Genomic DNA, 186,736 nt, shown 5'->3' on the forward strand with positions numbered 1-186,736 from the left:
CGCCACGCGCTCGGCGCGCTGCTGCGCGCGACTTTCGCGGCGCGCACGCAGGACGACTGGATGCGCACGCTCGGCGCACTCGGATTGCCGGTGTCGCGCGTGACCGATGCCGGCGCGGTGTTCGACGATCCGCACGTGCGGGCCCGCGGCGTCGCGCGCGAGGTGGCGGCCGACGGCACGCTCGCGGTGCGCTTCCCGGTGAAATTCTCGCTGGGTTTGCCGGACGGCGACGACCGCGTGCCGGCGCCCGGCGAGCACGGCGGCCGTTAGCGCGACGCACCGGCCGGCCACGATAACGAAACAGGAGACAGCCATGACGAATGGTGCGCAGTACCGCCCCGGACGGGCGTGGTCCATCGCGACGATGCTCGCGCTGATGATGCTGGTGAATTTTCTCGACAAGGTCGTGCTCGGCCTCGTGTCGGTGCCGATGATGCGCGACCTGCATCTGAGCCCGACGCAGTTCGGCGTGATCGGCGGCAGCATCAACTGGCTGTTCGCGGTTGCGGCGGTCGCGGGCGGCATCGCCGCGAACCGCTGGCCCGCGAAATGGCTGCTGTTCGCGATGGCGGCCGCGTGGGCGCTGCTGCAACTGCCGATGCTCGCCGCGGGCTCGATCTGGGTCGTCATCGCATGCCGCGTGCTGCTCGGCATGGGTGAAGGGCCTGCCTCGCCGGTCGCGACGCACGCGATCTACAAATGGTTTCCCGACACGCGGCGCAATCTCCCGGTCGCGCTGCTGCACCAGGGCAGCGCGCTCGGCCTGCTGATCGCGGGGCTGTCGATTCCGGTCATCACGACGCACTGGGGCTGGCGCGCGAATTTCGCGGTGCTGGCGCTGCTCGGCGTCGTGTGGTGCATCGGGTGGGCGCTGGTCGGCGAGGAGGGCACGCTGTCGCGCGCACCCCACGCGGCCGGCGGCGACCGCGTGCCGTACGGACGGTTGCTGACCGACCGCACGGTGCTCGGCAACTTCCTCGGCCATTTCGCGGCGAACTGGATTCTCGCGATGACGCTCACGTGGATGCCGACCTACCTGCAGCTCGGGCTCGGCTTCGACCCGCACGCGGCCGGGCGCATGTTCGCGCTGTTCGTCGCGGTCACGTCGCCGCTCAGCCTCGCGCTCGCGTGGCTGTCGCAGCGCCTGCTCGCGCGCGGCGTGCCGTCGCGGCACGGACGCGGCACGTTCATCGCGGTCACGCTCGCCGTCGCCGGCGCGATGCTGGCGCTGCTGCCGGTGCCGGAAGTGCCGCGCGCGGCGAAGCTCGTGCTGCTGACGCTCGGCAGCGGGCTGACGTTGACGATGTACTCGATCGGCCCCGCGATGCTCGCCGAAGTGACGCCGGACGCGCAGCGCGGCGGTGTGCTCGCGCTCAGCAACGGCTTCGCGTCGCTCGCGGGCCTCGGCGCGCCGGTCGTCACGGGGATGCTGATCGAGGGCGCGGGTGCATCGGTCGCGCGCGGCTTCGAACAGGCGAGCGTCGTGTGCGGCGTCGTGCTGATCGCATGCGGTGTGCTCGGCGTGTGGTGCCTCGATCCGCAGCGCTCGCTGCGGCGCCTCGCCGGTGAAGCGGAATCCGCCGTGCCGCCGGTCGGCGCGTGCGGCCGCTGACGCAGCACCCCGCAGCACCCCGCATCGTATTCGCCGTGCGGCCCGCTTGCCGGGCGGCGGCGCCATTCGCAGGAGCGCAGTACCACGATACGCCGTGCAACGACACGGCAGGAGGAGACACATGAAGAAGATGATCGCAGCCGCGCTGGTCGGCGCGCTGTGCGGGAGCGCGCACGCGCAGTCGAGCGTCACGCTGTTCGGCCGGATCGGCGGCGGCGTGCGTTGGGTCAACGGGCTGCCTGGCGGCAGTCAGGTCGGTTTCAACAACAACATCATCGCGGGCAACGAATTCGGCATTCGCGGCAAGGAGGATCTCGGCGGCGGGCTGAAGGCGCTGTTCGTGCTCGACGGCGCGTTCAATAGCGGCACCGGTGCGCTGAAGACGTCCGGCACGCTGTTCTCGCAGGCCGCGTATGTCGGCCTGTCCGGCGATTTCGGACGCGTGACGGTCGGCCGCCAGTTCAACGCGGCCGAGGATCTCGGCATCGCGCTGGACCCGCTCGGCGGACGCGGCCAGTCGCTCGCGGTCGAACCGGGCGTGCTGTTCGACGGCAACTTCTTCACGCTCGACTCGCGCTTCAACAACACGATCAAGTATCTCGGGCAGGCAGGCGGCCTGCGGTTCGGCGCGAACTATTCGCCCGGCGGTGTCGCGGGCAGCTCGCATGCGGGCACCAGCTATTCGACGGCCGCGATGTACACCTACTCGGACCTGATGGGCGGCGTGTCGTACGCGAAGACGTACAGCCCGGACGGCTCGCAGTCGGCACGGACGATCCAGGCGGGCGGCACGCTGCAGCTCGGCCGTACGCGCTTCTACCTGAGCTATGCGTCGCTGAACGTGAGCGCGAACAAGGCCGGCGCCACGTCGCGGCGCGACGATATTCCGTCGTTCGGCGTCGTCGTGCAGCCGCTGTCGTCGGTGCAGTTGAGCGCGGCGGCGTTCTACGATCGCGCGCGCAATCTCGGCAACGTGCCGGGCGCGGACGGCAACAAGCTGACGACTTACGCGATCGCCGAGTATTTCCTGTCGAAGCGCACCGAGTTGTATGTCGAGGTCGACCGCAACGGGATGACCGGCGCGTACATGCGCGACCCGGCGACGATCGCGGCGCTGAACCTGCGGCGCGGCGCGAGCGCGACGACCGGTGTGTCGATCGGCCTGATGACGCAGTTCTGACCTGGCCTTCTCAACGATCTTTCCGGAGTGTGATCCGATCATGCGTACTTCATCACGACTCATCGCGGGGCTGCTGACGGCGGCATGCTGGAGCGTCGCCGCCGATGCGCAATCCGACGCCGCGAGCGCGGCGGTCCCGGCATCCGTGGCCGAATCCGATTCCGTGCAGGCGCCTGCGTCGGCCGCGCTGTCGCCGGCGCAACGCAAGGCGGCCGACCGCAAGCTCAAACGCAGCGTCAGCACAGCGCTTGCCCGCACGAAGAACCTGAACGCGACGCGCATCCTCGTGCGCGCGCGCGACGGCAGCGTGACGCTCGCCGGCTCGGTCACGGATACGACGCAGGCGAGCCTCGCGGTATCGGTCGCGCGGCGCGTCGCCGGTGTCGCGTCGGTCGCGAACCTCCTGCGTATCGACGGCCAGCAACCTTGATTTCCGTTCCATTTTCATCAGGAGGCATGATCCAATGCAATTCGATCGACGCTTTACGGTTGCCCGGCGCACCTGCCGGCTGGCCGGCGCCGTCGTGCTGGCCGGCGGGCTCGCGCTCGCCGCAACCGCATCCGCGGCAACCGGCACCGCGGCGCCCGGCGTGATGCAGGGCTTTCCGCCGCCGGCCGACCGGCTCGTCGACAAGGCGAACGTGTTCACGCCGACGCGGCTGCGCTGGGCGCTGAGCAACACGCGGCTGCTCGCACCGACGGCCGGCATCCGGCACGCGGCCGCGCCGATGCCGCTGCCCGGGCAGCCGACGCCCGGTCTCGATGCGCTGCCCGTGACGATCGGCGGCGAGACGCTGACGCTCGACGCGTACCTGTGCGCGACCCATACCGACGGTTTCATCGTCGTGCAGCGTGGCCGGATCGTCTACGAGCGCTATTTCGACGGCTTCCGTCCCGACCAGCCGCACGCTTGGGCGTCGATGACGAAATCGGTGACCGGCCTGCTCGCCGCGCAGATGATCGCGTCGGGCGAGCTCGATCCGGACGCGCCGCTGTCGCGCACGGTGCTGGAACTCGCCGACACGCCGTTCGGCAGCGCCACGCTGCAGCAGAACCTCGACATGGAAGTGCCGACCGCATACGCACCGGGTATCCCGCCCGATCTCGGCCTGTTCGGCGCGGTCGGGCTGGTGCCGCACCGAGAGGGTGCGCCGGCCAGCATCGTCGATTTCCTGCAGACCGTGCGACGCGTGCCGGATGTGACGCCCGGCAGCACGTGGTTCTATCAGAACGGTTCGCCGGAAGCCGTCGCGTGGGCGATGCAGCGCGCGACCGGGCAATCGTGGAGCGCGCTGGTCGAACGGTGGCTGTGGCGCGATTTCGCGGAAGACGATGCGTACGTGGTCGTGGACCGCAATGCGATGGCGATGGCGAGCGGCGGTCTGTACACGACGCTGCGCGATGCCGCCCGTTTCGCGGAACGGGTGCGCACCGGGCTCGGCGGCGCGAGCGGCACGCTGCCCGCCGCGACGATTCGCGCGGCGCTGCAGCCTGCGCACAACGCGGCGCTGTTCGCGACGGGCAACGTGGTGCCGGGCAAGGACGGCTATGCGTATCGCGACTACTGGTACCAGGTGAACGACGGCGACGGCTCGTTCGCGGCGGCGGGGCGCTTCGGCCAGTCGATCCTGGTCGATCCGAAGACCGCGCTGACGATCGTGAAGTTCTCGTCGTCGCCGGACTTCGCACCGCGCTCGCTCGATGCACAACGTGAAGCGGCGCGGCCGCGTGCGGCGCTCGAGCGCGGCGATGCATTGAGCGCGGTGGCGCGCGCGCTCGCCGAGCGGCTCCGCTGATTCCATGGCCGGCGCGCCATGCGCCGGCTATTCGGGAAAACCGCATACGCGCCGCGCGCGTTGCCGTTTCGTCAGCTTGCTTACACACGCCATTCACGTCTGAGCAAGGCGCGCCGCGTCCGGCCTGCCTGCTTCCTTTCGTTTGTCTTTCGGGGCCGTGCCGGCCCCGCGCATTCCCCTCCGTTTGCCCTTCCATTCGATTTTCAACTGTCGACCAGTTGAACATTTCATTTCTTGATGCGATTGCGGCTGGATACCATCCGGAAACTGTCTATACAACTCGATCGGGCGCGTGGGCAGGATCAATAAAACACAACACAACATCGACAACCAGGTTTGGAGAGGAGATGACGGAGATGGTGCGAATGATGGGTGGGAAGACGGGCGTCGCGTGCATGAGCGCGGCCATCGCGATGCTGTTTGCAGGTGCCGCGCATGCGCAGTCGTCGGTGACGCTGTACGGGATCGTCGACGCCGGCGTGACCTACACGAACAACGCGAAAGGCCATGCGCTGTGGCAGTTCACGGGCGGCAACGAATCGGGCCCGCGCTGGGGCCTGCTCGGCACCGAGGATCTCGGCGGCGGCTTGAAGGCGAACTTCCGGCTCGAGAACGGCTTCAACGTCGCGAACGGCGCGCTCGGCCAGGGCGGCCGCATGTTCGGCCGTTCCGCCTGGGTTGGCCTGAGCGGCGCGAACTGGGGCGCGGTGACGCTCGGCCGCCAGTACAACTCGACGCAGGACATCCTCGGCTCGCTGCAGATGAGCAGCTTCCTCGCGCAGTACTCGACGCACCCGTTCGACAACGACGACATCAACAACACGTTCCGCATCAACAACGCGGTCAAGTACATCTCGCCGACGATCGCCGGCCTGCAGGCGAACCTGGTGTACGGGTTCTCGAACTCGACGGGCTTCTCGAACGACAACAGCTGGAGCGCGGGCGTGACGTATGCGAACGGGCCGCTGAATGCGGGCGCCGCGTATGCGCGGATGAATCACCCGGCGGCGAGCGCGACGGGCGCCGTTGCATCGGACAACTACTTCCCCGCATCGGCATCGGTATTCGGCGCGGGGTTGTCGAGCGCGGTGCGCCAGCAGATCTGGGGCGCGGGCGGCAGCTACGCGATCGGGCAGGCGACGCTCGGGCTGTTGTATACGGGCTCGAATTTCGGCCAGGCGACGGGCGGCGCGCTGCGTTTCAACAACTACGAAGGCAGCCTGCGCTACATGATCACGCCCGCGCTGATGGCCGCGGCCGGCTACACCTATACGAAGGTCGCGCGCGGCGACGACAGCGGCCACTATCAGCAGGTGTCGGCCGGTGTGCAGTACCTGCTGTCGAAACGCACCGACGTGTACGTGAACGGCTTCTATCAGAAGGCGTCGTCGGGTGTCGGCAGCGCGTGGATCGACGGCACCGACAGCCCGTCGTCGACGACGTCGCAAGTGGCGGTGGTGGTCGGCATCCGCCAGAAGTTCTGATGTTCTGACGCGTTCGCGCGTCTTCCGGAGGAGACTCGAATGAAATTCAAACTGTTGCTGGCGGCGCTGCCGTTCGTCGGGATGTACGCCGGCGGCTCGATCGCCGAGGTGCGGCCGCTGCTGTTCGGGCTGCCGTTCCTGCTCGTGTGGAACCTGATCTGGATGGCCGCCACCGCCGCGATCCTCGCGATCCTGTTCCACCTCGACGAGCGCGACACGGCGCGTGACGGCCGCACGGGAGACGCGCGATGAACGCCTCGATCATCATCATCGCGGCGTTCGCCGTGTTCGCGCTCGCGATCGGCGTGAATGCGCGGCGCGGCCGCACGCTCACGCTCGAGCAATGGGCGGTCGGCGGGCGCGGCTTCGGTTCGCTGCTCACGTTCCTGCTGATGGCCGGCGAGGCGTTCTCGACGTTCTCGTTCCTCGGCGCGAGCGGCTGGACCTACAGCAAGGGCGCGCCCGCGTTCTACATCCTGTCGTACGGCTGCCTCGCGTGCGTGATCGGCTACTGGATGCTGCCGGCGATCTGGCGCTACGCGAAGGCGCGCGGGCTCGTGTCGTTCGCCGATTACTTCGCGTCGAAGTACGACAGCCGCGCGATCGGCGTGCTGGTGTCGATCGTCGCGGTGTTCGCGATGGTGTCGCTGCTGATGATCCAGTTGCGCGGCCTCGGCGTGATCGTGTCGGAGATGTCGTACGGGCTGATTCCGCAGGCGGCCGCGATCTGGATCGCCGCGACGCTGATGGCGGTCTACATGGTCGTGTCGGGCATCCACGGCTCGGCGAGCATCGCGATCTTCAAGGACGTGCTGATCCTCGCGATCGCGATCTTCCTCGGCCTGTATCTGCCGATGCATTACTACGGCGGCCTTGGCGAGATGTTCGCGAAGATCGACGCCGCGCATCCGGAGCTGCTGCGCATGCCCGAGCACGGCTTCAACCTGAGCTGGTACAACTCGACGATCCTGCTCACGTCGCTCGGCTACTACCTGTATCCGCACGGCTTCACCGCGATCTACGTCGCCAAGGACGAACGCGCATTGCGCCGCAACGTGATCCTGATGCCGCTGTACCAGGTGCTGATCGCGTTCCTGTTCCTCGTCGGCTTCGCGGCCGTGATGACGGTGCACGGGCTCGAAGGCGCGCAGACCGACCTCGCGTTGCTGCGGCTGGTCAAGCAGACGTTCCCGGCGTGGTTCGTCGGGGTCGTCGGCGGCACGGGCCTGCTGACCGCGCTGGTGCCGGGCTCGCTGATCATGCTGAACGCGTCGACGACGATCGCACGCAACATCTACCGCGAAGGCTTCGCGCCGAATGCGACCGACCGCGAGGTGACGCGCGTCGCGCGGATCGCGCTGCCGATCTTCACGCTGGTGGTCGTGTACTTCGTGCTGCGCGGCGGGGCGACCTTCGTCACGCTCGCGATCTTCTCGTCGAGCCTGCTCACGCAGCTCGTGCCGATGCTCGCGTCGAGCTTCCTGAAGCGGCCGTTCGGCACGCGGGAAGGCGCGTTCGCGGGGATCGTCGCCGGTGCGATCGTGATCGCGATGACCAGCTACTATGGCGTGACGCTCGCGTCGCTGTTCCCGGGCGCATCGAGCACGATCACGTCGATCAACCCCGGGCTCGTCGCGCTCGCCGTGAACGCGGTGGTATTCGTCGCGATCAGCGCGGTGCAGCGCAAGCTGAAGGCGCGGATCGCCGCGCCGGCCCGCTCCGCGTGACAACCCATACGACATGCAGTTGCCGAGCCGCCGGGCTGCCGCCCGGCGGTTTTTCCATGCGACGGCACCCGACTCATTTCGAATCAGAACAGGACACCCAGCGATGACTACCGAGGACAAGCGCGAAGCAATCGACACCCTGATCGCAAACGGCTGCGTGATCACGATGGATCCGCAACGGCGCGTGATCGAGAACGGCGCGGTGGCCGTGAAGGGCGATCGCATCGTCGCCGTCGGCGACACGGCCGGGTTGCAGGCACGCTACCGCGCCGCGCGCACGATCGACGCACGCCGCAAGGCCGTGCTGCCGGGCCTGATCGATTCGCATGCGCACGCGGGCCACGCGATGCTGCGCACGATCGGCGGCGCGGACGGCGATGCATGGTCGGCCGCGGCCGAAACGATCTATACGCGCGCATCGGACGAAGCGTTCTGGGAAACCGAATCGCATCTCGCGGCGCTCGAACGCCTGAAGGCCGGCGTGACGACGGGCGTGTCGCTGCTCGGCGGCGGCAACTCGATCATGCGCGTCGACGATCCCGTCTACGCGCGACGTCATTGCGACGCGGTGGTGCGAACCGGCACGCGCTCGATCGTCGCGGTCGGCCCGTCGCGGCCGCCCGCGCCGCGCGCATACACGCGCCACACGCCGGACGGCAGCGACACGCGCGACATTGATTTCGACACGATGTACGGCGTGTGCGAAGCAATCGTCGACGCGTGCCACGGCGACGCCGACGGCCGGATCCGGATCGCGCTGACGCTGCCCGTGTACGGGCCCGAGCACGACCCGGAGCTGGCGCAGTACGAACAGGATTTCCGCGACCAGGCAGCCCGCTACGGCGCGCTGGCGCGCGAGCGCGGCTTGACCTTCACGCAGGACGGCCACCGCGCCGGCACGCTCGCGTTCGCGCATCGCGAGCTGGGGCTGCTCGGCCCGACGTCGTTCATGTCGCACAGCATCGACCTCACCGACGACGATATCGCCGCGTGCGTCGAAACCGGCACCGCGATCATCCACAACCCGAGCGCGATCATGTCGATCATCGGCCGCTGTCCGGTGCCCGAGCTGATCGATGCCGGCGTGACGGTGGCGATCGCATCGGACGGCGCCGCGCCCGATCGCGGCTACGACATGTTCCGCCACATGTGGCAGTGCATGCATTACCACCGCCGTCACTTCCGCGATCCGGACGTGCTGCCGCACGGCAAGGTGCTGGAGATGGTGACGATCGACGCGGCGAAGGCGCTGTCGCTCGATCGCGAGATCGGTTCGCTCGAAGCCGGCAAGCTCGCGGACGTCATCCTCGTCGACCTGTTCCGCCCGCACATGATGCCGATGAATATGCCCGTGTATCGCGTGACGTGCTTCGCGAACGCGGCCGACGTGTGCATGACGATGGTCGGCGGCCGGGTGCTGATGGAGGATCGTCGCGTGTTGTCGGTCGACGAAGGCGAGATTCTCGAACGCGTGAACGAAGTGGCCGAGCTGATGATCGAGCGTAGCGGGTTGCGTCATCTGCTCGACGAGCCGAAGACGCTGTGGGGGCGCAGTCACTACTGAGCGACCGGCCGCGCGGTGATGTATCGGCAGGCTCGGGCCCGATGCGGCCCGCGCCTGTCGCATCACGCCGCTATCGCATCGCGCAGACGAAATTGCGCGACGGCATCGCTGAGCCGCGAGCCCTGTTCTTCAAGCGACAGCGCCGCGGCCGCCGCCTCTTCGACCAGCGCTGCATTGCGCTGCATCGTCTGTTCCATCTGGATGACCGCCGCGTTCACCTGTTCGATGCCCGACGATTGCTCGTCGAATGCGATGCTGGTTTCGTTCATGATCGCATTGACGCGCTCGACCGCGGCCACGAGTTCGGTCATCGCCGAACCGGCCCGCGCGACGAGGCCGCTGCCGTCTTCGACGCGTTGCGCCGAATGGCCGATGAGCTCGCGGATTTCCTTTGCCGCCGCCGCGCAACGCTGCGCGAGCCCGCGCACTTCGGTCGCGACGACCGCGAAACCGCGCCCCTGTTCGCCCGCCCGGGCGGCTTCGACCGCGGCGTTCAGCGCGAGGATGTTGGTCTGGAACGCGATGCTCTCGATCACGCCGACGATGCCCGAGATCCGTGCGGAGCTGTTCGAGATCGCCGACATCGTTTCGACGACGCGCTGCATCGCGTCTCCGCCGCGCGACGCGATGCCGGCCGCGCCTTGCGCGTAGGTACGGGCATCGCGTGCGTTGTCCGCGTTCTGGCGCACGGTCGCGGTCAGTTGCTCCACGCTCGCGGCGGCCTGCTGCAACGACACCGCCTGCTGCTCCGTGCGTGCGGACAGATCGACGTTGCCGCTCGCGATCGTGCGGACGTCGCCGACGATCGTCTCGGTGCTCGTGCGAACCTGGTTTACCGTGTCGACGAGACCGTCCTGCATCCGCTTCAGCGCGCCGAGCAGATACGCCATTTCGTTTTCGCCGGGAATGACGACGGTGCCGGTGAGATCGCCTTTCGAGATTCTGTCGAAATGGTCGACGGCGAGATGGATCGGCTCGATGATCGCCTTCGCGAGCACGCGCTGCGCGAAGAAGCCGACGACCAGCGCGAACGCGGCGACCGCCGCCATCGCCCACACGATCCGGTGGAAACGTTCGCCGGCCGCGTCGTAGCGGGCCTTCTGCCGTGCGACCTGGAACGATTCCAGCGCGTCGATGGCGTGCTGGTATGCGGGGAACAGCGCGGGCGGCGCGGTGCGCTGCGTGTCGAGGAAGTCGAACGCATTGTCCTGGTCGAGCTGCGCGAGCGCCTTCAGGAACACCTGGTCGAGCAGCGCGCGGCGGTTCGTCTGCAACGTATCGACCAGCCGCTGCTCGTCGGCGCTGCGCGCATGCAGCCGCGAGTACGCGTCCAGTTCGTCGTTGCTCTGCTTGAGGAGCGTATGGAGTTGCGCGATCTCGTCCTTGGCCGGCTGGCCCGCGCTGATGATCCGGGCGACGTCGCTGACGCGCTCGCGCAGCACGAGCATGCGCTCGGAGCTGGTTTTCAGGTGCAGCAGCGAAGCGGTATCGTCGCGATACATCGCTTCGAGCGAGCCGTTGCCTGCATAGAGCGCGGCGATGCACGCGCCGACGACCAGCACCAGCAGAACGGTATAGCCGGCGACGGTCGCGACGAGGCCACCGCGGATAGTGAGTTTTCGCATGACGTTCCCTTGCCGGCGGCCCGAAGGGCGGCCGACGGCGGATGTGGATTCATTCCGGATCACGAACGACGCGCGCCGCGATACCGCGCGGCGCGCCTGGGCTGCGAACGGGTTAACGGCGGGGAGGGTGTGGAAGTTTTATCCGCACGCGACGCGAATCTGAACGATTGCGACCGCGCGGGCGCGCGCGATGCCGGTCGAATCCGGCGCCCGCATCCGGCACGATCGCGCCCGCCCGACCCGCGTGACTGTCAACTGCCGGTCTGGAAGCCCAGCACGGCCGCCTTCGCGCGCGGTTCGGAGAAGCGCTCGACCGCGGGATTCATCGCCATCTGCGATGGATCGATGCCGGACACCGAGATGGACGGCACCGGCGCGGTGGCGAAGTCGAACGCGTAAGCGGGGTGACCGTCACCGGATCGGCAGCCTCGCGGTTGACATGCGCCGACGGATTGCAGACAGTACTGCCAGCGTGGCGCACACAAGCGCACGGCGCCGGCTTTGCGCGATGAAAACCGACAACAGGAGCGGAGCGGTTGCAATGAGCAAGACAACGAGTTCGACCGATACCGTCAGCTACCGGCTCGCGACACGGCACGACGTCGATGCGCTGGTCGAACTGATCAACGCGGCCTACCGGCCCGCTGCCGGCGCGGCCGGATGGACGCACGAAGCGGCGCTCGTCGACGGCGCGCGCATCGGGCAGGCGCAGCTACTCGATACGTTGCAGGCGCAGGATTCGGTATTGATCGTCGCGCAGGTGGGGGGCGCACTGGCCGGATGCGTCGAAGTGCGCGCGAACGACGACACCGCGTATATCGGCACGCTGGCCGTATCGCCGTCCGTTCAGGATCGCGGGCTCGGCAAGGGGTTGTTGAACGAAGCAGAGCAGTTCGCGCGTCGCCGCTGGCATCTCGCGAAGGCGGTCATGATCGTGTTGTCGGCGCGCCGTGAACTGATCGATTTCTACCTGCGACGCGGCTATGTGCGAACGGGGCACGTGACGGATTACCCGATGGACGCCGGCGTCGGCATTCCCCGTGACGCGAGTTTGACCATCGAGACGCTGACTAAAAGCATTCGGCCGGATTGATGAAACCCGGTGGCGACGCGGCTGTTGAAAGCTGTCCGCGGCCCGCGCGCGCACCACTCGATTTGCCGGATCATCGACTACCCGCCGTCGGGCAGCCGCGCACGGATCTCGTCGATCGACAGATCCCGCTGGTGCGTCGCCATCTGCCAGAGATTCCCCCATGCATCCTTCACCATCGCCCGCCGGTCGCCGTAGGGCACGTCGGCCGGTGCTTCGAGCGACACGGCCCCGGCCGCGACCGCACGCCGATAGGTCGCATCGACATCCTCGACATAGACGTACAGAAACGCCGTCATCGGATCGCGGAGCCCGTCGCCGCCGCTGACCATCACGACCGAATCGCCGATCCGGATGTCGGCCGGCAGCCCCGCGCGCCATTCGCCCTGCGCCAGAAACACCGCGTTGATGAAGTCGACGAGATTTTTCGGATCGCTTACGACGATACGCGGCGTAACGGTAGGCCATCCGTCGGGCTGGAACTTGATCATGTCGAACCCCCTCTGAGGGATGTGCGCGAGGGTATTGTCCTCCGGGACCGGATAGCGCGCAGCGCGGCATCAGGCGCCACCGACGATCGTTTGCCGACGCAGACCGACGCGAACGTCGTGGCCCTATCCGGCCCGGCCAGTCAGGAGCAACATGATGCTGATCGTTTTCTTTGTCGTCGCCTTTTTCGGAATCGTTGTGGCCATGTCCCGCGGCGTGTCCCGCAAGGCGGACGCACTGCTGCGCGCGCAATACGATGCCGAGGGCGCGCGCGGCGACGTGTCGCGCCAGTTGATGCGCAAGGCGGGCTACAACGTCTGAGCGCAGCCATCCGGTCGAACGCGCGGCGTCGCGCACGGCCAATGCGGATGGTTGCGCGCCGACGGACATGCTAGGATTTCCGTCAAACAACTTCGGAGACTGCCATGCCGTTCATCTGCGAAAACGTTGAATGCCGTGCCGTGCTGGCTCGAGGGCAGGTCAGGTCCCGCCAGGAGGACGCGGGCTGGTGCTTCTACTGCCCGGACTGCAAGACGAGGAACGAGTTGAAGGATATCGGCGCGGTCGGCGGCCCGGTCGAGCTGGTCCAGCCCGAGGCCACCAGTCTGCCGCACCGGATCATCGCGGCGGCCCGACCGCTGGAAGACGGCAGATACGCGGCGCAGTTGCGCGTGCAGCGCGCGCTCGCGGTGAAGGGCACCTACGCGGCCGAAGAGCACTGGGAGGAGCTTGGCGTCTTCCCCGATGCGCAAGAGGCCATCGCCCATGCGAAGTCGTTTGCAACCGATTTGCTGGCCTCGACGGCGTAAGGCCCGATGATCGGTCGTCGGGCCTGCCCGGCCGCGACGGCTCGATTGCCTGACACGACGAACGAGGAAGCTGTGTCGTGCATTCGCGCACGACACAGCTTTGCGTCTTCGGTCCGCGTGCGTCAGTTGTAGATATCGAACGAGAAATACTTCTTCGCGATCCGCTGATACGACCCGTCCTGAATCAGGCTCGCGAGCGCCTGGTTGATCTGCGTGCGCAGCGCGTCGTCGTCCTTGCGCATGCCGATCGCCGAGCCGACGCCCAGCGTCTTCGGGTCATGCAGCGCCGGCCCCGCGAATTCGAAGTTCGCGCCCTTCGCCGTCTTCAGGAAACCGAGGTCGGCCTGTACCGACGACTGCAGCGACGCGTCGAGCCGCCCCGACAGCAGGTCCTGATAGACGAGATCCTGCGTCTGGTACGTGCGCACGATCACGCCCTTCGGTTCCCAGTACGTGCGCGCATAGGTTTCCTGCGTCGTTCCCTGCTCGACGCCGACGCTCTTGCCGGCCAGCGACGCGGGTGTCGGCTGCAGGTTCGAGCCGCGCCGCGCGACGAGCCGGGGCGGCACGTTGTTGATCTTGTCCGTGAACGCGATCTGCGCGAGGCGCTTCTCCGTCACGCTCATCGACGACAGCACGCCGTCGAACTTGCGCGCCTTCAGCGCGGGAATCATCCCGTCGAACGCATTCTCGACCCACACGCAGCGCACCTTCATGCGTTCGCAGATCGCGTTGCCCAGATCGATGTCGAAGCCGACGAGCTTGCCGTCGGGCGCGAGCGATTCGAACGGCGCATAGCTGGGATCGACGCCGAGGCGCAGGACGGCGGGGTTCTTCGCGGCCGCGGCGCCGGCCGTCAGCGCGAGCGCAACGGCCATGACGAGCTTTTTCATGGTTGTCTCCATTTACCGGTTGGTTTTGTTTGAGGTGAAGCGAAACTGCGGCCGCTTGGCGTGACCGCCCGCGGCCGGCCGTATCAGGGAATCCGGTTCAGTGTGACGCGCCGGTGATGCGCGCCATGCTGCGCCGGTAGCCGGCCGGGGCGAACGTCGCGTTCAGCGCGGCCATCGCCGCGATCACGCCGATGTGCATCCACCATGCGATCGCGAAGCCGCCGCCCACGTCGCGCAGCCAGCCGATCAGCCAGGGGCTCGACGCGACCGTCAGGAAGCCGACGCCCTGCACGAACGCGGCGAGCGCGCCCGCGAGCCGCGCGTCCGGCAGGTGGTCGAGCGTGACGATCAGGCTCATCGAGAAGAAGCCGCCGAGCCCGAGGCCGACGCTCGCGACCCACACCCACGGCGCGAGCGCGGGCATCGTCGCGAAGCCGACGAAGCCGGCCGTCTGCAGCGCGAACGTGAGCCACAGCACCGGGCGGCGATCGCGCGCCCGTTTCGCGAGCATCGGCATCGCGAGCGCGCCGGTCGCCTGGAACAGCGCCATCCATGCGAGCAGGTTGCCGCTCGCCTGCGGGCTCATGCCGACGCTGCGATAGAACGCGGGCAGCCACGCGACCAGGCTTGCGTAGCCGCTGTTGCTCAGGCCGAAGAACAGCGCGAGCTGCCATGCGCGCGGAATCCGCGCGAACGCGGTGACGGGCGCCGATACCGCGGCCGCGGCCGCGGTATCGTGCGGCGCCTTCGCGCGCCACAGCGCGAGCGTGACGAGGGCGGGCACGGCCCACACCGACAGCGACAGATGCCAGCCGCCGTGCGCGGCGAGCCACGGGCTCGCGACCGCGCCGAATGCGCCGCCGCCGACCAGCGCGGCCGAATAGAGGCCCATCGCGAGCGGCAGCCGGTCGACGAACCAGCGTTTCGCGAGGCCCGGCGCGAGCGACTGGACCACCGCGACGCCCGCGCCGGCGGCGATCGCCGTGACGACCAGGCCGGCGGTGCTGTCCGCCCACAGGCGGGCGGTGCAACCGATGGCGATCAGCGCCAGCGCGCCGGTCAGCGCGCGCTGTTCGCCGATGCGGCGCGCCAGCCCGACGCCGATGCCGGCGACGACGCCCATCAGCACGAACGGCAGCGTGGTCAGCAGCGCGGCCGCGCGAAAGCCGAGGCCCGTGTCGGCGCGCACGAGGTCGAGCACGGGGCCGAATGCGGTCAGGAAAGGGCGCAGGTTGAGGCCGGCCAGCACCAGCAGCGCGAGCGCGCCATAGGACACGGACGCCGCGTGCGGGCGGGGAACGGCTTGCGCGGTGCCGGGGTCGGTCATCGGAGTGCTCCAGGGTGGGCCGCAGGCCCAGTGATGCGATGCCGAAAGGGTAAAGGCGCGCTTCGCCAGGGGAAAATTAAATATTCGACTGGGTATCAGTGCGGAATGCGATGGATTCGCGCGGTGTGACGGGGCCGGATGGGCGAGGCCCGCGGGGCGTGCGGCGAGCGGTTTCGCGCGGCGCTATGCGGCAGGCGCCGGCGATATGCGGGCCCGTTCTTGTGCCTGCGCTCGCGCCGCGACGAGCGTCCGGATCCGCGCACGATCGGCCGTCGACACGGGCGTGAAGATCACGAGGCTCAGGTCCGGGCGGCCGGTCACCGAGAACGCCGAGTAGTCGAGCGCGATCCGGCCGGCCTGCGGATGACGGATTTCCTTCGTGCCTTCGTCATGCGAATGGATGTCGTGATCGCGCCACATCGCGTCGAATTCGGCGCTCGTCGCGCGCATCTCGTCGACGAACGCCTGCACGCTTTGCGTTGCGCCGCCGCGTGCGACGTCGGCGCGAAACGCGCCCACCGCGAACCGCGCGACGCGCTCCCAGTTCGACTGCGCGTCGCGCACGCCGGCGTCGACGAAGATCAGCCGCAGGATGTTGCGCGCGGGCGGCGGCAGCGTCGCGTAGTCGGTCAGCGTCGCGGCTGCCGCGTCGTTCCATGCGACGACGTCCCACGTCGCGGTACGCACGATCGCGGGGCTCGCGTCGAGCGAATCGAGCACGTGCTGCAGGCGCGGCGTCACGCCGCTGCTCGCGTGGTAGCGCACTTCGGGCGGATGGCCGAGGCCGATCAGGAACAGATGCTCGCGCTCCGCGTCGTTCAGCAGCAGCGCACGGGCGAGCCGGTCGAGCACGTCGGCGGACGGCGCGCCGCCGCGCCCCTGTTCGAGCCACGTGTACCACGCGGCGCTCACGTGCGCGCGCTGCGCGACTTCCTCGCGCCGCAGGCCCGGCGTGCGGCGGCGCGCGGTCGGCAGCCCGAGCGCCGCCGGATCGAGCTTCTCGCGGCGGTCCCGAAGGTACGCGCCGAGCAGGTTGTCGGGTGCGTTTGCCATAGCCTGTTAGTTCGTTTACCGGTAAACCGTCACGTCTTCACCGCGCGCGGCGGACGACAGATAGTAAGCCCTCCAATTCATCCGGAGGTGCCGAACATGCGTGTCTTTGTTACGGGAGCATCGGGGTTCGTCGGTTCCGCGGTCGTCGCCGAGTTGCTGGCGGCCGGGCATTCGGTGCTCGGCCTCGCGCGCTCCGACGCGGCTGCCGCGGCGGTCGCGGCAGCGGGCGCCGATGTCCAGCGCGGATCGCTGGAAGATCACGACAGCCTGACGCGCGGTGCGCAAGCCGCCGACGCGGTCATTCACACGGGATTCAATCACGACTTCTCGCGCTTCGCGGAAAACTGCGAACTCGACCGCCGCGCGATCGAAACGATCGGCGCGGTGCTCGCGGGCTCGGCGCGCCCGCTGGTCGTGACGTCGGGCCTCGCGCTCGTCGCACCCGGCCGCGCGGCGACCGAGGATGATCCGCACGTGCCGGTGTCGGCGGTCTATCCGCGTGCGTCGGAGGCGACGGCGGTCGCGCTGCACGCGCGCGGCGTGCATGCGTCGGTCGTGCGGCTGCCGCCGTCCGTGCACGGCGACGGCGATCACGGCTTCGTGCCGCGCCTGATTGCCTTCGCGCGGGAGAAGGGCGCATCGGTCTACATCGGCGACGGCGGCAACCGCTGGCCGGCCGTGCACCGGCTCGATGCGGCGCGCGTGTACCGGCTCGCGGTCGAACGCGGTGCGGCCGGTGCGCGCTATCACGCGGTCGACGATACGGGGGTGCCGTTCCGCGAGATCGCGACCGTGATCGGCCGCAGGCTCGACGTCCCGGTGGTCGCGAAATCGGCGGAGCAGGCCGGCGAACACTTCGGCTGGTTCGCGATGTTCGCGGGAATGGATGCGCCCGCAACGAGCGAGCGCACGCGTGCGCTGCTCGACTGGGCGCCGCGGCAGCCGGGCCTGATCGCCGACGTCGACCGGCCGCGGTATTTCGAAGGCTGACGGGGGCGCGCGCGGGCCACCGGTCCTGGTCGGCCCGCACGGCCCGCTTGCACGGCATGCGGGCCGGCCTGTCGCGGCCGTCATTCGACCGGATGCAGATCCTGCAGCAAGGTCGGTACCAGCTCCGACACGGTCGGGTGGATGTGCATCGCGCGGCTGATCGTCGTGTACGGCGCGCCCGCGGCCATCACGTCGAGCATTCCGTGGATGACCTCGTCGCCCGTCACGCCGAGGATCGACGCGCCGAGGATCGCGTGACTGTCCGCGTCGACGATCACCTTCATGAAGCCCTGGCTCTCGCCTTTCTCGACCGCGCGGCCGACGCGCGTCATCGGGCGCGTGCCGACCAGCAGCCGGCGGCCGGTCTGCTTCGCTTCCGCGAGCGTCATGCCGATGCGGGCGAGCGGCGGGTCGACGTACATCGCGTACGCGGTGATGCGGTCGGACACCTTGCGCGGATCGTTGTCGAGCAGGTTGGCCGCGACGATCTCGTAGTCGTTGTATGCGGTGTGCGTGAATGCGCCGCGCCCGTTGCAGTCGCCGAGCGCCCAGATGCCGGGCACGCTGGTGCGCAATTGTTCGTCGACGGTGATGTAGCCGCGCGTATCGGTCGCGACGCCGGCCCGTTCGAGCCCGAGATCGTCGGTGTTCGGCACGCGGCCGACCGCGAGCAGCAGATGCGAGCCCGCGACTTCGCGGCCGCCGCCCGTGCAGTCGAGGCCGACCACGACGCCGTCGCCGTTACCGCCACGCCGCGCGTTCAGGCAGTTTGCGTCGAGCTGCACGTCGATGCCTTCGTTCGCGAGAATCTCGCGCACCGCCTGCGACACGTCTTCGTCCTCGCGACGGATCAGCCGTGAGCCCTTCTCGACGATCGTGACCCGCGAGCCGAAGCGGCGATACATCTGGCCGAATTCGAGCCCGACGTAGCTGCCGCCGATGATCACGAGATGTTCGGGCAGGAAGTCGACGTCCATCATCGTCGAATTGGTCAGGTACGGCACCGAGTCGAGCCCCGGCATCTGCGGAATCTGCGCGCGCCCGCCGACGTTGATGAAGATGCGGTCCGCCTCGAGCAGCGCGTCGCCCACACGCACCGCGTTGGCGCGTTCGAAGCGGGCATGGCCCTGGAAGACGGTCGTGTTGTCGAGCCCGCGGACCCATTGCTCGACGCCGTGGTTCGAGCGGCCGGAGATCCGGTCCTTGCGCGCCTTCACGGCCTTCATGTCGACGCTCACGGGGCCGACCGACACGCCGTATTCCTCGGCGCGCCGTGCGAGCTGCGCGGCGTACGCGCTTGCGATCAGCGTCTTGGTCGGAATGCAGCCGGTGTTGACGCACGTGCCGCCGAAGCGGCCGCGCTCGACGATCGCGACTTTCATGCCGGCGCCGGCGAGCCGCGCGGCGAGCGGCGGCCCGGCTTGCCCGGTGCCGATGACGATCGCGTCGAAGTGTTGCGTCATGACGTCCTCCTGCGCGGGTTCAACGTGGGAAGGGGGCGTGCGCAAGCCGCGTGCCACGCCGGCGCGCGCCTGAACGGCGACGAGCGCCTATGGTAGACCGGTTGGCCGGGGGAGGCGAGTTGTACGGATGCGCGCGAGACGGAACATCGTGCATTCATGGTTGGCCGGGGCGGCTTCCCGCTTCGCGGCAATGCGGCGGCGATGTGTCCCCGCATCGGCTCGCCACGGGCGGACGCGCAACGGGGACGGGGGGGGGGTCAAGGTTTCGATCGCCCGGATCGCTTGCGCTCCGGCGCCACCTTGCCGACCTCGACCGGAACGAACGGCGCCTCGAAGTGTTTGACGAGAAAGTCGATGAACGCACGCGCGCGCGTCGATTCGTTGCGCTGCCCGGGGTAGTAGACGAACAGGTCGGCGGACGGCAGCACGACCGCCGGCAGCACGAGACGCAGCCTGCCGCTCTGGATGTATTTGGCGAGATCCCACTCCGAGCGGATCAGGATCCCGTGACCGTCCAGCGCCCAGCGCAGCACGATGTCGCCGTCGTTGCTGGACAGCGAGCCGCTGACCTTCAGCGCTTCCAGATGATCCTCCTGCATGAAGCGCCACACGCCGAACGCATCGTCGTTCTGCGTATGGATGATGCAGCGGTGATGCGCCAGGTCCTCCTTGCGCTGCGGCACACCGTGGCGTTCGAGATACTTCGGCGATGCGCACAGGAACCGCCGATTGCTCATCAGGCGACGCGCCCGCAAGCGCTGGTCCGGCAACTCCCCGAACCGGATGGCCATGTCGAAGGCGCCTTCGACCAGATCGACCGGGCGATCGGTGACGACGAACTGGACGTCGACGTTCGGATAGCGCTTCGCGAATTCCGACACCAGCGGTGCAATGGTCGTGCGCCCGAAGCCGAGCGTCGCATTGATGCGCAGCCGCCCGTGCGGATCCGCGGGCGTGCCCGCGATCGCGTCTTCCATCTCGCGCACCTGATCGAGAATCTGCGTGGCGTAGCGCGCATACATCTCGCCTTCCGGCGTCAGGCTCACGCTGCGGGTGGTCCGGTTGACGAGCCGCTTGCCGAACCGGTCTTCGAGAATGCCGAGCCGCTTGGTTGCCGCGGGAGGCGTGATGCCGAGCGAGCGGGCCGCGCCCGACAGGCTCTTCAGTTTGGCGAGCTGGACGAAGAACTCGAAGTCGGAGGTGGAATCAGTTCTCACTTTTGGTAAAAAATGAAGTGAATCAAGGTGAATTATAGAGTGCTCTCCGCGGACTATGCTCCGTCTCGTTGCAGCCGCGTGCATGCAATCGAGATAGCCCGCAAACGTGTCAGTCCAGGAGACGCCGTCATGAGAATCGTCGAGATTCGCGAACAAACCGTTCCGATCAGTTCCCCGATCCGCAACGCCTACATCGACTTCAGCAAGATGACGCTGAGCCTCGTCGCCGTGATCACCGACGTGATCCGCGACGGCAAGCCGGTGGTTGGCTACGGGTTTAATTCGAACGGCCGCTATGGCCAGGGCAAGCTCATGCGCGAGCGCTTCATTCCGCGCATTCTGGAGGCTGACCCCAGTTCGCTCGTCGACGATGCCGGCGACAATCTCGACCCGCACCGGATCTGGGCGACGATGTTCACCAACGAGAAGCCGGGCGGCCACGGCGAGCGCTCGGTCGCGATCGGCACGATCGACATGGCGGTGTGGGACGCGGTGGCCAAGATCGAAAGCAAGCCGTTGTTCCAGTTGCTGGCGGACCGCTATGGCGACGGCCAGCCGAACCGCAAGATCTTCGTCTATGCGGCGGGCGGCTACTACTATCCGGGCCAGGATCACGAGAAGCTGAAGGACGAGATGCGCAGCTACATCGACCGCGGCTACACGGTCGTGAAGAAGAAGATCGGCGGCGCATCGCTCGACGAAGACCTGCGCCGCATCGATTCGATCCTCAGCGTGCTCGGCGACGGTCAGAAACTCGCCGTCGACGCAAACGGCCGTTTCGATCTCGATACCGCGATCCAGTATGCGAAGGCGCTGTCGCAATACGACCTGTTCTGGTACGAGGAGCCGGGCGACCCGCTCGACTTCGAGTTGCAGGCGACGCTGCGCAACTACTACGACAAGCCGATGGCGACGGGAGAGGACCTGTTCTCGATGCAGGACGCGCGCAACCTGATCCGCTACGGCGGCATGCGCGCGGACCGCGACTGGCTGCAGTTCGACTGCGCGCTGAGCTACGGTCTCGTCGAGTATCTGCGCACGCTGGACATGCTGCGCCAGCACGGCTGGTCGCCGAGCCGCTGCATCCCGCACGGTGGTCACCAGATGTCGCTCAACATCGCGGCCGGCCTTGGCCTCGGCGGCAACGAGTCGTATCCGGACCTGTTCCAGCCGTACGGCGGCTTCCCCGACGGCGTGAAGGTCGACAACGGCTTCATCACGATGCCGGATCTGCCGGGCATCGGCTTCGAAGGCAAGGCCGACCTGTACGCGGAAATGCAGAGGCTGTCCGCGTAACGGGGCAGTCTCGGTGCGCCGCATGCTCGCCGGCGCACCGCGTCACATCACTCATACAAGAATCAATCGGGCAGGCGGAATCGGCGTGTGCGTTCGGGGCGATCGGCTGCATCGCCGGCGCGCATGCGCTTTCCGAAACAAGGACGCCATGCACAGGAGACAGTCATGCTGGCATCACGCATTCGCAGATCGCTTTCCAAACTCTACGTCCAGGTTCTGATCGGCATCGTTGCCGGCATTCTCGTCGGGCACTTCTATCCTGACATCGGCGCCCAGCTCAAGCCGCTCGGCGACCTGTTCATCAAGCTGATTCGCATGCTGCTCGCACCGATCATCTTTGCGTCGGTGGTGGTCGGCATCGCGCGTATGACCGATCTTCATGAAGCCGGCCGGGTAGGCGTCAAGGCGGTGCTGTATTTCGAGGCCGCGTCCACCGTTGCGCTCGTGGTCGGGATGGTAGTCGTCAACCTGATCCGGCCGGGCAGCGGGATGAACGCGGATCCGGCGAAGATCGACAGTGCCGCGATCGCCAGCTATACGCACGCGGCGCAACATCACGGCACGCTCGATTTCCTGATGAGCATCGTGCCGGGCAGCGTCGTCGGTGCCTTCGCGAACGGCGAGATCCTGCCGATCATCTTCTTCTCGGTGATCTTTGCGATCGCGCTCGCGAAGCTCGGCCCGCGTACCGCGCCGCTCGTCGACATGCTCGACATGTTCCTGCAGGGGATGTTCGGGGTCGTGCGCATCGTGATGTACGTCGCGCCCGCCGGTGCATTCGGCGGGATGGCGTTCACCATCGCCAAGTACGGCATCGGTACGCTCGCACAGTTCGGACAGCTGATGCTGTGCCTGTATCTCACGTCGATTCTGTTCGTCGCGGTGGCGCTAGGCCTCGTCATGCGGGTGTGTGGATTGTCGCTGTGGAAATATCTGCGTTATATCCGCGACGAGCTCCTGATCACGCTCGGTACCGCATCGACGGAAGCCGTGCTGCCGCAGATGCTGCTCAAGATGGAGCGCATGGGCTGCTCGCGTCCGGTCGTCGGCATGGTGTTGCCCACCGGCTATACGTTCAATGCCGACGGCACCGCGATCTACCTGACGATGGCCTCGCTGTTCATCGCGCAGGCATTCAACATTCACCTGTCGATCTGGGATCAGCTTCTGCTGCTCGGCGTCCTGCTGCTGACGTCGAAGGGCTCGGCAGGGGTGGCAGGCGCGGGTTTCGTTGCGCTGGCGGCAACCTTGTCGACCATGCATCAGGTGCCCGTATCGGGCCTGGTCCTGCTGCTCGGCGTCGATCGCTTCCTGAACGAGGCGCGCGCGGTGACGAACTTGATCGGCAACGGCGTGGCGACGATCGTGGTGGCGCGCTGGGAGGGTGCGCTCGACCTGGACAAGGCCCGGGCCGTTCTTGAGCGTCGCGCCGGCTCGGAATCGCTCGCCCCGGACGAGCACGACGCGGGTCTGCCGGCTGCGGAGCGGCACGCGCAGACCAGCTCGCCCGGCATGTAATCGAATTTCCGCTAGCCGCGACGTGTCACGCCCACGAACATGGCCATGACGAAACCCGCGCGCGCCGATTGCCGCGCGCAGGTTTCTATTCCTTACGCCGCCACCGACCGAACGACACCGGCTTGCGCGCATCGGCGCGCACCGCGCTGACGAAATCGGGCTTGTCGGGCTCGAGCGGGAACGATTCGGTGTAGATCTGGCTGGCGAACACCCAGCCCTGCGTGCGCGGGTCGTAGCGGAACGTCACGTAGTCGCTCCAGTGCTGTCCGCACGCAACGTCGTTCTGCACCGTGAAATAGCGCCCCTTCACCGCGATCCCGCCGTCGGCGGCATCCTCCGGATCGAACGGGTCGCACTGCAGCGCGTCGTTCGCGTGGAGCACCGCGTTGTCGTTGCGCGCGGCGAGCCGGTACGTGTGGTCGGCCTGTTCCTCGTAGATGAGCAACGGGCGCGGCGACGGCTGCTCGCGCGTATCCACCGCGCGATGCACGACGACGAGCAGGCTGTGCCGCCCGTCGGCGAGCGCCGGCCCTGGCTGCGCGACGAACGGCAGGTAGCCGGCCGGCAGTTGCGCGGCGACCGACGGCGGCAGTGGCGGGGCCGCGTACGCATGGCACCCCCACACGGCGACGAGCGCAACGAGGGTCCGGCGAACCACCGCGGCCGGCGCGCGCATCGCCCCCATCACAGATCCTTGCCGAGAAACTCGGTGCCCGGCACCGGATTGAACGCGACGGGCGGCGCGCTCGTGAAGCCGAGCGATGCATACAGTTGCCTTGCAGCGACGAACTCGGGCAGCACGTCGAGACACATCCGCGCATAGCCGGCCGCCTTCGCATCGCGCAGCAGCCGTTCGACGAGCTGGCGGCCGACGTTCAGTCCGCGCGCTTCGGGACGCACGTACACGCGTTTCATCTCGCACGTCGCCGCGTCGATTTCGCGAAACGCCGCGCAACCGACCGCGCGCTCGCCGTTCCACGCGAGCAGCAGCAGCCCGCGCGGCGCCGCGTACTTGCCCGGCAGCGCGGCGAGCTCGGGCTCGTAGTCCTGGAACGCGAAGCTGACGGTGGGGCTCGCGATGTACTCGCGGAAGATTGCTTCGACGGCGGCGGCATCGTCCGGATAGCGGGCGGCGCGGATCTCGATCATGGCGGCGGAGCGGGAGGGCGGGAACGGCAGCCAGCATAACAGCGCGCTGGCGCTTTCGGCGGCCCGCGAAGCGTGCCAGAATCATCGGCTTCACCGTCGGGAAACGACGCGCAGGCGCCGACGCATCGGCGTCGCCATCCCAGGAGACTTCGATGACTGCATCGGCTGCCGTACTCGCCATTCTGGCCGCGCTGTGGCTCGGCGCGATGATTCCGGGCCCGAGCTTCGTGCTGGTGGCCCGCAACTCGATCGGGCTGTCGCGCCGCGACGGGCTCGCCACCGCGCTCGGCATGGGCATTGGCGGGATCGCATTCGGCGGCGTCGCGCTGGCCGGGCTCTACACGCTGCTGCAGGCGGTCGAATGGCTGTATGTGGGGCTCAAGGTGGCGGGCGGCGCATACCTGATCTACATGGCGTCGAAGATCTGGCGCGGCGCGGACCGGCCGATCGCGATGGACGATCCGCAGGCCGTCGTCGCCGGCAGCGCGCGCAAGTCGTTCTGGACGGGCCTCACGACCCAGCTGAGCAACCCCAAGACGGCCATCTGGTACGGCAGCATCTTCGCGGCGCTCCTGCCGCAGCATCCGCCGCTGTGGTGCTACCTGGCGCTGCCGCCGCTCGTGTTCGGCGTCGAATTCGGCTGGTACACGATCGTCGCGCTGTGCTTCTCCACGCGCCGGCCGCGCGAACTCTACCTGCGCGCGAAGAAGTGGGTCGACCGCGTCGCGGCCGGCGCGATCACGCTGCTCGGGCTGCGGCTGATCCTGAACGCCCCGAAAGTGGGGATCTGACGGGCGGCGACCGCGGTATCGCCGGGCGGGCGCCCGGCTTCATTTCATGGCCGATGACGCGTCCGGCAAGCTTCGCGCGGCGGCGGTCTGCCTCGGGGGCGGATCTCCCGGCGGGTGTCCCGAGGGCATCGCACGCGGGGGACGGAGCCGCCCGCCAGTGAACGTCGCCGGCGCGGTTCGCCGCCCGGCGGCCATGAACCGGAGCGAGCGCGGAGCGGCTTCGGACGGCGCCGCCGCCTGCATCGCGCCGGCATGCTCCGCATCCCTCGCCGTCGGCCCGTGAGCCTTGTGCGGCGGGCGTTCGCGCCCGTTGCGCGGCGTGCCGAAGCCGGCCGCTTCCCCGATTCTGGCGGTCGACCTCCCGACGACGTGTAAACTGCTGCCTTTTTTGACGGTTTGCAGCATGGTGCAAGCTCCCCCGCGCCCGGCGCTGAGCGGTCCGACGCTCGTCCGGCTGCTCGCGCGCCTGACCGATGCCGACGTCGCGGAATCCCGGCAGACGCTATCGGACCGCCTGAGCCAGTGGCTCGGCTGGACCGACGCGATCACGTTGTCGTCCGCGTTGAGTGCGAGCCCGCCCGGCGTCGCGGCCGGCGTGCGTGGTTACGACGCCGAGCGCGACTGCGCGCGCGTGCGCCACGACCTCGCGCAGGCGATCACGACCGCCAACCGCCCGCGCACGCGGCGGCGACCCGGCGAGATGCCGCCGCCGCCCGCCGACAAGGCCGATTTCGCGGATTTCCGCCAGAGTTGTCTATCCCTGCAACAGGAGATGGAGACCGCGATCGGCCAGTTGCGCGGCCGCCTGCGGGTGGCGCTCGCCGCGCGCTCGTCCGGCATGGCGCGGCTCGCGACGCTCGACGCGATCATGGAACGCGTGCTCGGCGCGCGCGAGCGCAGCCTGCTGTCCGCCGTGGCCGCGCTGCTCGGCACGCGCTTCGAGCGGCTGCGCGACGCGGAGCGGCAGGCGCTCGCCGATGCGCAAGCTGCGGCCGACGCCGATGGCGATGCTGCGGCCGTGGCCGATGCGTCATCCGCCGTGGCGATCGTGCCCGGCACGTGGCTCGACACGTTCCGCGACGAGATGCAAAGCATCCTGCTCGCCGAACTCGAAATCCGGTTTCAAACGGTCGACGGGCTGCTCGCGGCCCTTCGTACCTGCTAATCAATACGCTATGTCCAGAATTCGTCTTGATCTCGTTGTCTTCATCGCCGGTTTGCTCGCAGTGTGCTGGATCGGTGTCGGTTATGCCGCGTCGAACCCGCTCGCGGCGGCCGTCACGCTGCTGATCGGCGCGTGCTACGTCGCCGGTGCGTGGGAGCTGCAGCGCTACCGCCAGGCGACCGCCACGCTGTCGCGCGCGGTGGCCGGCCTGACCGAGCCGCCCGCGAAGCTCGACACGTGGCTCGATACGCTGCCCCCGGGCCTGCGCGGCGCCGTGCGTGCACGCGTCGAAGGCGCGCGCGTCGCGCTGCCCGGCCCGGCGCTCACGCCGTATCTCGTCGGCCTGCTCGTGCTGCTCGGCATGCTCGGCACGCTGCTCGGGATGGTCGTCACGCTGAAGGGCACGGGCGCCGCGCTCGAAAGCGCGACCGATCTCGACGCGATCCGCGCATCGCTGATCGCGCCGGTGAAGGGGCTCGGGTTCGCGTTCGGCACGTCGATTGCCGGCGTCGCGACGTCCGCGATGCTCGGCCTGTTGTCCGCGCTCGTGCGTCGCGAGCGGATCGACGCGGGCCAGCAGCTCGACGCGAAGATCGCGACGACCCTGCGCGTGCATTCGTCCGCGCACCAGCGAGACGAATCGTTCCGGCTGCTGCAGCGCCAGGCCGACGTGATGCCGGCGCTGGTCGACCGGCTGCAGACGATGATGACGACGCTCGAGGCGCGCAGCGTTGCGCTGCACGACCGCCAGATCGAAAGCCAGCAGGCGTTCTTCGAGCGCACCGAGCGCGCGTATGCGGGCCTCGCCTCGAACGTCGGCGACGCGCTGAAGGAGAGCGCCGCCGAAAGCGCGCGCGTGGCCGGGGCTGCGTTGCAGCCGGTCGTCGCGGCGACGATGACCGGGCTCGCGCAGGAGATGGCCGCGCTGCGCGACACCGTGACCGGCGCCGTGCAGCGCCAGCTCGACGGGCTGACGGACGGCTTCGAGAAGACCACCGGCGACGTGACGGCCGTCTGGCACCGCGCGATCGACGAGCAGCGCCGGGCCGGCGATACCGTCGCGCAGCAGTTGCAGACGACGCTCGGCCAGTTCACCGACACTTTCGCGCAGCGTTCGACGGACCTGCTCGACGGCGTCGCGACGCGCCTCGAATCGACCGAAACCCGTTTGTCGGATGCGTGGCGCGATGCGCTTGCACGCCAGGAGCAGGTCGGCGAGACGCTGGCCGGCCAGCATGCACGCGCGCTGGGTGAAGCCGCCGCGACGTTCGAGCGGCATTCGGGCGCGACGCTCGCGTCGATGCGCGACTCGCATGCGGACCTGCAGACGCAACTGGCCACGCGCGACGAAGCGCGTCTGTCCGCGTGGAACGCTTCGCTTGCCGCGATGGCCGAGAAGCTCGGCGACGAGTGGCAGCGCGCCGGTGCGCACAGCGCCGGCCGTCAGCAGGAAATCTGCGACGCACTCGCGCAAACCACGCACGATCTGACCGCACAGGCGGCGACGTTCGAACAGCGCTCGAACGATCTGCTGTCGACGATCCGCGATTCGCATACCGGTCTGCAAACGCAACTGGCCGCACGCGACGAAGCACGTCTGTCGACGTGGAATGCGTCGCTCGCGGAAATGGCGACGAAGCTCGGCGACGAATGGCAGCGTGCCGGTGTGCACAGTGCAGGCCGTCAGCAGGAAATCTGCGACGCACTCGCACAAACCACGCGCGATCTGACGACGCAAGCGGCGACCTTCGAGCAACGCTCGAACGACCTGCTGTCGACGATCCGCGATTCACATACCGGTCTACAAACGCAACTGGCGGCGCGCGACGAAGAACGTCTGTCGACGTGGAATGCGTCGCTCGGCGAAATGGCGACGAAGCTCAGCGACGAATGGCAGCGTGCGGGCGTACACAGTGCAGGCCGTCAGCAGGAAATCTGCGACGCACTCGCACAAACCACGCGCGATCTGACGACGCAAGCGGCGACCTTCGAGCAACGCTCGAACGATCTGCTGTCGACGATCCGCGATTCGCATACCGGTCTGCAAACGCAACTGGCGGCGCGCGACGAAGAACGTCTGTCGATGTGGAATGCGTCGCTTGGCGAAATGGCGACGAAGCTCGGTGAAGAATGGCAGCGTGCGGGCGTGCACAGCGCCGGCCGTCAGCAGGAAATCTGCGACGCACTCGCACAGACCACGCGCGATCTGACGACGCAAGCGGCGACCTTCGAGCAACGTTCGAACGATCTGCTGTCGACGATCCGCGATTCGCACACCGGTCTGCAAACGCAACTGGCGGCGCGCGACGAAGAACGTCTGTCGACGTGGAATGCGTCGCTCGCGGAAATGGCGACGAAGCTCGGCGACGAATGGCAGCGTGCGGGCGTGCACAGCGCCGGCCGTCAGCAGGAAATCTGCGACGCACTTGCACAGACCACACGCGATCTGACGACGCAAGCGGCGACCTTCGAGCAACGTTCGAACGACCTGCTGTCGACGATCCGCGATTCGCACACGGTCCTGCAAGCGCAACTGGCCACGCGCGACGAAGCGCGTCTGTCCGCGTGGAACGACTCGCTTGCCGCGATGGCCGCCGCGCTGCGCGACGAATGGGCGCAGACGAGCGCACAGGCTGCAACGCGCCAGCAGGACATCTGCGACACGCTGACCCGCACCGCGAACGACATCACCGCGCAGGCTCAGGTGCATGCGAGCGACACGATCAACGAAATCTCGCGCCTCGTGCAGGCTGCGTCGGAAGCGCCGAAGGCCGCGGCCGACGTCGTCGCCGAGCTGCGCCAGCGCCTGTCCGACAGCATGGTGCGCGACACCGAGATGCTCGAGGAGCGCGGCCGCCTGCTGGCGACGCTCGAAACGCTGCTCGGCGCGGTCAACCACGCGTCGACCGAGCAACGCACCGCGATCGACGCGCTCGTCAGCACGTCGGCCGACCTGCTCGATCGCGTCGGCGCGCGCTTCAACGACACCGTCGATGCCGAAACGCGCAAGCTCGACTCGGTCGCCGCGCAGGTCACGGCGGGCGCCGTCGAGGTCGCGAGCCTCGGCGATGCGTTCGGCGCTGCCGTGCAGGTATTCGGCGAGTCGAACGACAAGCTGCTGACCCATCTGCAGCGCATCGAGGCCGCGCTCGAGAAATCGCTCGCGCGCAGCGACGAGCAGCTCGAGTACTACGTCGCGCAGGCGCGCGAGGTGATCGACCTGAGCATGATGTCGCAGAAGCAGATCGTCGAAGACCTGCAGCATCTCGCCGGGCGGCGGGCATCGGTCGGAGCGTAACGCATGCACGACGAAATCGACGACGGCGCCCCTTCCGCGCCGGTGTGGCCCGCGTTCGCCGACCTGATGTCGGTGCTGCTCGGCGCGTTCGTGCTGATCCTCGTCGGCGTGATCGGCATGCAGTTGCAGCTCACGTCGAAGCTCGAGGAGGCCGTGCGTGCGCGCCAGCAGGAGGCGCAGCAGCGCAAGTCGCTCGAACAGGCGCTCGCCGGGCCGCTCGCGGCCGGCCGCGTGACGCTCGTGAACGGCCGTATCGGCATCAGCGGCAACGTGCTGTTCGCGCTGAACTCCGATCAGTTGCAGCCCGCGGGCAGCGATCTGCTGAAGACGCTGGCCGTGCCGCTCGCCACGTACCTGAAGACGCGCGACGAGATCCTGATGATCAGCGGTTTCGCCGACGACCAGCAGGTGCACGCCGGCAACCGCCAGTTCGCGGACAACTGGGAACTGTCGGCCAAGCGTGCGCTGACCGTCACGCGCGCGCTGATCGACGCGGGCGTGCCTGCGTCGTCGGTGTTCGCGGCCGCGTTCGGTTCCGAACAGCCGGTCAGCTCGAACGCGGACGATGAAGGCCGTGCGAAGAACCGCCGCGTGGAAATCGCGCCGGTGCCGCGCAAGACCGCGTCGAACGGAGGGCGCGCGAAGTGACGGGCGATGCGACGCAGGCTCGCGCAACGCTCGACGCATGGCGCGAGCAGGGCGCCGACCGGCTCGACCCGGTGCGCTTCCATCGGCTCGACGCGCTCGAGAAGCGTGCGGCCGCGCTCGACGGTGACGCGCGCGCGTTGCTCGATGCGCGTCTCGCAACGCTGCTGGAGGGGTTTGCGGAGATCGTCGCGCGAGCCGATGACGCGGCGACTGCGTGCGCGCGTGCGCAAGCCGCTGCCGTGCAGATGCCGCCGCGCGGCGCGCTCGGCGGCCTCGTCGAGCGTCTTGCGCGCGATGCGCAGGCCGACCGGCGCGGGCTCGATCCCGAACTGATCGACTACTTCCGTACGATGTGGTCGAAGGTGCGCACCGAACAGCAGTATCGCCAGTCGCTCGACCAGGTGCCGCGCAACGCGGGGCCGCTCAATTCGAACAGCCTCGTGCACCGGTCGCTCGCGACGATGCGCGAGCTGTCGCCGGAATACCTGCAGCAATTCCTGTCGTACATCGACGCGCTCGCGTGGCTCGAGGATCTGGCAGGCGGCGGCGCGCAACCCGAGAAGGAAGCGCCGCGCGCGAAGGCGACGAAGGCCGCGAAGCCGGCGCGCAAGACCACTCGCACCAAGGCGCGATAACGCGCGTCTTCAGTTGCGTGGCGACTGCGCGTCGATCGCCGCGCGCAGTGCGTGCAATGCGTCGGCCAGCGCCGATGCAAACGGCGGATGCGCGGCGATGCCTGCCGCATCGAGCTGGCTGCCGAGGATCGGCAGCGTGATCGACGCAGGTTCGACGATGCACGCCGACATCACCGACAGCGTCTCGCGCAGCGCCGCGTCCGCATGCGTCGCACGCGGCGACGCATTCAATACCGCGACCGGCTTGTACACGACGGCTTCGCATCCGACGACCCAGTCCAGCGCATTCTTCATCACGCCCGTCACGCCATGCGCGTATTCCGGGCTCGCGATCAGCACGCCGTCGGCGGCGTTCAGGCGCTCGATCAGGTCGCGCACCGCGGCCGGCGACGGAAATTCGGCATCGGGATTGAACAGCGGAAATTCGCCGAGGCGATCGAAACGCGTGATGTGCATGCCGCGCGGTGCGACATGCGCGGCCGCGTCGAGCAGCGCGGCGTTGTACGACTGCGCACGCAGGCTGCCGCACAGCGCGACGATGTCGATGCGGCGCTCGGCATGGGTTCGGGATTCGGTGGCCATCAAGGAGCGTATCGGTTGGCGGAAGGCGCGGCGGCGTCGCGCGGATCGGCCGATTATCGCATCGGTGCGGGCGCGGCGTGACGCGCGTGTCGAGCGCCGCGGGCGTCACGCCATTCACGTCGGGCCGGCGGCACTTTCATCGAATCGCATCCGGCCACGACCACGTCCGTCATCCCGGTTGCGCGCGCCAGATCGCCGAGCGTCCAGCCGTTGCCGAGCAATAGCCTGCGCGTATGCAGCGCGTCGTGCACGTCGTTTTCAACGGCCTCGCCGAGATAACGTAGCGCGCGGCCTTCGACGTCGACGAAGCCGTGCCGGTAGTCATGCGCGAGCGAGCGCCACAATTGCGCCGCACCGACCGACTGGCGCGCGCCGCTGATCAGGCACAGGCCCGCGTCGAGTCCCCACCGATACAGGGTCGTCGCGAGGCCGCGGCGTTGCGCGGTGCCGCGCAGCCGCGTATGCGGCGCGCGCAGGTAGCGGTCGGCGCGGCGCGGAAGCTCGGGGAGCCGGTTGAAGATCGTGTAACCGGCGAGTTGCCGGACCGACGGATCTTCGACGTAAAGGAAGTATTCGCCGTCCGCCTCGCGGTGGCGCACGATCAGGCCGGAGTCGCCGAGCGCGACGGCTGGCAGATCGTGCAGGCGATGGCCCGGCTGGTGCAGACGCGCATGGAGCGCGTCGAGTTCATCGTCGATGTCGTGCTGGGAATGCTGTACGTCGATACGCATGGCAAAGGGCGCCCGTCCCGGGCGCATCGAGAAAGGGGTTCATCGCAACGGGGAAAGGGAATGGCAGCGGCCCCCGGGCTCGGCAAGCGAGCCGGGGCCGCGAATCAGCTGGGGATGTGCTGGAAACCGGCGGCGATCGCGGCGAGGCCCGCGATGCAGAGTGCGAACAGGATCAGGACTTTGTGGATCACGCCTCTCTCCTCAAGAATGCGCGACGCCGAACGGCGGTGTCGCGGAGACGGTGATGGCGGGCCGGGCCCGCACGGCCGTCGCGCGGGACGACGGTCGGTAGCCGCGCGGCAGGTGCACACGGACGGTCAGCACCATACGCGACGGGAACGGGACGGGTAACCGGGGTGGCGGGGAAAAGCGACGAAAGGCGGCGAATCACGGTGTTTCGCGACAATTGGCCGCAACGGCGCGCGCATGTCGATGTCGCCTGCGGGCGCGCGAGGGGGGCGACGACGCGATGTCATTCGCGTGCGTCGACCTCCCGGCCATTCGGGTATCCGGCCGCCGGTCGGCGCCTCACGCCGCCTGCTGCCGCCCGAACGCCTGCCTGATCCGCGCGAACAACCCGTGCTGCGCGATCCATTCCGCATACGCGCGATAGTCGGGATCGCGCATCAAATGGCGTTCTTCGGTCTTCGCCCGCGTGTAGTAGATCAGGTTGACCGCGATCAGCCCTGCGCAATGCATGAGCGCGACCTGCCAGCCGAGCGGCTCGACGAACGGCACCGACACCATCCAGTACGACAGGTTCTTCGTGATGTACGCCGGATGCTTCGTGAAGCGGTACGGGCCCGACGTGATGATCCCGCGGTTCGTGAGGTTCGAGAAACGCAGCCCGAACGAGATCGTCGACAGCGCGTAGGTCATCAGCAGCAGGATGATCACCGCGCCCCAGATCACGCGCAGCGTCGGCGCGGACAGCAGCCAGTTGTCCCAGAACAGCGAGCCTTCGTAGCGGATGTAGTTGTTCGAGATCAGCGACCAGAACGGCTGGTAGCACATCAGCGCGGCGACCCAGCCGAGCGTGGTCGGCTCGACGGTGCGCACGTGGCTGTCGAGGATGCGGAACGTGCACAGGTAGCCGACGGTGCCGAACATCAGGTCCATCGTGAACGACAGGTCGTACAGGAACACGAAGGTCGCGAGCGTCATCGGCGCGTTCACCGCGTGCGCGAGCGACGCGCTCAGGTGATCGGCGTCCTTCGACAGGTAGACGATCATCAGCGGCAGGAAGAACGCCTTCACGCCCCAGCCGGCGAGCATTTCGCGCACCGATTGCCAGCTCGCGGGCTTCTCGCGGCGGAACAGGAAGCGGCCCCACAGCAGGTACGCGTCGTCGGTCTCGCGCTGGTGGCGATCCATCCACGCGAAATAGAACGGCGCGGCGACGATCACGTACGGCGCGAGCGAGCGCAGCAGCGACCAGAACGGCAGGTAGAACGCGCCGTGATACTCGGGCAGCAGCCAGTAGATCGCGCCGATGCCGGCGTAGATCGACGCGAGCGCACCGAGCCGTGTCGTGACGCGGGCCAGCGCGAGCGGGCGCACGGCCTGCCGCGACAGCCCGGCGCTCGGGCGCAGATAGACGCGCGAGATGAAGATTTCGTGCAGCGCGATCGTGCCGATGATCGCGAGGCTCGCGATGACCGCGCGCGTGGCGGCGTCGAGCGTCGGGTGGTCGCGCGTGACCCACAGCGCGAAGAGGCCGGCCGTGATGCCGAGCAGGCCGGCGCGAAATGGCGTGGCGGAACGGGGCGGGCGGTCCTGGACCGCGGCGATGCCGTCGAGCGTGGAATTCATGATCGGATCCTCGTCGGGATGTCGGCCGGCGCCCCTCGCTTCGGCGGGGTGACGCCGGCCGCTGGCCGGGCTTTGGATTGGTATGCGCCCGGCCATTGGCCTGTGGTTCTGATACGTGAAGCGTTACTTCTTGGTGGTGCCGCCGAGCAAGCCGCCGAGCAGGTTCGTCACCGGCGACAGCAGGTTGGCCGCGCCGCCTGCAGCGCCGCCGTTCGAGCTGCCGGTGAGGCCGCCCACGATCGTGCCGCTGCCGGCCGGCGTCGTCACCGTGCCGGTCGCGCCGCCGGGGCTGGCCGTACCGACTGCGCCGAGCGTGCCGAGGGCCGACGTCAGCGAGCCCGTCACCGTGCCGACCGGGCCGCTCGTCAGCGCGCCGCCGAGGCCGCCGGTCGGGCTGCCGCCCGGCGTCGTGACCGTGCCGGTGAGGCTTGCGCCGAGCGGCGTCAGCGAGTTGACGAGACCGGTGACCGGCGCAAGCAGGCCGCCGACGCCCGAGCCGCTGGTTCCGCCCGTGCCGCTCGAACCGATGCCGCCGAGCCCGCCCGTCAGCGAACCGAGCAGGCCGGTGATCGGCGCCAGCGGGTTGGTGCCGCTGGTGCCGCCGTTTTTGTCGTGGACGAGCCCGCCGGTTGCCGTCACCGTGTTGCCCAGTTGGCCCACGACACCGCCGAGACCTGCGCCGAGCGGGTTGTCGGTCGCGCCGCCGACCTTCGAGCCGGCAAGGGCCAGGCCGTTGCCGAGCGTGCTCAGCAGGCCGTTGAGCGGCGTGCCGAGCAGCGTGACGCTGCCGAGCGTCTGCGTGGCGCCCGGCGTCGTCACGCCGCCGGTCAGCGTGTTCGTGATCGGGTTGATCACCTTGCCGAGCTGCGTCTCGAGCTGCTGGACCGGCGCGCTGCTCAGCGTGGTGTTCAGGCCCGATGCGGTCGAGTTGACCGCGCCGCCGACGGTGTTGACGAGGTCGCCGACGACCGTCGTCACCGGCGAGAGTGGCGACAGCGGGCCCGAGCCGAGGCTCTTCACTGCGTTGCCGAGGTTGTTGACGGCGCCGCCGGCGCCGGTCAGCAGGCCGGTGGTCGACGTGAGCGTCGGGCCGAGCGGGTTCGCCGACACGCCGATCGAGCCGAGGCCGGCCGCGACGCCGTTGCCGAGCGACTGCACGCCGTTGCCCAGGCTCGTGACTGCGTTGCCGACGCTGGTGGCCGTCGTCGGGTTCGTGCCGGGGATCTGCACGCCGCCGATTTGCGCGCCGCCGTTGGCGACGGTCGTGCCGAGCGACGTGACGAGATTGCCGGTCTTCTGCAGGACGTTGCCGAGCGGGGTGACGCCGGTGCCGGAAGTGCCGGAGGTGCCCGACGTACCAGAAGTGCCCGAGGTACCAGAAGTGCCCGACGTACCAGAAGTGCCCGAGGTGCCGGAAGTGCCCGAGGTGCCGGAAGTGCCCGAGGTACCAGAAGTGCCCGAGGTACCAGAAGTGCCCGAGGTACCAGAAGTGCCCGAGGTACCGGAAGTGCCCGACGTGCCGGAAGTACCCGACGTGCCGGAAGTGCCCGAGGTACCGGAAGTGCCCGACGTGCCGGAAGTACCCGACGTACCGGAAGTACCCGACGTACCGGACGTGCCCGAGGTGCCAGAGGTACCGGAAGTGCCCGAGGTGCCGGAAGTGCCCGACGTACCGGAAGTGCCTGACGTGCCGGAGGTGCCCGAGGTACCGGAAGTACCCGACGTACCGGAGGTGCCCGACGTGCCGGAAGTACCCGACGTACCGGAAGTGCCCGACGTGCCGGAAGTACCCGACGTACCGGAAGTGCCCGACGTACCGGAGGTGCCCGACGTACCGGAAGTGCCCGACGTACCGGAAGTGCCCGAGGTACCGGAAGTACCCGAGGTACCGGAAGTGCCCGACGTACCAGAGGTGCCCGAGGTACCGGAAGTACCCGACGTCCCGGAAGTGCCCGAAGTCCCCGACGAACCCGACGTCCCGGAAGTACCCGAACTCCCCCCCGTCCCCGACGTGCTCGGCTTGATCGTCGGCGGCGTCGTCGGCCCGTCGACGGAGCCGCAGCCGTACAGCGTGAGCAAGGACAAGACAGCCAGCGATACCGTCGTCTTCTTTATTAAGTGTTGGTGCATGTTGGCCTCGACATTGGAAGTGTGCCAAGGCTGAACTGCAAATTCCGCGCCATGACGGCTTTCGGGAAACGCTCACGCGCTTTGTTGCAGAAAACGGGAATTTAGACGCGATTTAAACGCCGATTTGAAGATTTCACGAGACCGGCGGACAAGTTGCGCCGGTGCTGCCGCGGCGGTGTTCCCGACCGGCGCCGTAACGCGCGCCCGGATGTTACGTAGCGTTCGACTCGCGCCCGGCCGGGGCGCGACGAATCGGGCGCCGGATCTTTGACGAAACGCCCGGGTGCCGCGAACATGACGCGAACCCACCCGGCCGCGGGCCATGCCCGAGCGGCCACGACCTCGAACAGGACACGGACATGAGCGAACAGGACAGGGAGCAGGGCAAGGCGCGACGCATCGACGTGATGGGGGACGCGTTCGTCGAGCGTGCGATGCGCGATCTCGACGGCTTTTCGCGTCCGCTGCAGAACTGGTTGAACGAACATGCATGGGGCAGCACGTGGCGGCGCGACGGAATCGACCTGAAGACGCGCAGCCTCTGCACCTGCGCGATGCTGGCGGCGCTGGGCCGCGGCACGGAGCTGAAGGGGCACGTGCGCGGCGCGCTCAACAACGGCGCGAGCCTCGTCGAGATCCGCGAGGTGCTGCTGCACAGCGCGTTGTACGCGGGCGCGCCGGCCGCAGTCGAGGCGTTCCGCAGCGCGCGCGAGGTGATCGCGGAACTCGGGCTGTCGCTGCCCGACGACGAAGCCTGAGCGACGCGCGCCGTCGATCGCGGCGCGCCGGGCGGTCAGGCGGCACGACCCGGCGTGACCGGCTGCCCTACTGCAGGCGGCGGTGCCGCGAACCGCGGCGCACGGCCGCGCCCGACGCGCCGAGCGCCCGTCGGATGCTCAACCCGGCCGCTTATATATCAGTCACCGAGGCCGCACGCGTGCACCGCCATGCCGGTGCAGCCCCCTGGCACCCGCTGCCGATCAATGCTCGACGTGCGTGCCCTGCACGGTCGCATCGACCGGCTCGGCGGCGACTTCGAGCAGCCAGTCCGCCGTCGCCTCCGGCATCGTGACCGGCAGCATGTGCCCGCCTTCGACGACCTTCAGCCGCACGCGCGCCGACTTCTTCGCGAGCGCCTCGCCATGGTCGCGCCAGTTCAGGATCGGATCGGCGCGGCCGTACAGCACGTCGACCGGCAACGACAGTGCCGCGTAGCGGCGCTCCATCGCGGGCAGGTCGACGGGCGCCGACAGCAGGTCGGTCGCCGTCGCGTAGAACACGCGCGGGCGCAGCCCGAGCAGGCCGCCGCCCTTGACCGGGAAGTCGCGCGGCACGTCCTCCGGCGCGAACACCTGCTGCACGGCCTTGCGGCCGGTCAGGATCGTCAGCGGGATCGCGAAGGTCCACGACACGAAGCGGCGCACCAGCGGCGACGGCAGCATCAGCGGCTTGAACGGCCCCGGCGGCTCGGTCTGCTCGTGCGACAGCGGCGCGATCAGCGCGAGCCGGCTCACGCGATCCGGATGGTTGAGGCCGACGGCGAGCGCGATCGCGCCGCCGAGCGAGTGACCGACGAGCACGGGCCGGTCGAGCTGCAGCGCGTCGATGAACGCGGCGACGGTGCGGGCCTGCGCGAACACGTTCGCCTGCGAGCCGGCGCCGCGCAGCGAGCGGCCGGCGCCGGGCCGGTCGACGAGGATCACGCGATGCTGCTGCGCGAGCCGTGTGAGCGGGAGGTACGCGAAGTTGCGCAACTGGCCGGCGAGCCCGTGCACGAACACGAGCGGCGGGCCGCTGCCGTACTCGACGTAGTGGAGGCGGTCGCCGCCGACGTCGACGAAGCGGCCTTCGGGCGGAAACGCGCGCGTCACGCGGCTCGCGACGTAACCGGAAAACAGCGCGAGCGCGGCGAGCACCGCGACGGCGCCGAGCAGCACGTTCAGGATCAGATGGAGCGTATGGCTCATGTCGGCCTCAGCGGGTTTCGAGTACGGGTTCGGCAACCGGCGCGGCGGCCGGGCCGGCTTGCGCGCGGCGTTCGAAATGCATCGCCGAATCGGCGAGTCCGCTGAACTTCAGCGACGCGAGATCGAGCACGTAGTTCTGATGGAATTTCCATGGCTTGCGGTGGCCCTGCCGCGGCAGGATGCCGGCTGCGCGCTGGATGTAGCCGGAGCTCAGGTTCACGGCCGGCACGTCGCCGAGATCGCCGGCGCCAAGCCGCGGCACGCACGTGTCGTAGCCGTGCGCGCGCATGTGGTTCAGCAGCCGGCACACGTAGCGCGAGATCAGCTCGGCCTTCAGCGTCCACGACGCGTTCGTGTAGCCGAACGACGACGCGAGGTTCGGCACGTCGCTGTACATCATTCCTTTATAGGACACGGTCTGCGGCAAGTCGACCGCGCGGCCGTCCACCGTCACGCGTGCGCCGCCGAGCATCTTCACCTTCAGCCCGGTGGCCGTGACGATCACGTCGGCGTCGAGCTGCTGGCCGCTTTTCAGTTTCAGGCCGGTCGGCGTGAAGCGTTCGATCTCGTCGGTGACGATCGACGCGCGGCCCGCGCGGATCGACTTGAACAGGTCGCCGTTCGGCACGAGGCACACGCGCTGGTCCCACGGCATGTAGCGCGGCGTCAGGTGCTTCGCGACGTCGAAGTCCGCGCCGAGCTGCTTGCCGGCCGCGCGGATGATGAACTGCTTGGTCCGCTCGGGCTTGCGGCGCGACACGTTGTACAGGTATATCGTCAGCAATACGTTCTTCACGCGCACGAGCCGGTGCGCGAGCTGCGACGGCAGCACGCGGCGCAATGCGTTCGCGATCCTGTCGCGGGCCGGCAGCGACACGATGTAGGTCGGCGAGCGCTGCAGCATCGTCACGTGCCGCGCGTCGGCCGCCATCGACGGCACCAGCGTGACGGCCGTCGCGCCGCTGCCGATCACGACGACGCGCCGGTTCGCGTACGACAGGTCCTTCGGCCATTGCTGCGGATGCACGATGCGGCCTTCGAACGATTCCATGCCGGCCCAGTCGGGCAGGTAGCCGCCGTCGTAGTCGTAATAGCCGCTGCACATGTAGAGGAAGCGGCACGTGTAGACGAGCGTGTCGCGCGCGCCGTCCTGCGTGCGCTCGACGCGTACCGTCCAGCGTGCGCGGTTCGAATCCCAGTCGGCCGCGACGACCTTCTGGCCGTAGCGGATCGTCTGGTCGATGCCGTACGTGCGCGCGGTGTCGCGAATGTAGTCGAGGATCGTCTGGCCGTCGGAGATCGCCTTGTCGCTGTGCCACGGGCGGAAGCTGTAGCCGAGCGTAAACATGTCGGAATCCGAACGAACGCCCGGATAGCGGAACAGGTCCCAGGTGCCGCCGATCGCATCGCGCGCCTCGACGATCGCGACGCTCGCATGCGGGCAGCGCTTCTTCAGGTGATACGCGGCGCCGATGCCGGACAGGCCGGCGCCGACGATCAGCACGTCGAGGTCGCGGCTGTCGCCGCGGGCGGGCGGCGCATCGCGCCGGTCGGTCGTCGTCGAGGTCATGCGGGATCCTGGGTCGGCGTGGTCGGGCGCGCGGCCGGCGCGTGCGCGCGGTCGAGGTTGCGTGCACGGGCGCGGCGCACGTGGCGCAGCATCAGTCGCTGATAACCGGCGCCGAGCAGGCGCGCGATCCTGTCGAGACGACGCGCATCGGCGCCGACCAGCACGCGGCGCGCGTTGCGCTCGACGCCGGCGAGGATCTGCCGCGCGGCATCGTCGGCCGTCGTTGCGTTGATCAGGCGGTTCGCCTGGCGGCGATGGGTCGCTTCGTCCTGGCCCGTGAGCGCATGGATGCTGGTGTCGACGCGGCTCGCATCGACGATGTTGGTCGCGACGCCGCCCGGATGCACGCAGGTTGCGCTCACCGGCGCGCCGTCGAGTTCGAGTTCCATGCGCAGCGCTTCGGTGAAGCCGCGCACCGCGAACTTGGTCGCGTTGTACGCGCTTTGCGTCGGCATCGCGATCAGCCCGAACAGGCTCGACGTGTTGATCACGTGCCCGTCGCCCGACGCGCGCAGATGCGGCAGGAACGCTTGCGTGCCGTGCACGACGCCCCAGAAGTTGATGCCGACGATCCATTCGAGATCCGCGAGGCGCGCGGTCTCGGCGCTCGCGGCCAGCGACACACCCGCATTGTTGAAGATCAGGTTGACCTTGCCGTGTTCCGCGCGCACGAAATCGGCCCACGCGAACACCGCGTCGCGATCGGCGACGTCGAGCCGTCGCGTGCTCGTGCGCACGCCGTGCTGCGCGCAGGCGGCCGCCGTGCCGGCGAGCCCGACGTCGTTGACGTCGGCGAGCGCGACCGCGCAGCCGCGCCGCGCGAGCTCGACCGCGAGGCTGCGGCCCATGCCCGAACCGGCGCCGGTGATCGCGGCGACCTTGCCGGAAAAACCCTTCATCTGTCGTTCCTCCCGTTTCCGCTTGCGCTGCACCGGCGGCGCGCCTATTGTGGTGTTGTTCGTCACCACTTTAGTTTTCGGGTGTCCTGATGTCAAATAGCGAAATGGAGAAAGCACTCGAAACAGAAAAACGGGGTCGGGCGTACGGCGGCGTGGCGCCCGAGGTGCGGGCCGCCGAGCGGCGCGATGCGCTGATTCGCGCGGCGACGCGCGTGTTCGGCACGGTCGGGTTCCGCAAGGCGACGGTGCGGTCGATCTGTCAGGAAGCGAAGCTCAACGATCGCTATTTCTACGCGGCGTTCGACAGCACCGAGGATTTGCTGCGCTGCACCTATCTGCATCATGCGCAGCAGCTGCACGATGCGGTCGCGCGTGCGGTGGCCGAGCGCGGCGGCGACCTGCGCGAGAGCGTCGACGCGGGGCTCGCCGCATTCTTCGGCTTCCTGCGCGACCCGTGCGCGGCGCGCGTGCTGCTGCTCGAGGTGATGGGCGTGAGCGCGGATACCGACATGACCTACCAGCGGATGCTGATCGACTTCGGCAAGCTGATCATGGCGATCGGCGCGGCGCGCGAGGCCGCGACGCCCGCGGAGCGCACCGAGCAGCGGCTGATCGGGCTCGCGCTCGTCGGCGCGATGACGAACGTCGGCGCGGCGTGGCTGCTCACCGGTTATCGCGATCCGGAGGCGCAGATGGTCGCGAGCTGCAGGAAGGTGCTGCTGGGGACGCTGCGCGAGGAGGCGTAGCGCGCGGACGCCTCCGTTGCGACGGACGGTAAACGTGAAACAGCCGGACGATCGTGCAGCGATCCGATTCGTGTATCGCTTCCGTAAATTTCACCGGGATTTATTTTGATAATTATCGGGTGGGATCTGAATTAACGGGGTGCGATATTTCACGCAACCGTCATCAATTTAATTATTCAATAATTTTCGATTCCGTGATTAATTTGTAATCTGGAAAGCAATCGCAAAAAGAAAGCGCAACGCCAATGAGAATGGGCGTTGCGCCGTCGTTACGCGCGCAACGTGTCGCGCGGGCGGGAAGCGGGATCAGGAGCCCGTGTAGCCGCCGCGGGTCCAGCCTTCACCGTCCCAGCACCACTCGGTCGTCGCTCCCCCGCTGGTCGCGTACACGCGGATGTGAACGGCGCTGCCGACCAGCCAGCACGTCGCCGAGACGTTGTCGCCCGCCTGGGCGAACGCGCCGGTGTACCAGCCCTGGCCGTCGTAGCAGCGTTCGGTGATCTTGTTGCCGTTGGCCGTGTAGACGCGGATCGACGGCGTGCTTCCCCATGAAATTGCGGCGGTTTGCATTTTCAAACTCCTTGATTGGAATGAAGCGGAGAATTGAAACGTTCCGGTAAACGCAATTCAGCGTATTACCGGGAATAAGATTAGTCAAAAATCTCGAAAATCAATATGAGATTTTTTGTGAACAAATGGGGTGATTAATTCGGGCGCGGAAACCCGGTGAAAAGCAGTTGAAAGCGCGTTGCAACGCCGTGCGCCGGACGTGCCCGGCGCATCCGGCGGCCGGCTTTCACCGCGCCGTGCGTTTCGATTGCGCCCGGCCCGCCGGTGCGCCCGGCCGTGTTTCACCGATCCGCGTCTTCATCGCGTCGATGAACGCGCGCACCTTCGGCGACGGCAGCCGCGTCGACGGATACACCGCATGGATCCCGGCCGGCGCCGAGCGCCACGCGGGCAGCAGCCGTACGAGCCGGCCGGCGGCGAGGTCGTCCGCGATCGAGAAGTCCGTCAGCAGCCCGAAGCCGCCGCCCGCGAGCGCGATCGCGCGGCACGCCGTCGCGGTATTCGACACGACCGGCGCGACGCAGCGCACCGATGCATGGCCGCCGCCCGCATGGTCGAGCTCGATCGTATGCGGGCGCGGCAGCGTCGACAGCATCACGAACGGCAGCGCGGCCAGCGCGTCCGGTTCGCGCGGCAGCCCGTGCCGCGCGACGAATGCCGGGCTCGCAACCAGCCATTTCTCGTACTCGCCCAACTGCACCGCGCGATGGTTCGAATCCGCGAGGCGGCCGATGCGGATCGCGACGTCGAGATTGTCCGCGACCAGATCGACGACGCGGTCGTTTGCAATCAGCTCCACATCAAGCCCCGGATGCGCGTCGCGCAGCGCGACGACGGCCGGCGCGACGACCAGCGCGCCGTAGTCGATCGGCACGCTCACGCGCAGCGTGCCGCGCAGCGGCCCGGCGTCGGACGACACCGCGTCGAGCGCGCTTTCGGTCGCGCGCACGATGTCGCGGCACGCATCGTAGAACGCGCGCCCCGCATCGGTCACGCTCAGCCGCCGCGTCGTGCGCACCAGCAGGTTCGCGCCGACCTCGGATTCGAGGCGCTGCATGTGGGTGCTGACGACCGTCTTCGCGAGGCCGAGCCGTTCGGCCGCGGCCGTCAGCGAGCCGGCATCGACCACCGCGACGAAGATCGCCAGCCGGTTCAGGTTCACGTCGCGCAGGTCGGCCATCGTCGATTGTCCTATGGGAGCGGATAATGTTTCAGCGATTATCCGTCTTCTGCGCGTGAACGGCGAGCGCTACGCTGGGGCTGTTCGTCGCCGACTTCCGGCGGCGCGAGATTCAGGAGACCTTCCATGTCCGCTGCCAGCAAGCCCGCCCGTCCGATTCGCGTCTATTCGTTCCCGCTGTCGGGGCACGCGCACCGGGTCCGGCTGTTCCTGGCGCTGCTCGGGCTGCCGTGCGAGACCGTCGATGTCGACCTCGCGGCCGGCGCGCAGCGCGAACCGGCGTTCCTCGCGCTCAATCCGCTCGGGCAGGTGCCGGTGATCGACGACGACGGCATCGTGATCGCCGATTCGAACGCGATCCTCGTCTATCTCGCGAAGCGCTACGGCGACGCGCACTGGCTGCCCGACGACGCGCCCGGCGCGGCGGCCGTGCAGCGCTGGCTGTCGTACGCAGCCGGCCCGATCGCGTCGGGGCCAGCCGCCGCGCGGCTCGTCACGGTGTTCGGCGCGCCGCTGGATCACGATGCGGCGAAGCGCACGGCCGCGAAGGTGCTCGACGTGATCGACCGCGAACTGGCCGGCAAGCCGTTCGCCGCCGGCACGCTGCCGACCATCGCCGACATCGCCGCGTACACGTACATCGCGCACGCGCCGGAGGGCGGCGTGTCGCTCGAACCGTATCCGCACGTGCGCGCGTGGCTCGCGTGCGTCGAGGCGCTGCCAGGCTTCGTCGGCATGCCGCCGACCCGCGCCGGCCTGCTCGCCGCCTGACGTGGCGCGGCCGTCACACACCTGTTTCGGGAGAACGCGATGAATGCGCCGAGCGCCGTCGTACCGGGCTGGGAACTCGACGATGCGCCGTTTCACGCGGGCGAGCTTGCCGTGCAGCAGCGCGCGGGCGTGACGGAGGCCGCGGGCGCGGCCGGCCGGCGCGGGATCCGGCGGTTCATGCCGGAGCAGCACCGGACGTTTTTCGGCCAGCTGCCGTTCTTCGTGCTCGGTGGCGTCGATGCGCTCGGGCAGCCGTGGGCGACGCTGCGGGTCGGCAGGCCCGGTTTCGTGACGACGCCGGATGCGCGCACGCTGTGCATCGCTGGCGAAGCGCTGCCGGGCGATCCGCTGGGCGGTGCGTGGCAGCCGGGTGCGTCGCTCGGCGGGCTCGGGATCGCGTTCGACACGCGCCGGCGCAATCGCGTGAACGGCGTCGTGCGCGTGGTGGACGGCGGCGCGCTCACCATCGCGGTCGAGCAGAGCTTCGGCAATTGCGCGAAGTACATCCAGGGCCGTACGCCGACGTTCGTGCGGCGCGACGGCGGTGCATCGGCCGCGGTCGTTGCATCCGACGTATCGGAGGTATCGGACGGGCTGGACGACGCAGACCGCGCGCTGCTCGCGCACGCCGATACGTTCTTCGTCGCGAGTGCGAACACGTCGGCCGGGGCGGGCGCCGCGCGCGGCGCGGACGTGTCGCATCGCGGCGGGATGCCGGGCTTCGTGCGCGTCGACGATGCGCATACGCTGACGACGCCGGATTTCAGCGGCAACCGCTTCTTCAACACGCTCGGCAACCTGCAGCACGATCCGCGCGCGGGATTGCTGTTCGTCGATTTCGAGCGCGGCGACCTCGTGTATGTCGCCGCGGATGCGGAGATCGTGTGGGACGGGCCGCTCGTCGCGTCGTTCGACGGCGCGCAGCGCGTCGTGCGGTTTCATGTGCGCGAAGTGCGGCGCACGCGGGGCGTGCTGCCGTTCCGGTGGTCGGCGGTCGAGCGCGCGCCGCAGTTTGCGGCGAATGCGGTGTCGACGTCCGCTGTATCCGCATCGGCTTCCAGCTGGCGAGCGTTGCGCATCGCGAAGATCGTCGACGAAGCGCGCGCGATTCGCTCGTTCCATTTTGAACCGGCCGATGGCGGCGCGTTGCCCGCGTACGAAGCCGGCCAGCATCTGACGCTGCGGGTCGTGCTGCCCGGCGGCGACGCGCCGACGATCCGCAGCTACACGCTGTCCGATGCGCCCGGCGGCGCGGATTACCGGATCACCGTGAAGCGGGAAGGGCGCGTGTCGGCATGGCTGCATGACCATGCGCGGGCCGGCATGACGCTCGACGCGCAGATGCCGCGCGGCCGTTTCACGTTCGACGTGGCGAGCCCGCGCCCGGCCGTGATGGTTTCGGCCGGTATCGGCATCACGCCGATGATCGCGATGCTGCACCGCGCGCTCGCCGACGATGCGCCGTCGCGCCGTGTGGTGTTCGTGCACGGCGCGCGCGATACGGCGGATCGGCCGTTTGCCGCGGCGCTGACGCGCATCGCGGAGACCGACGCACGCGTCGCGCTGCACTGGTTCGACAGCCAGCCGCCGCGTGACGGCGCGGCGCGACCGGGCCGCATCGACATCGCGCAACTGAAGCGGATCCTGCCGTTCGACGACTACGACTTTTATTTGTGCGGGCCGTCCGCGTTCATGCGCGATCTGTATGAAGGACTGCGCGCGCTGAACGTGCCGGACGAGCGCATCCGTTTCGAGGCGTTCGGGCCGTCGAGCGTCACGCGCAGCACGGCCGCGGCGTCGCCGGCGACGAGCGTACCCGTCGTGTTTCGCCGCTCGGCGCGCGAGGCCGGATGGACGCCTGCCGACGGCACGCTGCTCGAATTCGCCGAAGGGCAGCGCGTGGCGGTGCCGTCCGAATGCCGGTCCGGATCGTGCGGCACGTGCGCGACGCGCGTGCTGTCCGGCGCGGTCGACTACGTGCAGGCGCACGATGCGCCGGTCGAGCCGGGTTGCGCGCTGCTGTGCGTCGCACAGCCGGCGCAAGGGGCCGCGGAGCCGCTCGTGCTCGATCTCTGACGCGCGCGCCGTGTCGGTGCCGCAGCCATGCGACACGCGGTCGCACAGCCCGTGCTGCGCAAAAACCGCACGCAACTGCTTCTTTTTTCGGATGCCTGTCGGATCGACGATAGCGTCAACCGATAGAAGAAAGGAGCAACATCATGAAACTGTTCAGCATGATCCGCCTGGTTCTGTGGAGTTTCTTCGGCGTACGCAACAGCAAGGCGCACGCGTCCGATCTCGCGAACGTCAACTTCACGATGCTGCCGTTCGTCGCGCTCGTGCTCGCGGTGCTGGTCGGCGCGGTGATCTACGGCGTCGTCCATCTGGTCGTCGACCCGACGGTGACGATGCAGGGCTTCTGAGCGCCGCGTGCCGCACCCGTGTGCGGCACGGTCCGGCACGGCTCAGAACGTGTGATTCAGCGCCACGCGCGCGACGATCTGATGCCCGTTCGACGACGCGCCGGGCGAACCCGGCACGAGCGCGCCGTCGAGCGGCGTGCCGGTCGCGCTGCCGCCCACCAGCTGATACGCGACCTGCGTGTAGACCGACGTGCGCTTCGACAGCAGGTACTGCGCCATCGCGCCGAACTGGTTCCAGTGCAGCGACGACTTCACGCCGGCCTGATCGAGGCCGCCGCGCGTGTACGTGTACATGCCGCCGACCAGAAAGGACGGCGTGACGTTGTACTTCGCGTTGACTTCGAGGTTGTCGAACGTGAGCCGCGCATCCGCGAGGCCGAGACTACCCGCATAGATCGACGCGTCGGGCTGCCCGACGTTCACGTGCGAATACACCGCGCCGAGCGTCGCGGCGCCGATCCCGTAGTTCACGCCGACGCCGTAGATCTTCTGGTTGCCCGCGACGAAATCCGAGTCGTCCGGCGTCAGTGCGCCCCCCGCCGTGGTGCCCGGGTTCGACATGTTCTCGTAGACGGCGGCGACCGACAGCGTCTGGTACGTGTAGTTCAGGCCGACGCCGAGCATCCGGTTCTGCGCGAAGCCGCCCGCGAGATTGCTCAACCCGGCCATCACGGTGCCCGAGAAACCGCCGAACACGGGGCTCGTGTATTTCACCGCGTTGTTCGCATGGAACGACGCATCGGTGTTGTCGTTGTCGAGCGGATGCGAGAACAGGAAGCCGGCCCAGCTGCCGTTCGAGGTCAGCGGCCCGATCGTGTCGGCGACGGTGTCGAACTGGCGGCCGAGCGTCAGCGTGCCGAGCTGCGCAGACTGCAGCCCGACATACGACTGGTAGCCGAACAGGCGGTTGCCGTAGCCGAGCTGGCCGTTTTCGACCGCGAAGCCGCTTTCCAGGTCGAAGATCGCGTGCAGACCGCCGCCGAGATCCTCGTCGCCCTTGATGCCCCAGCGGCTGGTCGCGAGATCGCCGCTCGCCATCTGCCACGACGACTTCCCGCCGACGTTGTTCGTGTAGTTGATGCCTTCGTCGAGCACGCCGAAGAGCAGGACGGAGCTTTGTGCATGCGCGTTCGCGCAACCGATCAGGAATCCTGCCGACAGGATGAGGGGTGTTTTTTTCATGTGGGATGCGGGCTCGAAAGATGAAACGGTCGATGGTCCGGCGCGCGGCATGTGCGGCGCGTGACCTTCGATAAGCAGATGGCATGCCATCCCCCGTTTCGAGACCGCGATGCGCGGGATGCGTTCAATTTCATTGAGCCGTGCGGTCGATTCATGCCGGATCGCGTAGCAATTCGCATCGCGTGTCGCATGTCGCGTCTCAACTTGAGACGCGACATGCGATGCAGAACAATCGTGCGTGCGTCGCCGCATGCAGGAATGACGAGGCGGAGGCGCGGGGAAAAGGCGCGCGTTAGGCGCGCGAGAACGGATAACCCTGCGTTTCGAGCCAGCGCCGCACGAGCGCGGCCTGTGGCGGTGCGAACTGCGCCAGCACCTGCGCGGCCGGCTGCTCGCGCAGCGCGGCGACGATCGGCGCGAGCGCGATGCCTTGCAGATGCCAGATCCCGAGCGGCTGGTCGGGGCTCGTGACGACGTCGGCTTCGGCGATCGTATCGCCGTCGATCACGGGTGCACGCTCGATCGCGAGCGCGCCGAAATCGGCTGCGCGATGCGATGGCGCGTCGTCGGGCCACGCGCGGCGTGCCTGCCAGAACGGTCGCTCGGTCCATTGCGTGTCGAGCGCATAGAAGTCGCGGCCGATCCGCGCGAAACGCATGAACAGCGCGGTGATGCGCCGCTCGTGAAAGCGCAGCGCGAGTGCCGCGCGCTCTGGATGTGCGAGCAACGTATGGATGACGGCCGGCGCCTGCAGCGCGGACGACAGCGACTGGAAGATCCCGTTGCCGGACAGCGGATCGACGGCCATCGCCGCGTCGCCGATGCGCAGCCAGTTCGCCCCGCCCGTGTCGCCGCACAGCGTCGCGCTGCTGGTGCGTGCGAACACGCGCGCGTCGTCGCCGGCATCGCTCGCGAAGAAGTCGCGTGCAAGCGGCGTGTGCCGCAGCGCCGCGCACCACGCGGGCAGCGCGTCGCGCGGCGGTAGCGTCGTGGTCGCGACGTCGAGCGTCGCCTGCCAGTAGCAGCGGCCGTCAGGCAGGCGTGCCATCCACGCCCAGCCGTCCGGCAAACTCTCGATCGCGGAAGCCGCGTCGCCGGGCGTGCCTTGCCACACGTTCAGCAGGCTGAGCGTCTGCGGGCCGCGGATCGCATCGCGCGCGAGCGGCGCGAGCCGACCGCGCGCCTCGACGACGAACGCTGCATACAGCGTTTCCTCACCGATCGGCGTGTCGACGCGGATCGCATGGCCATCTCCGTCGGCCTGCACCGCGCGCACCGTCGCTTCGCGCACCTTGATACCCGCGTCGGCGAGATCGCGGCGCAGCGCTTCGTCGAAACGGCGGCGGTCGATCAGGTATTCGTGATTGAGCGTGCGCGTGTCGCCGTTCCAGCGCGTCGTGCGCGCGCACGGCGGCAGCGCACACGCGGCGGCCTGTACGAGCCCCGCATGGCGCAGCCCTTGCAGCACGCGCCCGGACACGCCTTCGACCGCATCGAAGTGCCGCCACTCGCTGACGACGGTCACCGGATAGCCGAGCCGCGCGACGCCCAGCGCGGCGGCGGCGCCCGCCGGGCCGGCGCCGAGCACGGTGATCGGCGCGCGCTTCATGATGCGTGGGTGCGCCGTTCGACGCCGACGCAGGCCGCGTCTTCGCGCAGATGCGCGACGAGCGCGGCGGTATCCGCGTCGGGGTAGCGCGCGAACCAGCGCGCCGCATGGCCGCTGAGCGCCGCGCACGCGATGCTCGCGCCGGCCGGCGCGCGCGGTGCGCCGCTCGAGACGCGCGCGCCGAAGTCGGCCTGCGCGCTGTCGAGCCACGACCATTGGCCCGGTGCGCAGCGCGCATCGCCCGTCACGCGCACGATGCCCGGATAGCTGGCCGGAAACACCGGCGCACCTTGCGCGGGGCTCGACGCGAACACGGTCACGCGTTGCGCGACGGCCGCCGCGCACGCGTCGCGCAGGGCGTCGCGATCGGCGCGCACGCCGAGGCTCAGGTTGATCACGCGGATACGTTGTGTCAGCAACCAGTCGATCGCGTGCGCGATTTGCGCGGCACTCGTCACGCCGCGCGCGTCGAACACCTGCGCGACGACCAGCGTCGCATCGGGTGCGGCGGCCGCGATCGTCGTGCAGATCACGCTGCCGTGGCCGAGCCGGTCCGGTTCGGCGGCGCCGGCCCGCAGCATCGCGGCGTCGTCGAGCGAGAAGCGCCGCGCGTCGGCCACGCGCGCGCTCAGCGACGGCGGATAGCCGCTGTCGACGACACCGACGCGCACGCTCCCGTCGTCACGCATGCGCGACGTCCCGTTGCATGCGCCGTGCGAGTTGCCCGTCGGCGAGTTCGAAATGCAGGTCGACGCCGGCGAGTGTCGACGCGCGGTGACTGACGAGGATGCGCGTGCGATCGCCGAACAGCGTGTCGATCTGCGCGATGACCTGCCGCTCGGTCGCTTCGTCGACGGCCGACGTCGCCTCGTCGAGCACGAGGATCGCCGGCGCCTGCAGCAGCGCGCGTGCGATCGCGATGCGCTGCTTCTGGCCGCCGGACAGCTGTTGCCCGCGCTCGCCGACCGGCCCGTCGAGCCCGCCCGGCAGCGTCGCGATCAGTTCGTCGAGGTGCGCGGCACGCGCGGCGTGAGCAATGTCGTCGCGTGTCGCGTTCGGCGCCGCGTAACGGATGTTGTCCGCGAGGCTGCCGCGAAACAGCACGATGTCCTGGCTGACGACCGCGACGTGCCGGCGCAGTGCGTCGAGATCGACGTCGCGCAGGTCGACGCCGTCGATGCGCACGCAGCCGCGCTGCGGATCGTAGAAGCGCTGCATCAGGTCGATCAGCGTCGATTTGCCGCTGCCCGACAGTCCCGACAACGCGACCTTGCTGCCGGCCGGCACGCGCGCGGCGGCGCCGCGCAGCACCGGCTGCGCGCGCTCGTCGTGCGCGAACCACACGTCGACGAATTCGAGGTCGCCGCGCGGCGGCAGCTCACGTGCGGCCACCGGCGGCTGCACGGCCACCGGCGCGCGCTGCAGCTCCATCACGCGGCCGAGGCTTACCGTCATCCGTTGCAGCGCGACGTAGAGCCCCAGCAGGCTCTTCACGGGGCCGATCGCCATCCCGAGATAGCTCGAGAACGCGATCAGCGAACCGAGCGGCCAGTCGCCGCGAATCACCCAGTAGCCGCCGACGATGAACGCACCGGCGCGCGACAGCGACGTCAGCGTGCCGGGTACCGACTGCGTGATGAATTCGGTGACTTGCAGTTTCAGCAGGCGCTCCATGTAGCGATCGCCGAGGCCGTCGAGCCGCGCCTGTTCCGCACGCTGGCGGCCGGCCGCCTGGATGAACTTCATCGCGGGCAGCGTCTCGACGAGAAACGACGACACGTCGGCCGCGCCTTCGCGCACCGCGCGCGCATCGCGCTCGACCTTGCGGCGCATCGTGCGCAGCCACAGGATCTCGAACGGAATCAGCAGCAGCGCGAGCAGCGACAGCTTCCACGACAGCGTCACCAGCAGCGCGAGCGTGCCGACCAGCCCGATCACGTTCGATACCGCGGAGAACAGCGCGTCGAGCGCGAAGCGCTGGATCTCGGCGACGTCGCCGTCGAGGCGCGACAGCAGGTCGCCGAGGCGGCGCTGCCCGTAGAACGACGGCGACAGCCGCTGCAGGTGCGCATAGACGGCGCTGCGCAGCGAGAACAGCACGCGGCCGGACAGCCGCGTATGCAGGTAACGGTTGACGCCGCCGAGCAGCGTGCCGACGAAGCCGGCGAACACCATCGCGAACGCGACCACAACGAGCATCCGGAAATCCTTGCCGACGAGCCCGCGGTCGATCAGCTCCTTCGTGAGCCACGGCTGCGCGAGCGCCAGCAGCGACGCGCAGGCGGACAACGCGAGCAGGCCCGCGATCGCGAGCCGGTGCGGCCGCACGAAACCGTATAGCCAGCCGAGCGCGCGCGCGAGTTGCGCGCGGTCGTCGGTCTTCACGAAACGCAGGACGAGTTTCAGCATCGGCGCGAGCGATCCGTACGGAAGGCGGCGGACGAACGCGCGCGCCCCCTCATGACTGCAGCCGCTTGAGCCGGCGATACAGCGTGGCGCGGCTGATCCCGAGCGTCTGCGCGGCGGCCGCGACGTTGCCGTCGTGACGCGCGAGCGATTCGCGGATCAGGTCGTCCTCGTGACGGCGGATCAGCCCGAACGACGCATCGGGCGACGGGCACACGCCGTCGATGAAGCCGTCGCACAGATGATCGAGGCCGAGCACGTCGTCGTGCTGGTCGCGCACCGCAAGCGCCGTGCGCAGCACCATCTCGAGCTGGCGGATGTTGCCGGGCCAGCGATGCTGGCGGAACACCTCGGCGAGTTCCGCGTTGATGCTCACGTGCGGCGCGCCGAGCCGCGCGAGCAGCGCGGTGACGATCAGGTCGACGTCGTCGCGCTCGCGCAGCGCGGGCAGCAGCACGTTGACGCCGTGAATCCGGTAGTACAGATCTTCGCGGAAGCTTTTGTCGCGCACCATCGTCTGCAGGTCGCGGTGCGTCGCGCAGATCACCGCGATGTCGATGGCCTGTTCTTCGCCCGCGCCGAGCGGCGCGACCTTGCGTTCCTGCAGCACGCGCAGCAGACGTGCCTGCAGGTGCAGCGGCATGTCGCCGATTTCGTCGAGAAACAGCGTGCCGCCGTGTGCCTGCATCAGCCGGCCCGTCATTCCGCCCTTGCGTGCGCCCGTGAAGGCGCCGTCGCGATAGCCGAACAGCTCCGACTCGATCAGCCCTTCCGGAATCGACGCGCAGTTCACCGCGATGAACGGCTTGCCGGTGCGCAGGCTCGCATCGTGCAGCGCGCGTGCGACGACTTCCTTGCCGGTGCCGGTTTCACCCTGCACGAGCACGGGCAGCCCGTTGTTGAGTCCTTGCCGCGCCATCGTCAGCGCGCGCAACAGCCGCGGCTGGCGGCCGGCGAGGGCCGTGAGCGCCTGGGTGCCGGCATCGTCCCGGGCAATGCTGGCAGGGCGCGCTGCGTGTTCGCGTACGGCCGGCACGGCCATCGTGCGCGGCAGGCGCAGCGCCTTGCAGTGGAACGCGGCGTCGACGCCCTCGATGCGCAGCATCCCGCCTTGTTCGGCGAAGGCGACGAACGACGGCGTGCGCGCGAGCGACGCGCTTTCGCAGTGGCGGCCGACGAGTGCGTCGCGCGCGGCGCCGAGCAACTCGCACGCCAGTGCGTTCGCGGCGACGATGCGCCCGTCTTCCGACACGGCGAGCACACCGCTCCAGCTGGAACCGAGATACGTGCGGCGCGGATGAAAGACGAGCACGACGTGCTCGGGGAAGTACGCGTCGAACAGGCGCGTCTCGATGTGCGTGGCCGCCGTGCTCATCAGCATCGACATTCCGTCGAGCGTGAGCGGCAGCTCGCCTTCGCGCGTGAGGTCGAGCACGCCGATCGGGTTGCCGTGCGGATCGCACAGCGGCAGCGAGCGGCACGAGAAGCGGCTCAGCTGGCCGAGGAAATGTTCGCCGCTGTCGATCGCGACCGCACTGCCTTCGACGAGCGCGGTGCCGAGCGCGTTGGTGCCGCGCAGCGATTCGCACCAGCTCGCGCCGGCGCGGATGTCGCCGATGCCGAGTGCGGCGAGCTGGCTCGCGTCGCCATCGACCGACAGGATCGTTGCGCGCGCATCGGCCAGCAGGATCATGCCGTCGCGTCCGCAACGCTCGGCGAGGAATTCGAGTTCGGGTGCGGCCGCGTCGAGCAGCAGGCGGTTCGCATCGCGCAGCTCGTCGAGATTGCAGAATTCATGCAGGTTCAGCCGCGCTTCGTCGTCCCAGCGCACGCCGTGGTCGAGGCTGCGCCGCCATGACTGGTCGATTTCGATGCGCAGGCAGCCTTGCGGCAGCACGCCGTCGGAACGGAGTCGTTCGCGAATCAGGCGGGTTGCCTGCAGCCGGTCCGGAAGTCGTTGGCCGGAAGGGAAGTAGTCTTGCACGTTGCCCCTCCTCAGGAGAATGTCGGGCCGTCCGATCCGGCGCGGCCGCACGCAAAAAGGCCCGCCGAGTCTGGCATAAGCCCGGGCATAAATCCATCCGGTCAAAAACCTAAGACCCAGGCGGGACGGGGCGGGGCGGGCGATCCGGCCTCGCGGGCGGACGGTCTTCGGCGAGCGCGACGGGGCGGCGTGCATGGCGGGCAGGGGGGCGGATTCCGCGGGGGGCGGCGGCGTTCAGGTCCGCGGGTTGTACGCGTTGCACCAGCCGCCGTTCGCGACCCGTTTTCCACCGAACAGCGGGCACGGTGCGTCTGGGTCGGCGGCCTTGCCCTGGTACAGGCTGCAGCGGCCGCAGTCCTGGCCGGGTGCGTAGCGTGCGAATGCGGCGCGGTCCACGTGCGCCGCGTTGCTGCGATAACCGAGCGCTTTCGCGGCCGGATCGGCTTCGTCGAGCAGCGCCGGCGCGGCGCAGGCGGCGCGCGGCAGCGCGGCGGCCGACAGCAGGCCGGCGGCAGCGATCATGAAGGTACGGCGGGAAGCGGGGCGGGGCGGCATCGGGTGTCTCGTTGTCGTTATAGATGGGGAAAAGCGCAGAAGCATGCGGGGCAACATGCGCGCCGCGCGACCTCGTCGCGCAGCGCAAGCGTGACGCACGTCGGCGACGCGATCACACGTTCATCAGCACCGACTTCAACTCCGTGTAGTGCTCGATCGCGGCCGCGCCCATCTCGCGGCCGAAGCCCGACATCCGGTAGCCGCCGAACGGCAGCGCGGGGTCGAGCGCGCTGTGGCAGTTGACCCACACCGAGCCTGAGCGGATCTTCGGGATCATCCGGTGCGCGGCCGACAGGTTGTTGGTCCAGATGCTCGCGCCGAGCCCGTAACGCGTGTCGTTTGCGAGACGGATCGCATCGTCGAGCGTGTCGAACGGCATCGCGACCAGCACCGGGCCGAAGATTTCCTCCTGCACGAGCGGGCCTTTCTGGTCGACGTCGACGAGCACGGTCGGCTTCACGAAGTATCCGGGGCCGTATGCTTCGCCGCCGCACGCGAGCTGCGCGCCGAGTTCGCGACCGCGCTCGATGTAGCCGGCCACGCGCTTTTGCTGCTTCGCCGAGATCAGCGGGCCCATGTCGACCGACGGATCGAGCGCATTGCCGAGCTTCATGTTGCTCGCGATGCCCGCGATGTCGCCCACCACGCGATCGAAGTGCTTGCGCTGCACGTACAGGCGCGAACCCGCGCAGCACACCTGGCCGTGATTGAAGAAGATCGCGGTGGCCGCACCGGCGGCCGCGACGGCCGGGTCCGCATCGTCGAACACGATCGTCGGCGACTTGCCGCCGAGTTCGAGCGTCACGCGCGTCATCGATTCCATCGCGGCCTTGCCGATCAGCTTGCCGACTTCGGTAGAGCCGGTGAAGGTGAGCTTGTCGACGTCGGGGTGGTGCGCGAGCGCCGCGCCCGCTTCGACGCCGGTGCCGGTGACGACGTTGAACACGCCAGCCGGATAACCGGCTTCCTGCACGAGTTCCGCGAGCCGCAGCGCGGTGAGCGGCGTTTCGTCGGCGGGTTTCAGCACCATCGTGCAACCCGTCGCGAGCGCGGGGCCGAGCTTCCAGCACGCGAGCAGCAGCGGGAAATTCCACGCGACGATCGCGCCGACCACGCCGACGGCCTCGCGCCGGATGAAGCCGTGGAACTGGCTGTCGGGCATCAGCGGCATCGACACGTCGACGGTCGAGCCCTCGATCTTGGTCGCCCAGCCGGCCATGTAGCGCAGGAAGTCGATCGCGAGTTGCACGTCCATCACTCGGGCGATCTGCGCGCTCTTGCCGTTGTTCACGCATTCGAGTTCGGCGAGCTGCTGCGCGTCGCGCTCGAGCAGATCCGCGAGACGCCACAGCAGGTTCTGCCGTTCGCGCGGCCGCATGCGGCTCCACGCGGAATCGTCGAACGCCTGGCGCGCCGCGCGCACCGCGTGGTCGACGTCGGCCGCGCCGGACGCCGGCACACGGCACAGTTCGGCGCCGGTCGCGGGGTTGTGGACGGCCAGGGTGGCGCCGCTTTCGGCGCTGCGCCACGTCTCGCCGATCAGCATCGACGGCGTGCGTGCGATGAACGACTGGGTTTGCGGAAGTAACGACAACGTTGCCTGCATGAAAGCTCCTCGCTCATCGGGGTTCGGGTGCCGAGGCGAAAAGCAGCTTCCGTACCAGTGGCCGCGGCACCGCCTGCCCGCTCGCTGCGTACGCCATGCGGCGCGGGGCGCACGGCGTGCGTGCCGACGATGCTGCGCATGATCGGCCGTGCGCGGCGTTCGCGGTACGGCGTCTCAATTTGAGAATTCGCATGCAACGTGAGACGCGACATGCGGCACGCGCACGGCCGGCCGACGTGATGCAGCGGCCGCGAAGGCACGCGAATGCCGATTTGGCGCGTCGGTTTGAATCGGGATTTTCCCGAGCGTTCGGCGACAAAAGCGCGTGTTTTCCTTGTGGCAAACCCGGATCGGGCGATTGGCACGGCCTGTGCTTGAAGAGCATGAGACAAGCGCCGCAGCGCTGCATGCCGGACGATTCGAGACCCCACGTAAAGGAGCAGAGCCTTGTTCAAGACTTTCATTCGACGCAGCAGACCGCCCCGCGCGGCCGCGGCCGTCGTGGCCGCCGGTGCGCTCGCACTGGCCTCGGGCGCCGTGCAGGCGCAGGCCCAGGCACCGCGCGATGCTCACGCGATCCTGAGCCAGACATGCGCGGCCTGCCACGCGGCCGAGTCGAAGGATTCGTGGAGCCGCATCAGCCACCAGCGCAAGACGCCGGAAGGCTGGCTGATGACGATCGCGCGGATGCAGACGATGCACGGCCTCACGATCAGCGACGACGAGCGCCGCATCCTCGTGAAGTACCTGTCGGATACGCAGGGCCTCGCGCCGTCGGAGACGAAGGATTTCCGCTATGCGCCCGAGCGCCGCCTGAACACGCAGGAGATCGTCAACAACGAGGAATTCAAGCAGATGTGCGCGCGCTGCCACTCGGCCGCGCGTCCGCTGCTGCAGCGCCGCCCGGTCGCCGAATGGGACAAGCTCGTGAACTTCCACCTCGGGCAGTGGCCGTCGATCGAGTATTCGGCGATGGGCCGCGACCGCGACTGGTTCAAGATCGCGCTGACCGAGATGGCGCCGATGCTCGCGAAGGACTATCCGTACGACAGCAAGGCGTGGACCGACTGGAAGCGGCATCACCCGCCCGCGACCGCGCTCGCCGGCACGTGGAGCTTCGGCGGCCACATGCCGGGCAAGGGCGACGCGTACGGCACGATGACCGTGAAGGGCGGCGCGGGCGACCGCTTCGACGTCGAGCTGAAGGGCCGCTTCGCGGACGGCAGCCCGCTCGCGGGCACCGGCACCGCGGTGCTCTATACCGGCTACGAGTGGCGCGCGAGCGTCAAGGTTGGCGACACGACGATGCGTCAGGTGCTGATGGCGAGCGACGGCACGCTGCACGGCCGGATGTTCGACGATGCGCACGACGAGCGCGGCCTCGACTTCAACGCGGCGAAGCTTGGCAACGCGCAGATCGTCGCCGTGCAGCCGGCCTATGTGAAGGCGGGCGGCGAGACCGACGTGACGATTGTCGGCGCGAACCTGCAGGGCACGCCCGCGTTCGGCGCAGGCGTGACCGTCGCATCGGTGCTCGAACGCACGCCGGAATATGTGCGAGTACGCGTGAAGGCCGCCGACGGCAGCGCGGCCGGCGCGCGCCGCGTGAGCGTCGGTGCGGCGCACGCGGATGGTTTCGCGGTCTATCGCGAGATCCGCGACGTGAAGGTCGAACCCGACTTCGCGGTCGCGCGCATCGGCGGCAACGGCGGATCGACGCCGAAGGTCGAAGGGCGTTTCGACGCGGTGGCATGGGGCGTCGATGCTGCGGGCAAGCCGTTCCGCATCGGCGTCGTGCCCGCGCAATGGTCGGTCGCGCCGTTCGACGATCAGTCGAAGCGCGATCGCGACACGCAGTTCGCCGGCGCGATGCAGGCGTCGACGGGCATCTTCACGCCGGGCAACGCGGGCCCGAACCCCGCGCGCCGGATGGGCACCAACAACACGGGCAACCTGAACGTCGTCGCGACCGTGACGGACGGTTCGCGCACGGTGACGGGCACCGGGCACATGATCGTCGCGGTGCAGCGCTGGAACAATCCGCCGCTGCCCTGACCGGTCCGCATGCCTGTGCGCCGGGCCGCCGTGCGGCCCGGTCCGAATCCGACGAATGCAAGGAGAATCCGATGAGCGCCCTGCTGAACGTGGTCGAACGTAACGTGCACGAAGTGCGCGTCGACGACGAGCGCCTGATGTTCCATGTGCCGAGCAGTTCGCTGTTCGCGGCCGATCGCGTGACGGCCGACATCATCGACGCGCTGCGCGCGAGCAGCTGCACGGCCGACGAATTGTTCGCGCGGCTGGCCGGCCGCTCGCCGCACGGCGAACTCGCCGAGACGCTCGGCGAGCTGATGGCCCTCGAGGTCGTCAGCGACGGCTCGCCGCTCACGCCCGAGATCGCGGTGAAGCGCGTCGAGCGCACCGCGATCGACACGGTCGTGCTGAACGTGAACACCGGCTGCAACCTGAGCTGTACGTACTGCTACAAGGAAGACCTCGACACGCCGTCCGCCGGGCGGCGGATGGACATCGACACCGCGAAGGCGTCGGTCGAGATGCTGCTGAAGGAGTCGCCCGACCTGCCGCGCTACACGGTCGTGTTCTTTGGCGGCGAACCGCTCAGCAACCGCAAGCTGATCGAGTGCATGGTCGAGTATTGCGAGCTGCGCTTCGGCGCGCTCGGCAAGCAGGTCGAGTTCGTGATGACGACCAACGCGACGCTGCTGACCGAGGACATCATCGACTGGCTCAACGCGCATCGCTTCGGGCTGTCGATCAGCATCGACGGGCCGCGCTCGATCCACGACCTGAACCGCCGCACCGTCGGCGGCGCGGGCACCTACGACGTCGTGCGCCGCAAGGTCGAGATGCTGCTCAAGCGCTACCGCAGTCGCCCGGTCGGCGCGCGCGTGACGCTCACGAGCGGCGTGACCGACATCGAAGGCATCTGGGATCACCTGTTCAACGAGCTGGGTTTCGCGGAAGTCGGCTTCGCGCCGGTTACGTCGGGGCAGCTCGACACGTTCAACCTGCAACCCGACGAACTCGCGCAGGTGTTCGCGAACATGAAGGCGCTCGGCCGCCGTTACCTGGCCGCCGCGCTCGAGAACCGCAACATCGGCTTCTCGAACCTGCATCAACTGATCACCGACCTGCACGAAGGGCACAAGAAGTCGTTGCCGTGCGGCGCGGGGCTCAAGATGCTCGCGGTCGATCACAAGGGCGACCTGAACCTGTGCCACCGCTTCACGGGCTCGACGCTGCCGACCTTCGGCAACGTGCATGAAGGCGTCGCGCAGGCGGAACTCAACGACTTCCTGTCGCAACGCCTCGATCGCAGCGGAACCGGCTGCGAAACCTGCCGCATCCGCAACCTGTGCTCGGGCGGTTGCTATCACGAGAGCTACGCGCGCTACGGCGACCCCGCGCATCCGACCTACCACTACTGCGAGCTGATGCGCGACTGGATCGATTTCGGTATCGAGGTCTACAGCCGGATCATCGCCGGCAACCCGGCGTTCATCGACAACCACATCACTCCGCGCAAGGCGAACTGACATGAAACATCTGAAGCCGCTCAACAACAAGGCGAGAAAGCTCGAGGAGGCCGCGCAGCAGGATCGCCTCGAGGAAGTCGTGGCGATGACGTCCGTCGCGGGCTGCACGTCGACGACCGATCCCGGCTGGGAAACGGACGTGTTCGGCGGGGTCGCGTCGCTGTGCCAGCCGATGGAAGCCGACCTGTACGGCTGCTCCGATCCATGCTGGTGGCCCGCGCAGGTGCCCGACATGATGAGCACCTATCCCGACTGGAACAAGCATGCGACCGATTCCGGCACGGACTGGCGCCAGCTCGGCAGCGTGTTCCCCAAAGACAAGTGATCCACCCGGCACCGATCAAGGATTCTCCATGCGATTCACGACACCCCTGAGCCGCGCGCTCCTCGCCGCCGCGCTCGCATCGGCCGCGTCGCTGTCGGCCGCGGCCGACGCGCCGCTGCAGGCCGGACACGAATACCTCGCCGTCACGAACTATCCGAACAACCTGACGGTGATCGACACGGGCACCGACAGCATCGCGAAGACCTGCACGCTGCCCGACGCGTTCGGCCCCGGCACGATCCAGATCAGCCCGGACCACTCGCGCGCGTACGTGCTGAACAATCACTACGGCGACCTGTACGGCGTCGATCTCGATTCGTGCAAGACCGTGTTCCATGCGGATCTCGCGGAAGCCGGCAACGAGCGTGCGCGCGCGATGTTCTCGATCGGGCTGAGCCCGGACGGCAAGGAGATCTACAGCGTCGTCAATCCGACGAAGCTGAACCGCGACAGCTACGAAGTGGAGTCGCCGCGCCTGCAGGTGTACCGCACCGACGGCGGGCTCGACGCGAAGCCGGTGCGCACGTTCCCGGCGCCGCGCCAGACGACGATGCTGCAGGCGGCCGACGACGGGTCGCTGTTCATCGTCGGCGCGGACATCTACCGGATGAACGCGCAGACCGGCAAGTACGACGTCGCGGTGCCGCTGCGCAACTGGAAGCGGCCGCTGCACGGCCAGCCGGACGTGCTGTACGTGTGGCCGCAACAGCGTCCGCAGCACACGCTCAACCTGCTCTACACGGCCGACCGCTTCAAGGACGAGAAGAAGGATCCGGCGTCCGCGCAGACGATGTACGGCTACGTCGACATCGACCTGAAGACGGGCAACGCGACGGTCAAGGATTTCGCGCCGGTCACCGAGGTGTACTTCACGGGCGGGCTGTCGCCGAAGGATCCGAACGCGATGTACGGCGTGCTGAACCGGCTCGCGAAGTACGACGTGAAGAACGAGAAGCTGGTGGAAGCCGCGCCGCTCGATCATTCGTATTACTGCCTGTCGTTCAACCGCGAGGGCAGCAAGCTCTACCTCGCGGGCACCTTCAACACCGTCGCGGTGTACGACGCCGACACGCTGAAGAAGCTGAAGGACATTCGCGTGCCGGGCGGCGACATGGCGATCACGACCGCGCAGATCTTTACACGATGACGCGCGCGCCGGCCTGCGGGCCGGCGCCGCCGATCAGGAGACACACATGACCACCGCCATCGCCACCGGCGTGCCGTGCGACGGCCTGTCGATCGTGCGGGGCCGCACCGACGTGCCGCTGTCGGACGCGCCCGTCGCCGCGCTGTTGCGCGACACCGCCGCGCGCTTTCCGGCGCGGCCGGCCGTCGTGTTCCGCGAGCAGGGCATTCGCTGGGACTGGCGCACGTTCGCGCACGAGATCGACGTGCTCGCGGCGGGCCTCGCCGCGCTCGGTATCGAAACAGGCGACCGCGTCGGCATCTGGTCGCCGAATCGCGTCGAATGGCTGCTCGCGCAGTTCGCGACCGCGCGCATTGGCGCGATCCTCGTCAACATCAATCCGGCCTACCGGCTCGCGGAACTCGACTATGCGCTGAACAAGGTCGGCTGCCGCGCGCTGATCGCGGCCGAGCAGTTCAAGTCGTCGAAGTACCTGGAGATGCTGCAGGCGCTGGCGCCGGAACTCGCGCATTGCGCGCCGGGCGACCTGCATGCGGCGCGGCTGCCCGCGCTGCGCATCGTGATCCGGATGGGCGACGACCCTACGCCGGGCATGCTGCGCTATGCGGACGTCGTCGCGCGCGGCCGCGAGACGCTCGACGTCGCGGCGCTCGATGCGATCGGCGCGACGCTCGCGGCCACCGATCCGATCAACATCCAGTTCACGAGCGGCACGACCGGCAGCCCGAAGGGCGCGACGCTCACGCACCGCAACGTCGTCAACAATGCGCGCTTCATCGCGATGGCGATGCGGTTCAGCGAGCAGGATACGCTGTGCATCCCGGTGCCGCTGTACCACTGCTTCGGGATGGTGCTGGCCGTGCTCGCATGTGTGTCGACCGGCGCCGCGATGGTGTTCCCCGGCGAGGCGTTCGATCCGGTCGCGACGCTCGCGGCCGTGGCCGATGAACGCTGCACCGCGCTGCACGGCGTGCCGACGATGTTCATCGCTGAACTCGATCATCCGGCGTTTCCGACCTTCGACCTGTCGACGCTGCGCACCGGCATCATGGCCGGCTCGCCGTGCCCGATCGAGACGATGAAGCGCGTCGTGTCGCAGATGCACCTGTCGGAAATCACGATCGCGTACGGGATGACGGAGACGAGCCCCGTGTCGTTCCAGAGCTCGACCGACGATCCGCTGGAGAAGCGCACGACCACGGTCGGGCGCGTGCAGCGGCATCTGGACGTGAAGATCGTCGATCCGGACGGGCGCATCGTGCCGGTCGGTGCGACGGGCGAGCTGTGCACGAAAGGCTATTCGGTGATGCTCGGCTACTGGGACGACGACGCGAAAACACAGGAAACGATCGTCGACGGCTGGATGCACACGGGCGACCTCGCGACGCTCGATGCGGACGGCTACTGCAACATCGTTGGCCGGCTGAAGGACATGGTGATCCGCGGCGGCGAGAACATCTATCCGCGCGAGATCGAGGAATTCCTGTTCCGGCATCCGAAGATCCAGAGCGTGCAGGTGTTCGGCGTGCCCGACGCGAAGTACGGCGAGGAGCTGTGCGCGTGGATCGTGCTGCGCGCGGACGAGCAGATGGCCGAGGACGACGTGCGCGCGTTCTGCCATGGCCAGATCGCGCACTACAAGATCCCGAAGTACGTCTGTTTCGTCGACGAACTGCCGATGACGGTGACGGGCAAGGTGCAGAAGTTCGTGATGCGCCAGCAGATGATCGACACCTGGGGGCTGAAAGCCACCGATACCGCGTAGTGGTCCAGCGGCGGCGGCCATGCCGCCCGCCGCGTTCGTCCGCCGGGCGGTTTTCCCTGCCGCCGCGCCCGCCCGGGGTAAAATGCGCGCCACGCCGCGATGCCGCGCGCGCCGGGCCTGCCGCCGTTCCGACGAACGGCGCACCGCCGCGCCGCGCGCCCGCACCGGGGCGTTCGAAGCGTCCCCCGCAAGACAAGCCGCGCGATGCAGCCGGCCCGCCCGACAGGCACCCGACGAACGAATCGGCGGCCGCGTCGGTGCCCGGCGCGTCATCCGGATCCGATGTCCCATCCTGCGCTTTCCTGAACGATCGGCTCGCATGCGGCCGCATCGTCCGATTCGTCTGATGAATATCGTGTCGACGCGCGCCTGGCGATTCGCCGGGCCCGTCGCGGATTCGCTCGCGGGATCGCGCTTCGCAGCTTCGTAACGTGTTTCGACAGGGTCGAGTGGCGAGTTTTCCATCCAGAACAATGACGGTAAATAGAACAACAGCGTCGCCCGCACGGCGGCGGCGCGCGCAGGTCGGGCTTGGCGTCGGTCTCGGCATCACGCTTTTCGCGGCACAGGCCGCCGCGGCACCGGGAGACGCCCCCGCGCCGGACGCCGATGTGTCGGGCAGCGCGACGCTGCCGGCGATCACGGTCAGCGGCGAGCGCGGCAGCGCGTTTCGCGCGCGCAACGCATCGGTCGCAGGGCTCGACGACACGCCGCTGCGCGACACGCCGGCGTCCGTCAGCGTCGTCACGCGCGCGCAGCTCGACGACCAGCAGGCCAAGCGCCTGAGCGACGTGGTGCGCAACGACGCGTCGGTCGTCAACGACTATGCGCCGGTCGGCTACTACGAAGGCTTCGCGATCCGCGGCTTCCCCGTCGATCTCGCGAGCGCGATCCGGATCGACGGGCTCACCGTGTCCGGCGAGCAGAACGTGCCGCTGGAGAACAAGGAGCGCGTCGAGATCCTGAAGGGGCTGGCAGGCATCGACAGCGGCGTGGTCGCGCCGGGCGGCGTGATCAACTTCGTGACGAAGCGCTCGGCGAACGTCGCGAGCGTGACGACCGGCGTCGACAGCCGCGGCTCGACGTCGGCCGCCGTCGATCTCGGCCGCCGCTTCGGCCCGGACAACCAGTTCGGGTTCCGGATCAACGCGGCGAAGGAGAACATGCACTCGTACGTCGACGGCACGAACGGACGACGCACGTTCGGCTCGATCGCCGCCGACTGGGATATCAGCCCGCGCGCGAGCCTGCAGCTCAACGCGGAATTCCAGCAGTGGATCCAGCGCTCCGCACCGGGCTATCAGCTGCTCGGCGGCACCGTCGTGCCGTCCGTCAACACGACGTCGAAGGCGCTCGGCACGCAGCCATGGGCCAAGCCCGTGACGACCGACGCGCTGAACCTGAACGCGCGGTTCGACTACCAGTTCAACGACGACTGGAAGGCGTACATCGCCGCGGGCCGCAGCCGCACGATGATCGACGACAACAGCGCGTTCCCGTACGGGTGCTCGTACGCGCCGAGCTGCGCGGCCGGCGCGACGTCGCCGTTCTTCTTCGGCGCGAACGGCGACTACGACGTGTACGACTTCCGCAGCCCCGGCGAATACCGCCGCAACGACGACCTGCGCGCGGTGACGACGGGCAAGTTCGCGACCGGCCCGCTGCAGCACGAGCTGACGCTCGGCGTGAGCGTGCAGCGCCGCGTCGTGCACATGGCCGACGCCGTGTACGACTACGTCGGCAGCGAGAACGTGTACGGGCCGGACGTCACGTTCGCGCCGTCGCCGAATACGGCCGGGCCGTCGTATCCGCAACTCGACGCGTGGCAGTACGGCGTGTTCGGGCTCGATCGCATCAGCATCGGCGAGCACTGGCAGGTGCTCGCGGGCGGCAAGGAAGTGCTGCTGCGCCAGCGCAGCTGGGACAGCCTCGACGGCGACGCGACGCACACGGACCGCTCGGTGTTCCTGCCGCAGGTCGCGCTGGTCTACAAGCCGGTGAACGTGCTGTCGCTGTACGCGTCGTACAGCAAGGCGCTGTCGCTCGGCGACCAGGCGCCGGTGCGCGCGACCAACGCGTACGCGTTCCTGCCGCCCGTCGAATCGCACCAGTTCGAGCTCGGCGCGAAATACGACTGGCTCGACCGGCTGAGCCTCACGGCCGCCGTGTTCTCGATCAGCAAGCCGTTCCAGTTCGCCGATCCCGATGCGTCGGGCACGAGCTACACGTTCGTGCAACGCGGCACGGAGCGGCACCAGGGGATCGAGCTTGGCGCGGCCGGCCGGCTCACCGAGAGGCTGTCGCTGACGGCCAGCGTCGCGGCGATTCGTGCGCGCGCATACGATTCGGGTTCGCCGGCGTACGAAGGGCACCAGGTCATCAACGTGCCGGCGCTGCGCGCGTCGCTGTACGCGGATTACGCAATGCCGGGCGTCGCGGGCCTGAACCTGCTCGGCGGCGTCGAGTACAGCGCGGCGCGCAACGCGAACGAAGAGGGCACCGCGCGCGTGCCGTCGTGGTTCGTGTTCAATCTCGGCGCGCGCTATACGACGAAGATCGGCGGCCATCGCACGGTGCTGCGCGTGTCGGTGGACAACCTCTTCAACAAGTTCTACTGGCGCGACGCGGGCGAGCAGCAGGGCGACGCGTACCTGTTCCCGGGCGCGCCGCGCACCGCGCGCGTGTCGTTGACCTATGATTTCTGATCGTCCGGATCCGGCCGCGTGATGCGCGGCCCCGGCAGCCAACCAGGAGAACACAGACGATGTCCCCACTCGAAATCGCCGGCGTGATCGTCAGCGCACTCGCGATCTGGCTGACCGCGAAGCGGCGCATGCTGTGCTGGCCGGTCGGGCTCGCGTCGGTCGCGCTGTACGGCTGGATCTTCTTCGACGCGAAGCTGTATTCGGACATGCTGCTGCAAGGCGCGTTCGCGGTGCTGCAGGTGTACGGCTGGCGGCGCTGGATCGCGCAGCGCACGCTCGAGGCGAGCGGCGGCGCGGCGCCGGCGGGCGACGTCGCGCCCGTCACCGGCGTGCGGCCGCGCCAGATGCTGCCCGACCTGATCGCGGCCGTGGTCGGCAGCGCGCTGCTCGGCGGGATGATGGCGCGCTGGACCGATGCGGCGCTGCCGTTCGTCGATGCGTCGCTGACGGCGTTCAGCCTCGTCGCGCAATACTGGACCGCGCGCCGCTACATCGCGTCGTGGGGGCTGTGGATCGTCGTGAACGTCGTGTACGTCGGGATGTTCGTGTTCAAGGAACTGTATCTGACGGCCGGACTCTATGCGCTGTTCATCGCGCTCGCCGTCATCGGCTGGCGCGACTGGAGCCGGACGGCCGACGCGCTGCGCGCGACGGCGAGCCCGGCGGGCTGATTCACTACGGAGCAAGGTCGTTCATGTCATTTCCTCTCGAGCTGGACGGGCCGCTGTCGCGGGACGTCGCACCGCCGCAGTTCGGCGTCGACGGCGAGCAGGCCGAACGCGACTGGCCGTTGATGACGCACGACGAGGTCGCGGCGTTGCTTGCGCGGATCGACGGCGCCGGTGAACCGGTGCGGCTGACGTGGCACAGTCCGCGGCAGTTCGCAGCGGCCGTACTGGTGCAGATGGCGGACGGGCGCGGGCTGTTCGTCAAGCGTCATCACGTGAGCCTGCGCGACGTCGAGGGGCTCGAGGAAGAGCATCGTTTCATCGCGCATCTGCGCACGCGCGGCATACCCGTGGCGGACGTGCTGGCCGATTGCAACGGCGCGACGGCCTTTGCGTCCGGCGACTGGACTTACGAGGTGCACGTGCGGGCGCCCGGCGTCGACCCGTATCGCGGCGTGATGTCGTGGCAGCCGTTCACGCATGCGTCGCACGCGTATTCGGCCGGCCGCGCGCTGGCCGAACTGCACCGCGCATCGGCCGGCTACGACGCGCCGGCCCGGCCCGTGCGCACGCTGCTGTCGAGTTTTCGCGTGCTGTCGTCGACCGACCTGGCGCTCGCGCTCGAACGCTGGGTCACGGCGCAACCGTTGCTCGTCAAGGCGCTCGGTACGCGCGACTGGCGTGGCGATGTCGCGAACGTCATCGGCCCGTACCACGCACGCCTCGTGCCGCTGCTGCCTGCGTTGCCGCCGCTGTGGACGCACGGCGACTGGCATGCGTCGAATCTGTTGTGGACCGATGCCGGGCCCGGCGCGGAGGTGCGGACCGTGCTCGACTTCGGTTTGTCGGATCGTACCTGCGCGGTGATGGATGTTGCGCTTGCGATCGAGCGCAACACGGTCGACTGGATGGCGCCGGCCGATGCGCGCCGCGTCGAGTACGAACACATCGCCGCGCTGCTCGACGGCTACGAGTCGCTCGAACCGTTGAACGACGCTGCGTATGCGGCGCTGGTCGCGCTGCTGCCGATCGCGCATACGGAGTTCGCGCTGTCGGAAGTCGCGTATTTCGGCTGTATCGTCAACGCGCCCGATATCGTCGACGTTGCGTACGACGGTTATCTGATCGGGCATGCGCAATGGTTCGGCGAACGCGACGGGCGGCAACTGCTCGACTGGCTGGTGCAACGCCGGCGCGAGAAGCAGGGCGGCGCCTGACGGGCGTTTGCGAATTCCCCGTACACTTTCTGCCGCGACGCGCGGCAACCCCTCGCATCGGAGGGAATGCCGCCGTTCGATGCGGGGCGCAGCCGGGCGGCGGCGCCCGCCCGCTTCGGGTCACACCTGCGCGAGCGCCTGGTCGAGATCGGCGAGCAGGTCGTCGATATGCTCGATGCCGATCGACAGCCGCACCGTTTCCTCCTTCACGCCGGCCTTCGCGAGTTCGGCCGGCGACAACTGCCGGTGCGTCGTCGATGCCGGGTGCGTCGCGAGCGATTTCGTGTCGCCGATGTTCACGAGCCGCGTGAACAGCTTCAGCGCGTCCTGGAACTTCGCGCCGCCGTCGCGGCCGCCCTTCACGCCGAACGTCAGGATGCCCGGCGCGCGGCCCGACAGGTAGCGCGCGACGAGCGGATGGTCCGGATGATCGGGCAGCCCCGCGTAGTTCACCCACTCGACGTTTTCATGGCGCGCGAGATGCTGCGCGATCCTCAGCGCGTTGTCGGTAATGCGTTCGACGCGCAGCGCGAGCGTCTCGATGCCCTGCAGGATCTGGAACGCGTTGAACGGCGAGATCGCCGCGCCCATGTTGCGCAGCGGCACCACGCGTGCGCGGCCGATATATGCGGCCGGCCCGAACGCTTCGGTGTAGACGACGCCGTGATAGCTGACGTCCGGCTCGTTGAGCCGCTTGAAGCGGTCAGCGTGCTGCGCCCACGGGAACTTGCCCGAATCGACGATCGCGCCGCCGAGGCTCGTGCCGTGGCCGCCGAGATATTTCGTCAGCGAGTGCACGACGATGTCCGCGCCGTGCTCGAACGGGCGCAGCAGGTACGGCGACGGCACCGTGTTGTCGACGATCAGCGGGATCCCGTGGCGATGCGCGATGTCGGCGAGCGCGGCGATGTCGGTCACGTTGCCGAGCGGGTTGCCGACCGATTCCGCGAAGATCGCCTTCGTGCGTGCGTCGATCAGCGGCTCGAACGACGCGGGGTCGCGCGGATCGCCGAAGCGTGTCGTGATCCCGTATTGCGGCAGCGTGTGCGCGAACAGGTTGTAGGTGCCGCCGTACAGCGAGCTTGCCGACACGATGTTGTCGCCCGCTTCCGCGATCGTCTGGATCGCATACGTGACGGCCGACTGGCCCGACGCGAGCGCGAGCGCGCCGATGCCGCCCTCGAGCGCGGCGATCCGCTGCTCGAGCACGTCCGTCGTCGGGTTCATGATCCGCGTGTAGATGTTGCCCTGGACCTTCAGGTCGAACAGGTCCGCGCCGTGCTGGGTGTCGTCGAATGCGTACGCAACGGTCTGGTAGATCGGCACCGCCACCGCGCGCGTGGTCGGGTCGGGGCGATAGCCGCCGTGCACGGCGATGGTTTCGAGGCGCCAGTTCGAAGAGGCCTGATCGGTCATGGGTGCTCCGTCTGTTGTTGTGATCGTCGAGCGATTATAGGAGCACGCGCGCCGCTGCTCTTAGAACGAATGGTTTGTTGCTTATGGGTTGGCGACGCATAAAATGCCTTTTCCACGAACAACAGGCAGAGGGTGCGCGATGGATCAGGATCGGTGGAACACGGTGGATGCGTATTTTTCGGCGACGCTCGTGCCGTCCGACGACGCGCTCGACGCCGCGCTCGCGGCGAGCGACGCGGCCGGGCTGCCCGCGATCAACGTCGCGCCGAACCAGGGCAAGCTGCTGCAGCTGCTCGCGACGATCCGCGGCGCGCGGCGCATCCTCGAGGTCGGCACGCTCGGCGGCTACAGCACGATCTGGCTCGCGCGCGCGTTGCCGCCGGGCGGGCAGCTCGTCACGCTCGAGCTGAATCCCGACCATGCGAAGGTCGCGACGCAGAACATCGCGCACGCCGGGTTCGCGAGCGTCGTGTCGGTGATCGTCGGCAGCGCGAAGGACAGCCTCGCTCGGCTCGTCGATGCGGGCGTGGCACCGTTCGACTTCATCTTCATCGACGCGGACAAGGACAACAACGCCGTTTACCTGGACGCCGCGCTGAAGCTGTCGCGGCCGGGCACGGTGATCGTCGTCGACAACGTCGTGCGGGGCGGGCGCGTTGCCGATCAGGGCAATCACGAGCCGGACGTCGTGGGTGTGCGCGACGGGTTCGCACGGCTCGTCGCGGCGCCGAACGTCACGACGACCGCCGTGCAGACGGTCGGGCTCAAGGGCTGGGACGGGTTCTCGATCTCGATCGTCGGCGCGTGAGCGAGCCGACGCCGGTGCATCAGCGCGGGTTGTCGGTCGAACCGGCCGTCCGATACAGCCGCGGCCACTGATCCTGGAACAGCCCGTTGCACGCGCCGTGCATCGCGACGTCGCTCAGCACGAAGCGCTTGCCGTCGAACACCCACGACGCGCTCGACCCGCAATCGCCGGCGCTGCGCACGCGATCGAGGCTCGACAGCATCGCATGCGCGGAATCGTAGCCCGCTTCGGTCAGCTGGTTCGCGAACGACGCCGGGTCGAGCCCCGCACTCGCGTGTTCGCCGAAGTCCATCGGCGCCGGTGCATACGGTGCGCTGCGATGCACGCGATACCACAGGTCCGTATGGTTGTACGCGCTGCTCGTCTGGCACGGGATCGACACGATTGCATCGGTGGCCGAGATCGCGATGGCCGATGCGTTCTTGCGGCGCGCCTGCGTCGACATTTCGTCGCCGGCATCGGCCGCGCAACGCTTCACGCTGCCGCCGAACTTGTCGAACACCGCGTCGACGAGCGGGCGCTGTTCGGCGGGCGTGAGATCGGCCACGCGCGGCGCCGGAACGGGCGCGGGCGGCAGCGTCGGCGCGGCGGGCACCGCCGATGCGGGTTTGGCGCCCTTGCGCAGCAGCGCGGTGACCGTGCCGATGCGGCCCTGCGTGTCGTCGATCAGCAGCAGCGCGGCATTGAGCCCCGAGAGCGAAACACGCGGCGTCTGCGTGTCGGCGGGGTCGCCGAAACTGAGCACCTGTGCGTTGTGCGACATCGTCAGCCATGCGTCGACCGTCGTCGGATCGCTGGTGCGGATATGGAACGGATAGACGTCGTCGTCTTCGTCGCCTGTTTTGGCGACCGCATGCCACTCGGCCTGCACGGCGTCGAACGGTTGACCGTCCGCGCGCGCGGTGCGCAGATCGAGCGGCGCCGACGCGAAGATCTCCAGCGACGGCTGCGCATCGGGGCCGGCGTCGCGCGTGAGCCGCACGATCATGCTGGTGCGGGTGTCGTCGATGTCGTCGTTGCCGCCCTCGGCGACGCAGCCATTCGCGTTGTCGCAGACGACCGACCAGTTCTTGAAATCGCGCGCGACCGGATGTTGCGCGGGGTCGCGTGCGGCAGCGGACAGCGACGCGGTGAGCAGGATGACAGCGACAGCAAGCGGGAGATGACGAAACATGACGGTTCGTATCGGTGATGACGGGGAGTAGGGCGGACGTCCGGTTGCAAGCGCATCGTAAGCGCGCGATGCGGATCGAGCGCGGCCGGACAGCATCGAGTATACCGCTGCTGCGGCAGTGAACCGTGCGATGGCGATTGAACGCGCGTGCAAAGAGAAACGGCGCGATGCCTGCAAGCATCGCGCCGTTCGTTGGTGAAGGGGTGCACACGCCGCACCCGCTACCCTTTCACGCACACCACCTGACGCAGCGTGTGCACCACTTCGACGAGGCTGCGCTGCGCCGCCATTACCGCGTCGATGTCCTTGTAGGCCATCGGGATTTCGTCGACGACGCCCGCGTCCTTCCGGCATTCGACGCCTCGCGTCGCGTTCACCTGGTCGTCGACCGTGAAGCGGCGCTTCGCTTCGGTCCGGCTCATCGCGCGGCCGGCGCCGTGGCTGCACGAACAGAAGCTCTCCGGATTGCCGAGCCCGCGCACGATGAAGCTCTTCGCGCCCATCGAGCCCGGAATGATCCCGAGTTGCCCCTTTTGCGCGGACACCGCGCCCTTGCGGGTCACGAGCACGTCCTCGCCGAAGTGGCGTTCGCGCTGCACGTAGTTGTGGTGGCAGTTCACCGCGTGTTCGTCGACCCCGAACGGCTTGGCGATCGCATGGCGCGCCGCGCCGATCACCGCATCCATCATCGCCTGCCGGTTGCGGCGCGCGTAGTCCTGCGCCCAGCCGACCGCTTCGACGTAATCGTCGAAGTGCCGGCTGCCCTCGTTGAAATACGCGAGGTTGCGATCCGGCAGGTTCGCGATGTGCTGTCGCATGTCGGCCTGCGCGAGCTCGATGAACAGGCTGCCGATCGCGTTGCCGACGCCGCGCGAGCCGCTGTGCAGCATGAACCACACGCGATCGGCTTCGTCGATGCACACTTCGATGAAGTGGTTGCCGGTGCCGAGCGTGCCCAGATGCGCGTAGTGGTTTGTCTTCTCCAGCTTCGGATACTTGTCGACGATCCGCTGAAAGCCCGGCAGCAGCGACTTCCAGGCATCCGTCACGGCGGCCGGCGTGCGATCGCCCCACGCGCCCGGATCGCGGCGGCCCGGCACGCGGCCATGCGGCACCGCGCGTTCGATCGCGCTGCGCAGCCCGCCGAGCGCGTCCGGCAGATCGGCGGCGCTCAGCGTCGTGCGCGCGGCCATCATCCCGCAGCCGATGTCGACACCCACTGCCGCCGGGATGATCGCGCCCTTCGTCGGGATCACGCTGCCGATCGTCGAGCCCTTGCCGAGGTGCACGTCCGGCATCACCGCGACGTGCCGGAAGATGAACGGCATCTGCGCGGTGTTGCGCAATTGCGTGCGCGCGTCGTCCTCGACGGCGACGCCTTGCGTCCACATCTTCACCGGCTTGCCGTTCGCCAGTTCCATCACTTGATAATCGTCGTTACGCATTGGTTTCACCATTCGTTCATGCGTCCGGCGCGGCGGCCATGCGCCGCGCCGTTTCATCCAGTTTCGTATGCTGCGTGCGCTTCGTGCATCAGGCGCCCTTGATGCTGACGAGTCCGTTCAGCACCTGATCGAGACCGCCGAACACCGAGATGCGGTCGATCCGTTCCGCGACGCGCTCGAGCGTTTCCAGCTCCTTGAGCCGCAGCGCGGTCGGGTTCTCTTCCATCACCTTCGCGGTGTTCAGCAGCGAGCGGGTCGCCGCCGTTTCCTCGCAGCGGCGGATCACGTTCGCCTGCGCGGCCTTTTCGGCTTCGACCACCTGCGCGAGGATCGTCTTCATGTCGCCCGGCAGCACGATATCCTTCACGCCGACGCTGCGCACCTCCACGCCCGATTGCGCGAGGCGGGTGCGCACCTGCGCGATCACGACGTCGTCGAGCGCCTGCTTGTCCTCCAGCAGTTCATCGAGCGAACGCGTGCCGACGGCCGCGCGCAGGGCGAACTGCAGCTCGCGATACAGATGTTCGAGCGGCTTCTGCAGCTGGCCGAACGCATGCAGCACGTCCGCATAGCGCCACGTCGCCGACAGGTTCAGCCGCAGCGCGACCTTGTCGCGCGTCAGGATTTCCTGCCCCGCGACTTCGAGCGGCTGCAGGCGCAGGTCGACCAGCTCGACCGCCACGTCGCGGTTGAAGCGCCAGAACGCCGTGACGCCCGGGTCCAGCAGCCGCTCGATCTTGCCGTCGATCTTCAGCACGCCGACGTGATACGCCGGCACCTGCGCGAGCAGCACGCCCGTCAGCCCCGCCACGCCGCGCGCACGCAGCGCCGGTTGCGCGATGCGCTTCGCGAGCGCGGCCGGCAGCATGCTGTCCTGCGCGAGATCGACGCGCTCCAGACGGTGCGCGATCAGGCCGCGCCAGTACAGCCGGCGCGTGCCCGGCGGCAGGATCTCGACGAGCACGTCGTCTTCGTAGCGCAGGCCCGCTTCGTCGTCGGCCAGGTCCATCGCGACGAAGTATCGCGCGAGCACGTCCGGTGCGTCGTGACGCAGGTAGTCGGCCAACGCGGCGTCGGCAAGCGGCGCGTCGAGACGCGCGGTCTGCACCGACAGACGCTTGAACGGATCGAAGGCCGTGAACACGCCCGGTTCCAGCACCTTCACGAAATCGCCCTCATTCATCAGCAGCGCGCGTTCGTTCTTTTTCACAACATGACGCTTCCACATATTCTTGTCCTTTTCTTCAATGACCGCCGGACGACACGCATCGTACGGATCGGGGTGCGACGCGATCGGGCGGGCGGCGCGTTGGCGGCGCTGCAGCACGCGGCGACGCATCCTGCATGGCGTCGTCGTGTGCATTCGCGCGGGCCGTCCGGCCGCCCGGCCGAGCACGCGGAACCGCAACCGGTTCGACGCGCGGCGGGCCTGTCGGCCCGCGCCGGCGGGTACTGCTTTCATCAGAGATTGTCCTTGCGGACAACGTTCGGACGGGATTCGAACCCGCCACACACCGGCTTGCGCCGGCTGCTCTACCTGTTGAGCTACCGAACAGTGGGCGCCCCGGGATTCGAACCCGGACGAAGCTGCCTCGCGCGCCCCTTTGCCTTCGTCTGTCCATGGCGGCATGCACTGCCGCAACGAACGAGGTTCGGCGGCGGCGCACCAGCAGGGCTTGGTGAACCCTGGCTCGCGGGCCAGCGGGACATCCGGCGCCTTCTATTTAGCGAGGAGCGTGCCAACGCATGGCGTGGCGCACGAAAATTCTGGCAAACCATTGAAATAAAAGGATGATTTTTTATTTCGAGGCCGCGGGCGAAGCGGGCGGTGCTGTCGCGTCACCACGGAATCCGGATACAATCGGATCGGCTTTTATCCCATGAGATAAACATGCGCAAAACCGTCGCCATCGGCTTTCTCGGCACCGTGCTCGACCAGGGCGGCCGCGCGCCGCGCCGTTACCGCAAGTGGCGGCCGACCGTGTCGCTCTGCCTGCAACCGGATCTCGCGATCGACCGCCTCGAATTGCTGCACCCGCCGGGTTACACGCGCCTTGCCCAGCAGGTGCGCGACGATCTCGCGGAACTGTCGCCGCATACCGACGTCCGGCTCACGCCGGTCACGATCCACGATCCGTGGGATTTCGAGGAGGTCTACGCGACGCTGCACGACTACGCGCGCGCGTATCCGTTCGATCTCGACCACGAGGATTACCTGGTCCACATCACGACCGGCACGCACGTCGCGCAGATCTGCTGGTTCCTGCTCGCGGAAGCGCGCTACCTGCCCGCGCGCCTCGTGCAAACCGGGCCGCCGCAGCAGACCGACGAAGGGCCGAGCGGGCCGGGCACGGTGTCGGTGATCGATCTCGACCTGTCGCGCTACAACCGGATCGCGCAGCGCTTCACGCACGAGCGCGACGAGACGGTGTCGTTCCTGAAGGCCGGCATCGCGACGCGCAACGCGCGCTTCAACGGGCTGATCGAGCAACTGGAGCGCGTGGCCGTGCGCTCGCGCGCGCCGATGCTGCTCGTCGGCCCGACGGGCGCCGGCAAGTCGTTTCTCGCGAAACGCGTGTACGAACTGAAGCGCGGCCGCCATCGGCTCGCGGGCCCGTTCATCGAGATCAACTGCGCGACGCTGCGCGGCGACGCGGCGATGTCCACGCTGTTCGGACATGTGAAGGGCGCGTTTACCGGCGCGCAGTCCGCACGTGCGGGCCTGCTGCGCGCGGCGGACGGTGGCCTGCTGTTTCTCGACGAGATCGGCGAGCTCGGGCTCGACGAGCAGGCGATGCTGCTGAAGGCGATCGAGGAGAAGCGTTTTCTACCGGTCGGCGCGGACGTCGAGGCGACCAGCGATTTCGAACTGATCGCCGGCACGCATCGCGACCTGCGGCAGATGGTGGCGGCCGGCACGTTCCGCGAGGATCTGTATGCGCGGATCAACCTGTGGACTTACGAATTACCGGGGCTCGCCGAGCGCCGCGAGGACATCGAGCCGAACCTCGAATTCGAGCTCGATCGTTTCGGCCGCGAGCAGGGCGAGCAGGTGCGGTTCAACGTGGAAGCGAAGCGGCGCTACCTCGCGTTCGCCGCATCGCCGCGCGCGACGTGGGCCGGCAACTTCCGCGAACTGTCCGCATCGGTTACGCGGATGGCGACGCTTGCCGATGCCGGGCGGATTACCGAGGACATCGCCGAACAGGAGGTCGATCGCCTGACGCGCACGTGGTCGTCGCCGGGCGAGGGGCGCGAGTCGGACGCATGCGTCGCCGCGGTGTTCGGCGCGCGTGCGGTTGAACTCGACCTGTTCGACCGCGTGCAGCTCGAACGCGTGCTGGATGTGTGCCGCGTATCGGCGAGTTTGTCGGAGGCCGGGCGCACGCTGTTCGCGGTGTCGCGCCAGAGCAAGAGGCAGCCGAACGACGCGGACCGGTTGCGCAAGTATCTTGCGCGGTTCGGGCTCGATTGGGACGGTGTGCGGCAGGCGTTGGGATGAGTCGGGCGGCGGCGCGAGCGCGCTGCCTCAGCCCGTTCACGCGCGGCAGATCGCGATGATCTCCGCGCTTGCCGCGTCGTCGAACGGCGCGCCGTGCCAGTCGCCGCACCAGTCGGACGTGGAGAAGCCGGCGGCCGCGATGCGCGCCTGCAGATCGGCCTGCGCGACGAAGCGCAGCCGGCTTGCGTTCGTCACCTGCATATCGTCGCGATGAAATCGGTAGACCGTATCGAACGACACGATCGGGCCGTCGATCGCGGTCACTGCGTGGTGGAGTTCGACCACGCCGAACTCGGGCGAAGCGACACGGCATGCTGACGCTTGCGGGTTCCACGCATGCCACGGCTCGGCACGTGGATTACGCGTGTCGAACAGGAAGCGGCCGCCGTCGGCCAGCACGCGCCGCACGTCGCGCAGCGTCGCGTCGATTTCGGCATCGGTCAGCAGGCACTGGAACGCGTGCCCGGTCATCACGACGGCATCGAACGACGCGCCCGGCGGCAGGCCGTCGAGATCGCACGCGAGCCAGCGCACCGCGTCGGCGCCGGGTTGGCGTCGCGCATGGTCGATCATCGCCGGTGCGGGATCGATTGCGACGACGTCATGCCCGGCCGCCGCGAGCCGGCGCGCGAAGGTGCCGGTGCCGCAGCCGAGATCGAGAATCCGTTGCCGTGCAGTGCCGATGCGCGACGCGTAGAACGTGAAGTCGCGATCGCCCGCGTTGAACAGGTCGTAGACCGCGACGAGGCGCGGGTCGGTATAGAGGACTTCGCCTGCGGGCGCGGCGCGGGACGTCATGCGCGCGTTCGCGTCAGCGCTGCTGCACCGCCACCCGCAGCCCGAGCGCGATGAAGATCGTGCCGATGATCTTCCCCTGCCAGCGCGTGAGCCATGCGAGCCGCTTCACGAGGCGGCCGAGCGGGCGGATCGAGCATGCGATCAGCGTCGTGTAGAGCGAGCTGAGCACGACGAAGATCAGCCCGAGCACCGCGAACTGCACGAACGACGAGCCGCGCTCCGGATGCACGAACTGCGGCATGAACGCCAGGAAGAACAGCGCGGTCTTCGGGTTCAGCACTTCGGCGGGAATCGCCTGCAGATAGGCCTTCAGCGGCGTGACGGGCGCCACCTTCGGCAGCGACGGATCGGACGGCCGGTCGAGCAGCGCGCGCACGCCGAGGTAGATCAGGTACGCGGCGCCCACCAGCTTCACGACGTTGAACGCGAGCGCCGACGTCATCAGCAGCGCGGACAACCCGACGGCCGCGAACAGCGTATGCACGAAATCGCCGCTCGCGACGCCGAGCCCGGTCAGGATGCCGGTCTTGCGCCCGCCCTGCACGGTCCGGCTCAGCACGAGCAGCACGGCGGGGCCGGGGATCAGGAACAGGCCCAGGACGACGGCGATGAAGGTGGTCAGCGTGGTCAGGTCGAACATGGCGGCTCCGGCAAGGTTGGCGCGGCGGCGGGGGATCGAGGCATTGTATTCGGATCGGCGCGGGGCTGCAGACGCCGGCCGGGAACCGCGCGGCCGCGCCTTTCTGGTATAAGCACGAATAAGCCCGAACAGGCACGACAAGGCCGCGCGGGCACGCCGTCCGGCCGCTTCCGACACCATCGCTTCATGCGCAACCTGCCCGCCGTTACCGATCCCGCTGCCGACGCCGACGTCTATCACGTGCCGCGTCCGCTCGTCGTGTTCGGCGGTTCGGTGGTCGAGCCCGAGTGGCGGCTCGAGCGGCACAGCCATCCGCAGGCGCAACTGCTGTACACGCTGAGCGGCGTCATCTATTGCGAGATCGAGGGCGGCGTGTGGAGCGCGCCGCCGCAATGCACCGTGTGGATTCCGGGCGGCGTCACGCATTCGGCGCGGGGCTCGGCTGGCGCGACGTTCTACGCGGTGCTGGTCGAGCCCGATGCGGCGCCCGCCCTGCCGGCGCGCTGCTGCACGCTCGGCATGTCGCCGCTGCTGCGCGAACTGCTGCTGAAGGCCGCGAGCTTCCCGAGCCTGTACGACGTCGATGGCCCGCAGGGGCGGTTGATGGCGACGCTGCTCGACGAACTCGTTGCCGCGCCGGTGGAGGACCTGTACCTGCCGATGCCGGCCGACCGCCGGCTGCGCAAGCTGATCGATCACCTGCTCGACGATCCCGCCGACAAGTCGCCGCTGCCCGAGCTCGCACGTCGCGCCGGCGTCAGCGAGCGCAGCCTCACGCGACTCGCCGTGAAGGAGCTCGGCATGAGCCTCGGCGACTGGCGCCGGCGGCTGCACGTCGCGCTGTCGCTGCGCATGCTGACGGCGGGCCGCCGCGTGCACCAGATCGCGATCGATCTCGGCTACGAGAGCGCGAGCAGCTTCGTGACGATGTTCCGCAAGGCGACCGGCAAGTCGCCGACCCAATACCTGACCGACCGGCAGCGCTGAGCGCGGTTGGCCGGATCGAACAAGCGGTTGGCCGGCACGAGAAATGACGGGACGGGCATCGACCCCTAACATGAGAATCATTCTCATCTGGAGGTCGACATGCAGATCGTCACGAATGAATTCCCGTTGGTGTGGTTGCGTTACGCGCGTTCGCCGTCGAGCGAGCCCGCGCACTTGCTGGCCGAACTCGATGCGTTGTTCGCGCGCCGGGAACGCTTCGTTTTACTGACCGATGATGCGCCGTCCGGCGACGATCACGATGCGCAGGATCACGAAATGCGCAAGCAGCTCGCGAAATGGAGCAAGGCGAATCGCGAGCGATCGCGCGAATGGATTCCAGCGATGATCGCGGTCGAACCCGATACGCAGCGGCGCGCGGCGCTCGATGCGTTTTCGGGCGCGTTCGAGAAGGTCTGGGGGTATCCGCTGAACGCGGCGGCGAATCGCGACGAGGCGCTCGCGCTGGCGCGGCAACTGCTCGCCGCGCCGGCGCCCGGGGCCGCGGCCGCGCACGACTGAACCGTTCGCCGCGCCGGCGGCGCGGCTTTCTCACCGACCGGCATGCGTCGCAGCGCGCTTCGCGCGCGCCGCGTCATGCCGCATTTCCCGGGAGTTTCCGGTGGACAATCCGATTCGCGCGATGCGCATCTTCACGCGCATCGTCGAGCTGAACAGCTTTACGCGCGCGGCGCACGCGCTCGGCATTTCGCGCGCAACCGCGACGCGCACCGTGCAGGAACTCGAGGCGGCGCTCGGCATGCCGTTGCTGGTGCGCACGACCCGCGCGTTGCGGGCAACGCCAGAGGGCGACGCGTATTACGAGCGGTGCCGGCGCATCACCGCGGACGTCGACGAACTCGAAGCGAGCCTGCGCAATGCCGCGCGGCATCCGAGCGGGCCGTTGCGCGTCGAGTTGCCGGGATCGGTGGCGGGCACGATCGTGCTGCCGGCGCTCGGCACGTTCCATGCGCGCCATCCCGAGCTCGTGCTGCTGCTGGGCGTGTCCGGGCGCGCGGCCGACCTGATCGGCGATGCGGTCGACTGCAGCATCCGGCTGGGTGCGCTGCCCGATTCGTCGCTGGTCGCGCGCCGGCTCGGCGTACTCGAACGCGTGACGTGCGCGAGCCCCGCGTATCTCGAACGCTGCGGCGTGCCGCGTTCGCTCGATGCACTCGGCGGGCATCGCGCGGTCAATGGCGCGTTCGCGTCGGGCCAGCGCGCGGCCGAACTCGAATTCGCGCTGGACGGCACGGTGCGCAAGATCCGGCTCGACAGCGTCGTCAGCGTCGACGACGAGCAGGCGTACCTGTCGTGCGGCGTGCATGGCCTCGGCTTGATCCAGCCGCCGCGCGTCGTCGCGCAGCCGCTGATCGACGCGGGGCAGTTGCGGGAAGTGTTGCCGCGCTGGCGGCCGGACGCGGTGCCGGTGTCGGCCGTCTATGCGAAGCGCCGGCACGTGTCGCCGGGCGTGCGCGCGTTCGTCGACTGGGCCGCGGAGCGTTTCGCGGATGCGGCGCAGGACGAGGCGGGCGTGAGCGTGCCCGGGGCAGCGGGGCGGCAGATGGCTGCGGCGGTCGCCGCGTGCGAGCCCGACGCAGACGGCAGGCTGGCGGCCGCGGCGTGATGGCGGTGCGGCGGGAGTGCGCTCCGTGGACTGGCGATTCGGGGGGAGTCGGCGGTGCGTTCGGCGGATGGGCAAATATTCCGGCGATTTTCGACCCATTCCGCTGAAATATCGGCATTCCACGGGCCGGCGCGTCGTTGGGCTGAATCAGTCGGGCCGATTGCGCACGGCGCCCCCGATTCGACGAAGTGCAGTGGCGTTCACCCCATCCGTCACCCGCCCAGTTCCCCCGCCAGAAACTCGACGAACGCGCGAATCCGCGTCGACATCTGATGCCGCTGCGCATACACCGCATAGATGTCGGCGCTCGGCGTTTCGTAGTCGGGCAGCACGGCGACTAGGCGTCCGTCGGCCAGATAGTCGCGGATGTCCCATTCCGCGCGCATCAGGATCCCGTGCCCGTCGAGCGCCCACTTCACCGCGATCTCGCCGTCGTTCGTCGTCAGGTTGCCGTTGATCCGCACGGCTTCGGCGTTGCGCGCCGCGCCGCGCCCGCTCGTCAGGCGCCAGATCCCGTAACCTTCGTCGCCCTGACGGATGCCGATGCAGTTGTGCCGCGTCAGCTCGTGCGGCGTGCCGGGCGTCCCATGCCGCGCGAGATACGCGGGCGCCGCGCACAGCAGCCGGCGATTCGGCGCGAGCCGCCGCGCGACGACGCGCGTGTCGGGCGGCTCGCCGAAGCGGATGCACACGTCGAACGCGTCGTCGGTCAGCGGCGGCGGCATCACCGACAGCTGCAGCTGCACCGACACCTCCGGATAACGCGCGACGAAGCGCGAGATCGCCGGCCCGACATGGCCGCGCCCGAAGCCGAGCGTCGCGTTCACGCGCAGCAGCCCCTTCGGCCGTTGCTTCGCGCTGCCGAGCAGTTCGCCCAGTTCGTCCATCTGATCGAGGATCCGGCGCGCGTAGTCGAGGTACACGTCGCCTTCGGGCGTGAGCATCATGCGCCGCGTCGTGCGGTTGACGAGCGTCACGCCCGCGCGCCGTTCCATCTGCGTGAGCCGCTTGCTGACGGCCGCCGCGGTCAGCCCGAGCTCGCGCGCGGCCGCGCTCAGGCTGCCCGACGCGGCCAGCGTCGAGAAGAAGCCGAGGTCGGCCGGCTGCACGGTATCCGCCATGACTGGATTCGTGAATTGAAGTTAAAGATGCTTTGAGTCTAGCACCGGTTACCGCACTTCTGGTTAGGTAAAGTGCATTCACGCTCACGATCAATCGAGGATGTCAGCATGAAGACCTACCGTATCGCGACCATTCCCGGCGACGGCATCGGCAAGGAAGTGGTGCCTGCGGCCAAGCAGGTGCTGGACGCGCTGGCTCGCGGCAGCGACCGCTTTGCGTTCGAGTTCGAGGATTTCGACTGGGGCGCCGACTACTACCGCCAGCATGGCGCGATGATGCCGGCCGACGGCCTGGACGCGCTGCGCGGCAAGGACGCGATCCTGTTCGGCTCGGCGGGCGACCCGGACGTGCCCGACCACGTGACGCTGTGGGGCCTGCGCCTGAAGATCTGCCAGGGCTTCGACCAGTACGCGAACGTGCGCCCGACGCGCATCCTGCCCGGCATCGACGCGCCGCTGAAACGCTGCGGCCCGGACGACCTGAACTGGGTGATCGTGCGCGAGAATTCGGAAGGCGAATACGCAGGCGTCGGCGGCCGCGTGCACCAGGGTCATCCGATCGAGGCCGCGACCGACGTGTCGATCCTCACGCGCGCCGGCGTCGAACGCATCATGCGCTTCGCGTTCCGCCTCGCGCAGTCGCGTCCGCGCAAGCTGCTGACCGTCATCACGAAGAGCAACGCGCAGCGTCACGCGATGGTGATGTGGGACGAGATCGCGAAGCAGATCGCGCAGGAATTCCCCGACGTCACGTGGGACAAGGAACTCGTCGATGCCGCGACCGCGCGCATGGTGAACCGCCCGGCGTCGCTCGACACGATCGTCGCGACGAACCTGCATGCGGACATCCTCAGCGATCTGGCCGCCGCGCTCGCCGGCAGCCTCGGCATCGCGCCGACCGGCAACATCGATCCCGAGCGCCGCTATCCGTCGATGTTCGAGCCGATCCACGGTTCCGCGTTCGACATCATGGGCAAGGGGCTCGCGAATCCGGTCGGCACGTTCTGGTCGGTGGTGATGCTGCTCGAGCATCTCGGCGAGACGGAAGCGGCCGCGCGCGTGATGCAGGCGATCGAGGCCGTCACGGCCGACCCGTCGCTGCATACGCGCGATCTCGGCGGCCGCGCGACGACCGCGCAGGTGACGGCGGCCGTCTGCGAACGCGTCGCGCACGCGACGGTCGCTGCCTGACGGCAACGCGGCGGGCGACGATCGCCCGCCACCACCGGAAATTGACTGCCCGCGACTCGCGCATTCGACGCGAGCCGGGCGCCGGCGCACGCGCTTCGTCGCGGCGCCGGTCAGCGCTCGTGGAGCACCGGCCGGGCACCCGCGGACAGGGGCGCGGCTCGACCTCGAAGAAGGAGGAGACACATGCAAGCGGATCTGGAAACCCGCGTCGCGCGGAAACTGATGTGGCGCATCATTCCGTTCGTGATGCTGCTTTATTTCGTCAGCTTTCTCGATCGCGTCAACGTCGGCTTCGCGGCGATGACGATGAACAAGGCGATCGGCCTGTCGCCGACCGCGTTCGGATTCGGCGGCGGCCTGTTCTTCATCGGCTACTTCCTGTTCGAAGTGCCGTCCAACCTGATTCTCCACCGCGTCGGCGCACGCATCTGGATCGCGCGCGTGATGATCACGTGGGGCATCGTGTCGGCGGTATCCGCGTTCGTGACCGGGCCGACGAGCTTCTACGCATTGCGCTTCCTGCTCGGCATGGCCGAGGCCGGCTTCTTCCCCGGCATCATCCTGTACCTGAGCCTGTGGTTCCCCGCGAAGCAACGCGCGGTGGCCGCCGCATGGTTCATGGCGGCCGCGCCGATCTCGACCGCGATCGGCTCGCCGCTGTCGGGCGCGATCATGCAGATGCCGCCGATGTTCGGGCTCGCCGACTGGCAAATGCTGTACATCGTCGAGGCGCTGCCGGCGGTCGTGCTCGGCTTCGTCGTGCTGAAGTGCCTGACCGATGCGCCGTCGAAGGCCGCGTGGCTGAAGGCGGACGAGCGCGACTGGCTGATCGCGAAGCTGAAGTCGGAAGCCGACGCGCGGCACACGCACGCCGGGCATACGGCCGGTGCGTGGCAGGCGCTGCTCGACCCGCGCGTGCTGGCGCTCGCGCTGATCTACTTCGGCACGTCGGCGGGGCTCTATACGCTCGGCCTGTGGGCGCCGCTGATGGTCAGGCAGTTCGGCTTCACCGCATGGCAGACGGGGCTGCTGACCGGCATCCCGAGCATCGCCGCCGTCGTCGCGATGATCGCGTGGGCGCGCCATTCGGACCGCCGCGGCGAGCGCACGTGGCACGTCGTGATTCCGTGCGTGCTCGCATGCGTCGGCTTCGTGTTCGCGGGGCAGGCAAGCACCGCGCTGCTGACCGTGCTCGCGCTGGTGGTCGTCAACATCGGGATCAGCGCCGCGAAGGCGCCGCTGTGGGCGATGCCGAGCGCGTTCCTGTCAGGCGCCGGCGCGGCCGCGGGGATCGCGATGATCAACTCGATCGGCAACCTCGGCGGGTTCGTCGGGCCGTTCGCGATCGGCTGGCTCAAGCATGTGACGGGCGGCTATGCGGCGGGGCTCTACGTGGTGGCCGGCACGCTCGCGGTGTCGGCGATCGTCACGCTGCTGCTGAGCCGCAAGGGGGCGCGCGAAGCGGTCGTGTCGGGCGTGCAGCATCATCATTGAAGGCGGCGCGCGATCTCCTTCGCACACGCATCGGCCGGCGCGCTCGACGTATCGACGAAGCAATCGCTGAACGTTCGCGCCGCATACCCTTCCCGATACATCTCGGCGATACGTTGCCGCTCCCAGTCCGTCAGCGTGCGCGTGCCGCGATCCGACGCGGCGACCGCTTCGGGCGGGGCGAGCGTCGCGACGAACAGGCGCGCATCGCGTGCGTCGCAGGCCGCGCGCAACTGCTCGAATTCCGCTTCGCCGATCGGATAGGCGATCACCAGATGACGTTCGCGCGCCTGCGCGATCTCGTTGACGAGGCGCGCCAGCGCGATCGCCCACTGCGCGTGGAACGGGGCGTCGTCGGGCGCGTCGTGGTCGTCGCCGTCGATGAAGCGCGCATCGGGCAGCACGCGGGCGAGTGCGCGACCGATCGTCGTCTTGCCGCTGTTGATCGGGCCGTTGACGTGAATGACGAGGAGGGAAGTCATGAGCCGGGTCGGAAATCGAACGACTCGCAGCTTGCCATGATCGCGGCTACGTTGCAGCGCCGTTTGCGCGCGACGCGATAGCGGGGGGAAGCAGGGAGCGGGAAAGAGGGGAAAGCGAGGGAAAGCGGAGGGGGCGGCAGGCCGCGCATGCATCGACGCACATACGGCCTGCCCGGCGCGGCGCGCGTATCGGCTACGCGCGCCGGCTTCGGGAAACGGCTTACTGCTCGCCGTCGCCCTTGATCTGCGGCAGCGCCGACTGTTCACCCGGCGTCAGCAGGCCGACCTGGGTGTACACGCGCAGCTTGTCGCGCGTATCGGTGATGTCGAGGTTGCGCATCGTCAGCTGACCGATCCGGTCGCGCGGCGAGAACGTCGATGCGACCTTCTCCATCGACAGGCGTTCCGGCTGATACGTGAGGTTCGGCGACTTCGTGCTCAGGATCGAGTAGTCGTTGCCGCGGCGCAGTTCGATCTTCACTTCGCCGGTGATCGCGCGTGCGACCCAGCGTTGTGCCGTCTCGCGCAGCATGATCGCCTGCGGGTCGAACCAGCGGCCTTGATACAGCAGGCGGCCGAGGCGGCGACCGTTCTCGCGGTACTGCTCGATCGTGTCTTCGTTGTGGATGCCGGTGACGAGACGCTCGTATGCGATGTACAGCAGCGCGAGGCCCGGGGCTTCATAGATGCCGCGGCTCTTCGCCTCGATGATGCGGTTCTCGATCTGGTCGCTCATGCCGAGGCCGTGGCGGCCGCCGATGCGGTTCGCTTCGAGCAGCAGCTCGACCTGATCCTTGAACTCGACGCCGTTCAGCGCAACCGGCTGGCCGGCTTCGAAGCGCACCGTCACTTCTTCGGCGGCGATCTTCACGTCGTCGCGCCAGAACGCGACGCCCATGATCGGGTTCACGATCTTGATGCCGCTTTCGAGGCTTTCCAGATCCTTCGCTTCGTGCGTCGCGCCGAGCAGGTTCGAGTCGGTCGAATAGGCCTTCTCGGCCGACATCTTGTACGCGAAGCCGGCCTGGTTCATGAATTCCGACATTTCGGCACGGCCGCCGAGCTCGTCGATGAACGTCTGGTCGAGCCACGGCTTGTAGATCTTCAGATCCGGGTTCACGAGCAGGCCGTAGCGGTAGAAGCGCTCGATGTCGTTACCCTTGTACGTGCTGCCGTCGCCCCAGATGTTGACGCCGTCTTCCTTCATCGCGGCGACGAGCATCGTGCCCGTCACGGCGCGGCCGATCGGCGTCGTGTTGAAGTACGTGACGCCGGCCGTCGTGATGTGGAATGCGCCGCTTTGCAGCGCCGCGATGCCTTCTGCAACCAGCTGCGCGCGGCAGTCGATCAGGCGGGCGCCTTCTGCGCCGTATTCGATTGCACGCTTCGGGATCGCGTCGTAATCGTCTTCGTCGGGCTGGCCGAGGTTCGCCGTGTATGCGTACGGGACAGCGCCCTTCAGTTTCATCCAGTGCAGCGCGGCGCTGGTGTCCAGGCCGCCGGAGAAGGCGATACCGACCTTCTGGCCGGTCGGGAGGCTTTCGAGAATCGTGCTCATGGGAATAACCGTGGATGGAAGTCCGGTGCGATCATATTTCGCGGAATATGCGAGTATCGGCTGTCCGGGAGGTTGGGGCAAGGGCTGATTTTCGCGTAAATACGTCGGCGGGCCTGTCGCGACAGGGCTGGCGGGCGGTTAACCCGCCGGAGAATCCGGCGCGAATCGGCATGGAATGGCGGTCGAAACGCGCCGTCGCGAACCGGTGAACCGGCCGGTATTTCCAGGGCAGGATCAATCGACATGCCCGAATGCCGCGTCTCGAAACGCCATGCTGCCGGCGTTGAAATGAAAATGAAAGATTGCTCCGGCACCGCGCGATATTCAGCACCGTCCGGATTTTAAATATTCCACGCCTGCGCCGTATCGAGCAGCTTCTCGCGCAACTGATCCACTTCACCGGCCAGCTTGACCGTGATCGACACGTAGCCGGACAGCTGCGGCGGCGCATCGTGCGGCGGATCGGCCGGCCGGCGGCGCGGCGCGAGCCGGCTCGGCGTGCCGAACTTCAGCGCGCGGCTCGCACCGACGAGCGTGTCGCGGATGCGCCGGTTCACGGCCTTCATCGCGGTGCGCATGTACTCGCGGGACGTCACGTCGTCGCGGGCCGGCACCAGGCTCGACAGGATCTCCAGATAGCCGATGCACAGGCGCAGGCTGCGCTGGATCGCCTCGAGGTGCGTGACCGAGATCTCGCACTCCTTCGACACCGACGGCATCAGCGAGCGCAGCTGCACCAGCAGCGTGCTCAGCGCGGCCATTTCCTTCAGGTGCGTGTCGTCGCTCACGTGGCGGTCGCCCGCGAGCCGCGCATGCACGGCCGCGCACGCGCGCAGCGCGTCGGCGAGCTTGTAGCGCCACGAGTAGGTCGCATAGAGCGGCAGCGCGAACGAGAACGCCAGCGCGATCGCGATGCCGGTCAGCACGTTCACCGCGCGCCACAGGCCGTCGACGATCTCGTTGTCGCCGTGCCCGGCGACGATCACCATCGTGATCGCCGACAGCAGCGCGATGTAGCCAGCCTTGCCGATCGCGTGATACGCGCAGAAGCCGCACGCGATCGCCATCAGCAGGTAGATCGCGAGCGGGGCGTGCAGGAACGAGTAGAGCAGGATCAGCCCGAGCCCCGCGAGCGCGCCGATCGACGTGCCGAGCGCGCGCTCGGCCGCCTTCTTGCGGATGTTGCCGTGATGCTGCAGCCCGCCGACGACGATCAGCACGGTGATCGTCGACCATTCGCCGTGCGGCACGTGCAGCCCGGTCGACAAGCCGATCGACACGAGAATCGCGAGCGCGACGCGCGCCGCATGGATCAGCTTCGCGTGCCGGTAGCGCCGGTATGGCTCCAGCAGCGGACGCAGCGCATGGCGCAGGAGGGGCGGCAAGCGGGAAGAGAGCTGGGCGGTCATGACGTATCGAAGGGGGCCGGCGGGGTGACCGGCAGGGTGACCGGAATACACGCGGGCGGCCTGCGCGGGCCGGCGCCGCGCCGCACGCGCAGCTGACGTAACGCTAGCCGAACGCGCGTGGGCTGTCCACGGCGGCGCGGCCGGCCGTCACGTCACGCGTCGGCCGCGCTCGGTTGCGGATTCGACACGCGATTGCGGCCGCCGGACTTCGCGCGGTACAGCGCCTCGTCGGCCTGCCGCAGCAGCGTCGCGGCATTCACGCGCCCGCCGGCGGCGGTTGCGGCGCCGATGCTGGCCGTCACGTGCCCGTATGGGCTGCGGACGTGCGCGATGTCGATCCCGGCGATCGCGCGCCGGATCCCTTCGGCGACGGTCGCCGCGCCCCGCGCGTCGGTGTCGGGCAGCGTGACGACGAATTCCTCGCCGCCGTAGCGCGCGACGTGGTCGCTGTCGCGGCGCAGGCAGCGTGACGCCGATTGCGCGACGCGGCGCAGCACGTCGTCGCCGGCGAGGTGCCCGTAATAGTCGTTGAATGCCTTGAAATGATCGACGTCGACGAACAGCACGGACAGCGGGCGGCCGCTGCGCGACGCGCGCTGCGCTTCCTTCACGAGCACCGCATCGAACGTGCCGCGGTTGTCGAGCCCCGTCAGCGAATCGGTGTGTGCGAGCCGGTACAGCTTCGCTTCGGCGATCTGCCGGCGCTTGAGCTCGCGCGACAGCGCGAGCGAGCCCCCCGCGATGAAGGCGGTAAACAGGCCCATCAGCACGGCGGTCCAGATCGCGCGATGGCGCCACGACGCGTAGATGTCGACCTCGGCGGGCGCGACGTCGACGATCAGCGGCAGGCCGGCGAGGTGTTTGTACACGTAGACGCGCCGCGTGCCGTCGATCGCGCCGGTGCCCGCCAGCACGCCGTCGCGGTTGCGCTGCGATTCGATGAAGAGCGGCGCGTCGTGCAGGTCGAGGCCGACCACGCGCGCGTCGTACGGCAGCCGCGACACGAGCGTGCCGTTCTCCTCGACGATCGCCGCGCTGCCGTGCTCGCCGACCGCGAGGCCGTCGAGCAGTGCGCGGAAGTAGTCGATGCTGAGCGTGCCGACGACGATCCCGCCGAAGCGGCCGTCGGCGAGCGTGATCCGGCGGCTCAGCGCGATGGTCAGCGCGCCGCCGCGCAAGCGCGCCGCGTACGGCCGGCTGATATAGAGGCCCGGCGCGAGCCGGTTGCGATGCACGGTGAAATAGTCGCGATCGGCGAAATTGCCTTGCCGCGGCGGCGACGCGGCGGAATCGATCACGACATTGCCGTGCGGATCCATCACGAATATCGCGCCGAGATACGCGCCGGTGGCGGCGCGGTCGAACAGCAGCCGGTGACGCTGGCGCGGCGGCAAGGTCATCAATTCCGGATCGGCGAGGCCATCGACGACGTTTTGCAGTGACAGATCGTAGAGTTCGATATTGCGGGAAATATCGCGCTCGATCAGCAGCATCAGGTTGCGCGCATTTTCAACCGCATGGTCATATGCGTCGCGGCGCGCCTCGATTAAAAGCGACGCAGAAAGCCCCCAGCTGAACATCAGCAGCACGATGCCCGCGACCAGTACGCCGCGAGGCGACAAAATGCGTGCGACGGCCGACGCGGTATGGCGGCGCAGCGCGGCGAGCAGCGGGTGTGACTTCATCCTCGGGAAGGGCGTGGCGGCGGATATTTGCGTCGTGGACGGCTCCGCGCGCTGATTATTTCGCATTAACCCGCATTATCTCGCGAATTTCCGGATTCGGCCGGCAGATGTAAAACATGCGTGCCCGAGTGGCGATGGAGATCCGTTACGCATCATTACCGCATCGCGCGGATCCGGTTTAATTTGAATCAATTACCCGTATCGGCGTTTTGTCTGAATAATGGCGCGCGCGTCTATCGGTTTGTCGTTTTAACGACGAGCGGACATTTGTTTCGCGCTTCTCGCGCATTGCGCGATTCGGCGTGCCGGATAACCGCCTCGGCGGCCACGGCCTTTCGACCTGACCGGCGGCGGCGCTCGATGCGGCGGGGCCGGCCGCAGCCAACTCGTTGATTCTGCGGCGTCTGCGTGCGGGCGGCGGTGCGTTCGGACCGAGCTGTCCCCATGACGAATCAGGTAGAATCCGCGCTTCGCCGCAGGCGCCCGGCGCGCAACGCGTATCGGGGCCGCATCGAATGCACGGCAGGTGGCGCACCGCGCCCCGATCCCGCACGCGCCGGCCCCGGATGCCGGCCCGCTCAACGTTCGTCTCGTTTATGTCCGCAATCCCGAATTCCGACCCACCCGGTTCGTCCGCGAACCCACCCAAGCTTCATCGCGCGCTGAAGGCGCGCCACCTGACGATGATCGCCATCGGCGGCTCGATCGGCACCGGCCTGTTCGTCGCGTCCGGCGCGTCGATCTCGCAGGCCGGCCCCGGCGGCGCGATGGTCGCGTACATGCTGATCGGCCTGATGGTCTATTTCCTGATGACGAGCCTCGGCGAAATGGCCGCGTTCATGCCGGTCTCGGGCTCGTTCGCGACCTACGGCGCGAAATACGTCGACGAAGGCTTCGGCTTCGCGCTCGGCTGGAACTACTGGTACAACTGGGCCGTGACGATCGCGGTCGAGCTCGTCGCCGCGCAGCTCGTGATGCACTACTGGTTCCCGGACGTGCCGGGCGTCTGGTGGAGCGCCGCGTTCCTCGGCGTGATGTTCCTGCTCAACGCGCTGACCGTGCGCGGCTTCGGCGAGGCTGAATACTGGTTCGCGCTGATCAAGGTCGTCACCGTGGTCGCGTTCATCGGCGTCGGCCTGCTGATGATCTTCGGCATTCTGAAGGGTGCGCCCAGCAACGGCTGGGGCAACCTGACGATCGGCGACGCGCCGTTCGCGGGCGGCCTGCCGGCGCTGATGGGCGTCGCGATGATCGCGGGCTTCTCGTTTCAGGGCACGGAACTGATCGGCGTCGCGGCCGGCGAATCGGAAAACCCGCGCACGACGATCCCGCGCGCGGTGCGCCAGGTGTTCTGGCGGATCCTGCTGTTCTACGTGCTCGCGATCTTCGTGATCGGCGTGCTGATTCCGTACACCGACCCGAACCTGCTGAAGAGCGACGTGACCGACATCGGCGTGAGCCCGTTTACGCTCGTGTTCCGCCACGCAGGCCTCGCATTCGCGGCCGGCGTGATGAACGCGGTGATCCTGACGGCCGTGCTGTCGGCCGGCAACTCGGGCATGTACGCGTCGACACGGATGCTCTACAACCTCGCGACCGAAGGCCGTGCGCCGAAGCTGTTCGCCAAACTGTCGCCGGGCGGCGTGCCGCGCAATGCGCTGTACGCGACGACGGCGGTCGGCGCGCTGTGCTTCTTCACGTCGCTGTACGGCGACAAGACGGTGTACCTGTGGCTGCTGAACACGTCGGGGATGACGGGCTTCATCGCGTGGCTCGGCATCGCGATCAGCCATTACCGGTTCCGCAAGGGTTACGTGAAGCAGGGCTACTCGGTTGACCAGTTGCCGTACCAGTCGAAGTGGTTCCCGTTCGGCCCGCTGTTCGCGTTCGTGCTGTGTCTCGTGATCGCGCTGGGGCAGGACTATCAGGCGTTCCTCGCGAACCGGATCGACTGGGCCGGCGTGGTCGCGACCTACGTCGGCATTCCGCTGTTCCTCGTCGTGTGGCTCGGCTACCGGTTCATGAACAAGAGCCGTTTCGTGCCCTACGAGGACATGGAGATCGCGCCGTGGGTGGCCGAGAATCGCGGCGCGCAAGCCCAGCGCGTGACGAACCGCGAAACCGCCGGCTGATGCGGGCGCGGCACGCCGCCGCGCGATATCCGACGAAACGGGAAGCCTGCGGGCTTCCCGTTTTTTTTGTCGGCTTTCGCCTGCACGGGGTCAAAGCCGGTTATATTTCCCGACCCTACCGGGCTGCGGCCCGGCCGGCGCGACGAGCGCGGCGCGGATCGGCATCCGGCGTGCGCGCAGCCCGCGACGGCCGGCGGCGCCCGGCGTTTTCATCGTTTCGTCGGGGCCGGCACGGCCCGCGGAGCGCGCAACCCAGAGGAATCCATGAGCGCATCACCCGCCGAGCGGAAGGCCGGACCCGTTTCCATCGTGCGAATCGAAGCCGCGATCAACGCGTGGCGCGACGTGTATCCGCCCGCCCCGGACGGCGAGGACGGCTATGCGCTGGACGCCGGCAGCAACTGCCTGGCCGAGCTGTACGGCGCGATGATCTGCTATCGGCTGCCGGACGTGCCGCTCGATTCGCTGAGCGACGCGCAGCGCGACGCGCTGTACGCGACCGAGGCGTGACGCGCGGTTGCGCCGATGCCGCCGCGCAGCGTCGATGAAGAAACGGGAAGCCGCGCGGCTTCCCGTTTTGTTTTGCGCGACGCGGCTCGAACCGGTATCGGCGCCGGCTGAGGTATCGTCACGGGAGCGGGGCAGGCCATCACGGGACGAACGGCGCGCGCGTGGCCCGCGCGCGGCCGGATGAAGGTCCGGTGCCTGTCCGGGAGGGATCGAACATGGAGTTGAGACACCTCCGCTACTTCGTCGCGGTTGCCGAGGAGCGGAATTTCACGCGGGCGGCCGAGCGGCTGCACATCGCGCAACCGCCGCTGAGCCGGCAGATCCAGCAGCTCGAGGAGGCGCTCGGCGTGCCGCTGTTCGAGCGCAACGCGCGGCCGCTGAAGCTGACCGACGCCGGGCGCTTTTTCTATTCGCACGCGGTGCAGCTGCTCGCGCAGACGACCGAACTCGAATCGATGACGAAGCGGGTCGGCAAGATCGAGCGCAGCATGTCGGTCGGCTTCGTCGGCTCGACGCTGTACGGGATGCTGCCGAAGATCATCCGGCGCTTTCGCAGCGAGTATCCGGCCGTCGAGCTGAGCCTGCACGAGATGTCGACGATGGACCAGATCAAGGCGCTGAAGGAAGGGCGCATCGACGTCGGGTTCGGGCGGATCCGCCACGAGGATCCGAGCGTGCGGCGCGTCGTGCTGCGCGAGGAGCGGATGATCGTCGCGCTGCCGGTCGGCCATCCGCTGGACGGCGCGAAGTCGGTGCTGTCGCTGCACGATCTCGTGCACGACACGCTGATCATCTTTCCGAAGGCGCCGCGCCCGAGCTATGCGGACCAGGTGCTCGCGGCATTCCACGATCGCGCGCTGCAGCCGCGGCGTATTTACGAGACGCGCGAACTGCAGATCGCGCTCGGACTCGTCGCGATGGGCGAGGGCGTATCGGTCGTGCCGCACAGCGTGTACGGCCTGAAGCGCGACGACATTAGCTACAAGCCGCTCGACGACCCGAACCTCGTGTCGCCGATCATCATGAGCATGCGGATGCTCGACGAGTCGGAGGACATTCGCGCGATACAGGCGCTGATCTACCGGCTGTACGACGAGTCGCAGATGGAATACCTGCCGCCGCAGCCCGAATGAGCACGCGCGCGATGGAGGCTTGCTTGACGCGGCGCGCGGCGCCGGGCCACCATCACCGGCATTCGATGCGGCACGCGGGCGTGCCGCCGTTTTCACGCAGAACGACGACAGACAGATGACCGAGATCGTGACCGAGGAGACTTTTATCGAGACGCCGCAAGGGCGTCTCTTCGCGAAGCGCTGGCGGGGGAGTGCCGCACCTGAGGCGGCCGCACCTAAGCCGGCCGCACCTAAGCCGGCCGCACCGATCGTGCTGCTGCACGACTCGCTCGGCTGCGTCGACCTGTGGCGCGATTTCCCCGGGCAACTGGCGCGCGCGACGCAACGCGACGTGATCGCTTATGACCGGCTGGGCTTCGGCCGCTCGGATCGTCATCCGGGGCAGCTCGGCACGACGTTCGTGCGCGACGAAGCCGACCACGGGTTTCATGCGCTGCTCGAGCAGTTCGGCGTCGATGCGTTCGTCGTGTTCGGGCACAGCGTCGGCGGCGGCATGGCGGTTGGCTGCGCGGCCGCGCAGCCGGCGCGTTGCCGTGCACTGGTGACCGTTGCCGCACAGGCATTCGTCGAGGATCGCACGCTCGACGGCATTCGCGAAGCGGGCGAGCAGTTCGACGCGCCGGGCCAGCTCGACCGGCTCGCGCGCTATCACGGCGACAAGGCCGAATGGGTGCTGCGCGCGTGGGTCGACACGTGGCTGTCGCCGGCGTTTCGCGACTGGAATCTCGACGACGAACTGCCGCGCGTGCGCTGCGCGACACTCGCGATTCACGGCGAGCAGGACGAATACGGCTCGGACGTGCATCCGAAGCGAATCGCCGCGCGCGTTGCCGGGCCGTCGTCGTTCCTGCTGCTCAACGGCTGCGGACACATGCCGCACCGCGAGCGGACCGACGACGTGCTGGCAGCCGTCGCGACGTTCCTGCGCGACGCGGGCGCGTGAGCGCCTGAACGCCTGAACGCCTGAGCGCCACTACGACCGGCGGGCAGGCCCGCCGGCTGTCAGAACGACAGCTGGATCGCGAGGTCGAGCGCGAGCAGCGCGATCGAGCAGCCGATGCCGAGGATCACGTTCGGCAGGCGATGTTCGAAATCGCGATGATCCCGGCGCATTGCGGCGCCGAGCAGGAAGATCGCTTCGATGACGATCTGCAATCCGACGAACAGCAGCATCAGCAGATACTCGTAACCCATCTGCTTGAACGCGGCGAATTGCATCCCGTGATCGCGGATCCACTGGCCGACGCGCAGTAGTTCGTAAGCGAACAGCAAGGCGGGAAACAGGTAGCTGATGAAGTACGTCGGCGCGGTGGCGTGCCGTAGTTCGAGGTGGAAGTGCTGATGCGTGGTAGCCATCACGAATCCCTCCTTGCAATGCATGATTGCGGTCTCGACGGCGGCGCAGCGACGTGCGGACTAGGGGATTGCCCGATGTATCGTGCGTGCCGTACGACACCAGCATACTGCGGCTCGGGAAATTTGGCATCCCGTACGTGCATTCGTTGCAAAAATGCGTGCGCATCATGCGGCGCGATCAATGGCTGTCGCCGCCCGCGCGCGACGCGCTGGCCGGCCGCGCATCGTTCGCGGCGCCGCGCAGCAGCCACTCCGGATGTTGTTCCAGATCGCCGGCCAGCGCACGCAGCGCGCTCGACGTTCGCGTGAACTGCGCGAGTGCGCGGCGCACACTGGATGCGGGCGCATCCTCCTGCCCCAGTATCGCTTGCGCGCTCGTGAATGCATGTCGCGCGGCACCGAGCGCGTCGCGCGCCTGCGGCGCGAGTTCGGTGTCGAGTTGCGCGAACAGCGCACCGGTGTTCACGAGGGCCGCATCGACTTGCTCGCCCATGCGATCGAGCGGCATGCGGGAAAGGGTGCGGGCGATGTCGGCAATGTGTACGCGCAGCACGTCGAGCGTAGCGGGAACGGTCGGGAGTGCGATCGGTAGCCGATCGGTGTCGACCGATGCGGGCGGCGCGTTCGGGAACATGTCGAGCGCGACGTACGACCGGTTCGCAATCAGGTTGCCGACGCGCAATTGCCCGCGCAACCCGCGCGCGACGAGTGTGCGCAGCAGTGCCTTGCCGGCATCGGTGTCGCCGTTGCCGAGTACGTCGCGGTAACGCTGCCCGAGGCGATCGGGATAGAGCGCCATCGTCACGCGCATCGTGACGTTGCCATGCTGCGCATCGTATTCGGTGCCGACGGCCGTCACGGTGCCGAGTTCGATGCCGCGAAAATCCACCGGCGCGCCGACGTCGAGGCCGCGCAGCGAGCGATCGAACCGCATGACGACCGGCGCGGCCGGTGCGTTGGGCGTGCGCATCGCATCGATTTCATCGTCGGCCACGCGAAAACGCGCACCGTCGGCTGCCGTGACGATGGTCGTGCGTCCCGGCGGTGCCGCGAACGCGAGGCCGCCGGCGAGCATCGCGGCGAGCGACGGCGTGCCGAGCGTCATTCCGTTCGCGTCGAGTCGCAGGCCGACGCCGCCCGCCTGCCACCAGCGTGCGTCGGCATCGACGTAGCGATCGAACGGCGCGGCGACGAACACCGCGATTGCCACGCCGTGTCCGTCCGCATCGAGCGTGTAACCCGTCACCTGGCCGACGCGCGCGCGCCGGTGATACACCGGCGAGCCGACGCCGACCGAGCCGAGCGAGCTCGCGTGCAGCAGGTAGCGGCGCCCGTCGCCGCCTTCGTCGACAGGCGGTGCATCGAGCCCGGCGAACGTCGTGCGCGGTTCGCGCGAGCGACCGAGTGCCGCTGCGATATACGCGCCCGAGAACACCGTATCCAGACCGGAGATGCCGTCGGGGCCGATGCGCGGCCGCACGATCCAGAAGCGGGTGTCGGCGCTCGCCAGCGCGTGTGCATCGGCGTTCAGCCGTACGTCGACCCGCACGCCCGGCTGCCCGCGCAACGCACGAACGCGCGTGATGCGGCCGACTTCGACGTTGCGCAACCGCAGCGTCGAGCGGCCGGCCTCGAGCCCGTCGGCCGTCGCGAATGCGATCGTGATCGTCGGGCCGCGCTGGCCGAGCAGTGCGATGCCCCAGGCGACGAAGAACGCCGTGGCCGCGAGCGGCACGATCCAGATCGCCGCCCGCGGCCAGTTGCGGCCCATCCGCGCGAGGGCAGCGAGCGCTGCCCGCCGTGCGTCAGTCGAATTGCGCGACGAGTGCATCCGCACCCTTGTCGATGCCGGTTTTCGCCGCGCTCAGCGCGCCGAAGCTTGCGCCGATGTTCATCGCATTCGGATACTGCTTCGTCACGTATGCGTTGATCAGCCGGTTGGTCGCGGCATCGCGAATCTCCACCGCATAGATGACCGAGCCCGTGAACGCGCCTTCGCGGCCGCGGATCGCCTGCACGCCGTTGTAGAGATTGCCCGCGAGGTCGAAGTGCGCGAACGCGCCGGCAAACGCCGTCGTCGTCACCGCGCCCGTGAGCGTCAGCTTCACGCGCAGCGTGTCGGGGCCCGGCGTGCTCGTCAGCTCGAAGCGCTTGCCGAGCTTCCTTGCGAACGTGTCGCCCATGTACGCGGCGAGCGTCGTCTTGTCCTCATCGGTCAGTTTTCCGAACTGATTGTCCGTGCCGCGATACACGGCAACCGGATCGAGCATCAGCTTTCGGTAGCGGTGCCAGTCGGCGGGCAGCGTGTAGCGATACGGCACGCGGCCGGATTTGTCCTGCGGATCGCTGCGCAGGTAAGGGGACGATTCGATACCCGCATAGCGGGTGGGCTGGACCCCGGCGCATCCGGCGAGCGCGACGCAGAGCGCAACGCGCGTCAGATGGCGGGAAGTGATCGAGTGATTCATGCATATCTCCGGGTCGGTTTCGCGCCGGCGAGCGGTGCGAAGGGTGGTGCAGCAGGCGGTATTGCCACGGCAGGTGTCTGTAAAAAAACCAACTGGGCGGTTTGTTTTTAAGGCGAGGTTACCCCATGAATTCGGGGCGCGACGAGGCCGCCCAGCATCAATCGTCGGCCGGACAGCCGCGCTGGGGGCGGCATTCGCATGCCTGGGGTCGGTGCGCGAACGTGCTCACGCGCCGGCCACGGGCGATGCGGGAGCCGATCGTAGCACCGCCGTTTTTGGATGTAAACCGGCCAGGCGGTTTGTTTGTGATAGACTCCGCGCACTTCCTGCATGCGGAATGCGCCCGTTCGGCCGCATTCGCATTGCGTCATTCCATACCGGGGAAAGCTCATGGACAACCCGACGCGTTCCGAGCGGACGCGCACTGCCGCGATCCGGGCGGCGCTCGCGATTATCGAGCGCGACGGCCCGGGCAAGCTCACGTTCGATGCGATTTCGCGCGAAAGCGGCATCAGCAAGGGCGGGCTGATGCACCAGTTCCGCACGAAAGGCGATGTGCTGAATGCATTGATGGAGCATCAGCAGGAGTACTACGAACGTTTCCAGCGTGATTATCTGGCCGCGCGCGATCCGGACGAAGCGCAGCCGACGCTGTCCGCGCAGATCGCGACGATGCGCGAGGTGATCGACCAGCAACCGTCGGCGGCGCTCGCGATCATGGCCGCGCTCGTCGAGGATCCCGAGCCGTTGCAGAAGGTCCGCGAAACCGATGCGAAGAACGTGCAGCGCATCGCCGCCGAATCCGACGATCCCGATCTGGCGCTGCTGCGGTGGAAGGCGGCGTGGGGCATCGCGCTATCGGCGATGTTCGGGCTGTGTCCGCTGTCGGCCGACGAGCGCGCGCGGCTGTTCGACCGGCTGCTCGACGAGACGCAATGGCCGGCCGGCGCAGCGGCAGGCGCGAAGCGCCGTGCGCCCGCGGCGAAATCGTCGCGACACAAATGAAGCGCGCGTTGGTCGCGTGCGGTTCGGTGCTCGCGCGTGTTGCACGCTCGCTGCTCGCGGTCGTGCTCGGACGGCTCTGACGCGCGCGCCAGCGGCGCCGCTCAGGTCTTCGCGCGTACGCCTTCGACGAACAGCGTCGCGATCGACTGGAATTCCCGTTTCAGCGACAACCCCGGCACGGTCAGCCAGCGCGGCATTGCGGCGAGATGCAGGCGATGGAACCACGTCGCGAGCTGGCCGGCCGGCCGCGTCCAGCTCGCCGGCTGCTGGCTTGCTTGCCGGCCGCGATGAGCTGCCGCCACACGAGCGCGATGTGCGCTCCCGCGCGCGCTGACGCACGACGCGCCGGCCTCGGCGCCCCGCGCCCGCAACGCTGTCAGAAATGCCCGGTGAACCGATAGCGGCTGCCCGGGTGCCAAAGATTGGCGACCGCCGCGACCATCCCCTGCGACCACGTGCGCCGATGCAGCAGCAGGCAGGGCTCGCGTTCGTCCATCGTCAGGCGGCGGCGCGTTTCCGTATCGGGCATCGCGGCCTCGATCCGGTATTCGACACGCTGTAGCGGCGCGACGCGCGTCAGGTACTGGTTCGGCGTCGTCGTCGTAAAGTCCTGCAACGCGTATTCCGGCGCGCAGGCCGGATTCACCCAGCGCTCTTCGAGCTGCACGGGCGTGTCGTTCTCGAAGTGCAGCACGCGCGAATGGAAGATCGGGCTGCCGGTGTCGAGCTGCAGTTCGTCGGCGAGCTTCGCATCGGCGACGGCCGCGCCGACTTCCAGCACCTGCGCGCGATAGCTGTGGCCGCGCGCGGCGACTTCGTCCGAGATGCTGCGGATCGCGACCAGCGTCGATTCGTATTTCGGTGACGCGACGTACGTGCCGGAGCCGCGCGTGCGCGTGAGCACTTGCTCGGCCGTCAGCTCGCGCAGCGCGCGGTTGACCGTCATCCGCGCGACGTTGAATTCGCGCGCGAGCTCGTTCTCCGATGGCACCTGGTCGCCTTCCGCCCATTCGCCGGCATGAATGCGCGCGAGGATGAAGTCCTTGATTTCCTGATAGATCGGTGTGGTCATTGCATTGCTGTTCAAGAGACGGCGGCTGTCCGAGGCCGGAGAATGATCTCCGTTCGCGCGTGTCGCGTCCATGCGGGATTGCGCAGGGCATGCGGTCTGGTCGACAAGTATAGACAAGTCGGCGGGGCATGCCGACCGACAGGCCGAGCGAGGGGCGAAGGGGCGAGGGCGGCGCTACCGTCCGGACGTGCCATCCGTCCGGACGGCCGCGAGCGCGGCCTGCATCGTCCGCAGCGCATCGGCGATCGCCGTGCATTGCGCGTCGATGTCGTGATCCCACTGGGCGCTTTCGACGAGCAGCATGCGCAGGTCCTGGCAGTGTTCGACGAGTTGCGACGGGCCGAGCACCGCCAGCCCGCCGGCGAGACGATGCAGCCACCGTTCGAGTCGAGCGGTGTCGTGTGCGCAGACGATCGCGCCGAGTTCCGACAGATCGGTCCGGACCTGTTCGACGAATACCGCGGCATACTCGGCCGGCACGGTCGGATACATCGGCGGCACCGTATCGTCGTCGAGCGCCGCCGCCGTGCCGGACGGACCGGCCGGCAGCGCGGTGCTTTCGAGAACGTTCGCCAGCGTCGCGAGCGGCACGGGCTTGGTCAGGTAGTCGGTGAAACCGCGTGCGCGGCCTTCGGCGATGTCCTCCGGGCGGGCGCTGGCGCTGACCGCATAGATCGGCAGGCGCATTCCGGCGTTGCGGATCGCATGCAGCAATGCGAAGCCGTTCATCACGGGCATGTCGATATCGGTCAGCACGACGTCGACGGGGGCCTTGGCCAGCAGCGCGAGCGCTTCCTCGCCGTTGCCGGCTTCCTCGACCCGCGCGCCGAGCGTCGTGAGCTGATCGCGCAGCAGGCTGCGGTTGAGCAGGTTGTCTTCGGCGATCAGCACGGTCAGCGTATCGAAGCGCTGCCGCGCGGCGGGCGGCGACGCGCCGTGCGCGGCCGCCCGCGCGGCCCGGCGCCGATGGTCGGGCCGCGCGAGCTGCGTGGCGGCCTTGATGCCGATCGGACTGAACAGGGACACGACTACGCTGCCGTCGTCGATGGCGCGCGGAACCAGCGGGCCGTCCTGCGTGGCGAGCACGACCGAGTCCGGTTTGCCCCACCACGCAAGGATGTCGGCGGCCGCGAATTCGTCGGTGGCGATCAGGTAATCGTATGCGTCCGGTTCGAGCCGTTGCCGCAGGTCCGGCACGACGACCGGCGCGGACGCCTCCGGGTCGAACAGGCCGGTCAGCCATTCCTGGTATTCGGGCGCACGGCAGAGCAGGACGGGCCGCCTGGCCGGCAGCGTCCACTCGGACGACGGCGCGGCGGGGTCCTGCGTTCGCAACGGCAATTCGACGACGATCCGCGTGCCGACGCCGACGGTGCTGTCGAGCGAGATATGCCCGTTCATCAGCGCGCAGAGACGCGAGCAGATCGACAGGCCGAGACCGGTGCCCCGGGCCTGGGTCAGCCGGTTGCTGTTGCCTTGCGTGAACGGCTGGAACAGCCGCGTCTTGAGTTCGTCGGGAATGCCGATGCCGGAATCGACGACGCTGATCTCGAGTTTCAGCTCGACCCAGCGCGCGCGCAGCACGATCTTCCCCGACTGCGTGAACTTGAAGGCATTGCTCAGCAGGTTGTTGACGATCTGCGATACCCGTACCGGATCGAAATACAGCGGCGTCGGGATGGCGCGGTCGAAGACAGTGAAGAAGCGCAGCCCCTGCTGCGTCGCAAGATGCGCATACGACGACGCGATGCGGCACAGCAGGTCGGTGATCGACGTCCATTCCTCGCTCAGGCTCAGTTCGCCGACGTCGATCTTCGAGAAATCGAGGACGTCGTTGACGACCTGAAGCAGCCCTTTCGCCGATACCTGCATGGCGTGCACGCGCGCCTGCTGCTCGGCCGCGAGCGGCCCCAGCGCGACGAGTTCGATATTGCCCACGAGCGACGCGAGCGGCGTACGGATTTCATGGCTCATCGACGCGAAGAAGTTCACCTTCGCGCGGGCGGCTTCCTCGCTCGTGCGCTTGGCTTCGCGCAGCAGACGTTCGGCGCGATGATGCTCGGTCATGTCGGTGATCGCGCAGAAGAACACCTCCTCGCGGTTGAGCACGGCCGGCGCATAGGTGATCTCGAGATGCATGCTGCCGACGTCGTGGCGCTCCAGCGACAGCGTGAACTGGAAGATATGCGTGCTGCCGCGCGTCGCCAGATCCTGCCGGCGCACGCCGAACTGGTTCGCGAGCGCGTCCGGCAGGCGCGTGTCGGACGGCTGCAGCCCCAGCACGTTGCGCGCGATCTGGTTGGCTACCATGATTTCCATGTTGGCCTTGCGCGCGACGCACAGGCCGACTGGGGTTGCCTGCACGAGCAGGTGGTTGAGCATCTCGTTCTCGAGCGCGCGCGATGCTTCGGAGTACGTTCGGGTCAGGAAGCGATAGTTCCAGTAGCGGAACATCGCGAGCAGCAGCACGATCAGCGCGGCGGTGACGGACAGGATCAGAATCAGCTCGAAGTGCATCGAGCGGAGCTGCTGTTCCCACGGCAGCACGTAGATCATGTGCCCGAAGCCGGGGACGGCCGCCGGGCGTCGCAATGCCCAGCCGAACTTGGGGATCCAGTGGAACGATCCGTCGGTATGGTTCGTCAGGGCCGCGTTGACGGCCCGTGCGGCGGCGGTTTCCGATGCGGGGACGAGCGGCGTGCCTTCTTCGTCGATCGCGATCGGCGTCGGTGTCGACAGATCTGCGATCTGCGGCTGCAGCACTTCGCGCAGGTCCATGCTGGTCAGCGCGACGGCGTACACGGCATCGCCTTTCGTGACGAGGGAGGCCGCCACCATTACCGGCATGTCGTCCTTGCCGTGTTCGGGCAGCGCGACCCAGATGACGCGCTTCGCGCGCGCCGCGACGATCGGTTCGTAGCCGCGCGCGCGAAACCGTTCGAACACGATGTCGACGAGCTTGCGCACCGATGCTTCGGCAGACGCGGGCGCGGGTGTGGGCGGCCATGCATTGAACAGATGCCCGTAGGCTGCGCTGCCGTCGGCCAGAATCATCTGCACGCCGCGACGGCGGCCGGCGGCGGACAGGAGCTGTACGGCTTCGTCGCAGCTTTCGCGCAGCGTGACGGCGTCGTTCGACGTGGCCGGCAGCGCCGACGTGCAGCTATGCGGGAACGGTTGCTGGCGCGGTGCGAGTATGCCGTTCGCGCGCAGCTCGAGCACCATGTTCGCGGTCAGCAGCGCACTGCGCAGCTGCAGGACCGCATCGGCCGTATCCTGCTCGTACGCCTGGGCGATCTGCTCTTCGTGGCGCAGCGAGTTCGACAGGCGCGCGGTGATCGTGATCGCCGCCGCCGCGACGGCCGCGAAGATCAGCAGCACGATCACCATCGAGAAGACCCGGCGCTCGCGTTTGAGATTGTTCTCCAGCGAATAGAACGAGCGCAGCGGCGATTCGTCGAAGTCCTTCAGGAAATTCTGCATCAGACGAGCCCCTGCTCGCGCGCATAGGCGATCAGGTCGGCGTTGGTCGTCACGTGGAGCTTTCGCATGGCCGAGCGCTTCTGCGTCGATACCGTCGTGATGGACCGGTTCAACTGGCGCGCGATGTCTGTCAGCGACGTGCCGAGCGCGAACAGCCGGACGATCTCGAGTTCCTTCGGCGACAGTCTCGACGAGATCGCGCCGACGGCGAGTTCGCCGGCCTGCGTCAGCCGCGTGGCCATGCCCGGCGACAGGTACGGGCGGTTGGGGCCGGGCGCGAGCGTGCAGGTCTTTTCGAGCGCGGCCAGATCCTCGTCCTTGCCGACGAGTCCGGCAACGCCCATCTGGCAAAGCCGGTGCAGGATGCCTCCGTTCGTCAGCATCGTGAAGACGACCACGGGGATGGATTCGTGAAGGCGCCTGAGCTTCTCGATCAGCCGCAGGCCGTCCTCGTCGGGTTCCGACTGCTGCATCGTGAAGTCGGTGACGATCAGGTTGCAGGCCTGTTCGTTCAGTATTCGCAGGAGGTCGTGGCCCGAGCCGACGTCTGCGACCACCTTGAAGCCCGGTAGCGCGTCGATGGCGCGAATGACGGCGAGCCGGGTGATCGGATGATCATCCGCTACGACGACCCGAGTGTCCTGAAATACGGTCATGTCGACGCTCCGTGGGACGCGGCTGCGATGCGGCCGTCCGATGGCCCTGCCATCCGGGCGCAGCTTGCGTGGCGAGACTGCACAGACTTTGCGTGCTTTTTTCGAGAAAGGCAAGCCGGACGCCGGCGCCCGGATGCAGGCGGCGGTCGCCACGCAGGCCGCGTCGGGCATTCGCCGCGGTGCGCTATCGGCACGGCGGCTTGCCGGCCGGGCAATGCACGCTCGCGCCGGTTGTGCGGCGGGTGCAATCGATATTGAAGCAGTTCACACGAAAGCCGTTCTCGTCGCCCTGCGGGTGATGGCACGGTACGGTTCGCATCCAGATGAAATCGAGCGGCGGTGCGGCCGTTTCCGGTTCCGGCTCGCAGTGTTCCGCCGGCGCGAGCGTGTCGCGCGGCGGCGCGAAGCGGGCCGACGCGATGCCGAACACGCCCGCCGTCAGACTCATGCTGGCGACGAGCAGCATCGACGCCCCGCCCAGCCACCTTTCGACCGAGCCGAAATACCAGACGCCGAACAATACCGTACAGAACAGCAGGAAGAATACCGGCAGCAGGAATAGCGCGAAACTGGCCAGCCATTCGCAGATCACGAATATGCGCTCGCGTCGGCTACTACGACGAGTCCATGAAATCATAGCGGGAATCGGAGTCGGAATAATCGGTCGAGCAGGCGGCCTGAAGAGGGCGAGGCGACGGGGTGTGCGAAATATACGGCGCTCAGTTTGGATTAAATCGATCTCGAGTAAATGGTATTGTCGGATTTTAAGATGTGCGATGCCGGCTGGAAATAGAATAAATTCGAAAATCAGGCGGCGCTATTGGTGGCGAGCTAAAGCGGCCGGTCGGCACGGTGCCGGCCGCATCGACACGGCTCTCAAGGGGGCAAAGCATTGCCGGGCGGGCCTCGCGCGCCGGTGAAATGCGGGCGCGATCGATTTTCCGGGTGCATTGCCGGCGCATATTTGACGGTTTATGACATATCTTTCGAAGAAGTTCTATATCTCGAAATTGCTCGGAACGATATCTTGATTGTCGATGGATATGCCGAGTTTCAAGTGATTGCTGCGTTTCGGGTAAGCGCATGACTTGTTCAGGATTTATTCGATATTAATCGGCGCTCATCCAAACCGGCTGCCGCAGATTACGTTTCCAGTCTTTTGCGCGAGTCGTCCTGCCAACGTGATCGGCATGCCGATCCCGGATTCCCGTGGGGATTTGCCGAGTGGTCCGGAAATTCGCTTCGTTGGTCGTTAATTGGTCTTCGCCGGGCGCCGGAAACGGGATGCGGCGGCAAATACAGGGATGTTGTCATGAATCGAATCTTTCGAGTGGTATTCGATCGGGTGCGCGAAGCGTGGGTCGTCGTGAGCGAGCATTGCTCGGCCAGGGGCAAGCGGAGCACGTCGGTGCGTGCGGGCGATGCGCGTCGTGTCGGCGCGGCGGGCGAGCATGCCGCCGTGTTCCGGTTGTCGGCGCTCGCCGGCGTCGTCGTGCTGGCGTCGATGCCGACGAGCGCGTTCTCGGCGAACGATGTGGCGTATTTCAACGACGGCACCGACTCGTCGTGTACCTCGGTGACCGATGCGGCCGGAACGTGGCAGGCGAACAATTCCGCATGCCAGATGGCGATCGGCGCCGCGGGCAACCAGGCCAGTTTTGCAGCCGTCGGGTCGAGCCTGCATATGGTGCTGAATGGCAACGGGCTGTTCCTCAACGTGCCGATGGAAGTCTACGGCACCGGCAACCTGATCCACGGCAGCTTGAGCCTGTTCAGCGTCGACGGCGTGACCGCGAATGCCCTCACGGGCGTCGCGAACGGCAAGGTGGCCGCGAACAGTTTCGACGCCGTCAATGGCGGGCAGTTGTTCAGTCTGTCGACGAGCGTCTCGACAGGTTTGAGTACGACGAACGGGACGGTGGCGAGCTTGTCGACGTCGACGGCTGCGGGGTTGGGTTCGTTGTCGACGGGGTTGAGTGCGACGAATGATTCGGTGACGAGCCTGTCGACGTCGACGGCTGCGAGCGTCGGTTCGTTGTCGACGGGCCTGAGCACGACGAACGATTCGGTGACGAGTTTGTCGACGTCGACGACCGCGAGTGTTGGTTCGCTGTCGACAGGTCTGAGCGCGACGAACGATACGGTGACGAGTTTGTCGACGTCGACGGCTACGAGCGTCGGTTCGCTGTCGACGGGTCTGAGCGAGACGAACGACACGGTGACGAGCCTGTCGACGGGCCTGAGCACGACGAACGATACCGTAACGAGTTTGTCGACATCGACGGCTACGAGCGTTGGTTCGCTGTCGACGGGTCTGAGCGAGACGAACGACACGGTGACGAGCCTGTCGACGGGCCTGAGCACGACGAACGATACGGTAACGAGTCTGTCGACGTCGACGGCTACGAGCGTCGGTTCGCTGTCGACAGGCCTGAGTGCGACGAACGATACGGTCACGAGCCTGTCGACATCGACGGCTACGAGCGTCGGTTCGCTGTCGACAGGCCTGAGTGCGACGAATGACACGGTGACGAGCCTGTCGACGTCGACGGCGACAAGCGTTGGTTCGCTGTCGACAGGTCTGAGCACGACGAATGACACGGTCACGAGCCTATCGACCTCGACGGCGACGAGCGTTGGCTCGCTGTCGACAGGCCTGAGCACGACGAACGACACGGTCACGAGTCTGTCGACGTCGACGGCTACGAGCGTCGGTTCGCTGTCGACGGGTCTGAGCGCGACGAACGACACGGTAACGAGCCTGTCGACCTCGACGGCTGAGAGCGTCGGTTCGCTGTCGACGGGTCTGAGCACGACGAATGACACGGTGACGAGCCTGTCGACGTCGACGACCGCGAGTGTTGGTTCGCTGTCGACAGGTCTGAGCGCGACGAACGACACGGTCACGAGTCTGTCGACATCGACGGCTACGAGCGTTGGCTCGCTGTCGACGGGGCTGAGCACGACGAACGACACGGTGACGAGTTTGTCGACGTCGACGACTGCGAGTGTTGGTTCGTTGTCGACAGGTCTGAGCGCGACGAACGACACGGTGACGAGCCTGTCGACCTCGACGGCTGCGAGTGTTGGTTCGTTGTCGACAGGTCTGAGCGCGACGAACGACACGGTGACGAGCCTGTCGACCTCGACGGCTACGAGCGTCGGTTCGTTGTCGACGGGGCTGAGCGCGACGAACGTTACGATGACGAGTTTGTCGACCGTGGTTTCTAACTCCGTCCAGTATGACGATGCGACTCACGCGAAAGTGACGCTGGGTGGTACCGGCGCAGCGGCACCGGTAACGCTGTCCAATGTTGCGGCCGGCGTGGATTCGACCGATGCGGTAAATATGGGGCAGCTTACATCGCTTTCGACCGCGACTTCGACGAGCGTCGGTTCATTGTCGACCGGGCTGAGTACGACCAACGATACGATCACGAGCCTGTCGACGGCGACGGCTGAGAGCGTTGGTTCGCTGTCGACGGGCCTGAGCACGACGAACGACACGGTCACGAGTTTGTCGACGTCGACGGCCACGAGCGTTGGCTCGCTGTCGACGGGCCTGAGCATGACGAACGATACGGTGACGAGTTTGTCGACGTCGACGGCGACGAGCGTTGGCTCGCTGTCGACGGGCTTGAGCACGACGAACGATACGGTGACGAGTTTGTCGACGTCGACGGCCACGAGCGTTGGCTCGCTGTCGACGGGCCTGAGCACGACGAATGACACGGTGACGAGCCTGTCGACGTCGACGGCGACGAGCGTTGGCTCGCTGTCGACGGGCTTGAGCACGACGAACGATACGGTGACGAGTTTGTCGACGTCGACGGCCACGAGCGTCGGTTCGCTGTCGACAGGCCTGAGCGCGACGAATGACACGGTGACGAGCCTGTCGACCTCGACGGCGACGAGCGTTGGCTCGCTGTCGACGGGCCTGAGCATGACGAACGATACGGTGACAAGTTTGTCGACGTCGACTGCCACGAGCGTCGGTTCGCTGTCGACAGGCCTGAGCACGACGAACGATACGGTGACGAGCCTGTCGACCTCGACTGCCACGAGCGTCGGTTCGCTGTCGACAGGCCTGAGCACGACCAATGACACGGTCACGAGTCTGTCGACCTCGACGGCTGAGAGTGTTGGCTCGCTGTCAACCGGCCTGAGCACGACGAACGATACGGTGACGAGCCTGTCGACCTCGACGGCCACGAGCGTCGGTTCGCTGTCAACCGGCCTGAGCACGACGAACGACACGATCACGAGCCTGTCGACCTCGACGTCGACGAGCGTTGGTTCGCTGTCAACCGGCCTGAGCACGACGAACGACACGGTGACGAGTCTGTCGACCTCGACGGCGACGAGCGTCGGTTCGCTGTCAACAGGCCTGAGCACGACGAACGACACGGTGACGAGTTTGTCGACCTCGACGGCGACGAGCGTTGGTTCGTTGTCGACGGGGCTGAGCACGACGAACGATACGGTGACGAGCCTGTCGACCTCGACGTCGACGAGCGTTGGTTCGCTGTCAACCGGCCTGAGCACGACGAACGACACGGTGACGAGCCTGTCGACGTCGACGGCGACGAGCGTCGGCTCGCTGTCGACCGGCCTGAGCACGACGAACGACACGGTGACGAGTCTGTCGACGTCGACGGCGACGAGCGTCGGTTCGCTGTCAACAGGCCTGAGCACGACGAACGACACGGTGACGAGTTTGTCGACCTCGACGGCGACAAGCGTTGGTTCGTTGTCGACGGGGCTGAGCACGACGAACGATACGGTGACGAGCCTGTCGACCTCGACGTCGACGAGCGTTGGTTCGCTGTCAACCGGCCTGAGCACGACGAACGACACGGTGACGAGTCTGTCGACGTCGACGGCGACGAGCGTCGGTTCGCTGTCAACAGGCCTGAGCACGACGAATGACACGGTGACGAGCCTGTCGACGTCGACGGCGACGAGCGTCGGCTCGCTGTCGACCGGCCTGAGCACGACGAACGACACGGTAACGAGTTTGTCGACGTCGACTGCCACGAGCGTTGGTTCGCTGTCGACAGGCCTGAGCACGACGAACGATACGGTGACGAGTTTGTCGACCTCGACGGCTGAGAGCGTTGGTTCGCTGTCGACTGGCCTGAGCACGACGAACGACACGGTGACGAGTTTGTCGACCTCGACGGCCACGAGCGTTGGCTCGCTGTCGACGGGCTTGAGCACGACGAACGACACGGTGACGAGCCTGTCGACCTCGACGGCTGAGAGTGTCGGTTCGCTGTCAACAGGCCTGAGCACGACGAACGATACGGTGACGAGCCTGTCGACGTCGACGGCGACGAGCGTTGGTTCGCTGTCAACAGGCCTGAGCACGACGAACGACACGGTGACGAGTCTGTCGACCTCGACGGCGACAAGCGTTGGTTCGTTGTCGACGGGGCTGAGCGTGACGAACGACACGGTGACGAGCTTGTCGACCTCGACGGCGACGAGCGTCGGTTCGTTGTCGACGGGCTTGAGCACGACCAACGACACGATCACGAGTCTGTCGACCTCGACGGCGACGAGCGTCGGTTCGTTGTCGACGGGCCTGAGCACGACCAACGACACGATCACGAGTCTGTCGACCTCGACGGCGACGAGCGTCGGTTCGTTGTCGACGGGTCTGAGCACGACCAACGACACGATCACGAGTCTGTCGACCTCGACGGCGACGAGCGTCGGTTCGCTGTCAACCGGCCTGAGCACGACCAACGACACGATCACGAGTCTGTCGACCTCGACGGCGACGAGCGTCGGCTCGCTGTCAACCGGTCTGAGCACGACCAACGACACGATCACGAGCCTGTCGACGTCGACGGCGACGAGTGTCGGTTCACTGTCGACGGGCTTGAGCACGACCAACGATACGATCACGAGCCTGTCGACGTCGACGGCCACGAGCGTCGGTTCGCTGTCAACCGGCCTGAGCACGACGAACGACACGATCACGAGCCTGTCCACGTCGACCGCGGCGGGCCTCGGCTCGCTGTCAACCGGCCTCAGCACCGTAACCGGTTCGGTCAGCAGCCTGAGTACCAGCCTGTCCAGTATCCAGGCGGCAGTCGGCAATACCGTGTCGTACGACAGCGCGGCAATGGACAGCGTGACGCTCGGCGGCGTGGGTGCGGCCGCGGCGGTGCGTCTGACGAACGTCGCGGCGGGCGATCTGTCCGCGACCAGCACCGACGCGGTGAACGGCAGTCAGCTGTATGCGCTGCAGAGCCAGTACGACGCGCTCGGCACGCAGGTTTCGGCGATCAACACGACGATCGCCGCGATGCAGACCGTGTCGGGCTCGGCATCGAACGAAAACAGCACGGCGATGGGCGTCGACTCGACGGCGTCGGGGGCAAACAGCACCGCGACGGGCGGCAACGCCACGGCAACGGGCGACAACGGGACCGCGACGGGCGGCAATGCGCAGGCGACGGGCGACAACAGCACGGCAACCGGCGGCAATGCGGTGGCATCGGGCGGCAACAGTACGGCAACGGGTGGCAACGCGCAGGCGTCGGGCGACAACGGCACGGCAACCGGCGGCAATGCGGTGGCATCGGGCAGCAACAGCACGGCGACCGGTGGCAACGCGATCGCCTCCGGCGAGAACGGCACGGCGACCGGCGGCAACGCGATCGCATCGGGCAGCAACAGCACGGCGACGGGCGGCAATGCGATCGCCTCCGGCGAGAACGGCACGGCGATGGGCGCCAACGCGGTGGCGAGCGGAGCGAACAGCACCGCGATCGGCCAGGACGCGACGTCGTCGGGCGCGAACTCGGTCGCCCTGGGCGCCGGCTCCGTCGCCAGCGCACCGAACACGGTGTCGGTCGGCTCGCCCGGCAACGAGCGGACGATCAGCAACGTTGCGCCGGGCGTCAACGGCACCGATGCGGTCAACGTCAACCAGTTGAATCAGGCAATGGGCACCATGCAAGGCCAGATCAACGAGGTCGCGAAGAACGCGTACTCGGGCATCGCCGCGGCGACCGCGCTGGCGATGATTCCGTCCGTCGACCCGGGCAGGACGCTGTCCGTCGGCATCGGCGGCGGATCGTATCGCGGGCAGCAGGCCGTCGCGCTTGGCGGCACCGCGCGGATCACGCAGAACGTGCAGGTTCGCGCCGGAGTCGGCTTGAGCGGCAACGGCACGGCGGTTGGCGTCGGCGCGTCCTATCAGTGGTGATCGCCCGCCCCGCCTGCGGCGGGGCGACCGCAGCAGCAGGCCGATGCCGCAGCTCGGGCTGCTGACGAACCCCGCGTTTTTCGAAACGCGGGGTTTCGTTTTTCCGGAACCGGGCTGGAGACGGTCGCATCGGTCGTCGCGGCCAGGAAGTATAGACAGGCGCGCCGACCGTGCCTCCGGCCGGCCTGCGCAGCGGGAAAGCCGGAATTCAGCGCGACGTAATCTGTAATTAATTGAAATGAATGACTATTCCTGACCCACGGGAATAATCCGCCGACAATTAGAGATAAACACGGATTGCTGGCACGGGCCTGGAAAAGGCAAAGTTGTATGTACAACTTGGGCGCCGCCAAACGGGCGGCTCCGGGTTGGAAGGGTTCACGGCGGCGACGCCCGGCGGGACCCGTGCCCAGTTCGCCTATGACAGGAACGCCATGAAGAAACTCGCGCTCAGTATTGCCCTTGCCTGCATCGCGGTCGGTGCCCACGCCAAGGATTGGTCGACGATCCGGTTCGGCGTCGACGCCAGCTATCCGCCGTTCGAATCGAAGGACGCAAGCGGCAAGGTCGTCGGTTTCGACGTCGATCTCGGCAACGAAATCTGCGCGCGCCTGAAGGCGAAATGCGTGTGGGTCGAGAACGATTTCGACGGGATGATCCCGGCGCTGAAGGCGAAGAAGTTCGACGGCGTGCTGTCGTCGATGTCGATGACGCCGGCGCGCGCCGAGCAGATCGCGTTCTCCGACAAGCTGTTCAACACGCCGACGCGCCTCGTCGCGAAGAAGGGCTCGAATCTCCAGCCGACGGCCGAATCGCTGAAGGGCAAGTCGGTCGGCGTCGAGCAGGGCACGATCCAGGAAACCTACGCGAAGACCTACTGGGCGCCGAAGGGCGTGCAGGTCGTACCGTACCAGAACCAGGACGGCGTGTACCAGGACCTGATGTCCGGCCGCCTCGACGCCGCGCTGCAGGACGCGGTGCAGGCCGACCTCGGCTTCCTGAAGACGCCGCGCGGCGCGAACTTCGACTTCGCCGGCGCGGCCATCGACGATCCGAAGACGCTCGGCAACGGCGCCGGCATCGGGCTGCGCAAGGACGACGCCGACCTGAAGGCGAAGCTCGACCACGCGATCGCCGACATCATCAAGGACGGCACGTACAAGAAGCTCGAGAAGAAGTACTTCGCATTCGACGTCTACGGCGGCTGACCGTCGATGCGGCGCGCATCGGCCGCGGCGCGCGCCGCATCGGTTCCCGGGTGCCACTTGCTGCGCCTGATGCGTCTGGCTTGATGAGCGGACGGCATCAGGTAGTGCGCAGATATCGTTTGATGCGCAGTTAATGGCTATTGACAATCCCGCCACCTCGTTCTGGATCCCTTACATGATCTTCCAAGGATTTGGCCCGCTGCTGTGGGCCGGCACGGTCGAGACCGTGAAGCTCGCGGTGCTGTCGCTGGCCGCGTCGCTGATACTGGGTCTCGCCGGCGCCGCCGCGAAACTGTCGACCAACCGCGTGCTGAAGTCGGTCGGCACGTTCTACACGACGCTGATCCGCGCGGTGCCCGACCTCGTGCTGATGCTGCTGCTGTTCTACGGGATCCAGATCCTGCTGAACAACGTGACCGACATGCTGGGGTGGGACCAGATCGACATCGATCCGTTCGTCGCCGGCGTGATCACGCTCGGCTTCATCTACGGCGCGTATTTCACCGAGACGTTCCGCGGCGCGTTCCTCGCGGTGCCGCGCGGCCAGCTCGAAGCGGGCTTCGCCTACGGGATGAGCGGCTGGCGCGTGTTCCACCGGATCCTGTTCCCGCAGATGATGCGCTTCGCGCTGCCGGGCATCGGCAACAACTGGCAGGTGCTCGTGAAGGCCACCGCACTCGTGTCGATCATCGGCCTTGCCGACGTGGTGAAGGCGTCGCAGGACGCCGGCAAGAGCACGCTCGACTTCTTCTTCTTCACGCTCGCGGCCGGCGCGATCTACCTCGCGATCACGACGGTGTCGAACGTCGTGCTGCACCACCTCGAGAAGCGTTATTCCGTCGGCGTCCGGAGGCTTGCACTGTGATCGAAATCGTCAGCCAGTACTGGCAAAACTATCTGTACACCGACGGCTACCGCTTCAGCGGCCTCGCGATCACGCTGTGGCTGCTGGTCGTGTCGATCGCGCTCGGTTTCGCGCTGGCCGTGCCGCTCGCGATCGCGCGCGCGTCGTCGAACCGCTGGGTCTCCGGCCCGGTGTGGCTCTATACGTACGTGTTCCGCGGCACGCCGCTCTACGTGCAGCTGCTGATGTGCTACACCGGCATCTACAGCCTGCAGGTCGTGCACAACCACGTGCTGCTCGACACGTTCTTCCGCAACGCGATGAACTGCACGCTGCTCGCGTTCGTGCTGAACGAATGCGCGTATGCGACCGAGATTTTCGCGGGGGCGATCAAGTCGACGGCGGCCGGCGAGATCGAAGCAGGGATGGCCTACGGGATGTCGCGCTACAAGCTCTATACGCGCATCATCCTGCCGTCCGCGCTGCGCCGCTCGCTGCCGAGCTACAGCAACGAAGTGATCCTGATGCTGCACGCGACGACGCTCGCGTTCACCGCGACCGTGCCCGACATCCTGAAGGTCACGCGCGACGTCAATTCAGCGACGTACATGTCGTTCCAGGCCTACGGCGTCGCAGCCGTGCTGTACGCCATCGTCGTGTTCACGCTCATCTGGGTATTCCGCAAGCTCGAGACGCGCTGGCTCGCGTACCTCTCGCCGCGTGGCCACTAACGCATTCGCAAGATTCGCAACGAAGGACCAAGCATGTACAAGCTCACCGTTGAAAACCTCCACAAGAAGTTCGGCGACAACGAGGTGTTGAAGGGCGTGTCGATGAAGGCGAAGGCCGGCGACGTGATCAGCATCATCGGCTCGAGCGGCTCCGGCAAGAGCACGTTCCTGCGCTGCATCAACTTCCTCGAGCAGCCGTGCTCGGGGCAGATCACGATCGGCAACGAGCCGATCCAGACCGCGCGCGATCGCAACGGCTCGCTGCGCGTGGCCGACCAGAAGCAGCTGCAGCGGATGCGCACGAAGCTGTCGATGGTGTTCCAGCACTTCAACCTGTGGGCGCACATGACGGTGCTCGAGAACGTCATCGAGGCACCGATGGCCGTGCTCGGCGTCAGCAAGGACGAAGCCATCGCGCGGGCCCGCAAATATCTGGAGAAGGTCGGCCTGCCGACGCGCGTCGAGAGCATGTATCCGTCGCACCTGTCGGGCGGCCAGCAGCAGCGTGTGGCGATCGCGCGGGCGCTCGCGATGGAGCCCGAGGTGATGCTGTTCGACGAGCCGACGTCGGCGCTCGATCCGGAGCTGGTCGGCGAAGTGCTGAAGGTGATGCAGAAGCTCGCCGAGGAAGGCCGCACGATGGTCGTCGTCACGCACGAAATGGGTTTCGCGCGCAACGTGTCGAATCACGTGATCTTCCTGCACCAAGGCAAGATCGAGGAGGAGGGCGATCCTCAGGAGATTCTGGTGAACCCGAAGAGCGAACGGCTCGGGCAATTCCTGTCGGGACGCCTGAAGTAAGCCGGTAGTAATGTGTGCCGCATGGGCGTCGGCCTGACGCTCGCGCGGCACGCGTTTTTTTGAGCCTTCCTTTATTGCATCGTGATGACATTGATCGTCGCGAAGCCTCCCCGCTCCTCCGTCACGAGCACGTCCGCTCGCCCCGCCGCCGAAAGCATCGAAAGACTGTGGGCATTCGATGTCAAACATCGTCAATTCAGCGTAAGCGCGGTACACCGGGATCCGTCGACCGGCGTTAAGGAGGTACCAGCCGATGACCGGCTGACCTACCCGGGAGAGTTCCATGAACCGCATCGCGAAGATTCTGACGGCCACGGCACTGGCTTGCGCCGTTCTCGTTCCGGCACTTGCCGAAGCGCATTCGCACCGTGTGTGCCATTTCGATCACCATCACCACCGCGTGTGCCGCTGGGTGCGGTAATCGCGTAAGCACGACTTTCCTCGGGCGCGCCCGGGACGCTGTCTACATTCAGGCAAATCAGGAGAGGAAATGAAAAAGACGATGTTGATCGCCGTGCTCGCTGCCGGCATGGGGCTGTCGCTCGGTGCGTTCGCCCAGGTTCCGGCCAGCGCGCCGGCCGGTACGACCGGCCTGTGCAAGGACGGCTCGTTCTACTCGGGCGCGTCGAAGAAGGGCGCATGCGCGGGTCACAAGGGTGTGAAGACGTGGTACGGCGCGTCGGCAGCCGCCGCCGCCAGCGCACCGGCCGCGGCCGCGCCTGCCACGGCGGCTTCGACGTCCGCCGCGGCACCCGCGAAGGCCGCGCCGGCGACGACCGCAGCCGCCGGCGGCGGTGCGGGCAAGGTGTGGGTCAACGACAGCACCAAGGTCTATCACTGCTCGACCGACAAGTACTACGGCAAGACGAAGCACGGCAGCTACATGTCGGAAGCGGATGCGAAGGCGAAGGGCTTCCATCCGTCGCACGGCAAGGCCTGTTCGTAAGCCGGCCGCGCGCGTCCTGCTCGCGCATTGCCCGCCGGCTGTCCGTCGGGCATCATGCCCCGCCAATTGAGCGGGGCGTTTTTTTGTCTGCTGCCGATCGGCCCGACGCACACCGTCCGCATTGCCGCCCGCGCGCGGCAGGATCGTCAGGGCGTCGTCGCGGCGGGCGCGGAGGCGGGCGGTCGGGGCGTTCCGGTGACGAGTGCGCGGGTGAGATCGTCCGACACGTAGTGCGGACCATCGAACAGATAGACCTGATAGCCCCGGTAAGTCGCCAGCTGCTTGCCGAGTTCTTCGGCGGTGGCCGGACGGAATCCGCCGTGCTCGGCGGGCCGGAAGGCTTCCGCGATCATCCGCACGCGTCGTTTCCCCAGCCGCGAGGCGAGTTCATCCGCGTAAGTGCGCGCGACATAGGGTTCGCGCGCATAGACGCCGCAGCCGTCCTGGAAGAACACGCCGACGTCCGGGGGAAGCCAGGCGGCGAGCCAGTCGGCCAGCGCTTTCCCGCCGATATTGGTCTGGTCGTACACGCTCACCCACAGCGGTCGCGGCAGTCGCTGCAGGATCTCGACGAGCTTGGGCGCGTCCTGCCAGGTGGGATCGATTTCGACCGGGAAGTAGTAGCCGGTGACATGCAGCGGCACGTGCACGCGCGCCACCTGTGCGGACTGGTCCGCCAGCGCCGACAGATGGGTCCGCGCACGCTTTTCGTCCTGGTAGCCGGCCAGGCCCAGAATGACGTTTTCGGCCCACGGCTCGCGGCCGATGCGTGCCCAGTCAGGCAGGTGCGCGGCGGAGCGGATGCCGGTGCCGGGCAGGTACGCGGTATCGTCGACGACGCTCCACTGGATCAGCAGATCGTGTACGCCGAGCATCTGCCAGTTCCCGACCGGATTCGTGGTCGCGTTGTCCAGCTGCCAGACGATGCCGTCGGCCTGCACGTCGTGCGGTGTCCAGCTACACGCGACCATGACGAGCGATGCGCCGATGGCCGCGAGCGTCGCCGAACGCGAGGCGTGCGGCGCGGGCGAGCCTCTGCGCGCCCGCCTTGCGTGCCGGAACCGGACCATACGCTGTCGAATGCCGCGCAAGGTCCGGATGGCATACGTGATCATCGCTGCCTCCCCGGAAGCATTTTCGCGCGTCATCGTAGCCGACCCCATGCAAACGTGCGACCCGCATCACCGATGCGGGTCGCACGAGGCTTTCGCCGGCGCGCGTCACTTGGCCGTCGTGCCGTCCACCCACGTGTAGCCGAGGTTCGTTATGCCCGTCACGAGACTCTGGAAGTCAGCGAACGCGGGCAAGCCGAGATCGGGTTCGAGCCAGTACGGATGGAAGAAGAACGACGCGAAGCCGTCCCGCACCGCCAGGCCGTACTGCGCGTTGGTGACGAGTTGCTGCCACGTGTACGTGATGCACGAGAACGGGTCGATATTGCAGATGTTGTACTGGATGCTGCCCAGGTTCTCCGGAATGATCCGCTCGCCGTAGTAATCGGAGTTGATGATGTACGGGAAGAACTGCCCGGCCGAAAAGTCCTGGTTGGCCGCCCCCGTGCCGAGTTGCGGATTGGTCGACGTGTAGTAGACGGCCCGCTGGAACGTGGTCGGGAACGTCAGCGCCGTGGCCGCCGCCGCGTTCGGCGACATCTGGTACTGCGGCGCGGCCCAGCCGACGACCTTGTAGCCGTTGGTCGTGAACTCGAGGAGGCCATCGGCCATTCTGCCTTCAGCCCATTGCACGGAGTCCTCATCGACCGGACGATTCTGCACCGCGAACCAGAACTCGTAGTCGCTGCCGCTGACCGCGTTCTGCAGGTTCGGTGTCGAGTCGTACTGGTGCGTATAGCCGTGCATGATGATCGAGCCGCCGCGCGCGATCGCATAGTTCAACGCACTCTTGAGGCCCGTCGCCTGCGCGAGGTGGATCGTCTCCGGGACGCCGCCGTTGTAGTACCCGTTCGGATCGGTATACAGCGGGATGGTCGCCATCGTGAACTTGATCTTCTTCGAGTACAGGTAATCCGTCAGCTGTTTCATCGACGTCGTCGTCGTGTACGCGTCGAGATCCTCGAGACGGACGAGCGCGCGATGATTCACCGGTGCATTGGTCTGCAGGATGTCGTGCAGGATGTCGCAGATCACCAGGTAGCGATCCGTCGGGCCGATGTACGAGAACGGCATGTCCGCGAAGTACCAGAAGTTGCCGGAGCGAATGATGTACGGCGTGGTGGCGCCGCTCTGGCTGTTCTTGATGGTGACAAGCGCCTGGGCCTTCGCGGTGTTGAGCACCTGGGTCAGGCCGACATCCGGGTCCGCGCTGATGACGCCCGTCGACGCGTTATACGCGTAGTACTTGACCATCGACAGGTTCTTGTACGTGACCGTGTCGTAGAAGCCGGGGTTCGGATTGCTCGCCGAAGGCGTCGCGTTCATTCCGGCCAGGCCCAGGAAGCTGAACCCGTAGGTCTGGTTGAACGTGTAGGCCGTGTTCCAGGCGAGCTGCCACAGGTTGTACTTGAACCAGACGACGGTTTTCGTGGTGGTCATCACGTCGCTCATGAACGCCGCGGGAATCGGGTTGTTGTAGTAGTCGCCGATGTAGAACGTGGCATCGTGGCTGCCGATCATGCCGGCCGTGTAGTTCTGTATCGGCACCATGTCGACCGTCGTATTGAAGTGGCCGAGCAGGTTCCTCAACATGATGCTGTACATCAGGCCGAGCTTCGAATACGGGTCGTTGGGCGGGTTGTCGTACAGCACGAGCGTATGGGCGGTGGTGGCCTGCGCGTGCGCCGTGCCCGGCAAGGTCATTTGCGCGAGTCCGGCAAGCAGGGCGATGACGATCAAGATCTTTTTCATGGCCGTTTCTCCCTAGTCGCGTTCAACGTTGCCGTTGTTTTTCTTGACGAGCTTCCTGTTGAACTTGGGGCGCCCCGTCTCCTTGTATGCCTTGTCCCAATCCTCTTCGGACATGCCGGCCTTGATGTTGACCTGAGCCGAGCCGATCGGCAGTGGCGGCGGCTTGATCTTGCCGGGCGACGACTTGTTCGTCTGCTGTGCGCTCGCCTCCTGAGTCGCACCGATGACGACGAGCGCAGGGACCAGTGCGACGAGTAGCCCGACGGTACTCAACCCGTTTCGAAAAGAATGATTGCGACGCGAGGGCATGATTTTCATCCTTTGATATGCAAATTAAATTCATCGCGGGAACGAAAGCGAGCACGGCCGGATGCCATTCTGAATCGGGATGCCGCGTCGTGTTTTTTCGCCTGATACCGGATAAAAATCCTGAACCGGATGGTTGTGTTTTCAAGCTAAAAACGTACCATCCGTCGCAAATGGATGCTGGGCCACGGCACCTGAATTGGCGCGTCACGGCCGTTCGAAATTGCTTCGATAAACGTTTCATGCATGCAACGCAGCGGTTTTTGCGCGTTCGGTCGGCCAAACCGTTGTAGCGTGTTCGGACGATTCAGGGAAAACCAGTTGCGCGTCGTGCTCGATAAGCGGCGACTCGGCAATTCATCGCGGGTGCGGGCACGCGCAACGACGACCGACACGCCCGATTGTCGGGTTCAACACGCGTTTTTCGGTATGCGCCGGTCGCCAGCGCCTGTCGATTGCGCGACAGACGCGTTGAAATCCCCGTTTTTCGCGGTTGTCCGGCGCGCGTTTCAGCACTGAAACGTTTGGTCCGGATTCGTCGCGACGATCCCGTTTCGTACACATCGGTGCCCTGAATATCAAGGGCGGCGCGGGCGATGGCGCACGACTTGCTTTACGAGCAGTGCAGCGCGAAGCCGTTGCACGACCCGCCGCTGGCCCGGCGGCGGCGGTATGCGTCGACGAACGCAGCGTGCATCGCGACGCGTGACGCGGGCCGGTGCGCGAGCGCGCGGCGTCGAGCGTCATGGCGCAAGCCGCGCGCGGGTGGGACGGGGACGACGAGGACGGAGCGCGTTTCGTCTGCGTTGGTACGAGGGGGAAGCAATACCAACAAGCGCAAATATCGGAACAATGATGAGCCATATAATATGGAGTACGTATATAAATGCGCTGATCGCCGCCGCCATCCTGACGGCGGTCGTCATCCTGGTCAGCACGCTCGATGATCTCGTGCTGGACGCCTGTTACTGGTCGTTCGAGATCGGGCGCCTTCTGCGTCGCGAGCAATCGCAGACCATCGACATCGGTGCGCTGCGTGCGCTGGAAGAGCGCCACCTGGCGCTCATGGTGCCGGCCTGGAAAGAGTATGACGTGATCGCCAAGATGATCGAAAACACCCTGGCGACCATCGAGTACGAGCGCTATGTGATCTTCGTCGGGACCTATCACAACGACGCCGAAACCACCGCGGAAGTCGAACGGATGGTGCGCCGGTATCCGGGGCGGGTGACGCGCGCGACCGTCATGAACGACGGGCCGACCTGCAAGGCCGATTGCCTGAACTGGATCGTCGAGGCGATCCTGCGCTACGAAGAGATCCACCATATTCAGTTCGCAGGCGTCGTCATGCACGACTGCGAAGACGTCATTCATCCGGTCGAACTCAAGTACCTGAATTACGCGGTAGCGGACAGCGACCTGGTCCAGTTGCCCGTCCTGTCGTTGCCGCGGAAATGGAACGAGTTCGTTGCCGGCTGCTATCTCGACGATTTCAGCGAAACGCATCAGAAGGATGTGCCGGTGCGCGCGCGTCTGACCGGTGTCGTCCCGGGAGCGGGCGTTGCATCGTGCTACAGCCGGCGTTCGATCGAAGCGGCGATGAAGGCGCGCGGCGGCTGCGCTTTCAACACCGCGTCGCTGACCGAGGACTACGACTTCAGCTTCCGGTTGAGAGACCTCGGCATGAAGGAGACGTTTGCGCGCTTTCCTCTGTCGGATCGCACGCACGATACCGCCGCGCGGCGCGCGCCGGGCGGCGGCGTCAATCAGAACCTGCTGGCCACGCGCGAGTATTTTCCGAAAACCTTCCGGACCGCCTATCGGCAGCGCGCACGCTGGATCCTCGGCATCGCGTTCCAGGGCTGGGAGCAACTCGGCTGGAAGGGCGATCTCCTCACCCGCTACATGTTCTTCCACGATCGCAAGGGCGTCGTGACCTCGCTGTTTTCGGTGGTTGCCTACGGCGTGCTGCTCAACTTCCTGCTGGTCGCCGCATTGCAAAGAGCCGGCCAGGCCGGACCCGTCGGCGGGCCGCTTGTCATGGTTGACGCATGGCTCGCGCCGCTGCTGTGGGTGAACACGATCATGCTGTTTGCGCGCGCCGGGCAGCGCTATTACTTCGTCAGCAGGTTGAACGGCCGCTTGCAGGGGCTGCTGTCGATTCCGCGCATGTTCGTCAACAACCTGATCAACTTCTGTGCGGTGTGTCGCGCGTGGCGCATTTATCTGAACCATCTTGCGAGCGGCAAACCGATCGCGTGGGACAAGACCAGCCATATCTACCTGTCGAACGCAGCGCTCGGGAAGGCACGCCTGAAGATCGGCGAGATTCTGGTCGGCTGGGGCGTGGTCACGCTGGAGCAGTTGCAGGCCAGCCTCGACAAGCAACTGACGTGCGGCAGGCGGCTGGGCGAACTATTGCTCGAAGACTACGCGCTGTCGACCGAATCGCTGGCCGACGCGATCGCCGAACAGGCCGAACTGCCCCGCGTGAGCCTGGGCAACGTCGCGGTGGGCCATTTCGCGGATTCGCTCGCGTTCGAGGTGCAGTACACGTACCACGCCGTCCCGTTTTCGACCGCGGACGACGGCACCCTGAACGTCGCCGTCGGGCGTCCGCTCACGTCGGACGAACAGGACGTCGTGCGGCGCGGCGCCCGATCGAACGTCGCGTATTTCATCGCGTGCGATGCGGAGATTGCGGCCGAACTGGCCCGGCACTCGCGCTTTGTCGAACTCGCGCGGGCACGCGACGGCGACGCCGCGACGCCGCAGAAGCCGTTGGGAGAACAAGCATGAAGCGCGCGACACGCCCGATCGCGGCGAGCCTCAAGCGCTGCGCACGGTTGAGCGCATTGGCGATCGCCATGTCGCTCGCCTGGCAGGCGCCGGCATCCGCGGCCCGCCCACTGACCCCCAAAGCCTATCGGCTCGCCGATGGCGCATACAAGGCCATCAATGCCGGCGACCTGCCGCGCGCGGAAGACTACGCGTCGCGCGCGCTGCGGATTCAACCCGGAAGCGAACAACTCGGGCTGCTGCTCGTCGACGTGTACCGGCGGGAAGGCAAGGTCGACGAAGCCGATGCGATGGTGGAATCGCTGAACACCCGGTTTCCGAAAAGCGCGCCGGTGCTCGCGCAACACGGCTACATGGCGCAGCGGCAGATGCGCTACGACGTCGCGTGCAGCGATTTCTCGGCGGCCGTCGCGACCGGAAAGTGGAGCAGCGAGCAGCAGCGCAACCTGCGCCTCGCGTGGGCGGACAGTGCGCTCGCGGCGAAGCATCCGCACGAGGCCGGTGTGGCGCTGGCGCCGCTGGCCGACGAAAAATCGGCCGCGATCCAGGTGCGCATCGCGCAGATGAGCCTGCAGGCGGGCGACAACGACAGTGCGATCCGCGTGGCCGAGCTGGCGGCGGGCGATGCCACGACCGACGGCGAGCGGAACATGGCCGCGTCGATCGTCGCGCAGGCGCGGCAGGCCGATCAGCCGGCGCCGGTGCCGGTGGACGATACCGCGACACGGAAACTGCAGCAGGCCTACGACCTCCTTCGCGAGCACAAGGATCGCGAGGCGCTCGACTCATTTCAGGAGGGCTTCGCCGGCGGCGCCGGCAACGCGATGAACTACGCGGACGCCGGCTATGCGGCCAAGCGGATCGGCTTGAACGACGAATCCATCCAGTTCTTCGAGCACAGTCTCGACGCCGATGAAAACGAGCATGCATTCGATGCGCAGCGCAAGTTCGGCTATCGGCGGGAAGTCGAGCAACTGGAGCGCACCTGGGGGTTCGTGCTGAGCGCGCCGTACCAGTCGGCCGCGTTCGGCCCGCAAGGCACCATCAGCGTTCTCCAGCCCGGTATCGAGGTGTACTGGCAGCCGCCGAAGATCGGCTATCAGAACGGTCGCATCCTGCAGTTCTTCGTGCGCGGATACGGCACGGCCTACGACGGCACGGGCAACGTGACGGGCATGCCGACCGTGCAGGGATCGGTGGGCGCGCGCTACAAGCCGCTGGCCGACCAGAACGTGGTGTTGACCGCCGAGCGGCTGTTCCACATCGGCAGCCTGTCGACGACGGACTGGCTGATGCGGCTGGGCTATTCGTCGGAAGGCGGCACCGACCTGAGGGTGACCGAACCGAGCTGGCGCAGCTGGCAGGCGTATGTCGAAGGCGCGTATTTCATCAAGGCAGGCCGCTACATCATTTATTCGGAGCTGCGTTACGGGCACACGTGGCGCTTGCCGATGATCAGCGATCGGCTGACCGTCTATCCGCACGTCGCGGTGGCGGGCGATCACGACAATCGTCAGCCGGACGAAACGGCGATCGGTGCGGGGCCCGGCATTCAGCTGAGGTACTGGTTTCGCGAAGGCAGGTACAGCGCGCCGGCAAGCTATCTCGACGTGACGGTGCAATACCGGTTTCCATTGACGTCAGCGGCCCGCGCACGGGGTCTCGTGGTGCGCGCGACATTGTGGTTCTGAGCGGCTGCGCTGACGATGGGGTTACCGATGGATGGGGGCGATCAGTTCGGCGACTTGAGCGTGATGATCGTTTGACGCAGCAACTGGAAGTAGGCGCTCGTGGAATACGGGAGCATCTGTTCGACGTAGTTCCACCAGAAGAATCCGCCGATGAAACGCGGATCGGTCATGCTGTCGACCATCGGGTAATAGGTTTTGATCAGGTTCTGCTGCACCGATGCGGGCGCCGAGGTTTCGGACGTGCCGATCTCGCCGAAGCCGACCTTCGCGTTCGGGAAGAGGCTTTCCAGCGCCGAGAAATCGTTGTTCCACGACGGATTCAGCCCCGGGCAATCCTGATACGGGTAGTAGCTGAACAGCGCATAGTCGGTCTGCTGGCGAACCGTCGCCGGCAGGAAGGCCGTCGGCCAGGTCTTCCAGTAGTCCTGCGGTTTCTCCCAGCAGTTGTTGCCCTTGCTGTCGTCGTTGTAGTACAGCGTGATCGCGGTCTTGCCGCCGTTCGATTTCACGATCGTGTTGGCCGCGGCGACCATCTGGCCGATTTGCTGCTCTTCCGAATTGACCGTGGTGTTGCTGCCGTCCGGATCGTTGCGTAGCCATTCGCCGTTGATTTCGTTGGCGATCTCCCACACGTCGACCGTGTTCTTCAGCTGCGACACCAGTTCCTGCGTGCGTGCCTTGTAGGTCGCGAGATTCGTCGGGAAATAGTAGGAATCGTAGACTTCGCCCATCACGTACGCGACGGCGTGCAGGCGCAGCAGCGGTGCGTAGTAGTCGGCGGCCGACGTGCCCGGATCGAACACGACACGCACCGTCGGCCGGTACGGCAGGTTCTGCAGCGACGCGATGATCGCATCGAGTTTCGTCAGATCGTCGAGCGTGACGCCGTAGACCGGATTCTTCAGCGGTTCGACCTGGGCCTCGGCGAACCGGGAGACCGGCATCAGGCCGGCATAGGCAACACAGGCGGCGATGGCCGTGCGCGAGATAGATTTCGTCAGTTTAATCAAAACGTTCTTCCACTCCAAAACAAAAGGAAGCGGGATTTTAGGCGAAAATAAAAGTAAATTATCCGACGATATGCGCGTAATGGGGGCGGATGGTGCGGTGTGGGTGCGCTCTGGGGAGGCCGTCGCAAGATAAGCGAAGCATTGCGAAACGAATCCGGGCGGCGAATCGCGTCACGCGCACACACGGCGATCGGCCGCGCGGATACGCAGCCGCTCGTCGCGGGCGACGATGCCGCCGCGCGCGCCCGGAACCGGCGCGTGACGATCTTCGTCGCGTACCGAGCCTGATGCGCCGGCGCCGCTCTCCGGCCAGCGCCGTCCATCAGCGATATATCGGATCCGGTATGACGAACATCTGAAATCAGCGATGCGGTTCCCGCGCTCGCGTGCCGATAACCCAAACTGGCTCAGACCGAGCGGTTATCGAGGGGACTCCATGCATTTCTGGCGCAAGCTTTCCATTCAGAACAAGCTGATTCTCAGCATGACGAGTTGCCTGCTCGTGTTCGTCGCAATTTCGAGCGGGTTGAGCGTCCGTCTGATCGGTGATGCGGTGCGCGATCGCGTCGTGCGCGAAGAACTGCCGACCGCCGTGAACGGCATTCGCGCCGACGTGCAGCGGCAGATGGCCGGCCCGATCGCGGCGTCGCGCATTCTCGCGCGCGATGCGTTCCTGCTGCAGTGGGAAGCCGATGGCGAACCTGACGCGGGCACGCGCAACTGGATCCAGCTCGCGAAGAACGTGAAGGACGAGCAGAAGGCGGCGTCGGTGCAGTGGGTGTCGGTGAAGAGCGGCAACTACTACAACGAAGCCGGCCTGCAGCGCAAGGTTACCGACAGCGACCAGTGGTTGACCACCTTCCTCGCGTCGAACAAGCCGTTCGACGTGAACATGGATCGCGAGGTCACCGTCGGCGGCTACATGATGTTCATCAACAGCCGCGTCGAGCTCGACGGCGTGCCGGTCGGCGCGGCCTGCATGAGCCTGTCCGTCGATGCGCTCGCGAAGGGGATCGCCGCGTACCGGATCGGCGAGACCGGATTCGCGTATCTCGTGCGGCCCGACGGCGCGATCATGATGCATCACGATACGTCGCTGATCGACGGCAAGCATTTCCTGAAGGACGAGCCGGGCCTGCCCGGCGATGCATCGTCGACGCTGCTCGCCGGCAAGCCGTATGCGTACCTGAGCTACGACGGCGACGGCGGCGCGCGTTTCATCGCGACGTCGTTCGTCCCGGAGCTGAACGCGTACGTGGTCGTCGAGGTGCCGCAGGCGGAACTGCTCGGCCCGGTGACGCGCGCGATTCGCAGCGCGGCGCTGGTCGCGGCGGTGGTGGGCCTCGCGGTGGCGCTGATCGTGATCTGGCTGGTCGGCCGCGCGATCGCCGCGCCGATCCGGCGTGCGGCGACGCTGCTGTCGGAGATCGCGAGCGGCCAGGGCGACCTGACGCGCCGGATGACGGTCGAGAGCGAGGACGAGATCGGGCAGCTGTCGGATGCGTTCAACCGCTTCGTGTCGTCGTTGTCGACGCTCGTTCACCGGATTCGTGCGGCTTCCGCGTCGATCGCGACGGGCTCGGCGCAGATCGCGTCGGGCAATGCGGATCTCAGCGAACGCACCGAAGGGCAATCGGGCAACCTGGAGCGCACGGCGTCGTCGATGGAGGAGATCACGGCCGTGGTGCGCAACAACACCGAAACGGCGACGACGGCCGCGAAGCTGATCACCGGCGCATCCGATACGGCGGCGCGCGGCGGGCAGGTCGTCGGCGAAGTCGTGACCACGATGGAGCGGATCAGCGACGCGTCGCAGCGGATCTCCGAGATCATCGTGATGATCGACAGCATCTCGTTCCAGACCAACATTCTCGCGTTGAATGCGGCGGTCGAGGCGGCGCGCGCCGGCGAGCAGGGGCGCGGGTTTGCCGTTGTCGCATCCGAAGTGCGCAATCTCGCGCAGCGCAGCGCGCAGGCGGCGAAGGAAATCAAGGTGCTGATCGAGCACAGCGCGGGAACCGTGAACACCGGATCGCGGCTCGTTACCGAGGCGGGCCGGGTGATGAGCGATGTCGTGTCGCAGGTGCAGGGCGTCAGCGCGATGATGAGCGAGATCGCCGAAGCGAGCCTCGAGCAGAGCGCCGGCATCGACCAGATCGGCGACGCGGTGCAGTTGCTCGACCAGATGACGCAGCAGAATGCGGCGCTGGTCGAGGAGAGCGCGGCGGCCGCGGAAAGCCTGAAGCAGCAGGCGGCGGAACTGACGCGACTCGTGTCGGCGTTCAAGGTGGACGAGTGACTGGCGCGCGACGTTAGAATGACGCGTTTCTGAGCGACGGCTGCCGTGGGTTCACGGCAGCCGTTTTAGCTATCGGCGCGGGATTCGGTAACGTCATAAAAATGAAGCGCATTTCACGATTGAAGGTTGGGGTGGGGGTAGTGGTGGTGGTGGCGGTGCTCGCCGGGGTCGGGGTGAAGGTGATCGCATCGCCGGCCGATTCGTATCTCGCCTACCGGAAGAAGGTCGCGGCGGTCGTGGCGGCGGCCCGCACGGAAGATCAGGCGGGTCTCGACAAGCAGTACACGGCTGACGTGAATGCCCGGCTCGCCAAGCTGATCGGCCCGGTCCGGGCGCGAGGGTTTGCCGCGACGCCCGAGGGCACGGTGCAAAGCGTCGGCCCCGTCGACGGGATGCAGCCGGGGCCGGACGGGTTGGCCTTCAAGTCGGAAGACGGCAAGTCGAATCTCGTCGCGACGACAGTTCCGCTGTTGAAGGCCTGGGCGGCTACCGCCGACGCGGGCATCAAGCCGGCCGACGACGTCGCCACGATATTCGACAACGAAGCGCTTTACACGGCGGTATTCGGCGACGACGCCGCCGCGTTTCGCTTCGCCGAGTTGCCCGTCAAGCGGCAGCCGGCCGACGGCGTGGTGAAGGCGTTGCTGCTCGGCGAAAGCCAGGACGGCGTGCCGGACGGGCCGAACACGCTCGCCGTGTCGGTCCGCGAGGGGCAACGCGTGTATTTCATGTGGAAGACCGTGACGCTTCGCCCGATCGCGGCGTGCAGTGCGGCGCGTGTGCCCGAGGAGGCGCGGCAGGCGTGTTTCGCCAAACAGGTGGTGTCGCAACGGATGTATCAACGGCTGCTCGCGCAGGCGCAAGCGATGGCCGATGCGGTGGCGCGATAGCCGGCATCGGACGAATGACGGGCGGCGGCATGCGGTGTCGCCGCCCGTCGGGCGAAGTCAGCGCGAGCGCAGCGCCTGCAATCCCAGCGTCAGCGCATTGAACGGCATCTCCGCGGCGCCCATCGAAAAGCTCGTCGTCTTTGCGGTTGTCCCCGGCGTATGCATCAGCGCGTGCACGATCCGCTCGCTCGCATGGCCGTCGCCATACGGATTGCTTGCCCGGGACATTTCGTCGTACGCGCTCTGGCAGTCGAAAAGGCGCGACGCCTCGCGCACGATCCGTTCCTGATCCGTGCCGACCAGCCGCGCGGTGCCGGCGCGGATCGCCTCGGGCCGCTCGGTCGTGTCGCGCGTGACGAGAACCGGTTTGCCGAGCGCCGGCCCTTCCTCCTGGATCCCGCCCGAATCGGTGATGATGAAATGCGAGCGTGACATGAGGAATACGAACGAAAGATACTCCTGCGGTTCGATCAGATAAATGTTCGGCACGTTGCCGAGCAGTGCGCGCGCCGGTTCGCGCACGTTCGGATTCATATGCAGTGGATAGACGAATTGGGCGTCGCGATAGCGATTCGCAAGCGTGCAGAGCGCTTCGCAGAAGTGCCGGAACGGTTCGCCGAAGCTCTCGCGGCGATGGCCGGTGATCAGCACGACGCGGCGTGACGGGTCGAGAAACGGAAAGTGCGCGGCGACCTGGTCGTTGAGCGCGGTATCGTGGTCGAGCATCCGTTTGACGTCGTGTAGCGCGTCGATCACGGTGTTGCCCGTCATCACGACCGCGCCGACCGGCACGCCTTCGCTGAACAGGTTGTCGCGCGCCTGTCCGGTCGGCGCGAAATGCCAGGATGAGACCGCGTCGGTCACGCGGCGATTCAATTCCTCCGGCCACGGCGACCAGATGTCGCCGCTGCGCAGGCCCGCCTCCACGTGACCGATCGGCAGGTAGCGGTAGAACGCCGCGATACTGACGGCCAGCGTCGTCGTCGTGTCGCCGTGCACCAGCACGACGTCCGGCTGCAAGTCCTCGAAGACCACCCCGATCGCCTGAAGAATGCCGGTCGTCACGTCGGTCAGTGTCTGGCTCTGACGCATCAGGTTGAGGTCGTAGTCGGGCTTGATGTCGAACAGCGTGAGCACCTGATCCAGCATTTCCCGATGCTGGGCCGTGACGCAGACCCTGGCATCGACATCGTTGCGCGCCTTCAGCGCGCGGACGAGTGGCGCCATCTTGATGGCTTCCGGCCGAGTACCGAACACAAGCAAGATCTTTTTCATCGTTATCCTCGTTGGACATCCATGCGCCGGAAGACCCGGCATTCGCACCAAGCAGGCATTCGGCCGACCTCGGCAGCCCCGCATGCGTTCGCGTCGGCCGCGCGACCTGCACCGGTGTTGCGAGGCAATCGCTCCGCGCTTGTCTACCCGGTCTTCGCCGGGGAATCGTCGGACTACGGCCGTCTCCTTCCACGTCGTCAATCACGTCATGCGCGTCCCTCGCCGGGTTGATCGTCACGCCTGTCTGTCACGCTGCGTACGCACCGCATCGCGGTGCGTTCAGGCACCTGTCCCTGCTACCGATAGAGCAATATTCAAACCAGCGGCCCTGTGACCGGGCCCGGTTCGCACCGCACACGCGGATCGCAACGGAACGTTTCACAATTGCTACGACGCACATGTCGACGGGGTGTCGCGACGCGGAGATAGGTCTGATCGTTCGCGCCGTCGATCGGGCTGCGTCGTCCGAAGAATCGCAAGTTGCGATGCATGTCGATAGGCGACCGGAGTCCACGACGCGTTTCGCGCGTCTTTAATCGTTTCGATATGCGAATTTTGTCAGTGCAATACGCGAACCGTTGGCGATGTTCCGGCTCTGATCGCACGTGAAGGATTTCCCCGATGCGCTGCATCGAAGGCGTCGTCTGTCCCGGCGCGTGCGAAACGTTGCGCATCTGTAACGCTCGTTCGCGACAGGGCGGCCAGATCTGCACGACGGCTATTCGATGCGTGTCGCCGCGTGCACGCACCCTTTGTTCACAGCGTTCGTGTGGCGGCTTTCGGCGGCCGATGGCGTCCTCACGCGATGCCATGCAAGTTACCTGCAGCCTGCGCGCGGACGATTCGCGACGGGTAGCGGGTGAACACTGATGCGCCGGTGAATCAAAAACAAGCGATCCGCGTAACGGGGTGTTCATCGCGTGCTCGCAGGCCCTTGCCGCGCGGGGCGAGGCTGTCTATGGCTCACCCCTTGCTTGTTTCATGAAGACAGGCGCACCCCACGCGCCGGAGCGTCGGCAGAAGCACATGGATGCCAAAACAACGAGTCGGGAAGGCGTAGCGCACACGCATCCGGTGCGGAACACGGCCGCACTTGCACGACGAAAGCGCGACCGCTTCCGGTCGACATCCAGCGGCTCGCACGCGCTTGACGAGGAGAGACGACGGCAACAGCAACGGTGACCGGATCGCGCCGCCACGACGGCGCACGGTCGATCAATGAACACAGGGAAGGAGACGTGTCATGTGTGGCATCGTCGGCGCGGTCGCGCAACGGAACATCGTTCCGATTCTGATTGAAGGTCTGCGCCGCCTCGAGTATCGCGGCTACGATTCCTGCGGAGTGGCGACCGTCGTCGACGGCCAGGCGCGCCGCGAGCGCAGCGTGTCGCGCGTCGCCGATCTCGACGCGCACGTGCGCAGCGCCGGACTGGCCGGCAGCACCGGCATCGCGCACACCCGCTGGGCGACGCATGGCGCGCCGGCCACCTGCAATGCGCATCCGATCTTTTCGCGCGACGAAATCGCGCTCGTGCACAACGGCATCATCGAGAATCACGAAACGTTGCGCAGGCAACTGTCAGACGAAAATTACGAGTTCGACGGGCAGACCGACACCGAGGTTGTCGCCCACCTGATCCATAGCAAGTATCGCGGCGACCTGCTCGCCGCCGTGCGCGATGCGACGTCGCAGCTGCACGGCGCGTACGCCATCGCGGTGTTCAGCAAGCACGAGCCGCAGCGGCTGATCGGCGCGCGCGCCGGCTCGCCGCTGGTGGTCGGCCTGAAGGACGACGAGTGCTTTCTCGCGTCCGACGCGCTCGCGCTGGCGGGCATCACCGATCGGTTCATCTTTCTCGAGGAAGGCGACATCGTCGAACTGACGCCGGGCGGCGTGCGGGTGCTCGCGCGCGGCGGCACGCCGGTCGAGCGTCCGATCCAGACCGTCGCGTCGACACAGGGCGTGGTCGAACTCGGGTCGTACCGGCATTTCATGCAGAAGGAAATCTTCGAGCAACCGCAGGCGGTCGCCGCGACGATTCCCGATGCGGGTTTGTTCGATCCGGCGACATTCGGGCCGGACGCCGCGCGCGCATTCGCGCAGATCGACAACGTGCTGATTCTCGCGTGCGGCACGAGCCACTATTCCGGGCTGACCGCCCGTCGCTGGCTCGAAACGATCGCGCGCGTGCCCGCGCAAGTCGAGATCGCGAGCGAATACCGCTACAGCGACGCGCTCGCGCTGCCGAACACGCTGGTGGTCAGCGTGTCGCAATCCGGCGAGACCGCCGACACGCTCGCCGCGCTCAAGTATGCGCAGGCGCTCGGCCATATGGACACGCTGGCGATCTGCAACGTGCCGACCAGCGCGATGATGCGTCAGACCGGCCTGCGGTTCCTGACGCGGGCCGGCCCGGAGATCGGCGTCGCGTCGACCAAGGCGTTCACGACGCAGCTGGTCGCGCTGTTCATCCTCGCGGTGACGCTCGGACGCCTGCGCGGCTACGTCGACGACGCGCAGCTTGCCCGCTACGCGACGCAACTGCGAAGGCTGCCCGCCGCGCTCGAAGACGTGCTCGCGCTGGAACCGCAGATCGAGCGCTGGGCGGCGGAATTCTCGCGGCACGAGAACGCGCTGTTTCTCGGGCGCGGGCTGCATTACCCGATCGCGCTCGAAGGCGCGCTGAAGCTGAAGGAGATTTCGTATATCCACGCGGAAGCGTATCCGGCGGGCGAGCTGAAGCACGGGCCGCTGGCGCTCGTGACGCATGCGATGCCGGTCGCGACGATCGCGCCGAACGACGCGCTGCTCGAAAAGCTCAAGTCGAACATGCAGGAAGTGCGCGCGCGGGGCGGGCAGCTTTACGTATTCGCCGACGCCGATACGCGGATCGACAACGGCGAAGGCGTGTCGGTGCTGCGGATGCCGGATTACTACGGGCTGCTGTCGCCGATCCTGCACGTCGTGCCGCTGCAACTGCTCGCGTATCACGCCGCCTGCCTGCGCGGTGCCGATATCGACAAGCCGCGGAACCTGGCGAAGTCGGTGACGGTCGAGTGACGGGCAGGGGGCCGGTCGACGGTTGCCGACCGGCCCGCGCAAGCGGTCAATGCAAGGCCGCGTGAGCCTTCGCGATCGTGCCGCGCTGCATCGCGTCTGCGACGTTTTCGCCTTCGCCCGCGACGACGCCGATATCGTCGAGCGGATTCCCGTCGAGCACGACGACGCTCGCGATCCCCCCAGTTGCCCCGGCGGGCCGGAAACCGCATGCCGGAAAAGGCGCTGCCGGCCGGCGCGTATTCGTGCGAAGATTGCACGACATTCCACCCGCATTCCGTCGAGACCGTCGTGATCCGATCGAACTCCGAGGGCAACCCGCAAGCCGGCCACCCGCCGTGGATGCCCGTCGCGCTGGCCGAGCTGGGCATCCGCCGTTTCCCGCCCGGCAGCATCAATCCGCGCATCGTCGAGTACAACAACCACACGAACCTCGTCGGCTACGACGACAAGATTTCGTGGTGTTCGTCGTTCGTCAACTGGTGCATGACGCATGCCGGGATGCGCGGCACGGGTTCGGCGCTCGCGCGTTCGTGGCTCGAATGGGGTCGCCCGCTCGAGCGTCCGGTGTACGGCTGCATCGCCGTCCTGACACGCGACGACCCGGCGAGCTGGAAGGGGCACGTCGGTTTCTATCTGCGCCATGACGACGAACACGTGCATCTGTTCGGCGGCAATCAGCTGGAAGCGGTGCGCGAGCTCGCGTATCCGGTCGGCGAAGTGATCGGATACCGATGGCCCGACGCCGACTGAACGCACCGTCCGCATCGATCCAACCCGAGTTCGTCGGCACGCCAGGTCATGGCGCCCGAACTCCCCACCCATGAGGAGCACTGCAGTGCAAACCGGTAATCTCCGTCTCTACGCGGACGCGCAATACGCGAGCCCTTACGCGATGTCCGTATTCGTCGCGCTCGAAGAAAAATCGCTGGCATACGATCTGGTGACCGTCGATCTCGGCAACCGCGCGCATTTCGCGCCCGACTACGCGGCGACGTCGCTGACGCAGCGCGTGCCGACGCTCGTGCACGACGACTTCGCGCTGTCGGAATCGTCGGCGATCACCGAGTATCTGGACGACACCTTCGCGGGCGAGCGGCTCTATCCGGCCGATCCGCGCCAGCGCGCGCGGGCCCGGCAGGTGCAGGCGTGGCTGCGCAGCGACCTGATGCCGGTGCGCTCGGAACGGTCGACCGAAGTGCTGTTCTACGGTCCGTCGAGCGAACCGTTGTCGAGTCTCGCGCAGGCCGCCGCGCAGAAGCTGTTCGCCGCTGCCGACAAGCTGCTGGCGCCGGGCGCGGCGAACCTGTTCGGCGCGTGGAGCATTGCCGATGTGGACCTGGCCGTGATGCTGAACCGTCTGGTGCTGAACGACGATCCGGTGCCGCAGCGGCTCGCCGACTATGCGCGTGCACAGTGGGAGCGGCCGTCGGTGCAGCGCTGGGTGAAGCTGAAGCGGCCGCCGCTGTAAGTCGCGCCGGCAGCCGTACGGCGGGCGGGGCGCGGCGCATATCGGTGGCCCGCGCACCGCGCGTCCGGGGCCCGCACGTGGTGAAAATCGGCATGCTACAGTGAGCCGGCCCGCGTTCTTCGCCTGAATAATTCATCCGCATCCGTCCGAACCGCCATGAGCTATCTTCCCCAACTCGCCGCAGTCGGCGGCGTGATGTTGCTGGCCTGCGTCAGCCCCGGCCCCGATCTGATCGCCGTGTCGTCCCATGCGCTCGGCAACCGCCGCGCCGGGCTGCTGGCCGCGTTGGGCATCGCGTCGTCGCACGCGGTCTGGGCCGCGATGGCGATTTTCGGGCTCGGGCTGATCGTCGCGAAGCTCGCATGGCTGTACGAGGCGATTCGCATCGCCGGCGCCGCGTACCTGATCTATCTCGGCATCAAGTCGCTGTCGAGCCTGCGCCAATCCGCGCAACAGCCTGAATCCGCGAGCCAGCCGGCCGTACGCGGCGGCGTGCACGCATACCGGAAAGGGCTGCTGGTCGGCCTGACGAACCCGAAGGCCGCTGCGTTCTTCGGCAGCCTGTTCGTGACGCTGCTGCCGGCGCATGCGCCGGCCTGGGTGCATGGCGCGACGCTGGCCGTCGTGGTCGCCGTGTCGCTGACGTGGTTCTGCACGGTCGCCGTGCTGTTCTCGACGCATCGCGTGCAGGTCGGCTACGCGAAACTGCGCAAGCCGATCGACGCGGTGATGGGGACGATCCTGCTGGGGCTCGGCGCGAAGCTCGCGCTGGACCGGTAACGCAGCGATGAACGTGACCGGACCGCGCCGTATCGTGGTCCTGATCAATGCTTCGCGACGGTGTCCACCGCCGTCCCGCCCGCCGCATCTTGCCGGCTCCACCCGCCGCCAAGCGACCGATACAGCGCGACTGCCGCCAGCGCGTGCTCGCGTTTGACCTGGTTGAGCGCATCCGAGTCGCGCAGATACACCTCCTGCGCCGACAGCACATCGAGAAAGTCCGTCGCGCCGCCCTTGTAGAGCTGATTCGCCAACCCGAGCGCTTTATTCGACGCGGAAAGCGCGCTGTCGAGCCGCCGCGTCGCCTCATCGCTGCTGACGAGATTCGCGCGTGCATCCTCGACCTCCCTTAGCGCCTGCAGCATCGTCTGCGTCAACCCGAGTTCCGATTCGCGCATCCGGCTCTCGCTCTGCGTGATGTCGGCGGTGATGCGCCCGGCGTTGAAGATCGGGCTCGTCGCGCTCAACGCCGCGCTGAACAGGTTGTCGGTCAGCGTCGGTAGCCCGAGATACGACGCGGCGAGTATTCCGTCCGTCAGATTCAGCGAGAACTTCGGATACCGCTCGGCTTTCGCGACGCCGACCTGCGCCGCCCGCCGCTCGACCTGCGCATACGCGGTGAGCACGTCCGGCCGCCGCAACAGCGCCTGCGAAGGCAACGTATCGGGCGAGCCGGCCGGCGGCGCGGGAATCTCGCCAGCCTGCGCGAGCACGAGCCGGTCGACCGACTCCGGCGTGCGTCCCGAATACACGGCGATCAGGTTGAGCTGGTGCGCGATCTGCGCACGTGTCGGCGGAATCCGCGCTTCGAGCGCATCGAGCTGGTTCTGCGCGCGCGTGACGTCGAGTTCCGTCGACAGCCCGAACGCCTGCCGCTTGCGCGTCAGTTCGAGCGCATGCTGCCGAATCCTTGCGTTGTCCTGCAGGATCTTCAGTTCCTGCTGCGCCCAGCGCAGGTCGACGTACGCGGACGCCGCATTGGCCGCGAGCGCGAGCCGCATCGCGTCTTCCGCATGCCGTTGACCGACCAGTTCGGCCTGAGCGGCCAGCAGATCGAGCCGTTCGCCGCCGAACACATCCGGCGACCAGCTCAGGGCGAGCCCCGCGCCGGCCTGGCGCACGTAGCCGAGCGGCGGCGGCGTGTTCTGGCGCGCGTCGGCCGCGTGCGCGGTTGCATCGAGTTCGGGCAGCAGCACCGCGCGTTTCTGCACGGTCAGCGCCTGGGCCTGCTTCACGCGTTCCGCGGCGGCCTGCAGGTCGAGGTTGCCGTCGAGCACGGTCGCGATCAGCCGGTCGAGCACGGGATCGTGGAACTGCGCCCACCATGCGGCGGCGTCGATGTCGGCGCGCGGGACGTCGGCGTCCCATCCGGCGGGCGCAAGCGATCGAACCGAATCGTGCAGCGCCGGATGCTGCGCGGGCTGTACCGCACACCCGGCGGCGAATGCGCTGACGGCCAGCGCGGCGAGTAGCTTTTTCATGACGAGGATCTCGGCTCAGTGCGCGTCCGGCGGCGGCGCGTTCAGGGTAATGGGTTTGGAAAACGCGACGGCGACCAGCGCGACGACGAAGCACAGCGACAGCGCGTAATACGCATCCGCGTAGGTCAGCGTCAGCGCTTCGCGATAGATCAGCCGGTGCAGGTTCGCGAGGCCGGCCTGCGCGGTATTCAGCGTGTCGCCCGCCACCGACGTCCAGTACGCGGCCTGGCGATCGAGCAGCGATGCGACCTGCGGTTCCCCGGCGCTCACATGCTCGTTCAGGCGCAGGTAGTGGAAGTTCACCCGGTCGTTGAGCATCGTCGCGCTCACCGCGATGCCGATCGCGCCGCCGAGATTGCGCATCAGGTTGAACAGGCCGCTCGCTGATTTGAGCCGCGACTGCGGCAGCGAGCCGAGCGCCATCGTCACGATCGGCGGCACGCTGAACTGTTGGCCGATCCCGCGCAGCGCCTGCGGCAGCAGCAGCTCGCGCCAGCCCCAGTCGTGCGTGATCGGCGTGTACAGGTAGCAGCCGAGGCCGAAGCAGACGAGCCCGAACACGAGCAGCGCGCGCATGCTGATGTAGCGCGCGGCGAACGCATACGCACCCAGCGCGAGCAACTGGAACGCGCCGACCGACAGCAGCGCGATGCCGATCTGCAGCGAGCTGAACGCGCGCACCTGCGACAGAAACAGCGGCGTGAGGAACACGGTCACGAAGATCCCGATGCCCGTCACGAACGACAGCAGGCTGCCGATTCCGAAGTTGCGCACGACGAGCGCGCGCAGGTCGACGACCGGATCGTCCGCGGTCAGCGCATGCACGATGAACAGGAAGCCGCAGATGCCGGAGACCCACGCGCAGAGGACGATCGCGTCGTCGCTGAACCAGTTCTTGCGCGGGCCTTCCTCCAGCACGTATTCGAGGCAGCCTAGGAAACCGGACATCAACGCGATGCCGCGATAGTCGCCGCGTTTGACGAGGCCGGGATCGGGCTCGTCGATATGCACGTAGCGCGGCACCAGCGCGGCCACGACGATGCCCGGCACGAGGTTCAGGTAGAACAGCCAGTGCCACGACCATTGGTCGGTGATCCAGCCGCCGATCACGGGCCCGATCGCCGGGGCGAGCGATGCGAGCGCGCCGATCGTCGTCGACGCGATCAGCCGCTGCTTGCCCGGGAACAGCACGAACGCGGTCGTGAACACGGTCGGGATCATCGCGGCGCCGAGCGCGCCCTGCATCCCGCGAAACAGGATCATCGAGTTGATGTCCCACGCGAGCCCGCACAGCATGCTCGTGATCGTGAAGCCGATCGCCGAGGCGACGAACAGCCAGCGCGTCGACATCACCCTCGACAGCCAGCCCGACATCGGGATCACGATGATCTCGGCGATCAGGTACGCCGTCTGCACCCACGACAGTTCGTCCTGGCTCGCGGACAGGCCGCCGCCGATGTCGCGCAGCGACGACGCGACGATCTGGATGTCGAGCGTCGCCATGAAGAAGCCGACGCACATCAGCGCGAACGCGAAGACGCGCTGCTTCGTCGGTTGCGACGCGGGGTCGCCGGAAAACGCGGTGGTCATCGTCGGCTCCCGTTCAGTTCGCGTGACCGGTGTGCACGGTCACGACCGCGGACAGGCCGGGGCGCAGCACGTGTTCGATGCCCGGCTGCGGATCGAGATGCACGCGCACCGGCACGCGCTGGACGATCTTCGTGAAGTTGCCGGTCGCGTTCTCGGGCGGCAGCACGCTGAAGGTCGCGCCGGTCGCGGGCGCGAGGCTGTCGACGCGGCCATGCAGGCGCGTGCTCGACGCATCGAGCGCGACGTCGACGCTGTCGCCCGCGTGCATCTTGCGCAACTGGTCTTCCTTGAAGTTCGCATCGATCCACAGCCCCGACGCCGGCACGATCGTCAGCAGCGGCACGCCGACGTTCGCGAGCATCCCGACGCGGCCCGTGCGGTTGCCGACGTAACCGTCGACCGGCGAGCGGATCGTCGTGTATTCGACGTTCAGCGCCGCGACGCGCTGCGCGGCGAGCGCGGTGTTCACGCGCGCCCGTGCATCGGCGAGCTGTGCGCCGAGCACGTCGAGCTGCCGCTTCGACGCGAGCAGCGCGGCATCGCTGCGCGCGACGGCGGCGTCGGCCTTCGAATAGTCGGCGTCCGCGCGCTCGACGATCTGGTTCGACACCGCATCGGATTTCACGAGCTCGCGGTAGCGGACGCGATCGGATGCGGCCCGCGTGAGTTCGGCCGAAGACGCATTCCTGTCCGCCGCATGCTGGCCGATCACCGCGTATTGCAGCTGCTGCTTCGCGTCGAGTTCGGCCATCGCGGCGCGCGCGCTGTCGACTTCCGCGGAAGCCTGCGCGAGCTTCGCATCGTAGTCGCGCGCATCGAGCTGCACGAGCACGTCGCCGGCCTTCACACGCTGGTTGTCGGTCACGAGGATCTTGTCGACGAAGCCGTTCACCTTCGGCGCGAGCACCGTGACGTCGCCGCCGACGTACGCATCGTCGGTGCTTTCCTGGAAGCGCAGCACCAGCAGCCAGTCGAGCACGGCGGCTGCGACCGCGACGACCACGACGGCCACCGCGATCCGCATCCACGGCACACGGCGGCGCTGCTTCGCGGGCCGGTCGGTTGTGGCTGCCTCGCGTGATGTGGCAGCGGTTTGGGTCGTATCCATCCATTCACCTATGTATATGCACTAATTAAGGCGATCGACGACGTGTCGTCGTCGATCGGGGAGGGGGGTTAACGTTCCGGCAGGTTGTGCGTGATCCGGAACAATTCGTCTCTGAGGCGGGCCGCCTGCACCGGCCCGAAGCGCCGCTCGAACGCTTCCTGCGCGGCGAGCCAGTGCACGTGCGCATCGGCGACCTTCGTTTCGCCGTGCGTGGTCAGCGCGAACGTCTGGCGGCGGCACGGCGGCTCGATCCGGCCCGTCACCAGCGCCGCGGCGACCAGCGGCTTGAGCGCGCGCAGCAGTGCCGTGCGCTCGATCACCAGCACGGCCGACAGCGTCGCCATCGTCAGGCCCGGACGCTCCCGCAGCAGCGCGAGAATGCTGTACTGCGACGGCGTGACACCGGCCCGCGACAGATAGCGCTCGTAGAACTGCGAGATCCGCCGCGCTGCTTGCCGGACCGCGAAGCAATCGTCATCGGTGAGGGTTGGTGTGTGCATGTGCACATGTTAGATGGCATGACGGCGCGAAGCGAGCGGCGGGGCGGGATCAGATTGGTGTCGTGGCTGTACCAATCGGCGGCGGGCCGGTGCGTTCGGGCGCCGGGTCAGGCTGCCGCCGGAACGATTCGGCCTTCGCGGTCGCTGTATGCAGCCGTGTAGTCGATGAACGCCTTGACCTTCGCGGGCAGGAGCGCGCGGTTCGCGTACGCGAGCTTGATTTCCACGAACGCGTCGACGAGATCGGCGTCTTCCAGCAACTGCACGAGCGCGCCCGACGCGAGTTCGGCATCGACGAGCGTTTTCGGCACGACACCGATGCCGAAGTCGTGCATCACCATTTCGCGGTTGAAGACGGGGCTGTTCGACGAGATGTCGAAGTGAAACGGCACGGTCAGCGTGTCGCCGTCGACGCGGAACGACAGCGCGGGCCGGCGCAGCGACGGCGACAGCGGCACGAACGGATGGTCGGCAAGCTCGGCCGGCGTTTCGGGGCGCGAATGCGCGCGCAGGTAGGCCGGCGTCGCGACGAGCACCACCGGAATGCGTTCGATCAGCCGCACGACGGTCGTCTCGCTCGTCAGCATGTACGGCACGACGATGCCGATGTCGTAGCCTTCGCCGACGAGATCGACCGGGCGTTCGGTCAGCGTGACGTCGAGACGCACCTTCGGATGCGCGGTCTTGAAGCCGGCGATCAGCGGCACCAGCCGGTTCAGCGCGGCGGTCGTGTGCGCGACGAGGCGCAGCAGGCCCTCCGGCTCGCGCGTGTGCGACTGCGCTTGCGCCTCGAGCGAGTCGAGTTCGTCGAGCACGGCCGCGCAGCGCTCGTAGATCCGCTCGGCCGTTTCGGTCAGCGAGACCTGGCGCGTGGTCCGGTGCAGCAGGCGGCTGCCGAAGCGCGCTTCCAGATCCGCAACCGCCCGCGACACGACCGGCCGCGCGAGGCCGTGCATGTCGGCGGCGCGCGTGAAGCTGCGCATCTCGACCACCGACCGGAAAATGCGCAGCTTGTCGATGTAGTCCATGTCCGTCTCCTCGACGCGATGACGGCGCGCCGAAGGCACGCGGCCGGCCGTTACGGCGGAGTGTACATTGACTTTATGCATATGCACATATAAATTGCGGATCATGAACGATATCCAGATGGCCCAGGCCTGCAATTGCCTCGCGCTGCGTCAGGCGGCGCGCTTCGTCACGCAACTTTACGAGCGTCATCTGGCCCCGGTCGGCGTGACGCCCGCGCAGTTTTCGATCATGGCGAACCTGTCGCATCGGCCCGGCCTGGTGATGAGCGAACTCGCCGATACGCTGGTGATGGATCGCACGACGCTGTTGCGCGCGCTGAAGCCGCTGCAGCGTGACGGCTTCGTCGCCGCGGCCGCGTCCGAGCATGATGCGCGCGCGCATGCGCTCAGCCTGACGAAGCTCGGCGAGCGCACCTATGCGCAAGCGAAGGTCGCATGGCAGGCCGCGCAGGACGAGTTCGACACGCAGTTCGGCCGCGACCGCGCCAAGGCGTTGCGCGACGAGCTGTTCAGCCTGACGGCGATGCGCGACGCCTAGCACGCACGGTAGTCACGGTAGTATTACAAAAGCGATCCGGATCCACCGGACGAGACACGAGGAGCACCCCATGCTGCAGTTGAGCGAGCGCGACGATGCGATGTTGCGCGGCGCATTCGGCGACGGCGTCGCACGCGCGATGCGGATCGTCGCCCGCACGGCCGACGTGATGTCGGCGCCGCACCTGATCGACATCACGTCCGCGCATATTGACGGCTGTCTCTATCACGGCCAGACCAGCCTCGACTTCGTCGAGTATTTCGTCGACACGGGCGCGACAGTCGCGGTGCCGACCACCCTGAACGTCGGGTCGCTCGACCTGATCCATCCCGAGCTGTATCACGGCGACCGCACGATCCAGCGCGATGCGCAGCGCCTGATGGACGCGCACCTGCAGCTCGGCTGCGAATCGAGCTTCACGTGCGCGCCGTACCAGCTGAAGAATCGTCCGCGCCTGGGCGAGCAGATCGCGTGGGCCGAATCCAATGCGATTGTGTTCGCCAATTCGGTGCTCGGCGCGCGCACCAGCCGCTATGGCGACTTTCTCGATCTGGCCGCCGCGATCACCGGGCGCGCGCCGTATGCGGGCCTGCACGTCGAAGCGAACCGCGCCGCGCAAATCGTGTTCAACGCGCCGGACTTCGGTCATCGCCCGTCGCGCGACATCTATTTCGCGGCGCTCGGGCTGTTGATCGGCAGGATCGCCGGCGCGATCGTGCCCGCGATCGTCGGGCTGCCCGCGGACACCACCGAGGACGAACTCAAGGCGCTCGGCGCCGCCGCCGCATCGAGCGGCGCCGTCGCGCTGTTCCATGCGGTGGGCGTGACGCCCGAAGCGCCGACGCTCGACGCCGCGTTGCACGGGCGTGCCGCGCAGCGGACCGTCGATGTCGCGATGGCCGATCTCGACGAGATTCGCCGCACGCTGAACCACGGCGCGGCCGGCGATGCGCTCGTCGCGGTCGCGCTCGGCACGCCGCATTTCTCGGTGGCCGAATTCCGCACGCTCGACGCGCTGCTCGATCAATTCGACGGCAAGCCGATGTGCGATTTCTACGTGAACACGAGCCGCTTCATCCTGTGGGAACTGGGCGAGCTCGGGCTCGCGGACAAGTTCGAGGCCCGCGGCATCCAGATCGTCGTCGACACCTGCACGTACATCACACCGGTGATGAAGCAACTGTCGGGGCTGGTCATGACCAACTCGGGGAAGTGGGCGTCGTATGCGCCCGCGAACATCGGCGTGACGGTGGCGTACGGCAGCATGCGCGAGTGCGTGCGCTCCGCATTCGAAGGAAAGGTGCGATTCGATGACTGAAGCAACGGTGGGGGGACTGGCAGGCGATACGCTCGTGCCGGGCAGCGCATGCGCGCGCACGATCGTGCTCGACAAGCCGCTCAGCTTCTGGGGCGGCTACGATTCGGGCGCGGGGCGCATCGTCGATCGCGGGCATCCGCAGACGGGCGCGAGCCTCGCCGGCCGCATCATGGTGATGCCGCATGCGAAGGGCTCGAGTTCGAGCAGCAGCGTGCTGGCGGAAGCGGTGCGCAACGGTACGGGGCCGGTCGGGATCGTGCTGAAGGAGCGCGACCTGATCATCTCGATCGGTGCGATCGTCGCGGCCGAGCTGTATGCGATCGCGGTGCCGGTGGTGTGCGTGACGGATGACGTGTATGACGCGATCGTCGCCGCGACGGGCGACGTGCGGATCGACGCGGGCGAAGGGGACGGCGGCGCGCGGATCTACGTGGGCGACGCGGCGCGTTCGACCTGACCGGATCCGCGACGTGGCGAGCGCATCGGCTTGCCGCGTCCCTCGCTTTACGATCGCGGCGCTTTCAGGCTGCGATGCACTTCGAGCGCGTTGCGTTCGACCCAGTTGTGCTGAAGCAGCCCATCCTCGCGTACGTGCCAGACGGCCGTGCCCGTCATGTCGATGGGCGACCGGCACGGCGCCGATCCCATGAAGCCGTTGTTTGTCCCGGTCACGCGCCAACGGCTCGCGACGCGGTCGCCGGCTTCGTTCTGGAACGTTTCGATGACCTCGAACCTGAAGTCGTCGATGCTCGCGAGGAAGGCCGCGACCCACTTCTTGAATTCGGCGCGCGAGCGGATGACGACACCGCCTGAAGTGATCGCGAAATCCTCCGCGACGAGTGCGTCCACGGCGTCGGGGTTGCCCGACTGCCAGACCTCCCGCCAGAAATTCTCGACGATCTCGACCGAATTGCGTTTGCTCATTTTTCTGCTCCGTTGGAACAACGACAGGGATACGACTCCTGCCGCGGTTCACGACCGGCCCGGCAGGTTGAAGCCATTGTGGGAACTTGCAAACAAGAAGACAAACGAATAATCTTTATTCCATCTAGAAGGGTTTCGAATGGATGGGCCGCGATGCTGGATCTGGATTTATTGCGTGCGTTCGTTGCCGTGGTCGACACGGGCAGCTTCACCGCGGCGGCCAACGTCGTCGGGCGTTCGCAATCCGCCGTCAGCCAGAAGGTGCTGCGGCTCGAGGAAGCGCTGGACGTGTGTGTCTTCGAGCGGACCAGCCGCTCGCTGAGGCTGACGCAGGAGGGCGAACGCGTGCTCGCCGGCGGACGGCGCCTGCTGGCGCAATATGAAGCGTTCATGAGTGAGCTGCGGGAGCCTTCGCAACCCGCGCGGCTGCGGCTCGGTGTATCCGAAAATCTCGTGCACGCGCAGTTACCGCTGATCCTGGCGCGTTTCGGCGAGCGCTTTCCGTCCGTCCAGCTGGAACTCGCCACGGGGTCGAGCGCGGAACTCGTCGATGCTCATCGAGCCGGCCAGCTCGACGTGGTGTTCGCCCGGCGCAAGCATGAAGGCGCGCCGCTGCGCGGCCGCGTGATCTGGCGGGAGCCGCTGGTGTGGCTCGCCACGAAACACTACCGGAACGATCCGGCGCGACCCGTGCGCCTCGTCATGATGCCGCCGCCCTGCGCGTATCGCGAGGTGATGACGGAAAGCCTGGATACGGCACGCCGCGAATGGGCGGTGGGTTGCACGGCCAGCAATCTCGTCGGCGTGCAGGCGGCGGTGGCGGGCGGGTTGGGGGTCACCGTGCTGGGCAAATCGTTCCTGCAGGCCGGCATGAAGATCCTGCCGACGTCCGCACAATGGCCCGCGCTGCCCGCGTCCGAAGTTGCCGTGATCGGCGAGGACCCGGCAAAACAGTCCATCGTCGAGCCGCTCGTCGCGATGTTCGTCGATGTTCTGACGGACCGTGCGTCGATATGAGCCTGCGTGCCACGATCGACGCGGGCTAGGGCCTGTTCACGCTAATAACGGGCTTGCGCTGGCCATCAGAAGGGCCGAGCGCAAGGAATGCGACGAAGCGAATACTCAACGTATTCGTGAGGAGCATGACGCGGCGATCGGCCCTTCTGATGGCCAGCCCCACGAATGAATTTTCCCAAACAGGGGAACGTGCCTTTCCGCCCGTATGGCGGCGTCGTTCGTCGTTGCAATAGCTACGGCTATTGCGCCTCCTCGCTCCTTGCCCTACGGGCGGAAAGGCACGTTCGCAAGCCCGTTATTAGCGTGAACAGGCCCTAGGACGCGTCTTCGGCCCTCCATGCCGTCAACCCGTCGCCGCCTCCCGGTACGCACTCGGCGTTTGCCCGGCCCACCTGCGGAACGCGCGCGTGAAATTCGCCGGGTCGGTGAATTGCAGCCGCTCGGCGATCGTCTTCAGGTCGAGATCCGATGCGGACAGCAGTTGCTTCGCGTCGCGAAACCGCGCTTCGTCGAGCAGTTGCCGGTAGCTCGCCCCGGCTTCCTCGAGCCGGCGCCGCAGCGTGCGGGTCGATACGAGCAGCGCGTCGGCGAGCGCTTCCGGGCTCGAATAGTCACCCGCGCTTTTCGCCAGTTCCGCGCGCACGCGCTCGACCAGATCGCCATCCTCCTGACGCACCTGCGCATACTCGCGCTCGACCTGCACGAGCGCCTGCCGGTGCGCGACTTCGTCGGCGAGCGGCAGCGGCCAGTCGAGCACGTCGTGCGCGATCCACAGCGCGTTGGCCGCGCAACCGAATTCGACCGGCGGCAACTGGCCGCGATAGCGCGCGAAATAGTCGGGTTCCGGCCATGTGAAGCGCAGCGCGATCGGCGGCGACGCGCGCCCGGACCACTGCGAGATGTTCTGCGCGAGCCCGGTCAGCACGAACTCGAACATCACGTGATGCTGCAGCACGGGGCTCGCCTGCACGCCGTGCAGTTCGAGCGTCGCGCCGTGCTCGTCCTCCGCATAGGTCAGACGATATTGGCGGTTGCGCATCCGGAAGTAGCGTTGCGTGACGACCAGCGCTTCGCGGATGTCCCGCGCGGTCAGCGTCGCATAGCCGAGAAAGCCGTGCACGGTCGGCTTCAGCAGCAACCCGAACGCGAGCCCGATGCCGGCGTCGCCGCCGACTTCGATCGCGTTGAGCACGAGCCGCCCCCATTGCGACGGCGCGACGCGCGCATCCGGTTCGGCCAGCACCGCGTCGCGCAGCCCGGTGCCGGCGCGTACCGCGGCCAGGTCGACGCCACGCGCGGCCAGCGCTTGCAGCAGCAGGCGCGTATAGGCGACCGGAATCGTCGGCCGGCGCAGCCCGAGGTGGTCCTTGCGTGGCGGGGAAGTCATGTCGTTTTTGGCCGGAAATGACAAGCATTATGGCTGTTTGCCCCCTCACGTTCAAGGCGGCGCGCGGCCTACGATGACACGCATCGCTTACCGGCAGAATCATCATGACGACCTCCTTTCCCCACCTGCTCGCGCCGCTCGACCTCGGCTTCACCACGCTGAAGAACCGCGTGCTGATGGGCTCGATGCACACCGGCCTCGAAGACAGCCGCAAGACGCTGCCGCGGCTCGCCGACTATTTCGCAGAACGCGCGCGCGGCGGCGTCGGGCTGATCGTGACCGGCGGCTTCGCGCCGAACGTGGCCGGCTGGACCAAGCCGTTCGGCGGCACGCTGATGACGTCGGCCGGTGCGCGGCGCCATCGCGTGATCACCGATGCCGTGCACGCGGACGACGGCAAGATCGCGCTGCAGATCCTGCATACCGGCCGCTACGGCTATCACCCGTTCGCGGTCGCGCCGTCGAAGATCAAGTCGCCGATTTCGCCGTTCACCCCGCACGAACTCGGCGCGCGCGGCGTCGAGCGGCAGATCCGCGCGTTCGTCCGTTGCGCGCAGCTCGCGCGCGAAGCCGGCTACGACGGCGTCGAGATCATGGGTTCCGAGGGCTACCTGATCAACCAGTTCATCTCGATGCACACCAACAAGCGCACCGATCAGTGGGGCGGTTCGTACGAGAACCGCATCCGCCTGCCGATCGAGATCGTCGAGCGCACGCGCGAAGCGGTCGGGCGCGACTTCATCCTGATCTACCGGCTGTCGATGCTCGACCTGATCCCCGACGGCAGCGACTGGAGCGAGACCGTACAGCTCGCGAAGGCGGTCGAGCGCGCGGGCGCGACGATCATCAACACGGGGATCGGCTGGCACGAGGCGCGCGTGCCGACGATCGCGACGTCGGTGCCGCGCGGCGCGTTCGCCTGGGTGACGAAGAAGATGAAGGGCGAGGTCGGCATCCCGCTCGTCACCACCAACCGGATCAACCGGCCCGAAGTGGCCGAGCAGATTCTCGCGGACGGTTGCGCGGACATGGTGTCGATGGCGCGACCGCTGCTTGCGGATGCGGAGTTCGTCGTCAAGGCTGCGCAGGGTCGCGCGGACGAGATCAACACCTGCATCGGTTGCAACCAGGCGTGTCTCGACCACGCGTTCAAGAACAAGATCGCATCGTGCCTGCTGAATCCGCGTGCCTGTCACGAGACGGAACTGACCTACACGCGCGCGCCGCAGCCGAAGCGTATCGCGGTGGTCGGCGCGGGGCCGGCGGGGCTTGCGTGCTCGACCGTGCTCGCGCAGCGCGGGCATCAGGTCGACCTGTTCGATGCGGCGTCGGAGATCGGCGGCCAGTTCAACATGGCGAAGCGGATTCCGGGCAAGGAAGAATTCGATGAAGCGCTGCGCTACTTCGGCCGGCAAGTCGAGCTGACCGGCGTGAACCTGCATCTGAACCGGCGCGTCGACGCGAGCGACCTGATCGCGGGCGGCTACGACGAGATCGTGCTCGCGACCGGCGTCGCGCCGCGCGATCCGAAGATTCCCGGGCAGGACGGGCCGAACGTGCTCAGCTATATCGACGTGCTGGCCGGCCGGCTGCCGGTTGGCCGGCGCGTCGTGGTGGTCGGCGCGGGCGGGATCGGCTTCGATGTCGCCGAATATCTGGTGCAGGACGGCGAGTCGCCGACGCTCGATCTGGACGAATGGAAGGCCGAGTGGGGCGTGACCGATCCGGCCGTGACGCGGGGCGGCGTGACGCGCGCGCAGGTCGCGGCGCCCGCGCGCGAAGTGACGCTGCTGCAGCGTAAAGCCGCGCCGCTCGGCAAGGGGCTCGGCAAGACGACCGGCTGGATTCACCGCGCGACGCTGAAGATGAAGCAGGTAAAGATGATCGGCGGCGTGAACTACGAACGGATCGACGCGCGCGGGCTGCACGTGTCGTATGGCGAGCAGCGTACCGATCACGCGTGCATCGAAGCCGATACGATCGTGCTCTGCACGGGGCAGGAGCCGCAGCGCGCGCTGCTCGCGCCGCTGCAGGCGGCCGGGCGCCCGGTGCACCTGATCGGCGGCGCGGAACTGGCGGCCGAGCTCGATGCGAAGCGCGCGATCGACCAAGGGTCGCGGCTCGCGGCGCGGTTGTAACGGGCGTGGCTTCGGGCGAGGGTACGAAGCGTCGTTGCGCGGCGGTAGCCTGCGTGCGCGACGCTTCGCGACTGTCATGCGGCTGCATCGGCATGTCGGTGCAGCCGGCAGAACGGAACGGACATCCCGCGTCGCCGCGCAACGGGGCGACGCGATCCCGCCACCGCCCGGCGCGCGTCAGGCCGCTTCGGCCCGTTCTTCCTCTTCCGCTTCGAGCATCGCCTTGACGATCAGGTAGACGGCCGGCAGATCGTCGTCGTCGCGACGCCAGTCGACCGGTTCCTCGACGTCCGCGGCCACCAGGCGGCTGTCGCGCAGCCGGATGAACGCATCGACGACCGTCGGATCGTTGCGGTTCAGGAAACCGGAATTCGAGAACGCGAGTTCTTCGACGTTCAGCAGCGCCTGCCAGCTCATCGTGCGGACTGCGGCCGGATGGGTGCGGCGTCGCAGGCCGAGCGCGCGCTGCGCGGGGCCGCCGACGACACGCTGCAGATCGACGACCGCCCGCTGCGCGGCGCGCTCGAAGTGGGCCGGGTTGAAGCCGGGTTGCTCGGGATCGAATGCGGATGACTGGAACATGGTCGCCTCACAAAAGTCCGTCTCGGAATGACGGAATTCGGGTCAAATGGCACGGAAACACTGTGAATATATACAGTGGTCGGCAGACTTGCAAGCCCTCGATGACAGCAGGTGTCAGCCCCGGTGCCAGCCGCCCCGCAAGCGGGCCGAGTCAGACCGATGCCGCGATCGTTTCCCGCAGCCACCGGTGCGCCGGATCGCGATGCGAGCGCTCGTGCCACAGCATCGACATTTCATAGCCGGGCACCTCGACCGGCGCGTCGACCACGCGGAGTGCCGGCGCATCGCGCACCAGCCGTTCGGGCAGCATCGCGACGAGGTCGGTCTGCGCGACGGCCGACACGACGAATAGGAAATGCGGCACGGACAGCGCGACGCGGCGCGTGACGCCGCGTTCGGCGAGCGCCTCGTCGGTCACGCCGAAGAATCCGCCGCCGTCCGGCGACACGATCACGTGTTCGAGCGCGCAGAACTGCGCAAGCGTGGGGCGCCGCTTCAGCTTCGGATGGCCGGCCCGGCCGACGAGCACGTAGCGCTCGACGAACAGCGGCAGGCGCCGCATCCCTTCGGGCGACCCTTCCGTCGTGTGGAACGCCAGGTCGATCCCGTGCTGTTCCGCGTCCTTCTCGATGCGCGGGGGCACGAGTTCGACGACGGCGAGCCGCGCGCCCGGTGCCGCGGCGCGCAGCGCGGCGAGCGCGGGCAGGATGATGGTCGACTCGCCATAGTCGGTGGCGGCCACGCGCCAGGTGTGCGTCGCGATCGCGGGATCGAACGGCGTGGCCGGCAGCACCGCGCGCTCGATGGCTTCGAGCGCTTCCCGCAGCGGTTCGCGCAGCGTTTCCGCGCGCGCGGTCGGCCGCATGCCGCGCGGCCCGGGCAGCAGCAGCGGATCGCCGAACGCGTCGCGCAGCTTCTGCAACTGCACGCTGACCGACGGCTGCGCCATGTTCAGTTTCTCGGCCGCGCGCGTGACGTTGTGCTCGGCGAGCAGCACGTCCAGCGTCACGAGCAGGTTCAGATCCAGTCGCCTGAGATTGTTCATCGCTATACCTGGAATATCAGGAATTCATTTCCAATATACCTTCGGCGCCGGCATCCTGCATTCATTCAAGCCATGGAGTACCGAACATGAATGTGCTGATCGTTTATGCCCACCCCGAACCGCGTTCGTTGACCGGCGCGCTGCGCGACTTTGCCGTCGAGCATCTGGAGGCGGCCGGTCATGCGGTGCAGGTGAGCGACCTGTACGCGATGAACTGGAAGGCCGCGTTCGACGCGAACGATGTGACCGATCGTGCGCCCGATGCGCGTTTCGATGCATCGCTCGATTCGAAGCGCGCGTTTGCGGCGGGCACGCAAAGCGCAGACATCGCGCGCGAGCAGGAGAAGCTGAAGTGGGCCGACGCGGTGATCCTGCAGTTCCCGATGTGGTGGTTCTCGATGCCGGCGATCATGAAGGGCTGGGTCGAGCGCGTCTATGCGTGCGGTTTCGCTTACGGCGTGGGCGAGCATTCCGATACGCACTGGGGCAATCGCTATGGCGAAGGCTCGTTCGCCGGCAAGCGGGCGATGCTGGTCGTCACGGCGGGCGGGTGGGCGTCGCATTACAGCGCGCGCGGCATCAACGGGCCGATCGACGACGTGCTGTTCCCGATCCAGCACGGGATGCTGTATTACCCGGGCTTCGACGTGCTGCCGCCGTTCGTGATCTATCGCACGGGCAAGATGAACGACGCGCGCTTCGAGCAAACGCGCGCGGCGCTCGGTGAGCGTCTCGATACGCTGTGGACGGCGAAGCCGATTCCGTTCCGGCGGCAGAACGCGGGCGATTACGAGATTCCGGCGCTGACGCTGAAGGCGGAGATCGCGCCGGAGCGGGTGGGGTTCGGCGCGCATCTCGATTCATAGGCGATCCTGACGATCGCGATGCGCGGGCGGCCATGACGGCATGCGAAGCGACGCGGGCGACCTGCAAGAAACGGCAGGCCGCCCGCGTCGTATCGAACGGAATGCGGCCGTATCGGTACGGCCGCGATTCGTCTCTGCTTACCGATCGTCTTCCCGCACCGAAGAAGGATGCCGGCACAGCGCCCGCACTTCCATCTCCATGTACGGAAACAACGGCAGCTGGCTCAGCACGTCGTGCAACTGCTGCACGCTCTCGACATCGAAGATGCTGACGTTCGCATACTGCCCCGCGATCCGCCACAGATGTCGCCAGACTCCTTCGTTCATCAGCCGCTGGCACATCGCCTTCTCTTCGGCCTTCAGCGTGGCCGCCTTGACCGGATCCATGTCCGCCGGCAGACGGACGGTCATTTCCACATGAAACAGCATTCTGTACTCCTTGCGTTATCGGTGCGTCGGACGGGACGGCCGCTCAGGCCTGCGCGCGCACCCGCTCGACGTCGCTCGCCGGCACGTCCTGCTTGTCCTTGAGCAGCGAGAAATCGAAGTCGATCAGCGCGAACTGACCGTCGACGCCGTACGGTTTGCCTGCCGCGCCTTCGGCCTGCTTGACCGCCGGGATCAGCCCTTCGCGGGTCGCGAAGGCGAAGTCGTCCCACAGGTGCGGATCGCCTTCGATGTTGATCTGCGTCGTCAGCTTACGATATCCGTCCGCGGAAACGAAGAAGTGAATGTGCGCCGGACGATGACCGTGACGGCCGAGCTGGTCGAGCAACTGCTCGGTCTTGCTGCCCGGCGGCACGCTGTAGCCGACCGGCAGCACGCTGCGGAAGCTGTAGCGGCCTTCGGCGTCGGTGCGGATCGAGCGGCGCAGGTTGAACGCGGGCTGCGACTGGTCGAAGTACGAGTAGTTGCCCAGATGGTTCGCGTGCCATACCTCGACCAGCGCATTCGCGATGGGCGCCCCGTCGTTGCCGAGCACCTGGCCGCGCATGATCAGCGCCTGGCCCGGCTCGGTGCCGTCGTCGAGGCGTGCATGGCCGACCGATTCCGGTGCGCCGGCGACATACAGCGGCCCCTCGATCGTGCGCGGCGTGCCGCCCTGGATGCCGGCCTTCTCCTCGGCTTCGTCCATGCGCACGTCGAGGAAGCGCTCGAGCCCGAGGCCCGCGGCGATCAGCCCGAATTCCCGGCCGGCTTCGTTCAGGTAGTTGAGCGCGGTCCAGAACTCGCTCGGCTGCACGTCGAAGTCCTCGATCGTGTAGCAGATGTCCTTCACGATCCGGTTGACGATCGCGCGCACGCGCGGGTTGCCGGGCTTTTCAGCGGCGTCGTCGAAGGTCTTCAGCAGGGCGTCGATGGCTTGCTTGTTCATCTGTGTCTCCGGTTTCGGTTGTCGTGTCGTGTGGGATCAGCGGGCGTCGCGTCGCATCCGTTCGATGCGGGCCCAGTCGAAGGTAATGCCGAGGCCGGGCGTCGCCGGCAGGTGCAGCTTGAAATCCTCGTAGCGCAGCGGCTCGACGAGGATTTCCTCGGTGAGCAGCAGCGGGCCGAACAGTTCGGTGCCCCATTTCAGCGAGCCGAACGTGCTGAACAGTTGCGCGGACGCCATCGTGCCGGCCGCGCCTTCGAGCATCGTGCCGCCGTACAGGTCGATGCCGGCGGCCGACGCGATCGACGCGACGCTCGCCGCACCGAGCAGGCCGCCCGATTGCGCGATCTTCACCGCGAACACGTCGGCCGCGCGGTCCTGCGCAAGCGCGAATGCATCGACGGGGCCGTGCAGCGCTTCGTCGGCCATGATCGGAATCCGCGCGAGCTGCGTGAGGCGCTTCAGCCCCGCGCGGTTGGTCGCGGCGATCGGCTGCTCGACGAGGCTGACGCCGGCATCCGCGAGCCGTGCGCCGGCCCGGATCGCGTCGGTTTCGGTCCATGCCTGGTTCACGTCGACGCGCACGTCGCCGCGCTCGCCGAGCGCGCGCTTGATCGCGATCACGTGCGCGACGTCGTCGTCGACCGCGTTCGAACCGATCTTCAGCTTGAAGGCGCGATGCCGGCGCGCTTCCAGCATCGCCTCGGCTTCCGCGATGTCGCGCTGCGTGTCGCCGCTCGCGAGCGTCCATGCAACGTCGACCGCGTCGGTCGTGCGGCCGCCGAACAGTTCCGACAGCGGCACGCCGAGGCGGCGCGCCTGCGCGTCGAACAGGGCGGTTTCGATCGCACACTTCGCGAACCGGTTGCCCTGGAACAGCTTGCGCGCACGCGCCATCGCGGCACCCGGGCGCGTCGCGTCCATGCCCTGCAGCAGCGGCGCGAAGTACGTGTCGATGTTGACCTTGATGCTCTCGGGGCTCTCCTCGCCGTACGCGAGACCGCCGATCGTGGTCGCCTCGCCGACGCCTTCGATACCGTCCGTGCATCGAATTCGGACGAGCACGAGGGTCTGGCAATTCATCGTGGCGACCGACAGTTTGTGGGGCCTGATCGTCGGCACGTCGACGAGCAGCGTCTCGATGCGTTCGATGGTGGCGGCAGTTGCTATCATGCGATTCCTCCTGTTGGTGCACATGGTAGGAATTCCCACCCGGCGTCGTCCAACACTCTTTCCGACTACTTCCATACCTTTGAGGCATGAAATGGAATTGCGTCAGCTCCGGTACTTCATCGCCGTCGCGGAGGAAATGAACATCACGCGGGCGGCGGAGCGGCTGCACATGACGCAGCCACCGCTGAGCCGCCAGCTCCAGGCGATCGAGGACGAGGTCGGGTTGCCGCTGTTCGAGCGCGGCGCGCGACCGCTGAAACTGACCGACGCGGGGCGCGTGTTCTATGCGCAGGCGATGCGCGTCGTCGAACAGGCCGACGAGCTCGGCCCGCTGACGCGGCGGCTCGCGCAGTTGTCGGAGCGGATCGTGATCGGCTTCGTGCCGTCGACGCTCTACGGCGCGCTGCCGGACGTGATTCGCGCGTTTCGCGAGCGGTGGCCGGGCGTCGAGCTGTCGCTGATCGAAATGTTTACGCTCGAACAGCTCGGCGCGTTGAAGGGCGGGCGAATCGACGTCGGTTTCGGCCGCCTGCGCTTCGACGACGACCAGCTCGTGCGCGAGGCGTTGATCGAGGAGAAGCTGATCGCGGTGCTGCCGCTCGGGCATCCGCTCGCGGATCCGGACCGGCCGCTGACGCTCGCGGACATCGCGAACGAGACGCTGATCGTCTATCCGAGCACGCCGCGGCCGAGCTACGCGGACCAGCAACTGTCCGCGCTGCGCGACGGCGGCTTCGTGCCGGCGGCCGTTCACGAGGTGCGCGAACTGCAGACGGCGCTCGGGCTCGTTGCCGCGCAGATGGGGGTATCGCTGGTGCCGGAGAGCGTGGAGGGGGTGCGTGTGAAGGGCGTCGTCTACCGGCGGCTGCCGGAACCCACGGCGACTTCGCCGATCATCATGAGCCGCCGGCTGCATGGCGAAAGCGCGGCGACCGCCGCGTTCTGCGCGATCGCGCGGGAGATGATCGTGCCGGCGGCGTGAAGATCGCCCGACGTCCGCTGACTTAACTGCAACTAACGGTCAATTTCGGCGTCTGCGGCCGAATCCGGACAGCGCGTCGTCAGACCATGCGTATTGGCGGCCCGGATGGCCGGCCGGCAAGCCGTGGGCAGGGCGGCGAGTCAATCCGCGCTGACCGCTTACCGCTTCCCGTCGAGCGTCTCCGACGGCGACTCGCCGAATTTCTCCCGATACGCGATCGCGAAGCGCCCGAGGTGCGTAAACCCGCAATCGAGCGCGATATCGGCGATGCGTCGATCGGACGCCGCCCCGCGCAGCAACTCCCGCGCATGATCGAGCCGCGTTGCGCGCAGGTATTGCATCGGGCTCATCCCGCGGAACTGCAGGAATGCATCCCGCAGCGTCCGTTCCGGCACGTTGGCGGCCTGGACGATGTCGGCGAGTTGCAGCGGCTGCGCGTAGTACGCGTTCACGAACTCCTGCGCGCGCCGCACGAAGCCCGGCGCCGGATCGTGCCGGGCACGCAGCGCCGACGGCGGGTGGCCTTCGATCAGCAGGTCGATCAGCAGGTGCTCGAGCTGCGACCCGACGCGCGGGTTCGCGTTCGCGCGTTCGAGCAGCTCCGGCGAGCGGGCGACGAGCATCAGTTGCTGGCGCCACGCGGTGAGCGCGGCGTCGCTGACGTGCAGCACGGGGTCGAGCGTTGCGCGCGGGTCGCCGGTCAGCGCGCCGACGGTTGCCGCGTCGATGCGCAGCACGAACTGCTCGCAGTCGGCGGACAGCACGGCGTCGAAGCGCTCGCCGGGCGCGCACAGCACGCCGGTCTGCCCGTCGACGCCGAGCCGGCGCCCCATCGCGTGCACTTCGGCCTGCCCGGACAGGCAGAACATCAGCAGGTAATAGCCGTCGACCGCGTCGACCTGCACGCGCATCGCGTCGCCGAATGCGATGGTACCGATCCCGAGGCCGCCGAGCCGGACGAAATCCATGTGCGACGCGCCTCGCACGCGGCCGCTCGGCAGTAGCGCGTGCGGCTGCATCACGCGCGAGATTCGCTCGCGCGTCTCGTCGAGATCGCGGGATTCGAACAGCCGGTGCGCGCGCAGCGCATGCGGTTCGAACGACGTTGGGGACATGGGCATCGGCCTTGGTATGGACGCGGGCATCGATCCGACGAATGGGTCGCGATCGTCGTGCGGCGGCGCGCGTGTGTCGCCATGCTAGCGCAGAAATCCGCCGAAAGTGGATATTGCACCGCCGCAATCGCACTTTCCGGATAGACGCGGAATATTAGCTTTTCAAAAATCAGCTCCATGCAATCAACGAAACGGAACCACAAGGAGTCCGACATGGAGCAGACAGAATCGCCCGTCGTATTCGCCGCGCGCGACGACGCGTCCGACGTGCGTTTTCCGCACGACGACGGTTCGCGCGTGCCGTACAAGGTGTTCAGTTCGCAGGCGGTCTACGATCGCGAGCAGGAACGCATCTTCCGCGGCCCGACCTGGAACTTCGTCGCGCTGGAAGCGGAAATCCCGAATGCCGGCGACTTCAAGAGCACGTTCGTCGGCGACACGCCGGTGGTCGTCACGCGCACCGAGGACGGCACGCTGTCCGCCTGGGTGAACCGCTGCGCGCACCGCGGCGCGCAGGTGTGCCGCAAGTCGCGCGGCAACGCGAGCTCGCACACGTGCGTCTATCACCAGTGGAGCTTCGACAACCAGGGCAACCTGCTCGGCGTGCCGTTCCGGCGCGGCCAGAAGGGGATGACCGGGATGCCGGCCGACTTCGACCCGAAGCAGCACGGGCTGCGCAAGCTGCGCGTCGACAGCTATCACGGGCTCGTGTTCGCGACCTTCAGCGACGACGTGATGCCGCTGCCCGACTATCTCGGCGAGCAGATGCGTCCGTGGATCGACCGCATTTTCCACAAGCCGATCGAGTATCTCGGCTGCACGCGCCAGTATTCGAAGTCGAACTGGAAGCTGTACATGGAGAACGTGAAGGATCCGTATCACGCGAGCATGCTGCATCTGTTCCATACGACCTTCAACATCTTCCGCGTCGGGATGAAGGCGCGCTCGATTCCGGATGCGAACCACGGGCTGCACAGCATCATCACCGTGACGAAGACGGGCGACGACACGTCGGCCGCGTACAAGCAGCAGAACATCCGTTCGTTCGACGAGGGTTTCCATCTGGAAGACGAGTCGATCCTCGATCTCGTGTCGGAATACGACGAGGACTGCACGAACCATATCCAGCCGATCTTCCCGCAGCTCGTGATCCAGCAGATCCACAACACGCTGGTCGCGCGCCAGATCCTGCCGAAGGGGCCGGACAATTTCGAGCTGATCTTCCACTTCTTCGGCTACGCGGACGACACGCCCGAGCTGCGCGCGCTGCGCATCAAGCAGGCGAACCTGGTCGGGCCGGCCGGCTACATCTCGATGGAGGACACGGAGGCGACCGAGCTCGTGCAGCGCGGCACCGTGCGCGATGCCGACGCGACGTCGGTGATCGAGATGTCGCGCGGCAATCCGGACCAGCAGGACACGGTGATCACTGAAAGCCTGATCCGCAAGTTCTGGGTCGGCTACCAGAAGCTGATGGGCTATTGAGGCGGGAGCACGAAATGACGGAAGACATGAAGACGTGGTTCGAGATTTACATGCTCCAGAACCGCTACATCGGCCACCTCGACAACGACCGGCTCGAACACTGGCCGGAGATGTTCACCGAGGACTGCACGTACGAGATCGTGCCGAAGGAGAACGCGGATCTCGGCCTGCCGGTCGGGATCGTCCACTGCACGAACCAGCGGATGCTGCGTGATCGCGTGGTGTCGCTGCGGCACGCGAACATCTTCGAAGAGCATACGTACCGGCACATGACGTCGGGCCTGACGATCGTCGCGGAGCGCGACGGCGAGATCGACACCGAGAGCAACTACGTGGTCGTGCAGACGCGTAGCAACGGCGAATCGAACGTGTACCAGGCCGGCAAGTATTACGACACGGTCGTGCGCACGCCCGACGGGCTGCGCTACAAGACCAAGCGCGTGATCTACGACACGTCGCGCGTGCAGACGCTGCTCGCCACCCCGATCTGACAGGCAAGGAACCGACATGACCGAAGCTACGCTCACCGAATGGCATCCGCTGGGCACATTCGATGAATTCTCCGAAGACGAACCGGCGGCGCGCGTCGCCGGCCAGAAGCCGATCGCGGTGTTCCGGATCGGCGACGAACTGTTCGCGATGCACGACCTCTGCTCGCACGGCCATGCGCGGCTGTCGGAAGGCTACGTGGAGGACGGCTGTGTCGAGTGCCCGCTGCACCAGGGGCTGATCGACATTCGCACCGGCGCGCCGAAATGCGCGCCGATCACCGAGCCGGTGCGGACTTATCCGATCCGGATCGTCGACGGACAGGTGGAAGTCAATGTCGGCTGATCCTTTCGTGATCGTCGGCGCGGGCCACGCGGCGCGCCGCACGGCCGAAGCGCTGCGCGCACGCGACGCCGACGCGCGCATCGTGATGATCGGCGCGGAACGCGAGCTGCCGTACGACCGACCCGCGCTGTCGAAGGATGCGCTGCTCAGCGACGGCGGCGAGCAGCGCGCGTTCGTGCGTGACGCGGCGTGGTACGACGCCGAGCGCATCGAGCTGCGGCTCGGCACGCGCGTCGAGACGATGGATCGCGCCGCGCAGCGCGTCCAGCTCGACGACGGCGCGACGTTGCCGTACGCACGGCTCGTGCTCGCGACGGGTTCGCGGGTGCGGGCGTTCGGCGGCCCGGTCGACGAGGGCGTCGCGCCGCATTACGTGCGCACCGTTGCCGACGCGCGTGCATTGCGTGCGCAGCTTGCGCCGGGGCGACACGTGGCGGTGCTCGGCGGCGGCTTCATCGGCCTCGAAGTGGCGGCTGCGGCGCGGCAGCTCGGTTGCGACGTGACGGTGATCGACCCGGCCGAGCGATTGCTGCAGCGGGCGTTGCCGGAAGTCGTCGGCGCATATGCGCGTCAGTTGCATGACGCGCGCGGCGTGAATTTTCAGCTGGCGACGCTGCCGCGTGCGATTCGTCGTGCGGCGGGCGGCGGTGCGACCGTCGAGACCGATCGCGGCGACGTGCAGGCGGACATCGTCGTGGTCGGTATCGGCGTCGTGCCCAACGTCGAACTCGCGCAGGCGGCCGGGCTCGACGTCGACAACGGGATTCGTGTCGACGCGGGCTGCCGCACGACCGATCCCGCGATCTTCGCGGCGGGCGAGGTGACGATGCACTTCAATCCGCTGCTCGGCCGGCATGTGCGGATCGAGTCGTGGCAGGTCGCCGAAAACCAGCCTGCCGTTGCGGCCGCGAACCTGCTGGGTGCGGACGAAGCCTATGCGGAGCTGCCATGGCTGTGGTCCGATCAGTACGACTGCAATCTGCAGATGCTCGGGCTGTTCGGCAGCGAACGGACGACCGTCGTGCGCGGCGATCCGGCGAACGGGCCGTTCACGGTGTTCGGGCTCGGCGACGACGGGAAAATCGTGGCGGTTGCCGCGGCGAACCTGGGGCGCGACATCGGCGCATCGCGCCGGCTGATCGCGGCCGGGGCGGTGCCCGATCCGGTGAAGCTGGCGGATCCGGCGGTCAATCTGAAGACGTTTCTCTGACGCCGTGCGCGAACGCGTCCCGCGTGGCCGTGTTCGCGTCGGGTGGCTGGAAAGCAAGCGGTAGAAGGCAGCCCGTTCCGGGCGATCGTTGCGGCTCGCGCAGCGGGCGCGGGTTTGTCGCGGGTGGGCGATCGGTGCATATTATCGGCATTTCCATTGCACCGGTCACCCATGACGCCAGACAAAGCCCTCGAACTGAAACGAAGCAAGCGCCGCGCGCTGTGGCTGCTGCTCACCGCCGTCGCGGTGTTCGTCACGACGATCCTGCTGCCGCGCGGCCCGTGGGTCGACGGCGTCAAGGCGGTGGCCGAGGCCGCGATGGTCGGCGCGCTTGCCGACTGGTTCGCGGTGGTCGCGCTGTTCCGCCGCGTGCCGATCCCGTTCGTGTCGCGCCACACCGAAATCATCCCGAAGAACAAGGACAAGATCGCCGACAATCTCGCGGTGTTCGTGCGCGAGAAATTCCTCGGCCCCGACGCGCTCGCCGCGCAGATCCGCCAGCACGATCCCGCGCGGAAGCTCGGTGCGTGGCTCGGCGAGCCGGCGAACACCGACGCGCTCGGCAGCTACGTGACGAAACTGATGAGCTTCGCGCTCGACATGACCGACGACGCGCGGATCCAGTCGTTCGTGCACGACGCGTTCCGCGCGGTGATCGACCGGGTCGACCTGTCGCAATCGGCCGGCGCGATCCTCGATACGCTGACGAAGGACGGCCGCCACCAGGCGCTGCTCGACGATGCGATCGCACAGGTGGTCGACGTGCTCGACAAGGAGGAGAACCGCGAGGTGATCGCGGGCTTCATCGTCGAATGGCTGAAGACGCAATATCCGAAGGTCGAGAAAATCATGCCGACGCAGTGGTTCGGCGAGAACGGCGCACGCATGCTGGCGAGCGCGGTGAGCCGCGTGCTCGAGGGCGTGGCCGACGATCCGGAGCACGAACTGCGGCAGCGCTTCGACCGCACCGTCGTGCGGCTGACGGAACGGCTGAAGCACGATCCCGCCTTCATCGCGAAAGGCGACGAGATCAAGCGCTACATTCGCGACGGCGACGCGTTCAACGAGTATGCGCGCGATCTGTGGGACCAGTTGCGCGCATGGCTGAAGGCCGATCTCGCGCGCGCCGATTCCGCGCTGCACCGGCAGGCCGCGACGCTCGGCGGCTGGCTCGGTGCGCGGCTCGCGGAAAGTCCGGCGCTGCGCGCTTCGCTGAACGAGCACATCGAGAAGGCCGTGCACGAGATGGCACCGGATTTCGCCGATTTCCTGATGCGCCACATCCGCGACACGGTGCGCAACTGGGATGCGCGCGAGATGTCGCGGCAGATCGAACTGAACATCGGCAAGGATCTTCAGTACATCCGCATCAACGGCACGCTGGTCGGCGGGCTGATCGGGCTCGGGCTGTATCTGGTGTCGCTGGTGCCGCGCTGGGCGGGCGGATGGCTGCATTGATGCGGCCGCGGGCATGGCGCCGGCGGTGCGGCGCCGCATGCGGCCGGATCATGCGTGCGCCTTGGTGCCGTGCAGTTGCAGGCCGAGCGCCTTGATGACCTTCAGGATCGTGCCGAAGCTCGGATTGCCGTCGTGCGACAGCGCCTTGTACAGCCCTTCGCGCGACAGGCCCGCATCGCGCGCGACCTGCGACATGCCGCGTGCACGGGCGATCACGCCGAGCGCATGCGCGATGAAGGCCGGGTCGTCGCCGGCTTCCCGCAGACACGCGTCGAAGTACTCGGCCATGTCGTCGTCGGTTTTCAGGTGTTCGGCCGAATCCCAAGGCCGGGTCTTGATCTTGTCCATCGATCACTCCAAATCGAGCCGCGCGAGCATCGCATGCGCGGCGCGGATATCCGCCTGTTGCGTCGACTTGTCGCCGCCGCAGAGCAGGATCACCCATATCGTTGCGCGTCGCACGTAGTAGACGCGATAGCCGGGCCCGTGGTCGATACGCATGTCGACGATGGGCGAGCCGGCGGATTTCCAGTCGCCCGGATTGCCCATCGACAGGCGGTCGATGCGCGCCTGGATGCGGCGCCTGGCGACACGGTCGGACAGGCCGGCGAACCACGCATCGAAGACGTCGGTGGTCCGGATGCTGAATGTAGGGGCACTGTAGGGCACGGCTTGCAGTATGTCAACCATAGTTCACAGGTCGAGGGAGTGGACTTGCCGCTACAGTAGGGCCGCGCGCGTCGTTTGACGCCGGAATGGCCATCAGGCCGACCTTGCCGGCCGTTGGACCCGGCCATCCGGTCGAGGTCGGAATGTCCCGAATCCGTCTACAATCAAAAACGTCTTTGCCGCCCGTGCGTGCTTGTCGCGCGGGTGGATCCGTTTGCCCTCCGTCTCCCGGAGGTGCCGTCGCGCGTTGCCAACCGTGCTTCGCGCGGCGTGTCGTGCCGTGGTCTGTGTCCAGCAGGTAAAGCGTCCGCGTGCCGTAGGCCGGCGCGCGTTCTGAACGCCGCGCGTCCGTAAGCCGGGCAGGCGGCATCAACCGAGGTCCCCCATGAAAGCATCGGATTTGTTCGTGAAGGCGCTGGAAGCCGAAGGCGTCGAGTATGTATTCGGCATTCCCGGCGAGGAAAACCTCGATCTGCTCGAATCGCTGCGGCGATCGAAGATCAAGCTCGTGCTGACCCGGCACGAGCAGGCGGCCGGGTTCATGGCCGCCACCTACGGCCGCCTGACGGGTCGCACCGGCGTCTGTCTCGCCACGCTTGGCCCGGGCGCGACCAACTTCGTGACGGCCGCCGCGTATGCGCAGCTCGGCGGCATGCCGATGCTGATGATCACCGGGCAGAAGCCGATCAAGTCGAGCAAGCAGGGCCACTTCCAGATCGTCGACGTCGTCGACATGATGCAGCCGCTCACGAAGCTCACGCGGCAGATCGTGTCGATCGGCAACATCCCGTCGGCCGTGCGCGAAGCGTTCCGCCGCGCGGAGGAAGAGCGCCCGGGCGCCACGCACCTCGAACTGCCGGAAGACATCGCGCACGAGGAGGGTGATGGCAAGCCGATCCCGCGCAGCTACAGCCGGCGGCCGGTGGCGGAGGAGAAGGCGGTCGCGCATGCGATCGACGCGATCCAGGCCGCGCGCCATCCGCTGTTGATGATCGGCGCGGGCGCCAACCGCAAGACCACCTGCAAGATGCTGCTCGAATTCGTCGACAAGACGGGCATCCCGTTCTTCACGACGCAGATGGGCAAGGGCGTGATCGACGAAACGCACCCGCTGTGGCTCGGCAATGCGACGCTGTCCGACGGCGACTTCGTGCACCGCGCGATCGAGCACGCGGACTGCATCATCAACGTCGGCCACGACGTGATCGAGAAGCCGCCGTTCTTCATGCGCGCGGACGACAAGACCGTGATCCACGTGAACTTCCTCGGCGCGCAGGTCGATCCGGTCTATTTCCCGCAGATCGAGGTGGTCGGCGACATCGCGAACGCGGTGTGGCAGATGAAGGAGGCGGTGACGCCGCAGTCGCACTGGGATTTCGAACGCTTCGCGATGATCAAGGCGCATTTCGACGCGCACCTGCAGAAGGGTCAGCACGACCCGCGCTTCCCGATGTATCCGGTGCGGATCGTCAACGATCTGTACACCGCGCTGCCGGTCGACGGGATCGTCTGTCTCGACAACGGGATGTACAAGATCTGGTTCGCGCGTTACTGGCGGGCGCACGAACCGAACTCGCTGCTGCTCGACAACGCGTTGGCATCGATGGGGGCGGGCCTGCCGTCGGCGATCGCGACGAAGATCGTGCATCCGCAGCGCAAGGTGATCGCCGTGTGCGGCGACGGCGGCTTCATGATGAATTCGCAGGAACTCGAAACGGCCGTGCGGCTGAAGCTCGACATCGTCGTGATGATCCTGCGCGACGATGCGTTCGGGATGATCCGCTGGAAGCAGGAAAACATGAATTTCCCCGATTTCGCGATGACGCTGAAGAACCCCGATTTCGTGTCGTATGCGCAGAGCTACGGCGCGCACGGGCATCGCGTCGAATCGGCCGACGATCTCGAGCCGCTGTTGCGCGACTGCTTCGCGACGCCGGGCGTGCACGTGATCGACGTGCCGATCGACTATTCGGACAACGAGCGCGTGCTCAACCGCGAAATCAAGCGCCTGTCGGCGCAACTCTGAATCCGCAGTTCACCGGAAGGAGCGTTCCATGCTGAAGGATACCTATCCGTACTACCTGGCCAACGAAGCGGTCTACGCGAACACCGATCTCGAAGTGACCGACAAGTTCAGCGGCAAGGTCGCGACGCGCGTCGCGCTGGCCGATGCGAAGGCGATCGATGCGGCCATCGGCGCGGCGGTCGCCGCCGAGAAGCCGATGCGCGAGTTGCCGGCCTACCGGCGCCAGGCGGTGCTCGACCATTGCGTCGCACGTTTTCGCGAGCGTTTCGACGAGCTGGCCGAAGCGCTGTGCATCGAGGCCGGCAAGCCGATCAACGATTCGAAGGGCGAAGTCACGCGGCTGATCGACACGTTTCGCGTCGCGTCCGAGGAGTCGGTGCGCATCGACGGCGAAGTGATCAACCTCGAGATCTCGGCGCGCGCGCAAGGCTACACGGGCTATACGCGGCGCGTGCCGATCGGCCCGTGCTCGTTCATCTCGCCGTTCAACTTCCCGCTGAACCTCGCCGCGCACAAGGTCGCGCCAGCGCTGGCCGCCGGCTGTCCGTTCGTGCTGAAGCCCGCGAGCCGCACGCCGATCGGCGCGCTGATCATCGGCGAAGTGCTCGCGGAAACCGATTTGCCGAAGGGCGCGTTCTCGGTGCTGCCCGCGCATCGCGACGGTGCGGACCTGTTCACGACCGACGCGCGCTTCAAGCTGCTGTCGTTTACGGGCTCGCCGGCCGTGGGCTGGGCGCTGAAGGAGAAGGCCGGCAAGAAGAAAGTCGTGCTGGAACTCGGCGGCAACGCGGCGGCGATCGTCGATGCGGATCAGCGCGACCAGCTCGACTACGTGGTCGATCGTCTCGCGTTCGGCGCGTATTACCAGTCCGGCCAGAGCTGCATCGGCGTGCAGCGGATCCTCGTGCATGCGGACCTGTACGACGCGCTGCGCGACAAGCTGGTCGCGAAAACGCGTTCGCTGAAGATGGGGGACCCGAAGGATCCGTCGACGTTCGTCGGTCCGATGATCTCGGAGTCCGAATCGCGCCGGCTGTCGGGCTGGATGGATGCGGCGGTCGCGGCAGGCGCGAAGATCGTTGCGGGCGGCAAGGTCGACGGCGCGATGTTCGAGGCGACGCTGCTGGAAAACGTCGGTCGCGAGCAGGACCTGTACCGCAAGGAGGCGTTCGGCCCGGTCGCGATACTCGAGAAGTTCGACCGCTTCGATGATGCGCTCGCGCGCGTGAACGACAGCGACTTCGGGCTGCAGGCCGGCGTGTTCACCGATTCGCTCGCGCATGCGCAGCGCGCGTGGGACGAGCTGGAGGTGGGCGGCGTCGTGATCAACGACGTGCCGTCGTTCCGTGTCGACAACATGCCGTACGGCGGCGTGAAGGATTCGGGGCTCGGCCGCGAAGGGATCCGCTACGCGATCGAGGACATGACCGAGCCGCGGCTGATGGTCGTGCGGCGCCGTTAGCGCGTTCCCGGGCGGCGTGCTGCCACGGTGGCACGCGGGCAGGCGATCGTGCCGGCCCGCGTGCCGTTTTTCGTTTCGGCGTGCGAATCCGGCACGACGGCCGTCTGCCGCACACCATCGTGGCGACACCGCGCGCCGCGCGTGCCGAACACGCTCGACTGCATGCATCGCCTCGTGATGTAATCGCGCGAAATGGCCATCGGGGTACGACACCCGAAGGCATGCGCATTCATTCTTCACGAGGTCGATTCATGTCTCCCGTCTCGGCATTCAAGCTGGTTTTGTTGTCATTCCTTGCGATCGTCGCGCTCGAATGCATCGCCAAGCGGTTGCGGCTGCCGCCCGCGGCCGCGCTGCTGATCGGCGGCATCGGCATTGCGTTCATTCCCGGCCTGCCGCCGATCAATCTCGATCCCGATCTCGTGCTGCTGGTATTCCTGCCGCCGTTGCTGATGGACGGCGCGTATTTCTCGGTGTGGGAGGAATTCAAGCGCAACGTCGGCGGGATCCTGATGCTCGCGATCGGTGCGGTGGTGTTCACGACGTTCGCGGTCGGCTTCGCCGTGCACTGGGTCGTGCCGTCGCTGCCGTGGGCCGCGTGCTTCGCGCTCGGCGCGATCGTGTCGCCGCCCGACGCGGTCGCCGCGAAGGCGGTGCTCGAACGCGTCGCGCTGCCGCGCCGGCTGATGGTGCTGCTCGAAGGCGAAAGCCTGCTGAACGACGCGGCCGGCCTCGTGCTGTTCCGCTTCGCGGTCGCGGCCGCGCTGACGGGCGCGTTCAGCCTCGAGCACGCGGTCGTGCGCTTCGCGGAACTCGGGCTCGGCGGTGTCGTGGTCGGCTTCCTGGTCGGCAAGCTCGTCGTGTGGTTCCTGAAGCTGCTCGATGACGACTACCTGGTGGTCACCGTCGCGGTGATCGCCGGCTGGATCGCGTACATCGCGGGCGAGATGGTCGAGGTGTCGGGCGTGATCGCGACGGTCACGGCCGGCATGATCGTCGGCTGGCATCAGCACGAGGTGTTCTCGGCGGCCGTGCGCACGCGCGGCACCGCGTTCTGGCAGGTCATCGTGTTCCTGCTCGAGGCGCTGGTGTTCGTGCTGATCGGGCTGTCGCTGCGCAGCGCGATACACCGGCTCGGCGGCTTCGAGCAGGTGCTCGCCACGATGGTGCCGCCGGTGCTCGCGGTGCTGGCGGCGGTGGTCTTGTCGCGCTTCGTGTGGATCTATGCGGTCGAGGTGCTGAAGGTGCCGGTGCGCGGAATCGTCCGGCGTGGTTTCGCGCCCGACTGGAAGGCCGCGACCATCATGAGCTGGGCCGGGATGCGCGGGGTCGTGACGCTGGCGATCGCGCTGTCGTTGCCGGAGGCGATGCCGGGCCGCGACGTGATCCTGGTCGCGTCGTTCGCGGTGATTCTCGTCACGGTGTTGCTGCAGGGCACGACCATCGGTCCGCTGATCCGGCTGCTGCGGCTGCCGCAGCACGAAGCGCGCGCCGCGCACCACCTGACCGAGCCGCAGGCATGGGCACATATCGAGGCGGCGCAGCTCGCGGCGATCCAGCCGCTGGTGCGCGACGAGAGCGGCAAGGTGATTCACCCGCGCCTGCTGGAGCAATACACATATCGCGCGGAGCTGACCGAGCGGGCGAAGAACGAGCCGGCCTATCCGGCGGAGGTGCGCATCGCGCACTACGACGTCGTGCTGGCCGCGATCAAGGCCGGGCGCACGGAACTGTTGCACCTGCATCGTTCGGGCCGCATCCACGACGAGATGCTGCACATGCTCGAGCGCGATCTCGATCTGCAGGAGGTCTCCGCGCAGCACGCGCGCGGCTGACGGCCGGCTGCACGGCGGCGGGGCGTTGACGCATCGCCGCCCCCGCCGTGGCCGCCGCCATCTGGCACCCGACACCCGCTCCAGTGCCTGCGCCGCGCCTCACCGTCGCGGCGCCGCGTCCCCCTCATTCCTCCGATTCGGCCTATCCGGATCCGGCCCCGAGGCGGCCGGTGTGCCGGCCTTGCGGCGCATGCAAACCTCGCGGCACCGCCCCCGCAAACGTTCCCGTCTTTCGAATCCGGAAATGATCTGATTTATCTGAATCCCTCTCTTTCACTATATTTGGCAAAACTAAACCGGAAGGAGATAGATGCTGTGTTCTAATTTCATTTAGAATCAGCCGGTTATCTTTATTGAGAGAAAGCACGTGGAGGTAATGCGATCGTCGACGGGGAAAAATCGGCGCTCGAATCCCCGTGAGGCAATGCCGACAGGCCAGATCGGCAACAATAGGTGAATGTCTCAGCCGCCAAATCAAGATGGCGCCCAAGTCAGATAAACAACTCCTATGAAAGAATCAATTGGAGATTTGGCGTTTGAAACGGTATTTATGAAAGAATCGAGCGGTGAAAATGCGCCGGATTGTCTTGAATCGGGGCTGTCGGTCCTGCTCGTCGACGATCAACCGTTCGTCGGCGAGGTAATCCGGCGCGCGTTGCGCAGCGAGCACGATATCGACCTGCATGTGTGCACCGATGCACACCGGGCGATGGCGGTCGCGCGCGACGTGAAACCGACGGTGATCCTGCAGGACCTCGTGATGCCGGAAATCGACGGCCTCGATCTCGTTCGCGCGTGGCGCGCGGACGCCGATACCGCGCGCGTGCCGATCATCGTGCTGTCGGCGAAAGAGGAGCCGATCGTCAAGCGCGAGGCGTTCATCGCCGGCGCGAACGACTATCTCGTGAAGCTGCCGGACGCGATGGAGCTGACCGCGCGGATCCGCTATCACTCGAATTCGTACCTGATGTCGCGACAGCGCGACGAGGCGCTGGATTTCCTGTCGCACGACATGCGTTCGCCGCAGACGTCGATCCTCGCGCTGCTCGAGGTCTACCGGGCCGAGCACGGCGACATGCCGGCGATCATGGAGCGCATTGCCGGCCACGCACGCCGGGCGCTCGCGCTCGCCGACGGCTTCATCCACCTGACCCGCGCGCAGTCGGAGCGCCGCGCGCACGAGGTCGTGAGTCTCAACGAAATCGTGCTCGACGCCGTCGACCAGTTGTGGGAAAAGGCGGCCGGATTCGGCAGCCGCGTCGTCGCCCATGTGCCCGACACCGCGTGCGTGACGATGGGCGACCGCATGATGCTCACGCGCGCGGTCGCGAACCTGATCGACAACGGACTGAAATACGGCCCGGCCGGCACCGACGTGCACTGCACGCTGAGCGACGACGACGGTGCGTGGCTGATCGGCGTCGAGGACGCCGGCTCCGGCATTGCACCCGAGCAACGTACGGCCGCGACCGAGTCGTTCGTGCGGCTCGAATCCGCGCACGGCGCGGCGCGCAGCGGCTTCGGCCTCGGCCTGGCGTTCGTCCGCGCGACGGCCGCGCGGCATCGCGGCCAGATCCTGATGCGCAATTCGTCGCGCGGCTTCATGGTCGGGCTTCGACTGCCGGCGCAGGCAGAGCGGTAATATCGCGGCGCGGCCTGCCGGCGCCGCACCGTCCGCTGGCCCAGATGCGCTCGTGGCGCGCCGTTCGGCGCGCAGGCGGGCGCGAATTTTTTCAACGCTGATTTTAGAAAGCCCATAACGAACATGGCCACCGTGACGCCCCGCGCGACCAATGAAAGCCTGCATCCGACGATCGGCGCTGCCCGGCTGACGCTCGGCAACCGCATCCTGCTCAGCTTCGGCGTGCTGTTCGTGCTGATGCTGGTGACCGCCGGCGTGTCCTACGAGCGCCTGCGCGCGATCAACAGCGAAGCCGTCAGCATCGAACGGGATTCGTTGCCCGGCGTCTATCTCGCGGCGTCGCTGCGCGCGTCGGTCAACGAATCGTTCTCGCAGCTGCAACTGGCGACGTTCGTCGATACCGACCCCGAGGCCGTCCAGCGCGACCTCGCGAAGATCCCCGATGCGCTGAAGGACGTCGAATCGCTGTCGGTCGACTACCAGAACACGGCGTTTCGCGACGAGGACCGGCAGCGCTTCGCGATGTTCCGCGGCGCGTACGACCGCTACGTGCCGCTGCTGAACGATGCGATCCAGAAGAGCCGCACGTCGCACGAGGACGCCGCCGCCGCATACGCGAAGGCGCTGCCCGTCTTTACCGAGGTCGTGCGCAACGCGAACACGCTCGTGCAGGAAAACCGCAAGTTCGCCGACAACTCCGCGAAGGTGATTCGCCAGTCCGTGCAGGACACCGAGGTCGTGCTCGCGCTGGCGCTGGGCATCGTGCTGCTGTCCGCGCTCGGGCTCGGGTACGGGCTGTTTCGCGCGGTGACCGTGCCGATGGCGCGGCTCGTCGAAGTGCACGACGTGATGCGTACCGGCAACCTGACGCACCGCCTGGACCTGCGCCGGCAAGACGAATTCGGCACGCTGCAGACGGGCTTCAACCGGATGGCCGACGAACTGACCGAACTCGTCGCCCGCGCGCAGCAGTCGTCGCTGCAGGTGACGACGTCGGTGGCTGAAATCGCGGCGACGTCGCGCGAGCAGCAGGCGACCGCGAACGAAACCGCGGCGACAACCACCGAGATCGGCGCGACATCCCGCGAGATCTTCGCGACGTCGCGCGACCTGCTGCGCACGATGAACGAGGTGGCCGGCGTGGCCGAACAGTCGGCGACGCTCGCGGGCGTGAGCCAGAGCGGGCTCACGCGGATGGGCGAGACGATGCGCAGCGTGATGGACGCGGCCGGCTCGGTGAACGCGAAGCTCGCGATCCTCAACGAGAAGGCGCTGAACATCAACCAGGTGGTCGCGACCATCACCAAGGTGGCCGACCAGACCAACCTGCTGTCGCTGAACGCGGCGATCGAGGCCGAGAAGGCCGGCGAATACGGCCGCGGCTTCGCGGTCGTCGCGACCGAGATCCGCCGCCTCGCTGACCAGACGGCCGTGGCGACCTACGACATCGAGCAGACGGTGAAGGAGATCCAGTCGGCGGTGTCGGCGGGCGTGATGGGGATGGACAAGTTCTCCGAGGAAGTGCGCCGCGGGATGCTCGACGTGCAGCAGGTCGGCGGGCAACTGTCGCAGATCATCGCCGAGGTGCAGACGCTTGCGCCGCGCTTCCAGATGGTCAACGAAGGGATGCAGACGCAGGCGAACGGCGCCGAGCAGATCACGCAGGCGCTGTCGCAACTGTCCGAAGCCGCGCAGCAGACGGCCGAATCGCTGCGCCAGTCGTCGCAGGCGATCGACGACCTGACGCTCGTCGCGAACCAGTTGCGCACCAGCGTGTCGCGCTTCAAGGTCGACGCGTGACGCGCGCCGAGCCGCACGGCGGCGTGCACGCGCTGTTCCTGATGTTCGAGCTCGACGGCGAGCGCTACGCGCTGGACGCGGCCGACATCGAGGAGGTGCTGCCGCTCGCGGCCACCAAGGCCGTGCCGGGCGCGCCCGAATGGATCGCCGGGCTGCTGATGCTCAGCGGCCAGCCGGTGCCCGTGATCGACGTGCCGATGCTGGCGCTCGGGCGACGCGCGCATGTGCTGCGTTCGACGCGGCTCGTGATGGTTCGCTACCGCACCGGGGCGACCGGGCGTGGGCGCGTGATCGGCCTGATCGTCGAGCGCGCGACGCAGACCCTGCGGATTGATCGCACGACGTTCCATGCGAGCGGCGTATCGACTGCGCGCACGCGCTGGCTCGGGCGGGTCGCGAACACGCCCGACGGCATCGTGCAGCAGGTGTCGGTGGCCGAGCTGATCGACGACGTTGCACGCCTGTATCTGTTCGACGGCCAGCCGGGCCATGAAGGGGAGTCCGCATGAAAGAGTCCGATTCGCGATTTCGCGGCTGGCTGTTGCGCGAGACCGGCATCGACCCCGATTCGCTCGGCAACGATTTCCTGATCCGCGCGCTGACCGAGCGCGTGCACACGCTGCAGGGCGACAGCGAGCGGCTGCCGTCGGCGGCGCGGCCACCCCTGACCGCGGATGCGCTCGACGCGTACTGGCAGCAGCTCAACGCATCGGCCGACGAGCGGCGCGCGCTGATCGAACTGTTCGTCGTGCCGGAGACGTGGTTCTTCCGCGACCGCGAGGCATTCGCGACCCTCGCGCGGCTCGCCGCCGAGCGGCTTGCCGTGACGCCCGGGCGCGTGATCCGCGTGCTGAGCGCGCCGTGCTCGAGCGGCGAAGAGCCGTATTCGGCGGCGATGGCGTTGCTCGATGCGGGGCTCGATCCGTCCAGCTTCACGATCGACGCGATCGACCTGAGCGCCCGCGCGATCGAACAGGCGCGGCTCGGCTGCTACGGGCGCAATGCGTTTCGCGGCACGGCGACCGAGTTTCGCGCCCGGCATTTCACGCAGGCCGCGGACGGCTGGCTGCTCGACGAGCGCGTGCGCGCCTGCGTGCAGTTTCGCCAGGCCAACCTGGTCGAACCGGGCGCCGACACGGGGATTCGCTACGATTTCGTGTTCTGCCGCAACGTGCTGATCTATTTCGATCGCGACGTGCAGGATCGCGTGATCGGTTCGCTCGAAAGCTGCCTCGCCGACGACGGGACCTTGTTCGTCGGTCCGGCCGAGACGGGCGTCGCGATGCGCCACGGGATGCGCTCGGCGCGCGTGCCGCTGGCGTTCGCGTTTCATCGCGTGCGCGGCGGTGCGGTGGCGGACGGCTACGCGGCCCGGCATGCGGCACCGATGCCCGCGGTTGCGCCATACCGGCGCGCGGAGCGCTTCACGGTGGCGCCGGCGGCCGCCACGCGTCCGCTGCTGGCCGTCGTGCCGTCGACGTGGATCGGTGCCGAGCAGCAACCGTTCGCGGGGTTCGCGGCGGTCGAGCGCCCGATACCGGCCGAGCCGCGTTCCGAGGTCGGGGCCGACATGCGGGCGGAAATACGGACCGACATGCGCGGCGATCTGCTGGCCGACGCGGCTGCACCGGTTGCCGATAGCGTCGCGCCGACGCTCGAGGAAGCACAGGCGCTCGCGAACGCAGGGGCGTTCGACGAGGCCGAGCGCGTGCTCGCGCAGTTTTCGGCGCGGGTGGGGCCGCATGCCGATGCGTTCTACCTGAACGGGCTGATCGCCGATGCACGCGGGCGGGCGGCGGAAGCCGGCGACTTCTACCGGAAGGCGCTGTATCTGCGGCCCACGCACCACGAAGCGCTGACGCATCTGGCGACCTTGCTCGACGTCGGCGGCGATGGCGCCGGCGCGCAATGGCTGCTCGAGCGTGCGCGGCGCTCGGCCGGGTAAGAGCACATGAGAATACGGGTTTGGAGCCGAGATCGGGATGACCGAGGAAAGAATGAACAGCGACGCCGTTGTCACTGACGACACGACGATCGGCGTCGACGATTGCTGGAACCGGATCGGCACGCGCGGCGACCGTTCGTGCGAGCGGCTGGCCGACTGTCTGCGCTGCCTGAACTGTTCGGTCTACGCGAATCACGCGGCGAAACTGCTCGAACGTCCGCTCGGTGCGGCCGAGATGGCCGACGCCACGCGCCGGATGAGCGCGTTCGACGCGACCCGCGCGCACGGCGAAGACGATACGCGCCAGGCGGCGCTGGCGTTTCGCGTCGCCGACGAATGGCTCGCGCTGCCGATCGGTGTGTTGCGCGAGATCGCCGGCACGCGCCCGATCCATTCGCTGCCGCATCGTCGGCACTCGGCCGTGCGCGGCGTGGTCAACATTCGCGGCACGCTGCGCATCGCGATCTCGATCGGCGCGCTGCTCGGCCTCGATGCGGGCAAGGGCGGCAAGGATGGCAAGGACGACGCGGACGGCCGCTTCACGCGTCTGCTGGTCGTCGCATACCAGGGCGAGCCGGTGGTGTTTCCGGTCGACGAAGTCGAGGGCGTGCTGCACTTCGGCGCATCCGACTGGGTACCCGTGCCGGCGACGGTCGGGCGCGCGAGCGCCGGCCTGTCGCGCGGCGTGCTGTCGTGGCGCGGCAAGTCGGTGGGCCTGCTCGACGACGATCGTCTGTTCGACGCCGTGACCCGGAGCATGCGATGAGCGGCGATGACGATCTGAGCCACCTGTCGCTGCTCGAGCTGTATCGCGAGGAGACGCGCACGCAAACCCAGGCGCTGTCCGAGCGCCTGCTCGCGCTCGAATCGGGCGAGCCCGATTCCGTCGCGCTGGAAGCCTGCATGCGCGCCGCGCATTCGCTGAAGGGTGCCGCGCGCATCGTCGGCGTGCCGCTCGGCGTCGACATCGCGGGGCGGATGGAGGAATGCTTCGTCGCCGCACAAGCCGGCACGATCGCGCTGACGGCCGCGCACGTCGACGTGCTGCTGGCCGGCGTCGACCTGCTGGTGCGGGTCGCCGATCCGCACGCGCAGCCCGTGTCGTCGGCCGAGATCGACGCGTTCGCGCTGGCGCTCACGGCCGCGGACGCCGTGCGGGCGATGCCGGCGTCGACGTTCGCCCCGCCGCCGGCGCCGCCGTCCTTCGTACCGCTGCGTGAGCACGACGGTGCCGCGAACGAGCCGGTGGGCGCGGGGGCCGAGGTGCCGCCGCTGGCCGTATCGGCGCCCGTGCCGGATTCGGTCCAGGCCGGCCGTGCGGCCGGCGCGGGCGCGATGCGCCGCGTGCGGGCCGATACGCTGAACCGGCTGCTGAGCCTGTCCGGCGAATCGCTCGTCGAATCGCGCTGGCTCAAGCCGTTCGCCGAATCGATGCTGCGCGTGAAGCGCGCGCAGCGCGATGCAGCCCGTTCACTCGATCTGGTGTACGAACAGTTTGCCGACGAGCTCGGCGCCGGCGTGCTCGCGTCGGTGAACGAAGTGCGGCACATGCTCAACGACCTGCAGCGTTCGCTGGCCGAGCGGATGGACGAATTCGACCGCTTCGAGCGACGCAGCACGCACATCGCCGAGCAGCTGTACGACGAGGCGCTGCAGTGCCGGATGCGGCCGTTCGGCGACGCGACGCGTGCGTATCCGCGCATCGTCCGTGATCTCGCGCGCTCGCTCGGCAAGCAGGTGCGCTTCTCGATCGTCGGCGAAGGCACGCAGGTCGACCGCGACATTCTCGACCTGCTCGACGCGCCGCTCGGCCACCTGCTGCGCAACGCGCTCGATCACGGCGTCGAGTCGCCCGATGCGCGGCGCGCGCGCGGCAAGCCGGCCGAGGCGAGCGTCACGCTCGAAGCGCGCCACAGCGCCGGCTCGCTGCTCGTCAGCGTGATCGACGACGGCCCGGGCGTCGACATGGACGCGCTGCGTGCGGCTGTCGTCCGCCAGCGCCTGACCGACGACGAGACGGCCGCGCGGCTGTCCGATCCCGAGCTGCTCGAATTCCTGCTGCTGCCGGGCTTCTCGATGCGCGACGCGGTGACCGACGTATCCGGGCGCGGTGTGGGCCTCGACGCGGTGCAGGAGATGGCGCGCGGCGTGCGCGGCGCGGTGCGCATCTTCAACGAGCCGGGTGCGGGCATGCGTTTCGTGCTGCAACTGCCGCTCACGCTGTCGGTGATCCGCAGCCTGCTGGTCGAGGTCGGCGGCGAGCCGTACGCGTTTCCGCTGGCCCACGTGCGGCGCACGCTCGAACTCGCGCACGAAGACATCGACGTGCTCGAAGGCCAGCCGCATTTTCCGTTCGACGGCCGGCGTGCGGGGCTCGTTTCCGCGCATCAGCTGCTCGATGCAGGCGAACCCGATGTCACGCGTGCCAGCACGGCGGTGGTGGTGGTCGGCGGCGAGCCCGAGCTGTACGGTGTTGCGGTCGACCGCTTCCTCGGCGAGCGGATGCTCGTCGTGCAGCCGCTCGACAGCCGCCTGCACAAGATCCAGAACATCGCGGCCGGTGCGCTGCTCGAGAACGGCGACCCGGTGCTGATCGTCGATGTCGAGGACTTGATCCGCTCGGTCGACAAGCTCGTGCGTGGCGGGCAGCTCGCGAAGCTCACGCGCGATCCGCAACTCGCGCTTGCCGACCGCCGCCGCCGCGTGCTCGTCGTCGACGATTCGCTGACGGTGCGCGAGCTCGAACGCAAGCTGCTGGAGAAGCGCGGCTACGACGTGACCGTCGCGGTCGACGGGATGGACGGCTGGAACGCGGTGCGCAGCGACGCGTTCGACCTGGTCGTGACCGACGTCGACATGCCGCGCATGGACGGGATCGAGCTCGTCACGCTGATCAAGGGCGATCCGATGCTCACGCGCGTGCCGGTGATGATCGTGTCGTACAAGGATCGCGACGAGGATCGCCGGCGCGGGCTCGATGCCGGCGCCGACTACTACCTCGCGAAGAGCAGTTTCCACGACGAGGCGCTGCTCGATGCGGTGCACGACCTGATCGGGGATGCACGCGGATGAACATCGGCATCGTCAACGATCTGCCGCTGGCCGTCGAGGCGCTGCGCCGCGTGATCGCGCTGCGCACCGATCACCGGGTGCTGTGGGTGGCGACCGACGGCGACGAGGCGGTGGATTTCTGCGTCGCGCATCCGCCCGATCTCGTGCTGATGGACCTCGTGATGCCGAAGCTCGACGGCGTGGCCGCGACGCGGCAGATCATGGCGCGCGCGCCGTGCGCGATCCTGATCGTGACCGCGAGCGTCAGTGCGAACACGTCGTCGGTCTACGAGGCGATGGGCGCCGGTGCGCTCGATGCGGTCGACACGCCGACGCTCGCGCTCGGCCTGCCGTCGGATGGCGCGCGCCAGCCGCTGCTCGCGAAGATCGACCAGATCGGCCGACTGCTCGAAAGCCGCACGGCCACGCTCGCGCCGCCGGGGCCGGCACCGGCGCGCGGCCAGCCGACGCTCATCGCGATCGGCGCGTCGGCGGGCGGCCCGACCGCGCTCACCGCGCTGCTGCGCGCGCTGCCGGCCGATTTTCCGGCCGCGCTCGTGATCGTGCAGCACGTCGACCAGGCCTTCGCGCTCGGCATGGCGGAGTGGCTCGACGGCTATACGCGGCTGCCCGTGCGTATCGCGCGGCATGGCAGCGTGCCGCAGGCGGGCGAGGTGCTGCTCGCGGCGACCAACGATCACCTGTGCCTGTCGCCGCGCGGCGTGCTCGGCTATACGCGGCACCCGGCCGAGACGCCGTACCGGCCGTCGATCGACGTGTTCTTCAACAGCGTCGCCGATGGCTGGCAGGGCGATGCGCTCGGCGTGCTGCTGACGGGAATGGGGCGCGACGGTGCGCTCGGGCTGAAAGCGATGCGCGCGAAGGGCTGCTACACGATCGCGCAGGACGAGGCGACGAGCGCCGTCTACGGGATGCCGAAGGCGGCCGCGGCCATCGGCGCGGCATCGGCGATCCTGCCGCTCGAGCGGATCGGGCCCCAGCTGATCTCGCGCGTGACGCGCATGCCGCGCGACTGACGGTGCGCCGGGGCTGCGCGCCCGGCCTGAGCAGCCCGTGCGGCCCGGGTCGGGACGCGCGTTGCGCGCTGCGTGGCGCGTCGCGTACAATTGCCAGTTGCGGAGATGGCATGCCTCCCTGCGGCCGATCCGGCGCCTTGCGCACGGTTCGCCCGTCAACCGCCGGTTTGCCCGGCTGATGATGCCTGCGTGTTCCTGGGTTGTCAGGAGGTCGCAGGCCGTCCATGCGGTATTCTGCCGCCCAGGTTTTGATGTCCTGTCAAATCTGGAAATCATGTTTTTCTCGACTTCTGCCGATTTTTTCGCAACCGTGCGCTACGTGTGCCGCTGGCTCGCGCTCTCGGCCCTGCTCGGCGCGCTGGCCGGCTCGGCTTCCGCGGTGTTCCTGATCGCGCTCGACTGGGCGACCGGCACGCGCGTCGCGCATCCGTGGCTGCTGTGGGGGCTGCCGGCCGCCGGTTTCGCGACGGGCTGGATCTATCATCGGTTCGGCCAGTCGGTCGCGCGCGGCAACAACCTGCTGATCGACGAGATTCACGACCCGAAGGCGCTCGTGCCGAAACGGATGGCGCCGCTCGTGCTCGTCGCGACCGTCGTCACGCACCTGTTCGGCGGGTCGGCCGGCCGCGAGGGCACGGCCGTGCAGATGGGTGGTGCGCTCGCCGATCGCGTCACGCACGTGTTCCGTCTCGATCGCGAGCATCGGCGCGTGCTGCTGATGGGCGGTATCGCGGCCGGGTTCTCGTCGGTGTTCGGCACGCCGCTTGCCGGCGCCGTGTTCGGGCTCGAGGTGCTCGCGATCGGCCGCTTGCGGTACGACGCGCTGCTGAGCTGCGTTGCGTCGGCGATCGTCGCGGACGTCGTGTGCCGCGCGTGGGGCGTGCATCACACCGTCTATGCGATTCCGTTCGTGCCGGCCGTATCGGCGGCGGGGCTCGCCGCGACGGTGGTCGCGGGTGTCGCGTTCGGCGTCGTCGGCCGGTTGTTCGCGCATGCGACGCACGGGCTGACGGCATGGTTTCGGCGGATCGTGCGCTACGCGCCGCTGCAGCCGGTGCTCGGCGGCTTGCTGGTTGCCGTGGCGGCGACCGTGCTGAACGTGCCGCAGTATCTCGGCCTCGGGATTCCGACGATCGAGGCCGCGTTCCACGGGCCGCTGCCGGCCTACGATTTCGCGGGCAAGTTCGCGTTTACCGTCGTCACGCTCGCGTCGGGGTTCAAGGGCGGCGAGGTGACGCCGCTGTTCTACATCGGCGCGACGCTCGGCAACGCGCTCGGGCAGGTGCTCGCGCTGCCGGTGCCGGTGCTTGCGGGGCTTGGCTTCGTCGCGGTGTTCGCGGGCGCGGCCAACACGCCGATCGCATCGACGATCATGGCGATCGAACTGTTCGGCGCGGATATCGGCGTGTATGCGATCGTCGCTTGCGTGGTGGCGTATCTGTTCTCCGGACACGCGGGGATCTATCGGTCGCAGCGGGTGGCGGTGGGGAAGGGGGCGGGCGTGGAAGCGGAGTAAGTTCGGCGTGCGAAGCGGCCGAAGCGGGGGGCGAACGCAGGCCGATACCCGGTGATCCGGAAATCACCGGGTAAGGCGGCGGTCGTTACTGCTTCGGCAGCCGCGCGACGTTGCGCGCGAGCAGTTCCTCGATGTCGATGCCTTTTTCCGCCAGCAACGTCGTGACGACGCCGGTCAATTCACCCAGCGTCTCCTTGACCGATTCGCGGATCGTATCGACGACCACCTGCGTGCTGCGCTCGATCTCGATGTTGACCTTGTCGTTGACGCCCTTCGCATCGAAGGTCGTCGCGCGGCGCGTTTCCGGAATCAGCCACACCTCGAACCAGCCTTCTTCGCGGTTCACGTCCGACACGGTGAGACTGCAGCCGTTGATCGCGATATAGCCCTTCGCGAACACATAGCGCTTGAAATCGGCCGGCACGGCGATCCGGATCATCCGGTTGTGCTCCGACGACGCGATGTTCGCGATGCTCCCCATGAAGTCGACGTGGCCGGACAGCGGATGCCCGCCGATTTCCGCGCCATCCTTGGCGGCCCGTTCCACGTTGACGCGCGCGCCGGTCGTCAGGTCGGCCAGCGTGGTGATGCGCAGGCTCGGCAGCATCACGTCGAAGTCGATCAGGGCCGGTGAATGGATCGTCGTCACGGTCAGACAGACCCCGTCGACCGACACGCTCGCGCCGATCTCGATGTCGGTGGTGAAGCCCTCGGGGAAGGCGATGCTGAACGTCCGCAGCTCGCCGTGATCCTTGATGGTCTCGATGACGCCAATACCCTGAACAATGCCTGTAAACATGATCTGCCTTTCGTCGCAAATTGCCTGGCCGGTATGATAAGTGATCCGGGGAGACGGCGTCGGGCCCGGATGCGCCGGGAAGGCCCGGTGGGTTGCCGGCATCGTCGACGATCGGGCGTATCGCTGGCTTACCGCGCGTTCACCGTGAGGCCGCCGTCGATCGCGATGCGTGCCCCGTTGATATAGCGGGCATGATCGGAGCACAGATAGGCAACCATGCTGCCGATTTCTTCCACATGTGCCCAGCGTCCGGACAGAATGCCCTTCCCGAGGCAGAATTCGCGCAACCAGTCGTCGACCGGCTTGCCTGCCTTGGCGGCCATCGACTGCGCCCATTCCTCTCGCCATTCAGTACCGACCAGCCCGGGCACGACCGCATTGACGTTGATCCTTTGGCTCGCGAGATCGGCCGCGAGATAGCCGGTCATATGAATCAGTGCGGCATTGTTCATCCCGTACGTCAGCGCCGGGCTCCATGTCATCGTTCCCGACGCTCCCGTGATGTTGATGATCCGTCCGGTGCCGTCGGTCGGAACCAGCGGCAGAAACTCCCGGATCACCCGCAGTGCGCCGAGGTTCTTGATCTCGATCTGACTGAGCCAGTCGCTGTCGTCCCACAGAATTTCGCGATCGCTGCGCTGGATCGCGGCCCCGGCGTTGTTGACCACGATATGGACATTCGTAAAGTACTCGCGGGCTCGTGAGCTGGCGTGCCGAACCTCGTCGGCGTTCCTGACGTCGGTGCCGACGGGCAGCGTTCGCACGTCAAATTCGTCCGCGATTTCGCGAGCCGTACGCTCGAGTTCAGTTGCTCCCCGAGCCAGCAACACCAGATTCACGCCCTCGGCAGCGAGTGCTCGTGCAATGCCCTTGCCTACGCCCTTGCTTGCGCCGGATACGAGTGCCGTACGTCCGCTGAGATTGAGGTCCATCGTCGTCTCCTTTCATGGTTTCGCTTCGTGGTCGATTGCACCGCAGGCATGCGTGTTATCGGGAATTCGACATGAAAATTCGCAGTCCATATCGTTTGGAAAGGACCTGTTGTGCGAACGAGCGCGAAACGCGGAAAGAGGTGTCGCGCAGCAGCCGGCGGATTTCAAGCGCTACGTTAAGCGAATTACTGCAAGCGCGGTAGACACGATTGGTCGAACAGAGCGTTTTTGTCGAACGAACACGACGCGTTCGTTCGACGCAACACGCCGCGGGCGTTCGAGTATCAGTTCGATGTATGCGTCAGCTGAAACGTCATCGAATAGCTGAAGCGGCTGGCAGGATGAATGCCCGACGTGACCTCGATTACCGTGTCCTGGGCGTAATAGGTTCTCACGATGCGCAGCCCGGCCGACTGGTCCGGCACCCGCAATGCGACTGCCTGGTCACCGACGAGCAGCAGCCCCTGGATCTGCTGTTCGACGCGCGTCGCCTTGATGCCGAACTGTTGCTCGAGCATCGTGTGGATCGGCGTGTCGAGCGTTTCTCCCACGCCTTTCAGGCGGCTGTAGCGCTCCGCGACGTACAGATCGACGAGCGCGATCGGCTCGGCCGCGCCCGAGACATCGTGGCGAATGCCGGCGATATGCAACCACTTGGCCCCCGGTGCGCAGTGCAGGAGGCCGGATTCGGCGTCGCTCGCGGGGCGGACGCCTCGCGATACGACATCGAGTCGCGTGCCTTGCGCGTAGCGGGCGAGATCCGATAACGAATCCATCGACTGCACGTAGCGCGTGTGCGGATGGCTTGCGATCACGCGCGTGCCAATCCCTGCCTGGCGGCTGATCAGGCCAAGCTCGCACAGCTTCAGGATGGCTTGGCGCACGGCATAGCGGCTGAGGTTCCATTGGGCGCAAAGCTCCGCCTCCGTCGGCAGCATGTCGCCGACCCGGTATCGGCCGCTGCCGATGTCGTGCATCAACGTGCGTGCCAGGTCGACATGACGCGGTTGGGGCGATTCGAGCGAGACGGTATCGGACGCTGGGACGGGGGCGTTCATTGGGGCGGCGACGCATGATTGAGCGGCTTTCAGTATAGCGGGCGGTTCGGTCGCTTTGTTCGAATGTTCGTCTCGGAACGTCCTGTGAAGCTGCCGCTTCCCGTTGTTGCGCGGGCGTCTCGCCGGGTCTTCGGGTATATCCGAATGTTCGAACATTTGAACAATTCATAAAGTTCAGCCATGTCCTGATGGCACTCGCGTCGAGTGCGCCCTGAACCCGGAGTCCGTTCCATGTATCCCATCGACTATTTGTGGCGTGCCGTGCAGCGGCATCCCGACCGTCTCGCGGTGATTAGCCATGAGGGCGATCTGACGTTTTCCGCGCTCGCGGAAATCGTGCTCGATCGCGCCGCCGCGCTCGATCGCATTGATCCACAGCCGCGCAGCCGTGTTTGCGTGGGGGCAGCGAATTCGGTCGACCATCTGGTGGCCATTCTCGCGATTCTCGCGGCCGGCAAGATCTGGGTGCCGCTCAATCCGCGCAACGGCGATCCCGAACTGCACCGCATTGTCGATTTCGTCAAACCGTCGCTGGTACTCGCCGATGCGGCGATGCTGGAGCGTCTCGAGCCGATCGACGCGCCATTGCAGCCGCTCGAGGTGCTGGCCCGTCAGACCGGAGATCGCGATGCGCTTGCGATGGGGCCGCGCTCGCGTGCCGGGATTCCGGTGGACGACGCGCAGGCCATCAAGTTCACCGGCGGGACGACGGGTTTCCCGAAAGGGGTGATCCAGCCGCTGCGCGCGTGGACGACGAGCATCGCGACTCAGATTCATGAACTCGGGTTGCAGCCGAATGACCGGTATCTCGTCGCGGCCCCGATCACGCACGGCACATCGACGTACATGCTGCCGATCCTCGGCTCGGGCGGTGCGCTGGTCTTTCCCGACCATGCGAAACCGGGTGCGTTGCTCGATCACGCGAGCGCGCACGACGTGACGGTCTTCTTTGCCCCGCCCACGCTGATCCAGGCGCTCGCCGAAGAACAGCGCCGCACGCCGCGCTCGCTCGGCGCCCTGCGCTATCTGGTCTACGGGGGCGCGCCGATGCGGCCCGAGCAGATTCGCGATGCGCAGGCTGTGTTCGGTCCGGTCGTCTGTACCTCGTTCGGGCAGACTGAAGCACCGCAAATCATCACGTTCCTGCCACCGACCGACATGACGGGCGAGAACCTGGCGTCGGTTGGACGACCGACGCTGCTGACGCAGGTGGTGGTCGTCGGCAAGGACGGGATGCCGCTGCCGCCGGGCGAGGAGGGCGAGATTGCCGTGCGCGGCGGCCTCGTCATGAGCGGATACCTGAATGCGGAAGAAGAAACGCGCAAGACCCTGATCGACGGCTGGCTGCGTACGGGCGATGCGGGCGTGTTCGACGAGCGCGGCTATCTGTTTCTGCGCGACCGCATGCGCGACGTCATCATCACCGGCGGATTCAATGTCTATCCCGGCGACGTCGAAGTCGTCCTGTCGGGGCACCCGGCCGTCGCGGACTGCTCGGTGGTCGGCGTGCCGGACGACAAGTGGGGCGAAGCGGTACACGCCGCGGTGCAACTGCGCCCGGGCGCAAGCGTACTCACGGACGAACTGATCGCCTTCGTCAAGCGCGAGCTGGGTTCGGTCAAGACGCCCAAGGTCGTTCATTTTTTCGATGCATTGCCGCGTAGCGCGGTGGGCAAGGTGCTCAAGCCGGCTGTTCGGGCGGCGATCCTGGGAACAAGGGGGCAGTGATGGCGGGCAAGACCGATGCGCCGGATAGCCGGCTCTGTCGCTACACCGCGGATGCGGTGTACTACGGCGACAGCAATCTCGTCGACGACCTGATCGGCAACGCAGGTTTTATCGACGTATTCATGCAGCAGGCCTTCGGGATCGCGCTTGGGCAGAACCAGCGACGTGTCGTTGATGCGATTCTCGTGACGTTGATGGAGCACGGCATGACCCCCAGTGCGATCGCGACGCGGATGGTCTACTCGAGCTCACCCGAGAATCTCCAGGCGGGCGTCGCCGCAGGCCTGCTCGCAGTGGCCAGCCGTTTCGTCGGCACGATGGAGCCGGCTGCGGAGCTGCTCGCGAGGATTGTCGCGGCACAGCCGAACGGGTCGCGCGAAGCCGCAGATGTGGCACGTGAATACCGCGCGCGGCGCGAGCCCGTTCCGGGGTTTGGTCACCATCTGCACCGGCCGGATGATCCGCGTGCCATCGCATTGCTGGCGCTCGCGCGCGATACCGGTACATATGGCGCACATTGCGAAGCGCTCGACATGCTGGCTGCGGAAGTCGATGCCGCTGCCGGCAAGCACATCACGATCAATGCGACCGGCGCGATCGCGGCACTGCTCGGCGATCTCGGCATTCCCCCGTCGTTGATGCGCGGCTTCGCCGTGCTCGGTCGCGCGGCCGGATTGATCGCGCATATCGCGGAAGAGCAGAAGCGTCCGTCGGGGCGCTTCATCTGGCAACTCGTCGACGACGCGATGACCGGTTAGTCCGTCGGCCGGTTCCTGTCCGCCGTACATTCGTATCGCATTCGATTCCATGAAGGAGACAAACATGACCCAGATCAACCAGGCGATCATGCGCCACCATCACATCACGCTGTGCGTCGGTACCGCGCAACAGGACTATGACTTCCATACGAAGGTGCTGTCGCTGAAAAGCGTGAAGAAGACGCTCATCTACGACGGCATGGCGCCGTTCTATCACCTTTATTACGGCAATGATCTCGGCGAGGAAAGCACGCTGATTACCTGCTTTCCGGTCGCGCATTTCGGTCGCAAGGGACAGCGTGGCGCGGGGCAGATCGGCGGTCTGTCGCTGTCGGTTCCCGAATCGGCGATTCCGTTCTGGGAACGACGGCTCGCCGCGCACGGATTCGAGGTCCGTCGTTCGGAACGTTTCGGCGAACAGGTCCTGTCGTTTTCCCATCCGTGCGGCATCCCGTACGAGCTGATCGGCATCGCCGACGACGCACGCAAGCCTTATTCGAACGGCGACGTGCCGGCCGAGTTGGCTATTCGTGGTCTGCATACGATCGGTGTGAACGTGCGCGACATGGAGGCTTCGCAGGAATTCATGCAGCAGGGCTGGTCGGCGCACGAGGTCGGGAGGGACGGCAAGTTCGCGCGCTATGCGTTCGGCGACGGCGGCTCCGGCAAGTTTGTCGACTACGTGCTGGAACCGGACATGACGCAGGCGAGCTGGACTTACGGCGAGGGAATCGTGCATCACTGCGCGTTCCAGGTGGCCGACCGCTCGGTACAGGACCGGGTCAAGGCCAATCTCGAAGGCCTTGGCTTTACCGATACGTCTGAGCGCAAGGACCGCGGTTACTTCGAATCGATCTACGTTCGCACCCCGAGTGGCGCGATGTTCGAGGCGACCGTGTCGAAGCCGGATGCGTTCCTCGTCGACGAACCGTACGAGAAGATGGGGCAGACGGTGCAGCTTGCGCCGCAGTTCGAAAGCCAGCGCGCGGTGATCCTCGAATCGCTGGAAGCCCTCAATTATTGAAAGGCGAAGCAGGCCGGGTGGCGATGTGCCACCTGCTGCGATCGTCTGGAAGTGTCGATCTCATGACGAATCCACATCTCGAACAGCCGGTGACCGATTACGGCGAGCCGGCCGATCGTGCCGAGACCGCGGTCATTCTCGTGCACGGGCGTGGTCAGTCCGCGGACTGGATGCACGATCACGTCGTGCGCCGTTTCGGTCGGCCGGACCTTGCATGGCGGGCACCCACGGCAGACGGCGCATCGTGGTACCCGGAGCGTTTTCTGGTTCCCGTCGAATTGAACGAGCCCCGTCTTTCCGACGCGCTCGCATGTCTGGACGCGTTGTCGGAGCGGCTGCAGCGGCAGGGCGTCCCGTATGCATCACAGGTGCTGATGGGGTTCTCGCAAGGTGCCTGCCTGTGCAGCGAGTTCGTGTGGCGCAGCCGGCGGCGATACCGTGCGTTGATTGCTTTTACCGGCGCGTTGATCGGGCCGTCCGAACTGCAGCGCGCTCCGGCTGCGTGCGATTTTTCAGGCATGCCGGCGCTGTTTTCTACCTGGGAGCACGATCCTCATGTCCCGGTGGACTACGTTCGCCGGTCGGCGGGCCTGTTCGAAGCGGCCGGCGCTGCCGTCACGCTGCTCGTTGGTCCGGCGACCGAGCACGGTATACGCGATGCGGAAATCGACTATGCGAGACGCACGCTCGGCACATGATCCTGTCGCGCGCCGGATACCCCTTTGAGCAGGAATCACATCATGCAGTCGTTCAACCATGAAAACCACGGCGGTCGGGTCGTGTTCGGCAGCGGCAGCCTGGAAACCCTTCCCGGGATTCTGGACTCGCTGGGCGTCGCTCGGGCCCTCCTGATTACGACGTCCGAACAGGCGGAGTTGGGACATCGTATCGACGATCTGCTCGGAAAGCGCAGTGCGGGCGTGCTGGCCAAGGCGGTCATGCATGTCCCTGTCGAGGTGGCGCGAGAGGCGGTCCGGGTGATGCGGGCGTCAGGCGCCGATGTGTGCATCGCGGCGGGCGGCGGGTCGACGATCGGCCTCGCGAAGGCCATTGCGCTGGAAGCCGATCTGCCGATCATCGCGGTGCCGACGACCTATGCGGGCTCCGAAATGACACCGCTCTACGGGATGACCGAAGCGGGTGTGAAGAAGACCGGCAAGGACTGGCGTGTACTGCCGCGCTGCGTCGTGTATGACCCGCTGCTGACGCTCACGCTGCCGGTGAAGCTGAGCGTCACGAGCGGCGTGAACGCCATCGCGCACGCCGTCGAAGGGCTGTATGCGCACGATGGCAGCCCGGTATACAGCCTGATGGCCGAAGAGGGGATACGTGCGCTCGCGAGTGCGCTGCCGCGCCTGTACGCGTCGCCTTCCGACGTCGGCGCGCGCGGCGATGCGCTTTACGGTGCGTGGCTCTGCGGAACCGTGCTCGGCAATGTGCAGATGGGCATTCATCACAAGATATGCCATACGCTGGGCGGAACGTTCAGTCTTCCTCATGCCGACGTCCATACTGTCATCCTGCCGTATGCGCTGCGCTACAACGCGGCTCACGCTGCGCATGCGCTCGAGCGTGTCGGGCGGGCGATCGGTGCCACGGACGCGATCGCCGGGCTGCGCGGCCTGATCGACTCACTCGATGCGCCTCGGTCATTGCGCGAGATCGGGATGCCGCGCGACGGTATCGACCGTGCGGCGGACCTGATTGTCGAAAAGACCTATCCCAATCCTCGTCCGATCGAGCGGCACGCGGTTCGCGCGCTGCTGGAATGCGCGTATGAAGGCGCGGATCCCCTGTAACAAGCGGCGTCGTCGCCGAAAAGTGGAGAAACCGATGCTGATCGAACGCCGTACCTACACGCTGCAGCCGGGCATGCTGAGTGATTTCTGGGACGCACAGCAGCTGCGTGCGGACGGGCTGAACCCGATCCTGCAGCGTGTGATCGGCGCGTTCGCGCCTGTGTCGGGCATGCCCGAGTCGGTCGTCTGTCTGTATCGCTACGACGACTTCGCGGACTGGCAGGCGCGGCTGGGCGGCCTGCCCGGCGATACGCGTCTGGCCGCCTATTTCGCGCGAGTCCGGCCGATGATCCTGCGCCAGGAAAACGAATTTCTCGTGCCGGCCGGCATGGATCGGGCGACGCCGATGTGGGGCAACGGCAACGACTGGTTGCCGGGGAACGGGGCGCCGATACCGGTGTCCGCGCCACGCGCGGTGGTCGTGGAGACGACCTTGACCTTCCGCGCAGGCGGCGTGCCGCGGTTCTGGCAGGCGCTTGCACAACGGGGGCTGGCCGACGACGCATCGTTTGCCGATGGTTTGCTGGGTGCATTCAATGTGATGGTCGGCCCGCTGAACCGGGCGCGTATCTATATGCACCTGACGAGCGTGGACGACTGGGTCGCCCGGCAGATGGTGCAGTCCTGGCCTGGCACATGGAAGTCGTTGCTGAACGAACTTTCTCCGGTGTTGATGGACGTCGCCCATGTTTTGCTCAAGCCGTCACCGGTGGCCGACATGTCGCCGCTGTTCACCGAGCCGTGACCCTGCCGAGTCCAGGTGCGCACGACGAAACCGTTGGTTGAACCTTTCGATACGTAGCTGTCCTGGCATGAAAGAAGCACGGCGCTTTCCGAGCGGAGAAATTTGAACGGATTGTTTTATTGAAATTGATAAGGAATGCATATGTATTTAAACGGGAAGAGAATTTTTAGCTAAAGGAGACGGAGATGGAGATCAAGGCAATGAACGATGAGCAACGCAAGGCGATCGCGCTCGAGTACTTCAGGCGGCTGGACCGGGGCGGCAACCTGCTGGATCTGTTCGACGACCACGCGCAAATGTATTTTCCGAAGTGGGGCATCGCACGCGGCAAGGAGGAAATCGGTCAGCTGTTCAGCGATCTCATGACGATCCTGGCCGGCGTCTCGCACGAGACTTCGTGTCTGACCGTCATTCAACATGGAGATCTCGTGTGCGTCGAGGGGCTGTCGAGCGGCAGCCTGAAAACCGGTGCGGCCTGGCAGGCAGGTGCCACGCACGCGGGGCGCTGGTGCGATGTGTTCGAGATTCGCGATTTCAGGATCCAGCGGTGTCACGTCTATCTGGATCCGGATTATGCGGGTGACGATACGGGCCGCTATCCGTGGCTCGAGACGAAACCGATTCGCCGCTACTGAGCGGGCGCTCGCGATGCCGGATCGCGCTACCGAGCCGTCCAGGTAGATCCTGACGGTACGAAAGCCGGCGCCAGTTGTTCGGTCGATCCGGACCGGCAAGTGTTTAAAAAGATCAGGATAACAAATCATTGTCGCTTGGTTGGCGACAAGATACGGAGATGATGATGTCAGCGAGAAAGCATATTTCGCTGGGGCTTGCCGGCTGTCTGATGGCGACTGCCGCATGCGCGCCTGCGTACGCTCAAAGCAGTGTCACGCTATTCGGTGTGGTTGACGTGGCGATGCTCTATACGAACAAGACGCGTAACCCCGTCACGGGTCTCAACGATGGAAGCCAGGTGTCGATGATCGACGGCGGTCGCTATTATTCGCAGTTCGGCTTGCAGGGAGTCGAAGAGCTCGGCGGCGGATTGAAGGCGAAGTTTCGTCTGCAGAGCGGCATCAGTGCGACGGACGGCAGCTTGTTTCACTGCAATGGAAACCTGTTCGGCTGCGAATCGTGGATTGCGCTGTCGGGCGCTGCCGGCGAGCTGAAAATGGGGTTGCAATTTTCCCCGTTCTTTCAGGCAATTTACGATTCGGATCCGCGCGATCTCTCGCTGTTCGGCAGCGAAGCAACCATTTACGTCGGTACGGTGCTGGGAACCAGCATTTTCAATCCCAACGCGGTGACGTATACGAGCCCGACCTTTTACGGCTTGACTGTCAGCACCATGTTCGCGTTTGGCGGAAAGCCGGGCGATTTCAGCTCCGGCAAGCAGTATGCGGCGCGTGTCCGATACCAGCGCGGCGGACTGACGGTGAACGCCGCGCTTTACAGCGGCAATGCCGGCGGTGCGCAGAGCACGCCCGTGCCGACCAATGTCGAGTTCGATGGCCGCATGATTGGCGTTGGTTATCAATTCGGCTCGCTCACCGCCAAGGCGTCGTTCGTCAACTTCAAGGTGGCCGGCTCGTTCGACAGCGATGTGTTCGGCGGCGGCATCAACTGGTTCGCATCGCCGACGCTGGGTATCAACGGAGGCGTATGGCTGACGAGCGATCGCAACCATACGACCAATCACTCCGTCATGGCGGCCGTGGGCGCCGACTATTTCCTGTCGAAGAGCACGACCCTCTATGCGCAATGCGGGGTAGTCAACAATCACGGGGCAATGAATACCGGCCTGTCGATGATCGGGGCGCTGTATGGCACCGCGGGCACGACGTTCGGCGGGACGGTCGGTATCCGGAAATTTTTCTAATCATTTCGATCGTGGCCCGGCACCGGGCCACGAAAACAGGAACATCAGACATGAAGACCAGTCACGCCCTGTTGTCGCTCTACGTGGCGACCGCGCTGTCCGTTGCGGCGAATGTCCAGGCCCAGTCGGAGCCGGCCGGTTCCAGTATCGCGCCGCCGGCGGTCACGCCCGGCAAGAAGGAAATCAGGGCCGCCAATCGCCGGCTTCAGAAGGCCGTCGTACGCGCGCTCGGGAGTGCCAAGGGGCTGAATGCGACCAACATCGGCGTCGTTGCGCGCGACGGTGCAATCGTATTGCGCGGCTCGGTGACGGATAGCGCCCAGTCTCAAATCGCAACCGCGGTAGCGAGCTCGGTGAGTGGCGTCGCCGCAGTCAGGAACGACCTGTTGATTCGGCCGGAGTGAGTATCGGGCGAGGCCGCTGCATTCGGGGGCGGCCCGTGAATCAGGAAGGAGCGGGTGGAGCCGGCCCGCCCGCGCGGACCGGCTCGGCCGATCGGGTTAGGCCCGTTCGGAGTCGAGCTGATCGTTGTTCTTCACGACCTCCTGGGCCTTCAGGTAGCTCTCGATGAGCAGGCGGTACGGCGGGAAAATCATCCCATAGACTTCGGCCCATTGTTGGGCGTCGGGGCGATGCCAGGTCTGCTGCAGTTCGGAAGCGACCGCAGCAGTGTCGATCGGCACCACACCGGCCTGAACCACCCGGGCAAGCGTGATTTCCTGCGCCATTTTCGAGTAGGTGCCCGATGCGTCGACCACGGCAAAGACCTTATAGCCTTCGTGGACCGCGGAGATGGCCGGGAATGCCATGCAGACGCTGGTGATGGTGCCCGCGATGATCAGCGTCTTGCGGCCGGTCGCCTTGACCGCATCGACGAAGTCGGGATTGTCCCATGCGTTGATCTGCCCTTTGCGCGCGACGTAGGTGGCATGCGGCGCACTTTCGTGGATTTCCGGGATCAACGGGCCGTTCGGACCCTGCGGAACCGACGCGGTGGTGATCACCGGCATCTTGCAAAGCGTGGCGATCTTGGCCAGCGCAATCGCGTGATTGCGCAGGACAGTCATTTCCATGTCCTTCACGGTCTGGAACAGGCCGCTCTGATGGTCGATCAACAGCATCGCCGTATCGTTCGGGTCGATGACGGGGCGCTGACCGTTGAAGTTGGCAGGTGCGCTCATGGCAATACTCCTGGTAAGGCGGGTCCGGTGTGCCGTTTCCGGACGGATATCGGATGGACCCAGGGTTGGCGCGGTTGCGCGAATGGTTGTCATGCGTACGGGCACTACAGTCGAAAAATCAGGGCGAAAAGCAGGTGAAGCAGGCCGCCGGCCAATGCGAACAGCAGCAGCGATGCGACATACAGACGGCACGCGGACGTGGCGCGTTGCCGCGTGCGCGTTCCAGGCGCGCCTGGGGCGCACGGCGGCGTAGCCCATGCGGCGCATCGTCCTGCGACGTTGGCGGCGAACTGCGTCAGGTTGCTCATGGGTCAATTGCTGCCGGCAGTGCCGACCTTGCCGCGGAATACCCAGTAGGCGAACGCGTTGTAGCCGAGAATCGCCGGCAAGATGACCAGCGCGCCGCCGGCCACCATGAGCTGACTTCCGGGT

159 protein-coding genes, 1 tRNA gene, 6 pseudogenes and 1 riboswitch (1 of these 167 cut by a window edge) are annotated in these 186,736 nt (G+C 67.2%); of the genes and pseudogenes, 95 read left to right on the forward strand and 71 right to left on the reverse strand.

Annotation, left to right across the window (positions count from 1 at the left end; translation table 11 throughout):
• From BX604_RS32350 to BX604_RS32390, 9 genes are all read left to right on the forward strand, one after another.
• Window positions 1-270, forward strand: partial view of a CaiB/BaiF CoA transferase family protein gene (locus BX604_RS32350; RefSeq protein ID WP_098554852.1) — the end only. It extends 885 nt beyond the left edge of the window; 270 of the gene's 1,155 nt are visible here — the last part of the coding sequence; its start codon lies beyond the left edge, outside the window; its stop codon occupies window positions 268-270.
• Window positions 271-313: 43 nt separating this feature from the next.
• Window positions 314-1,612 (forward strand): MFS transporter, encoded by a 1,299-nt coding sequence (locus BX604_RS32355; RefSeq protein WP_098554853.1) that lies wholly within the window; start codon window positions 314-316, stop codon window positions 1,610-1,612.
• 121 nt (window positions 1,613-1,733) lie between these two features.
• Complete coding sequence (locus tag BX604_RS32360; RefSeq protein ID WP_098554854.1) at window positions 1,734-2,792, forward strand: porin; 1,059 nt, start codon at window positions 1,734-1,736, stop codon at window positions 2,790-2,792.
• A gap of 40 nt (window positions 2,793-2,832) precedes the next feature.
• Window positions 2,833-3,222, forward strand: a complete 390-nt coding sequence (locus BX604_RS32365; RefSeq protein ID WP_098554855.1) for a BON domain-containing protein — start codon at window positions 2,833-2,835, stop codon at window positions 3,220-3,222.
• Between the two features lie 34 nt (window positions 3,223-3,256).
• A complete protein-coding gene (locus BX604_RS32370) occupies window positions 3,257-4,588 on the forward strand; it encodes a serine hydrolase domain-containing protein (protein WP_098554856.1) in 1,332 nt (443 codons plus the stop codon).
• 356 nt (window positions 4,589-4,944) lie between these two features.
• Window positions 4,945-6,072 carry a porin gene (locus BX604_RS32375; protein ID WP_098555216.1) on the forward strand — a complete coding sequence of 376 codons (1,128 nt, stop codon included), beginning with the start codon at window positions 4,945-4,947 and terminating at the stop codon, window positions 6,070-6,072.
• A gap of 39 nt (window positions 6,073-6,111) precedes the next feature.
• A complete protein-coding gene (locus tag BX604_RS32380) occupies window positions 6,112-6,324 on the forward strand; it encodes a DUF3311 domain-containing protein (RefSeq protein ID WP_098554857.1) in 213 nt (70 codons plus the stop codon).
• On the forward strand, window positions 6,321-7,799 hold the full coding sequence (locus BX604_RS32385; protein ID WP_098554858.1) for a sodium:solute symporter family protein: 1,479 nt from the start codon (window positions 6,321-6,323) through the stop codon (window positions 7,797-7,799). Before BX604_RS32380 ends, BX604_RS32385 begins: the two co-directional genes overlap by 4 nt.
• A 103-nt stretch (window positions 7,800-7,902) precedes the next feature.
• Window positions 7,903-9,363 carry an amidohydrolase family protein gene (locus BX604_RS32390; protein ID WP_098554859.1) on the forward strand — a complete coding sequence of 487 codons (1,461 nt, stop codon included), beginning with the start codon at window positions 7,903-7,905 and terminating at the stop codon, window positions 9,361-9,363.
• Between the two features lie 62 nt (window positions 9,364-9,425).
• Here the strand turns inward: BX604_RS32390 and BX604_RS32395 are convergent, their stop codons facing one another.
• On the reverse strand, window positions 9,426-10,988 hold the full coding sequence (locus BX604_RS32395; protein WP_098554860.1) for a methyl-accepting chemotaxis protein: 1,563 nt from the start codon (window positions 10,986-10,988) through the stop codon (window positions 9,426-9,428).
• Window positions 10,989-11,529: 541 nt separating this feature from the next.
• Between BX604_RS32395 and BX604_RS39225 the strand changes: the two genes are divergently transcribed.
• Entirely contained in the window at window positions 11,530-12,081 is a 552-nt protein-coding gene (locus BX604_RS39225) for a GNAT family N-acetyltransferase (protein WP_179894932.1), read from the forward strand.
• Window positions 12,082-12,158: 77 nt separating this feature from the next.
• On the opposite strand, the gene BX604_RS32410 is transcribed toward BX604_RS39225, so the two are convergent.
• Window positions 12,159-12,569 carry a VOC family protein gene (locus BX604_RS32410; protein WP_098554863.1) on the reverse strand — a complete coding sequence of 137 codons (411 nt, stop codon included), beginning with the start codon at window positions 12,567-12,569 and terminating at the stop codon, window positions 12,159-12,161.
• A gap of 151 nt (window positions 12,570-12,720) precedes the next feature.
• On the opposite strand from BX604_RS32410, the gene BX604_RS39230 reads away from it, so the two are divergent.
• Both BX604_RS39230 and BX604_RS32415 read left to right on the forward strand, forming a co-directional pair.
• A complete protein-coding gene (locus BX604_RS39230; protein WP_175782935.1) occupies window positions 12,721-12,888 on the forward strand; it encodes a hypothetical protein in 168 nt (55 codons plus the stop codon).
• 104 nt (window positions 12,889-12,992) lie between these two features.
• On the forward strand, window positions 12,993-13,376 hold the full coding sequence (locus BX604_RS32415; protein ID WP_098554864.1) for a hypothetical protein: 384 nt from the start codon (window positions 12,993-12,995) through the stop codon (window positions 13,374-13,376).
• A gap of 122 nt (window positions 13,377-13,498) precedes the next feature.
• On the opposite strand, the gene BX604_RS32420 is transcribed toward BX604_RS32415, so the two are convergent.
• The 3 genes from BX604_RS32420 to BX604_RS32430 form a co-directional block, all read right to left on the reverse strand.
• A complete protein-coding gene (locus BX604_RS32420) occupies window positions 13,499-14,269 on the reverse strand; it encodes an ABC transporter substrate-binding protein (RefSeq protein ID WP_098554865.1) in 771 nt (256 codons plus the stop codon).
• Between the two features lie 97 nt (window positions 14,270-14,366).
• Complete coding sequence (locus BX604_RS32425; RefSeq protein WP_098554866.1) at window positions 14,367-15,596, reverse strand: cyanate transporter; 1,230 nt, start codon at window positions 15,594-15,596, stop codon at window positions 14,367-14,369.
• A gap of 183 nt (window positions 15,597-15,779) precedes the next feature.
• On the reverse strand, window positions 15,780-16,649 hold the full coding sequence (locus BX604_RS32430; protein WP_098554867.1) for a helix-turn-helix transcriptional regulator: 870 nt from the start codon (window positions 16,647-16,649) through the stop codon (window positions 15,780-15,782).
• A 96-nt stretch (window positions 16,650-16,745) separates the two neighbouring features.
• On the opposite strand from BX604_RS32430, the gene BX604_RS32435 reads away from it, so the two are divergent.
• Entirely contained in the window at window positions 16,746-17,639 is an 894-nt protein-coding gene (locus BX604_RS32435) for an SDR family oxidoreductase (protein WP_098554868.1), read from the forward strand.
• Between the two features lie 80 nt (window positions 17,640-17,719).
• Here the strand turns inward: BX604_RS32435 and BX604_RS32440 are convergent, their stop codons facing one another.
• A complete protein-coding gene (locus BX604_RS32440) occupies window positions 17,720-19,102 on the reverse strand; it encodes an FAD-containing oxidoreductase (RefSeq protein WP_098554869.1) in 1,383 nt (460 codons plus the stop codon).
• A 257-nt stretch (window positions 19,103-19,359) separates the two neighbouring features.
• Complete coding sequence (locus BX604_RS32445; RefSeq protein WP_098554870.1) at window positions 19,360-20,319, reverse strand: LysR family transcriptional regulator; 960 nt, start codon at window positions 20,317-20,319, stop codon at window positions 19,360-19,362.
• A 129-nt stretch (window positions 20,320-20,448) separates the two neighbouring features.
• On the opposite strand from BX604_RS32445, the gene BX604_RS32450 reads away from it, so the two are divergent.
• Both BX604_RS32450 and dctA read left to right on the forward strand, forming a co-directional pair.
• Complete coding sequence (locus BX604_RS32450; protein ID WP_098554871.1) at window positions 20,449-21,615, forward strand: mandelate racemase/muconate lactonizing enzyme family protein; 1,167 nt, start codon at window positions 20,449-20,451, stop codon at window positions 21,613-21,615.
• A gap of 165 nt (window positions 21,616-21,780) precedes the next feature.
• On the forward strand, window positions 21,781-23,133 hold the full coding sequence (gene dctA, locus BX604_RS32455) for a C4-dicarboxylate transporter DctA (protein WP_098554872.1): 1,353 nt from the start codon (window positions 21,781-21,783) through the stop codon (window positions 23,131-23,133).
• A gap of 85 nt (window positions 23,134-23,218) precedes the next feature.
• Here dctA and BX604_RS32460 read toward each other — a convergent pair whose 3' ends face one another.
• Both BX604_RS32460 and BX604_RS32465 read right to left on the reverse strand, forming a co-directional pair.
• Window positions 23,219-23,809 carry a hypothetical protein gene (locus BX604_RS32460; protein ID WP_098555218.1) on the reverse strand — a complete coding sequence of 197 codons (591 nt, stop codon included), beginning with the start codon at window positions 23,807-23,809 and terminating at the stop codon, window positions 23,219-23,221.
• A gap of 8 nt (window positions 23,810-23,817) precedes the next feature.
• A complete protein-coding gene (locus tag BX604_RS32465) occupies window positions 23,818-24,282 on the reverse strand; it encodes a GNAT family N-acetyltransferase (RefSeq protein WP_098554873.1) in 465 nt (154 codons plus the stop codon).
• A gap of 152 nt (window positions 24,283-24,434) precedes the next feature.
• Here BX604_RS32465 and BX604_RS32470 point away from each other — a divergent pair, with 152 nt between their 5' ends.
• From BX604_RS32470 to BX604_RS32490, 5 genes are all read left to right on the forward strand, one after another.
• Window positions 24,435-25,073, forward strand: coding sequence for a LysE family translocator (locus BX604_RS32470; protein ID WP_098554874.1), 639 nt, complete (start codon window positions 24,435-24,437; stop codon window positions 25,071-25,073).
• A gap of 403 nt (window positions 25,074-25,476) precedes the next feature.
• The gene (locus BX604_RS32475; protein WP_098554875.1) at window positions 25,477-26,238 is read left to right on the forward strand and encodes a DUF3348 domain-containing protein; all 762 of its coding nucleotides are present in this window, start codon (window positions 25,477-25,479) and stop codon (window positions 26,236-26,238) included.
• Window positions 26,239-26,248: 10 nt separating this feature from the next.
• A complete protein-coding gene (locus tag BX604_RS32480; protein ID WP_098554876.1) occupies window positions 26,249-29,536 on the forward strand; it encodes a DUF802 domain-containing protein in 3,288 nt (1,095 codons plus the stop codon).
• A gap of 3 nt (window positions 29,537-29,539) precedes the next feature.
• Complete coding sequence (locus BX604_RS32485; protein ID WP_096500022.1) at window positions 29,540-30,184, forward strand: OmpA family protein; 645 nt, start codon at window positions 29,540-29,542, stop codon at window positions 30,182-30,184.
• Entirely contained in the window at window positions 30,181-30,819 is a 639-nt protein-coding gene (locus tag BX604_RS32490) for a DUF2894 domain-containing protein (RefSeq protein WP_098554877.1), read from the forward strand. Before BX604_RS32485 ends, BX604_RS32490 begins: the two co-directional genes overlap by 4 nt.
• Before the next feature lie 9 nt (window positions 30,820-30,828).
• On the opposite strand, the gene BX604_RS32495 is transcribed toward BX604_RS32490, so the two are convergent.
• From BX604_RS32495 to BX604_RS40040, 4 genes are all read right to left on the reverse strand, one after another.
• Window positions 30,829-31,401, reverse strand: coding sequence for an NADPH-dependent FMN reductase (locus tag BX604_RS32495; protein ID WP_098554878.1), 573 nt, complete (start codon window positions 31,399-31,401; stop codon window positions 30,829-30,831).
• 53 nt (window positions 31,402-31,454) lie between these two features.
• Window positions 31,455-32,132: a histone acetyltransferase gene (locus BX604_RS32500; protein WP_257146484.1), complete on the reverse strand. Its 678-nt coding sequence runs from the start codon at window positions 32,130-32,132 to the stop codon at window positions 31,455-31,457.
• A gap of 528 nt (window positions 32,133-32,660) precedes the next feature.
• The gene (locus BX604_RS32505) at window positions 32,661-33,944 is read right to left on the reverse strand and encodes an isoprenylcysteine carboxylmethyltransferase family protein (RefSeq protein WP_098554879.1); all 1,284 of its coding nucleotides are present in this window, start codon (window positions 33,942-33,944) and stop codon (window positions 32,661-32,663) included.
• Between the two features lie 123 nt (window positions 33,945-34,067).
• Complete coding sequence (locus BX604_RS40040; protein ID WP_098554880.1) at window positions 34,068-36,074, reverse strand: collagen-like triple helix repeat-containing protein; 2,007 nt, start codon at window positions 36,072-36,074, stop codon at window positions 34,068-34,070.
• Window positions 36,075-36,433: 359 nt separating this feature from the next.
• Between BX604_RS40040 and BX604_RS32515 the strand changes: the two genes are divergently transcribed.
• Window positions 36,434-36,832: a carboxymuconolactone decarboxylase family protein gene (locus tag BX604_RS32515; RefSeq protein WP_098554881.1), complete on the forward strand. Its 399-nt coding sequence runs from the start codon at window positions 36,434-36,436 to the stop codon at window positions 36,830-36,832.
• 222 nt (window positions 36,833-37,054) lie between these two features.
• Here BX604_RS32515 and BX604_RS32520 read toward each other — a convergent pair whose 3' ends face one another.
• The 3 genes from BX604_RS32520 to BX604_RS32530 are packed head-to-tail and all read right to left on the reverse strand — an operon-like array spanning window position 37,055 to window position 40,510.
• Window positions 37,055-38,041: an alpha/beta fold hydrolase gene (locus BX604_RS32520; protein ID WP_098554882.1), complete on the reverse strand. Its 987-nt coding sequence runs from the start codon at window positions 38,039-38,041 to the stop codon at window positions 37,055-37,057.
• Window positions 38,042-38,048: 7 nt separating this feature from the next.
• Window positions 38,049-39,611 carry a flavin-containing monooxygenase gene (locus BX604_RS32525; RefSeq protein WP_098554883.1) on the reverse strand — a complete coding sequence of 521 codons (1,563 nt, stop codon included), beginning with the start codon at window positions 39,609-39,611 and terminating at the stop codon, window positions 38,049-38,051.
• A complete protein-coding gene (locus BX604_RS32530) occupies window positions 39,608-40,510 on the reverse strand; it encodes an SDR family NAD(P)-dependent oxidoreductase (RefSeq protein ID WP_098555221.1) in 903 nt (300 codons plus the stop codon). The genes BX604_RS32525 and BX604_RS32530 overlap by 4 nt, the downstream gene beginning before the upstream one ends.
• 89 nt (window positions 40,511-40,599) lie before the next feature.
• Between BX604_RS32530 and BX604_RS32535 the strand changes: the two genes are divergently transcribed.
• Entirely contained in the window at window positions 40,600-41,256 is a 657-nt protein-coding gene (locus BX604_RS32535) for a TetR/AcrR family transcriptional regulator (RefSeq protein ID WP_098554884.1), read from the forward strand.
• 306 nt (window positions 41,257-41,562) lie between these two features.
• On the opposite strand, the gene BX604_RS32540 is transcribed toward BX604_RS32535, so the two are convergent.
• Both BX604_RS32540 and BX604_RS32545 read right to left on the reverse strand, forming a co-directional pair.
• The gene (locus BX604_RS32540; RefSeq protein ID WP_257146494.1) at window positions 41,563-41,883 is read right to left on the reverse strand and encodes a fucose-binding lectin protein; all 321 of its coding nucleotides are present in this window, start codon (window positions 41,881-41,883) and stop codon (window positions 41,563-41,565) included.
• Between the two features lie 169 nt (window positions 41,884-42,052).
• Complete coding sequence (locus tag BX604_RS32545; protein ID WP_098554886.1) at window positions 42,053-43,006, reverse strand: LysR family transcriptional regulator; 954 nt, start codon at window positions 43,004-43,006, stop codon at window positions 42,053-42,055.
• A 126-nt stretch (window positions 43,007-43,132) separates the two neighbouring features.
• Between BX604_RS32545 and BX604_RS32550 the strand changes: the two genes are divergently transcribed.
• The 3 genes from BX604_RS32550 to BX604_RS32560 all read left to right on the forward strand — a co-directional run bounded on the left by BX604_RS32550 (window position 43,133) and on the right by BX604_RS32560 (window position 46,200).
• Complete coding sequence (locus tag BX604_RS32550; protein WP_098554887.1) at window positions 43,133-43,777, forward strand: glutathione S-transferase family protein; 645 nt, start codon at window positions 43,133-43,135, stop codon at window positions 43,775-43,777.
• A 39-nt stretch (window positions 43,778-43,816) separates the two neighbouring features.
• On the forward strand, window positions 43,817-45,853 hold the full coding sequence (locus tag BX604_RS32555; protein ID WP_098554888.1) for a pyridoxamine 5'-phosphate oxidase family protein: 2,037 nt from the start codon (window positions 43,817-43,819) through the stop codon (window positions 45,851-45,853).
• 143 nt (window positions 45,854-45,996) lie between these two features.
• Window positions 45,997-46,200 carry a DUF2970 domain-containing protein gene (locus BX604_RS32560; RefSeq protein ID WP_098554889.1) on the forward strand — a complete coding sequence of 68 codons (204 nt, stop codon included), beginning with the start codon at window positions 45,997-45,999 and terminating at the stop codon, window positions 46,198-46,200.
• 42 nt (window positions 46,201-46,242) lie between these two features.
• Here BX604_RS32560 and BX604_RS32565 read toward each other — a convergent pair whose 3' ends face one another.
• The 7 genes from BX604_RS32565 to BX604_RS32595 form a co-directional block, all read right to left on the reverse strand.
• Complete coding sequence (locus BX604_RS32565) at window positions 46,243-47,382, reverse strand: porin (RefSeq protein ID WP_098554890.1); 1,140 nt, start codon at window positions 47,380-47,382, stop codon at window positions 46,243-46,245.
• Window positions 47,383-47,674: 292 nt separating this feature from the next.
• On the reverse strand, window positions 47,675-48,991 hold the full coding sequence (gene qhpG, locus BX604_RS32570) for a flavin-dependent monooxygenase QhpG (RefSeq protein ID WP_098554891.1): 1,317 nt from the start codon (window positions 48,989-48,991) through the stop codon (window positions 47,675-47,677).
• Entirely contained in the window at window positions 48,988-49,680 is a 693-nt protein-coding gene (gene qhpE, locus BX604_RS32575; RefSeq protein WP_098554892.1) for a subtilisin-like serine protease QhpE, read from the reverse strand. Before qhpE ends, qhpG begins: the two co-directional genes overlap by 4 nt.
• The gene (locus tag BX604_RS32580; RefSeq protein ID WP_098554893.1) at window positions 49,673-51,400 is read right to left on the reverse strand and encodes an ABC transporter ATP-binding protein; all 1,728 of its coding nucleotides are present in this window, start codon (window positions 51,398-51,400) and stop codon (window positions 49,673-49,675) included. The genes qhpE and BX604_RS32580 overlap by 8 nt, the downstream gene beginning before the upstream one ends.
• A gap of 49 nt (window positions 51,401-51,449) precedes the next feature.
• Window positions 51,450-53,381 carry a sigma-54-dependent Fis family transcriptional regulator gene (locus BX604_RS32585; RefSeq protein WP_098554894.1) on the reverse strand — a complete coding sequence of 644 codons (1,932 nt, stop codon included), beginning with the start codon at window positions 53,379-53,381 and terminating at the stop codon, window positions 51,450-51,452.
• Window positions 53,382-53,615: 234 nt separating this feature from the next.
• Entirely contained in the window at window positions 53,616-53,936 is a 321-nt protein-coding gene (locus BX604_RS32590) for a high-potential iron-sulfur protein (RefSeq protein WP_098554895.1), read from the reverse strand.
• 112 nt (window positions 53,937-54,048) lie between these two features.
• On the reverse strand, window positions 54,049-55,542 hold the full coding sequence (locus BX604_RS32595) for an aldehyde dehydrogenase family protein (RefSeq protein ID WP_098554896.1): 1,494 nt from the start codon (window positions 55,540-55,542) through the stop codon (window positions 54,049-54,051).
• A 447-nt stretch (window positions 55,543-55,989) separates the two neighbouring features.
• On the opposite strand from BX604_RS32595, the gene peaA reads away from it, so the two are divergent.
• The 8 genes from peaA to BX604_RS32635 all read left to right on the forward strand — a co-directional run bounded on the left by peaA (window position 55,990) and on the right by BX604_RS32635 (window position 66,926).
• Window positions 55,990-57,597 carry a quinohemoprotein amine dehydrogenase subunit alpha gene (gene peaA, locus BX604_RS32600; RefSeq protein WP_098554897.1) on the forward strand — a complete coding sequence of 536 codons (1,608 nt, stop codon included), beginning with the start codon at window positions 55,990-55,992 and terminating at the stop codon, window positions 57,595-57,597.
• 71 nt (window positions 57,598-57,668) lie between these two features.
• The gene (gene peaB / locus BX604_RS32605) at window positions 57,669-59,099 is read left to right on the forward strand and encodes a quinohemoprotein amine dehydrogenase maturation protein (RefSeq protein WP_098554898.1); all 1,431 of its coding nucleotides are present in this window, start codon (window positions 57,669-57,671) and stop codon (window positions 59,097-59,099) included.
• A 1-nt stretch (window position 59,100) separates the two neighbouring features.
• Complete coding sequence (gene qhpC / locus BX604_RS32610; RefSeq protein WP_098554899.1) at window positions 59,101-59,424, forward strand: quinohemoprotein amine dehydrogenase subunit gamma; 324 nt, start codon at window positions 59,101-59,103, stop codon at window positions 59,422-59,424.
• 28 nt (window positions 59,425-59,452) lie between these two features.
• Window positions 59,453-60,571, forward strand: coding sequence for a quinohemoprotein amine dehydrogenase subunit beta (gene peaD / locus BX604_RS32615; RefSeq protein WP_098554900.1), 1,119 nt, complete (start codon window positions 59,453-59,455; stop codon window positions 60,569-60,571).
• Window positions 60,572-60,617: 46 nt separating this feature from the next.
• Window positions 60,618-62,336 carry an AMP-binding protein gene (locus tag BX604_RS32620; protein ID WP_098554901.1) on the forward strand — a complete coding sequence of 573 codons (1,719 nt, stop codon included), beginning with the start codon at window positions 60,618-60,620 and terminating at the stop codon, window positions 62,334-62,336.
• 473 nt (window positions 62,337-62,809) lie between these two features.
• Window positions 62,810-65,041 carry a TonB-dependent siderophore receptor gene (locus tag BX604_RS32625; RefSeq protein ID WP_098554902.1) on the forward strand — a complete coding sequence of 744 codons (2,232 nt, stop codon included), beginning with the start codon at window positions 62,810-62,812 and terminating at the stop codon, window positions 65,039-65,041.
• 59 nt (window positions 65,042-65,100) lie between these two features.
• Complete coding sequence (pnuC, locus tag BX604_RS32630; protein ID WP_059531890.1) at window positions 65,101-65,712, forward strand: nicotinamide riboside transporter PnuC; 612 nt, start codon at window positions 65,101-65,103, stop codon at window positions 65,710-65,712.
• 23 nt (window positions 65,713-65,735) lie between these two features.
• The gene (locus BX604_RS32635; protein WP_098554903.1) at window positions 65,736-66,926 is read left to right on the forward strand and encodes a phosphotransferase enzyme family protein; all 1,191 of its coding nucleotides are present in this window, start codon (window positions 65,736-65,738) and stop codon (window positions 66,924-66,926) included.
• Between the two features lie 120 nt (window positions 66,927-67,046).
• Here the strand turns inward: BX604_RS32635 and BX604_RS32640 are convergent, their stop codons facing one another.
• A complete protein-coding gene (locus tag BX604_RS32640; RefSeq protein WP_098554904.1) occupies window positions 67,047-68,342 on the reverse strand; it encodes an O-acetylhomoserine aminocarboxypropyltransferase/cysteine synthase family protein in 1,296 nt (431 codons plus the stop codon).
• Between the two features lie 139 nt (window positions 68,343-68,481).
• Here BX604_RS32640 and BX604_RS32645 point away from each other — a divergent pair, with 139 nt between their 5' ends.
• Window positions 68,482-69,150 carry an O-methyltransferase gene (locus BX604_RS32645; RefSeq protein ID WP_098554905.1) on the forward strand — a complete coding sequence of 223 codons (669 nt, stop codon included), beginning with the start codon at window positions 68,482-68,484 and terminating at the stop codon, window positions 69,148-69,150.
• Between the two features lie 19 nt (window positions 69,151-69,169).
• On the opposite strand, the gene BX604_RS32650 is transcribed toward BX604_RS32645, so the two are convergent.
• From BX604_RS32650 to BX604_RS32665, 4 genes are all read right to left on the reverse strand, one after another.
• Window positions 69,170-70,324, reverse strand: coding sequence for a DUF1176 domain-containing protein (locus tag BX604_RS32650; protein ID WP_098554906.1), 1,155 nt, complete (start codon window positions 70,322-70,324; stop codon window positions 69,170-69,172).
• Window positions 70,325-70,545: 221 nt separating this feature from the next.
• A complete protein-coding gene (locus tag BX604_RS32655) occupies window positions 70,546-71,769 on the reverse strand; it encodes an RtcB family protein (protein WP_098554907.1) in 1,224 nt (407 codons plus the stop codon).
• Window positions 71,770-71,857: 88 nt separating this feature from the next.
• On the reverse strand, window positions 71,858-72,997 hold the full coding sequence (locus BX604_RS32660) for a slipin family protein (RefSeq protein ID WP_098555224.1): 1,140 nt from the start codon (window positions 72,995-72,997) through the stop codon (window positions 71,858-71,860).
• A 255-nt stretch (window positions 72,998-73,252) separates the two neighbouring features.
• Window positions 73,253-73,324 (reverse strand) — tRNA-Cys (locus tag BX604_RS32665).
• A gap of 336 nt (window positions 73,325-73,660) precedes the next feature.
• Between BX604_RS32665 and rtcR the strand changes: the two genes are divergently transcribed.
• Entirely contained in the window at window positions 73,661-75,271 is a 1,611-nt protein-coding gene (gene rtcR / locus BX604_RS32670) for an RNA repair transcriptional activator RtcR (RefSeq protein ID WP_098554908.1), read from the forward strand.
• A 36-nt stretch (window positions 75,272-75,307) separates the two neighbouring features.
• Here the strand turns inward: rtcR and BX604_RS32675 are convergent, their stop codons facing one another.
• On the reverse strand, window positions 75,308-76,069 hold the full coding sequence (locus BX604_RS32675) for a class I SAM-dependent methyltransferase (protein WP_098554909.1): 762 nt from the start codon (window positions 76,067-76,069) through the stop codon (window positions 75,308-75,310).
• A 13-nt stretch (window positions 76,070-76,082) separates the two neighbouring features.
• Window positions 76,083-76,709, reverse strand: coding sequence for a LysE family translocator (locus BX604_RS32680; RefSeq protein WP_098554910.1), 627 nt, complete (start codon window positions 76,707-76,709; stop codon window positions 76,083-76,085).
• Window positions 76,710-76,895: 186 nt separating this feature from the next.
• On the opposite strand from BX604_RS32680, the gene BX604_RS32685 reads away from it, so the two are divergent.
• The 3 genes from BX604_RS32685 (at window position 76,896) to BX604_RS32695 (ending at window position 79,320) form a co-directional block, all read left to right on the forward strand.
• The gene (locus BX604_RS32685; protein WP_098554911.1) at window positions 76,896-77,696 is read left to right on the forward strand and encodes an AraC family transcriptional regulator; all 801 of its coding nucleotides are present in this window, start codon (window positions 76,896-76,898) and stop codon (window positions 77,694-77,696) included.
• Between the two features lie 99 nt (window positions 77,697-77,795).
• On the forward strand, window positions 77,796-78,215 hold the full coding sequence (locus BX604_RS32690) for an ATP--cob(I)alamin adenosyltransferase (RefSeq protein WP_098554912.1): 420 nt from the start codon (window positions 77,796-77,798) through the stop codon (window positions 78,213-78,215).
• A 100-nt stretch (window positions 78,216-78,315) separates the two neighbouring features.
• Window positions 78,316-79,320, forward strand: a complete 1,005-nt coding sequence (locus BX604_RS32695) for a LysR family transcriptional regulator (protein ID WP_098554913.1) — start codon at window positions 78,316-78,318, stop codon at window positions 79,318-79,320.
• Window positions 79,321-79,532: 212 nt separating this feature from the next.
• Here the strand turns inward: BX604_RS32695 and BX604_RS32700 are convergent, their stop codons facing one another.
• Complete coding sequence (locus tag BX604_RS32700) at window positions 79,533-80,441, reverse strand: LysR substrate-binding domain-containing protein (protein ID WP_098554914.1); 909 nt, start codon at window positions 80,439-80,441, stop codon at window positions 79,533-79,535.
• 108 nt (window positions 80,442-80,549) lie between these two features.
• Between BX604_RS32700 and BX604_RS32705 the strand changes: the two genes are divergently transcribed.
• Both BX604_RS32705 and BX604_RS32710 read left to right on the forward strand, forming a co-directional pair.
• Window positions 80,550-81,632, forward strand: a complete 1,083-nt coding sequence (locus tag BX604_RS32705) for a tartrate dehydrogenase (protein WP_098554915.1) — start codon at window positions 80,550-80,552, stop codon at window positions 81,630-81,632.
• Window positions 81,633-81,815: 183 nt separating this feature from the next.
• A complete protein-coding gene (locus tag BX604_RS32710) occupies window positions 81,816-83,126 on the forward strand; it encodes an MFS transporter (protein ID WP_098554916.1) in 1,311 nt (436 codons plus the stop codon).
• On the opposite strand, the gene BX604_RS32715 is transcribed toward BX604_RS32710, so the two are convergent.
• From BX604_RS32715 to BX604_RS32730, 4 genes are all read right to left on the reverse strand, one after another.
• Window positions 83,120-83,605 (reverse strand): shikimate kinase, encoded by a 486-nt coding sequence (locus BX604_RS32715; RefSeq protein WP_098554917.1) that lies wholly within the window; start codon window positions 83,603-83,605, stop codon window positions 83,120-83,122. The genes BX604_RS32710 and BX604_RS32715 overlap by 7 nt on opposite strands.
• Window positions 83,606-83,825: 220 nt before the next feature.
• Window positions 83,826-85,163, reverse strand: coding sequence for an argininosuccinate synthase (gene argG, locus BX604_RS32720; RefSeq protein ID WP_096505684.1), 1,338 nt, complete (start codon window positions 85,161-85,163; stop codon window positions 83,826-83,828).
• 341 nt (window positions 85,164-85,504) lie between these two features.
• Window positions 85,505-86,572, reverse strand: a complete 1,068-nt coding sequence (locus BX604_RS32725; protein WP_098554918.1) for an FUSC family protein — start codon at window positions 86,570-86,572, stop codon at window positions 85,505-85,507.
• A gap of 152 nt (window positions 86,573-86,724) precedes the next feature.
• A complete protein-coding gene (locus BX604_RS32730; protein WP_098554919.1) occupies window positions 86,725-88,257 on the reverse strand; it encodes a sensor domain-containing diguanylate cyclase in 1,533 nt (510 codons plus the stop codon).
• Between the two features lie 596 nt (window positions 88,258-88,853).
• On the opposite strand from BX604_RS32730, the gene BX604_RS32735 reads away from it, so the two are divergent.
• From BX604_RS32735 to BX604_RS32750, 4 genes are all read left to right on the forward strand, one after another.
• Window positions 88,854-90,389: an amino acid permease gene (locus BX604_RS32735; protein WP_098554920.1), complete on the forward strand. Its 1,536-nt coding sequence runs from the start codon at window positions 88,854-88,856 to the stop codon at window positions 90,387-90,389.
• Between the two features lie 264 nt (window positions 90,390-90,653).
• Window positions 90,654-90,899 (forward strand): DUF3717 domain-containing protein, encoded by a 246-nt coding sequence (locus tag BX604_RS32740; RefSeq protein ID WP_098554921.1) that lies wholly within the window; start codon window positions 90,654-90,656, stop codon window positions 90,897-90,899.
• Between the two features lie 215 nt (window positions 90,900-91,114).
• Window positions 91,115-92,032, forward strand: a complete 918-nt coding sequence (locus BX604_RS32745; protein WP_098554922.1) for a LysR family transcriptional regulator — start codon at window positions 91,115-91,117, stop codon at window positions 92,030-92,032.
• 115 nt (window positions 92,033-92,147) lie between these two features.
• On the forward strand, window positions 92,148-92,975 hold the full coding sequence (locus tag BX604_RS32750; RefSeq protein WP_098554923.1) for an alpha/beta fold hydrolase: 828 nt from the start codon (window positions 92,148-92,150) through the stop codon (window positions 92,973-92,975).
• Window positions 92,976-93,034: 59 nt separating this feature from the next.
• On the opposite strand, the gene BX604_RS32755 is transcribed toward BX604_RS32750, so the two are convergent.
• From BX604_RS32755 to BX604_RS32765, 3 genes are all read right to left on the reverse strand, one after another.
• Window positions 93,035-93,388, reverse strand: coding sequence for a hypothetical protein (locus BX604_RS32755; RefSeq protein WP_098554924.1), 354 nt, complete (start codon window positions 93,386-93,388; stop codon window positions 93,035-93,037).
• Between the two features lie 178 nt (window positions 93,389-93,566).
• Window positions 93,567-95,219: a PqiB family protein gene (locus tag BX604_RS32760; protein WP_257146485.1), complete on the reverse strand. Its 1,653-nt coding sequence runs from the start codon at window positions 95,217-95,219 to the stop codon at window positions 93,567-93,569.
• Window positions 95,194-95,856: a DUF3313 domain-containing protein gene (locus tag BX604_RS32765; protein ID WP_098554925.1), complete on the reverse strand. Its 663-nt coding sequence runs from the start codon at window positions 95,854-95,856 to the stop codon at window positions 95,194-95,196. The genes BX604_RS32760 and BX604_RS32765 overlap by 26 nt, the downstream gene beginning before the upstream one ends.
• A gap of 390 nt (window positions 95,857-96,246) precedes the next feature.
• Here BX604_RS32765 and BX604_RS32770 point away from each other — a divergent pair, with 390 nt between their 5' ends.
• Window positions 96,247-96,861 (forward strand): TetR family transcriptional regulator, encoded by a 615-nt coding sequence (locus BX604_RS32770; RefSeq protein WP_098554926.1) that lies wholly within the window; start codon window positions 96,247-96,249, stop codon window positions 96,859-96,861.
• A gap of 101 nt (window positions 96,862-96,962) precedes the next feature.
• On the opposite strand, the pseudogene BX604_RS32775 reads toward BX604_RS32770, so the two are convergent.
• The 5 genes and pseudogenes from BX604_RS32775 to BX604_RS32795 all read right to left on the reverse strand — a co-directional run.
• A pseudogene (locus tag BX604_RS32775) lies at window positions 96,963-97,183 on the reverse strand (TetR/AcrR family transcriptional regulator); the annotation flags it as partial.
• Between the two features lie 54 nt (window positions 97,184-97,237).
• On the reverse strand, window positions 97,238-97,933 hold the full coding sequence (gene hutC / locus BX604_RS32780) for a histidine utilization repressor (protein ID WP_098555230.1): 696 nt from the start codon (window positions 97,931-97,933) through the stop codon (window positions 97,238-97,240).
• 174 nt (window positions 97,934-98,107) lie between these two features.
• Window positions 98,108-101,416 carry a hybrid sensor histidine kinase/response regulator gene (locus BX604_RS32785; protein ID WP_098554927.1) on the reverse strand — a complete coding sequence of 1,103 codons (3,309 nt, stop codon included), beginning with the start codon at window positions 101,414-101,416 and terminating at the stop codon, window positions 98,108-98,110.
• Window positions 101,416-102,072, reverse strand: a complete 657-nt coding sequence (locus tag BX604_RS32790) for a response regulator transcription factor (RefSeq protein ID WP_098554928.1) — start codon at window positions 102,070-102,072, stop codon at window positions 101,416-101,418. The genes BX604_RS32785 and BX604_RS32790 overlap by 1 nt, the downstream gene beginning before the upstream one ends.
• 184 nt (window positions 102,073-102,256) lie before the next feature.
• On the reverse strand, window positions 102,257-102,664 hold the full coding sequence (locus tag BX604_RS32795; protein ID WP_098554929.1) for a hypothetical protein: 408 nt from the start codon (window positions 102,662-102,664) through the stop codon (window positions 102,257-102,259).
• Between the two features lie 720 nt (window positions 102,665-103,384).
• Here BX604_RS32795 and BX604_RS40045 point away from each other — a divergent pair.
• From BX604_RS40045 to BX604_RS32825, 9 genes and pseudogenes are all read left to right on the forward strand, one after another.
• A pseudogene (locus BX604_RS40045) lies at window positions 103,385-103,456 on the forward strand (ESPR-type extended signal peptide-containing protein); the annotation flags it as partial.
• A gap of 339 nt (window positions 103,457-103,795) precedes the next feature.
• Window positions 103,796-109,117 (forward strand): annotated as a pseudogene (locus BX604_RS40050) (beta strand repeat-containing protein); the annotation flags it as partial.
• Window positions 109,118-109,126: 9 nt separating this feature from the next.
• A pseudogene (locus BX604_RS40080) lies at window positions 109,127-109,294 on the forward strand (YadA C-terminal domain-containing protein); the annotation flags it as partial.
• A 434-nt stretch (window positions 109,295-109,728) separates the two neighbouring features.
• Complete coding sequence (locus tag BX604_RS32805) at window positions 109,729-110,502, forward strand: ABC transporter substrate-binding protein (RefSeq protein WP_098554931.1); 774 nt, start codon at window positions 109,729-109,731, stop codon at window positions 110,500-110,502.
• A 175-nt stretch (window positions 110,503-110,677) separates the two neighbouring features.
• The gene (locus BX604_RS32810; RefSeq protein WP_096505656.1) at window positions 110,678-111,367 is read left to right on the forward strand and encodes an ABC transporter permease; all 690 of its coding nucleotides are present in this window, start codon (window positions 110,678-110,680) and stop codon (window positions 111,365-111,367) included.
• Window positions 111,364-112,077, forward strand: coding sequence for an ABC transporter permease (locus BX604_RS32815; RefSeq protein ID WP_098554932.1), 714 nt, complete (start codon window positions 111,364-111,366; stop codon window positions 112,075-112,077). Before BX604_RS32810 ends, BX604_RS32815 begins: the two co-directional genes overlap by 4 nt.
• 33 nt (window positions 112,078-112,110) lie before the next feature.
• Window positions 112,111-112,878, forward strand: a complete 768-nt coding sequence (locus BX604_RS32820; RefSeq protein ID WP_098554933.1) for an ABC transporter ATP-binding protein — start codon at window positions 112,111-112,113, stop codon at window positions 112,876-112,878.
• 283 nt (window positions 112,879-113,161) lie between these two features.
• The gene (locus tag BX604_RS39235) at window positions 113,162-113,299 is read left to right on the forward strand and encodes an HHHH-motif protein (RefSeq protein ID WP_006488624.1); all 138 of its coding nucleotides are present in this window, start codon (window positions 113,162-113,164) and stop codon (window positions 113,297-113,299) included.
• Window positions 113,300-113,368: 69 nt separating this feature from the next.
• Window positions 113,369-113,824 carry a DUF3761 domain-containing protein gene (locus BX604_RS32825; protein ID WP_098554934.1) on the forward strand — a complete coding sequence of 152 codons (456 nt, stop codon included), beginning with the start codon at window positions 113,369-113,371 and terminating at the stop codon, window positions 113,822-113,824.
• 146 nt (window positions 113,825-113,970) lie between these two features.
• Here BX604_RS32825 and BX604_RS32830 read toward each other — a convergent pair whose 3' ends face one another.
• The 3 genes from BX604_RS32830 to BX604_RS32840 form a co-directional block, all read right to left on the reverse strand.
• Window positions 113,971-114,939 carry a hypothetical protein gene (locus BX604_RS32830; protein ID WP_098555232.1) on the reverse strand — a complete coding sequence of 323 codons (969 nt, stop codon included), beginning with the start codon at window positions 114,937-114,939 and terminating at the stop codon, window positions 113,971-113,973.
• Between the two features lie 105 nt (window positions 114,940-115,044).
• The gene (locus tag BX604_RS32835; protein ID WP_098554935.1) at window positions 115,045-116,688 is read right to left on the reverse strand and encodes a DUF2334 domain-containing protein; all 1,644 of its coding nucleotides are present in this window, start codon (window positions 116,686-116,688) and stop codon (window positions 115,045-115,047) included.
• A gap of 12 nt (window positions 116,689-116,700) precedes the next feature.
• Window positions 116,701-117,006 (reverse strand): hypothetical protein, encoded by a 306-nt coding sequence (locus BX604_RS32840; RefSeq protein WP_244109030.1) that lies wholly within the window; start codon window positions 117,004-117,006, stop codon window positions 116,701-116,703.
• 843 nt (window positions 117,007-117,849) lie between these two features.
• On the opposite strand from BX604_RS32840, the gene BX604_RS32845 reads away from it, so the two are divergent.
• Both BX604_RS32845 and BX604_RS32850 read left to right on the forward strand, forming a co-directional pair.
• Window positions 117,850-119,793: a glycosyl transferase family protein gene (locus BX604_RS32845; RefSeq protein ID WP_257146495.1), complete on the forward strand. Its 1,944-nt coding sequence runs from the start codon at window positions 117,850-117,852 to the stop codon at window positions 119,791-119,793.
• Window positions 119,790-121,484, forward strand: a complete 1,695-nt coding sequence (locus tag BX604_RS32850) for an NfrA family protein (protein ID WP_098554937.1) — start codon at window positions 119,790-119,792, stop codon at window positions 121,482-121,484. Before BX604_RS32845 ends, BX604_RS32850 begins: the two co-directional genes overlap by 4 nt.
• 41 nt (window positions 121,485-121,525) lie before the next feature.
• Here BX604_RS32850 and BX604_RS32855 read toward each other — a convergent pair whose 3' ends face one another.
• Window positions 121,526-122,494: a hypothetical protein gene (locus BX604_RS32855; RefSeq protein WP_098555237.1), complete on the reverse strand. Its 969-nt coding sequence runs from the start codon at window positions 122,492-122,494 to the stop codon at window positions 121,526-121,528.
• A gap of 183 nt (window positions 122,495-122,677) precedes the next feature.
• On the opposite strand from BX604_RS32855, the pseudogene BX604_RS32860 reads away from it, so the two are divergent.
• From BX604_RS32860 to BX604_RS32870, 3 genes and pseudogenes are all read left to right on the forward strand, one after another.
• Window positions 122,678-122,782 (forward strand): annotated as a pseudogene (locus BX604_RS32860) (motility protein B); the annotation flags it as partial.
• A gap of 148 nt (window positions 122,783-122,930) precedes the next feature.
• Window positions 122,931-124,793 (forward strand): methyl-accepting chemotaxis protein, encoded by a 1,863-nt coding sequence (locus tag BX604_RS32865; protein ID WP_098554938.1) that lies wholly within the window; start codon window positions 122,931-122,933, stop codon window positions 124,791-124,793.
• Between the two features lie 101 nt (window positions 124,794-124,894).
• On the forward strand, window positions 124,895-125,683 hold the full coding sequence (locus BX604_RS32870) for a hypothetical protein (protein ID WP_098554939.1): 789 nt from the start codon (window positions 124,895-124,897) through the stop codon (window positions 125,681-125,683).
• Window positions 125,684-125,740: 57 nt separating this feature from the next.
• Here BX604_RS32870 and wecB read toward each other — a convergent pair whose 3' ends face one another.
• Window positions 125,741-126,958, reverse strand: a complete 1,218-nt coding sequence (gene wecB / locus BX604_RS32875) for a non-hydrolyzing UDP-N-acetylglucosamine 2-epimerase (protein WP_098554940.1) — start codon at window positions 126,956-126,958, stop codon at window positions 125,741-125,743.
• Between the two features lie 1,243 nt (window positions 126,959-128,201).
• Between wecB and glmS the strand changes: the two genes are divergently transcribed.
• From glmS to BX604_RS32900, 4 genes are all read left to right on the forward strand, one after another.
• Window positions 128,202-130,019 carry a glutamine--fructose-6-phosphate transaminase (isomerizing) gene (gene glmS, locus BX604_RS32880; protein ID WP_098554941.1) on the forward strand — a complete coding sequence of 606 codons (1,818 nt, stop codon included), beginning with the start codon at window positions 128,202-128,204 and terminating at the stop codon, window positions 130,017-130,019.
• A 339-nt stretch (window positions 130,020-130,358) separates the two neighbouring features.
• On the forward strand, window positions 130,359-130,769 hold the full coding sequence (locus tag BX604_RS32890) for a TIGR02594 family protein (RefSeq protein WP_098555240.1): 411 nt from the start codon (window positions 130,359-130,361) through the stop codon (window positions 130,767-130,769).
• Between the two features lie 85 nt (window positions 130,770-130,854).
• Window positions 130,855-131,487, forward strand: coding sequence for a glutathione transferase (gene yfcF / locus BX604_RS32895; protein ID WP_175800579.1), 633 nt, complete (start codon window positions 130,855-130,857; stop codon window positions 131,485-131,487).
• A 156-nt stretch (window positions 131,488-131,643) separates the two neighbouring features.
• Window positions 131,644-132,267 carry a LysE family translocator gene (locus BX604_RS32900; protein ID WP_098554943.1) on the forward strand — a complete coding sequence of 208 codons (624 nt, stop codon included), beginning with the start codon at window positions 131,644-131,646 and terminating at the stop codon, window positions 132,265-132,267.
• A 44-nt stretch (window positions 132,268-132,311) separates the two neighbouring features.
• On the opposite strand, the gene BX604_RS32905 is transcribed toward BX604_RS32900, so the two are convergent.
• The 5 genes from BX604_RS32905 to BX604_RS32925 form a co-directional block, all read right to left on the reverse strand.
• The gene (locus tag BX604_RS32905) at window positions 132,312-133,748 is read right to left on the reverse strand and encodes an efflux transporter outer membrane subunit (protein ID WP_098554944.1); all 1,437 of its coding nucleotides are present in this window, start codon (window positions 133,746-133,748) and stop codon (window positions 132,312-132,314) included.
• A gap of 15 nt (window positions 133,749-133,763) precedes the next feature.
• On the reverse strand, window positions 133,764-135,338 hold the full coding sequence (locus tag BX604_RS32910; protein WP_098554945.1) for a DHA2 family efflux MFS transporter permease subunit: 1,575 nt from the start codon (window positions 135,336-135,338) through the stop codon (window positions 133,764-133,766).
• A 13-nt stretch (window positions 135,339-135,351) separates the two neighbouring features.
• The gene (locus tag BX604_RS32915; RefSeq protein ID WP_098554946.1) at window positions 135,352-136,446 is read right to left on the reverse strand and encodes an HlyD family secretion protein; all 1,095 of its coding nucleotides are present in this window, start codon (window positions 136,444-136,446) and stop codon (window positions 135,352-135,354) included.
• A 68-nt stretch (window positions 136,447-136,514) separates the two neighbouring features.
• Complete coding sequence (locus tag BX604_RS32920) at window positions 136,515-136,946, reverse strand: MarR family winged helix-turn-helix transcriptional regulator (protein ID WP_098554947.1); 432 nt, start codon at window positions 136,944-136,946, stop codon at window positions 136,515-136,517.
• 107 nt (window positions 136,947-137,053) lie between these two features.
• Window positions 137,054-137,974, reverse strand: a complete 921-nt coding sequence (locus tag BX604_RS32925) for a LysR family transcriptional regulator (RefSeq protein WP_098554948.1) — start codon at window positions 137,972-137,974, stop codon at window positions 137,054-137,056.
• A 103-nt stretch (window positions 137,975-138,077) separates the two neighbouring features.
• On the opposite strand from BX604_RS32925, the gene BX604_RS32930 reads away from it, so the two are divergent.
• The 3 genes from BX604_RS32930 to BX604_RS32940 all read left to right on the forward strand — a co-directional run bounded on the left by BX604_RS32930 (window position 138,078) and on the right by BX604_RS32940 (window position 140,287).
• Window positions 138,078-138,512 (forward strand): MarR family winged helix-turn-helix transcriptional regulator, encoded by a 435-nt coding sequence (locus tag BX604_RS32930; RefSeq protein WP_098554949.1) that lies wholly within the window; start codon window positions 138,078-138,080, stop codon window positions 138,510-138,512.
• A gap of 70 nt (window positions 138,513-138,582) precedes the next feature.
• On the forward strand, window positions 138,583-139,830 hold the full coding sequence (locus BX604_RS32935) for an aconitase X (protein WP_098554950.1): 1,248 nt from the start codon (window positions 138,583-138,585) through the stop codon (window positions 139,828-139,830).
• Entirely contained in the window at window positions 139,823-140,287 is a 465-nt protein-coding gene (locus BX604_RS32940) for an aconitase X swivel domain-containing protein (protein WP_098554951.1), read from the forward strand. The genes BX604_RS32935 and BX604_RS32940 overlap by 8 nt, the downstream gene beginning before the upstream one ends.
• 47 nt (window positions 140,288-140,334) lie before the next feature.
• On the opposite strand, the gene BX604_RS32945 is transcribed toward BX604_RS32940, so the two are convergent.
• Window positions 140,335-140,754: an ester cyclase gene (locus BX604_RS32945; protein WP_098554952.1), complete on the reverse strand. Its 420-nt coding sequence runs from the start codon at window positions 140,752-140,754 to the stop codon at window positions 140,335-140,337.
• Between the two features lie 153 nt (window positions 140,755-140,907).
• Here BX604_RS32945 and BX604_RS32950 point away from each other — a divergent pair, with 153 nt between their 5' ends.
• Window positions 140,908-141,771, forward strand: coding sequence for a LysR family transcriptional regulator (locus tag BX604_RS32950; protein WP_098554953.1), 864 nt, complete (start codon window positions 140,908-140,910; stop codon window positions 141,769-141,771).
• A gap of 343 nt (window positions 141,772-142,114) precedes the next feature.
• On the opposite strand, the pseudogene BX604_RS32955 reads toward BX604_RS32950, so the two are convergent.
• Window positions 142,115-143,186 (reverse strand): annotated as a pseudogene (locus tag BX604_RS32955) (AraC family transcriptional regulator ligand-binding domain-containing protein).
• A 76-nt stretch (window positions 143,187-143,262) separates the two neighbouring features.
• On the opposite strand from BX604_RS32955, the gene BX604_RS32960 reads away from it, so the two are divergent.
• The gene (locus BX604_RS32960; RefSeq protein ID WP_098554955.1) at window positions 143,263-145,296 is read left to right on the forward strand and encodes an NADPH-dependent 2,4-dienoyl-CoA reductase; all 2,034 of its coding nucleotides are present in this window, start codon (window positions 143,263-143,265) and stop codon (window positions 145,294-145,296) included.
• Between the two features lie 177 nt (window positions 145,297-145,473).
• Here the strand turns inward: BX604_RS32960 and BX604_RS32965 are convergent, their stop codons facing one another.
• Window positions 145,474-145,878, reverse strand: coding sequence for a DUF2471 family protein (locus tag BX604_RS32965; RefSeq protein ID WP_098554956.1), 405 nt, complete (start codon window positions 145,876-145,878; stop codon window positions 145,474-145,476).
• A 151-nt stretch (window positions 145,879-146,029) separates the two neighbouring features.
• Window positions 146,030-146,923 (reverse strand): LysR family transcriptional regulator, encoded by an 894-nt coding sequence (locus tag BX604_RS32970; protein ID WP_098554957.1) that lies wholly within the window; start codon window positions 146,921-146,923, stop codon window positions 146,030-146,032.
• 86 nt (window positions 146,924-147,009) lie between these two features.
• On the opposite strand from BX604_RS32970, the gene BX604_RS32975 reads away from it, so the two are divergent.
• The gene (locus BX604_RS32975; protein WP_098554958.1) at window positions 147,010-147,789 is read left to right on the forward strand and encodes an NAD(P)H-dependent oxidoreductase; all 780 of its coding nucleotides are present in this window, start codon (window positions 147,010-147,012) and stop codon (window positions 147,787-147,789) included.
• 138 nt (window positions 147,790-147,927) lie between these two features.
• Here the strand turns inward: BX604_RS32975 and catC are convergent, their stop codons facing one another.
• From catC to BX604_RS32990, 3 genes are read right to left on the reverse strand one after another with little or no spacing between them, the layout of a single operon-like run.
• Window positions 147,928-148,218 (reverse strand): muconolactone Delta-isomerase, encoded by a 291-nt coding sequence (gene catC / locus BX604_RS32980; protein ID WP_059448784.1) that lies wholly within the window; start codon window positions 148,216-148,218, stop codon window positions 147,928-147,930.
• A gap of 43 nt (window positions 148,219-148,261) precedes the next feature.
• Complete coding sequence (gene catA, locus BX604_RS32985; protein WP_098554959.1) at window positions 148,262-149,164, reverse strand: catechol 1,2-dioxygenase; 903 nt, start codon at window positions 149,162-149,164, stop codon at window positions 148,262-148,264.
• A 36-nt stretch (window positions 149,165-149,200) separates the two neighbouring features.
• Window positions 149,201-150,334, reverse strand: coding sequence for a muconate/chloromuconate family cycloisomerase (locus tag BX604_RS32990; protein WP_098554960.1), 1,134 nt, complete (start codon window positions 150,332-150,334; stop codon window positions 149,201-149,203).
• A gap of 91 nt (window positions 150,335-150,425) precedes the next feature.
• On the opposite strand from BX604_RS32990, the gene BX604_RS32995 reads away from it, so the two are divergent.
• A complete protein-coding gene (locus BX604_RS32995; protein WP_098554961.1) occupies window positions 150,426-151,316 on the forward strand; it encodes a LysR family transcriptional regulator in 891 nt (296 codons plus the stop codon).
• Window positions 151,317-151,474: 158 nt separating this feature from the next.
• Here BX604_RS32995 and andR read toward each other — a convergent pair whose 3' ends face one another.
• On the reverse strand, window positions 151,475-152,431 hold the full coding sequence (gene andR, locus BX604_RS33000) for an anthranilate 1,2-dioxygenase regulatory protein AndR (protein WP_098554962.1): 957 nt from the start codon (window positions 152,429-152,431) through the stop codon (window positions 151,475-151,477).
• A 213-nt stretch (window positions 152,432-152,644) separates the two neighbouring features.
• On the opposite strand from andR, the gene andAc reads away from it, so the two are divergent.
• The 5 genes from andAc (at window position 152,645) to BX604_RS33025 (ending at window position 157,418) form a co-directional block, all read left to right on the forward strand.
• Complete coding sequence (andAc, locus tag BX604_RS33005; RefSeq protein WP_098554963.1) at window positions 152,645-153,916, forward strand: anthranilate 1,2-dioxygenase large subunit AndAc; 1,272 nt, start codon at window positions 152,645-152,647, stop codon at window positions 153,914-153,916.
• Window positions 153,917-153,930: 14 nt separating this feature from the next.
• Window positions 153,931-154,407 (forward strand): anthranilate 1,2-dioxygenase small subunit AndAd, encoded by a 477-nt coding sequence (andAd, locus tag BX604_RS33010; RefSeq protein WP_014900133.1) that lies wholly within the window; start codon window positions 153,931-153,933, stop codon window positions 154,405-154,407.
• 16 nt (window positions 154,408-154,423) lie between these two features.
• Window positions 154,424-154,750, forward strand: coding sequence for an anthranilate 1,2-dioxygenase ferredoxin subunit AndAb (andAb, locus tag BX604_RS33015; protein WP_098554964.1), 327 nt, complete (start codon window positions 154,424-154,426; stop codon window positions 154,748-154,750).
• On the forward strand, window positions 154,740-155,960 hold the full coding sequence (gene andAa / locus BX604_RS33020; protein WP_098554965.1) for an anthranilate 1,2-dioxygenase system ferredoxin--NAD(+) reductase: 1,221 nt from the start codon (window positions 154,740-154,742) through the stop codon (window positions 155,958-155,960). The genes andAb and andAa overlap by 11 nt, the downstream gene beginning before the upstream one ends.
• 171 nt (window positions 155,961-156,131) lie before the next feature.
• A complete protein-coding gene (locus BX604_RS33025) occupies window positions 156,132-157,418 on the forward strand; it encodes a DUF445 domain-containing protein (RefSeq protein ID WP_098554966.1) in 1,287 nt (428 codons plus the stop codon).
• Window positions 157,419-157,466: 48 nt separating this feature from the next.
• On the opposite strand, the gene BX604_RS33030 is transcribed toward BX604_RS33025, so the two are convergent.
• Window positions 157,467-157,766 carry an addiction module antidote protein gene (locus BX604_RS33030; RefSeq protein ID WP_096505596.1) on the reverse strand — a complete coding sequence of 100 codons (300 nt, stop codon included), beginning with the start codon at window positions 157,764-157,766 and terminating at the stop codon, window positions 157,467-157,469.
• Window positions 157,767-157,769: 3 nt separating this feature from the next.
• Window positions 157,770-158,108, reverse strand: coding sequence for a type II toxin-antitoxin system RelE/ParE family toxin (locus BX604_RS33035; protein ID WP_098554967.1), 339 nt, complete (start codon window positions 158,106-158,108; stop codon window positions 157,770-157,772).
• Between the two features lie 364 nt (window positions 158,109-158,472).
• On the opposite strand from BX604_RS33035, the gene BX604_RS33045 reads away from it, so the two are divergent.
• Window positions 158,473-160,113, forward strand: coding sequence for an acetolactate synthase large subunit (locus tag BX604_RS33045; protein ID WP_098554968.1), 1,641 nt, complete (start codon window positions 158,473-158,475; stop codon window positions 160,111-160,113).
• 28 nt (window positions 160,114-160,141) lie between these two features.
• Window positions 160,142-161,575, forward strand: coding sequence for an aldehyde dehydrogenase family protein (locus tag BX604_RS33050; RefSeq protein WP_098554969.1), 1,434 nt, complete (start codon window positions 160,142-160,144; stop codon window positions 161,573-161,575).
• Here BX604_RS33050 and BX604_RS39240 read toward each other — a convergent pair.
• On the reverse strand, window positions 161,572-161,739 hold the full coding sequence (locus BX604_RS39240; protein ID WP_179894933.1) for a hypothetical protein: 168 nt from the start codon (window positions 161,737-161,739) through the stop codon (window positions 161,572-161,574). The genes BX604_RS33050 and BX604_RS39240 overlap by 4 nt on opposite strands.
• Before the next feature lie 87 nt (window positions 161,740-161,826).
• Between BX604_RS39240 and BX604_RS33055 the strand changes: the two genes are divergently transcribed.
• From BX604_RS33055 to BX604_RS33100, 9 genes are all read left to right on the forward strand, one after another.
• Window positions 161,827-163,410 carry a Na+/H+ antiporter gene (locus BX604_RS33055; protein WP_098554970.1) on the forward strand — a complete coding sequence of 528 codons (1,584 nt, stop codon included), beginning with the start codon at window positions 161,827-161,829 and terminating at the stop codon, window positions 163,408-163,410.
• 508 nt (window positions 163,411-163,918) lie between these two features.
• Window positions 163,919-165,052: a hybrid sensor histidine kinase/response regulator gene (locus tag BX604_RS33060; RefSeq protein ID WP_098554971.1), complete on the forward strand. Its 1,134-nt coding sequence runs from the start codon at window positions 163,919-163,921 to the stop codon at window positions 165,050-165,052.
• 123 nt (window positions 165,053-165,175) lie between these two features.
• Window positions 165,176-166,852, forward strand: a complete 1,677-nt coding sequence (locus BX604_RS33070) for a methyl-accepting chemotaxis protein (RefSeq protein WP_098554972.1) — start codon at window positions 165,176-165,178, stop codon at window positions 166,850-166,852.
• Window positions 166,849-167,361, forward strand: coding sequence for a chemotaxis protein CheW (locus BX604_RS33075; protein WP_098554973.1), 513 nt, complete (start codon window positions 166,849-166,851; stop codon window positions 167,359-167,361). Before BX604_RS33070 ends, BX604_RS33075 begins: the two co-directional genes overlap by 4 nt.
• Window positions 167,358-168,797 (forward strand): CheR family methyltransferase, encoded by a 1,440-nt coding sequence (locus BX604_RS33080; RefSeq protein ID WP_098554974.1) that lies wholly within the window; start codon window positions 167,358-167,360, stop codon window positions 168,795-168,797. Before BX604_RS33075 ends, BX604_RS33080 begins: the two co-directional genes overlap by 4 nt.
• Window positions 168,798-168,849: 52 nt before the next feature.
• Window positions 168,850-169,563 (forward strand): chemotaxis protein CheW, encoded by a 714-nt coding sequence (locus BX604_RS33085; protein ID WP_098554975.1) that lies wholly within the window; start codon window positions 168,850-168,852, stop codon window positions 169,561-169,563.
• Window positions 169,560-171,869, forward strand: coding sequence for a hybrid sensor histidine kinase/response regulator (locus BX604_RS33090; protein ID WP_098554976.1), 2,310 nt, complete (start codon window positions 169,560-169,562; stop codon window positions 171,867-171,869). The genes BX604_RS33085 and BX604_RS33090 overlap by 4 nt, the downstream gene beginning before the upstream one ends.
• A complete protein-coding gene (locus BX604_RS33095; protein ID WP_098554977.1) occupies window positions 171,866-172,885 on the forward strand; it encodes a chemotaxis response regulator protein-glutamate methylesterase in 1,020 nt (339 codons plus the stop codon). The genes BX604_RS33090 and BX604_RS33095 overlap by 4 nt, the downstream gene beginning before the upstream one ends.
• Window positions 172,886-172,977: 92 nt before the next feature.
• Window positions 172,978-173,080: riboswitch (Fluoride riboswitch) on the forward strand.
• A gap of 79 nt (window positions 173,081-173,159) precedes the next feature.
• The gene (locus tag BX604_RS33100) at window positions 173,160-174,401 is read left to right on the forward strand and encodes a voltage-gated chloride channel family protein (protein ID WP_098554978.1); all 1,242 of its coding nucleotides are present in this window, start codon (window positions 173,160-173,162) and stop codon (window positions 174,399-174,401) included.
• A gap of 85 nt (window positions 174,402-174,486) precedes the next feature.
• Here BX604_RS33100 and BX604_RS33105 read toward each other — a convergent pair whose 3' ends face one another.
• The 3 genes from BX604_RS33105 to BX604_RS33115 all read right to left on the reverse strand — a co-directional run bounded on the left by BX604_RS33105 (window position 174,487) and on the right by BX604_RS33115 (window position 177,109).
• On the reverse strand, window positions 174,487-175,200 hold the full coding sequence (locus BX604_RS33105) for a riboflavin synthase subunit alpha (RefSeq protein ID WP_098554979.1): 714 nt from the start codon (window positions 175,198-175,200) through the stop codon (window positions 174,487-174,489).
• 128 nt (window positions 175,201-175,328) lie between these two features.
• Window positions 175,329-176,132: an SDR family NAD(P)-dependent oxidoreductase gene (locus tag BX604_RS33110; protein WP_098554980.1), complete on the reverse strand. Its 804-nt coding sequence runs from the start codon at window positions 176,130-176,132 to the stop codon at window positions 175,329-175,331.
• A gap of 284 nt (window positions 176,133-176,416) precedes the next feature.
• Window positions 176,417-177,109, reverse strand: coding sequence for a GntR family transcriptional regulator (locus BX604_RS33115; protein WP_257146486.1), 693 nt, complete (start codon window positions 177,107-177,109; stop codon window positions 176,417-176,419).
• A 312-nt stretch (window positions 177,110-177,421) separates the two neighbouring features.
• Between BX604_RS33115 and BX604_RS33120 the strand changes: the two genes are divergently transcribed.
• The 9 genes from BX604_RS33120 (at window position 177,422) to BX604_RS33160 (ending at window position 185,527) form a co-directional block, all read left to right on the forward strand.
• Window positions 177,422-178,918 (forward strand): class I adenylate-forming enzyme family protein, encoded by a 1,497-nt coding sequence (locus BX604_RS33120; RefSeq protein WP_098554985.1) that lies wholly within the window; start codon window positions 177,422-177,424, stop codon window positions 178,916-178,918.
• Window positions 178,918-179,676 carry a citryl-CoA lyase gene (locus BX604_RS33125; protein ID WP_098554988.1) on the forward strand — a complete coding sequence of 253 codons (759 nt, stop codon included), beginning with the start codon at window positions 178,918-178,920 and terminating at the stop codon, window positions 179,674-179,676. The genes BX604_RS33120 and BX604_RS33125 overlap by 1 nt, the downstream gene beginning before the upstream one ends.
• Window positions 179,677-179,740: 64 nt before the next feature.
• The gene (locus BX604_RS33130; RefSeq protein ID WP_098554991.1) at window positions 179,741-180,700 is read left to right on the forward strand and encodes a VOC family protein; all 960 of its coding nucleotides are present in this window, start codon (window positions 179,741-179,743) and stop codon (window positions 180,698-180,700) included.
• On the forward strand, window positions 180,697-181,398 hold the full coding sequence (locus BX604_RS33135; protein ID WP_257146487.1) for an alpha/beta hydrolase: 702 nt from the start codon (window positions 180,697-180,699) through the stop codon (window positions 181,396-181,398). Before BX604_RS33130 ends, BX604_RS33135 begins: the two co-directional genes overlap by 4 nt.
• 42 nt (window positions 181,399-181,440) lie before the next feature.
• Window positions 181,441-182,499 (forward strand): maleylacetate reductase, encoded by a 1,059-nt coding sequence (locus tag BX604_RS33140; protein WP_098554996.1) that lies wholly within the window; start codon window positions 181,441-181,443, stop codon window positions 182,497-182,499.
• A gap of 34 nt (window positions 182,500-182,533) precedes the next feature.
• Window positions 182,534-183,244 (forward strand): NIPSNAP family protein, encoded by a 711-nt coding sequence (locus tag BX604_RS33145; RefSeq protein ID WP_098555245.1) that lies wholly within the window; start codon window positions 182,534-182,536, stop codon window positions 183,242-183,244.
• 185 nt (window positions 183,245-183,429) lie between these two features.
• The gene (locus tag BX604_RS33150) at window positions 183,430-183,879 is read left to right on the forward strand and encodes a nuclear transport factor 2 family protein (protein WP_098554998.1); all 450 of its coding nucleotides are present in this window, start codon (window positions 183,430-183,432) and stop codon (window positions 183,877-183,879) included.
• A 164-nt stretch (window positions 183,880-184,043) separates the two neighbouring features.
• Entirely contained in the window at window positions 184,044-185,123 is a 1,080-nt protein-coding gene (locus BX604_RS33155) for a porin (RefSeq protein ID WP_098555248.1), read from the forward strand.
• 50 nt (window positions 185,124-185,173) lie between these two features.
• Window positions 185,174-185,527 carry a BON domain-containing protein gene (locus BX604_RS33160; protein WP_098555001.1) on the forward strand — a complete coding sequence of 118 codons (354 nt, stop codon included), beginning with the start codon at window positions 185,174-185,176 and terminating at the stop codon, window positions 185,525-185,527.
• 96 nt (window positions 185,528-185,623) lie between these two features.
• On the opposite strand, the gene BX604_RS33165 is transcribed toward BX604_RS33160, so the two are convergent.
• Complete coding sequence (locus BX604_RS33165) at window positions 185,624-186,304, reverse strand: hydrolase (protein WP_098555004.1); 681 nt, start codon at window positions 186,302-186,304, stop codon at window positions 185,624-185,626.
• Between the two features lie 104 nt (window positions 186,305-186,408).
• A complete protein-coding gene (locus BX604_RS33170) occupies window positions 186,409-186,612 on the reverse strand; it encodes a hypothetical protein (RefSeq protein WP_098555007.1) in 204 nt (67 codons plus the stop codon).
• Between the last annotated feature and the right edge of the window lie 124 nt (window positions 186,613-186,736).

The sequence above is a fragment of the Burkholderia sp. JKS000303 genome, from assembly GCF_002563755.1.
GTDB classification, from domain to species: Bacteria; Pseudomonadota; Gammaproteobacteria; order Burkholderiales; family Burkholderiaceae; genus Burkholderia; species Burkholderia anthina_B.

Coding starts and splice junctions, on each gene's coding strand:
- BX604_RS32660 (WP_098555224.1), bottom strand. CDS start 72,997: ATGTGGAAGCGTCATGTTGTGAAAAAGAACGAACGCGCGCTGCTGATG.
- BX604_RS32785 (WP_098554927.1), bottom strand. CDS start 101,416: ATGCAGAATTTCCTGAAGGACTTCGACGAATCGCCGCTGCGCTCGTTC.
- qhpC (WP_098554899.1), top strand. CDS start 59,101: ATGAAACATCTGAAGCCGCTCAACAACAAGGCGAGAAAGCTCGAGGAG.
- BX604_RS39225 (WP_179894932.1), top strand. CDS start 11,530: ATGAGCAAGACAACGAGTTCGACCGATACCGTCAGCTACCGGCTCGCG.
- BX604_RS32370 (WP_098554856.1), top strand. CDS start 3,257: ATGCAATTCGATCGACGCTTTACGGTTGCCCGGCGCACCTGCCGGCTG.
- BX604_RS40040 (WP_098554880.1), bottom strand. CDS start 36,074: ATGCACCAACACTTAATAAAGAAGACGACGGTATCGCTGGCTGTCTTG.
- BX604_RS32745 (WP_098554922.1), top strand. CDS start 91,115: ATGGAGTTGAGACACCTCCGCTACTTCGTCGCGGTTGCCGAGGAGCGG.
- BX604_RS32675 (WP_098554909.1), bottom strand. CDS start 76,069: ATGACGTCCCGCGCCGCGCCCGCAGGCGAAGTCCTCTATACCGACCCG.
- BX604_RS39230 (WP_175782935.1), top strand. CDS start 12,721: ATGATGCTGATCGTTTTCTTTGTCGTCGCCTTTTTCGGAATCGTTGTG.
- BX604_RS33055 (WP_098554970.1), top strand. CDS start 161,827: ATGTCTCCCGTCTCGGCATTCAAGCTGGTTTTGTTGTCATTCCTTGCG.
- BX604_RS32905 (WP_098554944.1), bottom strand. CDS start 133,748: ATGAAAAAGCTACTCGCCGCGCTGGCCGTCAGCGCATTCGCCGCCGGG.
- BX604_RS32970 (WP_098554957.1), bottom strand. CDS start 146,923: ATGAACAATCTCAGGCGACTGGATCTGAACCTGCTCGTGACGCTGGAC.
- BX604_RS33035 (WP_098554967.1), bottom strand. CDS start 158,108: ATGGTTGACATACTGCAAGCCGTGCCCTACAGTGCCCCTACATTCAGC.
- BX604_RS32810 (WP_096505656.1), top strand. CDS start 110,678: ATGATCTTCCAAGGATTTGGCCCGCTGCTGTGGGCCGGCACGGTCGAG.
- andAb (WP_098554964.1), top strand. CDS start 154,424: ATGACCGAAGCTACGCTCACCGAATGGCATCCGCTGGGCACATTCGAT.
- BX604_RS32595 (WP_098554896.1), bottom strand. CDS start 55,542: ATGCAGGCAACGTTGTCGTTACTTCCGCAAACCCAGTCGTTCATCGCA.
- BX604_RS33125 (WP_098554988.1), top strand. CDS start 178,918: ATGGCGGGCAAGACCGATGCGCCGGATAGCCGGCTCTGTCGCTACACC.
- BX604_RS32590 (WP_098554895.1), bottom strand. CDS start 53,936: ATGCCGCCCCGCCCCGCTTCCCGCCGTACCTTCATGATCGCTGCCGCC.
- BX604_RS32425 (WP_098554866.1), bottom strand. CDS start 15,596: ATGACCGACCCCGGCACCGCGCAAGCCGTTCCCCGCCCGCACGCGGCG.
- BX604_RS32715 (WP_098554917.1), bottom strand. CDS start 83,605: ATGACTTCCCTCCTCGTCATTCACGTCAACGGCCCGATCAACAGCGGC.
- BX604_RS32645 (WP_098554905.1), top strand. CDS start 68,482: ATGGATCAGGATCGGTGGAACACGGTGGATGCGTATTTTTCGGCGACG.
- BX604_RS32360 (WP_098554854.1), top strand. CDS start 1,734: ATGAAGAAGATGATCGCAGCCGCGCTGGTCGGCGCGCTGTGCGGGAGC.
- BX604_RS33145 (WP_098555245.1), top strand. CDS start 182,534: ATGCTGATCGAACGCCGTACCTACACGCTGCAGCCGGGCATGCTGAGT.
- BX604_RS39235 (WP_006488624.1), top strand. CDS start 113,162: ATGAACCGCATCGCGAAGATTCTGACGGCCACGGCACTGGCTTGCGCC.
- BX604_RS32520 (WP_098554882.1), bottom strand. CDS start 38,041: ATGAGCCATACGCTCCATCTGATCCTGAACGTGCTGCTCGGCGCCGTC.
- BX604_RS32760 (WP_257146485.1), bottom strand. CDS start 95,219: ATGCACTCGTCGCGCAATTCGACTGACGCACGGCGGGCAGCGCTCGCT.
- BX604_RS32805 (WP_098554931.1), top strand. CDS start 109,729: ATGAAGAAACTCGCGCTCAGTATTGCCCTTGCCTGCATCGCGGTCGGT.
- catA (WP_098554959.1), bottom strand. CDS start 149,164: ATGAACAAGCAAGCCATCGACGCCCTGCTGAAGACCTTCGACGACGCC.
- BX604_RS33070 (WP_098554972.1), top strand. CDS start 165,176: ATGGCCACCGTGACGCCCCGCGCGACCAATGAAAGCCTGCATCCGACG.
- BX604_RS32485 (WP_096500022.1), top strand. CDS start 29,540: ATGCACGACGAAATCGACGACGGCGCCCCTTCCGCGCCGGTGTGGCCC.
- BX604_RS32935 (WP_098554950.1), top strand. CDS start 138,583: ATGCTGCAGTTGAGCGAGCGCGACGATGCGATGTTGCGCGGCGCATTC.
- BX604_RS33160 (WP_098555001.1), top strand. CDS start 185,174: ATGAAGACCAGTCACGCCCTGTTGTCGCTCTACGTGGCGACCGCGCTG.
- BX604_RS32940 (WP_098554951.1), top strand. CDS start 139,823: ATGACTGAAGCAACGGTGGGGGGACTGGCAGGCGATACGCTCGTGCCG.
- andAd (WP_014900133.1), top strand. CDS start 153,931: ATGACGGAAGACATGAAGACGTGGTTCGAGATTTACATGCTCCAGAAC.
- BX604_RS32705 (WP_098554915.1), top strand. CDS start 80,550: ATGAAGACCTACCGTATCGCGACCATTCCCGGCGACGGCATCGGCAAG.
- BX604_RS32765 (WP_098554925.1), bottom strand. CDS start 95,856: ATGAATCACTCGATCACTTCCCGCCATCTGACGCGCGTTGCGCTCTGC.
- BX604_RS32750 (WP_098554923.1), top strand. CDS start 92,148: ATGACCGAGATCGTGACCGAGGAGACTTTTATCGAGACGCCGCAAGGG.
- BX604_RS32830 (WP_098555232.1), bottom strand. CDS start 114,939: ATGATCACGTATGCCATCCGGACCTTGCGCGGCATTCGACAGCGTATG.
- BX604_RS32790 (WP_098554928.1), bottom strand. CDS start 102,072: ATGACCGTATTTCAGGACACTCGGGTCGTCGTAGCGGATGATCATCCG.
- BX604_RS32870 (WP_098554939.1), top strand. CDS start 124,895: ATGAAGCGCATTTCACGATTGAAGGTTGGGGTGGGGGTAGTGGTGGTG.
- BX604_RS32560 (WP_098554889.1), top strand. CDS start 45,997: ATGAAACTGTTCAGCATGATCCGCCTGGTTCTGTGGAGTTTCTTCGGC.
- BX604_RS32840 (WP_244109030.1), bottom strand. CDS start 117,006: ATGAAAATCATGCCCTCGCGTCGCAATCATTCTTTTCGAAACGGGTTG.
- catC (WP_059448784.1), bottom strand. CDS start 148,218: ATGCTGTTTCATGTGGAAATGACCGTCCGTCTGCCGGCGGACATGGAT.
- BX604_RS32545 (WP_098554886.1), bottom strand. CDS start 43,006: ATGGCCGACCTGCGCGACGTGAACCTGAACCGGCTGGCGATCTTCGTC.
- BX604_RS32535 (WP_098554884.1), top strand. CDS start 40,600: ATGTCAAATAGCGAAATGGAGAAAGCACTCGAAACAGAAAAACGGGGT.
- BX604_RS32395 (WP_098554860.1), bottom strand. CDS start 10,988: ATGCGAAAACTCACTATCCGCGGTGGCCTCGTCGCGACCGTCGCCGGC.
- BX604_RS33080 (WP_098554974.1), top strand. CDS start 167,358: ATGAAAGAGTCCGATTCGCGATTTCGCGGCTGGCTGTTGCGCGAGACC.
- BX604_RS33120 (WP_098554985.1), top strand. CDS start 177,422: ATGTATCCCATCGACTATTTGTGGCGTGCCGTGCAGCGGCATCCCGAC.
- dctA (WP_098554872.1), top strand. CDS start 21,781: ATGCTGGCATCACGCATTCGCAGATCGCTTTCCAAACTCTACGTCCAG.
- BX604_RS32890 (WP_098555240.1), top strand. CDS start 130,359: ATGCCCGTCGCGCTGGCCGAGCTGGGCATCCGCCGTTTCCCGCCCGGC.
- BX604_RS32735 (WP_098554920.1), top strand. CDS start 88,854: ATGTCCGCAATCCCGAATTCCGACCCACCCGGTTCGTCCGCGAACCCA.
- BX604_RS32525 (WP_098554883.1), bottom strand. CDS start 39,611: ATGACCTCGACGACGACCGACCGGCGCGATGCGCCGCCCGCCCGCGGC.
- BX604_RS33165 (WP_098555004.1), bottom strand. CDS start 186,304: ATGAGCGCACCTGCCAACTTCAACGGTCAGCGCCCCGTCATCGACCCG.
- BX604_RS32550 (WP_098554887.1), top strand. CDS start 43,133: ATGTCCGCTGCCAGCAAGCCCGCCCGTCCGATTCGCGTCTATTCGTTC.
- BX604_RS32365 (WP_098554855.1), top strand. CDS start 2,833: ATGCGTACTTCATCACGACTCATCGCGGGGCTGCTGACGGCGGCATGC.
- BX604_RS32925 (WP_098554948.1), bottom strand. CDS start 137,974: ATGGACTACATCGACAAGCTGCGCATTTTCCGGTCGGTGGTCGAGATG.
- BX604_RS32435 (WP_098554868.1), top strand. CDS start 16,746: ATGCGTGTCTTTGTTACGGGAGCATCGGGGTTCGTCGGTTCCGCGGTC.
- BX604_RS33170 (WP_098555007.1), bottom strand. CDS start 186,612: ATGAGCAACCTGACGCAGTTCGCCGCCAACGTCGCAGGACGATGCGCC.
- hutC (WP_098555230.1), bottom strand. CDS start 97,933: ATGACCACACCGATCTATCAGGAAATCAAGGACTTCATCCTCGCGCGC.
- BX604_RS32470 (WP_098554874.1), top strand. CDS start 24,435: ATGACTGCATCGGCTGCCGTACTCGCCATTCTGGCCGCGCTGTGGCTC.
- BX604_RS32975 (WP_098554958.1), top strand. CDS start 147,010: ATGAATGTGCTGATCGTTTATGCCCACCCCGAACCGCGTTCGTTGACC.
- BX604_RS32650 (WP_098554906.1), bottom strand. CDS start 70,324: ATGTTTCGTCATCTCCCGCTTGCTGTCGCTGTCATCCTGCTCACCGCG.
- glmS (WP_098554941.1), top strand. CDS start 128,202: ATGTGTGGCATCGTCGGCGCGGTCGCGCAACGGAACATCGTTCCGATT.
- BX604_RS32530 (WP_098555221.1), bottom strand. CDS start 40,510: ATGAAGGGTTTTTCCGGCAAGGTCGCCGCGATCACCGGCGCCGGTTCG.
- BX604_RS33115 (WP_257146486.1), bottom strand. CDS start 177,109: ATGCACGACATCGGCAGCGGCCGATACCGGGTCGGCGACATGCTGCCG.
- BX604_RS32960 (WP_098554955.1), top strand. CDS start 143,263: ATGACGACCTCCTTTCCCCACCTGCTCGCGCCGCTCGACCTCGGCTTC.
- BX604_RS33060 (WP_098554971.1), top strand. CDS start 163,919: ATGAAAGAATCAATTGGAGATTTGGCGTTTGAAACGGTATTTATGAAA.
- BX604_RS33140 (WP_098554996.1), top strand. CDS start 181,441: ATGCAGTCGTTCAACCATGAAAACCACGGCGGTCGGGTCGTGTTCGGC.
- BX604_RS33130 (WP_098554991.1), top strand. CDS start 179,741: ATGACCCAGATCAACCAGGCGATCATGCGCCACCATCACATCACGCTG.
- BX604_RS33025 (WP_098554966.1), top strand. CDS start 156,132: ATGACGCCAGACAAAGCCCTCGAACTGAAACGAAGCAAGCGCCGCGCG.
- pnuC (WP_059531890.1), top strand. CDS start 65,101: ATGTCCCCACTCGAAATCGCCGGCGTGATCGTCAGCGCACTCGCGATC.
- BX604_RS32655 (WP_098554907.1), bottom strand. CDS start 71,769: ATGCGTAACGACGATTATCAAGTGATGGAACTGGCGAACGGCAAGCCG.
- BX604_RS32375 (WP_098555216.1), top strand. CDS start 4,945: ATGGTGCGAATGATGGGTGGGAAGACGGGCGTCGCGTGCATGAGCGCG.
- BX604_RS32625 (WP_098554902.1), top strand. CDS start 62,810: ATGACGGTAAATAGAACAACAGCGTCGCCCGCACGGCGGCGGCGCGCG.
- BX604_RS32690 (WP_098554912.1), top strand. CDS start 77,796: ATGCAGATCGTCACGAATGAATTCCCGTTGGTGTGGTTGCGTTACGCG.
- BX604_RS32920 (WP_098554947.1), bottom strand. CDS start 136,946: ATGCACACACCAACCCTCACCGATGACGATTGCTTCGCGGTCCGGCAA.
- BX604_RS32495 (WP_098554878.1), bottom strand. CDS start 31,401: ATGGCCACCGAATCCCGAACCCATGCCGAGCGCCGCATCGACATCGTC.
- BX604_RS32730 (WP_098554919.1), bottom strand. CDS start 88,257: ATGAAGTCACACCCGCTGCTCGCCGCGCTGCGCCGCCATACCGCGTCG.
- BX604_RS32420 (WP_098554865.1), bottom strand. CDS start 14,269: ATGAAAAAGCTCGTCATGGCCGTTGCGCTCGCGCTGACGGCCGGCGCC.
- BX604_RS32390 (WP_098554859.1), top strand. CDS start 7,903: ATGACTACCGAGGACAAGCGCGAAGCAATCGACACCCTGATCGCAAAC.
- BX604_RS33100 (WP_098554978.1), top strand. CDS start 173,160: ATGTTTTTCTCGACTTCTGCCGATTTTTTCGCAACCGTGCGCTACGTG.
- BX604_RS32450 (WP_098554871.1), top strand. CDS start 20,449: ATGAGAATCGTCGAGATTCGCGAACAAACCGTTCCGATCAGTTCCCCG.
- BX604_RS32635 (WP_098554903.1), top strand. CDS start 65,736: ATGTCATTTCCTCTCGAGCTGGACGGGCCGCTGTCGCGGGACGTCGCA.
- BX604_RS33110 (WP_098554980.1), bottom strand. CDS start 176,132: ATGGACCTCAATCTCAGCGGACGTACGGCACTCGTATCCGGCGCAAGC.
- BX604_RS32415 (WP_098554864.1), top strand. CDS start 12,993: ATGCCGTTCATCTGCGAAAACGTTGAATGCCGTGCCGTGCTGGCTCGA.
- BX604_RS32685 (WP_098554911.1), top strand. CDS start 76,896: ATGCGCAACCTGCCCGCCGTTACCGATCCCGCTGCCGACGCCGACGTC.
- BX604_RS32640 (WP_098554904.1), bottom strand. CDS start 68,342: ATGACCGATCAGGCCTCTTCGAACTGGCGCCTCGAAACCATCGCCGTG.
- BX604_RS32845 (WP_257146495.1), top strand. CDS start 117,850: ATGAGCCATATAATATGGAGTACGTATATAAATGCGCTGATCGCCGCC.
- BX604_RS32580 (WP_098554893.1), bottom strand. CDS start 51,400: ATGCTGAAACTCGTCCTGCGTTTCGTGAAGACCGACGACCGCGCGCAA.
- BX604_RS33105 (WP_098554979.1), bottom strand. CDS start 175,200: ATGTTTACAGGCATTGTTCAGGGTATTGGCGTCATCGAGACCATCAAG.
- BX604_RS32505 (WP_098554879.1), bottom strand. CDS start 33,944: ATGAATTCCACGCTCGACGGCATCGCCGCGGTCCAGGACCGCCCGCCC.
- BX604_RS32825 (WP_098554934.1), top strand. CDS start 113,369: ATGAAAAAGACGATGTTGATCGCCGTGCTCGCTGCCGGCATGGGGCTG.
- BX604_RS32865 (WP_098554938.1), top strand. CDS start 122,931: ATGCATTTCTGGCGCAAGCTTTCCATTCAGAACAAGCTGATTCTCAGC.
- BX604_RS32930 (WP_098554949.1), top strand. CDS start 138,078: ATGAACGATATCCAGATGGCCCAGGCCTGCAATTGCCTCGCGCTGCGT.
- argG (WP_096505684.1), bottom strand. CDS start 85,163: ATGAGCACGATTCTCGAAAGCCTCCCGACCGGCCAGAAGGTCGGTATC.
- BX604_RS32910 (WP_098554945.1), bottom strand. CDS start 135,338: ATGACCACCGCGTTTTCCGGCGACCCCGCGTCGCAACCGACGAAGCAG.
- BX604_RS32725 (WP_098554918.1), bottom strand. CDS start 86,572: ATGACCGCCCAGCTCTCTTCCCGCTTGCCGCCCCTCCTGCGCCATGCG.
- BX604_RS32965 (WP_098554956.1), bottom strand. CDS start 145,878: ATGTTCCAGTCATCCGCATTCGATCCCGAGCAACCCGGCTTCAACCCG.
- BX604_RS32500 (WP_257146484.1), bottom strand. CDS start 32,132: ATGCGTATCGACGTACAGCATTCCCAGCACGACATCGACGATGAACTC.
- qhpE (WP_098554892.1), bottom strand. CDS start 49,680: ATGCGTGACGACGGGAGCGTGCGCGTCGGTGTCGTCGACAGCGGCTAT.
- BX604_RS32700 (WP_098554914.1), bottom strand. CDS start 80,441: ATGGCGGATACCGTGCAGCCGGCCGACCTCGGCTTCTTCTCGACGCTG.
- BX604_RS32515 (WP_098554881.1), top strand. CDS start 36,434: ATGAGCGAACAGGACAGGGAGCAGGGCAAGGCGCGACGCATCGACGTG.
- BX604_RS32620 (WP_098554901.1), top strand. CDS start 60,618: ATGACCACCGCCATCGCCACCGGCGTGCCGTGCGACGGCCTGTCGATC.
- BX604_RS32555 (WP_098554888.1), top strand. CDS start 43,817: ATGAATGCGCCGAGCGCCGTCGTACCGGGCTGGGAACTCGACGATGCG.
- peaD (WP_098554900.1), top strand. CDS start 59,453: ATGCGATTCACGACACCCCTGAGCCGCGCGCTCCTCGCCGCCGCGCTC.
- BX604_RS32740 (WP_098554921.1), top strand. CDS start 90,654: ATGAGCGCATCACCCGCCGAGCGGAAGGCCGGACCCGTTTCCATCGTG.
- BX604_RS32680 (WP_098554910.1), bottom strand. CDS start 76,709: ATGTTCGACCTGACCACGCTGACCACCTTCATCGCCGTCGTCCTGGGC.
- BX604_RS33090 (WP_098554976.1), top strand. CDS start 169,560: ATGAGCGGCGATGACGATCTGAGCCACCTGTCGCTGCTCGAGCTGTAT.
- BX604_RS32460 (WP_098555218.1), bottom strand. CDS start 23,809: ATGCGCGCGCCGGCCGCGGTGGTTCGCCGGACCCTCGTTGCGCTCGTC.
- andAa (WP_098554965.1), top strand. CDS start 154,740: ATGTCGGCTGATCCTTTCGTGATCGTCGGCGCGGGCCACGCGGCGCGC.
- BX604_RS32850 (WP_098554937.1), top strand. CDS start 119,790: ATGAAGCGCGCGACACGCCCGATCGCGGCGAGCCTCAAGCGCTGCGCA.
- BX604_RS39240 (WP_179894933.1), bottom strand. CDS start 161,739: ATGCAGTCGAGCGTGTTCGGCACGCGCGGCGCGCGGTGTCGCCACGAT.
- BX604_RS32995 (WP_098554961.1), top strand. CDS start 150,426: ATGGAATTGCGTCAGCTCCGGTACTTCATCGCCGTCGCGGAGGAAATG.
- BX604_RS32710 (WP_098554916.1), top strand. CDS start 81,816: ATGCAAGCGGATCTGGAAACCCGCGTCGCGCGGAAACTGATGTGGCGC.
- andAc (WP_098554963.1), top strand. CDS start 152,645: ATGGAGCAGACAGAATCGCCCGTCGTATTCGCCGCGCGCGACGACGCG.
- BX604_RS32565 (WP_098554890.1), bottom strand. CDS start 47,382: ATGAAAAAAACACCCCTCATCCTGTCGGCAGGATTCCTGATCGGTTGC.
- rtcR (WP_098554908.1), top strand. CDS start 73,661: ATGCGCAAAACCGTCGCCATCGGCTTTCTCGGCACCGTGCTCGACCAG.
- BX604_RS32440 (WP_098554869.1), bottom strand. CDS start 19,102: ATGACGCAACACTTCGACGCGATCGTCATCGGCACCGGGCAAGCCGGG.
- BX604_RS32950 (WP_098554953.1), top strand. CDS start 140,908: ATGCTGGATCTGGATTTATTGCGTGCGTTCGTTGCCGTGGTCGACACG.
- BX604_RS33045 (WP_098554968.1), top strand. CDS start 158,473: ATGAAAGCATCGGATTTGTTCGTGAAGGCGCTGGAAGCCGAAGGCGTC.
- BX604_RS32475 (WP_098554875.1), top strand. CDS start 25,477: ATGGTGCAAGCTCCCCCGCGCCCGGCGCTGAGCGGTCCGACGCTCGTC.
- peaB (WP_098554898.1), top strand. CDS start 57,669: ATGAGCGCCCTGCTGAACGTGGTCGAACGTAACGTGCACGAAGTGCGC.
- qhpG (WP_098554891.1), bottom strand. CDS start 48,991: ATGAAGCGCGCGCCGATCACCGTGCTCGGCGCCGGCCCGGCGGGCGCC.
- BX604_RS32770 (WP_098554926.1), top strand. CDS start 96,247: ATGGACAACCCGACGCGTTCCGAGCGGACGCGCACTGCCGCGATCCGG.
- BX604_RS32820 (WP_098554933.1), top strand. CDS start 112,111: ATGTACAAGCTCACCGTTGAAAACCTCCACAAGAAGTTCGGCGACAAC.
- BX604_RS32430 (WP_098554867.1), bottom strand. CDS start 16,649: ATGGCAAACGCACCCGACAACCTGCTCGGCGCGTACCTTCGGGACCGC.
- BX604_RS32380 (WP_098554857.1), top strand. CDS start 6,112: ATGAAATTCAAACTGTTGCTGGCGGCGCTGCCGTTCGTCGGGATGTAC.
- BX604_RS32835 (WP_098554935.1), bottom strand. CDS start 116,688: ATGAAAAAGATCTTGATCGTCATCGCCCTGCTTGCCGGACTCGCGCAA.
- BX604_RS33030 (WP_096505596.1), bottom strand. CDS start 157,766: ATGGACAAGATCAAGACCCGGCCTTGGGATTCGGCCGAACACCTGAAA.
- BX604_RS33095 (WP_098554977.1), top strand. CDS start 171,866: ATGAACATCGGCATCGTCAACGATCTGCCGCTGGCCGTCGAGGCGCTG.
- BX604_RS32900 (WP_098554943.1), top strand. CDS start 131,644: ATGAGCTATCTTCCCCAACTCGCCGCAGTCGGCGGCGTGATGTTGCTG.
- BX604_RS32465 (WP_098554873.1), bottom strand. CDS start 24,282: ATGATCGAGATCCGCGCCGCCCGCTATCCGGACGATGCCGCCGCCGTC.
- wecB (WP_098554940.1), bottom strand. CDS start 126,958: ATGAAAAAGATCTTGCTTGTGTTCGGTACTCGGCCGGAAGCCATCAAG.
- andR (WP_098554962.1), bottom strand. CDS start 152,431: ATGTCCCCAACGTCGTTCGAACCGCATGCGCTGCGCGCGCACCGGCTG.
- BX604_RS32990 (WP_098554960.1), bottom strand. CDS start 150,334: ATGATAGCAACTGCCGCCACCATCGAACGCATCGAGACGCTGCTCGTC.
- BX604_RS32915 (WP_098554946.1), bottom strand. CDS start 136,446: ATGGATACGACCCAAACCGCTGCCACATCACGCGAGGCAGCCACAACC.
- BX604_RS32385 (WP_098554858.1), top strand. CDS start 6,321: ATGAACGCCTCGATCATCATCATCGCGGCGTTCGCCGTGTTCGCGCTC.
- BX604_RS32480 (WP_098554876.1), top strand. CDS start 26,249: ATGTCCAGAATTCGTCTTGATCTCGTTGTCTTCATCGCCGGTTTGCTC.
- BX604_RS32945 (WP_098554952.1), bottom strand. CDS start 140,754: ATGAGCAAACGCAATTCGGTCGAGATCGTCGAGAATTTCTGGCGGGAG.
- BX604_RS32410 (WP_098554863.1), bottom strand. CDS start 12,569: ATGATCAAGTTCCAGCCCGACGGATGGCCTACCGTTACGCCGCGTATC.
- BX604_RS32355 (WP_098554853.1), top strand. CDS start 314: ATGACGAATGGTGCGCAGTACCGCCCCGGACGGGCGTGGTCCATCGCG.
- BX604_RS33085 (WP_098554975.1), top strand. CDS start 168,850: ATGAACAGCGACGCCGTTGTCACTGACGACACGACGATCGGCGTCGAC.
- BX604_RS33150 (WP_098554998.1), top strand. CDS start 183,430: ATGGAGATCAAGGCAATGAACGATGAGCAACGCAAGGCGATCGCGCTC.
- BX604_RS33155 (WP_098555248.1), top strand. CDS start 184,044: ATGTCAGCGAGAAAGCATATTTCGCTGGGGCTTGCCGGCTGTCTGATG.
- BX604_RS33050 (WP_098554969.1), top strand. CDS start 160,142: ATGCTGAAGGATACCTATCCGTACTACCTGGCCAACGAAGCGGTCTAC.
- BX604_RS32755 (WP_098554924.1), bottom strand. CDS start 93,388: ATGGCTACCACGCATCAGCACTTCCACCTCGAACTACGGCACGCCACC.